This is a genomic window from Paraburkholderia antibiotica (assembly GCF_012927125.1).
Classification (GTDB): Bacteria; Pseudomonadota; Gammaproteobacteria; order Burkholderiales; family Burkholderiaceae; genus Paraburkholderia; species Paraburkholderia antibiotica.
The window spans coordinates 1-230,309 of sequence record NZ_JABBFZ010000010.1; the positions used below are offsets into that span (position 1 = coordinate 1).

The 230,309-nt window shown below is 62.1% G+C and carries 175 protein-coding genes and 3 pseudogenes; 116 read left to right on the forward strand and 62 right to left on the reverse strand.

Annotated elements, in window-relative coordinates:
* The 19 genes from HHL14_RS17305 to HHL14_RS17395 all read left to right on the forward strand — a co-directional run.
* Positions 1-3,338, forward strand: a 3,338-nt coding sequence (locus HHL14_RS17305; RefSeq protein WP_169498847.1) for a type VI secretion system Vgr family protein, incomplete at its 5' end; no start/stop codon positions are given.
* Position 3,339: 1 nt separating this feature from the next.
* Positions 3,340-3,942, forward strand: coding sequence for a hypothetical protein (locus tag HHL14_RS17310; RefSeq protein WP_169498848.1), 603 nt, complete (start codon positions 3,340-3,342; stop codon positions 3,940-3,942).
* A gap of 289 nt (positions 3,943-4,231) precedes the next feature.
* A complete protein-coding gene (locus HHL14_RS17315; RefSeq protein ID WP_169498849.1) occupies positions 4,232-4,831 on the forward strand; it encodes a hypothetical protein in 600 nt (199 codons plus the stop codon).
* Positions 4,832-4,981: 150 nt separating this feature from the next.
* Positions 4,982-5,731, forward strand: coding sequence for a hypothetical protein (locus HHL14_RS17320; RefSeq protein WP_230413094.1), 750 nt, complete (start codon positions 4,982-4,984; stop codon positions 5,729-5,731).
* Positions 5,732-5,907: 176 nt separating this feature from the next.
* Positions 5,908-6,207, forward strand: coding sequence for a hypothetical protein (locus tag HHL14_RS17325; protein ID WP_169498850.1), 300 nt, complete (start codon positions 5,908-5,910; stop codon positions 6,205-6,207).
* Positions 6,208-6,650: 443 nt separating this feature from the next.
* Positions 6,651-7,691, forward strand: a complete 1,041-nt coding sequence (locus tag HHL14_RS17330) for a WD40/YVTN/BNR-like repeat-containing protein (RefSeq protein ID WP_169498851.1) — start codon at positions 6,651-6,653, stop codon at positions 7,689-7,691.
* 22 nt (positions 7,692-7,713) lie between these two features.
* The gene (locus tag HHL14_RS17335) at positions 7,714-8,580 is read left to right on the forward strand and encodes an HpcH/HpaI aldolase family protein (RefSeq protein WP_169498852.1); all 867 of its coding nucleotides are present in this window, start codon (positions 7,714-7,716) and stop codon (positions 8,578-8,580) included.
* A gap of 19 nt (positions 8,581-8,599) precedes the next feature.
* Positions 8,600-9,589 carry an ABC transporter substrate-binding protein gene (locus HHL14_RS17340; protein ID WP_169498853.1) on the forward strand — a complete coding sequence of 330 codons (990 nt, stop codon included), beginning with the start codon at positions 8,600-8,602 and terminating at the stop codon, positions 9,587-9,589.
* An 8-nt stretch (positions 9,590-9,597) separates the two neighbouring features.
* A complete protein-coding gene (locus HHL14_RS17345) occupies positions 9,598-10,518 on the forward strand; it encodes a substrate-binding domain-containing protein (RefSeq protein ID WP_169498854.1) in 921 nt (306 codons plus the stop codon).
* Between the two features lie 82 nt (positions 10,519-10,600).
* Positions 10,601-11,524: a VOC family protein gene (locus tag HHL14_RS17350; protein WP_169498855.1), complete on the forward strand. Its 924-nt coding sequence runs from the start codon at positions 10,601-10,603 to the stop codon at positions 11,522-11,524.
* Positions 11,525-11,562: 38 nt separating this feature from the next.
* Positions 11,563-12,591, forward strand: a complete 1,029-nt coding sequence (locus tag HHL14_RS17355; protein ID WP_169498856.1) for an amidohydrolase family protein — start codon at positions 11,563-11,565, stop codon at positions 12,589-12,591.
* 56 nt (positions 12,592-12,647) lie between these two features.
* Positions 12,648-13,427, forward strand: a complete 780-nt coding sequence (locus HHL14_RS17360; RefSeq protein WP_169498857.1) for an SDR family oxidoreductase — start codon at positions 12,648-12,650, stop codon at positions 13,425-13,427.
* 12 nt (positions 13,428-13,439) lie between these two features.
* Positions 13,440-14,300, forward strand: coding sequence for a fumarylacetoacetate hydrolase family protein (locus HHL14_RS17365; protein WP_169498858.1), 861 nt, complete (start codon positions 13,440-13,442; stop codon positions 14,298-14,300).
* Between the two features lie 110 nt (positions 14,301-14,410).
* On the forward strand, positions 14,411-15,796 hold the full coding sequence (locus tag HHL14_RS17370) for a LysR family transcriptional regulator (RefSeq protein ID WP_169498859.1): 1,386 nt from the start codon (positions 14,411-14,413) through the stop codon (positions 15,794-15,796).
* A 239-nt stretch (positions 15,797-16,035) separates the two neighbouring features.
* Entirely contained in the window at positions 16,036-17,298 is a 1,263-nt protein-coding gene (locus HHL14_RS17375) for an MFS transporter (RefSeq protein ID WP_169498860.1), read from the forward strand.
* Between the two features lie 90 nt (positions 17,299-17,388).
* The gene (locus HHL14_RS17380; protein ID WP_169498861.1) at positions 17,389-18,111 is read left to right on the forward strand and encodes a maleate cis-trans isomerase family protein; all 723 of its coding nucleotides are present in this window, start codon (positions 17,389-17,391) and stop codon (positions 18,109-18,111) included.
* A 90-nt stretch (positions 18,112-18,201) separates the two neighbouring features.
* Positions 18,202-19,005: an amidohydrolase family protein gene (locus HHL14_RS17385; RefSeq protein WP_169498862.1), complete on the forward strand. Its 804-nt coding sequence runs from the start codon at positions 18,202-18,204 to the stop codon at positions 19,003-19,005.
* 75 nt (positions 19,006-19,080) lie between these two features.
* Positions 19,081-20,292, forward strand: a complete 1,212-nt coding sequence (locus HHL14_RS17390) for an MFS transporter (RefSeq protein ID WP_169498863.1) — start codon at positions 19,081-19,083, stop codon at positions 20,290-20,292.
* 184 nt (positions 20,293-20,476) lie between these two features.
* Positions 20,477-21,607: a porin gene (locus HHL14_RS17395; protein WP_169498864.1), complete on the forward strand. Its 1,131-nt coding sequence runs from the start codon at positions 20,477-20,479 to the stop codon at positions 21,605-21,607.
* Between the two features lie 201 nt (positions 21,608-21,808).
* Here HHL14_RS17395 and HHL14_RS17400 read toward each other — a convergent pair whose 3' ends face one another.
* From HHL14_RS17400 to phnC, 4 genes are all read right to left on the reverse strand, one after another.
* Positions 21,809-22,645 carry a DMT family transporter gene (locus tag HHL14_RS17400; protein ID WP_169499006.1) on the reverse strand — a complete coding sequence of 279 codons (837 nt, stop codon included), beginning with the start codon at positions 22,643-22,645 and terminating at the stop codon, positions 21,809-21,811.
* A 379-nt stretch (positions 22,646-23,024) separates the two neighbouring features.
* Positions 23,025-23,864, reverse strand: coding sequence for a phosphonate ABC transporter, permease protein PhnE (gene phnE, locus HHL14_RS17405; RefSeq protein WP_169498865.1), 840 nt, complete (start codon positions 23,862-23,864; stop codon positions 23,025-23,027).
* A complete protein-coding gene (gene phnD / locus HHL14_RS17410) occupies positions 23,861-24,838 on the reverse strand; it encodes a phosphonate ABC transporter substrate-binding protein (protein WP_169498866.1) in 978 nt (325 codons plus the stop codon). Before phnD ends, phnE begins: the two co-directional genes overlap by 4 nt.
* Before the next feature lie 60 nt (positions 24,839-24,898).
* Positions 24,899-25,846 carry a phosphonate ABC transporter ATP-binding protein gene (gene phnC / locus HHL14_RS17415; RefSeq protein ID WP_169498867.1) on the reverse strand — a complete coding sequence of 316 codons (948 nt, stop codon included), beginning with the start codon at positions 25,844-25,846 and terminating at the stop codon, positions 24,899-24,901.
* Positions 25,847-26,202: 356 nt separating this feature from the next.
* Between phnC and HHL14_RS17420 the strand changes: the two genes are divergently transcribed.
* From HHL14_RS17420 to HHL14_RS32855, 6 genes are all read left to right on the forward strand, one after another.
* Complete coding sequence (locus HHL14_RS17420; RefSeq protein ID WP_169498868.1) at positions 26,203-27,240, forward strand: M14 family zinc carboxypeptidase; 1,038 nt, start codon at positions 26,203-26,205, stop codon at positions 27,238-27,240.
* A complete protein-coding gene (locus HHL14_RS17425) occupies positions 27,240-28,076 on the forward strand; it encodes an alpha/beta fold hydrolase (RefSeq protein ID WP_169498869.1) in 837 nt (278 codons plus the stop codon). The genes HHL14_RS17420 and HHL14_RS17425 overlap by 1 nt, the downstream gene beginning before the upstream one ends.
* Positions 28,077-28,298: 222 nt before the next feature.
* Positions 28,299-33,137, forward strand: a complete 4,839-nt coding sequence (locus tag HHL14_RS17430; RefSeq protein ID WP_169498870.1) for an NAD-glutamate dehydrogenase — start codon at positions 28,299-28,301, stop codon at positions 33,135-33,137.
* Between the two features lie 160 nt (positions 33,138-33,297).
* Positions 33,298-34,203 (forward strand): cation diffusion facilitator family transporter, encoded by a 906-nt coding sequence (locus tag HHL14_RS17435; RefSeq protein ID WP_169498871.1) that lies wholly within the window; start codon positions 33,298-33,300, stop codon positions 34,201-34,203.
* A gap of 289 nt (positions 34,204-34,492) precedes the next feature.
* Positions 34,493-35,743, forward strand: a complete 1,251-nt coding sequence (locus tag HHL14_RS17440) for a glycosyl hydrolase family 28 protein (RefSeq protein ID WP_169498872.1) — start codon at positions 34,493-34,495, stop codon at positions 35,741-35,743.
* Between the two features lie 128 nt (positions 35,744-35,871).
* The gene (locus tag HHL14_RS32855) at positions 35,872-36,816 is read left to right on the forward strand and encodes a hypothetical protein (protein ID WP_206002381.1); all 945 of its coding nucleotides are present in this window, start codon (positions 35,872-35,874) and stop codon (positions 36,814-36,816) included.
* 139 nt (positions 36,817-36,955) lie between these two features.
* On the opposite strand, the gene HHL14_RS17450 is transcribed toward HHL14_RS32855, so the two are convergent.
* Positions 36,956-37,936, reverse strand: a complete 981-nt coding sequence (locus HHL14_RS17450) for an aldo/keto reductase (RefSeq protein WP_169498873.1) — start codon at positions 37,934-37,936, stop codon at positions 36,956-36,958.
* 172 nt (positions 37,937-38,108) lie between these two features.
* Complete coding sequence (locus HHL14_RS17455; protein WP_169498874.1) at positions 38,109-38,627, reverse strand: outer membrane beta-barrel protein; 519 nt, start codon at positions 38,625-38,627, stop codon at positions 38,109-38,111.
* A gap of 260 nt (positions 38,628-38,887) precedes the next feature.
* Here HHL14_RS17455 and HHL14_RS17460 point away from each other — a divergent pair, with 260 nt between their 5' ends.
* Complete coding sequence (locus tag HHL14_RS17460) at positions 38,888-39,202, forward strand: hypothetical protein (RefSeq protein ID WP_169498875.1); 315 nt, start codon at positions 38,888-38,890, stop codon at positions 39,200-39,202.
* Between the two features lie 21 nt (positions 39,203-39,223).
* Here the strand turns inward: HHL14_RS17460 and HHL14_RS17465 are convergent, their stop codons facing one another.
* Both HHL14_RS17465 and HHL14_RS17470 read right to left on the reverse strand, forming a co-directional pair.
* Positions 39,224-39,529, reverse strand: coding sequence for a DUF4148 domain-containing protein (locus HHL14_RS17465; protein ID WP_169498876.1), 306 nt, complete (start codon positions 39,527-39,529; stop codon positions 39,224-39,226).
* A gap of 269 nt (positions 39,530-39,798) precedes the next feature.
* Complete coding sequence (locus HHL14_RS17470; protein ID WP_169498877.1) at positions 39,799-40,803, reverse strand: LysR family transcriptional regulator; 1,005 nt, start codon at positions 40,801-40,803, stop codon at positions 39,799-39,801.
* A gap of 223 nt (positions 40,804-41,026) precedes the next feature.
* Between HHL14_RS17470 and HHL14_RS17475 the strand changes: the two genes are divergently transcribed.
* From HHL14_RS17475 to HHL14_RS17500, 6 genes are all read left to right on the forward strand, one after another.
* A complete protein-coding gene (locus tag HHL14_RS17475; RefSeq protein ID WP_169498878.1) occupies positions 41,027-41,881 on the forward strand; it encodes an alpha/beta hydrolase in 855 nt (284 codons plus the stop codon).
* 34 nt (positions 41,882-41,915) lie between these two features.
* The gene (locus HHL14_RS17480) at positions 41,916-43,136 is read left to right on the forward strand and encodes an efflux RND transporter periplasmic adaptor subunit (protein WP_169498879.1); all 1,221 of its coding nucleotides are present in this window, start codon (positions 41,916-41,918) and stop codon (positions 43,134-43,136) included.
* A gap of 34 nt (positions 43,137-43,170) precedes the next feature.
* Positions 43,171-46,356 (forward strand): efflux RND transporter permease subunit, encoded by a 3,186-nt coding sequence (locus HHL14_RS17485; RefSeq protein WP_169498880.1) that lies wholly within the window; start codon positions 43,171-43,173, stop codon positions 46,354-46,356.
* A 14-nt stretch (positions 46,357-46,370) separates the two neighbouring features.
* On the forward strand, positions 46,371-48,053 hold the full coding sequence (locus HHL14_RS17490; RefSeq protein WP_169498881.1) for an efflux transporter outer membrane subunit: 1,683 nt from the start codon (positions 46,371-46,373) through the stop codon (positions 48,051-48,053).
* 236 nt (positions 48,054-48,289) lie between these two features.
* Entirely contained in the window at positions 48,290-49,477 is a 1,188-nt protein-coding gene (locus tag HHL14_RS17495) for an acyl-CoA dehydrogenase family protein (protein ID WP_329601688.1), read from the forward strand.
* A 58-nt stretch (positions 49,478-49,535) separates the two neighbouring features.
* Positions 49,536-50,861, forward strand: a complete 1,326-nt coding sequence (locus HHL14_RS17500) for an Nramp family divalent metal transporter (protein WP_169498883.1) — start codon at positions 49,536-49,538, stop codon at positions 50,859-50,861.
* 277 nt (positions 50,862-51,138) lie between these two features.
* On the opposite strand, the gene flhC is transcribed toward HHL14_RS17500, so the two are convergent.
* From flhC to HHL14_RS17535, 7 genes are all read right to left on the reverse strand, one after another.
* Positions 51,139-51,708, reverse strand: a complete 570-nt coding sequence (flhC, locus tag HHL14_RS17505; protein ID WP_129957099.1) for a flagellar transcriptional regulator FlhC — start codon at positions 51,706-51,708, stop codon at positions 51,139-51,141.
* A 14-nt stretch (positions 51,709-51,722) separates the two neighbouring features.
* Positions 51,723-52,043, reverse strand: a complete 321-nt coding sequence (gene flhD / locus HHL14_RS17510) for a flagellar transcriptional regulator FlhD (protein WP_169498884.1) — start codon at positions 52,041-52,043, stop codon at positions 51,723-51,725.
* Between the two features lie 548 nt (positions 52,044-52,591).
* Positions 52,592-53,815, reverse strand: coding sequence for a YeeE/YedE family protein (locus HHL14_RS17515; protein ID WP_169498885.1), 1,224 nt, complete (start codon positions 53,813-53,815; stop codon positions 52,592-52,594).
* A gap of 309 nt (positions 53,816-54,124) precedes the next feature.
* Positions 54,125-54,658, reverse strand: a complete 534-nt coding sequence (locus tag HHL14_RS17520; protein WP_169499007.1) for a GNAT family N-acetyltransferase — start codon at positions 54,656-54,658, stop codon at positions 54,125-54,127.
* 142 nt (positions 54,659-54,800) lie between these two features.
* A complete protein-coding gene (locus tag HHL14_RS17525) occupies positions 54,801-55,673 on the reverse strand; it encodes a helix-turn-helix domain-containing protein (RefSeq protein ID WP_230413095.1) in 873 nt (290 codons plus the stop codon).
* Positions 55,674-55,841: 168 nt separating this feature from the next.
* The gene (locus HHL14_RS17530) at positions 55,842-56,144 is read right to left on the reverse strand and encodes an addiction module antidote protein (RefSeq protein WP_169498887.1); all 303 of its coding nucleotides are present in this window, start codon (positions 56,142-56,144) and stop codon (positions 55,842-55,844) included.
* Positions 56,141-56,530, reverse strand: a complete 390-nt coding sequence (locus tag HHL14_RS17535; protein WP_169498888.1) for a type II toxin-antitoxin system RelE/ParE family toxin — start codon at positions 56,528-56,530, stop codon at positions 56,141-56,143. The genes HHL14_RS17530 and HHL14_RS17535 overlap by 4 nt, the downstream gene beginning before the upstream one ends.
* Positions 56,531-56,886: 356 nt before the next feature.
* On the opposite strand from HHL14_RS17535, the gene HHL14_RS17540 reads away from it, so the two are divergent.
* The 6 genes from HHL14_RS17540 (at position 56,887) to HHL14_RS17565 (ending at position 59,972) form a co-directional block, all read left to right on the forward strand.
* The gene (locus HHL14_RS17540) at positions 56,887-57,255 is read left to right on the forward strand and encodes a nuclear transport factor 2 family protein (RefSeq protein WP_169498889.1); all 369 of its coding nucleotides are present in this window, start codon (positions 56,887-56,889) and stop codon (positions 57,253-57,255) included.
* 47 nt (positions 57,256-57,302) lie between these two features.
* Positions 57,303-57,698: a hypothetical protein gene (locus HHL14_RS33260; protein ID WP_230413096.1), complete on the forward strand. Its 396-nt coding sequence runs from the start codon at positions 57,303-57,305 to the stop codon at positions 57,696-57,698.
* A 149-nt stretch (positions 57,699-57,847) separates the two neighbouring features.
* Positions 57,848-58,312 carry an RbsD/FucU family protein gene (locus HHL14_RS17550; RefSeq protein ID WP_169498890.1) on the forward strand — a complete coding sequence of 155 codons (465 nt, stop codon included), beginning with the start codon at positions 57,848-57,850 and terminating at the stop codon, positions 58,310-58,312.
* A 72-nt stretch (positions 58,313-58,384) separates the two neighbouring features.
* Positions 58,385-58,792, forward strand: coding sequence for a VOC family protein (locus HHL14_RS17555; protein WP_169498891.1), 408 nt, complete (start codon positions 58,385-58,387; stop codon positions 58,790-58,792).
* A gap of 305 nt (positions 58,793-59,097) precedes the next feature.
* The gene (locus HHL14_RS17560; RefSeq protein WP_169498892.1) at positions 59,098-59,532 is read left to right on the forward strand and encodes a DoxX family protein; all 435 of its coding nucleotides are present in this window, start codon (positions 59,098-59,100) and stop codon (positions 59,530-59,532) included.
* A gap of 167 nt (positions 59,533-59,699) precedes the next feature.
* Positions 59,700-59,972 carry a hypothetical protein gene (locus tag HHL14_RS17565; protein ID WP_169498893.1) on the forward strand — a complete coding sequence of 91 codons (273 nt, stop codon included), beginning with the start codon at positions 59,700-59,702 and terminating at the stop codon, positions 59,970-59,972.
* 148 nt (positions 59,973-60,120) lie between these two features.
* On the opposite strand, the gene HHL14_RS17570 is transcribed toward HHL14_RS17565, so the two are convergent.
* Positions 60,121-61,569, reverse strand: coding sequence for an MFS transporter (locus HHL14_RS17570; RefSeq protein ID WP_169498894.1), 1,449 nt, complete (start codon positions 61,567-61,569; stop codon positions 60,121-60,123).
* Positions 61,570-61,937: 368 nt separating this feature from the next.
* Entirely contained in the window at positions 61,938-63,233 is a 1,296-nt protein-coding gene (locus HHL14_RS17575; protein WP_169498895.1) for an MFS transporter, read from the reverse strand.
* Between the two features lie 311 nt (positions 63,234-63,544).
* On the opposite strand from HHL14_RS17575, the gene HHL14_RS17580 reads away from it, so the two are divergent.
* The 7 genes from HHL14_RS17580 (at position 63,545) to HHL14_RS17610 (ending at position 69,578) form a co-directional block, all read left to right on the forward strand.
* A complete protein-coding gene (locus HHL14_RS17580; protein WP_169498896.1) occupies positions 63,545-64,270 on the forward strand; it encodes a response regulator transcription factor in 726 nt (241 codons plus the stop codon).
* Positions 64,271-64,461: 191 nt separating this feature from the next.
* On the forward strand, positions 64,462-65,418 hold the full coding sequence (locus HHL14_RS17585; protein ID WP_169498897.1) for a 4-hydroxyproline epimerase: 957 nt from the start codon (positions 64,462-64,464) through the stop codon (positions 65,416-65,418).
* Entirely contained in the window at positions 65,415-66,620 is a 1,206-nt protein-coding gene (locus HHL14_RS17590) for an NAD(P)/FAD-dependent oxidoreductase (RefSeq protein WP_169499008.1), read from the forward strand. The genes HHL14_RS17585 and HHL14_RS17590 overlap by 4 nt, the downstream gene beginning before the upstream one ends.
* Positions 66,607-66,882, forward strand: a complete 276-nt coding sequence (locus tag HHL14_RS17595) for a (2Fe-2S)-binding protein (RefSeq protein WP_169498898.1) — start codon at positions 66,607-66,609, stop codon at positions 66,880-66,882. The genes HHL14_RS17590 and HHL14_RS17595 overlap by 14 nt, the downstream gene beginning before the upstream one ends.
* Positions 66,879-68,276, forward strand: coding sequence for an NAD(P)/FAD-dependent oxidoreductase (locus HHL14_RS17600; RefSeq protein ID WP_169498899.1), 1,398 nt, complete (start codon positions 66,879-66,881; stop codon positions 68,274-68,276). Before HHL14_RS17595 ends, HHL14_RS17600 begins: the two co-directional genes overlap by 4 nt.
* Positions 68,277-68,464: 188 nt before the next feature.
* Positions 68,465-69,232, forward strand: coding sequence for an AraC family transcriptional regulator (locus HHL14_RS17605; RefSeq protein WP_169499009.1), 768 nt, complete (start codon positions 68,465-68,467; stop codon positions 69,230-69,232).
* 16 nt (positions 69,233-69,248) lie between these two features.
* Positions 69,249-69,578 (forward strand): hypothetical protein, encoded by a 330-nt coding sequence (locus tag HHL14_RS17610; RefSeq protein WP_169498900.1) that lies wholly within the window; start codon positions 69,249-69,251, stop codon positions 69,576-69,578.
* 133 nt (positions 69,579-69,711) lie between these two features.
* Here the strand turns inward: HHL14_RS17610 and acnB are convergent, their stop codons facing one another.
* The 4 genes from acnB to HHL14_RS17630 all read right to left on the reverse strand — a co-directional run bounded on the left by acnB (position 69,712) and on the right by HHL14_RS17630 (position 75,671).
* The gene (gene acnB, locus HHL14_RS17615) at positions 69,712-72,297 is read right to left on the reverse strand and encodes a bifunctional aconitate hydratase 2/2-methylisocitrate dehydratase (protein ID WP_169498901.1); all 2,586 of its coding nucleotides are present in this window, start codon (positions 72,295-72,297) and stop codon (positions 69,712-69,714) included.
* A 373-nt stretch (positions 72,298-72,670) separates the two neighbouring features.
* A complete protein-coding gene (locus tag HHL14_RS17620) occupies positions 72,671-72,925 on the reverse strand; it encodes a hypothetical protein (RefSeq protein WP_169498902.1) in 255 nt (84 codons plus the stop codon).
* 154 nt (positions 72,926-73,079) lie between these two features.
* On the reverse strand, positions 73,080-73,412 hold the full coding sequence (locus tag HHL14_RS17625; protein ID WP_169498903.1) for a hypothetical protein: 333 nt from the start codon (positions 73,410-73,412) through the stop codon (positions 73,080-73,082).
* Between the two features lie 348 nt (positions 73,413-73,760).
* Positions 73,761-75,671 (reverse strand): bifunctional sugar phosphate isomerase/epimerase/4-hydroxyphenylpyruvate dioxygenase family protein, encoded by a 1,911-nt coding sequence (locus HHL14_RS17630; RefSeq protein ID WP_169498904.1) that lies wholly within the window; start codon positions 75,669-75,671, stop codon positions 73,761-73,763.
* Between the two features lie 317 nt (positions 75,672-75,988).
* Between HHL14_RS17630 and aroQ the strand changes: the two genes are divergently transcribed.
* Genes aroQ through HHL14_RS17645 form a run of 3 tightly spaced genes read left to right on the forward strand, consistent with a single transcriptional unit; the run spans position 75,989 to position 78,824 of the window.
* Complete coding sequence (aroQ, locus tag HHL14_RS17635) at positions 75,989-76,444, forward strand: type II 3-dehydroquinate dehydratase (RefSeq protein WP_169498905.1); 456 nt, start codon at positions 75,989-75,991, stop codon at positions 76,442-76,444.
* Positions 76,441-77,403 carry a shikimate dehydrogenase gene (locus HHL14_RS17640; RefSeq protein WP_169498906.1) on the forward strand — a complete coding sequence of 321 codons (963 nt, stop codon included), beginning with the start codon at positions 76,441-76,443 and terminating at the stop codon, positions 77,401-77,403. Before aroQ ends, HHL14_RS17640 begins: the two co-directional genes overlap by 4 nt.
* A 50-nt stretch (positions 77,404-77,453) precedes the next feature.
* A complete protein-coding gene (locus tag HHL14_RS17645; RefSeq protein ID WP_169498907.1) occupies positions 77,454-78,824 on the forward strand; it encodes an MFS transporter in 1,371 nt (456 codons plus the stop codon).
* 83 nt (positions 78,825-78,907) lie between these two features.
* On the opposite strand, the gene HHL14_RS17650 is transcribed toward HHL14_RS17645, so the two are convergent.
* Both HHL14_RS17650 and HHL14_RS17655 read right to left on the reverse strand, forming a co-directional pair.
* The gene (locus tag HHL14_RS17650; RefSeq protein ID WP_169498908.1) at positions 78,908-79,180 is read right to left on the reverse strand and encodes a hypothetical protein; all 273 of its coding nucleotides are present in this window, start codon (positions 79,178-79,180) and stop codon (positions 78,908-78,910) included.
* Positions 79,164-79,361: a hypothetical protein gene (locus HHL14_RS17655; RefSeq protein WP_169498909.1), complete on the reverse strand. Its 198-nt coding sequence runs from the start codon at positions 79,359-79,361 to the stop codon at positions 79,164-79,166. Before HHL14_RS17655 ends, HHL14_RS17650 begins: the two co-directional genes overlap by 17 nt.
* A gap of 459 nt (positions 79,362-79,820) precedes the next feature.
* On the opposite strand from HHL14_RS17655, the gene HHL14_RS17660 reads away from it, so the two are divergent.
* The gene (locus HHL14_RS17660; RefSeq protein WP_169498910.1) at positions 79,821-81,455 is read left to right on the forward strand and encodes a glycoside hydrolase family 28 protein; all 1,635 of its coding nucleotides are present in this window, start codon (positions 79,821-79,823) and stop codon (positions 81,453-81,455) included.
* Positions 81,456-81,503: 48 nt separating this feature from the next.
* On the opposite strand, the gene HHL14_RS17665 is transcribed toward HHL14_RS17660, so the two are convergent.
* The 3 genes from HHL14_RS17665 to HHL14_RS17675 all read right to left on the reverse strand — a co-directional run bounded on the left by HHL14_RS17665 (position 81,504) and on the right by HHL14_RS17675 (position 84,851).
* The gene (locus HHL14_RS17665) at positions 81,504-82,214 is read right to left on the reverse strand and encodes a TetR/AcrR family transcriptional regulator (RefSeq protein WP_169498911.1); all 711 of its coding nucleotides are present in this window, start codon (positions 82,212-82,214) and stop codon (positions 81,504-81,506) included.
* A gap of 175 nt (positions 82,215-82,389) precedes the next feature.
* Positions 82,390-83,661 (reverse strand): NAD(P)/FAD-dependent oxidoreductase, encoded by a 1,272-nt coding sequence (locus HHL14_RS17670; protein ID WP_169498912.1) that lies wholly within the window; start codon positions 83,659-83,661, stop codon positions 82,390-82,392.
* A gap of 245 nt (positions 83,662-83,906) precedes the next feature.
* A complete protein-coding gene (locus tag HHL14_RS17675) occupies positions 83,907-84,851 on the reverse strand; it encodes a dihydrodipicolinate synthase family protein (protein WP_169498913.1) in 945 nt (314 codons plus the stop codon).
* A gap of 166 nt (positions 84,852-85,017) precedes the next feature.
* On the opposite strand from HHL14_RS17675, the gene HHL14_RS17680 reads away from it, so the two are divergent.
* Positions 85,018-85,950, forward strand: coding sequence for a LysR family transcriptional regulator (locus HHL14_RS17680; protein WP_169498914.1), 933 nt, complete (start codon positions 85,018-85,020; stop codon positions 85,948-85,950).
* A 258-nt stretch (positions 85,951-86,208) separates the two neighbouring features.
* Positions 86,209-89,328: a transglycosylase domain-containing protein gene (locus HHL14_RS17685; protein ID WP_169498915.1), complete on the forward strand. Its 3,120-nt coding sequence runs from the start codon at positions 86,209-86,211 to the stop codon at positions 89,326-89,328.
* Between the two features lie 111 nt (positions 89,329-89,439).
* Here HHL14_RS17685 and HHL14_RS17690 read toward each other — a convergent pair whose 3' ends face one another.
* From HHL14_RS17690 to HHL14_RS17715, 6 genes are all read right to left on the reverse strand, one after another.
* Positions 89,440-90,687, reverse strand: a complete 1,248-nt coding sequence (locus tag HHL14_RS17690) for an ROK family transcriptional regulator (protein ID WP_169498916.1) — start codon at positions 90,685-90,687, stop codon at positions 89,440-89,442.
* A 64-nt stretch (positions 90,688-90,751) separates the two neighbouring features.
* Positions 90,752-91,558, reverse strand: a complete 807-nt coding sequence (locus HHL14_RS17695) for an ATP-binding cassette domain-containing protein (protein WP_169498917.1) — start codon at positions 91,556-91,558, stop codon at positions 90,752-90,754.
* A 51-nt stretch (positions 91,559-91,609) separates the two neighbouring features.
* Complete coding sequence (locus tag HHL14_RS17700) at positions 91,610-92,599, reverse strand: ABC transporter permease (RefSeq protein WP_169498918.1); 990 nt, start codon at positions 92,597-92,599, stop codon at positions 91,610-91,612.
* 103 nt (positions 92,600-92,702) lie between these two features.
* Positions 92,703-93,707 carry a sugar ABC transporter substrate-binding protein gene (locus tag HHL14_RS17705; protein WP_169498919.1) on the reverse strand — a complete coding sequence of 335 codons (1,005 nt, stop codon included), beginning with the start codon at positions 93,705-93,707 and terminating at the stop codon, positions 92,703-92,705.
* Between the two features lie 512 nt (positions 93,708-94,219).
* The gene (locus HHL14_RS17710) at positions 94,220-94,978 is read right to left on the reverse strand and encodes a flagellar brake protein (protein ID WP_169498920.1); all 759 of its coding nucleotides are present in this window, start codon (positions 94,976-94,978) and stop codon (positions 94,220-94,222) included.
* A 268-nt stretch (positions 94,979-95,246) separates the two neighbouring features.
* Positions 95,247-96,320, reverse strand: a complete 1,074-nt coding sequence (locus HHL14_RS17715) for a LacI family DNA-binding transcriptional regulator (protein ID WP_169498921.1) — start codon at positions 96,318-96,320, stop codon at positions 95,247-95,249.
* 193 nt (positions 96,321-96,513) lie between these two features.
* On the opposite strand from HHL14_RS17715, the gene HHL14_RS17720 reads away from it, so the two are divergent.
* From HHL14_RS17720 to HHL14_RS17750, 7 genes are all read left to right on the forward strand, one after another.
* Complete coding sequence (locus HHL14_RS17720) at positions 96,514-97,683, forward strand: ABC transporter ATP-binding protein (protein ID WP_169498922.1); 1,170 nt, start codon at positions 96,514-96,516, stop codon at positions 97,681-97,683.
* 19 nt (positions 97,684-97,702) lie between these two features.
* The gene (locus tag HHL14_RS17725) at positions 97,703-99,676 is read left to right on the forward strand and encodes a beta-galactosidase (protein WP_169498923.1); all 1,974 of its coding nucleotides are present in this window, start codon (positions 97,703-97,705) and stop codon (positions 99,674-99,676) included.
* 77 nt (positions 99,677-99,753) lie between these two features.
* On the forward strand, positions 99,754-101,007 hold the full coding sequence (locus tag HHL14_RS17730; RefSeq protein ID WP_169498924.1) for an ABC transporter substrate-binding protein: 1,254 nt from the start codon (positions 99,754-99,756) through the stop codon (positions 101,005-101,007).
* 127 nt (positions 101,008-101,134) lie between these two features.
* Positions 101,135-102,091, forward strand: coding sequence for a carbohydrate ABC transporter permease (locus HHL14_RS17735; RefSeq protein ID WP_329601681.1), 957 nt, complete (start codon positions 101,135-101,137; stop codon positions 102,089-102,091).
* A gap of 10 nt (positions 102,092-102,101) precedes the next feature.
* Positions 102,102-102,953 carry a carbohydrate ABC transporter permease gene (locus HHL14_RS17740; RefSeq protein WP_169498926.1) on the forward strand — a complete coding sequence of 284 codons (852 nt, stop codon included), beginning with the start codon at positions 102,102-102,104 and terminating at the stop codon, positions 102,951-102,953.
* A gap of 838 nt (positions 102,954-103,791) precedes the next feature.
* Positions 103,792-104,793, forward strand: coding sequence for a lysozyme (locus HHL14_RS17745; protein ID WP_169498927.1), 1,002 nt, complete (start codon positions 103,792-103,794; stop codon positions 104,791-104,793).
* Positions 104,794-105,238: 445 nt separating this feature from the next.
* The gene (locus HHL14_RS17750) at positions 105,239-105,688 is read left to right on the forward strand and encodes a hypothetical protein (RefSeq protein WP_169498928.1); all 450 of its coding nucleotides are present in this window, start codon (positions 105,239-105,241) and stop codon (positions 105,686-105,688) included.
* Positions 105,689-105,823: 135 nt separating this feature from the next.
* Here the strand turns inward: HHL14_RS17750 and HHL14_RS17755 are convergent, their stop codons facing one another.
* Entirely contained in the window at positions 105,824-107,968 is a 2,145-nt protein-coding gene (locus tag HHL14_RS17755) for a hypothetical protein (protein WP_407945291.1), read from the reverse strand.
* Here HHL14_RS17755 and HHL14_RS33975 point away from each other — a divergent pair.
* From HHL14_RS33975 to HHL14_RS17785, 7 genes are all read left to right on the forward strand, one after another.
* On the forward strand, positions 107,850-108,113 hold the full coding sequence (locus HHL14_RS33975) for a hypothetical protein (protein WP_230413097.1): 264 nt from the start codon (positions 107,850-107,852) through the stop codon (positions 108,111-108,113). The two genes, HHL14_RS17755 and HHL14_RS33975, sit on opposite strands and share 119 nt — an antisense overlap.
* Before the next feature lie 686 nt (positions 108,114-108,799).
* Positions 108,800-109,132 carry a DUF2322 family protein gene (locus tag HHL14_RS17760; RefSeq protein ID WP_169498930.1) on the forward strand — a complete coding sequence of 111 codons (333 nt, stop codon included), beginning with the start codon at positions 108,800-108,802 and terminating at the stop codon, positions 109,130-109,132.
* Positions 109,133-109,365: 233 nt separating this feature from the next.
* Positions 109,366-109,635: a hypothetical protein gene (locus HHL14_RS17765; RefSeq protein WP_169498931.1), complete on the forward strand. Its 270-nt coding sequence runs from the start codon at positions 109,366-109,368 to the stop codon at positions 109,633-109,635.
* 61 nt (positions 109,636-109,696) lie between these two features.
* Positions 109,697-109,840, forward strand: a complete 144-nt coding sequence (locus HHL14_RS17770; RefSeq protein WP_169498932.1) for a hypothetical protein — start codon at positions 109,697-109,699, stop codon at positions 109,838-109,840.
* Positions 109,841-109,920: 80 nt separating this feature from the next.
* The gene (locus HHL14_RS17775; RefSeq protein ID WP_169498933.1) at positions 109,921-110,148 is read left to right on the forward strand and encodes a hypothetical protein; all 228 of its coding nucleotides are present in this window, start codon (positions 109,921-109,923) and stop codon (positions 110,146-110,148) included.
* A gap of 230 nt (positions 110,149-110,378) precedes the next feature.
* Complete coding sequence (locus HHL14_RS17780) at positions 110,379-111,452, forward strand: M23 family metallopeptidase (RefSeq protein ID WP_230413098.1); 1,074 nt, start codon at positions 110,379-110,381, stop codon at positions 111,450-111,452.
* An 802-nt stretch (positions 111,453-112,254) separates the two neighbouring features.
* Positions 112,255-113,121 carry a sterol desaturase family protein gene (locus tag HHL14_RS17785; RefSeq protein WP_169498934.1) on the forward strand — a complete coding sequence of 289 codons (867 nt, stop codon included), beginning with the start codon at positions 112,255-112,257 and terminating at the stop codon, positions 113,119-113,121.
* A gap of 6 nt (positions 113,122-113,127) precedes the next feature.
* On the opposite strand, the gene HHL14_RS17790 is transcribed toward HHL14_RS17785, so the two are convergent.
* The 5 genes from HHL14_RS17790 to HHL14_RS17810 form a co-directional block, all read right to left on the reverse strand.
* A complete protein-coding gene (locus tag HHL14_RS17790; protein WP_169498935.1) occupies positions 113,128-114,285 on the reverse strand; it encodes an MFS transporter in 1,158 nt (385 codons plus the stop codon).
* On the reverse strand, positions 114,282-115,076 hold the full coding sequence (locus HHL14_RS17795) for a DeoR/GlpR family DNA-binding transcription regulator (RefSeq protein ID WP_169498936.1): 795 nt from the start codon (positions 115,074-115,076) through the stop codon (positions 114,282-114,284). The genes HHL14_RS17790 and HHL14_RS17795 overlap by 4 nt, the downstream gene beginning before the upstream one ends.
* Positions 115,077-115,189: 113 nt before the next feature.
* A complete protein-coding gene (locus HHL14_RS17800) occupies positions 115,190-116,734 on the reverse strand; it encodes a PepSY-associated TM helix domain-containing protein (RefSeq protein WP_169498937.1) in 1,545 nt (514 codons plus the stop codon).
* Positions 116,735-116,807: 73 nt separating this feature from the next.
* Positions 116,808-119,129, reverse strand: coding sequence for a TonB-dependent receptor (locus tag HHL14_RS17805; protein ID WP_407945290.1), 2,322 nt, complete (start codon positions 119,127-119,129; stop codon positions 116,808-116,810).
* 165 nt (positions 119,130-119,294) lie between these two features.
* Complete coding sequence (locus tag HHL14_RS17810; RefSeq protein WP_169498939.1) at positions 119,295-119,717, reverse strand: DUF2946 domain-containing protein; 423 nt, start codon at positions 119,715-119,717, stop codon at positions 119,295-119,297.
* A 267-nt stretch (positions 119,718-119,984) separates the two neighbouring features.
* Between HHL14_RS17810 and HHL14_RS17815 the strand changes: the two genes are divergently transcribed.
* Positions 119,985-122,120: a tetratricopeptide repeat protein gene (locus HHL14_RS17815; RefSeq protein WP_169498940.1), complete on the forward strand. Its 2,136-nt coding sequence runs from the start codon at positions 119,985-119,987 to the stop codon at positions 122,118-122,120.
* A gap of 31 nt (positions 122,121-122,151) precedes the next feature.
* On the opposite strand, the gene HHL14_RS17820 is transcribed toward HHL14_RS17815, so the two are convergent.
* Positions 122,152-122,820, reverse strand: a complete 669-nt coding sequence (locus HHL14_RS17820; protein ID WP_169498941.1) for an O-methyltransferase — start codon at positions 122,818-122,820, stop codon at positions 122,152-122,154.
* Between the two features lie 180 nt (positions 122,821-123,000).
* Between HHL14_RS17820 and HHL14_RS17825 the strand changes: the two genes are divergently transcribed.
* Positions 123,001-123,264 carry a DUF1932 domain-containing protein gene (locus HHL14_RS17825; RefSeq protein WP_329601682.1) on the forward strand — a complete coding sequence of 88 codons (264 nt, stop codon included), beginning with the start codon at positions 123,001-123,003 and terminating at the stop codon, positions 123,262-123,264.
* A gap of 9 nt (positions 123,265-123,273) precedes the next feature.
* On the opposite strand, the gene HHL14_RS17830 is transcribed toward HHL14_RS17825, so the two are convergent.
* Both HHL14_RS17830 and HHL14_RS17835 read right to left on the reverse strand, forming a co-directional pair.
* Positions 123,274-124,602 carry a LysR family transcriptional regulator gene (locus tag HHL14_RS17830; protein ID WP_206002382.1) on the reverse strand — a complete coding sequence of 443 codons (1,329 nt, stop codon included), beginning with the start codon at positions 124,600-124,602 and terminating at the stop codon, positions 123,274-123,276.
* Positions 124,599-125,300: a GntR family transcriptional regulator gene (locus HHL14_RS17835; RefSeq protein ID WP_169498942.1), complete on the reverse strand. Its 702-nt coding sequence runs from the start codon at positions 125,298-125,300 to the stop codon at positions 124,599-124,601. The genes HHL14_RS17830 and HHL14_RS17835 overlap by 4 nt, the downstream gene beginning before the upstream one ends.
* A gap of 391 nt (positions 125,301-125,691) precedes the next feature.
* Here HHL14_RS17835 and HHL14_RS17840 point away from each other — a divergent pair, with 391 nt between their 5' ends.
* The 4 genes from HHL14_RS17840 to HHL14_RS17855 all read left to right on the forward strand — a co-directional run bounded on the left by HHL14_RS17840 (position 125,692) and on the right by HHL14_RS17855 (position 129,037).
* Positions 125,692-126,534 (forward strand): gallate dioxygenase, encoded by an 843-nt coding sequence (locus HHL14_RS17840; protein ID WP_169498943.1) that lies wholly within the window; start codon positions 125,692-125,694, stop codon positions 126,532-126,534.
* Complete coding sequence (locus tag HHL14_RS17845) at positions 126,534-126,893, forward strand: protocatechuate 3,4-dioxygenase (RefSeq protein ID WP_169498944.1); 360 nt, start codon at positions 126,534-126,536, stop codon at positions 126,891-126,893. Before HHL14_RS17840 ends, HHL14_RS17845 begins: the two co-directional genes overlap by 1 nt.
* Before the next feature lie 291 nt (positions 126,894-127,184).
* Positions 127,185-127,709, forward strand: a complete 525-nt coding sequence (locus HHL14_RS17850) for a hypothetical protein (protein WP_230413109.1) — start codon at positions 127,185-127,187, stop codon at positions 127,707-127,709.
* Positions 127,710-128,248: 539 nt separating this feature from the next.
* Positions 128,249-129,037, forward strand: coding sequence for a hypothetical protein (locus tag HHL14_RS17855; RefSeq protein ID WP_169498945.1), 789 nt, complete (start codon positions 128,249-128,251; stop codon positions 129,035-129,037).
* Positions 129,038-129,210: 173 nt separating this feature from the next.
* Here HHL14_RS17855 and HHL14_RS17860 read toward each other — a convergent pair whose 3' ends face one another.
* Positions 129,211-129,498, reverse strand: coding sequence for a BON domain-containing protein (locus HHL14_RS17860; RefSeq protein ID WP_169498946.1), 288 nt, complete (start codon positions 129,496-129,498; stop codon positions 129,211-129,213).
* Positions 129,499-129,676: 178 nt separating this feature from the next.
* Positions 129,677-130,468, reverse strand: a complete 792-nt coding sequence (locus HHL14_RS17865; protein WP_169498947.1) for an MHYT domain-containing protein — start codon at positions 130,466-130,468, stop codon at positions 129,677-129,679.
* A gap of 566 nt (positions 130,469-131,034) precedes the next feature.
* Between HHL14_RS17865 and HHL14_RS17870 the strand changes: the two genes are divergently transcribed.
* Positions 131,035-131,577, forward strand: coding sequence for a GNAT family N-acetyltransferase (locus tag HHL14_RS17870; protein ID WP_169498948.1), 543 nt, complete (start codon positions 131,035-131,037; stop codon positions 131,575-131,577).
* Between the two features lie 180 nt (positions 131,578-131,757).
* Complete coding sequence (gene ppnP, locus HHL14_RS17875) at positions 131,758-132,078, forward strand: pyrimidine/purine nucleoside phosphorylase (RefSeq protein WP_169498949.1); 321 nt, start codon at positions 131,758-131,760, stop codon at positions 132,076-132,078.
* Between the two features lie 100 nt (positions 132,079-132,178).
* On the opposite strand, the gene HHL14_RS17880 is transcribed toward ppnP, so the two are convergent.
* The 3 genes from HHL14_RS17880 to HHL14_RS17890 all read right to left on the reverse strand — a co-directional run bounded on the left by HHL14_RS17880 (position 132,179) and on the right by HHL14_RS17890 (position 134,278).
* Entirely contained in the window at positions 132,179-132,907 is a 729-nt protein-coding gene (locus tag HHL14_RS17880) for an ArsR/SmtB family transcription factor (protein ID WP_169498950.1), read from the reverse strand.
* 117 nt (positions 132,908-133,024) lie between these two features.
* The gene (locus tag HHL14_RS17885) at positions 133,025-133,507 is read right to left on the reverse strand and encodes a hypothetical protein (protein ID WP_230413099.1); all 483 of its coding nucleotides are present in this window, start codon (positions 133,505-133,507) and stop codon (positions 133,025-133,027) included.
* A gap of 105 nt (positions 133,508-133,612) precedes the next feature.
* A complete protein-coding gene (locus HHL14_RS17890) occupies positions 133,613-134,278 on the reverse strand; it encodes a DsbA family oxidoreductase (protein ID WP_169498951.1) in 666 nt (221 codons plus the stop codon).
* A gap of 230 nt (positions 134,279-134,508) precedes the next feature.
* On the opposite strand from HHL14_RS17890, the gene HHL14_RS17895 reads away from it, so the two are divergent.
* From HHL14_RS17895 to HHL14_RS17910, 4 genes are all read left to right on the forward strand, one after another.
* Positions 134,509-135,264, forward strand: coding sequence for a 2OG-Fe(II) oxygenase (locus HHL14_RS17895; protein ID WP_169498952.1), 756 nt, complete (start codon positions 134,509-134,511; stop codon positions 135,262-135,264).
* 198 nt (positions 135,265-135,462) lie between these two features.
* Positions 135,463-137,445: an aconitase family protein gene (locus HHL14_RS17900; protein WP_169498953.1), complete on the forward strand. Its 1,983-nt coding sequence runs from the start codon at positions 135,463-135,465 to the stop codon at positions 137,443-137,445.
* A gap of 130 nt (positions 137,446-137,575) precedes the next feature.
* Positions 137,576-139,054, forward strand: a complete 1,479-nt coding sequence (locus HHL14_RS17905; protein ID WP_169498954.1) for an MFS transporter — start codon at positions 137,576-137,578, stop codon at positions 139,052-139,054.
* A gap of 470 nt (positions 139,055-139,524) precedes the next feature.
* The gene (locus HHL14_RS17910) at positions 139,525-139,980 is read left to right on the forward strand and encodes a transposase (RefSeq protein WP_169498955.1); all 456 of its coding nucleotides are present in this window, start codon (positions 139,525-139,527) and stop codon (positions 139,978-139,980) included.
* Between the two features lie 79 nt (positions 139,981-140,059).
* Here HHL14_RS17910 and HHL14_RS17915 read toward each other — a convergent pair whose 3' ends face one another.
* Both HHL14_RS17915 and HHL14_RS17920 read right to left on the reverse strand, forming a co-directional pair.
* On the reverse strand, positions 140,060-140,329 hold the full coding sequence (locus HHL14_RS17915) for a glycosyltransferase family protein (RefSeq protein WP_169498956.1): 270 nt from the start codon (positions 140,327-140,329) through the stop codon (positions 140,060-140,062).
* 78 nt (positions 140,330-140,407) lie between these two features.
* Positions 140,408-141,964: a tetratricopeptide repeat protein gene (locus HHL14_RS17920; RefSeq protein WP_230413100.1), complete on the reverse strand. Its 1,557-nt coding sequence runs from the start codon at positions 141,962-141,964 to the stop codon at positions 140,408-140,410.
* 408 nt (positions 141,965-142,372) lie between these two features.
* On the opposite strand from HHL14_RS17920, the gene HHL14_RS17925 reads away from it, so the two are divergent.
* From HHL14_RS17925 to HHL14_RS17965, 10 genes and pseudogenes are all read left to right on the forward strand, one after another.
* Positions 142,373-143,146 (forward strand): tetratricopeptide repeat protein, encoded by a 774-nt coding sequence (locus tag HHL14_RS17925; protein WP_169498958.1) that lies wholly within the window; start codon positions 142,373-142,375, stop codon positions 143,144-143,146.
* Positions 143,147-144,211: a tetratricopeptide repeat protein gene (locus HHL14_RS17930; protein ID WP_169498959.1), complete on the forward strand. Its 1,065-nt coding sequence runs from the start codon at positions 143,147-143,149 to the stop codon at positions 144,209-144,211. It abuts the gene before it with no gap.
* A 58-nt stretch (positions 144,212-144,269) separates the two neighbouring features.
* Positions 144,270-145,766 carry a tryptophan 7-halogenase gene (locus tag HHL14_RS17935; RefSeq protein ID WP_169498960.1) on the forward strand — a complete coding sequence of 499 codons (1,497 nt, stop codon included), beginning with the start codon at positions 144,270-144,272 and terminating at the stop codon, positions 145,764-145,766.
* Positions 145,767-147,083: 1,317 nt separating this feature from the next.
* Positions 147,084-147,215: pseudogene (locus tag HHL14_RS33980) on the forward strand (ESPR domain-containing protein); the annotation flags it as partial.
* A 66-nt stretch (positions 147,216-147,281) separates the two neighbouring features.
* Positions 147,282-157,760, forward strand: a complete 10,479-nt coding sequence (locus tag HHL14_RS17940; protein ID WP_329601683.1) for a YadA-like family protein — start codon at positions 147,282-147,284, stop codon at positions 157,758-157,760.
* A 115-nt stretch (positions 157,761-157,875) separates the two neighbouring features.
* On the forward strand, positions 157,876-168,624 hold the full coding sequence (locus HHL14_RS17945) for an ESPR-type extended signal peptide-containing protein (protein WP_169498962.1): 10,749 nt from the start codon (positions 157,876-157,878) through the stop codon (positions 168,622-168,624).
* Positions 168,625-168,712: 88 nt separating this feature from the next.
* A complete protein-coding gene (locus tag HHL14_RS17950; RefSeq protein ID WP_169498963.1) occupies positions 168,713-169,858 on the forward strand; it encodes a DUF2827 domain-containing protein in 1,146 nt (381 codons plus the stop codon).
* A 3-nt stretch (positions 169,859-169,861) separates the two neighbouring features.
* Positions 169,862-171,040, forward strand: a complete 1,179-nt coding sequence (locus tag HHL14_RS17955) for a DUF2827 domain-containing protein (RefSeq protein ID WP_169498964.1) — start codon at positions 169,862-169,864, stop codon at positions 171,038-171,040.
* Positions 171,037-172,167 carry a DUF2827 domain-containing protein gene (locus HHL14_RS17960; RefSeq protein ID WP_169498965.1) on the forward strand — a complete coding sequence of 377 codons (1,131 nt, stop codon included), beginning with the start codon at positions 171,037-171,039 and terminating at the stop codon, positions 172,165-172,167. The genes HHL14_RS17955 and HHL14_RS17960 overlap by 4 nt, the downstream gene beginning before the upstream one ends.
* A gap of 527 nt (positions 172,168-172,694) precedes the next feature.
* Positions 172,695-173,300 carry a hypothetical protein gene (locus HHL14_RS17965; RefSeq protein ID WP_169498966.1) on the forward strand — a complete coding sequence of 202 codons (606 nt, stop codon included), beginning with the start codon at positions 172,695-172,697 and terminating at the stop codon, positions 173,298-173,300.
* 392 nt (positions 173,301-173,692) lie between these two features.
* Here the strand turns inward: HHL14_RS17965 and HHL14_RS17970 are convergent, their stop codons facing one another.
* On the reverse strand, positions 173,693-174,337 hold the full coding sequence (locus tag HHL14_RS17970) for a response regulator (RefSeq protein WP_169498967.1): 645 nt from the start codon (positions 174,335-174,337) through the stop codon (positions 173,693-173,695).
* A 517-nt stretch (positions 174,338-174,854) separates the two neighbouring features.
* The gene (locus HHL14_RS17975; protein WP_169498968.1) at positions 174,855-175,472 is read right to left on the reverse strand and encodes a response regulator transcription factor; all 618 of its coding nucleotides are present in this window, start codon (positions 175,470-175,472) and stop codon (positions 174,855-174,857) included.
* A 248-nt stretch (positions 175,473-175,720) separates the two neighbouring features.
* Between HHL14_RS17975 and HHL14_RS17980 the strand changes: the two are divergent.
* Positions 175,721-175,983, forward strand: a pseudogene (locus HHL14_RS17980) (transposase); the annotation flags it as partial.
* Between the two features lie 227 nt (positions 175,984-176,210).
* On the opposite strand, the gene HHL14_RS17985 reads toward HHL14_RS17980, so the two are convergent.
* Positions 176,211-177,260, reverse strand: coding sequence for an IS110 family RNA-guided transposase (locus tag HHL14_RS17985; RefSeq protein WP_169498969.1), 1,050 nt, complete (start codon positions 177,258-177,260; stop codon positions 176,211-176,213).
* A 73-nt stretch (positions 177,261-177,333) separates the two neighbouring features.
* On the opposite strand from HHL14_RS17985, the pseudogene HHL14_RS17990 reads away from it, so the two are divergent.
* A pseudogene (locus HHL14_RS17990) lies at positions 177,334-178,188 on the forward strand (IS3 family transposase); the annotation flags it as partial.
* A gap of 432 nt (positions 178,189-178,620) precedes the next feature.
* Here the strand turns inward: HHL14_RS17990 and HHL14_RS17995 are convergent.
* The 3 genes from HHL14_RS17995 to HHL14_RS18005 all read right to left on the reverse strand — a co-directional run bounded on the left by HHL14_RS17995 (position 178,621) and on the right by HHL14_RS18005 (position 183,237).
* Positions 178,621-179,322: a response regulator transcription factor gene (locus tag HHL14_RS17995; protein WP_169498970.1), complete on the reverse strand. Its 702-nt coding sequence runs from the start codon at positions 179,320-179,322 to the stop codon at positions 178,621-178,623.
* A 275-nt stretch (positions 179,323-179,597) separates the two neighbouring features.
* The gene (locus tag HHL14_RS18000) at positions 179,598-180,248 is read right to left on the reverse strand and encodes a response regulator (RefSeq protein WP_169498971.1); all 651 of its coding nucleotides are present in this window, start codon (positions 180,246-180,248) and stop codon (positions 179,598-179,600) included.
* A gap of 1,159 nt (positions 180,249-181,407) precedes the next feature.
* The gene (locus HHL14_RS18005; RefSeq protein ID WP_169498972.1) at positions 181,408-183,237 is read right to left on the reverse strand and encodes an OmpA family protein; all 1,830 of its coding nucleotides are present in this window, start codon (positions 183,235-183,237) and stop codon (positions 181,408-181,410) included.
* A 1,123-nt stretch (positions 183,238-184,360) separates the two neighbouring features.
* Here HHL14_RS18005 and HHL14_RS18010 point away from each other — a divergent pair.
* Positions 184,361-184,858, forward strand: coding sequence for a hypothetical protein (locus tag HHL14_RS18010; RefSeq protein ID WP_169498973.1), 498 nt, complete (start codon positions 184,361-184,363; stop codon positions 184,856-184,858).
* Positions 184,859-185,435: 577 nt separating this feature from the next.
* Here the strand turns inward: HHL14_RS18010 and tssE are convergent.
* The 6 genes from tssE to tssK all read right to left on the reverse strand — a co-directional run bounded on the left by tssE (position 185,436) and on the right by tssK (position 193,101).
* The gene (gene tssE / locus HHL14_RS18015) at positions 185,436-185,867 is read right to left on the reverse strand and encodes a type VI secretion system baseplate subunit TssE (protein WP_169498974.1); all 432 of its coding nucleotides are present in this window, start codon (positions 185,865-185,867) and stop codon (positions 185,436-185,438) included.
* A gap of 13 nt (positions 185,868-185,880) precedes the next feature.
* Positions 185,881-188,595, reverse strand: coding sequence for a type VI secretion system ATPase TssH (gene tssH, locus HHL14_RS18020; protein ID WP_169498975.1), 2,715 nt, complete (start codon positions 188,593-188,595; stop codon positions 185,881-185,883).
* 157 nt (positions 188,596-188,752) lie between these two features.
* Positions 188,753-189,238 (reverse strand): Hcp family type VI secretion system effector, encoded by a 486-nt coding sequence (locus HHL14_RS18025; RefSeq protein WP_169498976.1) that lies wholly within the window; start codon positions 189,236-189,238, stop codon positions 188,753-188,755.
* 97 nt (positions 189,239-189,335) lie between these two features.
* The gene (locus tag HHL14_RS18030; protein WP_329601684.1) at positions 189,336-191,009 is read right to left on the reverse strand and encodes an OmpA family protein; all 1,674 of its coding nucleotides are present in this window, start codon (positions 191,007-191,009) and stop codon (positions 189,336-189,338) included.
* A 68-nt stretch (positions 191,010-191,077) separates the two neighbouring features.
* Positions 191,078-191,743, reverse strand: a complete 666-nt coding sequence (locus tag HHL14_RS18035) for a DotU family type IV/VI secretion system protein (RefSeq protein ID WP_169498978.1) — start codon at positions 191,741-191,743, stop codon at positions 191,078-191,080.
* Positions 191,740-193,101, reverse strand: coding sequence for a type VI secretion system baseplate subunit TssK (gene tssK, locus HHL14_RS18040; RefSeq protein WP_169498979.1), 1,362 nt, complete (start codon positions 193,099-193,101; stop codon positions 191,740-191,742). Before tssK ends, HHL14_RS18035 begins: the two co-directional genes overlap by 4 nt.
* A 518-nt stretch (positions 193,102-193,619) precedes the next feature.
* On the opposite strand from tssK, the gene tssB reads away from it, so the two are divergent.
* The 23 genes from tssB (at position 193,620) to HHL14_RS18155 (ending at position 222,329) form a co-directional block, all read left to right on the forward strand.
* Positions 193,620-194,135: a type VI secretion system contractile sheath small subunit gene (gene tssB / locus HHL14_RS18045; RefSeq protein WP_169498980.1), complete on the forward strand. Its 516-nt coding sequence runs from the start codon at positions 193,620-193,622 to the stop codon at positions 194,133-194,135.
* Positions 194,136-194,206: 71 nt separating this feature from the next.
* Positions 194,207-195,760 (forward strand): type VI secretion system contractile sheath large subunit, encoded by a 1,554-nt coding sequence (gene tssC, locus HHL14_RS18050; protein ID WP_169498981.1) that lies wholly within the window; start codon positions 194,207-194,209, stop codon positions 195,758-195,760.
* Positions 195,761-195,948: 188 nt separating this feature from the next.
* A complete protein-coding gene (gene yiaA, locus HHL14_RS18055; RefSeq protein ID WP_169498982.1) occupies positions 195,949-196,413 on the forward strand; it encodes an inner membrane protein YiaA in 465 nt (154 codons plus the stop codon).
* 133 nt (positions 196,414-196,546) lie between these two features.
* Positions 196,547-198,913: a type VI secretion system Vgr family protein gene (locus HHL14_RS18060; protein ID WP_206002383.1), complete on the forward strand. Its 2,367-nt coding sequence runs from the start codon at positions 196,547-196,549 to the stop codon at positions 198,911-198,913.
* A gap of 9 nt (positions 198,914-198,922) precedes the next feature.
* Complete coding sequence (locus HHL14_RS18065) at positions 198,923-199,822, forward strand: DUF4123 domain-containing protein (protein WP_169498984.1); 900 nt, start codon at positions 198,923-198,925, stop codon at positions 199,820-199,822.
* Positions 199,823-200,340: 518 nt separating this feature from the next.
* A complete protein-coding gene (locus HHL14_RS18070; protein WP_169498985.1) occupies positions 200,341-200,775 on the forward strand; it encodes a DUF3304 domain-containing protein in 435 nt (144 codons plus the stop codon).
* Positions 200,776-200,796: 21 nt separating this feature from the next.
* Complete coding sequence (locus HHL14_RS18075; RefSeq protein WP_169498986.1) at positions 200,797-202,518, forward strand: T6SS phospholipase effector Tle1-like catalytic domain-containing protein; 1,722 nt, start codon at positions 200,797-200,799, stop codon at positions 202,516-202,518.
* A gap of 26 nt (positions 202,519-202,544) precedes the next feature.
* On the forward strand, positions 202,545-202,796 hold the full coding sequence (locus HHL14_RS18080; protein ID WP_169498987.1) for a PAAR domain-containing protein: 252 nt from the start codon (positions 202,545-202,547) through the stop codon (positions 202,794-202,796).
* The gene (locus HHL14_RS18085) at positions 202,793-204,037 is read left to right on the forward strand and encodes a hypothetical protein (RefSeq protein WP_206002384.1); all 1,245 of its coding nucleotides are present in this window, start codon (positions 202,793-202,795) and stop codon (positions 204,035-204,037) included. The genes HHL14_RS18080 and HHL14_RS18085 overlap by 4 nt, the downstream gene beginning before the upstream one ends.
* Positions 204,034-207,597, forward strand: coding sequence for an ImcF-related family protein (locus tag HHL14_RS18090; protein ID WP_169498989.1), 3,564 nt, complete (start codon positions 204,034-204,036; stop codon positions 207,595-207,597). Before HHL14_RS18085 ends, HHL14_RS18090 begins: the two co-directional genes overlap by 4 nt.
* 26 nt (positions 207,598-207,623) lie before the next feature.
* Entirely contained in the window at positions 207,624-209,213 is a 1,590-nt protein-coding gene (gene tssA / locus HHL14_RS18095; protein WP_169498990.1) for a type VI secretion system protein TssA, read from the forward strand.
* 21 nt (positions 209,214-209,234) lie between these two features.
* Positions 209,235-211,025 carry a type VI secretion system baseplate subunit TssF gene (tssF, locus tag HHL14_RS18100; protein WP_169498991.1) on the forward strand — a complete coding sequence of 597 codons (1,791 nt, stop codon included), beginning with the start codon at positions 209,235-209,237 and terminating at the stop codon, positions 211,023-211,025.
* On the forward strand, positions 211,022-212,113 hold the full coding sequence (gene tssG, locus HHL14_RS18105; protein ID WP_169499014.1) for a type VI secretion system baseplate subunit TssG: 1,092 nt from the start codon (positions 211,022-211,024) through the stop codon (positions 212,111-212,113). The genes tssF and tssG overlap by 4 nt, the downstream gene beginning before the upstream one ends.
* 32 nt (positions 212,114-212,145) lie before the next feature.
* A complete protein-coding gene (gene tssJ / locus HHL14_RS18110) occupies positions 212,146-212,661 on the forward strand; it encodes a type VI secretion system lipoprotein TssJ (RefSeq protein ID WP_329601686.1) in 516 nt (171 codons plus the stop codon).
* A gap of 271 nt (positions 212,662-212,932) precedes the next feature.
* Positions 212,933-214,126, forward strand: a complete 1,194-nt coding sequence (locus HHL14_RS18115) for a CaiB/BaiF CoA transferase family protein (RefSeq protein WP_169498993.1) — start codon at positions 212,933-212,935, stop codon at positions 214,124-214,126.
* 170 nt (positions 214,127-214,296) lie between these two features.
* Entirely contained in the window at positions 214,297-215,337 is a 1,041-nt protein-coding gene (locus tag HHL14_RS18120) for an AraC family transcriptional regulator (protein WP_329601687.1), read from the forward strand.
* 292 nt (positions 215,338-215,629) lie between these two features.
* Positions 215,630-216,829: a lipid-transfer protein gene (locus HHL14_RS18125; protein ID WP_206002393.1), complete on the forward strand. Its 1,200-nt coding sequence runs from the start codon at positions 215,630-215,632 to the stop codon at positions 216,827-216,829.
* Positions 216,826-217,281, forward strand: coding sequence for a MaoC family dehydratase N-terminal domain-containing protein (locus tag HHL14_RS18130; protein WP_169498996.1), 456 nt, complete (start codon positions 216,826-216,828; stop codon positions 217,279-217,281). The genes HHL14_RS18125 and HHL14_RS18130 overlap by 4 nt, the downstream gene beginning before the upstream one ends.
* Positions 217,278-217,730 carry a MaoC family dehydratase gene (locus tag HHL14_RS18135; RefSeq protein WP_169498997.1) on the forward strand — a complete coding sequence of 151 codons (453 nt, stop codon included), beginning with the start codon at positions 217,278-217,280 and terminating at the stop codon, positions 217,728-217,730. Before HHL14_RS18130 ends, HHL14_RS18135 begins: the two co-directional genes overlap by 4 nt.
* Before the next feature lie 14 nt (positions 217,731-217,744).
* A complete protein-coding gene (locus HHL14_RS18140) occupies positions 217,745-218,572 on the forward strand; it encodes an SDR family NAD(P)-dependent oxidoreductase (protein ID WP_169498998.1) in 828 nt (275 codons plus the stop codon).
* A 25-nt stretch (positions 218,573-218,597) separates the two neighbouring features.
* Entirely contained in the window at positions 218,598-219,737 is a 1,140-nt protein-coding gene (locus tag HHL14_RS18145) for an acyl-CoA dehydrogenase family protein (RefSeq protein WP_169499015.1), read from the forward strand.
* A gap of 47 nt (positions 219,738-219,784) precedes the next feature.
* Positions 219,785-221,497, forward strand: a complete 1,713-nt coding sequence (locus HHL14_RS18150; RefSeq protein WP_230413102.1) for a long-chain-fatty-acid--CoA ligase — start codon at positions 219,785-219,787, stop codon at positions 221,495-221,497.
* Between the two features lie 40 nt (positions 221,498-221,537).
* Positions 221,538-222,329, forward strand: a complete 792-nt coding sequence (locus HHL14_RS18155; RefSeq protein WP_169498999.1) for an SDR family oxidoreductase — start codon at positions 221,538-221,540, stop codon at positions 222,327-222,329.
* A gap of 40 nt (positions 222,330-222,369) precedes the next feature.
* On the opposite strand, the gene HHL14_RS18160 is transcribed toward HHL14_RS18155, so the two are convergent.
* Positions 222,370-224,745 carry a DNA polymerase II gene (locus tag HHL14_RS18160; RefSeq protein ID WP_169499000.1) on the reverse strand — a complete coding sequence of 792 codons (2,376 nt, stop codon included), beginning with the start codon at positions 224,743-224,745 and terminating at the stop codon, positions 222,370-222,372.
* A 683-nt stretch (positions 224,746-225,428) separates the two neighbouring features.
* Here HHL14_RS18160 and HHL14_RS18165 point away from each other — a divergent pair.
* The 3 genes from HHL14_RS18165 to HHL14_RS18175 all read left to right on the forward strand — a co-directional run bounded on the left by HHL14_RS18165 (position 225,429) and on the right by HHL14_RS18175 (position 228,361).
* Positions 225,429-225,815 (forward strand): hypothetical protein, encoded by a 387-nt coding sequence (locus HHL14_RS18165; RefSeq protein WP_169499001.1) that lies wholly within the window; start codon positions 225,429-225,431, stop codon positions 225,813-225,815.
* A 118-nt stretch (positions 225,816-225,933) separates the two neighbouring features.
* A complete protein-coding gene (locus HHL14_RS18170; RefSeq protein WP_230413103.1) occupies positions 225,934-227,400 on the forward strand; it encodes a zinc metalloprotease in 1,467 nt (488 codons plus the stop codon).
* Positions 227,384-228,361 carry an MvdC/MvdD family ATP grasp protein gene (locus HHL14_RS18175; protein WP_169499003.1) on the forward strand — a complete coding sequence of 326 codons (978 nt, stop codon included), beginning with the start codon at positions 227,384-227,386 and terminating at the stop codon, positions 228,359-228,361. Before HHL14_RS18170 ends, HHL14_RS18175 begins: the two co-directional genes overlap by 17 nt.
* 168 nt (positions 228,362-228,529) lie before the next feature.
* On the opposite strand, the gene HHL14_RS18180 is transcribed toward HHL14_RS18175, so the two are convergent.
* Entirely contained in the window at positions 228,530-229,354 is an 825-nt protein-coding gene (locus HHL14_RS18180) for a BKACE family enzyme (RefSeq protein WP_169499004.1), read from the reverse strand.
* Positions 229,355-230,309 lie beyond the last annotated feature (955 nt).

Below are 230,309 nucleotides of genomic sequence, written 5' to 3' on the forward strand. Positions count from 1 at the left end.
CTGACTTCGGGAACGGCTACCCGAAGCGCGACTACGTGCGGCAAATGTGGGAGTCCGACTTCGATTTCCTCACGCGCATCTGGCGGGAATGGGGGCTCTACTACCTGTTCGACGGCATGACGCTTGTGCTGTGCGATTCGCCCGCCTCGCACAGGCAGCAAGACCATGCGTACGACCGCGTCCGCTATCGCGCAGTGGGGAGCCGGAATGTCGAAGAGGAGCACATCTACCGACTCGAGATGTCGCGGCGTATCACGAGCGGCAAGGTCCGTCTCGCCGATTACGACTACACGCGTCCGGGCGCATCGCTCGAGGGCGAATTCGCGAGCTACAGCGACAGTGCGCACGACGATATCGGACAGCGCGGCTGGGGCGAGTATGCTCAGCCGCTGGCTGGCGCCGGCGGATTGTCCGGTGAACGAAACAATTACGAGGATGAAGCCCGACACCTCGCTAGCGTGCGCGTCGATGCGATGCGCTGCCGGGGGCGGCGGCTGAAGGGACGCGGCAATCTTCGCGGACTGACGACGGGTAAGACGTTCTGGCTCGAAGAGCATCCACAGCGGGAAATCAATGCGGAGTATCTGGTCGTGTCGACGACGCTCGATATCCGCAATGCCGCGCAGAGCACAGAGTCACCTTCTCTCAATCCGCGCGATACCGATGACGACGACTCGCGCGATTGCATAACCGATTTCGTCCTGCAACCAGCCAATACGTTCTTCCGGAACAGACCGAAGAAGAAGCCACACTGCGCGAGCGAAACGGCGATCGTGGTGGCACCGCCGAACCAGCCGCTCTGGGTCGACGGTTACGCGCGCGTGAAGGTCCGCTTCGTGTGGGACCGCGAGAGCGCAAAAGACGAACACGCGAGCTGCTGGCTACGTGTGTCCTCGCCATGGCAGGGCAACGGATTCGGCGCGATCTGGCTGCCGCGCACCGGCCAGGAGGTCACGATCGGCTATCACGAAGGCGATCCGGACAAGCCGTACGTCTCGGACCGGATGGTCAACGCGTGGAATCAGCCGCCGTGGAAGCTGCCGGATAACCAGGCGCTGTCGGGCATGCTCAGTCGCGATCTCGCCGGCAGTCGCTCCAGTCACCTCGTACTCGACGACACACCAGGCCAGTTGCAGACACAACTCGCCAGCGATCACGCGCAGTCGCGCCTCGTACTCGGCTACAACACGCGCATCGTGCGCGAGGCGGGACGTCAGCAGGCACGCGGCATCGGCTGGGAACTGGCGACCGATGCATGGGGTGTCGCGCGCGCCGGCCAGGGCATGCTGATTACCACCGACGCGCGTGACGGCGCGAGCGCACCCGCGAAGGACATGGGCGAGACGGTGGCACGGCTCTCGCAGGCGCGCGATATCCATGAACGCGTCGCGGGTCTCGCGCGACAGCACGAAGCGCAGGAAGCGCGGACGGATCAGCGCGATGTGTCGAAGGCGATCCGTGCGCAGAACGACGCGATACGTGGGAGCGTGGCGAATGCGGAGCGGCCGTTTCCGGAGTTGCGCAGGCCGGACATGGTGCTCGCGAGCGCGGCCGGCATCGGTCTGGCCGCGGCAGAGAGTGCGCATGTCGCGAGTGGCGAACATATCGCGCTGACCGCGGGCGGACACGTCAGCGTCGCGGCGGTGAAAGCGCTGCTCGCGTCGGCGGTCGATGGCGTGCGGGTGTTTGCGCAGAACCTCGGCATCCGGCTGAAGGCAGCGTCGGGCAAGGTACAGATCGAAGCGCAACGCGACGACGTCGAGGTGATTGCGCAGCGTGTCGTGAACATCATCAGCCGAACCGGGTCGATCAATCTGATGGCGAGTCGGGAGATCGTGTTTCACGCGGGCAGCACGAGAGTGGTGATCGATGCGCAAGGCTATCGGGTCTATACCGAGGGCGAGCATCTCGTGCATGCGGCGAGTCATCGAGAGTTTGAGCCGGCGGCGTGGCCGGTCAGTATGCCGGTCACGACGGCGAAACCCGGCAGGCTCGCGGCGCATCATGTTCTGATCGAACACGATAGCGGCTACGCACTGGCGAACCAGCCGTATCGGATCACGCTCGACGATGGTCAGGTGATCTCGGGTGTGACCAATGCGCTCGGCGAAACGCGCGTCGTCAGTAGCAATGTGCCTGTATTCGCGACCGTCGAGTTATTGGCCGCGAGTGAGCCCGATAAGGTTATTGCGCTGAGTAAGGGCGTCGTTATCCGGGAAGCAGAACAGCCGTTTTTTGCCGGCGATGTACCGAACGCCGAAAAACGCAGTACCACGGTTGCCGGCAAGACCGTCGACACGCCGAGTCTGCGCGCGACGACAGAAAACAAGGCGCCTGAATTTGTTTCGTGCGATCCGATGAATTTCGGGCTGCGCTTTTATCACTTTATCGATGGTGCGAATGGGGCCGATGCGCCGGCGGGTATGTCGATGCGTAAGGATGTCGAGTATCCGGTGACGAAAGTCTATACGGCCGCGATAAAGGCTGCGTTGAAGGGAATTGATTGGGCGGGGGTGGGGTGGCCGTTGAGTGTGGAGTCGATAGAGATGATTCAGAACGCGGTTAAACAGCCACTCTATAACGCGCTAAGAACAGGGCCGTTTGGATTGTTTGGGGGCAATTCCTCGATTCCAGAAAATGGCGATGTCATGCCGAAAATTATGGTCGTCAATTCTGATCGAGCAGAACAGTACGATCTGCGACAGGACGTCAGCGCCGCATTTATGGGTCGAGACTGGCTTATTGTCGTCAATGCGAGAGAAATCGCACGCATTATCGAAGCCAGACACGAGTCAGATCTCTTGGGCAACCGCCTCAGGGCACTCGCCGATACGCTCTACCACGAAGCCCGTCATTGCCAGCAGTACTTCTGGATGCTTTCCTTGCTTCAGCATTTCCCGGATGACTACAAGGATCTGTCCGGTATTCAGCAGGTGTATACGTCGGTGATGTTTGAAAATGCATTCATAGCGGCTGGGAATACTCCGCTACCGGACGATCCTCGCGTTCACATCGGTTTACACAGGATGCTCGTATTTCACTACTACTGGCTGATTTCTTATATGCAGAAAAAACCAGGATGGGAATACGTGATGCGGGATATTTCACTTGCCGAGAAGAAGGTGTATGAACTTCTGAAGGTATCTCCAGAAGCAGCACAAAAAATGGCCCAATTCGAAACCGGCTACAGGAGTCAACTCCATGAAGAGGATGCCTACGCTTGTGCTGAAGTGGTTCAGGCTTACTGGCAGAACCCTCGCGATCCTCTCGTTCGCAATCCCGGCACATGCACAGCCCAGTACGCCGACGCTCTTAGGGCTGTCGGGGCAAGGAGCTAACGTGAAGCAGACCGTGACCGACGCACAGCGCCACATGGTGCTCAGCGTATTGATGACCGCTATGGCGATCCTGCGCGACGATCAACCGTTCAATCCCAAGCACACGGTTTTCGGCCGCAACTTTGCCGCAGAGCCTCTCTTCGGGAACGCGGTGGGTACTGAATATTCCTTCGAGAATCCAGCTTTTCCCAGTACGCAGATTACCTTGGTCGTAGCAGGCGACCCGACTGACCGCGCGGCCGAGCGTATGAGGGACACGCAGGTCCCGAGAGCTTTCGTGATCCGGTTCGATCCGATGATAACGGGAATCATGCGCTCGACTTTGGAAGACCTGTTCCCGCTCGACATCGGATACTGGGTCGATGGAAAAGGAAATCGGCAGTTCGGTAATGACATGGGCGCAGTACCGCCACAGGTCCGTGTGCATCACTATCGTTATCGTGCTTCGGCGCAGCCTGCGAGTCGGTTCCCCGTTGATGTCCAACTGGTATTCGGCGATCCAAAGCCACAGGCGGCAGGGGATGACGAACCTAAAACGCCGGTGCTGATGGATGTTCTCCTGACGCGTGACTACTTCAAACCAACGCCGGATCGGCGTCGATAGGGCACCGTGAGAAGCAGTCAACGCACAGGCGTTCGGCATGATGGAGTAGAGCACCGACATGCTATGTATGAGCTTTGCCTCTTCAGATATTTGCCTGGAGGCTGCACAAAAAAATGGCCCAATTCGAAACTGGCTACAGGAGTCAAACTCCATGACGAAGATGCTTACGCTTGCGCGGAAGTGGTTCAGGCTTACTGGCAGAACCCTCGCGATCCTCTGGTTCGCAATCCCGGCACATGCACAGCTCAGTACGCCGACGCTCTCAGAGCTGTCGGAGCAAGGAGCTAACATGAAACAGACCGTGACCGACGCCCGGCGCCACATGGTGCTCAGCGTATTGATGACCGCCATGGCGATCCTGCGCGACGATCAGCCGTTCGATCCTAAGCACACGGTTTTCGGCCGTAATTTCGCCGCACGTCCTCTTAGAGGTTCCATTGGCACGGAGTATTTATTCGAGAATCCCGCCTTTCCTCGTACGCAGATCATGTTGTATACAGTGGCCGATCCTGTCGATCACTCGGCCGATCGTACGGAAGTCAGGCAGGTTCCCACAACCTTTAGGATCTGGTTCAGTCCGTCGATATCGGGAGTCATGCGTTCGACTCTGGAGGATTTGTTTCCCCTTGATATCGGATATTGGATCGGCGGCACCGGCAACCGGTGGCCCGGCAATGACCTGGGAACAATGCCGCCGCAGGTTCTTCTGCATCATTATCGCTATCGTGCTTCGGCTCAGCCATGGAGCCGGTATCCCGTCGATGTTCAACTCGCTTTTGGCGATCCCGACCCGCAGGCTACGAGTGACGACGAACCCAAAACACCAGTCTTGCTAAGCGTTCTCCTGACGCGTGACTATTCCACATCAACGCCGGCTCAGCGTCGATAGGGTGCCGTGAGAAGCAGTCAACGCGCAGGCGTTCGGCATGATGGAGTAGAGCACCGGCATGCTGCGCATCGAGCTTTGCATCTTCAGATATTTACCTGGAGGCTGCACAGAAAAAGGCCCAATTCGAAACCGGCTACAGGAGTCAACTCCATGAAGAAGATGCCTACGCTTGCGCAGAAGTGGTTCGGGCTTATTGGAAGAACCCTCGCGATCCTCTCGTTCGCAATCCCGGCACATGCACAGCTCAGTACGCCGACGCTCTCAGGACAGTTGGAGCAAGGAGCTAACATGAAACAGACCGTGACCGACGCACAGCGCCACATGGTGCTCAGCGTATTAACGATGGCAATGGCGATCCTGCGCGACGATCAGCCGTTCGATCCTGAACACGTGATATTTGGCCGAAATTTTTCAGTGCGTCCTCTGAGAGGTTCAGTTGGCACGGAGTATTTATTCGAGAATTCGGCTTTTCCCGGCACGCTAATTACTGTATTCGCAGAGGCTGATCCAGCCGATCCCACAGCCGATCGCACAAAGGTCCGGCAAGTTCCCACTGCTTTCACGGTCTGGTTCAACTCGTCGATAAAGGGAATTCCTCGTTCAACCATCGAAGATCTGCTTCCGCTTGACATCGGATACTGGGTCGACTCTCATGGCAATCAGCAGCCCGGGAATGACATGGGAGCAGTGCCCCCACAGGTTCTTCTGCATGGTTATCGCTATCGTGCTTCGGCACTCCCAGCGAGTCAGTTTCCCGTGGATGTCGAACTAGCCTTCGGCGACCCTGACCCGCAGGCCACGGAAAAGAATGCTGTCAAAACACCGGTCTTGCTAGGCGCTATCCTGACGCGCAACTATTTCGAACTAACACCCAGGCAGCGCGAAAAGAACCCGCGGTGAGCAGAATCCCACCTTAATGCGCTCTCTGCATTCCCCACCTCGCCCCCCATTGTGTCCACCCGCGCAACAGTCAATTCCTCCCCGATGGCTTACCCGCAAGCGAACCGACTTCTAAACTGCCCCCATCGTCGCGGCTGTGTCAGCTCGCATCGAGCCATCTCTGGAGGTAGAAAATCATGAAATCGTTGATCGAAGCTGTCGTTATCGCCGCACTGATTGCCACGCCGCTCGCGACGTTCGCTCAATCGAATCAGACCCGCCAGCAGGAAATTCAGGCAACTCCACGCGCCGCTCAGGCTCAGCTCGACAAGACCGACCACCAGCCGTCATCCGCCGCCGTACGCGCCGCGACCCAGAACCAGGTAGCGCGCAACAGCGGCTACGGCGCACCGGCCAACGGTTCGTCGCAGACGGGCAGCCGAATGGAGACGACGGCGAGTTCCTATTCGGCGCCGGTGGTGAAGTACACGCGCTGAGGTGCGCGCGGCGCGCGGGTCGAAGCGCGGCCGCCTTCAAGTTGACTTGAACAGGAATGGCCTGCTTTCGCTGCCTGGTGAATGCAGGCCATTCGCGTCTTCGGCTACATCGCGTATAGCGCCCGCAATGGTCGCCTATCCTCCGCACGTTCCAGCTCATTGATTTGCGTCACCAGGCTTAACCACCGTTCATCCTGTTCGTCGTCGAGCCGCATTGCCCTTACAGCCCCAGTACGGGTAATCACTAGCCTCCGCACACCCCCCAGCCCGCTTTCCTCCCTTTGCCAGCGCCGTTTTCCCCGACTAAGCAAATTCCTATTGCCCCCGCAGATTTTGAATAACAAAGCGTAGCCGGCGGCACTTACACTGCATTCCGAACTCCTGTTGAGCGCCGGCCCCCGATCACGCGGCGACGCTCGACGCACAATTCATTTGGAGACCTTATGAAAGAATTGATGCTGGTCGGCACGGCCGCCAATCGTCCGAATGCCATTGGTTCGATGTACCGTTTGAGGCCCGGCGGCGAGTGGGAAAAGCTGACCGACTTCCCCGACGACGCGTCCGTACAGGCCATCACGCCGCATCCTGAACGTCCGGAGCTACTGTTCGCGGCAACGCGCAAGGGCGTCTATCGCTCGACCGACGGCGGCGATTCGTGGACGCGCCTGAACGTGACCGACGAGACGATCCAGTTCTGGAGCGTCGTGATTCATCCGACCCGTCCCGACACGCTGTTCGCGGCGGGTGGTCCCGTCAGCATCTATCGCAGCGACGACGGTGGCGACACGTGGCGCAAGTGCAAGGCCGACCATCCGGAACGCTTCAGGATTTCGTTCGGCGATTCGCGCGTGATGCGCATCGCGTTCCATCCGGTCAATCCCGACGTGATGTACGCGGTCGCGGAAATCAACGGCTTTCTCGTCAGCGAGGACGGCGGCGAAACGTGGCGCGGCGAAGCGCAAGGCCTGCTCGAACTCGCGAAACAGCCGTATCTGAAGAGCCGGATCGAAACCGACGACGACGCCGAAGGCGTGTTCGACGCCCATTCGGTCTGCACGACCAGCGCCGACCCGGACGCATTGTTCTATATCTGCCGCCTCGGCGTGTTCGAAAGCCGCGACAAGGGCAAGACCTTCCGCGATCTCGAAGTCGGCAAATTCGCGCCGTTCTCGTATGCACGCGATTGCCGCTTCGTTTGCAACGATCCGAAGAAGATGTACGCGTGCTTCAGCATTTCGTCGCGCAGCGAGGCAGGCGCGCTGTATGCAAGCGACGACCTCGGCAAGAACTGGTATCGCGCGGATTCGCAGGTGAATCCGTCGAGCACGATGCTCGGCTTCGGCGTGCATCCGACCGATCCGAACGGCGTAATCAGCGTCACGCGTGGCGGTCAGGTGTTCTTCACCACCGACGGCTGCCGCAACTGGACCGAAAAACCTCTTCCGCAAGGCGCAGGCGACGCGTTCTGCGCGGCGATGCTGTAAGCGAACGAAGGACGATCGAACCATGACAGAAAGACTCAACGGCGTAATCCGCGCGCTGCAAACCGGACGCCGTATCGCATTCACGTCGTTCATTCAGGCGGAAGTGGAATCGGCGGTCGCGTTTGCGCAGTCATCGAACGACGGCGTCGTGTTCGAACTCGAACACACGCCCTGGGATATCCGCGCGCTGCGCGAATCGATGCAGTTTCTGCTGCTGCGCGAGCGCATCGCGAAGGCGCAGTCGATTGCTTGCCAGATGACCCCGCTCGTGCGCATTCCGCCGAGCGGCAGCGAAATGAATCAGTGGTTCGCGAAGCAGGCACTCGATCTCGGCGCGTACGGCATTGTCTGGCCGCGCATCAGCACGCCGGAGGAGGCCTATAACGCGGTCGCCGCGTGCCGCTATCCGCGTCTGCAGAGCGCGCCGCTGTATGAGCCGGCCGGTTTGCGCGGCGATGCGCCGATGCCCGCCGCGCGTTACTGGGGCGTGTCGCAGCAGGAGTACTACCGCAAGGCCGACGTGTGGCCGCTCGCGCCGGACGGCGAAGTGCTGGTCGTGCTGATGATCGAGGACACGCGTGCAATCGAAAACCTCGAGGAGATCGTCAAGCAGGTGCAGGGCATTGGCGTGCTGCTGATCGGCGAGGGCGATCTGACTCAGGAGCTCGGCTGTCCGCGCCAGTACGACAACCCGGAACTGCTGCGCATGATGGATCACGTGCTCGAAGTGGGTAAGGCGTACGACATTCCTGTCGGCCATCCGCACGTGACGAACCAGAACGTGGGCCGCGTGATCGAGCAGGGTTACCGCTTCCTGATGACCTATCCGAAGCGCGATTTCTCGGCGCTCGACAAAGGCCTGCAACTGTCCGGCCGTGCAGCGGCTTGAAGCGAGGGGCGGAGGAATCATGACAACCAAACTGTCGATCGTGTTGGGGCCGCACGGCCAGGTGAGCGATCTGCGTGACGGCACAGTCGGCGTGCAGGGCTTTGGGCTGGAGTTCACCGAAAAGAAGCGCATGCCGGACGCCTATCGCGAGATGGCGCGCAGCCAGCCTTACGACATCTGCGAAATGGCGCCGACGTCCTATCTGATGGCGGTCGCGGCCGGTGCGCCGATTACCGCATTGGCGATTCCGATGACACGGCGCTTCCGGCATGCGGGGACGCAGCGGCTGCGTTCGTCGTCGATACGGAATCCGAAAGATCTGGAAGGGCGCAGCGTCGGCGTGCGAGCGTACTCGGTGACGGCGGCGGTCTGGACGCGCGGCATTTTCGCCGACGAATACGGCGTCGATCCGGACCGGATCACGTGGGTTACCGAAGAGGAGGAGAACGTGCAGAGCTTCGCGACGCCGTCGAACGTTAAGCGGCTCGCTGAAGGCGAATCGATCGCGGCGCTGATGAAGCGCGGCGAACTCGAAGCCGCATTCGGCGGACTGGCCGGCGCGGGCAACGATCTCGAAGACGAACTCGTCGAGATCGTCGACGACGCCGGTGCACGCGAGCGCGACTGGTTCGAGCGCACCGGTATCTATCCGCTGCACGGCATGATTGTGGTGCGCAACGACGTGCTCGAACGGCATCCGACACTGGCCGGCGCGCTGTTCGATGCTTTCACGCAGGCGAAGGTGAATTACCTCGAACGTATTCGCAACGGCACGGCCGACGGCGCGGAGGACAAGCGCTATCGCAAGTTGTCGGCATGGGTCGGCGATCCGCTGCCCTATGGTTTCGGCGAGAACGAGCCGTCGCTCGCGGCGCTGGTGCGCTACGCGTACCGGCAGAAACTGATTCCCGCCGAGCCGCCGTTGCACGCCGTATTCCACGATCCGCGCCGGACCAGCAGCACGGATCCCGTTCAACGCGAGGCGCTGGCCGCCGCGAATCGCTCATGAAGCAGCCCATGAATCAGCCCATGAAGCCGCAGATGAAAGAGACCGACATGACCCCGCTCACCGCGATGATGGGCACTTACAAAAAGACCGCGCCGCTGAAAGACGGCAGCGTGGCCTCGCCGCTCGTGCGGCTCGATTTCGCCGACGTCGACACCGCGCGGAAAGCGTTCAAGGACGTCGTGCGCGGCCTGAAGTTCGACGTCGCGGAACTCGCTGTCGTCACGTTCCTGCAAGCGTATGAAGCCGGTAAGCCTTACGTGATGTTGCCGTTCGTGATGAACGGCATGTTCCACCACAAGAGCATCCTGTGCCGCGCCGACGACGATCTGCAACCACAGAACCTTGCCGGCAAGACGGTCGCGATGCGCTCGTATCCGCAAACCACGCCGACTTGGGGGCGAGGCATTCTGTCCGACGAATACGGCGTCGAGCTCGACAAGGTGCGCTGGCTCACCCAGGAAGGCGCGCACGTCGCCGAGGCTCGCGACCCCGAGTTCGTCACGCGGATCGATTCGACGCTGAGCCTCGAAGACATGCTGCGCGCCGGCGAAGTCGACGCGATCATCGCGGGCGGGGCGTTGTCGGGCGATCCGGGAATTCGTACGCTGATCGCCGAGCCGAAGGAAGCCGCCGCGGCCGCGTATCGCCGCACGGGCGTCGTGCCGATCAATCACGTCGTGACGATTCGCAAGGAGATCGCGGAGACCCGGATTGACCTCGTGCGCGAAGTGTTCCATATGCTACTGAAGAGCCGTGAGGCGAGCGGCGAGTTGCCGCCCGCCGACGGCCCGGATTTGCAGCCGGTCGGTTTCGACGCGCTGCGTCCGGCACTCGAAACGGTCATCCGTTACGCGCATGAACAGAAGTTGATCTCGCGGCGTTATGCGGTCGAAGAACTGTACGGCAACGTCGGGAAAATTCTGGACTGACGACACGCGAGCGGACCGCGGACCGAACCGTCGTAATAGCAGGCTTGAACAGGAGACAACGGTGGCTTCACCGATTACAGGAATGGCATACGTCCGGCTCAGCGCACCGGATCTCGGCCGGATGCAGGCGTTTCTCGAAGATTTCGGCATGGTGCTCGCGCATCGCGACGCGAAGCGTCTTTATATGCGCGGCGTCAGTGATACGCCGTTTCTGCACGTGACCGAACTCGGCGAGCCCGGCGCGATCAGCTTCGGCTACGAGCTGAGCGAAGACGCCGACCTCGGCACGCTCGCGAAGCTGCCCGGCGCGCAAGGCGTCGAAACGCCGGATGCACCCGGCGGCGGCCGGCGCGTGCGGGTGCAGGACCCGAACGGCTTCTGGCTCGAACTCGTGACGGGCCGCGAACGCGTCGCGCCGCTGCCGCCGCGCGTGCTGGTGCGCGGCCCCGAAGGCGAAAGCCGCTCGCTTGGGCCGGCGCGGGTGGTGCGGATCGCGCACACCGCGTACGCGACGCCGAATCTCGCCGACACGATTGGCTGGTATCAGCGCACCTTCGGTCTGCTGCCGACCGACGAACTGTTCGTCGGCGACCAGAGCAACGTCATCGGTCAGTTCAATCGCGTCGATCGCGGCGACGAACTGGTTGATCACCACGTGATCTTCCTGCTGCGCGGCCAGCGCGCCGGCATGCATCACGTGTCGTATCAGGTCGAGGGCGTCGACGACATCTTCTTCGGCTACGACCACATGGCGCACCGTTCGCACGATCACGTGCGCGGCATCGGCCGGCATGCGCTCGGCAGCCAGATCTTCGACTACTGGATGAGCCCGTTCGAGCAGATGCACGAGCACTGGATCTCGCAGGAAAAGCTCAACGCGTCGAGCCGTTTCAACCGCATCCAGATCGGCGAGGGCATGAGTTACGACACCGGCGAAAAGCCGCCCGAGCGCTTCGTCAAGCAAGCCACGCAGATGGTCGCGTGGCCGGCGGATAGCGGCGCCTGATACGCGTGCTCTTGTCTCAAACAACACGGTAAATCACGATGATTATTGATTGTCACGGGCACTTCACGACAGTGCCGAAAACGCTGCACGAATGGCGGCGTCGTCAGCTCGAAAACGGCGGCGGCCTCTACGGCGCACCGCTCGACATCTCCGACGACGAACTGCGCGCCTCGCTCGAAAGCGGCCAGCTGAAAGCGCAACGCGAGCGCGGTCTCGACCTCACGCTGTTCTCGCCGATCGCGGGGCAGATGGGCCATCACCTCGGCACGCTCGAAAACAGCATCGAGTGGTCGCGCCTGAACAACGATCTGATTCATCGAGTCTGCGAGCTGTATCCCGAGAACTTCGCGGGCGTGTGCCAGTTGCCGCAATCGCCGGGGCAGGGGCTCGAAGCGTCGGCGGCGGAACTCGAACGCTGCGTGCTCGAATTGGGGTTCGTCGGCTGCAATCTGAATCCGGACCCGTCCGGCGGCTACTGGACCGACAAGCCGCTGACCGACCACATCTACTATCCGCTGTACGAGAAGATGGTCGAGCTCGACGTGCCGGCGATGATTCACGTGAGCAGCTCGTGCAATCCATGTTTCCATCACGTCGGCGCGCACTATCTGAACGGCGACACCACCGCGTTCATGCAACTGCTGCTCGCGCCGCAACTGTTCGAGGACTTTCCGACGCTGCGCTTCATCATCCCGCACGGCGGCGGCGCGGTGCCGTATCACTGGGGACGCTATCGCGGCCTCGCGCAGGACATGGGCTTCGAAACGCTCGACAAGGGCCTCCTGAACAACGTGTTCTTCGATACCTGCGTGTATCACCAGGCGGGCATCGATCTGCTGACGAAGGTGATTCCTCATCGCAACATCGTGTTCGGCTCGGAGATGATCGGCGCGGTGAAGGGTATCGATCCCGAGACCGGTCATCACTACGACGACACCGGCCGCTATATCGTCGCGACGCCGCATCTGACTGGCAACGATCGCCAGCAGGTGCTCGAAGGCAATGCGCTGACGCTCTATCCGCGCCTGAAGGAGCGTCTCGCGGCGCTCGCCGAAAAAGCGCAGTAGCCGCAATAAGCGCTGCTCGACGCAACGGGAAATAACGAAGTCAAAGAGGACACGTCATGGATTTGGGAATCGCCGGAAAGAAGGCACTGGTGTGCGCATCGTCGCGAGGCCTGGGGCTCGCGTGCGCGACCGCGCTGGCGCGTGAGGGCTGCGAAGTCTATATCAACGGCCGTCATCGCGACGCGCTGGAAACAGCAGCCGCGCAGATCGAAACGGTGGCGGGCCGGCGGCCGCACATCGTCGTCGCGGATCTGAACACGGAAGAAGGACGCGCCGCTCTGATCGACGCGTGCCCCGCGCCCGACATTCTGATCAACAACAACGCCGGCCCGGAGCCGGGCAAGATCGGCGACTGGAGTCGCGAGGAATGGCTCGGCGCGGTGGAAGGCAACATGCTCGCGCCGATCTTCCTGATCAAGGCCTTCGTGCCGGGCATGCGCGAGCGGCGCTTCGGCCGGATCATCAACATCACGTCGGCGATGGTCAAGTCGCCGAGCGCGATGATGGGTTTGTCCGCCGCCGTGCGCGCGGCGCTGACCGCGCTCAGCAAATCGGTGCAGCGCGACAGCGTGGTCGACAACGTGACGATCAACAACATGCTGCCGGAACGTTTCGACACCGACCGTCAGATCTTCATGGCCGAGCGCATGGTGAAGAAGGACGGCATCACGATGGCCGAAGCGAAGCAGCGCATTGCCGCGACGATCGCCGCGAAGCGGCTCGGCGATCCGAAGGAGTTCGGCGACGCGTGCGCATTTCTGTGCAGCGCGCAGGCTGGCTACATCTCGGGACAGAACCTGCAACTGGATGGCGGCTCGTATGCCGGCCTCGTCTAACGGAGAAGTGAAGTGAAATATTCCAGCTTTGAAATCGACGGACGCAGCACCTATGGCGTCGTGGTCGGCGACGGCGTCGTCGATCTCGGCAAGCGTTTCGGCCACGAATACGCGGACCTGAAGGCGCTGGTCGCCGCGGGCTTTCCGCAGCATGTCGCGGCCGCCGCAACCGGAGCCGCCGACTATGCGCTCGACCGTATCCGTTTTCTGCCGCCGATCGCGGCGCCCGTGCACATCTGGTGTCTCGCGCTGAATTACGCCGAGCATCACAACGAAGTGCAGAGCGCGGGGCGCGTGCAGGAACTGCCGAAATCGCCGGCGCTGTTCGCGCGTGCCGCCGATTCGCTGGTCGGTCATAACGAAGCGCTGCAGCATCCGGGCGTGAGCGAGCAGTTCGACTTCGAAGGCGAGCTGGTCGTCGTGATCGGCAAACCCGGTTACCGGATCGCGGCGGAGAATGCGTTCGAACACATCGCCGGCTTTACAATCATGAACGAAGGCAGCGTGCGCGACTGGCAATTCCATACGCGGCAGATCACGCCGGGGAAAAACTTCTACCGCAGCGGTTCGATCGGTCCGTGGATCGTGCCGCGTAGCGAGATCGAGGACGTCGACCAACTGCGCATCCGCACCACGCTGAACGGTCAGGTGATGCAGGACGAGTCCGTCAGCGCGATGATTCACAAGATTCCGCGTTTCATCGAATACGTGTCGACGATCGCGCCGCTGTATCCAGGCGATATTCTCGCGACCGGCACGCCGAGCGGCGTCGGTTTCTCGCGTACGCCGCCGGTGTTCATGAAACCGGGGGACGTGTGCGAGATTTCGATCGACAAAATCGGCACGCTGCGCAATACGGTGGCGCGCGGCTAGCGCGAGCTGCAAGAGCGGCGAGTGCGGCGAGTGCGGCGAGTGCGGCGCGCATGGCATGACGGTCCTTTCACCCAGTCAATCAATTTGAGCTAGTTGAATCAGGAATGGCGATGCGACGAATCGAGACCACGGCGTCCGAGAAAGACCTGCCCAGCATCTGGCAACTGCGGGTCTTCGAGACTGTCGCGCGCCATGAAAACGTCACCCAGGCGTCGCAGGAATTGCTGCGCTCGCAGCCGGCCACGACGTCGTGCGTCGCGGCGCTCGAAGGGATGCTCGGCGTCGCATTGTTCGAACGCTCGCCGACCGGCACGTATCTGACGCCGGTCGGCGTGGCGGCGCTGGTGCGCACGCGCAAGATCCTGCAATTCGCCGAGGAAGCCGCGCAACTGGTCGTGAGTACGCGCAAGGTGTCGCCGCTCGCGCTGGCCAGCAGCATCACGCGCACGCAGATGCGCTGCCTGATCGCGATCGAGGAGTGCGGCTCGTTTCGTGCGGCCGCGCGGATGCTCGGCATTACCGAAGCGTCGTTGCAGCGCGCGGCGCGCACGCTCGAACAGAATCTCGGTGGGCAGTTGTACCGGCATACGTCGTCGGGCATCAATACGACGGAGGTGGGCAGCGAATTCGCGCGACGCCTGAAGCTGGTGTCGAGCCAGATCGCGGCGCTTGCCGAAACCGTCACCACCTACGAGTTTCCGAAAGAGCGCACGGTCACCGTCGGCGTGCTGCTGCTCGATCCGACCATTCTGATCGTCAACGCGATCCGCTCGCTGTCCGCGCAGTTTCCCGATGCACGCGTGGTGGTGTTGAGCGGCACCTATGAAACGCTGCTCAACAAGCTGCTGCGCGGCGAGATCGATTTCATGCTGGGCTTGCTGAAACAGCCGGGCAAGGCGTTCGATTTCGTCGAGGAGCCGCTGTATCACGAGCGCTATTGCGTGGTCGCGAGCCGCGAGCATCCGCTGACCCGCCACAACGCGATCACTGTCGACGACCTGACGCGCTACCAGTGGGTGCTGCCGCCGAAGGGCTCGCCGCGCCGCGAAGCGTACGAGCACATCTTCGCCGAGACCACGCCGCCGCCGGCGAGCATCGAAACCTATTCGCTGTCGACGATCCGCATCACGCTGTACGACGCCGAAATGCTGACGGTGCTGAGCTGGACCGAGGTGCTGAGCGAGCGGCGCTTCGGCTTTATCGCGCCGTTGCCGGTGGACGTGCCGTGGGATGGACCGATCGTCGGCATTACGACGAAACGCGACTGGCGTCCGAACGACGTGCAGGCGGCGTTTCTGCATCATCTGAAGCGCAACGCGACGGCGATTGCGGGCGAATCGACGGTGGAACCGGAGAGTGCGGCGCGCGAAGCGGTGCCGAAGGCTGCTGTGCCGGAGCAGCCGTCTACCCGTTCCGTCAGGTCCGCCGAGGCCGCCGGGGCCGCGAAATCGCCGCGCAATCGCAAACCGGCTGCCCGCAAGGCGCGCGGCGCCTAAACCAGTACCGCTAGTGCGCATGGCGACTGATCGGTTCCATTCGAATCAATTAGTCATCCAAAGTAAAAAACGAAGGAGACAACGATGTTGCAAATCAACAGCGGGCGTAGCCCGTTCCAGGAGCAGACGACATTGTCCGGCAACCAGAAGCTGCTGCTTGGACTCGTCGGCGTCGGCAGCATGCTCGAATTCTGGGACGCTTATCTGATCGGTTTCATCATGGAGTACCTGATCAAGCCGTGGGGCCTCACGTACGGAATCATGGGCGCGGTGCTGCTGTCGTCGGTGCGGGCGCGATCGTCGGCGGCGTGGTGTGGGGCAGCATGGCGGATCGCTTCGGCCGCAAGCCGGTGTTCGTGCTGTCGCTGCTATTGCTCGCGGCGGCGAGCGTGGGCCTCGCATTCACGCCGGAACGCGGCTGGATCTATATGGCCGTGCTGCGCGTCGTGATCGGCTTCTGTACTGCCGGCTACTTCATCCAGATCGCGCTCGTGCACGAGTTCACGCCGCCACGGCGGCGCGGCATGCTGACCGGCATCGTTTCGGCGATCACGACAGGCGGTCTGCTGCTTGGCGCGTTCAGCGGCGCGTACGTGATCCCGGCGCTCGGCTGGCGCTGGACCTTCGCGCTCGGCGCCGCGCCGGCTGTGATCGCGCTGATCGGCGCCGCGTATATCCCCGAGTCGCCTCGCTGGCTGAGTCTGCAGGGACGCGACGCGGCCGCGCGTCGTTCGATTGCGTGGGCGCTTGGCAAGTCGTCGTTCGATGAGCAGCTCGACACGCCACAACCGGTCGCGTCGCGCGGCTGGTTCGAATTGCTGAGCTGTCCGCGCAGCGTGATCACGACGACGCTGATCAACATCGGGCTGATTGCGGGCTACTACGGCATCGTGCTGTGGGCGCCGACGCTGCTCGCGCAGATCCAGCAATTCACGCCTGCGCTCGCCGCGAAAACGATGATCGGCTTCGCCGTGCTCGGCATGCTCGCGCGTTTGTCGGCCGCGGGACTGGCGGATCGCATCGGCCGCCGCAAAACGGGCGGCTACTTTGCGATCGCGTCGGCCATTGCGTTGCTCGCGGCAGGTTATATCGGTCACGGCGACTGGCTCACGCCGTCGCTGTTCTGGGCGCCATTGCTGCTCGCGTTCATTTTCGCGGACGGCAGCTTCGCGGTGTGCGCCGCCTATTCGACCGAAATCTGGCCGTCGCGTCTGCGCGGCACCGGTTCGGGCTATGCGGGACTCGCCGGCTCGGTCGGCAAGATTCTCGGCCCGCTCGGCCTCGCGATGACGGCAGGATCGAACAACGTCGTGATGCCGTCGGCGACCATCGGCGTAATCGTGCCGGCATTCCAGTTTCTCGCGTTGTGCCTGCTCGTGTGCGGCGTCACGTATCTGACGATCGGCATCGAGGCGCGCGGCAAAGCGCTCGAATCGATGGATCACGCGGAAGAAGAAGCACGCGCGGCGAGCCATTCGCCCGAGTACAGCAAAAACGGATGACCCCGGCAGTTTTTCGATTGAGCCTGCAAAGCGTAAGCCCATAGACTGGTCCACAACCTGCAACACACCGAGCAACACTAGAGGGAACCGATGAAGAAACTGCGTGTGGGAATGATCGTGCCGTCGCTGAACACGATCGCCGAAGACGACTTTCGCGCCTATTGCCCGGATGGCGTCGCGTATCACGTGCATCGCATCAGGCTGCGCAAGGAAGCGGGGCGCGTGACGATGGAAAGCCTGACGCGCGCCTACCTCGAAGCGATCGACGAGGGGGGCTATCTGAAAGACCTGTCGCCCGATGCGATCGCCTTCAACTGCACCGGCGCGAGCGTCGCCAATGGTCAGGACTGCGATGCGAGGCTCGCGCAGCGCATGACACAAACGCTGGAGATTCCGTCGACCAACACGATGGTCGCGATCAAGGAGGCGCTAAGCGTGCTGAAGGCCGACGGCATTCTGCACGTGTGTCCGTTTAGCGACGAGTTCTCGCGCATCGAACGGCAATCGCTGCTCGATTCCGGCTTCAACGTGTTGCGCACGGTATCGCTCGGTTTCACCGATGCGAAAGTGGCCGCGCAGATGGAGCCCGCCGAAATCGCCGAGGTGGTGCGCAAGCAGGTGGACGGCGACACGCGCGCGGTGCTGCTGTCGTGCGCGAACGTGCGTGCGTTCGAAGCCGCCGACGAACTCGAACGCGGCCTCGATCTGCCGGTCGTCACCAGCAATCAGGCGATGCTGTGGTCGGTGCTGAACGCGGCGGGCTGGCGCGGCCAGATTCGCGGCGCGGGGCGGCTTTTCCAGACCGGCGGCTGAGGTACGCCGGCAAGCATCGACTCATATCGATCCACGCCGCTACGCTGCCGCTCCGTTCGTGACTCACACGATATTCAACCAAGAACTTCCATGCCGATCGTAGACGCACAAATCCACGCCTGGTCCAACGGTGTTTCGACCGGGCACCATCGACGCACGCCGATTACCGGCGACGTCCTCAAGGCCGAAATGGCGCAGGCTGGCGTCGACCGCGCGTTGCTGGTGCCGCCGCTGTGGGATCCCGACGGCAACGCCTATTCGTTGTCGCTCGCCGCGGCCGAACCGCAGCGCTTTGCGGTGATGGGGCTGCTCGACAGCCGCCTCGACAATCAGGACCGACTGTTGCGCGCGTGGCGCGAGCAGCCGAACATGCGCGCCATCCGCTTTCTGTTCAACACGAAGGAGCGTTTGCAGCCGCTCCTCGATGGCGAACTGGACCGGCTCTGGCCGATCGCCGAGGAAACCGGCCTAGTGGTCGCGCTGCTGGTGCCGAACGCGCTGCACGTGGTCGAGGACATCGCGCGTCGGCATCCGCGACTGAAGATCATCGTCGATCATCTCGGCGTGCCGCGCGGCGCGTCGGGACCGGGCGCGTTCGATCACCTGCCGGCGCTGCTCGCGCTCGCGGAGCATCGGAACGTGCATGTGAAGGCGGCGGGCGTCGGCGATTACGCGCTCGATCCGTACCCGTTCCGTTCGCTCGAAGCAACCCTGCGTCAGGTATTCGATGCATTCGGCGCCGAGCGGATCGTGTGGGCGAGCGAACTGTCGCGGCTGCACCATCCGTATCGCCAGTGCGTCACGCATTTCAGCGAGACGTTGGCGTGGCTGTCGGCGGCGAATCGAGAGCTGATCATGGGCGGCAATTTGTGCCGATTGCTCGAATGGGAGTGACGGGCTTAGGGCACGCACGAGTTCAATAAATGCATAACAAGTACAACAATCGAACGTTTTTCTCAGGAGACAAGCATGCTTTCCCCGGGCAGTTGGCCTTGCATCATCCTGCTGTATCTCTACGGCACCGTCGCGACGTCGCTCGTCACGCAGTCTGTCCCGGTGATCGGCGACATCGCGAAGTATTTCGGCCTGTCGCACGCTAGCGCGGGCTGGGTCATCTCGATCCCTTCGCTGATTACCGCGATCGCCGCCGTGTTCGGCGGCTGGCTGGTCGACCGGATCGGCGACAAGCGCGTGATTTTCGGTGGCTCGGTATTCGCGCTGGTCGGCAATCTGGTCGTGTTCGGCGCGCACGACGTCGGCACGCTGTTTTTTGGCCGCCTGCTGCAAGGCGTCGGCTATCTGTCGCTGACGGTCGGCGCGGTGACGCTGATCATGCGCACGACGACCGGCGCGCGCCGCAGCATCGCGCTCGGTTTGTGGACCTCGCACACGGCAGTGGGTATCGGTTTGACGCTGAGCATCGTCGCGCCGCTCGCGCAGCGCGGCGATCTGTGGCGTTGGGCATTTGGCGGCCACGCGATCCTGATGGCGGCGCTCGCGGGCGCGGTGGTGCTGTTGCCCGCCAGGCAGCCGAATCTGCAGAGCCGGCGACTCTCCGACATCTGGCTCGTGCTGAAGAGTCCGCGGCCGTATCGCGTCGCGCTGGCATCGGGGGCTTCCGCGTTTATCCAGACCGGCATCATGGCGGCGCTGACGGTTTATATGTCGCGGCGCTACGCGATTGCGATTCCGGCCGCAGCGGCGATCGGTACGCTCGCCGAGGTGTTCGTGGCGTGCGGCTGTCTGAGCGTCGGACATCTGCTGAAGGCGGGCGTGAATGGCGGCCGGCTCGCGATCGTCGGCGGCATCGTCATGCTGTGCGGCGGCGTTGCCTTGTATCTGCCGATGGTCGGACTCGTCGCCGCGATCGTCGCCGTGTGCGTGTTCTCGATCGGTATCGGCACCGTCAACGGCTATATCTGGACGCTGGTGCCGTCGTCGTCGCCGAGCGTCGGCACGCTGGGCGCGACGAGTGGAGTGGTCGCGCAGGCGACCTATCTCGGCGTGCTGCTCGGGCCGCCGGCCATCTTCGCGAGCTTCTACGAAGGCGGCTGGATGGTGCGCGTTGGGCTCGTCGTGATTGCTGTCGTGCTGCAACTCGCGCCGATTCTCGGCTGGGGACGCCCGGAAAATCTCGAAGAACGCCGGCATGCACCGGTGGAAGCGCTCGGACCGAACTGACCCGACTGACTTGAACACGGTACGCGAACGACATCGCAGTTCGCCGTTCGCAGGCCTCCTCGCGAGCCGTCACGCACGCTTCGCATAATCCGGTAGGTACAAAGCAATACGATGTCCGGGATCCACGACTTCTGAACACGTTGGGCAATCTATAAAAATTAGCGATACTAACTAAGGAGACATCATGAAGGTTTGGCGGTTGGCACGAAAGACGGCAATGTGCGCGGCATTGAGCGCGGTGGGTATCGGCTGTGCGCATGCGCAGAGCAGCGTCACGCTGTACGGGATCATTTCGACCGGTATCGAATACGTGAGCAACGTGAAGGGCTCGCACCTGTTCGCGCTCGCCAACGGCGGCATGATGCCGCCGCGTTTCGGCTTGCGCGGCGACGAAGACCTGGGCGGCGGCACGCATGCGATCTTCACGCTCGAAAACGGCTTCTCGATCACCAACGGCGCGATGCTCGGCGGCATGTTCGGCCGTCAGGCCTTCATCGGCCTGAGCAATCAGCGCTACGGTACGGTGACGATGGGCCGTCAATACGAGGAAATGACCAATAGCCTCTGGTGGGCGGAATCCGCGAATATTTTTGCCGGCTTTGGCGCGCATATCGGCGACAACGACAACATGTTCTTCACGAACCGCTTCAACAACTCGGTGCGCTACGTGTCGCCGACGTTCTCCGGGTTCACGTTCGCGGGCAGCTACGCGTTCTCGAACTCGACGCAGTTCTCGAACAACAACGGCTTCAGCGGCAGCGCGGTCTATGCGAACGGGCCGTTGAAGGCCGGCGTCGCGTTCACGCAGTTCAACCGGCGCAGCAACGCGACGCCGTCGAATCTGACGAGCGGCGCGGTCGATAGCACCGGCTGGGGTTTCAGCTCGCCGTTCGTGGTGAGCCCGACCGGTGCGGGCACCGACCAGCAGCGCATCCTCGGTGCGGGCGCGACCTACGATTTCGGCTTCTTCAACGTGCTCGCGAGCTATTCGAACGTGTTGTTCAACTATTCGGATTCGACGGGATTGCGCTTGCAGAACGGCGAGCTCGGCGTGTGGAAGCGTTTTACGCCGGCGTTGCAGATCGGCGTGTCGTACGTGTACACGGCCGGCGACTATTCCGGTGGCCGCTCGCCGCACTACAACCAGGTGACGCTCGCGACCGACTACCTGCTGTCGAAGCGCACTGACCTGTTCCTCACCGGCATCTATCAGCGCGCGAGCGGTCCGGGTGCGTATGCGCAGATCTATACGACGACGGCGTCGAGCAGCCAGTCGCAGACGCTGGTGCAGGCGGGGATCCGGCATCGGTTCTAAAGAGGGGTGTGTGAGGGCGGTCGACTTACGGCTGGTTTGATGCTGGAGCAGGGGGCTTATCGCAAGCGTCTCCTGTTCCAGTTGGTGGCTATGGCGGATTTTCAGGGAAGGCACGAGCCTAACGCCGGACAGCACGAAAATCGGCGCCGAAAGCTATTCGTCACACCTGTTACGCCATGTCGGCCCGCCGCCGAACCCCGCTCAAATCCGGATCAACACCGCGCCCACCGTCACCAGCGCACATGCCACGATGCGCCGCGCGGTCAGCTTCTCGCGCATGAAGATACAGCCGATCAGCACCGCGAAGATCGAACTCAACTCGCGCAGTGCGGACACCATCGCGATCGGCAGATAGCGATACGCCTCGATGATCAGGCAATACGCGCCCAGCGCGAGCACGCCGGACGCCACGCCTTTGAGCACCAGCGCGCGGCCGATGAACAGACCCTTCGCGCCGCCGCGCCAATGCCACGCAAGCAGGAACTGCGGGATGTTCCAGATCAGATAGACCCACATGATGTAGCTGAGCCCATTGCCCGCGACACGCGCGCCGATGCCGTCGACGATCGAGTATGCGGCGATGAAGAGGCCCGTCAGCAGCGCGAACGGCACGCTCTCGCCGGAAAAGCGCATGCCGCGCCGGAACGCGAGCGAGACGATGCCGCACGACACCAGCGCGACGCCGAACGCGGCGAGCGGCTTCAGCACTTCGCCGGCGAACACGAGCGCGCCGACGAACACCAGCATCGGCGACAGACCGCGCGCGATTGGATAGATCTGGCCGAAGTCGCCACTCCGGTACGCGCGGATCAGCGCGAGCAGATAGCCCCATTCGAGCACCGCCGACGCGGCGATATACGGCCACGCGGCCGGCGCGGGCAAGGGCAGCACCAGCACGCCGAGCGCGCTGACCGCGATGTACGGCATCGCCATCATGCCGAGCAGCCAGACGCGGTCCTCGGACAGATGCAGGAACGCGTTCCAGGTCGCGTGAAGCAGCGCGGAGAACAGCACCAGCAGGACGACAAAGGTTTCCATCGACAGCGGAATGATGCGAGAGGGCACGAGGGAAGGCCGCCGAAGCGGCCGCAAGCCCGTGATTATTCCAGCAGATCGCCGCGACGGCGGGATGGGCGACTAAAGCGAAGGGGCTTTATGTGGAGAAAAGCGGCGTTTTGAGGCGGGTAAAAATGGCCGCCTGAGGGGCGGGGAGTGTGCTGAAGCTTGCTTCAACTTCAGCTAAACCATGACTCGACGCAGCCAGAGGCGCGGCACAGAGCGACTACAGCGCGCCAGATGCGCTCACGAACGTCGCGTCCAAAACAAACGGGCGAAGCGCGATCACGCTTCACCCGTGCCGTTTTTTCAGCTTGACTACGTGGCCACTCCGCTTCGCTTAGCGTAGCCGCAGCCCCAGTCAGATCACCCGCTCCCGCAACCACGCCGAACCCAGATCGATCACCGTCACGACGACGATCACCATGATCATCACCGCGGCCGTCTGCGCATAGTTGAACGAGCGGATCGCTTCGTACAGCACCACGCCGATGCCGCCCGCACCGACCATGCCGACCACCATCGCCGAGCGCACGTTCGATTCGAAGCGGTAGAGCGCGTACGAGATCCACAGCGGCAGCACCTGCGGCAGCACCGCGTAGACGATTTCGTCGAGCCGCGTCGCACCGGTTGCGCGTACACCTTCGGCCGGGCGCGGATCGATCGCCTCGACGGCCTCGGCGAACAGCTTCGCGAGCACGCCGGTCGTGTGGACCCACAGCGCGAGCACGCCGGCGAACGGCCCGAGCCCGACCGCGACGATGAACAGCATCGCGAACACCATTTCGTTGATCGCGCGGCATGCGTCCATCAGGCGACGCATCGGCTGCACGATCCACTGCGGCGCGAGATTGTGCGCGGACATCAGGCCGCACGGCACCGCGCAAACGAGCGAGAGCGCGGTGCCCCAGATCGCGACCGCCAGCGTCACGTACATCTCGTGCACGTAGGTGCGCCATTCGGTGAAGTCGGGCGGGAAGAAGTCTTTCGCGAACTGGCCCATGTTCGCGGAATCGCTGAGCAGATCGAGCGGGCGCATGTCGGCGCCGTGCCATGCGCCGCCGAGCACGGCGAGCACCGCGACCCAGCCGACCAGCGAGCGCCAGCTGCGCTTGCCGGCGAGGTCCTGCGGTCGCGTCGCCGGCGCGGTGCCCGCGTTGCTCGCGCTTGCCGACGACGCGCTCAGATCGGCCGTGTTCATTGCTTCGACTGCGCGCTATTGAGTGCGCTCAGCTTCGCGTCGAGCGCGGCCAGTTGGGTCTTGCGGTCGTTGTCGGACAGATGCGCATCGCTTTCGATCTTCTGCTTCTGCTGGAACAGCACGATTTCGCGGATCGGCCGCAACTGCTGATCCGACGACGCCTCGAAGCCGCTGTACTCGGTGATGCCGGCCATCACCGCTTTCTCGTGCGGATCGGTCTTCGCGTAGTTCAGGAAGAACTTGCGCAGCTTGTCCTTGGTCGCCTGCGGCAGATCCTTGCGCCATACCAGCGGGTCGGACGGAATCAGCGGCGAAGTCCACAGCACGCGCACTTGCGCGTACTTGTCCGGGTGCTCGCGCTTGAGCGTTTCCATCATCATGCTGTTATTGGTTGCGATGTCGATCTTGTTGTTGACGACCGCGAGCAGATTCGCCTCGTGGCTCGACGGCAGCACGCTTTTGAACGACGTATTGACCGGCGTGTTGTGCTTCGCGAACAGGTAGTAGGCCGGCACCAGCGTGCCCGACGTCGAGTTCGGATCGCCGAAACCGAGCGTCAGGTCCTTCGTGTTCTTGAACACGTCGTCGAGCGTTTTGAAGCGGCTGTTCACATTGGTGATCAGCAGCGAGTAGTAGCCGCTATCGCCGTTCGCATGCTGAGCCTTCGCGAATACTTCGCCACCCGAACGATCGACCGCTTCGATCGCCGATGCGTTGCCGAAATAGCCGACCTGTACCTTGTTGAAACGCATGCCTTCGATAATGCCGGCGTAATCGGTCGCGAAGAACGCCTTCACGTTCAGGCCGGTCTGCTTTTTCATGTCTTCGATCAGCGGCTCCCAGCGTTGCTTGAGCACCACCGACGAGTCGGTCGAGATGACGCCGAGGTTGATGTCCTCGGCGTGGGCGGTGGCGACGCAGGCGAAAGCGGCCGCGCCGGCCGCGAGCGTGAACAGGGAGCGCAGGAATTTCATCGGTGAAGATCCGGTTGGGTGGGCGGAAAGAGCGAAGGAGGCGAGGTCGCGCGGAGGGAATCAGTTCGATGGTGCCGGTTCGAGCGCGAATGGGTAGTGGCTGACGGCGCTTGCCGCATCGCTGTGTGCATCGTGGCGGGCGGGCGTGTCGTGTGCGGTTTGAGGCGCGTGCGCATCGTGCGCGTCATGCGCGTCATGCGCGGCATGCGCGGCATGCGCGGCATCGTCGAGCAATTCGTGTGCATCGTCGCCGTAGAGCTTTTTCAGCAGCGGCGGCGTCAGCGTGCTGGATGGGCCGTCGTAGACCACCTTGCCGCGACGCAATGCGATCGTGCGTGGGCAGTACCGCATCGCGATGTCCACCTGATGCAGCGACACCAGCACGGTGATCCCATGGTCGCGGTTCAGCGCGCGCAGCATGTCCATCACGCGGCGCGACGATTCGGGGTCGAGCGACGCGATCGGCTCGTCCGCGAGCACGATGCGCGCACGTTGCACCAGCGCCCGCGCGAGTGCCGCGCGTTGCTGCTGACCGCCCGACAGATTGGCGGCGCGCTCACGTGCATGTTCGCCGATACCGACCTCGTTGAGCGCGGCAAGCGACAACGCCCGCTCCGCGCGCGGAAAACGGCCGCTCAAGCGTCGCCACCAAGGCAGTCGCGCGAGCGCGCCGATCAGCACGTTGGTTTCGACGGAGAGCCGGTTCACCAGATTGAACTGCTGGAATACGAAGCCGATATCGCGGCGAATGCTGCGCACCTCGCGGACGATGCGGCCATTCTGCTGGATCGGCCGACCGAGAATCTCGATCTGCGACGGCTGCGCATCCGACGCGGTAAAGCCCGCGATATGCCGCAGCAACGTCGATTTGCCCGAGCCCGAAGCGCCGATCAACGCGACCATCTCGCCGGGCGCGACGCGCAGATCGATTTCGTCGAGCGCTTTGCGGCCGTTGCCGAAAGTCTTGCTCAAACGCTCGATACGAATAGCTTCACGGATCGCTTCCATCTGTACCCTCTCGATGCATCCCGCCGCTGCCGGCATGTGTGGGGCTCATTCTAGGAAGCGTCTGTGACGGTTGAGTGAAGGCATCGCAACGTCTAGACGACTACATCTTTATGGCGGCCATCGCCGCGCAGTTTCATATGTCGTCAGGATGGCAAAACAAAGTCGCTTCGAAGTCAGTGCAAGCCCGCCGAAAGTCGGGAACGAATCGACGACGAATCAGCGACGCAAACGAAAATGACATACGTGTGACACGATTCGCGCGTTGGCACGGCGGCTCGCGCGTGCTGACCCATACCTGGGCTATAGTGCGTCATTCCCGTGCCGCTCCAATAATCCCGACACCCGGTCACGACGTCATGCCGACTCCTTTGAGCTTTCTGCCCGACAGTTTTGCGGAGTATGAAGATCTCATGTCGATCCTCGAGCACGGCAGCGCGAACTTCGAAATCCGCAGCGTCTGCGAGATTGCGGCGCGTGGGCGGCGTTTTGCGATCTACACCGCGAGTATCGGTTCGTCCGATCCGCTCGCGCCGGCCATCGGCTTTTTCGGCGGCATTCATGGGCTCGAACGGATCGGCTCGCAACTCGTGCTCGACTATATGCGCGCGCTGCTCGCGCGGCTCGAATGGGACGAACTGCTGGTGCGGCAATTGCAATCGATCCGGCTGATCTTCCTGCCCATCGCCAATCCCGGCGGCATGTGGGCATCGACCCGCGCGAATCCGAGCGGTGTCGACCTGATGCGCAACGCGCCGCAGGATGCGGACGCGCGCGTGCCGTTGCTTGCCGGCGGTCAGCGCGTCGGTGCATGGTTGCCGTGGTATCGCGGTCGCGCGGGCGAGCCGATGGAGCCGGAAGCCGCCGCGGTGTTACAAGTGGCCGAGACACAGCTGGCGTCGCGGCCGTTGAGCATCGCGCTCGATTGCCATTCCGGCTATGGCTGGAGCGACAGCATCTGGTTTCCGTACGCGCGAACGCGCAAGCAGATGCCGCATCTACCCGAAATGTATGTGCTCAAGAGCATGTTCGAGCGCGCGCATCCGCATCACGGCTATACGTTCGAACCGCAAAGCCACCAGTATCTGCTGCACGGCGACCTGTGGGACTACGCATACGACCGCGCGCCGGCACCGAACATCTTCCTGCCGATGACGCTCGAACTCGGCTCGTGGCTATGGATCAAGAAGAACCCGCGCCAACTGTTCTCGCGTCAGGGGATGTTCAATCCGGTCATGGAGCACCGCACCGCGCGCGTGCTGCGGCGCCACGCGAACCTGTTCGACTTTCTCGCGCGCGCGGCGTTTTCGTCGCAACGCTGGCTGCCGCAAGGCAACCGTCGCGAGCAGATGCTGCAAAGCGCGCTCGACCATTGGTATCGGCCGACGAGCGCGTGATGAGCACATGGATCCTGCTGCGCGGACTCACGCGCGAAACGTGGCACTGGGGGCGCTTGCCGCAGGCGCTGCGCGAAGCGTTGAACGATGACTCGTGCGCGGCCACGGCAAACGGCACGACGTGCCCGCGTTTGTTGCTACTCGATCTGCCCGGCAACGGCGAGTTCGCGCGCCGGCGCGCTCCTGCGACGGTCGCGGGCATGGTCGAGTGCGTGCGGCGCGCGGCGCAGCAAACGGGCGCGCCGGGGCCGTACAACGTGCTCGCGATGTCGCTCGGCGGAATGGTCGCGACCGACTGGGCGCAGCGGTATCCGGGCGAAATCGATCGGCTGGTGCTGATCAATACGAGCATGCGGCCGTTCAGCCTGCCGCACGAGCGGCTGCGGCCGTCGGCGTGGCCCGGGCTGCTTGGCGTCGCCGCGCATTGGAGCGATGCGGTCGATGTCGAGAGCGGCATCCATCGGCTCACCTGCAATAACGTCGAAACATTGGCCGCCGATATTGACGCATGGGTCGGGATTCGCCGCAGCGCGCCGGTGAGCCGGGCGAACGCGCTGCGCCAGCTATGGGCGGCCGCGCGCTTCAGCGTGGCGGCGGCCGCGCCGGCGTGTGGGCTGCTGATCCTGTCGTCGCGGGCGGACGGGCTGGTGAATCCGCGCTGTTCGGCGAAGCTGGCGGCGGCGTGGGGCGCCGCGCATCGCGAGCATCCATGGGCCGGCCACGATCTGCCGCACGACGATCCCACGTGGACCGTCGCACAGGTTCGCGCATGGCTCGGGCGCGGCGGCGAAGTGCCCGAGGCGGCGGCTGCGGTCGTGGCCAGAGCCACGCGCTGAAAGGCTCGCGAGCATTGCCGCGCTGCAGCGAGACACCGCGCGGCCGCGCATTTCCGTGTGTCGCCAATGACGTTGTCGCGGGTCAATCAGAGGGTATTACCTGACGACGACCTGACTGTGCAAAGGCCTCCGGAGCCCCGCAGCAGGCGCATAATTCCGGTTCAGAGGTTGCCTGCGAATCACGCCGATACTCACCATTGCCGTCAGCCAGGGGAGTCGATCATGCAAGCAAAGAACGAAGAAGCCGTCACGCACCTGCTGAACGATGTCATCGAATTTGCGCGAGGGCGCCTGCCCGAGCCGAGCTTCGACATCGTCGAACCCTTCCTGCGGCACTACTACGATTTCGTCGACGCGGGCGATCTGCAAAGCCGCTCGATTGCCGATCTGTATGGCGCAGCGCTCGCGCACTGGCAGACTGCGCAACGCTTCGTGCCGGGCGAGCAACGCCTGCGCGTCTACAACCCGATTCTTGAACAGCACGGTTGGCACTCCGATCACACGGTGATCGAGATCGTCAACGATGACATGCCGTTTCTGGTCGACTCGGTATCGATGGCCGTCAACCGCCAGGGGCTCGCGCTACATTCGGTCGTGCATCCGGTGTTTCGCATCTGGCGCGCGGCGGACGGCAGCATCGCGCGCGTGAGCCAGGGCGCCGAAGAGGCGGGCGATACGCGCTCGCATCTGACCTCGTGCATCCATTTCGAAGTCGATCGTTGCGGCGATGCGGCAAAACTCGACGCGTTGCGCGACGACATCGCGCGCGTGCTCGGCGACGTGCGCGCGGCGGTCGAGGACTGGCCGAAGGTGATCGAGCGCGCGAAGGAAACGATTCAGGACATGAAGGCGCGCGAGGCGAGTCCGGAAGGCGTCGAGGCGCGCGCGTTCCTCGAATGGATGGTCGCCGATCATTTCACGTTCCTCGGTCAGCGCGATTACGAGCTCGTGCAGCACGAAAACGGCTACGGTCTGCGCGCGGTGGCGGGCTCCGGGCTCGGCATTCTGCGCGACGCGCTGCGCCCGGTCGGCGCGGCGGAAATCACCGCGCTGCCGCCGGCGGCCGCGGAGATCATCGCCGGTTCGTCGCCGATCTTTCTGACCAAGGCCAATTCGCGCGCGACCGTGCATCGGCCGGGCTACCTCGACTACGTCGGCATCAAGCTGACCGGCGCGGACGGCAAGGTGCGCGGCGAGCGGCGCTTTATCGGCCTGTATACGTCGACCGCGTATTTCGTCTCGGCCGCGGAGATTCCGATTGTGCGGCGCAAGTGCGCGAACATCGTGCGGCGGGCCGCGTTTCTGCCCAAGGGGCATCTGGCGAAATCGCTGGTCACGGTGCTTGAAACCTATCCGCGCGACGAACTGTTCCAGGCCGACGAGGATCAGCTCTACGACACCGCGCTCGGCGTGCTGCGTTTGCAGGAGCATCAGCGCACGCGGCTGTTCGTGCGGCGCGATCGCTTCGACCGCTTCGTGTCGTGTCTGGTGTTCGTGCCGCGCGACAAGTACAACACCGATTTGCGCCAGCGTATCGCGAACCTGCTGGCCGATGCGTTCAACGGCGAGAACGTCGAATTCACACCGCTGCTGTCGGAGTCGACGCTCGCGCGTATTCATTTCGTTGTCCATGCCAAACCGGGCGGCATGCCGGGCGTCGATACGCGCGAGCTCGAAGCGCGGCTCGTGCAGGTTGCGCGCCGCTGGCAGGACGATCTCGCCGACGCACTGCTCGACGCATACGGCGAAGAGCAGGGCAACCGGCTGCTGCAGCATTACGGCGATTCGTTTCCGGCCGGCTATCGCGACGACTATCCGGCGCGCACGGCGGTGCGCGATATCGAACTGATCGAACGCGTGCAGGGCAGCGAACAGCTGGCGATGAATCTGTACCGGCCGATCGAATCGGGACCGCGCGCGTTCCGCTTCAAGGTGTATCGCGCGGGCCTGCCGATCGCGCTGTCGCGCAGTCTGCCGATGCTCGAACATCTGGGCGTGCGGGTCGACGAAGAGCGGCCGTATCTGATTGAAGCGCCCGGCGCGACGCCCGCCTGGATTCACGACTTCGGCCTCGAACTCGCGGACGATACCGAGTTCGACATCGAGCGCGTGAAAGACCTGTTCGAACAGGCGTTCGAGCAGGTGTGGAGCGGCACGATAGAAAGCGACGACTTTAACCGGCTGGTGTTGCGCGCGCAGTTGAACGCGCGCGAAGTGACGATACTGCGCGCGTACGCGAAGTACCTGCGCCAGGTCGGCTCGACCTTTAGCGACGCATATATCGAGCGCGCGGTGACCGGCAATCCGGCGATCGCGCGCATGCTCGTCGATCTGTTCATCGCGCGTTTCGATCCGGCGTTGGGCGATGCGCGTGAGCCGCGCGTCGACCGTTGTCTGGAGACGATCGACAGCGCGCTCGATCAGGTGCCGAATCTCGACGAAGACCGCATCCTGCGGCAATTCCTCGGCGTCATCAAGGCGACCAAACGCACCAACTACTACCGCTACGACGCCCAGGGAAAGCCGAAGCCGTACCTGTCGTTCAAGTTCGATCCGGCGCAGGTGCCCGGCTTGCCCGAACCGAAGCCGATGTTCGAGATCTGGGTGTATTCGCCGCGTGTCGAGGGTGTGCATCTGCGCGGCGGGCGCGTCGCGCGCGGCGGCTTGCGCTGGTCGGATCGGCGCGAAGATTTCCGCACTGAGGTGCTGGGGCTGATGAAGGCGCAGATGGTGAAGAACGTCGTGATCGTACCGGTCGGCTCGAAGGGCGGCTTCGTCGTCAAGAATCCGCCGCCGCAGAGCGAGCGCGATGCATGGATGCGTGAAGGTGTGGCGTGTTATCAGACTTTCCTGCGTGGGCTGCTCGACGTGACCGACAATCTGGCGGGCACCGACGTCGTGCCGCCACCCGACGTGGTGCGGCACGATCCCGACGATCCGTATCTGGTGGTCGCGGCCGACAAGGGCACCGCCACGTTCTCCGACTACGCGAACGCGATCTCGCAGGAATACGGCTTCTGGCTTGACGATGCGTTCGCATCGGGCGGCTCGGTCGGCTACGACCACAAGAAGATGGGCATCACCGCGCGCGGCGCGTGGGAGTCGGTCAAGCGGCACTTCCGCGAAATGGGCGTCGACACGCAGAGCGAGAACTTCACGGTGGTCGGCGTAGGCGATATGTCCGGCGATGTGTTCGGCAACGGCATGCTGCTGTCGCCGCATATCAAGCTGCTCGCCGCGTTCGATCATCGCCACATCTTCCTCGATCCGAGCCCCGATCCGGCCGCGAGCATGGCGGAGCGCGCGCGCCTTTTCACGCTCGACCGTTCGAGCTGGGCCGACTACGATCCGTCGCTGATCTCGGCGGGCGGCGGCGTGTTTGCGCGCAGCGCCAAGACGATTCCGCTGTCGAGCGCGGTGCAGTCGGTGCTCGGCATCAACGCGGCCGCGTTGTCGCCGGCCGAGTTGATGCGCGCGATCCTGCAGGCGCCGGTCGATCTGCTCTATAACGGTGGCATCGGTACGTATGTGAAGGCGAGCCGCGAAACGCACCTGCAGGTCGGCGATCGTGCGAACGACGCGATCCGCGTGAGCGGCGCCGATCTGCGCTGCAAGGTGGTGGCCGAGGGCGGCAATCTCGGCCTGACGCAACTCGGGCGTATCGAGTTCGCGCAACGCGGTGGCCGCATCAATACCGACGCGATCGATAATTCCGCGGGCGTCGATTGTTCGGATCACGAAGTCAACATCAAGATTCTGCTCGGGCTCGTGGTGGCCGACGGCGAGATGACCGAGAAGCAGCGCAATGCGTTGCTCGCCGAAATGACCGACGAGGTCGGTCTGCTGGTGCTGACGGACAACTACTATCAGACCCAGGCGTTGTCGATCGCGGGCCGTTATGGTGTTGAACTGCTCGATGCCGAAACGCGCCTGATGCGCTATCTGGAGCGCGCGGGGCGGCTCAATCGCGTGATCGAGTTTCTGCCGACCGACGAGGAAATTGCCGAACGCGCGGCCGCGAAACAGGGGCTCACCACACCTGAGCGCGCGGTGCTGCTCGCGTACAGCAAGATGTGGCTGTACGACGCGCTGCTCGAATCGTCGATGCCGGAAAATCCGCTCGTCAGCGACATGTTGATCGAGTACTTCCCGAAGCCGTTGCGGCAGCGCTTCCGCGAACCGATGCAACGGCATCCGCTGCGCCGCGAAATTCTCGCGACGTATCTGACCAACGCGCTCGTCAATCGCGTCGGCTGCGAGTTCGTGCATCGTCTGATGGAGGAGACCGATGCGCAGCCCGGCGACATCGTGCGTGCCTGCGTCATGGCGCGCGACGTGTTCGATCTCGATCAGATCTGGCGCAATATCGACGCGCTCGACAACCGCGTCCCTGACGATGTGCAGGCGCGCATGTTCGTCGAGGTCGCGCGGCTCGTCGAGCGCTCGGCGCTGTGGTTCCTGCGGCATCTGCAGTCGGGCGCGGCCGGCGACGACGTGACCGGTCTGCTCGCGCGCTGTCGCGACGCCGCGCAACGGCTCGCGCCGCAATGGCCGGCGTTGTTGCCGGCCGCCGATCTCGAAGCGCTGTCGGAGCGCCAGCGCGCGTTCGTCGATGCGGGTGTCGATAGCGATCTCGCCGTGCGGATCGCAAGCGGCGAAGTGTCGGCCGCGCTGCTCGATATCGCCGAAGTCGCATCGACGTGCGGGCGCAATCTCGAACAGGTGGCGGGTGTGTACTTCGAACTCGGCACCTTGCTGAATTACAGCTGGATCAGCGAACGCGCGGCTGCGTTGCCCGCGCCGACTCATTGGGACATGCTCGCGCGTGCATCGGCGCTCGCGGAACTCGCGCGGCTCAAGCGCGCGTTGACCACGAGCGCGCTGGCCGGCGCCAGCGATGCGTCGACGCCGGATACGCTGGTGCAGGCATGGCGCGAAAAACGCGCGGCGCAACTGGAGCGCTATACGCGCCTGCTAACCGATCTGCGCGCGACGGGCGGCGCGAGTCTTTCGGTGTTGCTGGTGGTGGTGCGGGAGATGGCGGCGCTGGAGCGGGCGTAGCGCATTCGCTGCCACACTCTGTAACGGATTGCGGCACGCGTGGTCGAAGTTGGCGGCCACGCGTGTCGTTGTCGTCCATAATACGGAGTCTTGCCGATTCTTTTGCCGGCTTTTTTGCCGGCCGGCAACGCCCAGTGTATTGACGGACACGCTCCCAAAGATGAAAGAAGAATCGCCGAAAGCCATTTTCTACGCACTCGCCGCGAACCTCGGCATCGCCATCTGCAAGTTCGCCGCGGCGACGTTCACCGGCTCCGGCGCGATGTTCGCCGAAGCGATTCACTCGACCGCCGACTGCGGCAATCAACTGTTGCTGCTATTCGGTCTGCGCGAGGCGCGCAAGCCGGTCAGTCCGTTGCATCCGATGGGCAGCGGCCGCGAAATCAATTTCTATTCGCTGCTGGTTGCGTTGCTACTGTTCTTTGTTGGCGGCGCGTTCTCGGTTTACGAGGGTGTGCATCGCGTGATTGCGCGCGAGCCGCTGCAGTATGCGTTCGTTGCGTTGACGGTGCTGGGCGTGTCGGTCGTGCTCGAATCGTTATCGTTGTGGGGCGCGCTCAAGGAAATCCGCAAGACCTATCCGGACAAGAGTCTGTGGCGCTGGTTTCGCGAGACGCGCGAATCCGATCTGCTGGTCGTGGCCGGCGAGGATATCGCCGCGCTATTCGGTCTCGCGATCGCATTCGTCGCGGTGCTGCTGACGATGATCACCGGCAATCCCGTCTACGATGCGCTCGGTTCCATCGGCGTGGGACTGTTGCTGATGGTGATCGCGTGGCTCGTCGCGCGCGAAGTGAAGTCGATGATCGTCGGCGAATCGGCGAGCCCGGAAGTGCGCAGCGCGATCGACGCGCATCTGCGTGCGCGTCCCGAGATTCGCAGCATCATCAACATGATTACGCTGCAATGGGGGCGTCACGTAGTCGTGGCCGTGCAGGCGGAGATGATCGACTACGCGAGCGGCCGCGCGATGGTGGATGCGATCAACGTAATCGAAGCCGATCTGCAGGCGACGTTTCCGCAAGTGCGCTGGGTGTTTTTCGAGCCTGACGTGCCGCGTAATTAAAGCAATTTTCCATTCACGACGGGCAGGGTAGATAGAACCCTGCCGCGTGTCTTTTCTTCTCGCCATGCCCCTTGCATGCGAGTTGCCCATGCGCCGAATGGCGCGTCAAAACCGCGTATTGCGTCGTGCATCGTGCGCGCTCCAGATCGATCAGTCCTGCCTTGACAGGCTCGAGCCCGGAACCTAGTATTCGTCCGGGAAGTGGTCATACGACTTCTTATTAGTCAGGCCACTTATCCAGATCACATATCAAATCCCCATAATGACGTGCGTCACATCGGAGCTTTCGATGAAAAAAATCGGCCGCGCATTTTCTTCCGTACTGCTTACTGGTTCCTGTCTGCTTGCTAGCACCGCTTACGCGCAAACCCTGGCGACCGGCGATAGCCGGACGGTGACGCAACCCAGCTATCCTACCGTCTGCACGACGCTTACCGCGCAGTTCTCGAGTTCGCAACGTGCATCGCCACCCAGCACCGACGACACGAGCCGCCTGCAATCCGCGTTGACCAGTTGCGCGGGCACGGGCGGCAGCGTGGTGCTGGCTTCGTCGGGATCGAACAATGCGTTCTATACCGGTAGTCTGACGATCAGCGGTGCCGGCATCGTCGTGAACTCGGGCGTCACGTTGTATGGCAACAATAGCTATTCGAGCAATGCGAACCTGCTGTCGTTCTCTGGCACGAATGCGTCGCTGATGGGGCCAGGCACCGTCGACGGTCGCGGCGACATCATCAGCGGCACGCCGCGGCTCGTGCAGGCGAGCAACATCACGAACTTCATCGTCTATAACGTCACGCTCGCTCAGGCGGCCCATCCGAATCTGTACGTCGAAGGCGGCAGCGGCTTTACCGCATGGAACGTGTCGATTCGCACGCCGGCCACGCGCGCGAATGCCGACGGTATCGACATCGACAGTCTGACCAATGCGACGGTCACCAATTCGGATATCGAAGCCGGTGACGATGGCGTCGCGATCAAGACCAACTCCGGCAATATTTCGAACGTCACCGTGTCGAGTACGAAGCTGCATGGCACGCATGGCCTGTCGGTCGGCAGCCTCGCGAAGAACACCGTGTCCAACATCCTGTTCAAGAACAACTACGTGTATGGCAACGATCTGAGCGGCACGGCGTCGACGGACGCGAACGCGATCAACGTGAAGGCCGATCCGTGTTCGCTGACGGTGGAGCAGGTCAGCTACGTCAATACCTGTATCACCAACGCGAAGCATCTGATCGTGCTCGACACGAATTACAGCAGTTGTAGCGGCAGCGGCAGTCCCACCTTGTCCAACATCATCGTCAATGGCGCGTATTCGACGGCGTCGGTGTCGGGTGCTTATACGAAGATCGACGGACGCAGTGCGAGCTATCCGGTGAACGCGTATCTGGCTAACGTGAGCCTCGATGCGACCGCGCAAAGCGGCGACCAGTATGCGAACGTCGGCTTGTATAACTCGAACGTCACGCCGTCCGGCACCGGCGTGACCACGTCGAGTTTCACGCTGAGCGGCAGCGTGCCGAGTTGTTCGTTCTAACGCCGGCATCACGCGGCGGATCGCGATGCGGAAAGGCGGATCATCGGCTTTTCCGCATCGTTCCATCAAGTCTGTCGAGCAAATTTTCTGAGCACAAACACATGCAGCCCGAGCGCGGGACCATGGCGATGAAGAGGCCGCACAAATGGTCGACGTTGCTTGGCGTGGCCGGCGCGGCGATCGTGGGTTTGTCGATCGGCGTAGTGTGTTTCCGGCACGCGGCGCCGGTAACGGCAAGCGCGACTATCGTCGCTCCGGATAGCGCAGGCAACGCGGCGAGTTCCGCGCCGGGTCACACGCTTGCCGCCGACGCCGATACGTCGCTGCACATCTGGCCGGGCAATGCGGGTCTCGCCAATGGGCTCGCGATGACGGATAGTCATCACCTGATCGTCAACGACGGCTTGCGCGATCTGATCGAATTCTTTCTGCTCGAACAATCGGACGACGATCGCACGGATCAACTGAAGCTATATCTACGGACGCGTCTTCGTCCTCCCGCCTCCGAAGAGGCCGTACAGATTGTCGAGCATTACGCGGCCTATATGAAAGCACACGACGATCTACTTGCCGCACAGAACCTGGATGCCCGCAACCTGAATGCCGCGAACGTCGACATCAATCGCATTGTTACATGGCGCCAGCAGCGCGATCAGTTGCGGCAACGGCTGTTAGGCGAGCAGGTCGTGCAGGCGTGGTATCAGAACGACGATTCGCAATTGACGCAGGCGATCGGCGAATGGCGGCAACGCGCAGCCGATGAGCAGGGTGCCACCGCGTCCGATCAACAGACGCGCTATCCGGTGCCGCACTGGCAGAACCCTAACGATGAAGCGCGGCACATCCAGTACCAACTCAGCATTCTCCAGAAAGCGGCGACGAGTTTCAGCGAATTGAGGCGCGAAGGACAGCATTGGGCCGAGCGTTATGCAAGCTACCAGCACGACGCTCAGACGCTGATTCGCGATGCGAATCTCAACGCGGCTCAACGCAACACGCAGCTTCAGACGTTGCGAGTGAAGCTGTTTCCAACGGAGGCCGAACGGGAGCGCGCGCGGGAAAGGGGACCGTGAGCGCTTCGACTGAGAAGGGTTGAGCGGCGTTGAGCGGCGCGGAAATGAAATCAGGCGAAATAGCGCGCGTCGAATCGAATCACGAGCCATTCCGCCTGTTCTGATCAGACGCACCGGATTCCAGTGCGTATCGAAGCGGTTATTTGAATCCCGTCACCGCATGCGGCACATACAACTCTTCCAGTCGCCGAATTTCTTCGTCGCTGAGCTTTAACGACAAAGCCGCAACCGCATCGTCGAGATGATGCAGCTTGGTCGCGCCGACGATCGGCGCGGTAATCGGCTTCTTCTGCAACACCCAGGCAAGCGCAACCTGCGCGCGCGGCACACCGCGTTCTTTCGCGATCTCGCTGACGCGCTCGACGATCTGCCGATCCGCATCCTGCGTATGCGCGTACAGCGTGCGGCCGAATTCATCGGTTTCCGAACGCGCGCTTTCGGTGTCCCAGTCGCGCGTCAGGCGTCCGCGTGCAAGTGGGCTCCACGGAATCACGCCGATACCTTCGCTTTCGCACAGCGGCAGCATTTCGCGTTCTTCCTCTCGATACAACAGGTTCACGTAGTTCTGCATCGTCACGAAGCGCGTCCAGCCGTTGCGTTCGGCGACATGCAGCGCTTTCGCAAACTGCCATGCGTACATCGACGATGCGCCGATATAGCGCGCCTTGCCGGCTTTTACGACATCGTGCAGCGCTTCCATCGTTTCTTCGATCGGCGTGCCGTAATCCCAGCGATGGATCTGGTACAGGTCCACGTAGTCGGTGCCGAGACGGCGCAAGCTGTGGTCGATTTCGGCCATGATCGCCTTGCGCGACAAACCGGCACCGTTCGGGCCCGGATGCATGCGGCTATTGACCTTGGTGGCCAGCACGATTTCGTCGCGCTTCGCAAAGTCCTTCAGCGCGCGACCGACGATTTCCTCGCTGGTGCCGTCGGAATAGACGTTGGCGGTATCGAAGAAATTGATGCCGTGATCGAGCGCCTGCTTGATGAATGGGCGCGCGGCTTCGTCGTCGAGCGACCAGGGGTGGGTGCCGCGAGAGGGCACGCCGTAGCTCATGCAGCCGAGACAAAGACGCGATACATCGAGACCGGTGCGGCCGAGTTTCACATAATCCATCGTGGTGCTCCAGTGGTGAAGTACACAAACACGCTGCGCGAATAGAGCTTTGGATTATAGGGAAACACCGGTAAGCGCGTCGGCGAACGCGCCATTGGCTTTCAATAACACTACGCCCGCGGAATGGAGCCGCGGGCGCATGACGGCGAAGGCCGTGACAGAAGGAGAGCGATCAGCGGAAGTAGTAATGGACGCCGACTGTGAAGCTGTTGTTGTTCCAGCGAGTGTCTTTCGCGTTCGCGTGGTCACCAGTCCATTCGGCCGTCACGCCCAAATTTTTTGTCGCGGCATATTCCACGCCGAGTCCCCAGTGCGGACGCGTAGAGGGCCAGTCAGCAGTGAAACCCACACGTGCGTAGGGCATGATTTTGCCGAACGGCACGCCGAGCTTTGCATCGAGACCGCCATCCTTGTACGTCGCAGAGCCATCATGCAGGTCGACGAAAGCTTCGGCGCCGAGCATAACGGATCCGATATCAACGCCATAGCCTGCGGTGAATCCTGGGAAGATCGTGGTGTGCGAAGGCTTATTGATCGCTCCCGATGCACTGGATACGTTTGCACCAAATTTGAAGCCCACGTAGGGGCCCGAGAACAAGCTTCCTGTGGTTGTCGGCGCGAGCGTGTTGGCATACACAGGGCTCATCGACGCAGTCAGACTTAAGACAAGTACGGGGAATAATTTTTTCATGCGACTTCTCGTTACTCACGGTAAAAAAGAACAGCAGGAGATTAACGATTCAGTACGCATATGGGCTGACATCGAGCCGCAATTCAGACGAGTTCGATGCGTCGCGACCTGTCACAAGTTTGCTATTGCTGGCTTCGCTAGGCAGACCGACGTTCTTTCGATTCAGTTCACGGATCAGGGGCCAGTCGCGCCTGCCGAATCGGCGATGCTCGCGAGCATGCACGCTGATATCAATGCGGTGTTCGGCGGTGGTGTCAACCTTGGGGCTGACGACCGCGCAAGGTCAGCTTGCGCAGTCGCTCACCGTCATCATTGGCGACTGGAACAGCGATGTGCTCGAAGTCGAAAACCAGTTTGACCCGGACATGGCGACCGGGCGCATGACGGCGAACGCCGCCATCGAGAGACGCTTAATGCTGCACAGGACGATACGGTGTCCACACGGGCGTGTCGGTATCCCAGTTGTCGAGTTCAGATGGGCTCATGATGTGCTCCTTGATAAAGAACTGCGTGGCCTGATTTGCAATCGGGATTTCTTATGGAAACCTGATCATTCAGGCAAGCACGCCGGTTGATGGTTTCGCATGATCGATTCGTTACTGGCCTTTTGCGACGCGCGTCACTTCACCGTTCGTGCCTTCCTGCAACGCGATTCGCTCGGCTTGCGTCTGACCGATCAGACCTTTGTCCGGATACGAGGTGCGATTGAGCGCGGGCAGCGAACCGTCGCGATACGCGGCGACGAGTTCCGCCTTGACTTCGGCGCGCGTCTTCGTGCTTGCACTTGCCGCCGGTTGCGTGTTGTAGGTGCCGGCGCGGCCAATGCCGCCGCCGCCTTCCGCAAATGCCGGTGCGCTAACGAGCAGCGAAAGAGCGAGGCCTGCCAACAGATTGCGTTTCATGATTCACTCCTGTCGATTCATTGGCAGCACGGGTGGTGCTGCGACAGGGTGAAATGTAGAGGCGGGCGTCGTGCGGATAAATGCCGCTTTTGCGAAATGAATTGTCGCGATTCCAGAACAATCGCGGGAAGGGCTTACCGAAGGGGCTTACGAAGGGACTTACTACGTGAGGCTCTCGAATCCCAGCCGCGGCATTGGCGCCGCGGCTGGAATTGAGTGTTTCAGTTTGCGTACCGGCATTCTCTCGCAGCGGCGCCGATGCACTTCACTCAGGCGACCCACTCGGACATCACCGGCGTGTCGAGCTTCGGCGCGGACTCGCGCTCCTCGAACGTGCGCTTCGTGCAGGTTGCGTCGAGACTGCAGCGGCCGCTCAGCAATGGGCAACGGTCGAACAGTTCGGCGATCCAGTCTACGAAAACCCGGACTTTCGGCGACAGGTGACGGCTGTGCGGATAGACGACCGAAATCGGCATCGGCAGCGGCTTCAACTCGGGCAGAACTTCGACGAGTTGGCCCGAGCGCAGATGCGGCAGCACCATGAAGAGCGCCGGCTGAATCAGGCCGAAGCCTTCGAGTCCGCAGGTCACGTAGGCATCGGCGTCGTTGACCGACACGATGCTCTTCATCTTCACTTCGATTTCTTTGCCGTCGACCATGAACGCCCAGTCGATCGTGCGTCCCGTGCGGCTCGAGAAGTAATTGACCGCTTTGTGATTGTCGAGATCGTCGAGCGACGCGGGCATGCCCGCGTGCTTGATGTACTCCGGCGCCGCGCAGGTCACGCCTTCGAACAGCCCGATGCGGCGCGCGACCAGCGACGAATCCTGCAACGCACCGACCCGCACCACGCAATCGACACCTTCCTGCAGCAGATCCACGGGACGATCGCTCAGCCCAAGTTGCAGATCGATGTCCGGATAGCGCGTGTGGAATTCGCACAGCGACGGAATCACGATCAGACGGCCGAGTGAGCCCGGCATGTCGATGCGCAGCTTGCCGTGCGGCTTCTTGTTGCCGCTCTGAAAACTTGCCTCGGTCTCTTCGACGTCCGCGAGGATGCGCACGCAGCGTTCGTAATACGCGGCGCCATCGGGCGTCAGCGACAGACGCCGGGTGGTCCGGTGCATCAGCCGCGTGCCGAGAAACGCTTCGAGGTTCTGAATAATCGTCGTGACGGACGCGCGCGGCAGGTCGAGCGTTTCCGCCGCGCGGGTAAAGCTGTTGGTGTCGACGACACGGGTGAACACTTGCATGGCCTGAAGCCGGTCCATTGCAAACCTCCAGAAGGGGCGGGTGCGTCAGCGGGAATGGAGTCCGCGGGAACAATCGCGAGCGCAATCGAAAAACGCGGTTGCAAGCCAGGCTGCAAGCACGATCGCGGCGGATTGTTCAGAGGCACCGAATTGTGTTGCCGGATTATAGGCATTTATTTGCGACTCTGCCGAACCCACAATTCGCACCATTGAAGTTCTATGCGCATTTGCGCGGCTCGACATGGATGCATTCAAATCGCCGTACCCGTTCGTTCCCGCCGGCACCGAAGCCGCGGACGCCGATGGCACGGCACTCGAAGTGACCGACGTGCGGATCGATGGGCACGCACAGGAAATTACCTTACGGGTGTACCGGCTCGTGAAGAAAACCGCACTGCCGGTATTGCTTTATTTCCACGGCGGCGGCTTTACGAAGGGCTCGATAGACCAGGCCGACTTCGCCGCGCGTTATTTCGCGGAACACTTACCGGCGCTGGTGGTGTCGGTCGGGTATTCGCTCGCGCCGCGCTTTCCGTTTCCGGCCGCGCCGGAAGACGCGCATCGCGCGGCGCTGTGGGTACAGACGCGCGCTCGTGCATTTGGCGGCAATAGCAGAAAAATCGGCGTCGCCGGACATGACGCGGGCGGCCAGTTGGCCAACTGTCTGGCGTTTATCGCCCGCGATCGCGGCGACGTGCAGATTGTCGCGCAGGCGCTGTTCGGGCCGATGCTCGATCCGAGCCTCACGCGGCTCGGCGACGAACAGCGGCTCGGCTCCGACATCACCGCGCGCGAATGCGCGGCGTGCTATCGCGCGTATCTGCCACAAGCGTCGCAGCGTCTGCATCCGTACGCGGCGCCGCTCGAATCGTGCCGGCTCGCGGGCCTGCCGGCCACGCTGATCGCGACCGCGCAGAACGACGTGCTGCACGTGGAAGCGGAGAAATACGCGAGCAACCTGATCGACGCGGGCGTGCAGACCCAGGTGGTGCGCTTTCCGAGCGTGTCGCACGCGGCGCTCGCCGACCATCCACCGGCGCTGCAGGAGGCGGTGCGTTTTTTCCAGTGGCGCTTCGACGCGCGCGCTCATCGATAAACAGAAATTCAATCAACGATACCGGGAGCTACACATGACTATCCTTCCTCTTTCCCGCCGCCGCGTGACGATCGCCGCGCTGGCCGTCCTCGTACTCGCCGGACTCGGCACGTTCGGCGCGATTCGCGTGGATGCGAGTTCGCCGGCCGCGCCGACCATCGTGCCGGAGGTCGACGTCGCGACCGTGATCCAGAAGACCATCACCGACTGGCAGAGCTATTCGGGCCGTCTCGAAGCGGTCGAAAAAGTGGATGTGCGTTCGCAGGTGCCGGGCACGATCGTGTCGGTGAACTTCAAGGACGGCGCGCTCGTGAAGAAGGGCGACACGCTGTTCGTGATCGATCCGCGTCCGTATGCGGCCGAGGTCGATCGCGCCGAAGCGCAGCTCGCGGCCGCGCAGGCGCGCACCGGTTACACGCAAAGCGACTGGGAACGCGCGCAACGGCTGATCGTCGACAACGCGATCGCCAAACGCGACTACGACGAGAAGCAGAACGCCGCGCGCGAGGCCAGCGCGAACCTGAAGGCCGCGCAAGCCGCGCTCGAAACCGCGAAGATCAATCTCGGCTACACGAAGATCGTCGCGCCGGTGGCGGGCCGCGTGTCGCGCGCGGAAATCACGGTGGGCAACGTAGTGTCGGCGGGCGCGAGCGCGGTGCCGTTGACCACGCTGGTGTCGGTGTCGCCGATCTACGCGTCGTTCGATGCCGACGAACAGACCTACCTGCAATACCTGAGCCGCGCGAAGGACGGCGGCAAGGTGCCGGTGCAACTCGGTCTCGCCGATGAAAGCGGCTACTCGCGCAGCGGCACGATCGAGTCGGTCGACAACCGTCTCGATACCTCGTCGGGCACGATCCGCGTGCGCGCGAAGTTCGACAACGACGACGGCGCGCTGATTCCAGGCCTCTATGCACGCGTCAAGGTAGGCGGCAGCGCGCCGCATCCGGCGCTGCTGATCGACGATGCCGCGGTCGGCACCGACCAGGACAAGAAGTTCGTGCTGGTGGTCGATCAGGGCAATCACGTCGTCTATCGCGAGATCACGACCGGTTCGATGCAAGGCAATCTGCGTGTCGTCAAGGAAGGCCTGAAGCCGGGCGACCGCATCGTCGTCAATGGCGTTCAGCGTGTGCGTCCTGGCGATGCGGTGCGCGCGCACATGGTGCCGATGACAACCGACCAGGACCCGAACAGCGCGCCGCTCGCGCAGTCGCGCGCGAAAGCCGCGGCGAATGCGAACAGCAACTCGTGAGCCGTAGCGCCTGCTCCAACCTCAAGAGCTTCCCATGAACATATCCAAATTCTTCATCGATCGCCCGATCTTTGCAGGCGTGCTGTCGGTATTGATCCTGCTCGGGGGCATCATCTCGCTGTTCAAGCTGCCCATTTCCGAGTACCCGGAAGTGGTGCCGCCGTCGGTCGTGGTGCACGCGCAGTATCCGGGCGCGAATCCGAAGGTGATCGCCGAAGCGGTCGCGGCGCCGCTCGAAGAGCAGATCAATGGCGTCGAGAACATGCTGTACATGCAGTCGCAGGCGAATAGCGACGGCAATCTGACGCTCACCGTCACGTTCAAGCTCGGCACCAACCCCGATCTCGCGACGCAACTCGTGCAGAACCGCGTGAACCAGGCGTTGCCGCGTCTGCCGGAAGACGTGCAGCGACTCGGCGTCACGACGATCAAGAGTTCGCCGACGCTGACGATGGTCGTGCACCTGATCTCGCCGAACGATCGCTACGACATGACGTATCTGCGCAATTACGCGCTGCTGAACGTGAAGGATCGGCTCGCGCGGATTCAGGGCGTCGGCGAAGTGCAGTTGTGGGGCTCGGGCGACTACGCGATGCGGATCTGGCTCGATCCGCAGAAAGTCGCGCAGCGCGGCCTTACCGCGACTGAAGTCGTCAACGCGATTCGCGAGCAGAACATCCAGGTGGCGGCCGGCGTGATAGGCGCATCGCCGTCGGTGCCGGGCACGCAGTTGCAGTTGTCGGTGAATGCGCGCGGCCGTTTGAAGACCGAGAGCGAATTCGGCGACATCATCGTGAAGACCGCGCCGGATGGCGGCGTCACGTATCTGCGCGACATCGCGCGGATCGAACTCGCGGCGTCGGAATACGGCCTGCGTTCGTTGCTCGACAACAAGCCGGCCGTCGCGCTCGCAATCAATCAGGCGCCGGGCGCGAACTCGCTCGCGATCTCCGAGCAGGTGCGCGCGGCGATGAAGGAGCTGGCCGTCGACATGCCGGCCGGCGTCGAATATCGGATCGTGTACGACCCGACTCAATTCGTGCGGTCGAGCATCGAGGCGGTGATTCACACGCTGCTCGAAGCGATCGCGCTGGTCGTGATCGTCGTGATCGTGTTCCTGCAGACGTGGCGCGCGTCGATCATTCCGTTGATCGCGGTGCCGGTGTCGATCGTCGGCACGTTCTCGCTGCTGCTGGCGTTCGGTTTCTCGATCAACGCGTTGTCGTTGTTCGGCATGGTGCTGGCGATCGGTATCGTCGTCGACGATGCGATCGTCGTGGTGGAGAACGTCGAGCGCAACATCGAAAGCGGGCTCAGTGCGCGCGATGCAACCTACAAGGCGATGCGCGAAGTGAGCGGGCCGATCATCGCGATCGCGCTGACGCTGGTCGCGGTGTTCGTGCCGCTCGCGTTCATGACGGGTCTCACCGGTCAGTTCTACAAGCAGTTCGCGATGACCATCGCGATCTCGACGGTGATCTCGGCGTTCAATTCGCTGACGCTGTCGCCGGCCTTGTCCGCGCTGCTGTTGCGCAGTCACGGCGAGAAGGAAGACTGGCTGACGCGCGTGATGAACCGTGTGCTCGGCGGCTTTTTCAAGCGCTTCAACAAGGTCTTTCATCGCGGCTCGGAAGCCTATGGTCGCGGCGTGACCGGCGTATTGCGTCGCAAGGGCGCGATGCTCGCGGTGTACGCGATTCTGGTCGGCGCAACGGTATTGATGGCGCGCATCGTGCCCGGCGGCTTCGTGCCCGCGCAGGACAAGGAGTATCTGATTGCGTTCACGCAATTGCCGAACGGCGCGTCGCTCGATCGCACCGAGAAGGTGATTCGCGAGATGAGTGCGATCGCGCTGAAGCAGCCGGGCGTCGAAAGCGCGGTGGCGTTCCCCGGTTTGTCGGTGAACGGCTTCACCAACAGTTCGAGTGCGGGCATCGTGTTCGTCACGCTGAAGCCGTTCAAGGAACGTGGCAGCAAAAAACTCTCGGCGGGCGCGATTGCCGGCGCGCTGAACCAGCAGTACGGCGCGATCAAGGATTCGTTCGTCGCGGTGTTTCCGCCGCCTCCGGTGCTCGGGCTCGGCACGCTCGGCGGCTTCAAGATGCAGCTGGAGGATCACGGCGCGCTCGGCTACGCGGAACTCAACAAGGCTGCCGAAGCGTTCGTGAAGCGCGCCGCGCAAACGCCTGAACTCGGGCCGACGTTCTCGAGCTATCAGATCAACGTGCCGCAACTGAACGTCGATCTGGATCGCGTGAAGGCGAAGCAGCTCGGCGTGCCCGTCACCGACGTGTTCGACACGATGCAGATCTATCTGGGCTCGCTGTACGTGAACGACTTCAACCGTTTCGGCCGCGTGTACCAGGTGCGGGTGCAGGCGGATGCGCCGTTCCGTCAACGCGCCGACGACATCCTGCAACTGAAGACGCGTAATGCGGCGGGCGACATGGTGCCGTTGTCGTCGCTCGTCACGGTGACGCCGACCTATGGACCGGAGATGGTGGTGCGCTACAACGGCTACACGGCGGCCGACATCAACGGCGGTCCGGCGCCGGGCTTCTCGTCGGGGCAGGCGCAGGCCGCGGCCGAACGCGTCGCCGCCGAAGTGCTGCCGCGCGGCGTGAAGCTCGAATGGACCGACCTCACGTATCAGCAGATTCTGGCCGGCAATGCGGGCATGTGGGTGTTCCCGATCAGCGTGCTGCTGGTGTTCCTCGTGCTCGCCGCGTTGTATGAAAGCCTGACGCTGCCGCTCGCGGTGATCCTGATCGTGCCGATGAGCGTGCTGTCCGCGCTGACCGGCGTGTGGCTGACCGGCGGCGACAACAACATCTTCACGCAGATCGGCTTGATGGTGCTGGTGGGGCTGTCGGCGAAAAACGCGATCCTGATCGTCGAATTCGCACGCGAACTCGAACACGACGGACGCTCGCCGCTGCAGGCCGCGATCGAGGCGAGCCGTCTGCGTCTGCGGCCGATTCTGATGACGTCGATCGCATTCATCATGGGCGTGGTGCCGCTGGTGCTGTCGAGTGGCGCGGGCTCGGAGATGCGTCACGCGATGGGTATCGCGGTGTTCTTCGGCATGCTCGGCGTCACGCTGTTCGGCCTGATGCTCACGCCGGTGTTCTATGTGGTGCTGCGAACGCTTGCGGGCGGCACGATTCACGTCGCGCAGAAGGACTCGCCGCGTTATGGCGCAGCGGTCACGGATGCGTGAAGGAGAAAACAACAATGAAACGCGATGAATTTCGCTTGATCTCCGGCTTCGTATCGATGCGCGGCTGGGGCCGGGCGGCCACGAGTGCCTTGCTGATGGCGTTGCTCGCCGCGTGCTCGGTGGAGCCGACCTATAAGCGACCCGACGTCGATACGCCGGCGGCGTTCAAGGAAGCGCCGGGCGTCACGGCGGCGACGGCGCAGCAAACCGGCACGTGGAAGTCCGCCGAACCGAACGACGACGCGCTGCGCGGCGCGTGGTGGAAAGTTTTCGGCGACTCGCAACTCGATGCGCTCGAAGACGAGGCCGCTGCCGCGAACCAGGATCTGAAAGCCGCGGCGGCGCGGGTGCAGCAGGCTCGCGCGGTTACCCAGGCCGCGAAGTCCGACTGGTTCCCGAAGCTCGACGCGGGCTTCGGTCCGACCCGCGAGCGTGCGTCGGCGGCCTCGCAATTCCAGCCGGATAGCGCGGGCGGCACGACCGGCACGATCTGGCGCGCGCAGGTTGGCGCGTCGTATGAGGCGGATCTGTTCGGGCGCGTCGGTTCGAACGTGAACGCGTCGCGCGCGGACGAGCAGCAGAGCGAGGCGCTGTTCCGCTCGGTGCAGTTGTCGTTGCAGGCCGACGTCGCGCAGAACTACTTCCAGCTGCGCGAGCTCGATACCGATCAGGATCTGTACCGCCGCACCGTCGCGTTGCGCGAGGACACGCTGAAACTCGTCGAACGTCGCTTCAGGGAAGGCGATATCAGCGAGCTGGATCTTTCGCGGGCCCGCAACGAACTCGCGAGTGCGCGTGCGGATGCGGTCGGCGTTGCGCGGCAACGGGCGGCGTCGGAGCATAGTCTCGCGATTCTGCTCGGCAAGCCGCCGGCGGATTTCTCGTTTGCGGAGGCGCCGCTCGCGCCGATGACGGTACGCGTGCCGGCCGGTTTGCCGTCGGCGCTGCTCGAACGGCGGCCCGATATTGCGGCGGCCGAGCGGGCGATGCAGGCGGCCAATGCGCGCGTCGGTCTCGCGAAGTCGGCGTTCTTCCCGAAGCTCGACATCACCGGTGCGTTCGGTTTCGAATCGGCGACGCTCGGCGATCTGTTCATGTGGTCGAGCCGCGCGTTCATCCTCGGTCCGTTCGCGGGCACCGCGCTGACCTTGCCGCTGTTCGACGGCGGTCGTCGCAAGGCCAACCTCGCGCAGGCGCGCTCGAAGTATGACGAGGACGTCGCGCAGTATCGTCAGCAGGTGCTGGTCGCGTTCCGCGAGGTCGAGGACAATCTCGCCGATCTGCGTCTGCTCGACGATCAGATGCGCGAGCAGAACAACGCGGTCGACGCTTCGCAACGGGCCGCGCATCTGTCGCGCACGCAGTACACCGAGGGCGCGGTCAGCTATCTCGACGTGATCGACGGCGAGCGGCAGGTGCTGCTGTCGCAATTGCAGGCGAGCCATCTGGCGGGCACGCAGGCGGTGGCGACCGTGAATCTGATTCGTGCGTTGGGTGGTGGTTGGGGTGAGGTGAGGGCGGAGGGTGGTGCGGCTGTCGGTGCGACTTCGGGGCCGGCCGAGGCTTCCGGTACTTCCGGCACGGCTGTGGCTACCGCTGTCACTTCACAGCCGACGGCTTCCGGCGCTATGGCGACCAGCACCGCATCGGCTTCAGCTTCGGCTTTGGCGGCTCAGCAGCAGATGGCGAAGCGCTAAGCATTCGCCCCGGCGGCTGAATTTCGCCACCCACCGGCAAGTACCATATCGACGCCGGGCCGCGCGCAAGCGCCGCCCGGCGTTTTTGCGTGGCCATCCCGTGCAAATCGTTTTTCGCGCTTTCCTTGTGCGAATCGCTTCGTAGACCCCATTCGCACGCCTCTCTATGATCGTCCGGATCAAGCCAACGACATCAGGGCAGGCCAGTGACTTTCGTGCATGACGGCATCGAGCAGATTCGCGAACAGCAGCCAACGCAGCCAACGCAGCAGGCGCAACCGACACGTGACCTGGCGGCATTGCTCGCCGCGTTGCGCGCGAACGCCGCGCAACGCGATCGCGACGGCGGCCACGCCGCCCAGGAAAAACAATGGATCGCCGACGCGGGGCTGCTGACGCTCGCGGTGCCGCGCGAATTCGGCGGCGCGGGCGCGCGCTGGTCCGCGATCTATGAGGTCGTGCGCGAACTGGCACGCGTCGACAGTGCGCTCGCGCATCTGCTCGGCTTCACGTGCCTGCAGGTGGTGAGCATCGATCTGTGGGGCAACCCGCGCCAACGTGAGCGTTATCTGCGCGGCACCGTCGAGCAGCGCTGGTGGTGGGGCAACGCGGTGAATCCGCTCGACACGCGACTCGTCGCCACCGCGACGCCGGACGGCGGCTATCTGCTCGACGGCCAGAAAGGCTTCTGCTCCGGCACGCGCGGCTCGCAGATGATGACCGTCTCCGCGCACGACGCGGCCACCGGCAAAACCGTGTTCGCCGCCGTGCCGACCACGCGCGACGGCATCGCCGTCCATGACGACTGGAATCCGATCGGCCAGCGCCAGACCGACAGCGGCAGCGTATCGTTCACGCGCGTGCGGATCGAGCCGCACGAACTGCTCGAACGGCCCGACACGCCGTATGCCAGTCTGCGCACGCTGATCTCGCAACTGGTGCTGACCAATCTGTTCGTCGGTCTTGCGCAGGGCGCGCTCGAAGAAGCGCGCGCCTATGTGAACGAGCACGGCCGGCCGTGGCTCAGTTCCGGTGTCGCCAGGGCCACCGACGATCCCTATCTGATCCAGCGTTTCGGCGAGATGCATCTGCAGACCGTCGCCGCCGAAGCGCTAGCCACGCGCGCCGCCCACGCACTCGACGACGCATGGCAGCAAGGCCCGTCGCTCGATGCGGAAACCCGCGCACGCGTCGCGCTCGCGACCTCGGAAGCGAAGATCGTCGCGCATCGCGCGGCACTCGACCTCGGCGAAAAGCTGTTCGACGCCTGCGGCGCCCGCGCGACTCACGCGCCGCTCGCGCTCGATCGCTTCTGGCGCAACGCGCGCGTGCACACGCTGCACGACCCGCTCGACTATCGCGTGCGCGACGTCGGCCGCTACGCGCTTTGCGGGACATTGCCGGAAGTTTCTTTGTACACTTGAGGCGGCTCGCGACGCCCGTCCCGGCGTCGTGTCGATTTCCCCCCGAGAGATTCCCGGCTTGCAGTTCAAACTACCGGCCACCGCCACCGCGCCGTTCTGCCCGTCCGAGGTCCAGGGCTCGGTCGCTGTCACGCCAGGCGCACCGTTCTGGAAGAAGATCCTGCAATTCGCAGGGCCTGGTCTGCTGATTTCGATCGGCTATATGGACCCGGGCAACTGGGCCACTGCAATCGAAGCCGGTTCGCGCTACGGCTACAGCCTGCTGTTCGTGGTACTGCTGTCGAGCCTCGCGGCGATGGCGCTGCAATGCCTGAGCATGCGGCTCGGCATCGTGACCGGACGCGATCTCGCGCAACTGTCGAGCGCGCGCTATTCACCGAACGTCGCGCGTGTGCAATGGCTGCTCGCGGAGCTGTCGATCATCGCCTGCGATCTGGCCGAGGTGCTCGGCGGCGCGCTCGCATTCCACCTGCTGTTCAACTGCTCGCTGACCACCGGCGTGCTGCTAACCGCGTTCGACACGCTGATCGTGCTCGGCCTGAAGGGCAAAAATTTCCGCGACCTCGAAGCGATCATGCTCGGGCTGATCGCGACGATCGGCGTTGGTTACATCATCGAGCTCGCGCTCGTGAAGCCGCACTGGCCGTCGGTCGCGCAGGGGCTGGTGCCGTCGTGGCAGGCGCTGAGCTCGCGCGAGCCGATGTATCTGGCGATCGGCATTCTGGGCGCGACGGTGATGCCGCATAACCTGTATCTGCATTCGTCGATCGTGCAGACCCGCGCGGTCAAGCGCGATCCGGCGAGCCTGCGTTCGGCGATCGGGCTGTCGCGCATCGACACGATCGCGTCGCTCGTGCTCGCCGCGCTGATCAACATGGCGATCCTGATTCTCGCCGCCGCCGCGTTTCATGCGACCGGCCACCACGAGGTCACGCAGATCGAGGACGCTTACCGGCTGCTCGCGCCGATCGTCGGCACCGGCTTCGCTGCGGTCCTGTTCGCGATCACGCTGCTCGCGTCGGGACAGAGTTCGACTTTCACCGGCACGGTCGCGGGGCAGGTCATCATGGAAGGCTTCCTGAAGATGAAGATTCCGTGCTGGCAGCGGCGCTTCATCACGCGCGCGCTGGCGCTGATTCCGGCGCTGATCGGCGTGCAGATGCTCGGCAACGGCGCGGTCGGCCAATTGCTGGTCGCGAGTCAGGTCGTGCTGAGTCTGCAATTGCCGTTCGCGCTTTATCCGCTGATCCGCATGACCAACGACCGCGCGCTGATGGGTGAATTCGCGAATACGCTGACCACGCGGCTGCTCGCGTGGACGCTGTTCGTCGCGATCAGCGCGGCGAATCTGTGGCTGGTCGCGCAGACGGTGGGGCTGGCTTGAGTCGGGCGGTTGGGCGGTAAGCGGCGTGCTCGATGCGGCGTGCGATCGGGCGTGTGACCAGGTGCGCTGCCTACCCGATGTACCGGTGTAGCAGGACGGTAGGCGCAGTTCGGAAGGCAAAAATCCGCGTGGTGCAGTTCACAGGCCGCGCGGATTTTTTTATGCGCGGCACGCCGGCGCACATAAAAGAAGCCCCGGCTGATAGCAACCGGGGCTTTTGATTGGCTTCGGTTTCGAATCGGGTTGGGCCCGTCGCGCGTCGGGCGAATCTGTTCGTTCAGGCGGCTTGCGCGACCTGCGCTGCTCCGAGCGCTTCCTGACGCGCTGCTGCTGCCTTCTTGGTCTTGCCGGCCCGCGACGGCGGCTGGCAGGCGCCGCACACGACGTTATGTTGCAGATCGTGCTTGTGCGCGACGAACTTGCCGGTGCAGCGGCAGCATTTGGTCAGTTGCAGGATGTCGGCGTCGAAGAAGCGCACGAGCGTCCATGCGCGCGTCAGATCGAGCACCGGTTCGGTTTCGCTGTGCTGGCAATGCTCCAGATACAGCCGATAACCCTTGGTCAGCGCATCCAGATGCGAGCAGCGCGCCTCGTTCTTCAGGAACAGATACGTGTTGTAGAACAGCGAAGCGTGAATGTTCGCGAGCCATGTCATGTACCAGTCCGCCGAAAACGGCAGCATGCCCTTGGGCGGCGACACGCCCTTGACCTCGCGATACAGGCGGATCATGCGGTCGCGCGAGAGCGTCAGTTCGCTTTCGAGCACCTGCATGCGGGCACCGAGCTCGATCAGCGCGATCGCGCGAAATACTTCCTGGGCGTCTTCGGTCAGGCTTCGCTTGAGCATTGCAGTTACCTCGATCAGGCAAATTGCTCGGCGGGCTGGCCTGCCAGCAGGATCGCCGTATGGGTCGGTGCGACTGCGGCGTGCTTCGCGGTTTGCGTCAACGCCGACAACATCGAGTGGTCGTTGAAGCGGAAGAAGCACAACAGCTGATCGGAAGAGGCCAGCTTGACGATCTGCGCGAGCGACAGCCCGGCAAGCAGATCGGCCAGTTCCGACGACAGTCCTAGCCGGAACATGCCGACCGGTTTGTCCTCACGCAACATACGTTGCGCGAGCATGATGTAAGACAAGTTGATCTCGCGGATTGAATCCAGCGTCTCGCTGCTACGGTCCATTTTCTCTGTTTCCGAAGCCCCGAATTACTAATGTCGGCTTTTCGCCTTATGTCTTTTGTGCCTCACCGGAAACGCAGCCCCCCGGCTACATGTTGCCGTCTGATACAGACAGCGAACTTTTGATACATCGCGTTACATTTCGTAACAGCTTGGGACGAATTGTATGAAGGGTAAAACCAGAAATCAATCCCTTGTCGCAAAAATGTCTCAAAAAAATGCATCACTTTTCGGTAAGTTTTTCATGGGGCTGTAATGAACGCTTTCGGCAGCATTTCTGACCGGTCGAGATTGCCCTCTAATCCTTAAAAACCTTTTCAATACGGGCGTTTAGAATAATTGTCTGAGCAAAGGAGTGGCGTTACTCTTATGCGCCGTAAATTTGTTTTGAATTAGAAATGAAAGGAAAAGACGCCCAATAAGCAGTAATAAATACTGACTTGACGAGGGTGGTGGGGGACGGATCGAAGGTGTAACGGGAGGATGCGGCCCCGGTTACAAACCGGGGCCGGAGACTGCAGTTGTAACGGCCGGGTCGGCCGCGGTAAGGCTTAGCAACCGGTCGAACGGATACGTTCGACTTCGAGGCCGAAGAGCGGGCGCAGACGCGTGCCGAGCACATTGCCGGCGAAGGCTGCGACGAGCCAGAGCCAGCCGTGCAAGCTGCCTGACACGATGCCGCTGAAATAGGCGCCGATATTACAACCGTACGCGAGACGGGCGCCGTAGCCCAGCATCAGGCCGCCGACCACCGCAGCGATCAGCGAGCGCGCCGGCACCTTCCAGATGGGCGCGTAACGGCCGGCGAGCGCGGCGGCGGTCATGGCGCCGAGCACGATGCCGAAGTCCATCACCGACGTGACGTCGTGCGACACCGGCGCGGCCAGCGAGCCCGCGTTCGCCTGCGTGGCCCAATACGGCCAGTTGGCGACGTCGACGCCGAGCGCGGCGAAGATCTTCGCGCCCCACAGCGCGAACGCCGAGGTGACGCCCCACGGCCGGCCCGACAACGCGAGCGTCGCGAAGTTGAGTAGAACGAGTGCGATCGCGCCGACGAAAAGCGGCCACGGGCCGTGCAGCCACGGCGACGCGTGCGGCTGGCGCGCCGGCTCGTTGACGAGACGGCCGTGACGGCGTCGTTCGACCAGCACGGTCAGCGCGGCGATCACGGCAAAGATCACCAGATTCAGCGCGATGGCCGGGCCGGCGCCGAGCGTCTTCACCATCGACAGCGGTTTCAGCGACGGCAGCGCGGTCCAGAACGGCATATGCGCGGTCGCGACGACCGAACCGACGATGAACGCCGCGAGCGTGACGAGCATGCGGGTGCTGCCGCCGCCGACTGTATACAGCGTGCCGGACGCGCAGCCGCCGCCCAGCTGCATGCCGATGCCGAACATGAACGCACCGACGAGCACCGACGTGCCGGCCGGCGCGACCAGCCCGGTCACCGGCGTGCCGAACAGCGAGCCGGCCGCGAGCGCCGGGAAGAACAGCAGCACGCCGAGCGCGAGCATCAGCATCTGCGCGCGCAGGCCCGCGCCGCGGCCGTCGGCGATGAAAACCCGCCACGCGGACGTAAAGCCGAACGCCGCGTGATACAGCGACATCCCGAGCAGCGCGCCGACGACATAGAGCGCCGCCTGGCGGCCGCTGACGGTTTGCGCGAGATAGATGGCGCCAAGCGCAATCAGGATGAGCGCGATGCCCAACGGTTTCGGGTTGATGTCGAAACGGCGCGGCACGCGCGGGAGCGAAGTGGAGAGGTCGGACATGAATAAGTTGACAGACAGGCGGCGGACAGATCGCCGCGAATCAAGGCCGTCTGGGCGACGACGGGAACTGTGCTGCGCGAGACTGAGGCAGCGCGACGCAGCGGCAAAAACTAACTTACCAAGATAGCATGGATCGCCGGTTCAGGCTCGGTAGCCCGGTTGTTGGCGGGGGTATCGGCTGGATCGGCTGGATCGGCCGGATCGGGCGCAGGTGGGAGCCGCGAGCGCAGGGCTGGCGCGACTGTGCGCCGGGAGCGTGGCCGGTGGTCTGACAACGCTGCCGCGCGAGCGGAAATGCGTCACGGACCGTTACAGGAACCGCGCCATCAGATCCTCGTCGTGGAAGATGCCGCCGACGTTCAACGAATCGATCTCGCAGCCATATTTGCGAAAGCCGAGCGACTCGTACAGCTTGCGCGCCGCCTCGTTGCGGCTGCCGACAGTCAGTTGCAACTGCCGCAAACCGTCGACCGTTGCCGCGCGCTCGATCAACCCACCAAGCAACGCCCGGCCGACGCCACGCCCGGCCGCCTCCGGCGCGACATACATGCCCACCACGTTGGCCTTGTGACGCTCTTTGTCGGCGGCGTGCCGCAGCAGTCCGACCATGCCGATCAGCGGTGCATCCGCCGACGCGTACGCGCCGAGCAGGAACCTGCCTTCCGCAATAGAGCCCTGCAAGGTCGCGTCGTGCTGCGCCGCGCCTTTTGCGAGCGCTTCTTCGTAGCTCTGGCCAAATGCCTCGGGATGCGCCTTCAAGCCGCGCAGACGAAGCTCGAAATAGGCGTCGCGGTCGGCGGGGCCGAGTTGACGGATCAGGACGGAGTCGGCGTTGATGGGCATAGGGTTTCGGTTTGCGGTGAGGTAGTTGGAGCGGTTCAAGCAGTTGAGGGGGGCTTGCTAACGGATCGCTGCGCCTGGCGTCGGCGTTGCGTATGGATCGCAAGCGGTGAAAACGCTCTGCACGGCAAGCTGACGATCACCGCTATCCGGCTTCGGCCCCGCCGTCGCCCCGTTCGCTAGCGGCAGCGAACTCACGCAGTGCTGTGGCGGTGTGCTGATCGGCCGGAAAAAACGCTTCGATTGCGAGTTCCGACAAGGTCACGTCGACCGGTGTGCCGAACACGGTCGTCGTGCTGAAAAACGACAGCACACCGATCGGCGTGCGCAGCCGCAAAGGCACGGCGACCTGATTGAAGCTGGCGTCGCCTGGGTCCGCGGTGTCCGCACCCGGTGGCGCGGGATACGCGGCGAGTTCGTCGCGCAGCGCGCTCAGCGTGTCGTCGCCGCTCACGTCGATCTGCCGCTGCAGCCGGGCGAGCACATGCTCGCGCCACGCATGCCAGTTGACGATCGACGCCGCAATGCCTCGCGGATGCAGACTCAGCCGCAGCGCGTTGACCGGCGGCGTCAGCAGTTCGGGACTCGCGCCGCTCAACAACGGGGCGAGCGCGTTGTTGGTGGCGACGATGGTCCAGTGCCGGTCGATCGCCAGCGCGGGGTAGGGCTCGTGTCCCTTGAGCACCAGCTCGACGGCTTCGCGCGCGGCGGCAAGCTGCGGATCGGAGAGCGGGCGTTCGCGAAAGAGCGGCGCGTAACCGGCGGCGACCAGCAGCGCATTGCGCGCGCGCAACGGTACCTCGAGCCGTTCGGCCAGATGCATGACCATTTCCCGGCTGGGCAACGCGCGGCCTGATTCAACGAAGCTTAGATGCCGCGTCGAAATATCGGCTTCCGTGGCGAGCAGCAACTGACTCATGCGACGCCGTTGCCGCCATTCGCGCAGCAGATCGCCAACTGTGCGACCGGCGGCCGGCGCGGGCGACGGAACCGTTTGTGCAAGTGAGAGTGTGTTCATGCCACCGATCATAGTCAAAGCGTGCGAGCAATCCATTACCTGGGAGGTAATGCCTTCGCGCTAGCCATTGCGCAGCTTCCGCGCACCCTGCATTACCTCGGAGAGACATTCGGCCGATGCGATGTACCGCACTGTCCGCGCACGTGCCTTCGACGTGCGCGGACCCGCTCAGGCGGCGACCGCGCTCAGCGGCACGGCGCTGAATTTCATGCCGAGCGCGTCCACCAGTTTGAGGATCGTTTCCATGCGCGGTTTGGAGCCAGGCGCGAGCGTCTTGTAGAGACTTTCGCGGCCGAGGCCCGCTGCCGCGGCGATGTTCGTAATGCCGCGAGCCTTGACGACGTCTGCGATGGCGGCGACCAGAAGATCGGAGTCGCCTTCGTCGAGCGCGGCGTTCAGGTATGCCGCGACCATTGCGTCGTTGTCCAGGTATTCCGATGCATCGAAGCGTGCGGTTTTGATCTTGCTCATGGCCGTTCCTTTCTGATATCTGCCCACATTGTTCCGGCATGTTCGATATCCGCCTGTTGCGTGGACTTGTCGCCCCCGCCGAGCAGCAGATACGTCATGCTTGCCTCGCGCGCGTAATAGACCCGATAACCCGGGCCGCAATCGATGCGCATCTCGAAGACGCCGTTTCCCAGCACTTTCACGTTGCCGAAAAGTCCGCGTTCCGCACGTCGTAGCCGCACAAGGATTTGCGCCTTCGCATGGACGTCGCGGAGTTTGCGAAGCCAAAGGTCGAACGCTTCAGTGCGGTTGATCGTGATGACGGGCGGGGTTTCGATGTGCTGCTTACTGTATCCCTTCGGATACGATCGTGCAAGCAAAAAAAGTGTCTTGATAATGCGGCCCAAAGCGATCCCTCCATCTGTTTCATGCCATCTCGCGCGCCGGCGTGCGCGGCTTCGATTGACCTCATGAGGTTAGCGATTCGAACGTCTGAAAACGATTCGGCCGGATGGCCTATTGCCTGGGGCCGTTAGCAAACCCGGCGAGGCGATGTAAAGAAGCAGCGCAAAGAAGCAGCGCGGCGAGATAGCACGACAAACTGCACAGCGAAAGCCGCACGCGTTCGCGCGATATCGCCTCCCTTTGCTTACCTCCCACGTAATCGACTCGACGCATGCGAGCGGCCAGACTGCATACCGAGCCCGCCGCATACGACGTGTGCAGCGCGAAGTGCTCAGTCCTGCCAATCAAGGAGTTTGAGATGAATGCGCATACCGATCTGATCGACCGTTATTTCGATGCATGGAACGAGACCGATGGCACGCGCCGTCGCGAGCTGATCGCGGCGACGTGGAGCGCCGACGCCGACTATCGCGATCCGCTGCTCGCGGGCACCGGCCACGACGGCATCGACGCGATGATTCGCGCGGTACATGAACGCTTTCCGCACCACACGTTTCGCCGCACCACCGACGTCGATGGCTTTGCGAATCGCCTGCGTTTTTCGTGGGCGCTGACGACGCCTTCGGGCGATGCGATCGTCAAGGGATCCGACTTCGGCGTGGTGGACGCGCATGGTCGCTTGCAGGCGGTCACCGGTTTTCTCGACGAAGCTCCCGGCACCGCCTGAGCCGTTCGATAGCCCCCGCGCGCCGCGCGTTTTTCACGGAGACGATCATGCGGAAGCCCGCTGTTTCCCGATTCATCGAGGCCGGCCGGACGGTGCTCGCGCTCACGCGCGTGTCCGTGGCGGTCGACGGGTTATCGAGCGCGATCGCCGGCTTTGCGTTGCTGGCCGGCGCGCGGGCGTTCATGTTTTTCGCGCTGCTCGGCTGGCGAGAGCCGGTGCTTGGCGGCGCGGGGCTCGTGCTGCTCGCGATGATCGGCTGGTTGCGCTGGCAGTGCGAGGCAGGCGTCGCGCCTGCTTCGCAGCAAGCGAGGTCCATGGTATTGCACGCGAGCGGTACGTTCGTGTATGACGACGGAACGCGTAGCGCACCGGCTTGTAACAGCGCGAGCCGCACGGAAGCCGGCAACACAGCTTGCTACAATCGATCGTCGCCATGCGCCTGATGTCGCGGTGGACATGTCAAGCCGACGTGCAAGGCGTGCGCGAACTCGCGGGCAACACGAACCGCAAACCCGCGCCGCGAACCACGAACCACGAAACATCCACGTCCCATCCACTCGCCAAATCCTCGACCGAATCACAAGGAGCCTCCGTGCTGAAGAATCTGGATCCGCTGCTGAATGCCGACATCCTGTATGCACTACGTTCGATGGGCCACGGCGACGAGCTCGTCATTTGCGACGCCAATTTTCCGGCCGGGTCGATCGCGCGCGATACCGTGCTCGGCAAGCCGCTGCGTCTCGATGGCGTGAGTTCACCGCGTGCGATTCGCGCGGTGTTGTCGGTGCTGCCGCTCGATACGTTCATCGATCACCCCGCGTCGCGCATGGAGGTGGTCGGCGAACCGCACACGATCCCGGCGGTGCAGCGCGAGGCGCAGGCCGAAGTCGACGCGGCGGAAGGGCGCAAGGTGCCGTTCGTGTCGATCGAACGCTTCGCGTTCTATGAGCGCGCGCGTCGCGCGTATTGCGTGATCGCGACCGGCGAGGAGCGCGGCTACGGCTGCTTCGTGTTCACGAAGGGCGTGCTGCTCGCGCCGGACGCGCCGCGCGCGTAGTTGCCTGGCGTCCGCATCGTTGGCTTCGCATCCGCACATCCGCATCGTTGTTTTTATCGTCACGGGCAGACCATGAGTTTCCAGCTAGACACCCTCGATCATCTCGTTCTGAACGTCGCGGACGTCGAGCTCAGCGCGGCCTGGTATGCGCGCGTGCTCGGCATGCGGCGTACCGAGTTCGAATCGCGTACCGGCACACGCGTGGCGATGACATACGGCAATCAGAAGATCAATCTGCGTCCCGTTTCGGCCGATACCGTCGCGTGGTTCACATCGCGCGAGCCGGTGCCGGGCAGCGCGGATCTGTGCTTCATAACCGCCGCGAGCCCGCACGACGTCAAGGCGCACTGGCTCGCCGAAGGCGTCGAGATCGAAGCGGGACCCGTGGAGCGCGACGGCGCGCGCGGCAAGATGACCTCGGTGTACTGCCGCGATCCGGACGGCAACCTGATCGAAGTCGCTACGTATCCGCTGGTCTGAGCGTCGCGTGTAGCGTGTGATGTGATGTTCTGTCGTCAGCGGCCGACGATTGCCACTGGCGTGGAGCGAAGCGGCGTACGGCCGTCGCACGAGCCGGACGCCGCGCGCGGGTGAGCGGAAGATGAGCGGAAGATGAGCGCAGACCGGAAGCTGCCCTGAAGTGAGCGGAAGGTGAGCCGGAATTGAGCGGGAGGCCGCTCCGGACGAGCTTGGAAAACGCGCCCATTGCACATATGCTCAGGGGCGAGGCGGGGAACTGCCGCAGCCCATCCGGGTCTGCTGCTTATTCAATATAGGAGCCCCCCATGTCGCGTCCCGTCGATTACGGCGTTATTTTCATCGCCCGTCTTGCGCTTTCGGTGCTGTTTCTGTGGGGTGGGGTGATGAAACTGCTGGGTTACGCGGGCTTCGTCGGCTACCTGCATTCGAAGGGCGTGCCGTTCGTGCAGATCGCCGCGCCGATCGCGACCGCGGTCGAAGTGCTCGGCGGCCTGCTGCTGGTGATCGGCTTCAAGGTCCGTCCGCTCGCGCTGATCATGGCTGCATACACGGTGGCGACGGCGGTGCTCGGTCACGACTTCTGGAACGTCGTCGACCCGAATGTACAGCACGACATGGTGATCCACTTCTGGAAAAACATCGGTATCGCGGGTGGCTTCCTGCTGCTGTTCGTGACTGGTGCGGGGCGTCTGAGCATCGACGGCGCGCGCGCGCCGCGCGGCGGCCTCGGCGGGCTTTGACGCGCCGTTTGGCGCAGCTTGCGCGGCCCGGTTCGCGGTCTATTTGTGGGCTATTTGTGGCCTATCCGTGGCTGATTTATTGCCCGCTTGCGACCAGGCACGCATTCCGCTTCGTTCTCGTTCTCGCGGGCTTCTTCCCCGCTTCGCGGCAATCAAGGGAGCACATAATGATTCAGAACTTCGAGCAGATGATTGGCGGCAAACTGACCCAGCTATGCGCGAGTCTCGGCGAAGGGCCGACGCCTCATCGTGTGATCATCAGTCTTGCCGATTCGGCGAAGACGCTGGTCGTGCTGGACGCGTCCGGATTCCTCGGTACGCTGAAGGCGGAAATCGAGGAACCGGAAAAAATGATCGCCGATGCGATCGCGAAAGCGCGCAACGAAGGGCTGATCGAACGCGCGGTCGACACGGGCGTGATTCAGGAGGCGTCGCTGTAGACGCGTCGGCGTTACCACGGCTCGCCGCGCGGTGATGGGCGGTTTGGCGGCCGGCGGTTTATCTGCAGCTTATTTGCGGTTCAACTGCGGTCTGGCTGCGGTTCAGCGGTTGCTCATCGGCAGCCGCTTGAGTGCCAGGCGGGAGCGCTCAGTCACTGGCGGCACGCGCGCCGCGCGCGGACACTGCCTCATGCGGCTCCGGATGCACGAGACACGCAAGCACAAGTCCCAGCGCCAATAGTCCCACCGAAATCGCGGTCGCGGCCTGCATGCCCGTCACGATCTGCGTGGCGGCCGCGCCGCCCGCCAGTGCGCCGAAGGCCGCCACGCCAACCGCGCCGCCCGCCTGGCGCGCGGTGTTCAGCACCGCCGACGCGGTCCCCGCCCGCTTCGCTTCGGTCGATGCGAGCACGGCGGTCGTCATCGCCGGTACGGCGAGGCCCATGCCCGACGGAATCAGCAGGAACGGCAGCAGCAGGCCGACCAGCGGCGTGCCGGCGTCGACGAAATGCAGCAGGCCATAGCCGAGCCCGGCGGTGATCGCGCCGAGGATCATCGGCACGCGCACACCGACGCGGCCGACCACCCAGCCGCTCGCCACGTTCGAAATCAGGAAGCCACCCGTCAACGGCAGAAACGCGAGGCCCGCCTGCAACGGCGTATAGCCGCGCACGCGCTGCAGATAAAGGCTCAGCACGAACACCATGCCGTAGTACGTCAGATTCACGCAGATGCCGAACAGCACCGCCGCGCTGAACGTGCGCGTGCCGAATAGCGACAGCGGCAGCATCGGTCGGGCGACGCGCGCTTCCACCAGTACAAACGCGCCCGCCGCCAGCAGCGCGACGATGAAGCCGCCGGCCACGAGCGGATGCGCGAGACCGAGCGGCCGCCATTCGATGACCGCGGCGACGAACGCGGTCAGCGCGACGATCGCGAGCGCCTGGCCGCCGAGGTCGATGCCGCGCGGCGGCGTCGCACTGGCCTGGCCGCGCGCGCCGGGCTGGGCGGCTGGCGGATGCGGGATCCACAGCAGCGTCGCTAGCAGGCCGGCCACGCAGATCGGCAGATTGACGAGGAAAATGCTGCGCCAGCCGAACGCGGCGATCAGCAGCCCGCCGGCCACCGGTCCCGCCGCGATCGAAATCGCGCCGGACGCGGTCCACAGTCCGACCGCGCGCGCCCGTAGCTTCGGCTCGTGACCGAACGACTGGTTGAGCAGCGCGAGCGAATTCGGCAGCATCGCGGCCGCGCCGATGCCCTGCGCGGCGCGCGCGGCGATCAGCATCGGCGCGTCGAGCGCGAGCCCGCACGCCAGCGACGTGAGCGCGAACAGCACGATCCCGCACGCGTACATGCGCCGCGCGCCGAAGCGGTCGCCGAGCGCGCCCGCCGACAGCATCAGCACCGCGAAGGCGAGTGTGTACGCATCGACGACCCATTGCAGGCCCGCGACGTTCGCCTGCAGGTCCGCGCCGATGCGCGGCAGCGCGATGTTGACGATCGTCACGTCCAGCTGTGTGACCACGAAGCCGACGCTGACGGTGGCGAGCACGCGACCGAGAGCGGGCGGGAAGGAGGAAGTGGAGGAGTTCATGGCTGCATCGTAACCTGCTGTCGCGGGCCATGTTTCGATGCGGCGTGAAGTGTCGATGTGCGACTCGTGGGTGTATTTAGCGGTTTGCGAAATCGCGGAGGGAGGGCACTGGTGTGGGCGTCGGCATCTACGCTAGCGCGGACGTCGGCAAGTCGCGAAGTCGCGCAAGTCGCGAAGTCGCGCAAGTCGCGCAAGTCGCGTGCGGCGTGCGAGGCGGCGACGGCGCACCGAGGCAGTGCGCCGTCGTAGACCACCAGCTTCGCCCCATCGCCGCATTCAAGGGGCGATGCCGTTCAGCCGCCCCGCTGCGCCTCGACGCCCCCCACCGCGATCCGACGAACAAACACCACCTCCCGAATCTACGCCCCTTACGGCGCCGCATCCTTGATAAACAGCGTCGTCAGCGCGCCCAATACGCAGATCGTCGCGACATACAGCGGCGCCGCGAGTGGATTCGACTTCATCAGCAGCGACACCACGATCGGCGTCAGACCGCCGAACACCGCATACGCGACGTTGTACGAAAACGAAATGCCGGAGAAGCGCACCGCCGGCGGAAACGCCCGCACCATCACCAGCGGAATCGCGCCGATCACGCCGACGAACAGCCCGGCCAGCGCGTAGAGCGGCAGCAGCGCGGAGGTATCGGCGGCGAGCTGGGTGAACAGCACGTAATAGGTCGCCGCGAGCGCCAGACCGCCGACGAAAATCGTGCGCCCCGCGCCGATGCGTCCGGCGATCGAGCCCGCCATCACGCAGCCGATCGTCAGGCACAGCGTCGCCAGACAGTTCGCGAGCAGCGCGGTGGCCGGCTCGATGTGGAACTGCTTTTGCAGCAGCGTCGGCGTCATCAGGATCACCACGACGATCGCCGCCGACAGCATCCACGTGAGCAGCATCGACACGACGACCGCGCGGCCGTGGTCGCGCAGCACGGCCTTGAGCGGCACCTCGGCGGCGATCGCCTTGCGCTGCTTGAGCTCGGCGAACACCGGCGTTTCGTGCAGCCAGCGGCGCAGATAGACCGAGAACATGCCGAACACGCCGCCGACGAGGAACGGAATCCGCCACGCGTACGCGGAAATGTCCGCTGCAGTGAAGTGTCGATTGACCGCCGACGCGATCAGCGAGCCGAGCAGGATGCCCGCGGTGAGGCCCGCCGTCAGCGTGCCGCACGCGTAGCCGACGTGGCGCTGCGGCACGTGCTCGGAGACGAACACCCACGCGCCCGGCACTTCGCCGCCGACCGCCGCGCCCTGCATCACGCGAAACAGCAGCAACAGCACCGGCGCCAGCACGCCGATGCTCGCGTAAGTGGGCATCAGGCCCATCAGCAGCGTCGGCACCGACATCAGCAGCACGCTCAGCGTGAACATGCGCTTGCGGCCGAACAGGTCGCCGAAGTGCGCCATCACGATGCCGCCGAGCGGCCGCGCCAGGTAACCGGCCGCGAAAATGCCGAAGGTCTGCACCTGACGCAGCCAGTCCGGCATCGCGGCCGGGAAGAACAACTGGCCGATCGCCGGCGCGAAAAACACGAAGATGATGAAGTCGTAGAACTCGAGAGCCCCGCCGAGCGCGGCGAGGCCGAGCGTCTTGTAATCGCTGTGCCCAAGCGGGCGTGGGGTGGCAGCCTGCGCTCCACCCAGATTGGTCGCTTGCATTGCTATGTCGTTTTAATGAAGGGAAAGCCACGCGCGGTACGCATGGACAGATGGCGGTCGTCGGGCGAGAAGTGTGGCAAGCGCTGGGTAGAGCACGGGACACCGGCGCGCCGTCCGGATAGGGCGGGCGCGCTGACGACAGAGGCCGGCGCGGATTTTACAGGATGCAAGCCGTGGCCTTTCCGTGATGCGTGGACGGATCGGGTAGCACGTCCACCGCCAGATAACGACGCAAATTAGGAGTGCTCTGATGGGAGAAAACCCGTTGTGGCTCCGAGAATGACGGGTCTGTCTTCGTCGAGAGTCCCGCCATGCGCGTTGCCGTCCTTCAGCATGACCCGGTCGTGCGTCAGTCGATTCAACAGGTTCTCGCGCGAGCGGGTCATTTCTGCTCGGCCTACGAGGACGGCGTCGCGATGTCGCGCTCGCTGTGCCATTCCACGATGGATCTGGTGATGCTCGACTGGCACGGCAAACGGCTCGCCGGCGCGGAACTGCTGCGCTCGGTGCGGCAGGTGGCCGGTGAGCGCCTGCCGGTCATGTTCGTGTCGAGCGACGCATCGGAGGAGCGTATGGTGCGCGCGCTGGCCGAGGGTGCCGACGACTACTTCGCGTTGCCGCTGCGGGCCGGCGAGTTTTGCGCGCGCGTCACGGCACTGCTGCGGCGCGCCTACCCGGAGCGCTTCGGCACGGCGGCGAGCTTCGACTGCGGCCCATACCATTTCGACCTCGTGCGGGCACGGGTCACGCTGCGCGGTGAGCGGGTGCGGCTGTCGCCCACGCAGTACCGCATCGCGGCGCTGTTCTTTTCGAACGTCGAGCGCGTGATGTCGCGCGATCACATCTTCGCGGCGGTGTGGGGCCACGAGCAGCCCGATCTGACGCGTACCGTCGACAGCCATGTGTCGAGGCTGCGTGGGTTGCTCGAGATCGAGCCGCGCAATGGCTTTCTGTTGCAGCCGGTTTATCGGAGCGGCTACCGGTTGTTGCGGTTCGACGAAGCACTGGCGCGCGGCAGTACGGGAGAGATGTGCTGAAATCCGCGCTGCATTCGCATCGAGGTCGCATCGGCGTGACGCCAAGGAGGGCTTCAGGATATGCGTAGGCATGTGTGATCAGAGGCGCTGCGCTCTCCGCGCAGGGTGGTTCGTCGGCCCGTACCGCTGTGCCGAAATAATCACAATCCGCGCGCATGCGCACCAAGACCCGCTAGCCCATGGTTCCTACCATGAGCGGCATGAAAACCCTCAACTTCATCGACTCGCATACCGGCGGTGAGCCCACCCGCCTCGTGGTGTCGGGCGGCCCGGAACTGGGCGGCGGCTCGCTCGCGCAACGGCTCGACGTTTTCCGCACGCGCTTCGACGACTGGCGCGCGGGCATCGTCACCGAGCCGCGTGGCTCGGATGTGGTGGTCGGCGCATTGCTGTGCGAGCCCGACGATCCGACTTGCGCGGCCGGCGTGATCTTCTTCAACAACGTCGGCTATCTCGGCATGTGCGGGCACGGCACGATCGGGCTTGTCGTGTCGCTCGCGCATCTGGGGCGCATCGGCCCGGGCCGTCATCGCATCGAGACACCGGTCGGCGTGGTCGAGGCGACGCTCAACGAAGACGGCGGCATCGCGGTGCGCAACGTGCCCGCGTATCGCTATCGCGCGGCGGTGCGTGTCGACGTGCCAGACTACGGGATCGTGACCGGCGACATCGGCTGGGGCGGCAACTGGTTTTTCCTCGTCGCCGAGCACGGGCAGGCGCTCGAAGCCGCGCGGATCGCCAGTCTCACCGCGTTCAGTTCGGCGCTGCGCGACGCGCTGATCGCGCAGAACATCACCGGCGCGAACGGCGCGCTGATCGACCATATCGAGCTGTTTGGACCCGGTTCGCGCGACGGGCTCGACAGCCGCAGCTTCGTGCTGTGCCCCGGCAGCGCGTACGACCGCTCGCCGTGCGGCACCGGCACGAGCGCGAAGGTCGCGTGTCTCGCGGCCGACGGCCAGCTCGCCGAGGGCGCGGTGTGGCGGCAGGAAAGCATCATCGGCAGCGTGTTCGAGGCGAGCTATCGCCACGCCGGTGACGGCGTTCACGTGATCCCGACCATTACCGGCCACGCGCACGTCATGGCCGAAGGGCGCCTCTGCTTCGACGCGCGCGATCCGTTCGCGTGGGGCATCCGCACGGCATGAGCGCGGACGCGCTGGTGATCGGTGCGGGCATCGTCGGCGCCGCGTGCGCGGCCGAGCTGGCCGCACTCGGCATGCGCGTCGACGTGCTTGACGCGCAGTGCATCGGCGGCGGCGCGACGGCGGCGGGCATGGGGCACCTCGTCGTGATGAACGACTCGCCCGCCGAATTCGCGCTGAGCCGCTACTCGCGCGATCTCTGGCTCGACCTTGCGCCGCGGCTGCGGACGCGCGACGCGTTCGCGCGCTGCGGCACGCTGTGGGTCGCGGCGGACGACGAGGAATGGCAGGCCGCGCGCGCGATGCAGGCGGCGTTCACCGCGCAAGGCGTCGCCGCACAACTGCTCGATGCCGGCGAGCTGCGCGCCTGCGAGCCGGCGCTCGCGCCATCGATGGCGGGCGGTTTGCGCGTCGAGCACGACAGCATTGTATATGCGCCGAGCGCCGCCGAATGGCTGCTCACGCAATCGCCGCACGCGGCACGCATTCGCGTGCGGCTCGGTGTGCCGGTTGCGGCGATCGGCGCGGGTGGCACCGGTGGCACGGGCAGTGCGAGTAGCATCACGCTGGCGAGCGGCGAGCAGTTGAGCGCCGCGCACGTGGTCGTCGCGAACGGACTCGGCGCCGCGCAATGGCTGCCGATGCTGCCGTTGCAGCCGAAGAAAGGCCACCTGCTGATCACCGACCGTTACCCTGGCCTGATCCGTCATCAACTGCTCGAACTCGGCTATATCAGGAGCGCGCATCACGCGAGCGGCATGTCAGTCGCATTCAACGTGCAGCCGCGCCCGACCGGGCAACTGCTGATCGGCTCGTCGCGTCAGTTCGACAGCACCGATCCCGCCGTCGAGATGGCCGTGCTCGCGCGGATGCTGCAACGCGCCGCGCGGTATCTGCCGGCGCTGCCGACGCTCAACGGCATTCGCGCATGGACCGGGTTTCGCGCGGCGTCGCCGGATGGCTTGCCGTTGATCGGGCCGGTGGGCGGCTTCATGCCCGAGGCAGCGGCGGGCGCGTCGCAGGGATCGGCGTGCGGCGGCGCGGGTGTCTGGCTCGCGGTCGGTCACGAAGGGCTCGGCGTGACCACCTCGCTCGCGACCGCGAAGCTGCTCGCCGCGCAGATCGCGGGACAGTCCGCGCCGATTCCGTTCGAGCCTTATCTACCGAGCCGTTTTGCCGGACAGGTGACCCATGACGCACGATGACGCGGCTCGCATCCGCCTGACGATCGACGGCCGCAGCGTCGAAGTGGACAGCGGCACGACCGTGGCCGCCGCGCTCGCGATGGCCGGCGTGAACGGCTCGCGGCGCTCGGTCGGCGGCGAGCCGCGCGCGCCGTTGTGTGGGATGGGCGTGTGTCAGGAGTGCCGCGTGACGATCGACGGCCACGCGCACACGCTCGCGTGTCAGACGCTGTGCCGGGAAGGCCAGCGTGTCGACACATCGAATGGGATGGTGGGCGTATGACCCGGTCCGTCGCGCAGCATTTCGATATCGTCGTGATCGGCGGCGGGCCGGCCGGGCTCCATGCCGCGCGGGCGGCCGCGCGCGCGGGCGCGTCGGTTCTGCTGATCGACGACAATCCGCGCGCCGGCGGGCAGATCTGGCGTCAGGGGCCGGCGTATCGACCATCCGCGCCGCTGCATGCGCTGCTTGCCGCGTTGCAGAGTCAGCCACGCGTTACGTACTGGCCGTCGACCCGCGTGATTGCGCCGCTCGGCCCGCAAGGCCTGCTGCTCGAATCGGCGGAACACGGCGGCGTGTCGATCGCCTACGAGCGACTGATTCTCGCGACCGGCGCGCGCGAACGGCTGCTGCCATTTCCCGGCTGGACGTTACCTGGGGTGACCGGCGTGGGCGCACTGCAGGTGCTGATCAAAGGCGGTCTGCCGGTGCGCGGCGAACGCATCGTGATCGCCGGCAGCGGGCCGCTGTTGATGGCCGCGCTCGCCACCGCGCGCGAGGCCGGCGCGCGCGTGATCGCGGTGGTCGAGCAGGCACCGATGGCCGAGGTCGCGCGTTTCGGCGCATCGTTGCTGCGCGAGCCCGCCAAGCTGCGCCAGGCGCTCGGCCTCACGCGCGGTTTCGCGGGACTGCGCTACTGGACTGGCAGCGTCGTGCGGCAAGCGCATGGAGTCGAACGTGTGCGCCAGGTGACGATCCGGCGCGGCACGCGCGATGTGACGCTCGATTGCGAGCGCGTCGCGTGCGGTTATGGACTGCTGCCGAACGTGACGCTCGCGCAGGCGCTTGGCTGCGCGATCAACGACGCGGGAGAAATCGTCGTCGATGCCGAACAGCGGACTTCGCTCGAGCGCGTGTATGCGGCGGGCGAGTGCACGGGCGTCGGCGGCGCGGAGCTCGCTTGCGCGGAGGGCGAGATCGCCGGGCTTGTGGCGAGCGGCGCGGGCGCTACGCAATCCACTGTGCAATCCGCCATGCAACCCGCGGCGCAACCTGTCGCGCAATCCGCCGCGCAATCCGCCGCGCAATCGGCGCTCTTCAAGCAACGCGCGCGCTGGCGACGCTTCGGCGCGCGGGTGGCGACGTCGTTTGCGTTGGGGGAGGCCGCCCGCACGCCGCCCGCCGACGCGACGCTGTTGTGCCGTTGCGAAGACGTCAGCGTTGGCGAGGTGCGGCGCTGCACCGACTGGCGCGACGCGAAGCTGCAAACTCGCTGTGGGATGGGCGCGTGTCAGGGGCGTATCTGCGGCGCGGCGGCCAACCTGTACTTCGGTTGGCCGGCCGCCACGCCGCGCCCGCCGTTCAGCCCGGCGCGGATCGATACGCTGATGAGCGTCGCCGGGACGGCGGTTGAGGTACCGGCCGAGACCGCCACCGAAACTCCTGTCTCCGAGTGACGACATGCGTTGCGCAGCACGGATTTTGACGGGCCTCGCGCGGCTCTATAATCGTTCGCACTCGATCGTACGTGCGCGCTGTCGACCCTCATCGGCCTGCATCGGTCCGCACGGGCCCGCACCCGCACGACGATCCGCGAATCCAGGCAACCGTCTTCAACCACGCACCGACCCACGGGATACGCATGATGAACACGCTGGCTCATCCGCTCGAATCGGACGATACGACGCTGTCCGGCATGCTGGCGCACTTCCGGCTGCTCGAGCCCGTGTTCGACGCGATGCCGGACGTGGTGTTCTTCGTGAAGGATGCCGATGCGCGTTATGCGCTCGTCAACCGCACGCTGGCGTCGCGCTGCGGTTTCAAGGAAAAGGCCGGACTGCTCGGCAAGACCGCCGAGGACGTATTCCCGCGCCGTTTCGGGCGCATCTATACCGCGCAGGACAAGGCGATCATCGGTGTCGGCAACGCGATGCTCGATCAGCTCGAATTGCACCTGTATCCGGGCCGCCAGCCGGGCTGGTGCCTGACCTGCAAGCAGCCGTTGCGCGATGCGAGCGGCAGGGTGGTCGGGCTCGCCGGCACGTCGCGCGATCTGAAAGCCGACGAAAGCAGCCATCCCGCCTATAGCCGGCTCGCGGCGGTCGTGCAGTCGATCCAGGAGAACTACGTGCAGCCGCTGAATCTGAAGCAACTGGCGGCGATGGCGGACATGTCGGTGGCGCAACTGGAGCGCTATTTTCACAAGGTGTTTCATCTGACACCGCGCCAGGTGCTGCTGAAAACGCGGCTCGACGCGGCGACCGCGCTGCTGGTGTCGAACGACAAGGTCACCGACGTGGCCGCGCGTTGCGGCTACACCGATCACAGCGCGTTCACGCGGCAATTCAAGGCGACGGTCGGCGTCACGCCGACCGAATACCGGATGCTGCTGCACGGCACGCTGCGTAACTGAGGGCGCTCGCTGTCTTATGGCTGGTCGCCGGCATCATTACTACGTGTACGTCGTCGCGCTCGACGATACGGTCTGGAACGAGGCGCGCTTTCGTCGCGCGAATCCCGATTACTGCTTTCAGAAGCCCTGTGTGTATGTGGGCATGACCGGGCTCGACCCGGACTTGCGCTTCGATCGCCACAAGGCCGGCATTCAGGCCAATCGCTATGTACGCGATTACGGCCTGCGCCTGCTGCCCGAGCTGTACGAAGTCTTCAACCCGATGCCTTATCGCGGCGCGCAGGACATGGAAGTGGAGCTGGCGATCGGGTTGCGCGAGGCGGGGTATGGGGTGTGGCAGGCGTGAGCGCACCCACGCGGGCGCCGTAAAAAAATGGCGCCGCAGACCTTCAGCCTGCGGCGCCATTCGTGTGATGCCAGGAGTGATACTACGGCGCGAACCTACAACGTCAATAACGCACCGTAGCTCGACAACCTGCTTACACCGACACGGTGTCGGCCACTTCCTTGAAGTCTTCGATCTTGTCGAAGTTCATGTACTGATAGATCTTGTCGCCATTGGCGTTCAGCACGCCCATGTCGGCCATGTACTCTTCCTTGGTCGGGATCTTGCCCAGACGCGAGCAGATCGCTGCCAGTTCCGCCGAGCCGAGATACACGTTGGTGTTCTTGCCCAGACGGTTCGGGAAGTTACGGGTCGACGTCGACATCACCGTCGCGCCTTCGCGCACCTGTGCCTGGTTACCCATGCACAGCGAGCAGCCCGGCATTTCGGTACGTGCGCCGGCCGTGCCGAATACGCCGTAGTGACCTTCTTCGGTCAACTGCTTCTGGTCCATCTTGGTCGGCGGAGCGACCCACAGTTTGACCGGAATGTCGCGCTTGCCTTCCAGCAGCTTCGACGCGGCACGGAAGTGACCGATGTTGGTCATGCACGAACCGATGAACACTTCGTCGATCTTGGCGCCAGCCACGTCCGACAGCGTCTTCACGTCGTCCGGATCGTTCGGGCAGGCCACGATCGGCTCGTGGATGTCGGCCAGATCGATCTCGATGACAGCCGCGTACTCGGCGTCCGCATCCGGTTGCAGCAGTTGCGGATCGGCCAGCCAGGCTTCCATCGCCTTGATACGGCGCTGCAGGCTGCGCGGGTCCTGGTAGCCCTGCGCGATCATCCACTTCAGCAGCGTGACGTTGCTGTTCAGGTACTCGATGATCGGTTCCTTGTTCAGGTGCACCGTGCAACCGGCAGCCGAACGCTCAGCCGACGCATCCGACAGCTCGAACGCTTGCTCGACCTTCAGATCGGGCAGGCCTTCGATTTCCAGAACGCGGCCGGAGAAGATGTTCTTCTTGCCTTGCTTGGCGACCGTCAGCGAGCCTTGCTTGATCGCCCACAGCGGGATTGCGTTGACGAGGTCACGCAGCGTGACGCCCGGCTGCATCTTGCCCTTGAAGCGAACCAGCACCGATTCCGGCATGTCCAGCGGCATCGTGCCGGTAGCGGCCGCGAAGGCGACCAGACCCGAACCGGCCGGGAAGCTGATGCCGATCGGGAAGCGGGTGTGCGAGTCGCCGCCGGTGCCGACGGTGTCGGGCAGCAGCATACGGTTCAGCCACGAGTGGATCACGCCGTCGCCCGGACGCAGCGCGATGCCGCCACGGTTGCTGATGAAATTCGGCAGCGTCTGGTGGGTCTTCACGTCCACCGGCTTCGGATAGGCGGCCGTGTGGCAGAACGACTGCATGACGAGATCGGCCGAGAAGCCGAGGCAGGCCAGATCCTTCAGTTCGTCGCGGGTCATCGGGCCCGTCGTATCTTGCGAGCCGACCGAGGTCATCTTCGGTTCGCAGTACGTGCCGGGGCGGATGCCCTGGCCTTCCGGCAGACCGCACGCGCGGCCGACCATCTTCTGCGCCAGTGAGAAGCCCTTGCCGCTGTTGGCCGGCTGCTGCGGCAGACGGAATAGCGTCGACGGCGCGAGGCCCAGCGCTTCACGCGCCTTGGCGGTCAGGCCACGGCCGATGATCAGCGGAATCCGGCCGCCGGCGCGCACTTCGTCGAACAGCACGTCGGACTTGACCTGGAACTCGGCGATCACGGCGCCGTTCTTCAGCGCACGGCCTTCGTACGGGCGCAGTTCGACCACGTCGCCCATTTCCATCTGCGACACGTCGAGTTCGATCGGCAGCGCGCCGGCGTCTTCCATCGTGTTGTAGAAGATCGGGGCGATCTTGCCGCCGAGGCACACGCCGCCGAAGCGCTTGTTCGGGATATAGGGGATGTCTTCGCCCGTGAACCACAGCACCGAGTTGGTGGCCGACTTGCGCGAGGAGCCGGTGCCGACCACGTCGCCCACGTAGGCGACCAGGTGGCCCTTTTCCTTCAGCGATTCGATGAACTTGACCGGGCCGCGCTTGCCGTCTTCTTCCGGCGTGATGCCGGGACGGGCGTTCTTCAGCATGGCCAGCGCGTGCAGCGGGATGTCCGGGCGGGTGGTCGCGTCCGGAGCCGGCGACAGGTCGTCGGTATTGGTTTCGCCGGTCACCTTGAAGACGGTGATGGTCAGGCTTTGCGGCACTTCCGGACGGCTCGTGAACCATTCGGCGTCGGCCCAGCTCTGCAGCACGGCCTTCGCGTTGGCGTTGCCCTTGTCGGCGAGTTCCTGGACGTCGTGGAACTGGTCGAACATCAGCAGGGTTTTCTTCAGCGCGTCAGCGGCGACGGTGCCCACTGCGGCGTCGGCCAGCAGCTCGATCAGCGGCTGGATGTTGTAGCCGCCCAGCATCGTGCCGAGCAATTCGGTGGCGCGCTCGCGCGAAATCAGCGCGCAGGCGGTTTCGCCTTTGGCGACGGCGGCGAGGAAGCCTGCCTTCACGCGAGCGGCTTCGTCCACGCCGGCCGGCACGCGGTTGGTGATCAGGTCGAGCAGGGTCTGCTCTTCGCCAGCGGGCGGATTGGTCAGGAGTTCGACCAGCTCGGCGGTTTGCTGAGCCGTCAGCGGCAGGGGAGGAATGCCGAGCGCGGCGCGGGCGGCCACGTGAGCACGAAAGTTTTCAAGCATGGGGGGACCTGCTGATGTGTGCGTTTCAGGGGGAAGTCTTTTACGGCACTCCGAGGTTGTGCCGGGCACTGCTCTGGGCGCAATTTTAATTGCAATACCGTTGCAAGGTCAAATGTCTTATGTCTTATATAAGAGTTAAAAAATGAAAACATCGAAAAATCATGGGGGTGGCGGCGTCGAGACGTCGCGCGCGTGCGGACGCTCGTCGCCGTCATTTTTCGCCGGGCGCGGCGCCGGACGTGAAAAACGACGGAAGCGTCCAGGATTGCTTCCCGCGCCGGCCGCGCCAATGGAAAGGGCCGCGCCAACGACAAGCGTCGGCGCGGCCCCGGAAAGATCTGGAAAGGGTTCGAGTGTCGGGCGTTGTTACTTTTTACTTGATGCCGAGCCCTCGCAATACCGCATTGCCTTGCTGAGTCAGCCGGATGTGCGGCGTGCCGGCGTCGTTCGAGATGGTCTCGACGAGACCGGCTTCGTAAAGCTGCGGAATTTCGGGTTTCGCCGAGGCGTCGATCGGCGCGTGCAGCAACAGCAGCAGCGTGGCCAGTTCGTGGTGGCTCAGCAGACGGCGCAGGATCGTGGGCCGCTTGGCCGGGGTTTCGTTGATATTCGGTTCGGGCTGGTTCATGGAGCGCACCTCGTGCGGGGACATGTCCGGGGCATCTTGCGGACGAAGTCTTAAACGATTCTTAAGACTCCATTATCCTGTAACACCGTGACATGAACGTTGCAGTGGATCAGATTCCGGCGCCCGGAACTTCGCCTTGATGCGCGATGAAGCCTTACGGGGCGCAGGTTTTGCCCGCCGATTCGATCCACAGGTTGCTGACATGACGCTTGCCCGCGTAGAAACGGTAAGTCGTCGCGCCGTTGTCGCTGCGTACCTTGACGATGTTCGAGTCGCCGAAATCGAGCATCTGACCCTGTGGGATCGAGGTCGACTTGAATGCGGCGTTATGCTGATTGGCTAGTTGGGTCAGGCAGGCCACTACGTCGTCGACGGAGCGCTGCGTCATCGTATCCGTGACGGGCTCGCCGGCATCGGGATCTTTCTGGAAATACGCGCAAGCGCTGAGCAGCAGCGGAAGGGACAGGACTACAGCGAACTTCTTCATGGCTCTCCTGACGTTGATTCGACGAGTCGGTGGAGGGTCCGGAGCTGGCGCCGCGCATTGCACGGGCGCGCCGGCCGCACCGCAAAACAGGCGCCATTATATCGAGACGGCGAACCTGTCCCGGACGGGACGCAGGTCGCGTGCCTGATCGTGGGCCTGAGCGCGTGCCGCGTGATGCCAATGCTCTGCCGCGGCTGCGCGGCTGCTTCAGATGACGCGAATCAACGGGGTGCGGCGCGGCCGTTTTCGGGGCCGCGCGCGTTTGGCCCAACGCTTCGGCCCACAACTTTCGAACTATTCAGTGGCGGCGCGGCAACGTTCGCCCCCTGGGCGCGCCGCACCCGCCCGTTATTTACGCCGCTGCGCCTGCGCCGCGAGCCGCACCGCCGCGTTGGCCGCGCCATAGCCGTCGTAACCGCCGCGTCGCTCGACGATTTCGAGGAAGAAGCGCTGGTCGAGCTGTTCCGTGTACGCGTGGAAGAACTCGCCGCCGCGCTCGTCGCGGTCGTAGAGGATGTTGTTCGCGCGCATCGCGTCGAGCAGCGTGTCGGACAGCGCGTAGCGGGCTTCGAGGTCGTCGTAGTAATTGCGTGGAATGCGCAGCACCGGCACGCCGTCGGCGACGAATTCGGGGATCGCGCTGAAGATGTCGCCGGTGCTGAACGCGACGTGGTTCAGGCCCGAGCCGTGATACGTGTGCAGCGCCTCGGCGACCGCCGTATGCCGGTCCATCGATGCATTGAGCACGATCCGCACCGAACCGTCCCGGCTACGCAGCGCGCGGCTACGCACGAGCCCGTAGGGATCGGGCACCAGCACGCCGGCTTCGGCCTGGAAGCCGAGCGCGGTGCGCAGGAACAGCACCCACGTATCGAGCGAATTCGCCGGTACGGACAGGCACACGTGATCGATGCGCGTGAGCGGCCCGACTTCGGTCGGCCCGTTGACGTCGGTCAGCACGAAATCGGCTTCGAATAGAGTCGGCTGATCCGGGCTTTCGTCGACGAAATAGTTGAGGCTGCTGTCGGGCGCCTGCACCGCGGGCAGCACCCGCTCGTTCGGGCCGATCTGGCCGGAGAACGGCGCGTAGCCGAAGCCGGCCGCGCGCTCGAACGCCTGGCTCGCGTCGTCGACGCGAAATGCCGACGCGCACAGCGACAAACCATGCTGCTGGAAAAACGCGTTCGCGAACGAATCCGGCTCGGCGTTCAGCACGATCGACGCCGCGCCGTGCTGATACAGCGTCACGTCTTTCGAGCGATGCTTGCCGGCCTGGCGAAAGCGCAGGCGGCTGAGCCAGTCGACGAGCTGCGCGCGGGTGGGGTGGTCGACCGCGAATTCGAGGAACTGATAGCCGACGTGCGCGGGCGCCGCGGGCGAGCGGTACAGCTCGCTCGCCGGTTGCGCCTGCGCCTGCGGTTGTTGCTGCTGTTGCTGTGTTTCGAGCAGCTCACGGGTCTGCTCCTCGAGGAACAGCAGCGAGCGATGACCGTCGGCGGCCGTGATCGTGGTCGGCGCGGCGCGAAAGCCGTCGTTGAAAATTTCCAGCGACAACGGGCCTTGATAGCCGGCTTTCACGACCTGCGCGGTGAAATTGGCGAGGTCGAAATCGCCCTGGCCCGGGAAGCACCGGTAGTGGCGGCTCCATTCGAGCACGTCCATCGCGAGCTTCGGCGCGTCGGCGATCTGCACGAACGCGATGCGCTCGCCTGGAATGTCGGCGATCGCATCGGGCGTGTCGTTCAGCGACAGCGTATGAAAGCTGTCGAGCACGAGCCCAAGGTTCGGATGGTTCACGGCGTCGACGAGCTTCCACGCGTGGCGGTAAGTCTTCACGTGCTTGCCCCACGCGAGCGCCTCGTAACCGGCGATCACGCCGGCCGCCTCGGCCGCGCGGGCCAGCGCGCCGAGCTGGTCGGTCATCAGCGCGTCGTCGCAGATCGTTTCCGGCGACACGTTGCTGCACACGAGGATGCGGTCGGTGCCGAGCTCGTGCATCACGTCGAACTTGCGCTTCGCGCGCTCCAGATTGCGTTCGAGCCGCTCGGGGCTGACGCCGTCGAAGTCGCGAAACGGCTGGAACAGCATGATCTTCAGGCCGAGGTCGTCGGCGATGCGGCGTACGTCGGCGGGCGATCCGTCGAAATACAGCAGGTCGTTCTCGAAGATTTCCACGCCTTCGAAGCCCGCCGCGCGGATCGCGCTCAGCTTCTCGACGAGGGTGCCGCTAATCGACACGGTGGCAATCGAACGTTGCATGAACGGCTCCTGCGTAAACGGACAAACGGGGTGAAAACGCGAGCGCACGAGGGTGGGAAGCGCCTGCCGGCGCCCTCCGACGGACTTGCTGCGATGCAGAAAATGGGCTACTTCGTTATGCAGTGCAACAAGACACGAGCCAGAATATCCCACACTAGCCGCGAGTTTCGATAGTCTATACAAACTAACTAGATGGTACAAATTCGTAGAAACCCCGAATGACGGCAATCGCGGATGCGCGCACACTTCGCTACGCGTCGAAGAACCGTCGCGGGTGCCGCGGTTCGCCGAGCACTTACTTTGCAGGAGTCGTTGTCATGAGCTTTGCCTCCGTACTGGTCCTGAACGGACCGAACCTCAATCTGCTCGGCACGCGCGAGCCGGCCATCTATGGCGCCGAAACGCTCGACGACGTCGCGAAGCTGTGCCGCGACGCGGGCGAACGACTCGACCTTGCGATCGACTTCTGCCAGTCGAACGCCGAGCATCAACTGATCGACTGGCTGCACGCGGCGCGCGCCAAGGTCGACGGCATCGTGATCAATCCGGCCGCGTACACGCATACGTCGGTGGCGATCGCCGACGCGCTGACGGCAATCGAGAAGCCCGTCATCGAAGTGCATATCTCGAACGTGCATCGGCGCGAAGCGTTCCGGCATCACTCGTACGTGTCGGCGGTGGCGGACGCGATCATCGTCGGTTGCGGCACGCAGGGCTATGTGCTGGCGCTCGAACGGATGGCGACGATTCTTAAGAATAGGGCGGTGAAATGAACACACAAGCGAACGTACAAGCGAACACTCAAACGAGTACTCAGGTGAACACCCGCGGCGACGCGCAGATCGGCGCGCTGGCGAATGCGCAGGCGAGCCTGCGGGCCACGCCCCACTCGTATCTGGTCGGCCTGATCGGCTCGGGCATCAGCGGCTCGCTGACGCCGGCGATGCACGAGGAAGAGGGCAGCAAGCTCGGTCTGCACTATGTGTACCGCCGTATCGATCTGGACGCGCAGAAGCTCGACGCGTCCGCGCTGCCGGAGTTGCTGACGGCGGCCGAACGGATGGGTTACAACGGCCTGAACATCACCTATCCGTGCAAGCAGGCGGTGATTCCACTGCTCGACGAACTGTCCGACGAAGCGCGCGCGCTCGGCGCGGTCAACACCGTGCTGTTCAAGGACGGCAAGCGCATCGGCCACAACACCGACTGTTCCGGTTTCACGCGCGCGTTCCAGCGCGGTCTGCCGGACGCGTCGCTGGAGCGTGTCGTACAGCTCGGCGCCGGCGGCGCGGGCGCGGCGGTCGCGCATGCGGCGCTGAGCATGGGCGCTCAGGCGCTGACGCTGTTCGACGTCGACGTGAGCCGCGCACAGTCGCTCGCCGATGAATTGCAGAAGCGCTTCCCGAACGCCAGGGTCAGCGCGGGCACCTCGCTCGCGGAATCGCTGGCCGCCGCGCAAGGGCTGATTCACGCGACGCCGACCGGCATGGCGAAGCTGCCGGGTCTGCCGCTGCCGGCCGAATTGCTGCATCGCGACCTGTGGGTCGCCGACATCGTCTATTTCCCGATCCGCACCGCGCTGCTGCAGGCGGCCGAGGCGCTCGGTTGCCGCACGCTGAGCGGCGGCGGCATGGCGGTCTACCAGGCGGTCGACGCGATGCGTATCTTCACCGGGCTCGAGCCGGACGCCGAGCGCGTGTACACCCATTTTCAATCGCTGTTGCAACGCTAACCGGCCGCGTAAAGACCGGCACACAAGCTGACCGAGGGGACAGTCACGACATGCCACAATCGATTCAATCCAGTTCCGCGGGCGCGCCCGCTCAGGACGGCAAGACGGTGAGCACCGCGCGCCGTTCGAAAGCCCGTTACAAGATCCTCGCGCTGCTCGCGGTCGGCACGATGATCAACTACCTCGACCGCACCGTGCTCGGGATCGCCGCGCCGCAGTTGACCAGGGAGCTCGGCATCAACGCCGCGCTGATGGGTCTGCTGTTCTCGGTGTTCTCGTGGAGCTACGTGGCCGCGCAGATTCCGGGCGGCCTGTTTCTCGACCGCTTCGGCAGCAAGCTCACGTACTTCCTGTCGATGACGTTCTGGTCGCTGTGCACGCTCGCGCAAGGTCTCGTGCACGGCGTGGGCGGGCTGTTCGCGTTCCGGCTCGGGCTGGGCGTGTCGGAAGCACCGTGCTTTCCGACCAATAGCCGGGTGGTCGCCACCTGGTTCCCGCAAAGCGAACGCGCGATGGCGACCGGCACCTACACGGTCGGCGAATACATCGGCCTCGCGTTTTTCAGCCCGTTCCTGTTCATGCTGATGGGCGCGTTTGGCTGGCGCTCGCTGTTCCTCGTGGTCGGCGGCGTGGGTATCGTGTTCGGCGTGATCTGGTGGCTGCTGTATCGCGAGCCGCACGATCATCCGTCGGCGAATCAGGAAGAGCTCGATTACATCGAGGCGGGCGGCGGTCTCACGCAGCGCAACAAGGACGCCGCGGGCGCGGCAGGTTCGGCTGCGCCGAAGAAGAGCGGCTTCGAATGGCGCACGATCGGCAAGCTGCTCAAGCATCGTCAGCTGACCGGCATCTGCCTCGGCCAGTTCGCCGGTAATTCGACGCTGGTGTTCTTCCTCACGTGGTTCCCGACCTATCTCGCCACCGAGCGTCATATGGCGTGGCTGAAGATCGGCTTCTTCGCGATCATGCCGTTTATCGCGGCGTCGGTCGGCGTGATGTTCGGCGGCGTGTTCTCCGACTGGCTGCTGCGTCGCGGCAAGTCGCCGAACGTTGCGCGCAAGCTGCCGATCATCGCCGGCCTGCTGCTCGCGTCGACGATCATTCTCGCCAACTATGTCGAGAGCAATGTGGTCGTGATCGCGATTCTGTCGGTGGCGTTCTTCGCGCAGGGGATGGCCGCGCTCGGCTGGACGCTGGTGTCCGATATCGCGCCGGAAGGGCTGCTCGGCGTGACCGGCGGCATCTTCAACTTCGCGGCGAATCTGGCGGGCATCATCACGCCGCTGGTGGTCGGCCTGATCGTGGCGGCGACCGGTTCGTTCGTCGGCGCGCTGGTGTTCATCGGCGTGATCGCGTTGATCGGCGCGCTGTCGTATATCTTCGTCGTCGGCGATATCAAGCGGATCGTGCTGGTCGATTAAGCACGGGAAGCGGTTCGGTCGAAACGGGACGTGGCGAAGGCCACGTCCCGTTCTTTCATGGTGCAGCCAGTTCGCCCGCGTGTTCAGATACTGAACGCGCAATTAACCGTGATGACCTGAAACGCGCCAGGAATAATCGCCGCGAAGCGCACCGGCATCATGATCCTCGCATCGCCGAAGTAAAAACCTTGCAAGCTGCCTTCGACCGGACGAGTCTTCAAAAAGTACAGCGCCGACGGTCCATACGGGCCATTGGTGACGACGAGATAAGGCGAAGACCAGACCTCAGAACCTTCCAGGGCAACAGCAGCGTCGTTTTGAAAAGGTGCCAGCCGGTCTTCATGACAGCAAAACATCAACGCAGATATGAAAGACGACCTGATACGGCTTCCGCAGATTGGCCAATACCTTGCCGAGTGGCAACTGGCGCAGATCCACGACGAGCCGGACGACCGACAGAATGGACATGGCCAGCGTGATTGGCCGTTGCACCCTTGACCGGGAACCCGTACGACTTGCTGAGATCTTTGAATTCATTTCGTCTTCGTTCGTCTATCGCGTCCGGATATCCACGCACTGCGCGGCGCTTGCGCGGGCATTCACGCCAACCTTGGGTCATCGGGAAGGCCAAAAGACGGGACATGGTCTGCCTCACGTTGCATGTCGCGATCCCGGGCTTTATGGTCACGCGGCCGACCGTTCCCGCGCCTATCGTCCATAACGATCCAGAACGCCTCCTTATTTATATGACGTCTTATAACAAAAAACATTTTAAGTAATAATTTCCGATATATAAGGTGGAAATTACTTTCATAAACTCAGTAGTATTGCGACGATATTCAATATTTGAGACCGAATTGGGAGTGAGAAGATCGATCTGGTAATAAAAAGTTATTTCTTCGTCAGTCAAGGGTAAACCATCTTGTATGACATCCCACCAATGAAGAGAATGCCTACAACATAATTTGGGGCATAACCTGAACGATTGGAGGGGACATGAAGACGGGATTGTTGGCGATTGCAGTGGCGTGTATGACGCTGGCAGGCTGCGGTGGTGGGGGGAGGTCGAACAGTAATACCGACGCGGCGGACGTGCCGGCATCGGCCACGCCCGCGACGCCGGATACGCCGGCGTCGTCGCCGGGCGCCAGCACGACATTCAACGTCGCGGACTTCGGCGCCAAAGGCGACGGCACGACCGACGACACCGCTGCAATCCAGAAAGCGCTCAATGCCGCGGGCGCCGCGAAGGGGACTGTCGTGTTTCCGCAAGGCACGTTCATGACCGGCGCGTTGTTCGTCGGCTCGAATACGACCGTGCAGATCGACGAAGGCGTGACGCTGAAGGCGATCCAGGCGCAGACGTGGTGGAACGTCGAAACCACCATCGCGTCGGGCGCGATGAACGGCTTCTACCCCGATGGCCTCGCGCTCTATCCGCAGGTGCCGACCCGCGTGCAGGGCATCGAAATGAACTGGGCGTCGGCGATCGTCAATGTTCGCAATGCCGACAACGTGACGATCACCGGCAAGGGCGTAATCGACGGCAACGGGCAATCGTGGTGGTCGCACTATTACGCCGACGGCACCTCGTTTCACTCGACGCTAGGCGTGGGTTGGGCGCTCAACTGGGACGAGCAGCGGCCGCGCGGCATCGAAACGTACAAGTCGACGAACGTCACGATCAAGGACGTGACCGTGCAGAACTCGCCGTTCTGGACCATCCACCTGTGCTATTCGGACCAGCTGCATCTGGACGGCGTCAAGGTCTACAACCTCCCGACCGCGGCGACCGGCATCATGCCGAGTACCGACGGTATCGATATGGACTCGTCGACCAACATCCTGGTGGAGAACGCGGACATCGTCGCCAACGACGACGGCTTCGTCATCAAGTCGGGACGCGACGGCGACGGGCTGCGCGTGAACAAGCCGACCGCGAACGTGGTGATCCGCAATTCCACGGTGCGCGCTGGCGCGACCGCCTTCACGATCGGCAGCGAAACGTCGGGCGGGGCGAACAACATCGAGGTGTCGAACATCCAGGTTTCGCCGCTGACCGGGCAGATCAACAGCAATGTCGGCTACAAGGCGGGCGGCCCGGCGGTCTACAGCGTGTTCGTGTTCAAGTCCGCGCCGACGCGCGGCGGCACGATGGAAAACGTCTATATCCACGACATCAACGTCGACGACGCGTACTACTTCATGCAGGGCAACGAGAACTGGCCGGCCGGCGGCACGGTGCCTGCGACGTTCGGCACGACCTACCTCGAACCGTCGTACTGGCCGTCGATTCTGGCAATGCCCGCGACCGCCTCGGACGGCTATCCGATCTTCCGCAACTTCCGGTTCGAGAACATCACGATGAAGCACGTCGAGAGCGCGGTGTTCGGCGTGGCGGGTTATACGATCGCGGGCGAAGCGGAGAAGGGACGGTTCACCAACTTCTCGTTCAACAACGTGAACATCTCGGCCGTCAAATCGTCGGGCACCTCGGTGGGCGCAGGGTCGATCGCCAATGCGGGGAACTGGACGTTCACCAACAGCACGATCAAGGACGTCTCCGGGGCGAATCTGGTGCCGACGCTGGCGGCCACGTCGAGCGGCGTCACCGGTTTGCCGGGGCAGTAAGCGCGGTAGAGGCGACGTCGAGAGCGAAGCGGCCGTAGCCGCTTCCCTTCAATCTTCCTTCTTCACGAACCGCAGGATCGCATCGACGATCATCGCGCGATGCCGCGCCCGCAGCCGCGGATGCGACGGGTCGCGCCCGAACGCGGTGCCGAAGGTATGGCGGTTGCCGACGCGATGAAAGCACAGCGAACTGATCATCAGATGCAGATCGATCGGATCGATGTCGCTACGGAACTGCCCGGCCGCGATGCCGCGCGCGAGCAGATCTTCGATCGTGTGGATGACGGTGACGTTGCGCCCCTTGAACGTCTTCACCTGTTCGACGTACTTCGCGCCATGGATGTTTTCGATCGTCACGAGGCGCACGAAGTCGCGCTGGCGGTCGTGGTAGTCGAACGTGAATTCGACCAGCGCGCGCATGCCCTCGATCGGGTCGAGTTCGCTGATGTGCAGATCCTGTTCGAGCGCACGGATGTCTCCATATACCTTTTCCAGCACCGCCTGGTACAACCCTTCCTTGCTGCCGAAGTAGTAGTACAGCATGCGCTTGGTGGTGTTCGTGCGTTCCGCGATCGCATCGACGCGCGCGCCGGCCAGTCCCATCGCGGAGAACTCCTGCGTCGCGACGTCGAGGATGTTGCGCTTCGTCTGCTCGGGATCGTACTTGCGCCGGGTGTCGATACGACGTGCGTCGACAGGCGGTGAGCCGGACACGATGCCGTTGGTATCAGGCTCGGCGGCCTTGCTTCCCTTTTTCATTGTGGATTCGAGCGGCGGTGACGGCGCATTCTAGCATGGCGAAACCCGCCTCCGGCGCGGCTTCTGGGCATGAACGGGCGGTCGGTGGGAGATTCTCGCGGCGGCCTCCGACGATGCCGCGCGCGACTTTTACGCGTGTCTTACGTGCGTCAGGCGCCAGGCCGGGTGGGCCGGGTCAATGGCGGCGCGCGGCGAACGCATCGCGCGTCTGCATCGCGGTGTAGGTCAGTTGCGCGGCGGCGAGGCCCAGCGCGCCGAAGGTGCGCGTGAGGCCGAAGCTCGCGAACGCGTCGGGCACCGGCCGCTCGCCGGAGATGGCCGCGGCGAGCAACTCGCCCGACACCGCTGTTGGCGCCATGCCGTGACCGCCGAAGCCGACTGCGTACCAGACGCCGTCGGTGCTGCGGCCGATCTGCGGCATCTTGTGACGCGCGTAGCTCATCAGGCCGCCCCATGCGTGTTCGATGCGCACGTCGCGCAGTTGCGGATAAACCTTCAGCAGATCCTGGCGCAGCAGTCGCGCGATCGCCTCGGGTTCGCGGTCGCGCACCGAGATGCGGCCGCCCCACAGGATGCGCGTGTCGGGCAGCGGCCGGTAGTAGTCGAATGCGAAGCGGGTGTCGTAGATCGCGGCGCGGGTGGCGATCGCGTCGTGCAGTTTCTCGCCGAGTGGTTCGGTCGCCATCACGTAGGTGGCGATCGGCAGCACCGCGCGTTCGACGCGCGCATACACGTTGCGCGCGTAGCCACCGCCCGCGAGCACGACGTGACGCGCGTCGAGCGCACCGTGCGGCGTTTGCACGACGAAGCCCGCGCCGTTGCGCTGCAGGCTCACGACCGGCGAGCCCTCGTGGATCGTCACGCCCGCGCGCGCGGCGGCCGCGGCGACGCCGAGTACGTATTTGAGCGGATGAAAGTGGAACGCGTTGCGCTCGAGCAGGCCGCCGTGATAGCGGCTCGTTTTCAGTTGCGACGCAAGCTCGGCGGCGGCGATCGGTTCCCAGTCGACGCCGAACGAGTCTCGCATCAGACGACGCTGGGCGTCGAGCCGCGCGGGTTCGTCGAACCAGTTGGCGAGGATCACGCCGGCGTCGGTGGCGTCGCAATCGATCCGGTAGCGCGCGATGCGCTGACGCATCAGATCGACGGCGTCGGTGGTCAGCGTATAGAGTTCGCGCGCGCGAACCGGGCCGAGCGTTTTCAGCAGATCCGCGCAATCGAGGCTGTAGCCGCCGAACACGAAGCCGCCGTTGCGTCCCGACGCGCCGAAGCCGACCTGCTGCGCTTCGAGCACGACGACATCTTCGATGCCGCGCTCGGCGAGTCCCAACGCGGTGGACAATCCCGCGAGCCCGCCGCCGACGATGCAGACGTGCGCCTCGCGTCGGCCGTTAAGCGGAGCATAGGTGGAGGGGCGGGTGACGGTGGCTTCGTAGAAACTTTGCATAAGGGCTCGGGCCTATGAAGAGCCCTTAGCGTAGCGGCAATCGCGTGTCGCCGTCCAGCCTTGCGCGCCGTTGCAAGCCCTTGCGCGGATGCGCGCGGTTTCGCATGGTTTCGCACGAAGCATCGATGCGCGGCGGCGGTTGCGTCACGGCATGTGGACGGCCAACCCCGCGACCAACCCCGCGACCAACCCCGCGACCAACCGCGCCACGCGGGCGCGGCTGTCTTTACTATGCATCGAGCGCTTCAGTGTCCCCAGCGCAGCACCAGCGGATCGAGCCGGCGCGCGATCTTCAGCAGCCCCTCGCGCGTCGCCGGATGCATCTGCGGCAACGGATGACGCACCGTGTCCGAGCGGATCACGCCGCCTTCCTTCATCAGCGCCTTGCACGATGCAAGGCCGCCCTGGCGGTTCTCGTAGTTGATCAGCGGCAGCCACTGCTGATAGTGCGCGGCGGCGGCCTCGGTGTCGCCGGCCGCGTACGCATCGACGATCAGGCGGATGCCGTCCGCGTAACCGCCACCTGTCATCGAGCCGGTCGCGCCCGCGTCGAGGTCGGCCATCAGCGTGATCGCTTCCTCGCCGTCCCACGGACCGACGATCGCGTCGCCGCCGAGTTCGATCAGCTCGCGCAGCTTGTTCGCGGCCTGCGGCGTTTCGATCTTGAAGTACGACACGTGTTCGATTTCGCGCGCCATGCGGGCGAGAAACGGCGCGGACAACGGCGTGCCGCTGACCGGCGCATCCTGGATCATGATCGGAATCCCGATCGCATCGGACACCGTACGATAGAACTCGTGAATGCCGCGCTCGCCGATGCGGATCGTCGCGCCGTGATACGGCGGCATCACCATCACCATCGCGGCGCCCGCGGCCTCGGCGGCGCGGCTGCGCTCGGCGCACTGGTACGAGCTGAAATGCGTGGTCGTGACGATCACCGGTACGCGGCCGGCGACGTGTTCGAGCGCGAGATGCATCAGCGTGTTGCGTTCGTCGTCCGACAGCGCGAACTGCTCGGAGAAGTTGGCGAGAATGCACAGGCCGTTCGAGCCGGCGTCGATCATGAAATCGAGGCAGCGCTTCTGGCCTTCGAGGTCGAGGCGGCCGGCGTCGTCGAAGATCGTCGGCACGACGGGGAAGACGCCGCGCAGCGCGGCTTGGTTTGTGGCCTGAGTGTTGGTTTGAGTCATGGCGATGAGGTCGTGGGTAATGAGTGTCTCCAGCGCCGACTATACGGCGGCCAGCCGCGCGGGTATATTGAATTGTTTCCATCCTGTGATCGCTTTTGCGACTCACCTTGCCGCGCTCCGCTGGTTCTCCACGGATTCATCGCGGCCTCACCAGGTTCACGCCCGCATGAAAGACACGCTGACCATCCTGCTCTCGAAGCTGCGCATGAAGCAACTGCATCTGCTAATCGCGCTCGACGACCACAAGTCGCTGCACAAGGCCGCCGGCGTGATGTCGATGACGCAATCGGCGGCGAGCAAGGCCTTGCAGGAACTCGAATCGATGCTCGACGCGCCGCTCTTCGAGCGCTCGAAGAGCGGCATGATTCCGAACCAGCTCGGCCATTGCGTGATCCGCTATGCGCGGGTCGTGACGACGGATCTCACCGCGCTCTGTCAGGACGTCGCCGAAATACGGTCGGGGCGCGGCGGCCGGCTCGCGGTCGGCGCGATCATGGGGGCGATTCCGGACTGCGTGGTGCCCGCGTTGAATCAGCTGCATGCGGCGCAGCCGGATCTGTCGATCGAAGTGCTGGAGGACACCAGCGCGCGGATGCTTGCGCAGCTCGACGATGGCCGGCTCGATCTGGTGGTGGGTCGTGCGGCGGTCGCGGCCGATCCGTCGAAGTATCAGTACCGGCCGCTCGGCGACGAGCCGCTGTCGGTGGTGGTCGGCTATTCGCACCCGCCGTTGCCGCGTCGCGAGATGACGCTGCGCGATCTGGCCGGGCATCGCTGGGTCACGTATCCGTCGCATATGCCGCTGCATGCGCTGCTCGAACGCGAGATGGATCTCGCCGGTCTCGACATGCCCGACAATCCGATTTCGACGGCGTCGACATTCGTGACGGTCGCGCTGCTGCAAAGCAGCGTCGAGCTGGTGTCACTGTTGCCGAGCGCGATTGCCGGGCCGTTCGTGCGGCACAAGATGCTGCGCGTCGTGCCGGTGCGGCTCAAGTCGCCGTCGCAGACGTTCGGCATCGTCACGCGCAAGGGCGGGGTGCTGTCGCCGCCGGCCGAACGGTTCATCGCGCTGCTGCGCGCGCGGACGAAAGCGTAGGCGAAAGAGGGGTGCCGCCAGGGGTTGCAGCCACGTCGGCAGAAACGAAAAACCGCCCGAAGCGGCGGTTTTGCGTGACGTGAAAGACGTTCAATATCTCATGCCAGTTCGCGTTTTGTCATCTTCCTCCGGTGGGTGTTGTAGCCGCGACACTGTCGGGTAAGTACGCCCCCAGAGCCGTTTGTCGTTCCGAGCTACACTGGTCCAAATGCAGTAAGCCGGGCTCCGTACCCCGGCGATCGCTCGGGGAGAGCAGCCATGAATCGGCCACCGCTTCGGTTTCCGCTTCGCGCAACCGGCACCGTGCCCGTCCGGAGCTGGCGTTGGCTCAAATGGGGGCTCGCCGCGTTCGTGCTGCTCGCGCTGGCGCTCCTCGCGCGCCTCGTGCAGATAGAAATCGAAACCTCGCGGCTGCAGGCCCGCTATCTTTCCGAACTGACTCGCGACTTGGGTTTTTCCGTCGCCGACGGTCCCAGTCATTCGATCCGTTTTCCGCAAGCCGACCACGGTCCCTACGACGCGCGGCTCGGCTATGCGCTGCTGCCCGCGATCCAGCAGCGTCTGTTGCAGCATGGCTTCGAGGTGAGTTCGCAGGCGCGCGATTCCGAACGCATGCTGTCGCTCGCCGATAACGGCCTTTTTCTGCCCTACGAGGAAAAAGATACCGCCGGCCTGCAACTGTTCGACGGCACCGGCGCGCCGCTTTTCAGCGCGCGGTTTCCGGGCCGCGCGTATGACAGTTTCGAGGCGATCCCGCCGGTCGTCGTGAACTCGCTGCTGTTTATCGAAGATCGCTATCTGCTCGATCCGAACCAGCCGAACCGCAATCCGGCGATCGACTGGGGCCGCTTGAGCCGCGCGCTCGCCGATCAGGGCGTGCGTCTGTTCAATCATCATCAGCCGGCGCCGGGTGGCAGCACACTGGCCACGCAGATCGAAAAATTCCGCCACTCGGCAGGCGGGCGCACCGCGACGCCGCCGGAAAAGTTGCGGCAGATCGCGTCCGCGTCGGTGCGCGCGTATCTGAACGGTCCGCAGACGCTGCCCGCGCGCCAGCAGATCGTCGTCCATTATCTGAACTCGGTGCCGCTCGCCGCGCAACCGGGCGTCGGCGAAATCAACGGTATCGGCGATGGCCTTTCCGCGTGGTACGGGCGCGATTTCCGCGAGACCAACCGGCTGCTGAAAGCGCCGTCGACCGATGCGAATCTGCCTGAGCAGGGCGTGGCGTTTCGTGAAGTGCTGTCGCTGATGATTGCGCAGCGCGCGCCGTCGTTTTTCCTGCAACGCGACTATCCGGAACTCGAACGGCTGACCGACAGCTATCTGCGCCTGCTCGCGAGCGGTGGCGTGATCACCGCGCAGTTGCGCGATGCGGCGCTGGCCGCGCACGTCGAGTTGCATCGCCGGTCGACGCGCGTGCAGGATCCCGACTCGTTCGTGTCGCGCAAGGCGGTGACATCGATGCGCTCGCATCTGCTCAACGCGCTCGGTGTGCGCAGCTTCTACGAACTCGACCGCCTCGACGTCGAGGCGCACGGCACGCTGAACAACGCGGTGCAGCAGGCGGTTTCCGAGCGGCTTGCCGCGGCCGCGACGCGCGACGGCGCGAAAGCCGCCGGCCTCGTCGGCTTCGAAATGCTGCGCGCGTCCGACGATCCGTCGCATATCGCGTACAGCTTCACGCTGTTCGAGCGGCATGGCGACGCGAACCTCGTGCGCGTGCAGACCGATAGCGTGAACCAGCCGTTCGACATCAATTCAGGCGCGCGTTTGAATCTTGGTTCGACCGCGAAACTGCGTACCGTGGTCACTTATCTGCAGATCGTCACCGATCTGCATACACGTTACGGACGCCTGAGCAATGCCGAACTGAAAGCGATCAAGCCCGATCCGAACGACCAGCTGACGCGTTGGTCGCTCGACTATCTACTGCATACGCGTGACCATGCATTGCAGCCGATGCTCGACGCGGCCGTCGAACGCAAATACTCGGCGAGCCCCGGCGAGACCTTCTACACGGGCGGCGGCGCGCAGACCTTCACGAACTTCGAGTCCGACGACAACAGCCGCATCCTGACCGTGCATCGCGCGTTCCAGCATTCGGTGAACCTCGTATTCGTGCGGCTGATGCGCGACATCGTTCACTACGAGATGGTGCAGACCACTGGCCCGTCGGCGCAATGGCTCGACGATCCGGCGACCCGCAAGCTGTATCTGATGCGTTTCGCCGATCAGGAAAGCCGCGTGTACATGAAGCGTTTCTACACGAAGTACCACGACAGGACGCCCGATCAGGCGATCACGTTGCTGCTGCTCGGGGTGCGCAAATCGCCGCCGAAAGTCGCGACGGTATTGCGCAGCGTCGCGCCGGACGAGTCGAATGCGTGGTTCAACAGGATGATGCGCGCGGCGCTGAAGAACACGCCGGCCGCTTCGATGCTCGACGACGAAGATCTCGCGAATCTGTACGACAAGTACGGAATCGACCGCTTCAATCTGAACGATCGCGGCTATATCTCGGGCGTACATCCACTCGAATTGTGGACGCTCAATTATCTGCGTTCGCATCCGGACGCGACGCTGGCGCAACTCGAAAGCGCAAGCGAGGCAGTGCGGCTGTCGACCTACTCGTGGCTCTTCAAGACCCGCTATCACGCGACGCAGGATCGTCGCATCAAGCGCATGGTCGAGTTGCGCGCGTACGACGCGATCGGCAAATCGTGGCAGGCGCTCGGTTATCCGTTCGCGAATCTGACGCCGTCGTATGCGGCCGCGATCGGCGCTTCCGGCGATCGGCCCGCGGCGCTCGCGCAACTGATCGGCGTGATCGCCAACGACGGCAACAAGGTGCCGACCGAAACGCTGACGCAGATCGATTTCGCGAAAGACACGCCGTACGAGACGCATTTCCGGCGCGCGGCGGTGGCGCCGCAGCAGCAGGTGTCGCCGGAAATCGCCGGCACCGTGCGGATGCTGTTGCGCGACGTGGTGACGGGCGGCACCGCGAAGCGTCTCGCGCAAGGCATGAGCTTCCCGAACGGCCAGACGCTCGACGTGTACGGCAAGACCGGCACCGGCGATCAACGCCTGAACATGTATGCGAAGGGCGCGCGGCTGATCGAATCGCGCAAGGTCAATCGCAGCGCGACCTTCGTATTCGCGCTCGGCGACCGTTTCTACGGCACGCTGACCGCGTGGGTGCACGAGCCGTATGCGTCGCATTACGAATTCACCAGCGCGCTGGCGGTGCAGTTGCTGAAATCGATGGCGCCGGCGTTGCAGCCGTTGCTCGACAAGCCGGTTGACCGGACCGTGGCGGCGCCGGCAGACATGACGCCGGGTGTGACCAAGGTGGCAACGGTAGCCGATCGCTAAGCGAAGTTAGTTCGCGATGCCAGGTAAATGGAAGGAGCGTAGAAGGAGCGTGAGACGGTTAGAACCTGAGAGACCTATCCAGCCGTACCCGCCTTACCTACAACGACACGCTCACCGCTCCTCATAACCGGCGTCCGCCGCGGGCTTCAGAAACAGCTCGTGCACCGGCGCGAAGTGCGCATACAGCGGCAGAATGGCGCCGCCCATCGCGCGGGCGTCGGCGCCGATCGCGCCTTCGAGCAGTTGCGGGCGCACCATGCCTTCCCATTCGAAGCGATCGAGCACCCGCTCGGCGCGGCGAATGATTTCGCGCAGCAGTTGCCGGTCGAGTTCGCCGTCGATCACGACCGCTTCGAGATCGAGCAGCGCGGCCGCATTGGTGAGCGCGGTCGCGATGGCGGGGCACGCGCTGTCGAGCCATTGTTCGGTGTGCCGCCACAACTCCGGCGCCAGCGCGCGATGATCGTGCGCGGCGGCGGCCGGCGCGCCGGCGTCGCTGAAGAGCTTTTCGAGCACGAAGCCCGAGGCCGCGTGCAGCAGTTGCCGCGCCGGTTTGCGCGCGCCGCCTTCGCGCAGCGGAATCGAGCCTACCGCGCCGGCGTTGTCGTGCGGGCCGCCATGCAGTCGCCCGTCGATCACGAGGCCGCCGCCTATAAACGTGCCGACGAACAGATACAGGAAGTTGTGGATGCCGCGGCCCTGGCCCATCACGAGTTCGGCGGCGCAGGCGGCGGTGGTGTCTTTCGTGAATTCGACGGGCAGGCCGGTCATTGCCGCGATGCGCGCGCGCAGATCGATCTCGTGCCACGCGTCGAGCGCGTCCGGCGGCGCGCCGAGAAAATCGCGCCAGCCGCCGAGCCACAGCGGCGCCGCGACCCCGACGCCGACCACCTTGGCGGCTTTCGCGCCGAGCGTCTGGTTCACGCGCGCGAGCCGGCTTTCGAGCGCGGGAAACAGTGTGCGCGGATCGGGATACGCATACTCGAACACATCGCGGCACACCACGTTGCCGGCGAAATCCATCGCCAGCACGTCGAGACTATGCCGCCCGACCTTGATGCCGATCGTGTAGGCACCGTCCGCGCGCAACGCGATCGGCACCGACGGTTGGCCGATCCGGCCGCGCACCCGCGCCTGCTTTTCGAGCAGACCGTCGTCGATCAGACGATCGACGATCATCGACACCGTCTGCATCGACAGACGCGTGAGGCGGCTCACCTCGGCTTTCGGCAGCGCGCCGTGCAGGCGGATCGTTTGCAGCACGATGCGCTCGTTGAACTGGCGCATGCCGACCTGGTTCGAGCCGACCGTGCGCTTGACGGGGCTGCGAGAGCGGGTGCCGGTTCTGGTCGTGTCCATCGTCATGTATCGGCCCCGCGGTTCGATGGGGCAGCGACGCAGCGACTCGACATGTGCGGCGACGTCATGCAATCGCCTTCACGTCGGCTTCCTTCGCGCCGGTCATGATCGCGACCGCCTCCGACATATGCACGTCCTTCGTGTTGACGAGCGCGGCGCGCCGGCCGAGCCGCTGGATGTGGATGCGATCCGCGACCTCGAAGACGTGCGGCATGTTGTGGCTGATCAGAATGACGGGCAACCCGCGCTCGCGCACGCGCCGGATCAACTCCAGCACCATGTTGCCTTCCTTCACGCCGAGCGCGGCAGTCGGTTCGTCGAGAATCACCACGTGGCGCGCAAACGCCGCGCTGCGTGCCACCGCGACGCCCTGGCGCTGACCGCCGGACAGCGTTTCGACCGCCTGACGCATCGAGCGGATGCCGATCTGCAGATCCTTCATATGCGCGGTCGCTTCCTCGAGCATGCGGCGCTTGTCGATCATCTTGAAGAGCGAACCGCGCCAGCCGGGCTTCAGCAGTTCGCGCGCGAGGAACAGATTTTCGGCGATGCTCATCGCCGGCGCGACCGCGAGTTCCTGGTAGACGGTTTCGATGCCTTGTGCACGCGCGTCGAGCGGGCTGCGGAATTTGACCGGCTTGCCGTCGAGCAGGATCTCGCCTTCGTCGGGCACGGTCGCGCCGGACAGCGCCTTGATCAACGACGATTTGCCCGCGCCGTTATCACCGATCACCGCGAGGATTTCACCGGGCAGCACTTCGAAATCGCAACCGTCGAGCGCGGTCACGTTGCCATAACGTTTGACGAGTCCGCGCGCCTGCAGAACCGGCAGCGCCGCAGAGGAGGTGGCAGTGGAGGTAGGGGTCGACATGACAGAGGTTCCTTGCTGAGCTTGCTCAATGAAGTGGCTCAATAGGCGGATTCAACGGCCGCGGTGCGAGAGTTTGTCCGCGGCGACTGCGAGAATCACGAGCATGCCGGTGATCAATACCTGGTAGACCGAAGAAACGCCGATCAACGTCAGGCCGTTACGGAACACGCCGACAATCAACGCACCCAGCAGCGTCCCGACGATCGAGCCGCGTCCGCCGAACAGACTGGTGCCGCCGAGCACTACCGCGGTGATACTGTCGAGATTTTCGGTTTGCCCCGCTTGTGGATCGCCGACGCCGGTACGCGACACCGACAGCAGCGCGGCGATCCCGTAGATCGCGCCGGCGAGCGTGTAGACGGTCAGCAGGATTCGTTGCGATGACAGACCCATCAGCCGCGCGGCTTCGGCGTTATTGCCGAGCGCGTACAGGTGCCGGCCGGGCACCGTGTCGCGCAGCACGAACCAGGTGGCCAGATACATCAGCAGCGTCAGCACGGTGCCGTAGGTGACTTCCGCCGGTCCGAGCCGGAACGTGTTGCCGAAGAACATGATCGCGTCGGGCAGGTTCGACACGCTTTCCGCGTTCGAATAGATCTGCGTCAGCGCAAACGCGATGTTCAGCGTGCCGAGGGTGACGATAAACGCGGGCAGGCGGATGCGTGTGATCAGCAGACCGTTCAGTAGACCGAATAACGTGCTCGCGCCGATGCCGCACAGAATCGCCAGAATCGGCGGCACGCCGAGCACGACCGCGAACTTGGTCATGATGATCGAGCCGAACGCCATCACCATGCCGCAGGACAGATCGATGCCGCCTGTCAGTACGATCAGCGTCTGGCCGATCGCGATGACCGCGACGACCATCGTCTGTTGCAGGATCAATGACAGATTCTGGAACGACAGAAAACGGTTGCTCTGCGAGATGAAGAACGCGCAGGCCAGCACCAGCGCGATCAGCGGTCCGGCTTCGGACAGCGATGGCAGGTGTTCGGCGAAAGAGTGGCGCGGCCGGCCGGCGGGCGCGGAAGGAGTCGACATGATGGCATTCCTCGATACATGAGCGTGACCGTGGCGATAAACACGGCGGTCACGCGGCAAATCCGATGGCGGCCCGTTGCGGCGGGCCGCCGTGCACGACGCGTTACTTGTTGCCCCAGCAGTTGTCGAGGCCGAACTTCGTATCCTTGCTGTCGATGCCGGACATCGGCTTGTCGGTGATCAGCGTGACGCCGGTGTCCTTGTAGCCGGAGACCTTCTTGCCGGTCTTCGCGTAGTCGACGCCGGCATTCACGCCGAGCGCGGCCATCTTCAGCGGATACTGCTGCGAGGTCGCCGCGATCGCGCCGGCCTTCACGTTGCGCACGCCTTCGCAGCCGCCGTCGATCGACACGATCATCACGCTCCTGTCCTTGCCGGCCGCCTTCAATGCGCGATACGCGCCGGCCGCGGCAGGTTCGTTGATCGTGTAGACGACGTTGATGTCGGGCGCTTTCTGCAGGCAGTTTTCCATCGCCGTCTGGCCCTTCGCCTGATCGCCGCGCGTGTCCTGACTGCAGACGATCGATGGATCGCCTTCCTTCACGCCGAAGCCTTCGAGAAAGCCGTTGTGGCGCAGCACGCCGACCGATACGCCGGGTGCGAGGTCGAGCGTCGCGATCTTCGCGGGCTTGCCGTTCAGCGCGGCCTTCGCGTATTTACCGATCAGCACGCCGGCCTTGAAGTTGTCGGTCGCGAAGAGGGCGTCGGTCGCGTCCTGCGGGTCGGTCGGCGTGTCGAGCGCAACCACCATCACGCCAGCCGCGCGCGCTTTTTTAATGCTCGGCACGATCGCCTTGGTGTCGCTCGGCGTGATCAGGATCGCTTTCGCGCCGGCCGTCATCATGTTTTCGATCGCGGTCACCTGGCTCGCGTTGTCGCCGTCGAACTTGCCGGCGGCCGTCATTAGCTTCGCACCGTCTTTCGACGCCTCGGCGTCCGCGCCCTGGCGCATCTTCACGAAGAACGGGTTTGTGTCGGTCTTCGTAATCAGACCGATGACGGGCTGGTCGGCCGCCTGACTCGCGCTCGCGCACCACAGCGCGGACGCCGCGACGCACATCGAGACGACTTTCCTGGCGACAGGATGCCTGCGGGAATTCAGATTCATGGGACGCTCCTCCGATGACGATGATCGCAATGACGTTATGGACTGCTAGGTAATAGCGTGAATTTGAAAGGACGTGAATTTGAAAGCTCGTAAAACTGAGTGACCGGATTGCCTGGGTAGATCGATCCGCCTAAATCACTTTGATTGATTTAGTACAGCAGGCGAACTAACAATCGTCAAGGCAGAAAATTGGATGGGAAATTGCCGTGCGAGAACACGCGCCAGGGCGTAGTGCCAGACGCGACAAGGCTTGCGCCGCGTGGTGCGGCGCAAGAGGAGGGCGCTGCGCTTCGGGAAAGCCCTGGCAGGACTGAAAGCAGTTTGAAGTCCGAACGATGCGTTTCGAGCGCTGGACAGGCCGGCGTTGCGAATGCGTTCAGCGCTTATTTAAAGCGTTCGGAACGAGGCGAACGGAAACGCGAAAACGGAAAACGCGGCCATCGGACGATGACCGCGAGTTGAGAGCGAGGGCGGATGCCGGCGTTCGAAACGCGCGCAGCGGATACGCCGATCTAGCGACGCTGCGCGAGCGTTTGCCGCCTCGTTTCAAGCTGCGTGATAACGCGTTGCAGCGCGCGCTCCGACGGTCCCAACGCGATTGCGAACTTGCAGCCGATCACATAACGCAGCTCGCCCTTTGCGGTGGTCAACTGGCGCGGCGCGACGATCTGCAGGTCCAGTTGCAGCGTGCCGAAGATGCCCATCTGCAACGCCACGTCGTGCAGCACGGTGCCGTTTGCGAGTTCGGCGAAGCGCGCGTCGGCGGTCTTCAATGCGACGCCGCCGAGCGACAGGTCCTGCAATTCGAGTCGGAACGTCGCGCCGTCTTCATAGCGGCCGCACGCGAGATACGGGTCGAGCACCGGCGTCTGCACGCGGAAGAACTCGCGACGTTGCACGTAGTAGAGCAGCGGCGGGAACGGTGCTTCGAATGCGGGCCGTCCTTCGAACGTGATGGCTTCGGCGCCGGCCGTCGTGAATTCGGTGCGGATGCCGCCGGGCAGGCTGCGGAACGTCAGTTGGCGCGCGACCGGCAGCACATGATTGTCGTCGGCGACGCTGCCCATGTCGAACACGAAGCGCGCGTTGCGCGAATCGACATCGAGTACTTGCGTGACGATTTGCCGGCCGCCGAATTCGACCGTCACGAAGTCCTGTCCCGTCATCAGATTGCGCAGGCAGACCGCGATTTGCAGCGGATGGCGTTGCGCGAAGGTATCGTCAATGTCGGTGTGGGCGTTGACGGTGTCGGGCAGTGTGTCGGCGATCATTCGAATATCCCTGCATGTAGTGGCTTTGGCCTGGCCGGTTAGGGAGCGCGGCGGCATGACTCGGATGCCGGCGCTCGGCTTTGTCACCGGTTATTTGCAGGGACCGTGCCAACTGCACGGAAAATCGGGGGCATGGCGCGCGAGCCCCGTGCGGCGGGCGTTTGAGCGGTGCCGTGCGAAACCGCACGGGCCGCGAAACGGCCGGTTGAAGCGTTCGCTACGTAACGTGCGCGCCGCTGTTACGGCCACATCGGCGGGTCACCGGGGTTCAACACGAAGGCGAACGCGAAGGCGTGTGCGCGGGTGGTCGAGGCGCGGCGGTCGAGGCACGCACCACCAGTTTTGGCTCGGACGAAATCCGCATCGGCACGGGAATCGGTTCGTCGCGCGCGCCGCGTCCGGCCTGCCCATACGACGACTCGATCAACTCGCGCAGCAACTCGACGGCGAGCCCGGCCACTTCGACGGTCGGCACGGCGACCGTGGTCAGCGCGGGCCGCGATTCGCGCGCGAGTTCGATGTCGGTGATGCCGATCACGGACAGATCGTCGGGCACGCGCAGGCCGAGATCCGCGGCCGCGTGCATCGCGCCGAGCGCGGGCAGGTCGTTGGTCGAGAAGATCGCGGTCAGTTGCGGATCGGCTTCGAGCATCGCGCGGGCCGCGACGTAGCCGCCATGAATCGTATCGACCGCATGCCGCACGCGATTCTTCGTCACGCCGGCCGCGCGCAGCGCGTCGACGAAACCCTCGTAGCGCGCCGCGTGAATGCCCGACGCCTTGCTGCCGACGATCGCGCCCATGCGCCGATGCCCGAGTTCGAGCAGATGCTGGCCGGCCAGTTCGCCGGCGAGCCGAAAATCGACCGCGACGCAGGGCAGTCCAGGCGGCTCGGCGGGCCGCTCCCACATACACAGCACGACCGGCGTGCCGCGTGCTTCGGTGGCGCGCAGATCGACGAAATCGAGGTTCGCGTTGGTCACGAGTACGCCTTCGGACAGCGTGCCCGCGATCTGGTCGAGGTAGGCACGGCCGGTCAGCGGGTCTTCGTTAGTATTGCAGATGATCACGAAGTGGCCGCTGGTGCGCGCCGCGCGTTCGACCGCGAGCGCGAACTCCGGATAGAACGGGTTGGCGATGCTCGACACCATCAACGCGAGCGTCGGCGCACGGCCTTCGGCGAGCGCGCGCGCGGCGAGGTGCGGCCGGTAGCCGAGCGCTTCGACCGCGTCGAGCACGCGCTGCCGGGTCGTCGCGCCGACGCGGCCGCGATTGCGCAATACGTTGGACACGGTGGCCGGCGTCACGCCGGCATGACGCGCGACTTCGCTGAGAGTGGGCATGGTGCTTTCAGTATTTGGGATGGTTGCCCGACATTTGCATCACGGCGCGAGGCACGGCAACATCTGTCGTCAAACCAACGTATAAACGATATCGGAGACAGACCGACCGATCGCTTGCGATCGATTTTTTCGGTCTCGCTGATTAAGCGCTTAATCTCCGACTTCGGGCCGATTAAATCACGGAGTCGATGCAATGGCGAGCATTTCGTTACGAGGCGTGCAAAAAGCGTATGGCGACGGGGCCGCGGTGATCCGCAACGTCGATCTCGACATCGGCGAGAACGAGTTCTGCGTATTCCTCGGGCCGTCCGGCTGTGGCAAGTCCACGTTGCTGCGCATGATCGCCGGACTCGAGGACGTGACGGACGGCGACCTGTCGATCGGCGGGCGCATCGTCAACGACGTACCGGCCGCGCAGCGCGGCGTCGCGATGGTGTTCCAGAGCTACGCGCTGTTTCCGCACATGACCGTGTTCGAGAACATGGCGTTCGGCCTGAAGCTCGCAAAAACCCCGAAGGACGAAATCGATCGCAAGGTGCGCGAGGCCGCGCGCATTCTGCAACTCGAGGCGCTGCTCGAGCGCAGGCCGAAGGCGCTCTCGGGCGGACAGCGGCAACGTGTTGCGATCGGCCGCGCGATCGTGCGCGAGCCCGGCGTGTTTCTGTTCGACGAACCGTTGTCGAATCTCGATGCGACGCTGCGCGGACAAACGCGCGTCGAAATCGCGCGCTTGCACAAGCAGTTCGCGAAGGCGAGCGTGGTCTACGTGACGCACGATCAGATTGAAGCGATGACGCTCGCCGACAAGATCGTGCTGCTGCATTCAGGCAAGGACACCGAGCGCTACGGCAGCATCGCGCAAATCGGCGCGCCGCTCGAGTTGTATCACCGCCCGAAAAGTCGTTTCGTGGCCGGCTTCATCGGCTCGCCGCGGATGAATTTCCTGCCGGGCAAAGTCGCTGCGCTCGACCCGCAAGGCGTGCTGGTCACGCTCGATCACACCGGCGAAACCGTGCGCGTGCCGGTCAGCGGCGCGGGTCTGCAAACGGCGCAGCCGGTCACGCTCGGCGTGCGTCCCGAACATCTGGAGTTCGCCGACGATGCACCGGCCACCGCTTCCGCCGGCACCGCCACGGACAGCGTGCTCACGCGCACCGTCTCGCTCGTCGAGCAACTCGGCGAGCACAGCTACGTACACCTCGATCAGCCCGGCGGCGCCGTGCTGATCGCGAAGGCGCCGGGCGTCACGCGGCTGGTGCCTGGCGCGCACGCGAGCCTGCGCGTGCCGTCGGCCGCCTGCCATCTGTTTACCGAGGACGGTTTCGCGGCGGCGTCGCTCGAATCCGTCGCACATTACGCTTGAAGAACATTGGGGACTGAGGATGCGTGTTGGAGTCTGCTATTACCCGGAACACTGGCCGGAATCGATGTGGGAAGACGACGCGCGCCGCATGAAGGCGCTCGGCATCGAACAGGTTCGGATTGCTGAATTTGCGTGGAGCCGCATCGAGCCGACGCCGGGCGAATACGATTGGGGCTGGCTCGATCGCGCGGTCGACGTGCTCGGCGCGGCGGGGCTGCAGGTTGTGATGTGCACGCCGACCGCGACGCCGCCGAAGTGGCTGATCGATCGTCACCCGGACATCCTGCCGGTCGGCGCCGACGGTCGCCCGCGCGCGTTCGGTTCGCGGCGCCACTATGACTTTTCGTCGCCCGCGTATTTCGAGGCGTCGCGGCGCATCTGCACGGCGGTGGCCGAGCGCTACGGCAAGCATCCGGCCGTCGCGTACTGGCAGACCGACAACGAATTCGGCTGCCATCACACGGTGGTCAGCTATTCGCCGGCCGCGCTCACGCGTTTTCGCGAGTGGCTCAAGGCGCGTTATCGCACGATCAACGCATTGAACGACGCGTGGGGCACGGTGTTCTGGAGCATGGAGTACCGCAGCTTCGACGAGATCGACGCTCCGGTCGCGACCGTGACCGAAGCACATCCGTCGCACCGGCTCGACTACCGGCGCTTCGCATCCGATGAAGTCGCGCGCTACAACCGCATGCAGGTCGAGATCATTCGCGCGCATTCGCCGGGCCGTCCGGTCGCGCACAACTTCATGCAGCTGTTCACCGAGTTCGATCACTACAAGGTCGCGGCCGATCTCGACGTGGCGACGTGGGACAGCTATCCGCTCGGCGCGCTCGAAGAGCAATGGTTCGCGCCCGACATCAAGGCGCGCTGGCTGCGCAGCGGTCATCCGGATTTCGCGTCGTTCAATCACGACGTGTATCGCGGCATGTCGAAGCTGCCGTTCTGGGTGATGGAGCAGCAGCCGGGGCCGGTGAACTGGGCGCAATGGAATCCGGCGCCGCTGCCGGGCATGGTGCGCTTGTGGAGCTGGGAGGCGTTCGCGCATGGCGCGGGCTGCGTGTCGTATTTCCGCTGGCGTCAGGCGCCGTTCGCGCAGGAGCAGATGCATGCGGGCCTCAATACGCCCGATAACCGGCTCGACGTGGGCGGCCAGGAAGCGTCGCAAGTGGTCGACGAAATCCGCACGGTGCTGGCCGCGAATGCCGACGCTAATGCGACGATCCGCTCGAAAGTCGCACTTGTCTACGACTATGAAGCGAAGTGGCTGTTCGAGATTCATCCGCAGGGCGCGGACTTTCACTATCCGCGTTTCACGTTCGAGTACTACTCGGCCTTGCGCGCGCTCGGACTCGACGTCGACGTCGTGCCGGTCGATGCATCCTTCGACGGTTACAGCCTGATCGTCGTGCCGCCGCTGCCGGTGGCGCCGGACGATTTTGCCGCGCGGCTCGCCCGTTCGGGCGCACAGGTGGTGCTCGGTCCGCGCACCGGTTCGAAGACGCGCGATCTGCGGATTCCGGCCAATCTGCCGCCGGGCGCGTTGAGTTCGGTGCTGCCGTTGCGCGTGTGGCGCGTCGAATCGATGCGGCCGAACGTGACGGAAGCGGTGACGCTCGACGATCAAAGCGGGGCTGAAGGCGTCGCGCGTCACTGGCGCGATTTCATCGACAGCGATGCCGCGACCGCGCTCGACGTGCGCGCGCGCTTCGCGGACGGCCATCCCGCCTACGTGCGAAGCGGTGCGTTCCACTATCTGGCCAGCCTGTTCGACGACGCATTGACGGTGCGCCTGTTCGCGCGGATCGCTGCGGAAGCGGGCGTGACAACCGAGGCGCTGGGCGATAGCGTGCGCATCAGTCGGCGCGGCGCGCTGACCTATGTATTCAATTACGGCGCCGATCCGTACACGCTCGATAACGTTGCCGACAACGCGTTCGTGGTTGGTTCGCGCGAGGTGGCGCCGCAAGGCGTTTCGATCTACCGTTCGTGACGCAGGTCCAGCCGCAGCAATTTCCACGCAGTAACGACAACGACGTATATAACCGGGAAATATAGGAGACAGTCAGAATGAAACTGAAACCACGCAAGATTCTGTTGGCGCTCGCGCTGGCCGCGGTCGCCGCGGGGACGTCCGTCGTCAGCACCGCGCAGGCGGGCACGCTCGCGCTGAACATCGCCTACAAGGGCGCAAGCCAGCGCGCGGTGTGGCAGCAGGTGGTCGACGAGTTCAAGAAGGCGCATCCCGGGATCGACGTGAAGGTGTCGTTCATCGACGAAGAAGCCTACAAGGTGCAGTTGCCGGGCTGGCTTTCGACTGTCGCGCCCGACGTGGTCAACTGGCACGACGGCGAACGGATGGCGTATTACGCGCAGCGCGGCCTGTTCGAGGATCTGAGCGGCGACTGGCAGAAGAACGGCTGGAACGACATGTATGCGTCGACGAAAGAGGCGTCGTCGTATAAGGGCAAGCAGTATGCGGCGCCGACTGTGTACTACTCGTGGGGGATGTTCTATCGCAAGGATCTGTTCGAGAAGGCCGGCATCAAGGGCGAGCCGAAAACGTGGGACGAGTTTCTCGATGCCGCGAAGAAGCTGAAAGCCGCGGGCATTACGCCGATCGCAGTGGCGGGCCGCGATGCGTGGACGCTCGCGGGCTGGTTCGATTATCTCGATCTGCGCCTGAACGGCAATGCGTTCCATCAGAAACTGATGGCCGGCGAGATTCCGTACACCGATCCGCGCGTGAAGAAGGTCTATACGACGTGGAAGCAGCTGATCGACGACGGCTACTTCATCAATAATTCGCTGTCCTACGATCTCGACGCGGTCCAGCCGTTCCTGTTCCAGGGCAAGGCCGGCATGATGCTGATGGGCACGTTCATCACGGCCGGCTTTCCGCAGAACGTGAAGCCGCAGATGGGCTACTTCCAGTTCCCGATCATCGACCCGAAGGTGCCGACCGCCGAGGATGGGCCGGTCGAATCGCTGCATATCCCGTCGAAAGCGAAGAACAAGGCAGACGCTCACACGTTCCTCGCATTCGTCGAGACGCCGGAGATCGGCGCGCAACTGGCGAAGGGGCTCGGCTCGCTGTCGGCGAACAGCAAATCGGCGGAACCCGACGATCCGATCTCGAAGATCGGCTTCCAGATCCTGTCGAATACGAAGGGCGGTATCGCGCAGTTCTACGATCGCGACATGACCAAGGAGATGGCCGACGAAGGGATGAAGGGGATGCAGCAGTTCATGTCCGATCCGTCGAAGATCGACGATATCCTCGCGCAGCTCGAGCAGACACGTCAGCGTATCTACAAGAAGTGAGGGCGTCGTTGTCGGTAAGCTTGTAGATAAGCGGTAGATGAGCGACGGCGGCCGCGAGGCCGCTGTCCATCGCGCCAGTTCGTGTTTCATCGCATTGGATTTGATTGACCGGATCGGGAGATTGATCGTGTCGCATTCCGTCAGCCGTCATAGCGTCGGCGGTCCTGTTGAACCCGGCGGATCGGGTGCGCTGCCAGGCGCGTCTGTCGCGCCGCGCCGGCGCGGTCCGACGCCGACCGCGCGGCGGCAGCGGCGCGCCGCGTTCCTGTTTCTCGCGCCGGCCTGCATCATGGTGGCCATCTACGTGGTGTGGCCGATTCTTTCGACGATCCGCCTGAGCTTTTTCAACTGGGACGGTATGACCGAGCCGAGCTTCATCGGTCTTGGCAACTACATCGAACTGTTCCAGACACCGACGTTCTATACGGCGCTGAAGAACAACCTGATCTGGCTCGTGCTGTTTCTGCTCGCGCCGCCGATGGGGCTCGCCGTTGCGCTGTATCTGAACCAGGCGGTGGTGGGCATTCGCATCGTCAAGTCGCTGTTTTTCGCGCCGTTCGTGCTGTCGGGCGTCGTGGTCGGGCTGATCTTTTCGTGGTTCTACGACCCGACCTTCGGCCTGCTCGCGCTGATTCTCGGCCACGGCGTGCCGGTGCTCGGCGATCCGCGCTATGCGACGTTCGGCATCGTGTTCGCGGCGCTGTGGCCGCAAACGGCGTACTGCATGATTCTTTATCTGACCGGACTGACCGCGCTGAACGCCGAGCAGATCGAAGCCGCGCGCATGGAAGGCGCGTGCGGCTGGTCGATGCTGTGGCATGTGATCCTGCCGCAACTGCGGCCCACCACGTTCATGGCGATCGTCGTTACGATCATCGGTGCATTGCGCAGCTTCGATCTGATTTCGGTGATGACGGGCGGCGGCCCATTCGAAAGCTCGACCGTGCTCGCGTTCTTCATGTACGACCAGGCGGTGAAGTACTACAGAATCGGCTATTCCGCGGCGATCGCCGTGGTGCTGTTCGCGATCATGCTGGTCTATATCGTCTACCACCTGCGGCGGATGCTGCGCACCGAGCAATAAGGAGCCGCTGATGTTTCCGATTCCGATCGACAAATGGAAGCCGGCCACGCGCCGCGTCTACAAACTGACGTTGCCGATTGCACTGCTGATCTGGCTGCTGCCGATGATCGCCGTGCTCGTCACGTCGGTGCGCTCGACCGAGGAGTTGAGCGAAGGCAATTACTGGGGATGGCCGCGGCACTTCGCGATGTTCGATAACTATCGCGAGGCCTTGACCACTTCGCCGATGCTGCATTACTTCTGGAATAGCGTGCTGATTACGGTGCCGTCGGTGGTGGGCTCGATCGCACTCGCGGCGATGGCGGGTTTTGCGCTGGCCATCTATCGCTTTCGCGGCAACTCGACTCTGTTCGCGACCTTCGTTGCGGGCAACTTCGTGCCGATCCAGGTGCTGATGATTCCGGTTCGCGATCTGTCGTTGCAACTCGGTCTGTTCAATACGGTGAGCGCGCTGATTCTGTTTCATGTGTCGTTTCAGACCGGCTTTTGCGCGCTGTTTCTGCGCAACTTCATCAAGCAGTTGCCGTTCGAACTGGTCGAGGCGGCGCGCATCGAAGGGGCAAACGAGTGGACGGTGTTCTTCAAAATCATCTTGCCGCTGATTCGTCCCGCGCTGGCGGCACTGACGATTCTCGTCTTCACGTTCGTATGGAACGACTATTTCTGGGCTTTGTGTCTGACCCAGGGCGACGATGCCGCGCCGATTACGGTGGGTGTGGCCGCGCTGAAAGGGCAGTGGACGACCGCGTGGAATCTGGTTTCGGCCGGATCGATTCTGGCGGCGTTGCCGTCGGTCGCGATGTTCTTCGCGATGCAGAAGCATTTCGTCGCGGGCCTGACGTTCGGGGCGACGAAGGGGTGATGCCGTTCGCGCTGTGATTTGTGATGCGCTGTAGAGAAGGGTTGCCCGTATAGACCGTATAGGCGGTTTATACGGGCTTTTTTTCGTGCTGGTTTTGAAATGACGCCTTCGAGCGGTTAAACGCTTCGATATGTGCGCGTGCACAGCAGGCTCGAAAATCGTGGCCCGTTCTCGAGACGAGTTGTGCTCGCCGATAGTGGATAGTGCCGCCGTCGTTTTACAGGCGCGTCTATCAGACAACTCCTTTTCAGGCACCTCAGTTGTCTTTTCGCACCTGTTGACACTAATTGACCACTCTGGAGAACCCCTCGAGATACCTTGTACAGGCTGGCAAATTAACCATGCCAGATGCATAAGACGAGGGGGTAAGCATGGTGTCGCGGCAAGATATATTGAACCGCATTTATGCGCGTGTTGGAGTCGATAAGAACTACGGGAAAAACGGGACGACTGGCGCAGTGACAGGCAAGGAAGAATGTCATCTTTGTCGCGTGACCTATTCGATATTCAAGCACTTCCCCGATGTGCGTAATGGGACGGTGATGAACGTCGAAACGGGTAATCTCATCCCGATCTCTACAGTTCGCTCGTATTCATCCGGTCACGAGATGGCCGAGGCGATGGGCACCGCATCGGCGTGTCGATGCGAGGGCTTGCTTGGGCAACGGTTTATTTTGCTGGATGCGCGGGGGAACGTAGCGTGCAATACGTATTACACAATCCGGTTGCCTGATAATCGTCTAATACACGGCACGACCGATGCCGAGGGGCGAACCCGACGATATCGGGCTAGGCACGCACAGTCTGTTCGAATCTATCTTGGGCACAGGGAGGCTTGATGCCTGACGCGCTTGGAACGGCAGTATTAACTACAGATCCGAATTCATGCGTGACTGTTCAATCAGGCAGGCTCTGCAAGCCTTGGCACGTTAGTCCGGAGGGATTATCCTTTACTGCCGTGTGGGAATCCGGAGTATTAAATGGTGTATTTCGGGGACGCCAGGTGACAGAGGGGTTCATCTTAAAGGCCTATCTGGATAACGCTGGAATTCCCACCATTGGATGCGGTCATCGCATTATCCCAGCCGATCATATTGAAGTGGGCCAGGTAATCAGCCTGGAACGTGCGAGAGAGTTCAGGCGACGCGATGTTGCTGAGGTTGAAAGACGCCTGAATGCCGGTATTCATGTTCTCCTGTTTCAATACGAATACGACGCTCTCGTGAGTATTGTATATAACAGTGGATCAGGACGTGGTGCGGATGAGATTATCCGAAAAATCAATATGGGAAATTATGATGATATGCATGAATTTATTCATGCATATCGAATTGGGGGAAATCGAGGCGTTGTAAATCGCCGTGTTGCCGAGGCGCGCCTTTTTCGTCCGGAGTTTACAATGCGTCGCATTAAAGTTAGGTTTTTTTGTTTAATTTTAGGGGTGCTATTTTCCTCTTTTGCAAGGGCAGATTCGAATTACGTTTTTTCAGTGGAAGACTCAAATTCTGATTGCTTGCAACATCTTGGAGGGGGGTATGGCGATGTCGAGTGCTATTCCGGATTGCAGAAAAAATTGATTTCCGATAGTGAAATTTTATATAAAAAACTACACGCAACCATACCAAAAGGGAATGTCCATGAAAAATTGCTGGCCGAATACATGGCAGCGCAAAATGCTTCTGTGAAATATTGCGAATTGCCGCGCAATGCCGGGGCGGGCTGGGAAACCAGGCACGATGGCTCCATGTTTCCGGTTTTGCAGGCACAATGTATTTACAATCTGCGCAAGGCACAAAACGAATTCTTAAAAACCTTGCTTGAGATGGCAGAATGGGATTAATGAATGCTGAAACTACATAGCCCGGATGAAAAATCGGGTAGTTGAGTGAATGCAGATAACTCGTTTTGCCTGGAGACATCAGAGGCGCTCCTCGGCCTGTGCCTTTTTGCCCTGCCTGAATAGGCGGGGATTTTCATTGCTTCCCGGGAGTGAGTGGAATTACTGACCTGCAGGCGATGGAATTACTTCATCAGGACTTGTGCGAGGTCGAGCGAATTGTCAATGGAGGAGTTCTTGTTATTCTGCATTTAGTTTGAATGTGAGACCATTGTCGATTTTTTATAACCGTAGAGATCGTAACGATGATTTTTTGTAATGATTAATGGTAGGCGCTACGACCGAGTTCCACAGAAGTTTGTGGAGTACTCAGTGGGGCATAGGCAACATCCATTGGGGTTGGTCAGCTGCCGTAATGCTTAGGGTCGGCTGTTTGCTACGGGGAATTATGATGCGGCTCACTAAGCTTGCGTTTGCTCTGGTACTAACGTGTGCCAATTTTTCTGCTTCGGCGGATGACAGTTGTGAAAAAAAATCGATCACTCGTGACGACTACTTGGCATGTACAAATGAAGACACAAAAAGAATTTTAAATGATGCTGAAAAGCTCTATGAAAATATTCGCGGGAAACTGAAGGGAAAAAGTCTAAAAGAACTCGATCGTAATCACGAATTATGGGATGAAAAATCGCAATCAGATTGCAAAATTTTCGGGATGGCATTCAATGATTGGACCGACAACTACATGCCTGACACCGATTTTCAAGTTGCAGCCTGTCTGGAGGATGCGGCTAAACAGAGGCTGGAGTTTTATGAGTGGTTGTCCTGTCCGGGAGATATGGAATCATCGGAGCATCCGGAGTGCTCAGTTCTCAAGAGGATTCTCGGGAAAGGTTAGAAATCGCTGTGTTGTCGTATAAGCAATCAGACAGACAAGACCCGCCGCTTCGAACCTGCGGTAATCCATCTCGCTCTCCCTCCCAGCTCTTCCTTCCCTGCCGGCCGAAGCCGGCAAGGAAGGCGTACACCACTATCAGGCCGGATCGGCGTACTTCAGCGTCCACGTGAACGTGCGGTTGGCACTGCCCGACAGCGCGAACGGCTGCGTCGTACACGCGAAATCGGAGTGCAACTGGCCGATCGGCGTGGTCGACAACGGGTTCGTCACGCCGTTCACGGTGTCGAATTGCGACAGTGCGCAACTGTCGAAACCGGTAGTGGCGTAATGAGTCGCGGGGCTATTCGCGTAGTTGACGGAGAAGCCGTCGCTATTCGCAGTCGTGTTCTGGAAATCCGCGAACGATGTGTAGTCTGTCTCGACCGCGAGATTGCCGGTCAACGTCGCCGAACTCAGCGTGTCGGTGCGCGTCATCGTGCCGTGGCTGAACGTCATCACCGTATGCACCTGCAGATCGAGATCCGTCGTGTAGGCGGCGTTCTTCGTCGCTTGCCGGAACTTCGCGGTGTCGAACGTGACGACTACCTGACCGTTGGTTTCCTGCACGTTCAGATTCTTGTAGTACGTGACCGGGATATAGGTCTTGCCGCTATACGTGACTTGCGGAATCAGCAGCGCATACGCCAGATCCGTCGTGCCGTACGCCAGATTGTCCGACGATGGCGCCGGGTAGTACGGCGTGAACGAGTTGTAGTCCGGCGCCTGACTCAGGTTCAGATTGATCACGCGCTGACCGTCGCGCACCGTGATCAGCGCCGCGCTATACGGATGGGCGGTATCGGTCGGCTGGTTGTACCAGGTCAGCGTGTAATGCGGCTTCGTGTCGAGATAGGCCTGCATGTCGGCATCGGACAGCGGTGCCTTGCCGTTGAAACCGAGCTTGTCCCACCACGCATTCACGTACATGTACTGGTGCAACAGGCTGAAGTTCTCGCCCATCACGCGAGGCTTGCCGCGATACGCGTCGGTGCCGCGGCCCTTCACCCACATGTTCACCGACGGCGTCGGCAGCGTCGGGTCGTACCAGAAGTTGCTAAAGCGTAGCGCCGACTTGTAGATGTACGTGTACGCGACTTTCATTTCCTGATCGGTCAGGATGCCGGCATTGGCGGCGGCGGTCAGCACTTCCATGAATGCCGAGTCGCCGTACGGGCCGATCGAGCGGCCATAGTTGAAGCCTTCGCCGTTGGTATTGAGCTGCGGAAGAATCAGATTGACCGAATTGCGCAGATACGATTTGAGCTCCGGCGTCAGGTTGGCCTGATTGCCCATTTCCAGCGTACGTTCGGTGACTTCGCCGATCAGCAGCGTGCTGTAACGGTCGTAGCGCGCCTGGTCGTAATAGGTCGTGTGCGTATTCGAGGCTTCGTCGGAGAAGCCGCCCGACGAGTCGTTGCGGATGTGTTTGGTGAGCGTGTACAGCAGCGCATCGCGCGCGTTCATCGTTGCCACGCTTGCGTCGGTGGTCGACGAGAACGTCGGGTTGCTCCAGCCGAGTTTCTGCCGCAGGCCGGCAATGCCGTACGACACCGCGTAGTAGTTCTGTGCGGTATTGAGCGACGCGACATCGATCGGCGTGCCGGTCGCCGGGCAGGTGTCGGTCTTGCCGCTCGCGTCGGCGCCGAACATGTCGCAGAAGGTCAGGCGGGCTTGCAGCGTCTTCAGCATCGCATCGCTGAACACTTCGTTCAGCATGCCGTGCGCCTGGAAGTTGTTCAGCGCGACCAGATAGTAGTACTCGCCCCAGGAGGTGTTGGCGTACGTGTAATTGGCGCCGCTCATCTGCGTCATCATCGCGGTCGTGATCTTCTGATACGTCGCCAGATAATCCGCGTAGGCCGGGTCACCTTTCGTTTTCATATCGATCAATATCCACGACAGGCCGAGCGCGAGTTTGCCGGGCAGGAATTTGTCGCCGGTATTCGTGTCGAGCACATGGACGGGGCTGCCATCGCCGAGATCCATGACGACCTGAGTGAAATCGGACGATTTCCGGATCAGATCGAACAGCGCTCGCATTTGCCCCATCATCGTGATCGGAATGCCTGCGTCCGGCGGCACGCTGGTGTCCGCCGCGCCATAGACGATACCGTGCAGCGAGATGGCGCCGTTTTTCGACGGATCGTCGGTGGAGGCGGGCGAACTTGTCGACGGCGAACTGGGGGAACTTGCCGTCGACGGCGAATCGTCGTGGGTACTGCCGCCGCAGGCGCTGAACAGCAGGGCGGTGGCGGCGCTGAGGGCAAATGCAAGCGTTGTTTTCTTCGATGAAAGCATTTTTGTCTCCAGATTTTTAATTAATGGCGGGGTGATTAATTTTTGCGATTTTTATGGCTATGTTTTTAACTCCTCTGGTAAAAATTGAATTGCGGTTGTTTTGAATGCATTCAATGTCACGATTCTCTTTGATATCAGTCGTCAGACAACAAAAAATCAACAGGCAAATGCTGCCCATAGAGAGCGTAGTTCCGTTCTCTAGCGCGGGTACTATTTATCCCTCTAAGGTCCTGTTTTTGAGCGTCTCCTGAGGCGAGTGTCGCTACGACGCAGTTTCGCTATTTGCGGATTTGCATCGGATTAACATCGTGTAAGTCGTAGGAAATCATATCTCAAAGAAGATTGCAAGCAGGGTGAAATGAGTCTGGCGGGCATGCAAACTTCATTAATCAGGTTCGGAGGGACTTCACCGACACTCCTGGAACAGGTGATTTATTCGATGATTTTGACGGCGAATATCGGATGGTTTTTCGATGTGAAGTTAGTTAGGGTGCCAAAGCATTTCGTGCCGCTAAGGCCGACGCATTGCTTTCGCCTGGATCGCGGCCGGCTTCGAAATCGATTACACGGTGGGCGTTTTCTTCTGGAAACGGTCGTTTAAGTTAAACGTTTTCCTTGCCGGTTAAGGGCTTGGATTCGGGCAAAAAATTAACTAGGAATCCTCCCTATCTGCGGCGCGGAACACGCCAATCTGCCGGTCGGATCGCGAGTCCGCCGCCCATCGGCTAAGATACGGCCCGCCATGCATTTTTTAGAACAGAAGGAGTGGTTTCAATGATCCAACCGAGCAACGTTTTCAAGGACAATCTTGCCCAGATGCCGGTGATCGACGGCATCGCGCGCCTCGATCTGGTCGACGGCAAGGGCGCCGTGGTTGCCAGTATCGAGAACAAGCCGGGCAAGCAGGGCTCGCTCGCGCTCTATAACTACCTGCGCGGCGCGTTCGCTACGCTGGATGCGAAGGCCGCCGAGCACGGCCTCGCGCTGTTCGCCGAGCACACGGCCGACGCGCGTAATCGTCCGGGCGCACACCCGAACGTCGACATCCTGCTCGCGATCGTCGCGGGCGGTGGGCCGCTGCGTATCGAGGCGGTACCGGCATCCTGAGTCCGGTCGAGGTTTTTCCGCCGCAGGTTAGACGTTTTCCTGCGGCCGCCGCGAATCCGGATGGCCCAATAAGTGGATTCGCGGCTCGTCGACACGCATTCTTCAGTAGAAACCCTTGTTTTTTCAAAGACATCGGATTGGCTTCAGATTCGGCTTCTATTCGGCGAATTGAAAAGCCCAGGGCGAGCGCACACTGGTTTCGTGTCATCGCGCCTTTCCGCCAGGAGCTTCAGATGTCTTCCCGCCACGCTAAACCCCGTCAGTTCGACGCCGAGTCGCCGGAATTCGCCGTTTCCGGTCCCGACGCCGACGTCATGCGCGACTTGCAGTACGGTTCCGAAGCGATCCTGCGTCTCGCGAGCGACGCGCATGCGGCTATTGCGCGCAGCGACGCGGCGGCAGCGGAGGCCGCGCGCCACTCGCTAGAAAAGCAATTGAAGCTGACCACCACGTTGATCGACACATTGCTGTTCGGCTCGCCCGAGCGGTCCGTGCTGCATTGATCACCCGCGCGGCAGCGGCATCACCGTATTAACCCGTAGTCCCGACGTTGTGGAAACTGACATGAGCGCTTTGACGGTAGTTCTTTGCATCTGGGCGATGGCTGCGCTTTGCGCGATCCTGTTCATCCGCGGCGCAAGCCCACGCGTCGAGCGCGAGCCGCAACCGTCGCGCGCCCGTCAGTCGCGCTATTCGATCGCCGAGTAAGCGGCGGGAGCAACGGGGTAACATGAGGTGCGCCGGCGCTGGCCGGGCGCACCGACGATGTTCCCACCGGAGGTTCTCGCATGGACACACATTCGATTCTCGGCATGCTGCATGCCGAAGAGGCTTTGCTGGTTTCCATCGTGCGGTCGCTGCCCGACGACATCAAGCGCAAAGTCGCCAACGACTTCCACGAGCAGGCGCTGCTCGCCGAAACCTCGCATCTGAATCCGACGACTCACCACGAAGCGAGCGATACATTCAGGACTCACGTTCGGCGTCTGTCGAACATGCTCGCTTCGTTGTCTTAACTAATTTTTCCTCACACCGGGGGCGGCTAATTTGCGCCGTCCTCGCGTCGACCTGGGCCGCTTGCGGCGCGAGCTATTAGGGGCAGCTTAAGCCTGACTTAAGAAAACGTCCCTAGGCTTGCCACCACCTTCATGCAGCGCTTCATGCAGAGTCTGGAAGCGCTGATTCAACGAAACCACCTCGTCGTGCGTGCCTTTCGCGCATGCGACGGTCGACATGCTGTCAATCAATGTCTCTATCTGTAGCTCGCATCCTGCCGGGGCGCGCCGGCAAGATCATTGTTGTGTGTGCAATGAGCTCGGTGTGCGCGGCGTATCTGCTGACTCATCAACGCGTCAAGCGTAACGACGAGGCAAACGTGTCGCTCGTCAGCAAGGACTCGACGGGGGCCGGCGCACGTGTGCCCAACGCGGCTTCGGCCCAGCCGGGTGCGGTGCCGCGCGATCCCGCCGCAGCGGCGCAGCAAGCCGCGCCGGCGCCGGCATTTACGGTCCGCAAGGCCGCGGTCAAGCGCACCTTCGCGGCGGCCGCGCAAAGCATGGGCGTCGACGCGGGCACCACCGCGATGCTCACGCGCGTCTTTCACGACGAACTCGATCTGTCGCGCGATCTGAAACCCGGCGATCAGCTCAGCGCGGTGTTCGACAATAGCGCCACCGACGGCAACACGAGCGACACCGCCAGCAAGGACGGCGTCGCGAGCGCTGACGCCGCCGGCGAACCTCTCGCGGTTCGCATCGTGCACGGCGCGACGACTCACGAAGTGTTCCTGCACAAAGATCTGCAAGGCAAGCCGTTCTATTACCTGAAAGACGGCACGAGCGCCGGGCCGGCATTCGAGCGCTATCCGCTCGATTTCACGCGTGTGTCGTCGGAATTCTCGTTGCGCCGTTTCGATCCGGTCGTGCATCGCTGGCAAAGTCACGACGGCGTCGATCTAGCCGCGCCGGTCGGCACGCCCGTGCGGGCGACCGCGCGCGGCGTGATCCGCTTTATCGGTCATCAGACCGGCTACGGCAAAGTGGTCATGATCCAGAACCCGCCGCCGTATTCGACGACCTTCGCGCATCTGTCGCGTTTCGCCAAAGGGTTGCGGCACGGTAGCCATGTGAAGCGCAATCAGGTGATCGGTTATGTCGGCACGACGGGTTGGGCGACCGGACCGCATCTGCATTACGAGGTGCACGTGAACAACGTGCCGCAAGATCCGTTGAAGGTCGAACTGCCGCAAAAAACCGCGCTACGTGCCGACGAATTGCAGCGTTTCGAGGCGCGTGTCGCGCAGTTGACCGCGCTGCTGTGAGCGGTTGCCGTCTCAGCTTTGCGACACGTGTGTCCGCATCAGGTAAGCACGACTTCGTCTGATCAGGTGCCGGCAATTCTGACCGATGCGGCGCGCAAACCTTTGCTGATCAGGATGGCCTCGGGTTTTCCCGCGCGAGTCGAATCGACGTCGGTGCTCGCGCATACGAGCGGTGTCGCGACTGCGCGGTGTCTCAATTCCGAGGCATCACGTACGATCGGGTTCGCGTGACGGTGACGCGATAGCGCCTGCGCAGTCTCTCATCCTTGTCCGGCAAGGCTTTGACCTGTCATGGCATAGCCATTGCAATAACTGGCTCACAAGAACTACACACGTTGCAGCCAGATACAGACGCAGTGAACAAATACTGACGGCAGCATGAGTCTTCGTGATTCGCGTTCGGGGAGGATGGCGCGTCTTGCGAGATGCGGCGGGGCCAACATAAAGCAGCTATCGACAATAACGACGACGCGAGCAGGCGATACGGCAGTAGGTATCGGCCGCTCGCGATCGCGATGGCGTAAAACGATGACCTCGCCAATTTTTCTGTCTTTGCGGACGGATTTGAATTTGCGGTTGTCTGGCGATCACAGTGTCTCGCCGATCAGCGCAAAGCCCGCTTGCGCGGCGGCCGGCAGACTGCGAAGATCACGCTAACGTTCCTGTTGTTGCCGAATCTCCGCTGTCCCCGACGTTTGCGACGCTTCGAGCCGAGCCGCTCGCATCGCGTAGGCTGTCACGCGAAGGCACGCGCGGGGAGCGTTCACTCTACGAATTTGCATCCGCTGCGCCGGGGAATTCCATGTTTGCGTCGAACCCGCTTCCCGCATTGCTGCACCACGCGAGCCTGTGGTTACAAGGCTATGCGCTCGTGCTGGTGATGATGGGCGTCGGTGCGTTGCTCGAGCGTCGCTGGCCGGCGGCCTTGCTGCAATCGCGCGCGGGACAGCGGCTGAATATGGCGTATGCGGGACTCTACGTGGCGCTGGCGGAAGCGGCCAGGCCGCTGACGGCGGCAGCGAGCGTGGCGATCGTCAATGCGTTCGGCGGCGGCATGGTGGTGCTGGTGTCGCGCGGGTGGGGCGCGCTCGCTTCGTTCGTGATCGTGCTGCTGACGATCGATTTCCTCGAATACGCGTTTCATCGCCTGCAGCACACGTGGCCCGTGTTGTGGAAGCTGCATTCGCTGCACCATAGCGCGGTGGATTTCAACGTGACGATCACGTTGCGGCATCACTGGCTGGAAGTACTGATCAAGGGCTGTCTGCTTTATCCGATCGTCGGCGTGCTGTTCAAGGTCGAGCCGTGGATCGTCGGCGCGACCTCGGTCGTGTTCATGTTCGGCAACTACTTCGCGCATCTTAATCTGCGCGTGGACCTCGGCCGCTACGTCACGTGGGTCAACAATCCGCAATATCACCGGCTGCATCACTCGATTCGCGCCGAGCACTTCAATCACAACTTCACGCAGTTATTGCCGCTCTGGGACCACGTGTTCGGCACGCGCTGGGTGCCGGCGAAACACGAGTGGCCCGCCACCGGTCTCGACGACGGCACACAGCCGCGCTCGTTGCTCGGGGCTTTCAGCTGGCCGTTAGGGCAGCACGCGACACGCGATGCGGTGCCCGCTCACAAGCCTGTCGCGGTGCTGGACAAGGAAGCGAAATAACGTCCGCTACGCGAGCTGTGTGCTGCGTACCGCCTTGCCGCCCAGCAGCGACACGATCAACGTCGCCATCACGAGTACGCACAACGCGATTCGCAAGCCCAGAAAGCCGGCGCCGAAACCGATCAGCGGCGGTCCGATCAGAAAGCCCGCGTAACCGGCCGTCGCCGCCATCGAAACGCCGATCGCGGGTGTTGCGGTCGACCGTCCCGCCGCGCTGAAAATCACCGGCACGATGTTCGCAAGCCCGATGCCGACCATCGCGAAGCCGACGCAGGCGGTCCACACCGTTGGCAGACTGAGCACCAGCGTCAGTCCGGCCAGCGCGATCAGGCCGCCGAGCGCGACGACCTTGCTCGACCCGAAGCGCCGCACCGATGCATCGCCGGCAATCCGGCAGGCCGCCATCGAGAACGCAAACGCCGAATAGCCGATCGCCGCGACGCTCGCTTCCTGGCTCAGCGTGGAGCGCAGATAGACGGCGCTCCAGTCGGCCACCGCGCCTTCGACGAGCATGCAGAGAAACGCGAGCATCGCCAGTTTCATCACGCCGCTGTCGGGCCATGCGAAGCCGCTCGAGGAGCCACCTGCTGTGGCCGTTACGCGTGGACCGATGTCGCGCAACGCCAGCACGGCCGCGAACATGATCAGGACTGCGATAAACAGATCGGGCGCCAGCAAGCCACCGACGACCCCCACGCCGCCTTTCTGCAACAGCGCGCCCGTCGCCGCGCCGAGCAGGCCGCCCGCACTCCACGCCGCATGAAACGACGACATGATCGGCGCGTGCCACCGCGTTTCGATCGCACTGGCATGGCCGTTCATCGATACGTCGAGCGCGCCGTTCGACGCGCCGAGCGCGAACAGCACGACGCAAAGCGTGAGCATACCGGGCGCGAGCGCGGGCAATGGCAGCGTAATCGCGAATGCCGCGCCGAGCAGCGCGGTCGCGCGACCGCTGCCGAAGCGCGGCGCGAGCCGCCCGGCGAGCGGCATCGCGACGATCGCGCCGAGCGCGAAACAGAACAATGCGAGCCCCAGCGATGCGTCGCTGAGCAGCAGGCTTTCCTTGATGCGCGGCACTTCGACCGCCCATGCGCCGATGCCGAAGCCGTTGGCGAGAAAAACGCCGAGCGTCGCGATGCGTTCCTTGACGAGCGAGTTCATGAGCGCGCCACCATCACGTTGTCGCAGACGGCTTTAAGGCTCGCGATACGCGCGGCCGGCACCTCGGCTTCGACGAACAGATAGTCGACCGCGCCGGCTGGCGCAACCGCGAACGGCGCGGCCGTCATCAGCTTTTCCGAGGTCAGCGCGATTGCGATCCGGCCGCTGGACTTGACCATCGCGCGTTTCAGTTCGGCATCCTCAGCGTCGAAGGCGGCGACCCCTTCGTCGGGATCGAACGCGCACGCGCCGAGAAAGCACAGGTCCGCGCGGATCTGCTGGATTTGCAGCAGCGCGGTTGCGCCGAGCGATCCGGCCGCGCCGCGCGCAATGCGCCCGCCGACGAGGATCACGTCGAAGCCGGGCCGGTTCAACAGGCGCGCGCCGGCTTCGGGCGAATTGGTGACGACGGTCAGGTCCGCGTCGTCGGGCAGCGCGTTGGCAATCGCGACGTTCGTCGAGCCGGCGTCGAGCAGGATGATCTGCTTCGGGCGCACGATCGACACCGCCGCCACCGCAAGCCGGGCCTTGCGATCGACGGCTTCGTGCATGCGGATGGCCGCGGGTTTATCGGCGGGCGAGATCAGCAGGGCGCCACCGTACACGCGCTTGCAATGGCCCTGTTCGGCGAGTTCGCGCAGATGGCGGCGCACTGTGTGCTCCGAGGTCTGCAACTCGGCGGCGAGCTCGGCGGCCAGCACGCGTCCGTGTGTGCGCAGCCGCTCCAGAATCAGCGCTTCGCGCTGCTCGGGCAGTAACCCGTCGATCGCTTCCTGCCGGCTTCGCTGCATGGTCGCTCCTTGCGTTCCCTGATAAATCGATCATAAACGAGCATAAAGTATCGTAAACGGTCAATCAAGGCAAGCAGGGCGGGATGACGGGCTGCGACGCCGCTGGTTGGCGCCTAACCGGCGCGTTTCGGCGTATTCCGCGTTGCCCGACCGAACACTAGCCAGTCGAGCAGCCATACCGCGACGAGTGTCGCGCCCATCAGCGGAAACACGATGCCGAGCAGCACGAGGCCGGTTTTCCAGCCGCGCATCGGCGGTGCGCCGCGTTCACGCGAGGGCGCGCCGAGCGCACGTTGCGGCCGCCGCTTCCACCACATCACGAAGCCCGTCACCGCGAGGGCGGCGAGGCCGAGCGAAATGAGCGCGCAGAGGACCTGGTTCGCAACGCCGAAATAGCGGCCCATATGCAAGGACGTGCCGTACGACACGGCCTTCGCAATCGCGCCATAGTCGCCGTAGCGGATGTCCTTCAGGATCGCGCCGCTGTACTGGTCGATATAGAGCGTGCGCTCATCCTTCGGATTGCCAGGGAAGTACGACACCGTGTAGACGCCGGTGGCGGAGTTCGGCAGCACGATGTTGTAGCCGTCGATGATGCCGAGCGACGCGGCGAGTTCGACGATATGCGCGAGCGAAAGCGGCTGTGCGGTGTTCAAAGCCGTGTCGGCGGAAGAGGGCACGGGCGCGTTGCTGGCCGCCCACGGCTTGAGCGGCAACGGCAGGTCGTCCATCACCATGCCGGGCATCGAATCCATGTCGGCATGATGGTGCCCGGTATGGTCCTTCGATGCGGCGGCGTGGTCCGCGTGCGCGCCGGGCATGACCGAGCGCAATGGCAGGCCGCCCCACGCGCCAGCCGGTGCGCCGAGATTTGTCGCGGTCGCGAATGCCTTGAACTGTTTGCCCCACGAGCCGGTCCACGGCAGGCCCGTCAGCACGAACGCGAGCGCGCCGAGCGCAAGCCAGATGCCGATCACCGCATGGAGGTTTTTCCATAGCGGCCGGCCCTTCAGCGTGAAGTGCGGCACCAGTGCGGCCCGCACGCCGGTTTTGCCGCGCGGCCACCACAGCGCGATGCCGGTGCCGAGCATCACGAGCGTCCAGCAGGCGGCCAATTCCATCAGCAACTCGCCGGGCTTGCCGAGCAGCAGCTTGCGATGAAGCATGCGATCCACCTGCATGAAGCGGCGCTCGACGCTCAGCGTGCCCAATAGCTCGCCGTTGTACGGATTCAGATAGACGCTCTGCTGTGTGCCGTCGGCGAGACGAAACACGAATTCGGCGCTGCGCTGCGGATCGCGATTGATGGCCGCGGTCGTCGCGGTGGCATCGGCCGGCATCGCCGCGCGGGCGCGGGCGAGCAACGCATTGTCGGGCAGCGTCTGTACCGCTTGCGGCGCGACGATCATCTGCTGCCGGTACAGCAGCGGCTCGATCTGCGGCTGGAAGCAGTACAGCGTGCCGGTAATCGCGAGCACCAGCAGAAAGGGCATCACGAAGAGGCCTGCGTAGAAATGCCAGCGCCACAGCGTGCGATAGCCTGGCTGCGCTGGGTTCGCGGCGCTGCCGTTGGTGGTGCTGTTAGCCGTGCCGTTAGCGGTGCCGGTCGTGGCATTGCTGTCGACGCGTGTGCGTTCGGCGGCTTGAGTCGTGGACATGAAATCCTCGTCGGGCAAGATTGGGTATTCGGTCGATGTGCGTGAGCGGAGTCACGGCGGGCTGGCGTCGCGTCTAGATGCGCAGCTTCGCTTCCATATAGAACGTTCGCCCCGGATACGGGTGATAGACGAAGTAGCGCGCGTCGAACAGGTTGTCGATGCCGACGCCGATTTCGCTGAGCTTCGTCGGCTTGAACGTGAACTTCGTATCGACCACGGTGTAGGTGCTCGTGCCGCCGAACACGTTGGGATTCGTGTCGGTATTGGTGAGTGTGTTGTACTGGCGTCCCGAGTAGCGTGCCGCGAGCGTCAGTGCCGCGCGTGCGTCGAAGTGATAGGTCGCGGCGAGATTCGCGCGCCACAACGGAATGCGATAAAAGTACTTGCCGACCGACGCCGGGTTCTGCGCATTCTCGAGAATCTTCGACTGCGTGTACGCGACGCTCGCGATCAGATCGAGGCCGTGCACGAACACGTTTTCGCCGGAATAACTCGTTTCGAAGCCGCGTGAGCGCACCTTGCCGATGTTCTGGAAGTTCGTCACGTTGGGAATCACGGTCGTGTCGGTCTGACTGAAGATCGTGTTCTTCACGTCGTCCTGAAACAGCGAGAAGCGGAACACGCCGTTCCAGTGCGCCCATTCGGCGCTAAGTTCTTTCGATAGCGCGTCTTCGGGCTGCAGATTCGGATTGTTGTTGACGATCGCGAAGCCGTTGATTTGCCCCTGGAACAACTCGCTGACGGTCGGGAAGCGATAGGCGCGCCCGATCGACGCGCGCAAGGTCAGATCGTCGTTGACGTCGAACGACAGCGACGCCTTCGGCGAAAAATGCTGCTGGCTTGCATCGCCGTATCTGAGCGTCGTGCCGGGCAGGGACTGCGTGCCGCCGTAGGCCTGCCAGTCTTCGTAACGCACGCCATAGACGAGTTTCCAGCGCGGCAGAAAACGCCATGCGTCCTGCGCGTAGAGCGCCTGGGTCTGGGTCTTGCCGCTGAACGCATTCGCGAACGAGGTCGCGGCGCCGTCGCGCCAGTTCAGCGTGTTGTAGCTTTCGTTGTCGAGAAAGTAGTTGTCGTAGTGATAGCCGAAGCTCAGCGCGTGATTGCCGAGTCCTGCCTGGCTGATGGCAGGGGTGTAGGTGGCGCGCAGATCGAGCGTCTTCCAGCCGGTGCCGTCGCCGAACAGCACGGTGCCCGGCCCGTTGCCGGGGCCGCCCGCATTCGCGGTGCGCGCGACGCTGTTGCCGATGTCGTAATACGAGGCGATCGCTTCGCCGTTCCAGCCGCTCGCGTTGCGCGTTTTCAGCGAGAGGCCATATAGCCAGTTCTCGCTATGCCCGAGGCTCGGCGCCATCGCGGCGGCCGGGATCGTGTAGTGATAGCCGCCGATCGACACGTTGCCGCTGTACACCGGGTTGCCGTCGGCATCGCGCAGGAACGTCGACGTCTCGCTGTTGTAGGTCTGGTGCCAGTAGCCGAGTGTGAACGCGCCTTGCAGCGTCGGCGTGAAGTCGTACTGCATCTTCAGCTTGAACTGATCCTGCACTGTGTGTTCGATGCCTTCGCCGTTCACACCGAGCACGGTGGTCGGCGTATTGGTCTGGTTGTTGTAGGTGTAGGCACCGCTGACGGGCGTGTCGCCGGGTTTTGCGGGCGTGCCCGATTGCGCGAGCGTGGCGAACTGCAGCGGCTGGCTCGTGTTCTCGAGATGATTGACGCCGAGCCTATACGAGAACTTGCCGATCCTATCGCCGATCGACGCGCTCGCTTCACTGCCGTTGAAATTGCGGTTCACGCCGAACAGGCTGAAGTGTTGCGTGAACGCCTTCACGTCGGCGTTCGCTTCGAACTGCTTCGGCATACGCGTGCTGATGAGCACCGTCGCGCCGAGCGAATTGCCCGGATACAGCGCGGAAAACGGCCCATAGATCACGTCGACCTGCTGGATTTCGTCGGGCGACACCATCGACCAGCGCGGCGGAAACGAATAACTGTTGCCAAGCAGATTGCTCAGCAGCAAACCGTCCGCATAGACGAGACCGCGCGCGCTCTGCGTATTGCTGGTGCCGCGTACCGCGATGATCGAATTCAGATCGCCGATAAAGCGTTTGCGTACCGCCAGATTCGGCATGTACTTCAGCACGTCTTCGGTATTGACGACGTTCCAGTTCGAGAACTGCTCGCGCGTGACGGTCTCGACCGACGCGGGCAGATTCGGATCGACCGCACGCGGCGCGGCGCTGGCGGTCGCGCTTGCATTGACGCTGACGGTGGGCAGCGTCGCATCGGGCGGCGTGTCGTCGGCTCGCGCGGGCGCGGCGGCGAAGATCGGCACGAGCGCCGGGATCAGTGCGGGCCAGCGGGCGGTGTGGCGCGCTTTCGTGGCGCGATTCATCGCGCGATCCGTTGCACGACGCACGGCGCGGCCGGCGCCGCGGCGGCCGTGACCCGGCAGCCTTCGCAGAGCGAAGTTGAACATGAGTGTTTCCTTGATGCATTGAACAGACGAGCGCGGACGGCGTCGCAATAGCGACGCGAGTGCGATCAGGACTGACGGCGATCAGGAAACGACAGGTGGGTCGCGTGGACGGCCCGACGGGAACGCGCCGAGCGGTGTGAAGCGGGTGGACAGCGTGGGCGGCGCGGTGCCGGCCAGCAGCAGCGCGGCCGGCGGCGCGACGGCGGCGACCGTCGGCATCGCGACATGATGTTGGAGCAGATGACAGTAGCCGCAGGCGCCGAAGGCGTCGTCGTGGCTCAGATGCACGGGGGCTGCATCGGTCTGTGCGAGCGCGCTCGTCTGGTCGGCCTGCTCGGCCTCATCGAAGCCGCCGGACCCGTGATGCGTCGAACAGAGCGCGGCGGTCGGCTCGTGCGCGAGGCTCGCTTCGAGCAACTGACTCACGAGCGGCGCGAACACGACCAGCCACATGGCGACGAGGCCAAGCCAGGCGGTCATGCGGTTGCGGGAGCGTGCGGTCATGATGGTCGAAAGAGAGACGGGGGCGATTCTAGCATTGCCGCGCGATCTTTTCTTTCGTGATGACAGGTATAGCGCCCGATTAGACGGCAAAAAGCCGCTTATTTCCGGGCGCTGCGCGCGGCGCGAATCGCTTAATCTGCGTTGTCGCGTAGCGTGCGGGCAGTGCGTCTGAATCTTGCGCCCGAGCTTTGCGCGTGAACCTTGTGATTCCCCGCGCCACGCAGCCCGACTCAAGACCCAAGCCCCACGATTCACGATTCACGACTTATGACGCTCATGCCCACGCTCGCTGCTTCGATCGACGACATCAACCGGCAGGCCGTGGCGCTATGTTCGGCCGGACGGTTCGCCGACGCGCTGCCGCTCGTCGCGCCGTTTCTCGACGATGACGCGCAGCCGCTCGACCGACGCGCGGACGCGTTGAACATTGCCGGCTGTTGCGCGTTCGCGTTGAGTCGCTGGGCGGACGCGGAGCACTACTGGCGACAGTGCCTGCTCCTGAAGCCCGCTTACGCCGACGTCTACGCGAGTCTCGCCGCGCTGCTGAGATCGCTCGGGCGCCTGTCGGCCGCGAAATCGCTGTATCGGCAACTGGTGCTGCTGCGTCCGCGCGATGCGCAAGCCCATCATCACCTCGGCAACGTGCTGTACGGACTAGGCTACCGGGGCGAAGCGGAGGCGTCGTATCGCACCGCCATCGAGATTCGTCCGGACTACGCAGAGGCGCACTACGGCCACGGTATCGTGCTGCGCGATCTGCGTCGTCCGCAGGAAGCCGAGGCGGCTTATCGTCGTGCGCTGCTCGGCCTGAACGGTTTCGCGGAAGTACACAACAACCACGGCAGCGTGTTGGTTGAGCTGGGGCGCCTCGCGGAAGCGGACGCTGCGTTTCGTCAGGCGTTGACGTTGAAGCCGCAGTATCCCGAGGCGCTCAACAACCTGGGCGGTGTGTTGAAGGCCACGCAGCGGCACGCCGAAGCGGAACTCGCCTGCCGCCTCGCGCTGGCGATTCGCGCGGATTACGCGGAAGCGCATCTGAATCTCGGTGCGGTCCTGATGGAACTCGAACGTACCGACGAGGCCGTGGCCGCTTATCGTGAAGCGTTGGTTCATCGCGCGGACTATGCGGAGGCGTACTACAACCTCGGCGTCGCACTGTTCAAACAGGAGCGTCTGGCGGAGGCCGAGCAGGCCTATCGCGACGCGATTCGCTGCCAGCCGGGGTTCACGCAGGCGCACAACAATCTCGGCTGCGTATTGCGCGTGCTCGACCGTTTTTCCGAAGCCGTCGACGCCTTCCAGCAGGCGCGCGAGCTCGCTCCTCAGTTCCCCGAAGCGCACGCGAACCTCGCCAACGCGCTCGCGCAACAGGGGCGCTCTGCCGAGGCCGAAAGCGCGTATCGCGAGGCCCTTGCGTTGCGGGCCGACTATGGCGACGCGCGTTTCGGACTGGCTGTGCTGCTGCTGGGTCTCGGCCGTTTCGACGAAGGCTGGCCGTTGTATGAATGCCGCTACGAACAGCCCGATTTCGTTCATCGGAAAACGAAGGCGATGCTTAGCTGTCCGCAATGGCAAGGCGAGCCGCTCACGGGTAAATCGGTACTGGTATGGCAGGAAGACGGCCTCGGCGACATGCTGCAATTCAGCCGCTATATCGCGGTGCTGAAGGCGCAGGGGGCTGCGCATATCGCGTTCGTGTGCGTGCCGATCCTGCATCGGTTGATGGTCGGCGTCGACGGTGTCGATGCGGTGTTCGATCACGGCGGGGGCCTCGCGCGCGCCGCGTCGTACGACTGCTGGACCAGTCCGTTGAGCGGGCCACTGCATCTGCGTACGACGCTCGACACGATTCCGCGCCCGGTGCAGCTGAAGCTCGACCCCGCGCTCCTTGAGCAGTGGCGCCCGGCGCTCGATGCGTTGCCGCCAGGACCCAGGATCGGCGTGGTCTGGAAGGGAAACGCGAAGCACCATAACGACGCGAATCGTTCGATCCCGTCGCTCGCCACGCTCGCGCCTCTCTGGCGGGTGCCGGGGCTGAACTTCGTGAGCCTGCAGAAAGGACAGGGCGAGGACGACGCGCGCAATCCGCCGGCCGCGCAACCGTTGCTCGATCTCGGCGCCCGCGTAACGGATTTCGCGGACAGCGCGGCGATCGTCGCGCAACTCGATCTGGTGATCTGCGTCGACACGTCGATCGGGCATCTGGCCGCGTCGCTCGGCAAGCCGTGCTGGGTGATGCTGCCCGAGCGGGATGTGGACTGGCGCTGGCTGCACGCGCGCGACGATTCGCCGTGGTATCCGTCCACGCTGCGGCTGTTCCGTCGTGGGCCGGGCGAGGAGTGGGCGGCGTCGGTCGAGCGCGTGCGGCAGGCTTGCGTCGAGCGATTCGGCGGTTTGCTATGACGTTGGCGTGATCTGCGCGTCGCCGCGCGGATCAGGCGTCGACCAGTGTCATCGAAAAACCATCCCATCCTTTCGAGCCGACGGTTTGCAGCGCGGTGGAGTCGAGCCGCGGATTCTGCGCGAGCTGCCGGAAAAACTCGTGCAAACCAATGACGTCGGGGTCGTCGCTAGCGCGGTCGGCGATCTGGCCGCGGCGAATCACGTTGTCGCCGACGATCAGCGTGCCAGGCCGACTCAGCAGCAGCGACAGACGCAGATACTCCGGATAGTTCTTCTTGTCCGCGTCGAGAAAAATCATGTCGAACGGTTCGACGCCTTCCACGACGAAGCGCTCGAGCGTCTGCGCCGCCGCGCCGATCACGACCGACGCGATGCCCGCGAGGCTCGCCCGTTCGAGATTGGCGCGAGCCACCGCTGCATTGTCCGGGTTGGCTTCGAGCGAAATCAGCTGACCGTCGGCCGGCAACGCACGCGCGAGCCAGATCGTGCTGTAGCCGCCGAGCGTGCCCACTTCGAGAATACGCCGCGCGCCGCGCAGCTTCGCGAGCAGATGCAGCAGCTTGCCCTGATTCGGCGCGACGTTGATCGCCGGCAGATTGGCCGCCGCGCTCGCTGCCAGCGCCGCGTCGAGTACAGCATCCGGTTCGAGCAGGTAGCTCGCCAGCAGATCGTCCATGGCGTTCCATTGTGGCTGGTTCATCGTCTTGTCCTTTTCATGGTCAATACGGTTCGTCTCTAACGTTTTAGCAGAAAAGCACGTTGCGTTGCCGATAAATAGATGCGATGAAAAGGCGGTGTAGTTCGTCGGCCATGTGCGCGTTGTTCGCTTTTACAATGAGTGCAGCCACATCGTGCAAGCGGCCGGTAAGCCGTCGGCAAGATGCGCGGCGATGCGGGCGTGCCCGCCTATCTGGTCAGCCGCGTTGCCGAACATGGCCGGCGGCGCGCGGCGGAAATGCGTGAGGTGTCGCAGACGCTGCGCGAGGCCGGCATCACGCCGTTCATGAGCGACGCGTCCGCGCGTCTGCAGGACGGCGTCGTGGATGCGATGGAGGCGGGTGGTATCGATTACGGCACGCTGTCCACGCCATTCGACTGGCGGGCGTTTTTCGACAGCCTGCCGGACCCGGAAAAAGATCGTTAAGCGAACTAATCAACTCGTCAGCCAACGCGACCCGGCCGCGCCGATGCTCACGGTACGCGTCACGTCGACCACCGACAGCCGGATCGCATCGATCAACGCGCGCGCGGCCGGCGACGGCGTACCCGCCGCGCGCAGGGTCAGGCCGATGTCGCGCCGCGTATTGTGCAGCGGCACGTCGAGCACCACCAGTTGGCCGGAGCGGATCTCATGATGCAATTGCTGCGCCGACAGCGCCGCGGCCATATCGGTGCCGAGCAGCAGTCCGCGAATCACCGCGAGGTCGGCGGTTTCGACCGTCGGCAGCGGCGGCTTCACCTTCAGCCGCTTGAATTGCGCTTCGAATAGCGCGCGCGCCGGCGCATTGCTGCGCGGCAGGATCCATTGCGCGTCGCGCAGACCCATGATGGTGAGCTCGGGCGTCTGCGCAAGCGGATGCCCCTGGCGCACCAGCACCACCATGTCTTCCGACATCAGCCGCTCGTTTTTCAGGCCGCTCGTCGCGTCGTTGTCACGCAGCGCGCCGAGAATGAAGTCGATGTCGCCGGCGCGCAGACTCGCGACGAGCGTCTCGTACGCGCTTTCGTCGGTGACGACGCGCACGCCGGGATTCGCCGACGTCATTCGCGCGATCGCTTTCGGCAGCAGCAGCGTGCGGCCGAGCGGCAGCGCACCGACCGTCACCGAGCCCTGAATCTTGCCGTGCAGCGCGGCGATATCGTCGGGCACGTGGCGCAGTTCGTTCAACGCGCGGCGTACGTGCAGCAGAAACGTTTCGCCTTCGGTCGTCAGCAGAATGCCGCGCGGGCTACGATGAAACAGACTCAGGCCCGAGCCGCTTTCGAGGACGCGAATCGCGGTGCTGACCGCGGGCTGGCTGATGCCGAAGGTCTTCGCCGCGCTCGGCATATGTCGATGCCGCGCGAGCGCCGCGAACAGTTGCAGCCGCCGTGTGTTGAGCAGATAGGCGGGCAACGCGCCTTCCGCGACGGGGCGGCGGCGCGCCTGGCGCGCGGCGCACCATTGCGCGAGTTCTTCGAGTTCCGCGAAGATGCGCTCGCAGCGATGCAGCACCGCGCGGCCGACCGGTGTTGGCAGCATCCCCGAAGGACCGCGATCGAATAGCGGCTCGCCGAGCGCCGCTTCAAGTTCCTGCACCGAACGCGTGACCGCCGATTGCGCGCGAAACAGTGCCGCGGCCGCGCGGGTCGCGCTGCCCATGTCGGCGACGAGGCGGAACGCGCGCAGATGCGCGAGATTGAGCAGGTCCTTGCTGCTCACCGATAACGGCGCGCGGGTAGGCGCGTGGCCGGCTTCGGCGGACACGAGATCGTTGCTCATGCCGCGCCCGCGATCAGATGCAACGACGGCAGCGACAGATTCAGGCTTTCCTTCGAGATATGCGTGTGCTCCCTCATCAACGCATCGACGCGCGCGCCTTCGCCTTTTTTCAGCGCGTCGACGATCGCATGATGCTGGCGATGCGCGTACATCAGCATCATGAATTGACGCTCGCGCGCGGATTCGTCGAACGCGATCGTGAACGGCGAAACGAACGGCACCTTGTCGTTCAGACTCAGCGCGGCGCTGACTGCCTGGTTCTGTGCGGCCTCGACGATCAGCGCGTGGAAGCGGCCGTTGAGCTCCGCGTAGCGCACGTCGTCGCCTTGCCGCAGATGCTTTTGCGCGAAGATCTCGTCGCCTTCGCGCAGACATTCGTCGAGCGCGGCGGCGAGTGCAGGGCTCACGCCTTTCTCGGCGACCGAGCGCGCGGCGAGTCCTTCGAGCACGCCGCGCACGTCGATCGCGTTGAGCACGTCGCGCACGCTGAAGCGGCGCACCACGTAGCCGCGCGATCCCGACCGGTCGAGCAGACCTTCCGACGACAGCACGCTGAGCGCATACCGCAGCGGCGTGCGCGACACGCCGAGCCATTGCGCGAGCTGCGCCTCGACGAGTCGCTGACCGGGCGACAGTTCGCCCGAGAGTATCTTTTCGCGTAACGTCTGGACAATCGCTTGCTGGGTCGTCTCGTTCATCGTCGTGTCACTCTTCGGAAGCACCGAAGTATAGCCACGTGCGCAACGCCATACCAAGACTAAAAAAGTGCGTTGCGAGTTGTTTTCCGGGCCATCTGTTTTATTTATCGATGGCGAGTGTGGGATGATGCGGCGCGAGGCCTGCCACACAGGCTTGGGATACCGAGAAAGCCAGGCGTAGCGCGGTTCGCGGCGCGCGGCATCAACCCATGCTGCGCCGCTCGACGGGGTTTTCACCCATGACCCCGACGCTAACTGAGGTTTACCCGTACTTCCGGTATCGCGGCACAATTCCTATCTTTGTATCCCAACACGGTCGCGCCGGCTCGCGCCGCAAAAGCGCCGACCCATCCGATTGGCACGCAGCACGAAGTGACAGAAGAGAACGAATATGGCAAGGATCATTGGTGGTATCGGCACCTCCCACGTACCCACGATCGGGTTGGCGTACGACAAGGGTAAGCAGAACGAGCCGGCGTGGGCGCCGCTCTTCAAAGGCTACGAGCCGGTGGCGAAATGGCTCGACGAGCAGAAGCCCGACGTGATGGTGATGTTCTACAACGACCACGCGAACAGCTTCTTCTTCGACTGCTATCCGACCTTCGCGCTCGGCGTGTCGCCGAATCACGAATTCGCCGACGAAGGCGCGGGCAAGCGTCCGCTGCCGGACATCGCCGGTCATCCGGATCTGGCGATCCATATCGTCGAGCAACTGGTTGCCGACGAATTCGATCTGACCGTGTTCCAGGACCGTCCGCTCGATCACGGCGTCAACTCGCCGCTGTCGCTGATGCTGCCGCATCAGGGCGGCTGGCCGCTGTCGCTGGTGCCGCTCGAAGTCAACGTGCTGCAGTATCCGCTGCCTACCGCGAATCGCTGCTACCGGCTCGGCCAGGCGCTGCGTCGCGCGATCGAATCGTTCGAGCAGGATCTGAAAGTCGTGGTGGTCGGCACGGGCGGGCTGTCGCATCAGGTGCACGGCGAGCGCAGCGGCTTTAACAACACCGAATGGGACATGGAGTTCCTCGACCTGATCGTCAACGACCCCGAGCGTCTCGCCGCGATGAAGCACGTCGACTACGTGCGCCTCGGCGGCGCGGAGAGCGTCGAAACGATCATGTGGCTGGCCATGCGCGGCGCGCTCGGCAACAAGGTCCGCGAACTGCATCGCAACTACTATCTCGCGACCAGCACTGCAATGGCCGTGACGATCTATGAAGAAGAGGTAGCGTAATGAATCCGCAACTGGTTGGCGTCGAAGAATTGACGGGCACCTATCCGTTCGATATTCGCCAGAGCATGAAGGCGATGCGCATGAACCGCTTTTTCTGGCAGATGCGCGAAGCGTCGGCCCGCGCGCTGTGGCTCGAAAACCGTACCGCCTCTTACGATGCGGCGAAGCTCACGCCGGAAGAACGCACGCTGGTCGACAACGTCGACTGGATCGGCATGATCCGTTATGGCGTGTGCTTCTTCGTGCTCGAGAAGTTCGCGCGCGTGGTGAAGATCACCAATCTCGGCATGTACGCAAGCATGCGCGGTGAAACGCTCGAAGCGTTTCTGAAGACGCGCAAGGTGCCCGAGGCCGTTTAATCGTCGTTGGTCATTAGTTGTCACGCTAGTTGTCACGCCTGCCGGTCGAACCGGCAGGCTGTCGCTCCAGTAGCACGTCTCGATAGAACCATAAAAGAAGATCCCGGAGCCCGATTCTTTTCGAGCGCAATCCGGGGCAATAAAAATCCTGTTCTGAAACAACGCGCGGCGTGCCCGCGCAAATCTCGCATGGTCCGCCGCAATGGCGGCTAATCCGCTATGAAGTCCATTTTGAGGAGAGAAGGGATGGTCAGCAAGTTTGGTATGAGCGAGGCAGATCTGAACCGGCGCATGGAAACCGTGAATTCCGCGGCACCCGGTCGTGGCGCGACGTTTCGCGCCGGGGCGATCGGCGGTTTGATCGGTGCGGTGGTGATCTGGATTTACGAAGCACTCGTGTGGGTCGACGCGCAGCATCTGATGCCGCTCGCGGGCATTCCGCGCAATGCGACGGGTCTCGTGTTCGGCAAGGGCGTGCAGGAATCGCTGGGCATCTGGGCGTATATCGTCGGCACGGGGATTCATTTCGTGTTCGCGATCGCGTGGGGTGTGCTGTTCGCCGCGATCTGGCCGTACTTCCGGCGGCGCGGCTATGAGGCGACGCTGGTCGCGCTGTTCTATGCGGTATTCGCGTGGATCGTCATGCACATCGCGATCATGATCGCGTCGAGCAATCATCCGGATTATTTCGACCCGGCGGTGATTATCGGCGGGTTCATGTCGCATCTCTTCTTTACCGTGCCGCTCGCGTTGACGGTCAAGCGGTTGCTGGCAAATCAGCGGGAGACCGGGGACATGAGATTCGCGGGAGCCTGAGAGAAAGTACCCGGTCGTGCAATGACATGATCGTGGAGGGTGGTATCGGAAAGCCGGGTCCGTTTGGACCCGGCTTTTTTCGTTTGATGATCGTATGCGTGGGCAGTCGGAACAGGCATCGAATCGGGCCGTCGTTTATTCAAATGGTTTTGCTTTAGCGGCAAGCAGAGAACCCGACTTGGTGCAATAGGGAAACTCGCGTTGTCGAGCGGCGTTTAAGTGGCCACGGGGATAAAACGCGCAGAAAAAGCGGCGTCGCTGCCGCCTGCTGACGGGCAAAAAGAATTGGCCTCCGATGGCGTCGCGGGTCCGTTGCGACGAGCACTCCCATTCGGCAAATTTGACTCTCAGGGTTTTTCCCGGCGCGCTTCGGGCCGCAGTGTCAGCGGTGCGCTACACCGCTCATTTTTAAAGAAAAAAGAATGCCGACGTCAGAGGAATGTGCTAGAAAATAACCATTGCACGGGCACGAGAAATGGCGGCACGGGGCAAGTAAATTTTTCGGCTTTCAAAACTCTTAATCGGCCGCGAGGTGGATCATGAGAACAAAAACGCTTCTGGGGATCGGGGTGACGACGGTCGCCTCGGCGCTGACGCTGCAATGTTATCCAGCGTGGGCCGATGGACCCGAAGCCGCATACGCGTCCGAGGACGAGGTGCCGTCCGGCTCGCTCAGTCCGAACGAGTATCAGGTCAACGCGGACGGCATGAAGGAAGATCCGAAAGCGAAAATGTCCGACGTGGCCCGCGCGTATCGCAATGGCTATATCAATCGCGGCAAACAGGATCAGGCGGATTATCAGGCGATGATCGACGCGCACAATCACGGTCAACGGCAGCCGGCGAAGACCGATGTCGCGCGAGTGGACGTGCCGCCGCTGCCGGCCGGCGTCCCCGAAGACGACAACTCGAAGTACACGAACATTCCGCCGCAGCCGCGCCAGTACGCGCAGCGTCAGGTGCCGCAACCGCCGCCTCAGCAGGCCTATCAACAGCCTTACCAGCAGGCGTATCAGCAGCCGCAATATGCGCAGCCGGCGATGCCGATGCAATACCAGCAGGCGCCGGCTTATGCGCAGATGCAGCAGATGCAACCCGTCTATGCCGACACTCAGCCGATGTACGTGCGGCAGGACTATGCGCCGCCGCCCATGCAATACGTGCCGGTTTACCCGCAGGCGCAATACGAGGAAATGCCGGTCGTCGAAACGGTGATGCAGCCGGCGGCGCCGGTTGCGTATCAGGTTTATCGGCCGCCGGTTTATTGGGCGCAGCCGCGTATGTACGCGTATCGGGCGCCGGTTGTCAGCTACCGGATGTGGCGCTGATATAGCGCGAAGTCGCGGCGGCGTCGCGGAACGGGCGCCGCGGCGGATGCGCGCTTATCTTCCCGTTTATCGAGTGGTCAATTTAAAGCGGATCGGCCCGGCATCTTCATGCCGGGCCGATTGCATTAGGTCGTCTGTATTGGATTGCGCAGGATTGCCAGGCGCGCGTGGCTTTAGTGGCCGCCGGCACCTCGGGTGCGCACGCTCAGGCGGTTATTCACGTGCCGGACGCCGCGCACCGATCTGGCGGCGTTGCTGGCCCGCTGGACCTGCGCGCGGTGCGGCACCCAGCCGGTCAGCGTGACGACGCCGTGACGCACCTGGACGTGAATACCGGTGGAATGCAGATTCGGCGTGCGCGTGAGCGCGCGGCGTACCTCGCGCGCCAGTTCGTTATCCGATCGGTTTCGAATCGGTGCGGCCGCGATCGTCGGGTTGTGCGCGGCCGCTTCGGCCGGCATGCCGCCATGATCTTGCGCGTTCGCGCAGGGTGCCGCGCCGATTGCGATGAACGTTGCAGCAATTGCAGTGGTGATTTTCGCGCCGGGTATTCTCACGCCTGCTCCTGTGCCGAATGGGCCGATAGTGCGGGTTATGCCTGTTATGCCGATAGTCGAGCCTTGCACCCGCGCGGCGGCGTTAGCGCATCATGCCGCGGATGCGGTCGACATGATCGTCGAGTCGCGCGACGGAATCGGCGAGAAACTTGGCGCGCGCGTCGAGATGGAAAACCGCCAGCGTCACGACCAGAATCACGATCGCCGCCGGAATTACCACCGCCGCGAGCCATTCGGGCCGGATACCGCCCGCCGCGCCGCAGATCGAGCCGGCCGGAAAATTCGCCGCGGCCATGCCAGTGTAGTGCATCCCGGTGATCGCGACGCCCATGATCAGCGCGGTGCCGATGCGTTTGTACGCCACGTACTTGCGCTCCGCCGAGCGCAGCGTATAGGCGCTCCACAGCGCAACCGTCGACGCGGCAATCGCAATCACGATCGATGCGACGAGAAGCACCGGATCATAGTGAATCGCGGGCGTCATCAGCATCGCGGCCATGCCGACGTAATGCATGCTGGCAATGCCGAGCCCCATCAACACGCCGCCGGCGAAGAGCCGGAATACGCCGAGACGCTTGCGCGTGACGATCTGCAACGCGAACCACGAAACCAGTACGGCAATGAGCAGCGAGTAGACCGTTACCCGTAAGTCGTAGCCGATCGGAATGCTCAGCGAGAACGACAGCATGCCGATGAAGTGCATCGACCAGATGCCGACGCCCATCGCCAGGGCGCCGCCGGCCAGCCAGATCTGCCGCGTTCGCGCGTAGGCGAGCAGGGAAATCCGGTCGGCGAGATCGAGTGCGGTGTAAGAGGCGAGGGTCGCGATCAGCACGGAGATGGCGACCAGCCACAGGTTGTAGGTGCTTTGCATAGTCGATGGCGTTTGAGCGCTCGTTTAATGATTTATCGGCCGCTTCGCACGGATTTTTCGCTAGCGACGCCAACATGGAATCCGGCCTTGCACGCCGCTTTGGCCGAGGCGGTCGTGTCTTCACTGCATGCTTTTTCCTTGCCGTCGCGCCAGGCAATGCATGGTGCGGCCGGCATCGATGAGCGGCGAAAACGGTGTCGCTGGAAGCCCGTCCCCGGGGCGATTCGACCGCCGTTCTGTTCGCCGCGTCGTCGATGCGGACTCGACTACGAAAAGGCACCGCCGAGTGTAGTACAGGTCGGTCAAATGTTAATTGACGAATTGAAGCATTAAAAAGGCTTTTTTTCCGAATTGATGCGGGTTGAATTTTTAAAAGACGCGATCGATGTGGAAGAATGTCAGTCGTTGCTTAAAAGAGGTGATGAAAGCGCGCGGATATGTCCTCGTTCCTGGCGTGTCGCGGGTGCGATACGATGATGTCCCCTCATCGTTTTCAATCGCGGTGCGGATACGGTAGGTGCGCAGCGGTTGTGTGCGCAGCCGTCGTCGGCCGCCGAAGGACGTTTATGCATTCGAATCTTTCCATTCGCGATGGCAATGCCGCTGAATTGGCCGAACTTGGCCAACTGCTGGTCAAGGTCTATGCCGCGTTGCCCGGATTCCCGAAACCCGACGAACAGCCGGCCTATTACGACGTGCTCGCCAATATCGGTCGCTTTACCGAGAAGCCGGGCGTGCGCGTGCTCGTGGCGCTAGCGGAATCGAATGAGCTGGTTGGCGGAGTCGTTTATTTCGCCGATATGGCGCAATACGGATCGGGCGGAACGGCGACCTCGGTGAAGAACGCTTCCGGCATCCGCCTGCTCGGCGTCGATCCCGAGTGCCGCGGCAAAGGCGTGGGCAAGGCGCTGACGCTGGCGTGCATCGAGCTGGCGCGTCAAAGCGGCCATGCCGAAGTGATTCTGCACACGACGAAGGCGATGCAATCGGCTTGGGCGATGTATGAAAGGCTGGGCTTTGTGCGTTCGGAAGATCTGGACTTCTTCCAGCAGGAACTGGCGGTACATGGGTTCAGGTTGAAGTTGAGCGACGGGGCAGAGCGGGCGTGATCGCGCGAGATCGGGCGTGCCGTTGAGCGGCGGAAGAAATCTTCCCGCCACGCAAACCCACGTTGAGCGCTGCCCGGAGCCTGTATGATGGCGGGCTCGCGTTCCCGGCGAAGCCGCGCCAACTGCCGCGGCCATCGGGCGCCCATGCATTCATTTACGATGACCCAGAGGAAGACCGCCATGACGGCTGCAGCGCAATTCGACCAGGTTTCCGTTGTCAAACGAGCCAATGTGTACTTCGACGGCAAGTGCGTGTCGCACACCGTGCTGTTCGCCGACGGCACGCGCAAGACGCTCGGCGTGATCCTGCCGGGCACGCTCAACTTCGGCACCGACGCGCCGGAGCTGATGGAAGTGCAGGCAGGCAAGTGCCGCATCCGTCTCGATGGTAGCGACGAATGGAAGACCTATGGCGCGGGCGAGTCGTTCTCGGTGCCGGGCAAGAGCCGCTTCGATATCGACGTGGTCGAAACGCTCGATTACGTTTGCAGCTATCTGTAAGCGGTATCAGGCGCGCGTGGCGGGATTGACTTCCGTCGCACGCGCCGGTGGCGGTCGGGTCCACCAGCTTCGGAAGTCGCGCAGGCGGCAATCCGTTCCGCTACACGACGCGAAGTTCTTCATCCTCCCCAGTGACGCTGTCCGCCGTCACACCCAGGCGCTCGTACAGCTGCGCCCACCCCTGCGGCGTCACCTGCACCGCGCGCGAAGAGGCGGAGCGCCGCACCCAGCCGTTATCGCACAGCGTCGTCAGCAACTGCGTGCCCAGCGGTCTCGCCAGATGATGCTGCCGCTCCGTCCAGTCGAGGCATTGTCGGGCGATGCCATGCTTGCCCGGCCGTAGCGCCGCGACATCGATACCCAGTTCGCTGAACCACTGCGCGCCGCGCTGCGTGACTTCGAAGCGCTTGTCTTCCTGAGACGTGAGTAAATCCCGCTGCACCAACTGGTGCGTAATCGCGATGCCGATCTGGCCGGCGAGGTGGTCGTAGCAACAACGCGCGAAACGCAACTTCTGCGCGTCGCGTCCGCGCGGTTTGAGGCGCGTGGGCGCTTTTGCGCCGATGGCCGCGAGGTTTTCGAGCAGCGTCGCCACCTGCGCGTCCGCAAGACGGTAGTAGCGATGGCGTCCTTCTTTCTCGACCGTGAGCAGGCCGCCGTCGAGCAGTTTGGCGAGGTGGCTGCTCGCCGTTTGCGCGGTCACGCCGGCCGCGTAGGCGAGTTCGCCGGCAGGCAGCGCGCGACCGTCGGCGAGCGCCATCAGCATCGCCGCGCGCGCCGCGTCGGCGATCAGGAACGCGGTGGCGGAGACTTGCGGTTGAACGTCCATGTCTGTCTCCCGGGAATGTACGGACAGACTAACCGAATCGGGCGACCGCATGGTTCGACGCGTGTCGAAGCATTCAAGCGACTTCGCCGCCCGCTGAGCACGCACACGCAGCGGCGCTCAACCGCTTTGCAGCGATAACACACAGGCATTCGCGAGCGCATGCGTCAGATAGGTGCTCAAAACCGGCCACCCGCCCCGTTTTGCTTCGATAACGAACACCGTCGCCAGCACCACCGCGCCCAGCAGAATGGCTATAACCGCACGATCGGTATAACCATGCATGAGCGTGAACAGTACGATCGATCCGGCCGCCGCCACTCGCCACGACAGATGAAAGACGCCGTGCATCAGTCGAATGGGCAGCCACTGTCCGACGATCGTCTCGAGGAACGGCATCAGCATGACGATAAAGAAGAACCGAACCGCTATCGATTGATGCGCGAGCGGGTTCGGATGGGGCACGGGCGGGCCCCATAGCGCGTACTCGGCGAAGATCAGCACGATTTGCCCGACGAACATGATTGCCGCGCCGCCGACGATCAGCGCCCAGCGGGGCGCGTCGGTCCAGGTTCTTTTTGTCAAAGCCGAAAGCGCGTGCAAGAGAACTCCATGAGCTAATGGCACGATCCCGCCGATTCCAGCCGATGCGCGATATTCCGCCGGAAATCGTCCGCCGAAATCCTTCGCCGAAAAAAGAACCCGCGCTTACTCCGTGCTCTCCGTGCCTTCCGCCTGTTCCGCCACGATCTGCTCGATCGCCTGCACGAACTGTTCGACCGGCTGGCCGCCCGTCACCAGATAGCGGCGGTTGAACACGATCGACGGTACCGATTGCAGGCCCATCGCCTGATTGTTCTTTTCGGCTTCGCGCACCTCGTCGGCATACTGGCCGCTCGTCAGCACGTCGCGCGCTTCGGCGGCGTCGAGCCCGACCGACTGCGCCGCTTCGACCAGCACGTCGTGATTGCTCGGGTTCTTGCCGTCGGAGTGATACGCGCGCAGCAGCGCAAGCTTCAGCGGCAGCTGCGTGCCTTTCAGACCTGCCCAATGCAGCAGGCGGTGCGCGTCGAACGTGTTATAGGTTCGTGTGCGCGGGCCGAAATTGAAGCCGACGCTCGCGCCGCGTTCGCGGATCATCGCCTGCGTTTCGGCGATCTGCTCGGCCGTGCGGCCGTATTTCTTGCCGAGATAAGCGACGATGTCCTCGCCGTCCGGTCCCATCTCCGGATTCAGTTCGAACGGATGCACGACGATCTGCGCGTCGACGCTATCCTCGAGCCGCGCGAGCGCGAGTTGCAGCGACGAGAGGCCAATCGCGCACCATGGGCACGCGATGTCCGAGACGAAATCGATGGTGAGCTGCTGTTTCATGGCGGTCCCTGACGGAATTGAAATGCAATGCGCCCGGCTGGATACGGGCGCAACGAATAGCGTTAGCGTAACGTGAATCGCGCGCCCGTGCAGGGATGCCGAATTTGACCGCAAGAGCCGGAGTGTTTTCGCGCTGCCGCACTCGTACACTGGAGTCTGCTGAAAAATGAAGCGTACGTGCGGAAACGCACGTGCGCCGCCGCGAGAACGACAGCGCCACCCAACCGACGATGACCTCACACTCCACCGCAACCTCCACGCTTGCCCCAGCACCCACGCCGACGATCGCGCAACGCGTCGACGCGCTCGACTGGCGCCGGGTCGAACACGACCTCGACCAGTACGGCTGCTCGGCTATTGCGCAACTGCTCACGCCGCGCGAATGCGACGCGCTCGTCGCGCTCTATCCGCGCGATGAGCTTTACCGCAGCCGCATCGTGATGGCACGCCACGGCTTCGGCCGCGGCGAGTACAAGTACTTCGCGTATCCGCTGCCATCGCCGATCGACGCATTGCGCGGCGCGTTCTATCCGCACCTCGTGCCGGTCGCGAACCGCTGGAATCGCGCGATGGATATCGACGTGCGTTATCCACCGGACCACGCCGATTTCCTGCGACGCTGCCACGACGCGGGCCAGTTGCGCCCGACGCCGCTGATCCTGCAATACGGCGAGGGCGATTACAACTGCCTGCATCAGGACCTGTACGGCGAGCACGTGTTTCCGCTGCAGGTCGCGATTCTGCTCTCGGCGCCGGGCCGCGATTTCAGCGGTGGCGAGTTTGTAATGACCGAGCAGCGTCCGCGCATGCAGTCGCGTGCCGAGGTTGTGCCGCTTGCGCAGGGCGATGCGGTCGTATTTACCGTCAACAGCCGGCCGGTGCAGGGCACGCGTGGTCCGTATCGGGTGAATCTGCGGCATGGCGTGAGCCGGCTGCGTTCGGGGCATCGGCATACGGTGGGGATCATCTTTCACGACGCGTCCTGACGGTTGCCGTGCGGCGTTGGCCGCTAGAGGAAGAGCGGGAAAGCCGGATGAAAGGCGCGCGCGTCGACACGTGTTGCTAAACCGCGAGACTGCGCCGCGAGACTTCGAGCGTTCGTGAAACGAGACGGCTGTGTTGCCGTACCGGCACTTTGGCATCGGCCTGGCGCACCGTATAGTGGGCGCAAGGAGAATGCAGTGATGAGCGATACGATTCGTTTGGATGGCCGCGTGTTGTACCTGTCGCAAGACCCGACGGTGATCGAGGCCCAGCTGGCCGGCCGGAATTTCACGCGCGCGACGGCAGGGCTGCTGCGCGACAACGTGTCGACGGACGAGATCACGCCCGTCACCGTGATGCTGACTTACGACGAGCGCCTCGGCCAGTATCCGTATGTCGGCTTCAAGGCGGGCGAGCGTCAGCCGATCGGCCGCAACGCGGTGAAGGACGGCGGCTTTCGCGTGACGGTGGCGGGCAAGCGCTACGGCAAGGGTTCGTCGCGCGAATCGAGCCCGCTCGCCGAGTTGTCGGCGGGCATCCGGCTGATCGTCGCGGAGAGCTTCGAGCGCATCTATCAGCAGAATTGCGACAACATCGGCATTCTGACCACCACCGATTTCTCGGTGCTCGACCGCCTGCTGGCCGGCGAAGAAGTGCCGATCGACGAATTCCTCAAAGGTCGCGACGCGCTCACGCAGCAGATCATCCGCAGCGGTGGTCTGCTCGCGTACAGCCGTAGCGTGGACTGGCCCGCGCCTGGTCAACAGCGTGTGGATTCGGCGGCGGCCACGGAGAATCGCGGTGCAAATCGCGGCGCAGTTAGCGCCGAGCCGAAGACGCTGGTCGAAAAGATCATCGAGCGTCATCTGCATCCGGGTGTCGCGAGCGCGCAGCGCGGTGAAGGCGTGTTTATCGCCGCCGACTGGCGCTTCAGCCACGACTATTTCACCGGCATGTGCGCGCACCTGATGCATCGCGCGTTCGGCAAGCCTGCGCCGTTGCATGCGCCCGATCACATCATCGCGTTCCAGGATCACCTGGTGCTCGCGCCGCAGAGCATTCCGCACGTGCGCGACGGTTTGCTGCCGGGTGTCGCGAATCTGATGGAAGGGCACACGTCGTTCTCGCGCGACTATCCGGTGCGCTCGCATGGCGCGCTCGACAACGCGCCCGGCTCCGAAGGCATCTGCCATGCGCTGATGGCCGAGCAGTATGCGCTGCCGGGGCAGGTTGCGTGCGGCACCGATTCGCACACGCCGCATTCGGGCGCGCTTGGCTGCCTCGCGTTCGGCGCGGGCGCGACCGAAATCGCCAATAGCTGGGTCACGGGCTACGTGCGCTGCAAGGTGCCCGAGACGCTGCGCATCGAGATCGATGGCCGCCTGCGCGACGGCGTCACCGCGAAGGATGTGGTGTTGCATCTGCTGCAGATGGACGCGATCCGCTCGGGCGGCGCGATCGGTCTCGTGTTCGAATACGGCGGCGCGGCGGTGCGCGCGATGTCGATCGACGAACGCGCGACGCTGACCAACATGGTCGCCGAACTCGGCGGTTTCACCGGCATCGTCGAACCGGACGAGCGCACGGCGGCGTTCCTGAAGGAGCGACGCGACGTCGATTTCGTGCTGGAAGACTGGATGAAAAGCGATGCGGGCGCGACCTATCGCGACACGATCCGTATCGACGCGAACGCGATCGAACCGATGCTCGCGCGTCCGGGCGACCCCGGCAACGGCGTGCCGGCGCCGCAACTGGACGAGGACGTCGCGATCGATATCGCGTACGGCGGCTCGTGCACCGCGGGCAAGCGCGAGGACTTCGATTTCTATCACGAGGTGCTGAGCTGGGGCGTCGAGCATGGCATTCGTGTGCCCGACGGGACGCGTCTGTATCTGCAATTCGGCACGATGGCGGTGCGTGCGTATTGCGAGGAGCAGGGCTATCTGCCGATGTTCGAGCGTGCCGGCGTGACGCTCGTGATGCCGGGCTGCGGTTCGTGCGCGAACTGCGGACCGGGGCAGTCGGCCGAGTCGAAAGACGTGACGATCAGCGCGATCAACCGCAATTTCCCGGGCCGTTCGGGTCCGGGCGACGTGTGGCTCGCGAGTCCGTACACGGTCGCGGCGAGCGCGCTGGCCGGAAAAATCACCACGTTCGAACAATTGAAGCGCACGCACGGCTAGAATGCTGGCCGGACTCCGGCCCGGCAGTATCGTGGCGCGTGCGACGCGCGATTATCCGCAAGGCCGGCATCGAACCGGCTACGGCGCGCGACGCGTGTTGCCGTGAAAGCATCCAGCCAGGAGACACAACATGGTATCCCCCAATCAGGTGGAGTCCGTCGCGCGCAGCGACGACAACACGGCGCGTTCCACGAGCGCGCCAGTCGGCACAGCGCCTCACGCGGCGCATGCCGCCCCGCTCGACGCCGGCAGCATCTCGGCACGCCTCGACCGGCTGCCCGCTACGCGCTCCATCTGGAAGCTGGTGGTGCTGCTGAGCCTCGGCTTCTTCTTCGAACTCTACGATCTGCTGTACTCCGGCTACGTCGCGCCGGGCCTCGTGAAGAGCGGCATTTTGACCGCGACCACGCACGGCCTGTTCGGCTCGACCGGCGTCGCGAGCTTTATTGCCGCGCTGTTCAGCGGCCTCTTTATCGGCACGATCGCGTGCGGCTTTCTCGCCGATCGCTTCGGGCGGCGCGCGGTCTTCACGTATTCGCTGCTGTGGTACACGGCGGCCAACGTCGTGATGGCGTTCCAGGAAACCGCAACAGGCCTTAATTTCTGGCGTTTTATCGCGGGTGTCGGTATCGGCGTCGAGCTGGTGACGATCGGCACGTATATCTCCGAACTGGTGCCGAAGCAGATTCGCGGTCGCGCGTTCGCGTGCGAGCAGGCGGTCGGCTTCACCGCGGTGCCGGTGGTCGCGTTTCTGTCGTGGCTGCTGGTGCCGCGCACGCTGTTCGGTCTCGACGGCTGGCGTTGGGTCGTGCTGATCGGCGCGCACGGTGCGCTGTTCGTGTGGTGGATTCGCCGCGAGTTGCCGGAAAGCCCGCGCTGGCTCGCGCAACAGGGACGTCTCGCCGACGCCGATCGCGTGATGTGCGCGCTCGAAGCGAAAGTGCGCAGCGAATACGGCCGTGAATTGCCGCCGCCCGCACCGCCGGCGCCGATCGCGCCGCGCGGCCGCTTTCGCGACATGTGGGTGCCGCCGTATCGCAGCCGCACGCTGATGATGACGATCTTCAACATCTTCCAGACCGTCGGCTTCTACGGCTTCGCGAACTGGGTGCCGACGCTCCTGATCAAGCAGGGCATCACGATCACGACGAGCCTGATGTATTCGAGCGTGATCGCGCTGGCCGCGCCGATTGGGCCGATCATTGGCCTCTTTATCGGCGACCGCTTCGAGCGCAAGACGGTGATCGTCGTGATGGCCGGCGTGAATATCGTGTGTGGGTTGTGGTTCAGTCAGGCGTCGGGCGCGGTGCTGCTGGTGAGTCTCGGCGTGTGTCTGACGCTGGCCGGCAATATCATTTCGTACAGCTATCACGCGTATCAGACGGAGCTTTTCCCGACCAGCATTCGGGCGCGAGCTGTCGGCTTCGTTTATTCATGGAGCCGCTTTTCGGCGATTTTCACGGCGTTTCTGATTGCTGAAGTATTGAAGCAATTCGGCACGGCGGGTGTGTTTGTGTTTATCGCCGGGTCGATGTTGATTGTCATGCTGGCCATTGGTTTGATGGGGCCGCGGACGAAGGGGCTCGAGCTGGAGAGGATTTCCAGCTAGCGGGAGTGACGGGTGTTCCTTGGGGGGAATTTGCCGACACGCTTCGTTCATACCTGCTTGCCCGGAGATCTCGACGAGTTACTTCGCGAACTGCCCGGGCACTTCGGTCATGCGACTTAGCGAAACACGATCGAGGTCTATTCGCCTGCCGGATTGGCGTTGAATCTGGGGGGCGAATAGGCCCGTGCTTCCGAGTAGGGCGGCGAGTGGGTGGTGCCCACGACACTCGCTACCTTTATCTCGCGCAACTGCATGCGAAGCCGAATCGATAGGGAGGTGACTCACAGTGGCTGCTGTGGATTATCTCCTGCATAGGATCAATTGAGTTTCCAATAAACCCCTGATTCTGGACGATTTACGAAAATGAGCCGGTGGTAAGCCCTATCTTTCAAGATTCGGATTAGTCCACTATTGGCGGCCGAGGCGAGTGGATATCGTTTGTCAGTACAGCTTCTGACAAAGGATCCTCTATGCTGACCCAGCATCGCGATATTACCGATCAAGAATGGCAGCGTGTAATGAAACTCCTGCCCGAACTTCGTCCGCGTACCGAGCTGCGTGGACGGCCACAAGCCGATACGCGCTCAGTACTTAACGGAGTACTTTGGGTTATATATAGCGGCGCTGTGTGGTCGGCCATGCCGCGCCGTTATCCCGCCTATCAAACCTGCCATCGGCGATTCAAGAACTGGTATGACAAAGGGGTGCTCAGCCTCGTGATGGTCGAACTATTCGGTGAAGCGGGCGCGGAGTTGTACGACACGATCAAGATGCGTATGCGCAATCCCGTGATCTTTACGGAGAGGTCGCTCGCAGGCAGAAGGGTGCCCAACGTGTCGAGTCAGCCACCGTTCGTATCGGCGACATCGGTGGTCGTGCCGTCTCAGTCATTTAATCATCGCCCTGCGTTTCGTCGGGAAGCCTAAGTACCGCAGTTTGCGACGTTAGGTGTGACGAATGAATCGCCGCGAGAGGACGTTCTCACGCGGATTCAGTTCACACGCTTCACCGGTCAGTCAGCGCCTCCACGACCTCGACGATGACTGTGTCCCACTCGCCCGGCTTGGGCTGCCGGAACAGGCGCATGGTGCGTGGATACCATGGAGAATCGGCGCGCTCGTGTAGCCAGTGCCAGTCGCAGTCGAAATTTAGAGGCAGCCAGCACGGCTTACCTAACGCGCCGGCGAGATGTGCGACCGACGTATCTGTCGTTACCACCAGATCGAGGTTACACACGAGCGCTGCCGTATCGGCGAAATCTTCGATGTCTCCCATAACGGCGTGACTAATCTGCGTCAGCTTCTGGCCGTTTCGCTCGTCGCCGCCGGTTTCCGGCGGGGCAGCGAGGGTGCACTACGGCAGGACAGGCTGCTGACGTGCTTTGTGGGTGGCGGATAGATGTCGCAGATCCTGTGTCATCCTGTCGAGTACCGGCTCCCACTGCGCGAATTCTTGCTGACGGTATAGCGTCGAAGTCGGATACCACGGACTGTCGGTCCGCTCTAGCAGCCAGGGCCAGTGCGGGTTGACGTCGAGTAGTACCCACGTGCGCTGGCCGATCGCGCCGCTCAGATGAGCGACCGACGTGCAGACCGTAATGACGAGATCCAGCGAGTCAATAAACGCAGCCGTATGGTCGAACGTTGCGAAGCTCGCAGTCGGGTCGATGAGATCGAGGCCTGCCTCCCTCGCGGCCGAGACGTCTGCGATGGCCCCGGGTTGCAGCGAATAAAAGGCCACGTCCCGCAGGTTGCCGAAATGGGCTGCGTAGCGTTCCCAACCCACACGCCGGAACGCGTTGCGCTGATGCGCCAGGCTCCCGGTCCACGCGAGTCCGACCTTCAGGCGCGGCTCGGACGCTAGCTTTGCGCGCCAGTCATCGCGCAGCGCTGGGTCGGTCGCGAGCCATGGGCCGGTCGCCTGGATTGTCGTTTCGTCGAGATTGAGTACGAGGGGCACGCTCATCAATGGAAGCTCGTAGTCGCAGGCCGGCAGCGATTCGATTCCCCCGCCAGCCGTATAGCCATCGACATACTGGCCGAGACTGCGGACAAGCAGGTTGCCTGCCAGAGGGAACGAGTTCCATATGATCCGGCCGCCTTGTGCGTGCACGCGCTCGGCCAGCATAGGGATGAAACGGCAAAACTGAAAAAGATCGCCGAAACCCTGTTCACCCCACAAGAACAGCGTCTTGCCCGCGAGCGATTCGCCCTTCCATCGCGGTACGGGAAATAGGGGGCGTGCGCTGCGCAGTTCCGATGCTCCCAGCCAGCGTGCCTCGAAGCCCGGCCAGCCTTCCGGGTAGCGACCTCGCTGTAGGTGCAGGACGCTCTGGTTGAAACGATATGTCGCGTTGTCAGGGTCGAGGATGCGCGCTCTCGTTGCGTAATGGTCGGCTTCGTCCCAGCGTTGTGCCTCCTTTAGCGTGAGCGACAGGTTGTTCGCCGCGGCCGCATGGTCAGGATCCAGATGCAGGGCTCGCTCGCCCGCGGCGAGCGCTCCATCGAGATCGAGTCGATCGCGCCTCGCGTTGACAAGATTGACCCAGGCATTGGTGTCGAGAGGATTCGCCTCAACCGCTTTTTCCAGTAATAAAAAGGATTCCTGCAGATCTCCGTGCGACATGCGGATGGCTGCCGCCAGGTTATTGAGGAGCTGCGGATATTCAGGGGCTATGGCCAGCGCCCGGCGGTAAGCAACGGTGGCCTGTGCATGGCGACCAGCCGACTGCAGGGCATACCCCAATCCAAAATGAAGTTCCGGCGCATCATGGCCGAGTAGCACTGCTACCTCACCGAGTTCGATCGAGAGTCCGGCCTGGCCTGCGCGGATTAACTCATCCATCAGTCTGACGATCGCCGACGTGCCGGTGTCGTGCAGATACGCAGCTGCCTTCAGCCAGATGGACATTGCTTCGGATTGACCACTATTCCTGGCCGCCACCGCATGCCTCAAAAACGTGACGAAGTGCGAGGGGAGGTGAGATTCGACGGGACGTAGATCCTGCATGGTGGTTTGACCGAGATGACGATGTGGCACGCCAGCAGTGTGGAGTCGACGACTGTTGGCAATGAGATGTTTCGAATCCTAAATGGTTTACCGGTTATTCAGCAAAGCTGCCGGGCATTTTCCAGACAGGTTCGATTCTCGTGATTCTGGCCGACGCGTATTCTGACGGCGGTCGACCTATTCAGGTCTCTATGTGGCCTCTTGTCGCATTCAGGTCCGCCAGAGCAAAGACGGGGAAGTCGCGAATCATCGATGACCATCGCTGGTGGAGTGCGTGAAGCGGGTAGCCTGCCGCGATGGAATATACAAATGAATTACGACGTTGATGCAATCTCAAGTGAAGAATATCAGCGGTGTCTTGAGCGATTTTCGGCGGGCGAATACGCGGCAGCCGAACGTGGATTCCGCGCTCTGCTCGACAAATTCCCTGATTTTCCCGAAGCCTGGTACCACCTGAGCCTTCTCCGTTCGTTCCAGAAGGATACGCACGGAGCGGAAGTCGCGTTGAGGGAGGCGCTAGCGCGTGCCCCTCAACTGGCGCACGCGCATAACAATCTTGGGCGTCTGTTGATGGACTCCGATCGCTTCGAAGAGGCCGAGATGGAGTTTCGCGCTGCCATTGCGTATGGTCCGAGCGTCGTGGAGGCGCACTATAACCTTGGCTTGCTGTTGCTCCGCGCGAATCGCCTCGTCGAAGCGGAGGCCTGCCTGAGTCAGGCTATTTCGCTGCGACCAGACTTTGCTGCGGCATATACCAATCTAGGTGCCCTATTTCTCTGCGATAGGCGTCTCGATCAGGCCCAGAGGTGTCTGATCAGGGCGATTGAGTTGAGTCCTGACTCTGCGGCGGCTCACCTGACGCTCGGCTCGGCGCTTCTGGCCGCCGATCGGGTTGGCGAAGCAATCGAGCGTCTGCAGTGCGGCTTGAGACTCGACCCCGATCATGTTTCGGGAAGGCATCTGATGAATCTGGCGCTGCAACGCGCGGGACAACAGGAAGAAACGGGTGCGCCAGATCTGGGCGCGCCGTCTGGAGTCCCTTCTCGCCGTCGTCAATACCGCCGTAAAAAGGAGCGCGTTTAAATGACTCTGCAGCGCATCGAGACGACAACTACTGTCGCGCCGGAAGCCGAAGTGGGTCCAGCGCATGAGAAGTCGCCTGGCGGTCCCGCTCCAGATGTCGCGGCATTTAACGCTGCCGCGCTTCGTTGCATCGCCGATACTCGTTTCTCCGAGGCGCGCGCTCTGCTGGCGCAGGCGCTCGAGATCCAGCCTTCCGATCCTGTAACGCAGTGCAATCTCGGCTTGCTGTTTGCGCATGAGGGTGAGGTCCGGCTTGCGCAGCAGCACTACAGAATGGCGCAGACGCTTGCGCCTGATCTCGTTGAAGCCTATTTCAACAGTGCCGTGCTTCATCATCGTTGCTCGGAGTTTGACGCTGCGGAGGCCGCCTATCTGCGAGCGCGGGCGCTTCGGCCATTCCATCCGGAGATCAGCTTCTGCCTCGGCACGCTTTACCGGGAAATCGGTCGAAACGAAGATGCGGCATGCGCATATCGCCGCGCTATCGAGCTCCGGAACGATTACCCCGAATCCCATCACGATCTGGGCGTCCTGCTGATGAATGGGGGAGCGCTGAGTGAAGCAGAACAGTGCTTTCGCGATGCGCTCAACCTGAGCCCCGGATATGCCGACGCACTTTACAACCTTGCACTTGTACACGGGCTGACCGGGCGACACGCGCAAGCAGCGGAGCTCTTGCGGAGTGCCCACGCCGTTGCGCCGAATCGATCGGACATTTGCAACAATCTCGCGATGGTGCTGATGTGCGAACGCGACACGCAGGAGGAAGCGGAGGCGTTGCTGCATGATCTGATCAAGCGTGAGCCGGAGCACCCGGAGGCTCACGCGAACCTCGGTTGCCTGCTGCGGCAGAAGGGCAACGTCGCCGAAGCTGAATCCATGTTGCGCCGGGCACTGAAGCTGCGCCCCGAGGCCGCTGAACTGGAGGAGCAACTGGGTCTGCTGTTGCAGGAGACAGGGCGTTTTCAGGCCGCAGAGGAGGCCTATCGTCGAGCGCTGAAGCTGCGCCCGGGGCTGGTTAGCGCACAACAATACCTGGACAAACTTACCGGAAGCGTGTCCTGATGAGAGGCAATCCCGGCCAGTTAATTATTTCAGTTCTCCTATGCTGAACTTCCGGAAGATGAAAAATTTCGTCGTGCTCGGCGGCGGAACTGCGGGTTGGTTTGCTGCGTTCGAATTGCGGCGACTGTTTGGGGCCGGGGTGTCGGTGACGGTGGTCGAGTCACCGCGCGTCGGCGCGATTGGCGTTGGCGAAGGCGGAATTCTGAATTTCCCGGCGGCGCTCGTCGGACGTTACGGAATCGATCTCGATGCTTTTCTTGAAGGCACTGGCGCGGTGTTCAAGCTGGGGTTTGAATACATCGGGTGGAACAATGGCCGTGACGACGACGTTTTTTATCATCTGTTTCACTCGTTGCCAACAGAAGGCGACGGGAGGGTAATCGACGGTATTGCCCCGTACTGGTCAATGTTGGCGGCGCATGGTATCGGCATCCACCACGCAATTTACTCGCTGCCTTTCGTGCTTGCGAACGCTTCGCAGCGTGAAGTACGGTCGGCGTGCGAGGCATCTGGCGGATTGATGCCATGGTCACTTCACTTCGACGCTCATCGGGTGAGTGCATGGCTGAAACTGGCTGGGATGGCGCGCCAGATTGAAACGCATGTCGGCAACGTGGTCGAACTGGTACGGGATGCGGAGAGTGGCCATGTGCATGGATTGCGATTCGAAGGTGAGGAGCGCACCATGCCATGCGATTTCCTGATCGATGCGTCGGGCTTCGCTCGTATTGCGTTGCAAAAGGCGATGGGCATGCAGTTTCGCTCGTTCACCGATTGCATGATTCTGGATCGCGCGATTCCGTTCTATATTCCCCATCCTCGTGCCAATCCGCACCTCGTCACGAGTGCGCTCGCGATGAATGCCGGCTGGATGTGGCAGATCCCCGTGCGTGAGCGGGTCGGGTGCGGCTATGTTTATTCGAGCGCGCATCTCAGCGAGGATGAAGCGCTGGCGGAGATCGAAACCCGACTCGGACACGAGATTGAGCCGATGCCTACATTGCGTTTCCACGCAGGCCATTTTCCGGAGGTTTGGGTCGGAAACGTGATGGCGGTGGGGCTTGCATCGGGTTTCATTGAGCCGCTCGAAGCGACCTCAATTGGGCAGATGCTTGGCCAGCTTGTGATGTTCGGCGAGACAGTCGCCCAAAGCCAGGGCGTAGTACCGCAATCGACCATCTCGACGTTCAATCATCGCAATCTTCTCGATTGGGACGGGATACGCGATTTCCTGTGCCTGCACTACGATGTGCGACGCCGTGATACGCCGTTCTGGCGTGACGTGGCCTCGCGCCCGTTGCCGACAAGCTATACCGATCTCAAGGCGGCATGGCAGCTTCGCACGCCGCGTCCGGTAGACTTTAATGCCTATCGAGCGGGGCATGTGCTGCACTTCGATGCTACGAGTTGGTTCTCAGTCGGCCAGGGTGTTGGAGTAGTGCCTCAGGCGGCAGCGCAAGCTGATCTGGGTATGCTGCCACGCGAAGTCGTGCGATTCGCCGAGGCATTTCTCGATAGCGTGCGAATTCGAAACGCTGCGACGATGCATATGTAAGGCGAGCTTTGTCTTTGCGTTGCCGGGCGAGTGACGGGTAAAGCAAGGCGGCAGTTCTACGCGATAACCTTCTCCGTAGTTTTCGAGAAATAATAGTTAGTACTGCAGTTGGAGCAGAGATAGAGGGATCTGACGGCTGCCGGCTGTAGCTCCCGATCATGCTTTTACTCCAGGTCAGCACAAACGCGTCGTCCGTTTGATACCCTTCCAGTCGCTCGTTCTTGATCCATTCATTGCACAGCAGCTTCTGTCCGCCGATTCAGCCTGCCTTTCTCTTTCCGGTAGAGAAGCACACTAACGCCCCAACGGCTTCGACTTCCCAGTGATCTTTCCCAGTAAGAACAGGTCCATGGGGTGGGTCCCCAGATAGGTGATGTGACATCGTCTCTGCCTGTGCCTACGGGTTGTTATGGGCGATAAAGTCCACAGCACTCCAAGTCGTGTTCAGTACTTTTTCCTGGGGACACGGTCCAATCATGTTGATCGGTTATACGACGGGCTCGTTTGGCTGATTGGTCAAATAGTGCAAAAAAGAGGGGGGGTAATTTCAGACCGGTTCGATTCTCGCGAGTTTGGGCAGCGCGTATTCTGATGTCAGTTGGTCTAGCTGGTTAGTTTTTTGTCGACCTCTCGGTCGCATCCCTATCGGCCAGAGCGAAGACGAAGGATTGGCTGCTTATCGGTGACCAGCCGGTGGTGGGGTAGATGAAAAATTGCGCTTCTGTTTTATCTGCCAACGTACAGCTTCTGTTCTCCCTCGTCAGGATCGTTCAGGTGCGGCTCGAGCATGACCGGCGATTCATGGCCTTGGCAATATGCCTGGCGACCATGACCTGAAGTTTCAATTATTGGTGTCGTTTCGAGGATCGTGATTACTGTTGCTTGCCGATTTTGTCTGAAAAATTAGGCATTCTAATTGGTAATTTTCCGTATTTGTCGATTCGATATATGGAAATGCGCGCCAGATTTTATTTTTATAAAAATATTTATTTTTTTAATTTTTAAAAATCTTGATTATCTCGAAAAATGGCGTCCGTGAAAAATTTCAATCAAATCATTTCTGCCGTAGTAATCGGTTGACTTGGGAGTGGAATGACTGAACAGCTCTTTGGTGGTTAAAAAGCCTTCCGTGTTTGGCGCGTTATTCCAGCCGGGGGAGTGTGCTGGCGCGTTGCCTTGCTGGGTTGTCGGTGTTGTGAGTGCGTAGCCAAGGGTCTGTATGCCTTGATACAGGTGGAAGCCGGGTGGCCGACTCCGGGATTCGTCTGCTATTCGGTGACAGGAGTCACCGGTAGGCCCAATATTTCAAGAAACAGAATGAACAAAAGTTACCGTAGTATCTACAACGAAACGCTTGGCACGTGGGTTGCCGTAAGTGAGATTGAAACCGCGAGAGGCAAGAAGAACCGCTCAAAAGTGGTTTCTGGCACAACCATCGGACGAGCGCTGCTTGCTGTATCTCTTGCTGGGGGCGTCTATATAAGCGACATAGCTCCCACGATGGCGGCTGTCGCTGTGGCAGGCTCGACGAACAACTCGGCGGATAGTACCGGGACTGTCACCACTAACGGCAATACGCTAAGCGCATCGTTCACCGGCGTAGCACTGGCGGGCAGTGCGGCGTGCGGGATGCTGACTCCGGCGAACGGCAGCAGTGTGTCGTCAATGATCTACGGTAGCGATTCGATGTACACCGATGGTCTGTACGGCTTTGGTGCGCAGACGACCGCAGTCGGGACCGCAACGGCTACCAACGCCGGTGACGGTGTGACGACCGGCAACACGACAGGATTCCTTACTACGTCGTCGGCGGCGCAAACCATCGGAAATGTCGCTTTGTCCGCCACATCGACGAATGCGGCAGGCAAAAGTGCGAACATTCTGGCGTATGGTCTGAACTCGCTTGCGACCGGATGCGGCTCGCAAGCAACGGGGATGGGCGCCACGGCAATGGGGTGGGGCGCTGTTGCTTCGGGTGCCGGAGCGGCCGCGCTCGGCATCAATAGCACCGCGTCGGGGCAGGGCTCGTTCGCGTACGGCACCTACGCGACCGCATCCGGCACTGATACGATCGCCATGGGCACGCTGGCCACGGCGGCCGGTACGAGCGGCATTGCGATCGGCGCGTCCTCGAACGTCACCAGCGATGCGATTTCGGGCATCGCGATTGGTCAGGCGGCGACCGCAAGTGGCGCGTACGGGATCGCGGAAGGTGATAGCAGCGTTGCGGGCGCGACGGGTCAGAACGTGGTAATCGGTTCGGCTGCGACCACCGCGAACGGTGGGTCGTCGACGGGTGGCGCGGTGGCAGTCGGCCGGGCACAGACCGCTACGGGTGATGGCGCGGTTGCGCTCGGCAGTTCGAACGTGGCGACGGGGCAAGGAACCATCGCACTCGGTAATAACGTGACCGCGACGGCCGATGGAGCGATCGCTCTCGGCAACGGCACGACCAATACCGCAACGGACGCAGTCGCGATCGGCAGCGGCGCGAATGCGCAAGGCAGCAATAGCGTAGCGATCGGCGCCGGTAGCACGACGAGCGCAACAGTGCCGGCAACGACGGCCTATCTGACCGGCACGACCGCGGCAGGTGAGGTGTCGGTCGGCAATGACACGACGCTGCGTCGCGTCACGAACGTGGCCGACGGCTCGGCACAGCAGGACGCGGTAACCGTCCACCAGCTGAGCACCAGCGACAGCAGCCTGTCCACGGCGATCGCTTCTGTTTCCACCGGGCTTTCCACGACCAACTCCAGCATGACGGTGCTCTCGATCTCCACGTCGAGCGGCATCGTTTCGCTTGACGCGAGCCTGTCCACGACGAATAGCTCGATCGACGCGTTGAACGCGTCGACGTCGTCTGGAATCAGCGGACTGACGACGAGCCTGTCGACAACGAATAGCAATCTCATGGCGGTGTCCGCGTCCGCGTCGAGCGGCATGACGAGCCTGAGCTCGGGGCTGAGTTCGACGAACGTCAGCCTGAGCACCCTGTCGATGTCGACGGCAACTGGCCTGTCGACGACGAACAGCTCGCTCACCTCGCTGTCGACCACCACGGGTGCGAGCCTCTCCACGTTGACCGCGAGCCTGAGTTCGACGAACAGCTCGCTCACCGATCTGTCCAGCTCCACCTCCAGCACCTTCTCGACCACGACCGACGCCATCACGAGCCTGTCCATGTCGTCGTCGAACTCTATCGCGGCGACCAACAGCTCGTTGTCGGCGCTGTCGCTGTCCACCTCGACCGGTCTCAACACACTCAGCACGTCGATCCAGGACCTCTCCGATTCGGCATCCACCAGCATTGCAGGGCTGAATACCAGCATCAGTTCGACGAATTCGAGCATGGCCGTGCTGTCGACGACCACGGCGACCAGCGTCGATTCGCTGTCGACGGGCGTAACGTCGGTCTCGACCACCGTGAGCGCGCTGTCGGGCAGCCTGTCGACGACGGCGAGCAGTCTGATTTCGTTGTCGGTTTCCGCATCGACGTCGATCGCGCCGTTGTCGACGACGCTCGACGGCTTGACTACGCAGGTCTCGACCAGCGTCGCCTCGATTTCCTCCGGCATGGACACGCTTTCGATGTCCACGTCGAACGCGACGAACGCGCTCAACACCAACGTCACGAATCTGTCGAACTCGACGTCGTCGGGTATCGCGTCGTTGTCGACCGCGCTCGACTCGACCGATAATTCGGTTGCGAGCCTCTCGGTGTCGAGCTCGACCGGCATCGGCGCGCTGTCGACGACGATGGCGACGCTTTCCACGGGTGTCGATTCGCTGTCCACCGGTCTCGATTCGACCACCAGCGCGCTTTCGAGCGTGTCGTCTTCCGCGTCGACGAGCCTCGGCTCGCTGTCGACCGGTCTCGCCGGCGTGTCGAGCGGCGTCGCGAGCGTGTCGCAGTCCATGTCGGTCGGCTATGCGTCGCTGTCGACCAGCGTCGATAGCCTCTCGACGTCGACGTCGACCAGCCTCGCCGATACCGACACCAACATCGCGAACCTTTCGTCTTCGACTTCCACGGGCATTTCGTCGCTGTCGACGAGCCTGTCGTCGGCGATCAGCAATGTGTCGAGCCTGTCGGTTTCCGGTTCGACCAGCGTCACGTCGTTGTCGACAGCGCTGAGCACGACCGACAGCAATGTGTTCAGCCTGTCGGTCTCCAGCTCGACGGGTCTCACGTCGCTTTCGACGGGTCTGTCGACGACGACGAGCGACCTGTTCAGCCTGTCGAACTCCACGTCGACCAGCGTCATGTCGCTGTCGACCAGCGTCGACAGCCTGTCCGGTTCGACGTCGACCAGCATCGCAACGATCGACACGGGCATCAGCAGCCTGTCGGTGGGTATCTCGACCACCAACAGCAGCATCTCGAGCGTGTCCTCGTCGCTCACGACGACCAACAGCAATCTGGCGAGCCTGTCGTCGTCGACTTCAAGCGGAATCGATCTGCTGACGACGGGTCTGTCCACGACGAACAGCAATATCGCGAGCGTGTCCACGTCGGCGTCGACGAGCGCCGCGTCGCTGCTGCAAAGCGTGTCGACGACCAACAGCAATCTCGCGAGTCTGTCGGGTTCGACCTCGACCAGCGTCGCATCGCTGTCGTCGGGACTTTCCACCGCGACCACCAGTATCGGCTCGCTGTCTACCGGCATCGACTCGCTGTCGATGTCCACGTCGACGGGTCTCACGACGCTGTCGACCGGGCTCGATTCGACCAACAGCAGCGTCAATGCGTTGTCGCTTTCCGCATCGACGGGCCTGGCTTCGCTGTCGGGCAGCATCTCGACGGTCGCCGACAACGTCACGTCGCTGTCGAGCGGTCTCGTCACGACCGATAGCAGCATTGCATCGCTGTCCACCAGTGTCGACACGACCAATAACACGATCACGAGCCTGTCCGCGTCGGCTTCGACCAGTACCGATGCGCTGACGACCAGCCTGTCCGCGACCACCAGCAACCTCAGCAGCCTGTCGGCTTCGAGCTCCGCGGGTATCGCGTCGCTGTCGAGCGGTCTCGACACCACGAACAGCAGCCTGACCGGCCTGTCGGTTTCGACGGCCGCGAACGTGACTTCTCTGTCGACGGGCCTCGTGGGCGCGACGAGCAGCATCACGTCTCTATCGACGGGTGTCGATTCGCTTTCGACCAGCCTCGACACGACCGCAAGCACGCTGTCGAGCGTGTCGGCATCGGCGTCGACCAGCGTGGGCTCGCTGTCGGCTGGCCTCTCCACGACGAATAGCACGGTCGCGAGCCTGTCGGTTTCGAATTCGACGGGCGTTGCATCGCTGTCGACCAGCGTCGACACGTTGACGAGCGATCTCAGCGGCTTGTCCACCTCCACCGCGGCCAACGTGAGTTCGTTGTCGACGGGTCTGGTCGGTGCGACGAGCAGCATCACGTCGCTGTCGAGCGGTCTGGATACGGCGGTGGCGTCCGCGTCGACCGGCATCGCGTCGTTGTCGAGCGGGCTCGACACGACGAACAGTACGCTCACGAGCGTATCGGCGTCGACGTCGGCGGGCGTCGGCTCGCTGTCGACGGGCCTCACGGCAACGAACAGCAGCGTCGCGGCTCTGTCGGCTTCCGCCTCGACGAGCGCGGCATCGTTGTCGACGGGTCTCGACGCGGTTGGCAGCAACATCTCGACTCTGTCGACGTCCACCGCGTCGAGCGTGAATTCGCTGTCGACCAGCGTCGCCGGTGCGGCTAGCGGTATCGTGTCGCTCTCGAGCGGCCTCGATACGGCGACGACGTCGGCGTCGACCGGCATCGCATCGCTGTCGACCAACCTCGTCACGACGAACAGCACGCTCGTGAGCGTGTCGACGTCGGCGTCGGCGGGCGTCGCGTCGTTGTCGACGGGCCTCGGTTCGACCAATAGCACGCTCGCAAGCGTGTCTTCTTCCGCATCGACGACGGCCTCGTCGCTGTCGACGGGTCTCGATACGGCCAACAGCACGGTGTCGAGCGTGTCGGTGTCGACCTCGACGAGCGTCGATTCGCTGTCGACGGGTCTGTCGACGACGAACAGCAATATCGCCAGCGTGTCGGTATCGGCTTCGACCGGTGCGGCGTCGCTGTCGACCGCGCTCGACACGACCAGCAGCAACCTGACGAGCCTGTCCTCGTCGACCTCGACGGGCATCGATTCGCTGTCGACGGGCCTCACGGGTGTGGCGAGCAACGTCACGTCGCTGTCGGCGGGTATCGACACGGTGTCGAACTCGGTGTCGACCGGCATGACGTCGCTGTCGTCGGGCATCGATACGACCAACAGCACGGTGGCGAACCTGTCGGTGTCGGCCTCGACCGGCCTGACGTCGCTGTCGACCGGTCTCGATACGACGACGAGCAATCTGACGAGCGTGTCGGTCTCGGCTTCGGCGGGCATCTCGTCGCTGTCGACGTCGATTGACACGACCAACAGCAATCTGACGAGCGTGTCGGTGTCGACTTCGAGCGGCGTGAAGTCGCTGTCGACCGGTGTCGCGAGCCTGTCGGCGTCGGCCTCGACGACGCTGTCGACGGCGTCGGACAACATCGATAGCCTGTCGACGGGTCTGGCGACGACGGACAGCACGGTCTCGACGCTGTCGACGAATCTGGACACGACCAACAGCAATCTGGCGAGCGTGTCGAGTTCGGCGTCGAGCGGCGTGAGCTCGCTGTCGAGCGCGGTATCGACGACGACGAGCAGCATTGCGAGCCTGTCGGTGTCGAGCTCGACGGGGATGTCGTCGCTGTCGACGACGCTCGACACGACCAATAGCAACCTGACGAGCCTGTCGTCGTCCACCTCGACCGGCATGAACTCGCTGTCGACCAGCGTGACGGGGCTGTCCGCTTCGATGTCGAGCGGCGTGTCCACGGTGCTGAGCAACATCGACAGCCTGTCCAGCGGCCTGTCGACGACCGGCAGCACGGTCGCATCGCTGTCCACGTCGCTCGATACGACCAACAGCGACCTCGCCAGCGTGTCCGTTTCGGCTTCCAGCGGCGTGAGCTCGCTGTCGAGCGGCTTGTCGACGACGAACAGCAATATCGCGAGTGTGTCGGTGTCGGCCTCGACCGGTGTGGCATCGCTGTCGACGGGTCTCGACACGACCAACAGCAACGTGGCGAGCCTGTCCGCCTCCAGCTCGACGAGCGTGTCGTCGCTGTCGACGGGGTTGGCAAGCGCGGCGAGCAGCGTCACGTCGCTGTCGGCGGGTATCGACACGGTGTCGAACTCGGTGTCGACCGGCATGACGTCGTTGTCGTCGGGCATCGACGCGACCAACAGCACGGTGGCGAACCTGTCGGTGTCCGCATCGACCGGCATGGCCTCGTTGTCCACGGTCATCGATACGACCAACAGCACGTTGGCCGTCGTGTCGGGTTCGGCTTCGACGAGCGTTCTGTCGCTGTCCACGGGCATCGATAGTCTGTCGACGTCCAACTCGACCGGCATCGCGTCGCTGTCGACGGGTCTCGATACGGCCAACAGCACGGTGTCGAGCCTGTCGGTGTCGACCTCGACGAGCGTCGATTCGCTGTCGACGGGTCTGTCGACGACGAACAGCAATATCGCCAGCGTGTCGGTGTCGGCCTCGACCGGTGCGGCCTCGCTGTCGACCGCGCTCGACACGACCAGCAGCAACCTGACGAGCCTGTCGTCGTCCACTTCGACGGGCATCGATTCGCTGTCGACGGGCCTCACGGGTGTGGCGAGCAGCGTCACGTCGCTGTCGGCGGGTATCGACACGGTGTCGAACTCGGTGTCGACCGGCATGACGTCGCTGTCGAGCGGCATCGATACGACCAACAGCACGGTGGGGAGCCTCTCGGTGTCGGCCTCGACCGGCCTGACGTCGCTGTCGACCGGTCTCGATACGACGACCAGCAACCTGACGAGCGTGTCGGTCTCGGCATCGGCGGGCATCTCGTCGCTGTCGACGTCGATCGACACGACCAATAGCAATCTGACGAGCGTGTCGGTGTCGACTTCGAGCGGCGTGAAGTCGCTGTCGACCGGTGTCGCGAGCCTGTCAGCGTCGGCCTCGACGACGCTGTCGACGGCGTCGGACAACATCGATAGCCTGTCGACGGGTCTGGCGACGACCGACAGCACGGTCTCGACGCTGTCGACGAATCTGGACACGACCAACAGCAATCTGGCGAGCGTGTCGACGTCGGCGTCGAGCGGTGTGAGCTCGCTGTCGAGCGCGGTATCGACGACGACGAGCAGCATTGCGAGCCTGTCGGTGTCGAGCTCGACGGGGATGTCGTCGCTGTCGACGACGCTCGACACGACCAACAGCAACCTGACGAGCCTGTCGTCGTCCACCTCGACCGGCATGAACTCGCTGTCGACCAGCCTGTCGACGGCAACGACGAATGTCGCGTCGCTGTCTTCCGGCCTCGAAACGGCGTCGTTGTCCGCCTCGACGGGCATTGCGTCGGTATCGAGCGGTCTGTCGACGACGGACAGCACGGTGGCGAGCCTGTCGGTGTCGACGTCGACCAGTGTCGGTTCGCTGTCGAGCGGGCTGTCCACGACGAACAGCAACCTATCGAGCGTGTCGGTGTCGGCCTCGACCGGTTTGGCATCGCTGTCGACGGGACTCGACACGACCTCCAGCAACCTGACGAGCCTCTCGGCATCCACGTCGACGAGCGTCAATTCGCTGTCGAGCGGCTTGTCGACCACGACCAGCAACGTCGCGAGTCTGTCGGCGTCCAGTTCGACTGGCCTCCTGTCGCTGTCGACGGGTCTCGACACGGTAAGCAGCGATCTCACCGAACTGTCCGGCTCCACGTCGGTCGGCATGACCTCGCTGTCGAGCGGTTTGTCGACGACGGACAGCAAGCTGACGAATCTGTCGGTCTCCAGTTCGACGGGTCTGTCTTCGCTGTCGAGCGGTTTGTCGACCACGACCAGCACCATCACCAGCCTGTCCGCATCGACGTCGGCCGGTGTCACGTCGCTGTCGAGCGGTCTGTCGACCACTGACAGCAATCTCGCGAGCCTGTCGGTCTCCAGCTCGGCGGGTGTCGCATCGCTGTCGACGGGTCTCGACGCGACCAACAGCAACCTGACGAGTCTGTCGACGTCCACCTCGACCGGCGTGACCTCGCTGTCGACCGGCCTCGCCAGCACCAGCAGCACGCTGGCCAGCGTGTCGGCCTCCACGTCGACCGGAATCGACTCGCTGTCGACCGGCCTGTCGACGACCGGCAGCACCATCACGAGCCTGTCCGCCTCGACCTCGAGCGGTATCACGTCGCTGTCGACCGGTCTGGCCGGCGCGACGAGCAGCGTCGACTCGCTGTCCACCGGATTGAACTCGGTCTCGGCCTCGGCTTCGACGGGTGTTGCGTCGCTGTCGTCCGGGTTGTCGAGCACGAACAATGCGCTGACGAACGTGTCGGTTTCCGCCTCCGCGGGCATCAACTCGCTGTCGACCGGCCTGTCGGGCGCCGATAGCGCGGTGGCCAGCCTGTCGGTCTCGGGATCGACGAGCCTGTCGTCGTTGTCGACCGGTCTGTCGACGGCGACGAACAACATCGCGAGCCTGTCCACGTCGACCTCGACCGGCCTCAGCTCCGTGTCGACCAGCTTGTCGTCGGCCACCAGCAACATCGCGGATCTGTCGGTGGGCCAGGCGAGCCTCTCGGTCTCCGCGTCGGCGGGTATCGCGGGTCTGACGACCGATCTGTCGACGACCAACAGCACGCTGTCGAGCATGTCGTATTCGGCGTCGACCGGACTCGTGTCGCTGTCGGCCGGTTTGTCGACGGCTAACAGCGATATCGGCAGTCTGTCGGTGTCCACGTCGACGGGGCAGGCTTCGCTGTCGAGCGGGTTGAGCACGACGAACAGCACGGTTGCCAGCTTGTCGGTGTCGAGTTCGACGGGCGTCGCGTCGCTGTCGACGGCACTGTCGACGACCGACAGCAACGTGTTCAGCCTGTCGGTGTCGGCTTCGACCGGAATCGATTCGCTGTCGACAGGTATGTCGACCACGTCGAGCGATCTGTACAGCATGTCCGCATCGACGTCGACGGGGGTCTCGTCGCTGTCCAGCGGTCTGTTCTCGACGGTCAGCACGGTAAGCAGCCTGTCCACGGCGACGCTCGGCAACGTGAATTCGTTGTCGACGATGCTGTCGACGCTGTCGGCTTCGTCGTCGACGAGCATCAGCACGCTGTGGACGGGTGTGACTTCGCTGTCCACCGGCTTCGGTGTGTTGTCCACGACGGTCGTCAACCTGTCGAGTTCGGCATCGACCGGCATCTCGTCGCTGTCGACCAGCCTCGACTCCACGAACTCGGGCATTGCCAGCGTATCGACGTCGGCTTCGAGCGGTATCTCGTCGCTGTCGAGCAGCCTGTCGAGCACGAACAGCAACATGACCAGCCTGTCGACCTCGACTTCGGTCGGTATCGCGTCGGTATCGACGAGCCTCGACTCGGTGTCGGCTTCGACGTCCACGGGCATCGACTCGCTGTCGACGTCGGCGTCGAGCGGTATCGCCGCACTGTCGAGCGGCCTGTCCACGACCGATAGCACGGTCGCCAGCCTGTCGAGCTCGACTTCGTCCGGCGTGAGTTCGCTGTCGACCACGTTCAATTCGCTCTCCAGCGGTTTGTCGACCACGGATAGCACGGTCGCGAGCCTGTCGTCGTCGACCTCGACGGGTATCGATTCGCTGTCGACGAGCGTCGACACGCTGTCCACCGGCTTGTCGACCACCAACAGCAACGTGGCCGATCTGTCGACTTCGACCTCCACCGGTATGAGTTCGCTGTCGACCAGTGTGGATTCGCTGTCGAGCGGTTTGTCGACGACGAACAGCAACCTGACCAGCCTGTCGACCTCCGTGTCGACGAGCATCGACTATGTGGTCGGCGGCGTTACCTCGCTGTCGAGCGGCATGAGTTCGTTGTCGGCGTCGGCCTCGACGGGCGTCAACTCGCTGTCGACGGCGCTCGATCAGGTTTCGGCGTCGACCTCGACCAGCACCGCGTCGCTGTCCACCTCGACTTCGGCGAGCGTGAGTTCGTTGTCGACCAGCGTGAATTCGCTGTCGACGGGTGTGAGCTCGTTGTCGACCGGCCTGTCTACGACGAATTCGACGGTCGCTTCGCTGTCGACCACGATCGAACCGGTAGTCAGCCAGATCAGTACCGCCGCCAGCAGCGGCAACCTGTTCAGCGGTACGCAGGTGGGCGGTATGAACACCAACGGCACGGTGCAGACACGCGGGCAAAGCGGCGTTGCCGTGACCAACGTGGTGGCCGCGGGTTGCTCGTCGGTGTCGGGTATCGACGCGACCGGCACGGGTCTGTGTTCGACGGCTAGCGCCGACGGTGCGACGGCCTACGGCTCGAATGCGGTGGCGAGCGCGGAGAACACGACTGCCATCGGTTTCCGTGCGGCGGCGACCTACGTGGGGGCCGTGGCGATTGGTTACAACGCACGGGCGGTTGCGGATCCGACGGTCGCGATTGGCGCGAACTCGCTGGCATCCGGCAACAACTCGGTCGCTCTCGGCGCGTCGGCGTCGGCTGTCGGTTCGAACTCGGTGGCGTTGGGCGCCGGCTCGGTTGCAACGCAGGACAACACGGTGTCCGTCGGCTCGCAGGGTAGCGAGCGCCGGATCACGAACGTGGCGGATGGCGTGAATGCGACCGACGCTGTCAACGTCGGCCAGTTGAACAGGGCGGTGGGCAGCGTCCAGAACCAGATCAACGACGTCGCTCGTAACGCGTACTCGGGTGTGGCCGCGGCTACCGCGCTGTCGATGATTCCGGAGGTCGATATGAACAAGAACTTCTCGTTCGGTATCGGCACGGCGAACTACTCGGGCTACCAGGCTGTGGCGTTTGGCAGTACTGCACGTATCACGCAGAACATCAAGGTCAAGGGTGGCGTGGCGATCAGCGCAGGCAAGACCGCCGTGGGCGCCGGTGCGGCGTACCAACGATGATGAACGAGCTTAGTGCAAATTCCATGCGTGCCGGTCGGATCGCTCCGACCGGAGCACCGGCCGACCCATCGATTGCAGCGAAGGCGTTTGCTGTTTCCTTTGAGTACGAAACAGAATGAATAAGAATTACCGCAGTATTTATAACGAGACGCTTGGCGCGTGGGTGGCGGTCAGCGAGATCGACACCGCGCGCGGCAAGAAAAGTCGTTCGAAATCCGTAGCCGGGCCGGCGCTCGGGCGAGCTGTATTGGCCATGTCTGTGGCTGGGGTGCTGTCCGGCGGGGCACTGGATCCGGCCTACGCCGGTCTTGTAACCGGCAACGCTGCAAAGCTTGGGGACTCCGCTTACAGTAGCGACACGGCTGTCGTCAGCTATCACTATTATCAGGGTAACTCCACGGCATCTATTGGTGGTGTTGCACTTGCCGGGGCGGTGGACTGCGGCATGTTGGTGCCCTACGGCACCACCGTCACGTCCTCCACCACCAACGGGGTCGGTATTACCAATTCTGTCGCAGCGACGTCGGCGACGATTTATGGTACCAACTCGTCTTATAAAGGGGGGCTGTACGGATTTGGTGCGCAGACGAGCGTGGCGAATTACGGCACGTCGTCGAACGCCGGTACCGGAAATAGCGGGATCACGCCGACGTGGACGGCCGCGGGGACCGTTTCCGGTAACTTGCTCGCGTACACGGGTTCGAATGGCTCATCGAACGCTAGCACCGGTACTGGCACGAATACCACCAATCTGGGCAATATTGTTGCAACCAGCATCAATACGCTTGCCACCGGATGCGGCTCCCAGGCTACCGGCCTGGGTTCGACCGCGCTCGGCTGGGGTGCCGCAGCGTCGGGTACCGGGGCCCTTTCCATGGGGATCAATTCGACGGCGTCTGGCCAGGGCTCATTCGCTTTCGGCGCCTGGTCGACCGCGTCGGGCACGGATTCCCTCGCGATGGGTGCGTTGACGACCGCCGCCTCGACGGGTGCTATCGCATTGGGTTCCGCTACGAATGTGGGTACAGGTGTGGCGTCGGGTATTGCGATCGGCAATCTCGCCACCGTAAGTGGTGCCTACGGGATCGCACAGGGCGACAGCTCGGTAGCGGGTGCCACTGGCCAGAACGTTGCGATCGGCAACAGTGCGTCGGCCACGGCAGGCACCGGCGCGGGTGGTGCAGTTGCGCTCGGCTCGATGACCAATGCGACCGGCGATGGCGCACTCGCGATAGGCAGGAGCGGCACCGCCGTCGGTACGGCCGCGATGGCGCTGGGCAATGCCTCCTCGGCGACCGGCGACGGCGCGATCGCGATGGGCAATACCGCGGTGGCGAACGGCACGAACGCGGTGGCTATCGGTAACGGTGCGAGCGCCCAGTACGATGGCAGCGTCGCGATCGGCGCGGGTTCCACGACGGCCGGCAGCGCATCCGCTGCGCTCGGTTACGGGACCAGCACGACGGCAAGCGGCGAAGTGTCGTTTGGCGCGGCGGGCAATCTCCGAAGGTTGACCAACGTGGCGGACGGCGCCGACCCGCAGGATGTCGCGACCGTTGCGCAGTTGAGCACCGTTGTGAGTGCGCTGGAGCCGGGGGTGGCTTCGATTTCCACCGCGGGGAGTACGCTCGCCGCAAATCTGACCAGCCTGTCGACGTCAGCATCGACCGGTCTCGATACGATCGGCCAGGGCATTACCGGCGCGAACAGCACCGTCTCGTCGCTGTCGTCGTCGGCATCGACGTCCATCGCAGGGCTCAATACGAGCCTGTCCACGACGAATAGCAACCTCACGGTCCTGACGACGTCGATGTCGAGCGGTATCGACGCGCTGGGGACGAGCCTGTCCACGACGGGTAGCGATCTCGACGCGTTGTCGTCCTCGACGGCAAGCAACCTGTCGAGCACGAACAGCACGCTGAGCGCGCTGTCGAATTCGGCGTCCACCGGCCTGATCACGCTGTCGACGAGCATGAGCGTTGCGAACAGCACGTTCCAATCGCTGTCGGTGTCGACAGCGGACCGCTTCGTGACCGCCAACAGTTCGATCTCCTCGCTATCGCTGTCGACGTCGAATGCATTGACCTCGACCAATAGCAGTCTGAGCACGTTGTCGGATACGACCACCTCGACCATGGCCTCGCTCAGCAACAGCGCGACCAGCGTCAGCGGCTCGGTCTCGACGGGTCTCGACATGCTCACGACGAGTATGAGCACCACGTCTTCGTCGCTGCGCGTGCTGTCGCTGTCGACGTCGGATGCGATCGGTTCGATGTCGACGACCCTGTCGTCGCTCGATACCAATCTCACGCCGAGCCTGTCGACTCTGTCGGCGGGTGTTTCGTCGCTGACGGCGTCGACGTCGACCAACATCGCGTCGGTGTCGACGGGTATCGATTCGATCAGCACGTCGGCATCCACGAACATTGCCAGCGTTTCGACCGCCCAGAGCTCGCTGTCCACTGCCGCGTCGACGGCGTTCTCGTCGATCGCGTCGAACGTAACCGGTCTGTCGACGTCCACCTCGACGGGCCTCGCGTCGCTGTCCACCGGCATCGCGTCGACCAACAACGATCTCAAGGTGATGTCGTCGTCGATCTCCAGCGGCCTGACTTCGGTGTCGTCGAGCGAGTCTTCGCTGTCCACCAGCATGACGTCGCTGTCGACGGGCATCGATACGGCGAACAGCACGATCTCGACGATGGCTTCGTCTGTGTCGGGCAACGAGGCTTCGCTGTCGTCGGTACTCGGCTCGACCCAGAGCAATCTTGCCGACCTGTCGACCTCTGGCGCGACGGGCATGGCGGCGTTGTCGGGCACACTCAATACGATTTCCAGCTCGGCATCCAGCGGTCTTGCGAGCTATAGCGTGGCCGTCGGCGTCCTGTCGGCGTCGGCATCGAGCAGCTTCGTGACGATGGCAAGCGGGCTCACGCGCACGAACAGCTACCTCGATAGCCTGTCGGCATCGCTGTCGACCGGCAACGACTGGTTGGCGTCGTCGATGAGCACGATGGACAGCAACGTCGCGGATCTCTCGAGCTCCAGCTCGACGGCGGTGTCCAACACGTCGGCAAGTCTGTCGGTGGCCGGCAGCGTCTATTCGGACCTCTCGGCGACGACCGCGAGCGGTCTTGCTTCACTTTCGACGGGGCTCGACGGGTTGGCCGCTTCGGCATCCACCAGTTTCGCCAACGAGACGACCGGCGTCGCGAGCGTTTCCACGAGCTTGTCCGCGGCGAACAGCTCGGTCGACGGTCTGTCCACGTCGCTCGATTCGACCAATAGCCAGATCGCAAGTTGGGCCGATTCGGCTTCGAGCGGCTTGAGTACGCTCTCGACGGGCCTGCAGTCGGCCGACAGCTCGATTGTGGCTTTGGCGGTCTCGGCCTCCACGAGCTCGGCGCAGCTTTCCACGAGTCTCGATACGGCCAACAGCAACCTCACGGTACTCGGCAGTTCCGCGAGCACCAGCGTCGCGCAACTGACGACAGGACTCTCGTCGGTCACGAGCAGCGCACTTTCGCTTTCCACGGGGATCAACACGCTGTCGACGTCGGAGTCGACCGGCTTGAGCAATCTGTCTGCCGGGCTTGCGACGGTGGGCAGCAATCTGGCAAACACGACGACCCAGGTGTCGAGCGGCATCGCGGGCACCTCCACCGGACTGGCCAATGCGGCGAATAGCGTGGCGTCGCTCTCCTCGGGCCTGTCGACGGCGGACAGCAACGTAAGCGCGTTGTCCACGTCGTTCGACGGTACGAATTCGACGGTGTCGAGCCTTTCGTCGACGATGTCGGGCAACCTTGCGTCGATTTCCAGCAGCCTCTCGACGACGGGCACGGCGCTCGCCAGCCTGTCGGCGACCAGCAGCGCTGGGATCGGATCGCTGTCGAGCGGCGTTGCTGCCGCGGGCAGCACGGTGACCAGTCTGTCGGTGTCGACCTCCGGTACGGTCTCGCTCCTGTCTACACAGCTTGCCGGCGTCGCCAGCAGCACGACGTCGTTGTCGACCGGTATCGACGGACTGTCGACCAGTCTCGACACGACGAATTCGTCGCTCCTGAGCGTGTCCGCCTCGACGGCGGGCTCGATGAGCGCGGTATCGACGGGCCTCGTAACCACCGGCAGCACGCTCGACAATCTCGCTTCGACGAGCGCGGCGGCCGCGGCATCGCTGTCGACCTCGCTCGGTACGGTGGGAAGCAACTTCACGAGCGTCTCGACGTCGACCGCGTCGGCGGTTGCTTCGTTGTCGAGCGGCCTCGTTGGGACGGCAAGCGGCGTCACGTCGCTGTCGGTCGGGCTCGATACGTTCTCGGGCAGCACGTCGACTGGCGTCGGTTCGCTTTCGACGGTCCTTCTGGCAACGGGTAATGCATTGAACAGCATGTCCGCTTCGGCATCGACGGGTCTTGGTTCGCTGTCGACCGGCGTCGCATCGGCCAACAGCGCGTTGGCCAGCGTGTCGCAATTCAGCTCGACGAGCACGGCGTCGCTGTCGAGTTCGCTCGAGGGTTCGACTGGTGCCGTTTCCGACCTGTCGGCCTCCACGTCGAGCAGCGTGGGTTCGCTGTCCACGTCGCTCGCGGGTACGGCTTCCGGCATCGATTCGCTGTCGACCGGGATCAGCAGTCTGTCCACCTCCACGTCGACCGGTCTGTCGTCGCTTGCTACCGGCGCCAGCACGCTTGGCGGCGCGGTTGCACAGATGTCGACTTCGCTGTCGGGCAGCTTGAGCACGGCGGCTTCGGGGCTCGCGACGACGAGCAACAATGTCGCGCTGCTGTCGGGCTCGACTTCGGCGAGCTTCGGATCGCTGTCGACGGGCATCGATGCGCTGACGTCGACGGCGACGAGCGTCGCGGCGACGGCATCGACGGGTCTTGCGTCGCTGTCGACGGGCGCGACGACTGCCGGCAGCACGCTGGCGAGCGTCTCGACGTCGGCGGCATTGGCGGTTACGTCGCTGTCGAGCGGCATCGCGGATGCGGGCAACACGCTCGCTCGCCTGTCGGTGTCCAGCGCGGCGGATCTGACGTCGCTGTCGACCACGCTTTCCGGCGCGACGAGCAGCCTGAGCTCGCAGTCGAACAGTCTGGATGCGCTTTCGGGTAGCGCGTCGGTCGGCTTGAGCTCGCTCTCCAGCGGACTGTCGACGACGAACAGCAACGTGGCGGGCCTCGTGGTCACGACTTCGTCGGGTATCGCTTCGATGACGAGCGGCCTGTCGACGGTGAACAGCGGCATTGCGGACCTGGGCGTGGCGGCGTCGACGGGCATGACGTCGATCGGCACGCAACTGTCGACCACGGATAGCGCGCTGGCGGGGCTGGAAGTGTCGGGCTCGACGAGCCTGAGTTCGCTGTCGAGCGCGATGGGCGATATGTCCGCGACGATCGGCGCGAGCCTGTCGACGGTGAGCTCGAACGTATCGAGCCTGTCGACGGCGATGGGCACGACCAATAGCAATGTGTCGTCGCTGTCGACGAACCTGCAGACGGCGGCGAGCAATGTGGCGTCGTTGTCGGTATCGGCGTCGACGGGGCTGGTCTCGGTGTCGACGGCGATGGCGGGAGCGGACAGCACGGTGTCGAGCCTGTCGACGTCGACGGACGCGGGTCTCGTGTCGCTGAGTACCGGCGCAAGCACGACCGCCAGCGGCCTGACGAGCCTGTCCACCGCCACGGTGGCCGGCCTCAGCTCGCTGTCGACGAGCGTTGCCGATCTGGCCGCGACCTCCAGCCAGCAGCTTGCGCTCATGACGGGCAACGCCGATGGCGTGTCGGCCAGCCTGTCGAGCACCAACCTCGGTGCCGCGCTGTTGTCGGCCGGCCTCGATACGACGGCCAGCCGCGTCGCGAGTCTCTCGACCACGACGATGACGGATATGTCGTCGCTGTCGAGCGGGGTGGCGGGCGCCACCAGCAATCTGGCGAGTCTGTCTTCGACGGTAGCGGTCGACGTCACCTCGTTGTCGACCGGCATCGCCGGTACGGGCAGCACGCTGGATAGCCTGTCGGTGTCGAGTGCGGCGGACGTGACGTCGCTGGCCACGACGCTGGCGGGGACGACGAGCAGCATTACGTCGTTGTCGAGCGGTCTGGATACGCTCTCAGGCAGCGCCTCGGTCGGCTTGAGCTCGCTGTCCAGCGGGCTGTCCACGACGGGCAGCAACGTCGCGGACCTCGCGGGCACGACTTCGTCGGGTCTGTCTTCGCTGACGGGCAGCGTGTCGAGCGCGGCGAGCAACGTCGCGAGCTTGTCGGTGTCCACGTCGGTTGGCGTGACGTCGCTGTCGACTGCGCTGAATTCGTTGTCCGCATCCGGGTCGACGGGACTTGCTTCGCTGTCGACGGGCGTCGATGCGCTGACGTCGACGGCGACGAGCGTCGCGGCGACGGCATCGACGGGTCTTGCGTCGCTGTCGACGGGCGCGACGACTGCCGGCAGCACGCTGGCGAGCGTCTCGACGTCGGCGGCATTGGCGGTTACGTCGCTGTCGAGCGGCATCGCGGATGCGGGCAACACGCTCGCTCGCCTGTCGGTGTCCAGCGCGGCGGATCTGACGTCGCTGTCGACCACGCTTTCCGGCGCGACGAGCAGCCTGAGCTCGCAGTCGAGCAGTCTGGATGCGCTTTCGGGTAGCGCGTCGGTCGGCTTGAGCTCGCTCTCCAGCGGACTGTCGACGACGAACAGCAACGTGGCGGGCCTCGTGGTCACGACTTCGTCGGGTATCGCTTCGATGACGAGCGGCCTGTCGACGGTGAACAGCGGCATTGCGGACCTGGGCGTGGCGGCGTCGACGGGCATGACGTCGATCGGCACGCAACTGTCGACCACGGATAGCGCGCTGGCGGGGCTGGAAGTGTCGGGCTCGACGAGCCTGAGTTCGCTGTCGAGCGCGATGGGCGATATGTCCGCGACGATCGGCGCGAGCCTGTCGACGGTGAGCTCGAACGTATCGAGCCTGTCGACGGCGATGGGCACGACCAATAGCAATGTGTCGTCGCTGTCGACGAACCTGCAGACGGCGGCGAGCAATGTGGCGTCGCTGTCGGTATCGGCGTCGACGGGTCTGGTCTCGGTGTCGACGGCGATGGCGGGAGCGGACAGCACGGTGTCGAGCCTGTCGACGTCGACGGACGCGGGTCTCGTGTCGCTGAGTACTGGCGCAAGCACGACCGCCAGCGGCCTGACGAGCCTGTCCACCGCCACGGTAGTCGGCCTCAGCTCGCTGTCGACCGGTACGTCGTCGCTCGCGAGCGCGGTAGGCTCGCTGTCGTCCGGTCTCGACGGCTTCTCGACCTCGATGTCGACGGGTGTCTCGTCGCTTGCGGTGGGCCTCGGCGCGACGCAGAACAATGTGGCGAACCTCGTGACGTCCTCGTCCACGGCACTCGCTCCGCTGTCCACGGATCTCGCCGACGTTGAAAGTACGCTTTCGAGCGTATCGAGCGAGACGTCGACCGGCATTGCCGCACTGTCCGGCAGCCTGTCGACCACCGGCAGCACGCTCGGCGATCTGGCGGTATCGGGTTCCACGAGCCTGGCGTCGCTGTCGTCCGGCATCGCGACGAACGGCAGCAAGATCGCGAGCCTGTCGGGTTCGCTATCGACCGGAATCGGTTCGCTGTCGACTTCGCTCGGTTCCGCAACGAGCTCGATGACGAACCTGTCGGTCTCGACGGCGAGCGGCTTCAGTTCGCTATCGAGCGGCGTGTCGTCGACGAACAGCACCGCTGCAAGTCTTTCCGTTTCGACTCTCGCGGGCCTTTCCGCGTTGTCGACCGGTCTTGCCGCGGCCACTGACGATACGCAGTCCCTGGCGGATTCGACGTTGTCGGGCATGAGCTCTCTGTCGTCCGGGCTTTCGACGACGACGAGCACCGTGGCGTCGTTGTCCGTGTCGGGCTCGACGAGCCTGACGTCGATGTCGAGCGAACTCTCGAGCGTGGGCAGCACGTTGACGAGCCTGTCGGCTTCTACCCTCGGCGACGTGAATTCGTTGTCGAGCGGCCTCGCCGCGGTGACGAACGATCTCGGCAATATGTCGGCATCCAGCTCGACCAGTCTCGCCTCGTTGTCCTCGGGGCTGGTTGGTCAGCAGGGCGCGCTCGGCAGCCTCTCCACGGGGTCGTCCGAAAGCGTGGCGTCGCTGTCGACCGGTATCTCCGGCACGATCAGCAACCTGACCACGCTGTCGACGGGGCTCGATACGCTCAGCGGCTCGACCTCGACCGGCTTCGCATCGCTTTCGAGTGGTTTCGACTCGACGAGCAGCGCGCTCGACACACTCGACGCATCCACGTCGACGGGCCTGCAGTCGTTGAGCACGAGCCTCTCGACCGTGAACACGACCGTTGCCGGACTGTCGACCACGCTGGTGGACGGTGTCGCTTCGCTGTCGTCGGGTCTGTCGACGGTAGGCGACGTGTACACGAGCATGTCCGGGTCCGCGACCGTTGGCCTGGCGCAGGCGAGCGCAAGTGTGTCGAGCGTCACGAGCGCGGTGTCGTCGCTGTCCACGAGCATGGACCTGTTGTCGACTTCGACGTCGACCGGCCTCGCGCAACTGTCGACCGGCCTGTCGACGACGAACAGCAATGTCGCCAGCATCTCGACGTCGTTCTCCACGGGTGCCGACCTGGTGACCGCGGCGCTTTCGACTACCCAGAGCAGCTTTGCCGGACTCTCGGCTTCGGTGTCCACGGGAGCCGGATCGCTGTCGTCGGGGCTGTCGACCACCCAGAGCACGGTCGCCAATCTCGATGTCTCGACCTCGGCCGGCCTCAGTTCGATTTCGAGCAGCGTGTCGACGGTCGTCGGCGCGGTGTCGAGCCTCGAGTCGTCTTCGTCGACCGCCGTCACGTCGCTTTCTACCGCGCTGGTCGGTGAGCAAAGCAGCGTCTATAGCCTGTCGAGCGCAACGTCGGTTTCGCTGTCGTCGCTCTCCACCGGTATCTCGACGGTAGACGGGGCCATCGACAGTCTGTCGACGTCCACGTCGACGAGCCTCGCTTCTGTGTCCACCGGCGCGGGGGATCTGTCGACTTCGACGTCGACGGGTATCAGCGATCTGTCGAGCAGTCTCGCGTCGCTCTCGACCAGCATGGGCGATCTGTCGACGACGACAACGACGCTGTCGGCGTCGATGTCGGGTGGCATTGCGTCGCTGTCGGTCGGCATGATCACGGCTACCACGACGCTCAGTACGGTGGGGAGTTCGATTTCCACCGGAGCGAGTCTGCTTGCAAGCGGAATCGATACGGCCAACAGCACGTTGACGACACTGTCGGGTTCCAGTTCGACCGGTCTCGCGTCGTTGTCCACGAGCGTGAGCACGTTTGCGGATTCGGCGTCCACGAGCCTGAGTACGCTCGGTACGTCGACTTCGACCGGCCTCGCATCGCTTTCGAGCGGCCTGTCCACGACCGACAGCACGGTGGCGAGTCTGTCCGTCGCGGCGTCGAGCAGCTTGAGCACGTTGTCGTCGAACGCCGATTCGTTGTCGTCCAGCATGTCGACCACGAATTCGACCATTGCCGACCTGTCGTCGTCCACGTCGTCGGGCCTTGCTTCGCTGTCGACTGCGGTCGACTCGGTATCGAGTGGTCTCGGCACGACGGATAGCACGGTCGCGAGTTTGTCGACGGCGACATCGAGCGGCTTCAGTTCGCTGTCGACGGGGCTGGATTCCGTGTCCACCGGCATTACGTCCACGGATAGCGCGATTGCCAGCCTGTCGAGTTCTGTCACGTTCGACGCGAGCGGCATGGCGGTCGATGTCGATTCGTTGTCGACGGCGTTTGGTATGACGAACAGTTCGATCTCGACTGGTCTGGCGTCGGTATCGGCGGGTGTCGGTTCGTTGTCGACCTCGAGTTCCACGGCGATCGAGGATCTCGCGGGATCGGCGTCGACCAGCCTCGGTTCGATCTCGACGAGCGTATCGACGCTGGGCATGGACATTTTGTCGCTGTCGACAGGTCTTTCCACGACGAACTCGACGGTAGCGACTCTGTCTACTTCTGTAGAACCCCTTACTACCCAGGTGGAAGCTGCAGCAGCACAAGGTGGAACTGTTGTGGGCACGCTGATCGGCGCGGCCAACAGCAACGGTACGGTTCAGACCCAGGGTCATAGCGGCACGACGGTGAGCAATGTCGATGCCGCCAGCTGTTCGTCGGTATCGGGCGTCGATGCTACGGGTACGGGCTTGTGCGCAACCGCCACGGGCGATGGTGCAACCGCATACGGCTCGAATGCCGCGGCTACCGCGGAAGATACGACGGCGATCGGTTTCCGTGCGTCGTCGACTTACGCGGGTTCGGTGGCAATTGGCTACAACGCGCAGGCAACTGCCGACCCGACTGTTGCAGTCGGTGCGAACTCCCGGGCCTCCGGCGACAATTCGGTCGCGCTCGGTGCGGGTGCCGTTGCAACGGGGGCGAATTCGGTCGCGCTTGGTGCGGGTTCGGTCGCGAACGAGAGCAACACGGTATCCGTGGGCGATTCGGGTAGCGAACGGCGAATCACGAACGTCGCTGCCGGTACGGACGACACTGACGCGATCAACATGAGCCAGCTCAACGCTGTCACCGGCGGGGTCAATAGCGCGATGCAGAGTATCGGCCGGAATGCGTACTCGGGTGTTGCATCGGCTGTGGCACTGTCGATGATCCCGGGTGTCGACGCCGACAAGTCGATGTCGATCGGGGTTGGCGCAGGCAGCTACGCCGGGTATCACGCGTTAGCAGTCGGCGTGACGATGCGCGTTACGCAAAACATCGGTATGAAGGTGGGTGTCGGCGTCTCGACCAATAACAAGAACGTGGGTATAGGTATGACGTACACGTATTAACGTACGTCGCGCTACGGGGTAAGGGTGCCGCGGGCCTGTTTCAACGAAGCTGGTCCGCGGCATTAGTATGTCAATCGGGAAGGAATCAATGCGTATCGGAATTTCCGTTCTTAGTCATCAGGGGCAGAATATCTGGGAAAATGGCCTAGGGCAGAACACTATATTTATTGCACAGGCGTTTCAACGTCTCCCATTTGTGCAATCGGTCGTACTAATCGATGTTGGCAGTGAAGGTCAATTGCCGGCTGATGTAGACCACGTAGCGCCGGGGCTCAGCATCGTCACACAGCAGCAGGCCACCGACAAAGTCGACGTGATCGTCGAGATGGCCGGGGCGCTGGACAATGCGTGGCTCGACCTGATGCGCGCGCGCGGCCGCAAGGTCGTCTACTACTGCTGTGGTCAGCCTTATGTCGGACTCGTGGAGCCGGCCGTGTTCAATCGGCCGGTCCATTCGTCACGTCCGGATCGTTGTGACGAAATCTGGGTGCTGCCGAAAGACGAGGCATGCGTTCCGATGATGCGAACGTTGCATCGCTGTCCGGTGCATGTGGTGCCGTATGTGTGGCATCAGCAGTTTCTTGAAAAGCGTATCCGTGAAGTTGCGGCACACGGTTTTCATTATGGCTACGAGGCCGCTCGCGAAGCGCGCCAAAGCGCGGGTGGTGGATTGCGCGTCGCAATCTTCGAACCGAACATCTCGGTCGTGAAGACGTCGAGCATACCCATGCTGGTGTGTGATGAGGCTTACCGGGCGGAGCGTGACAGCGTCGCCGCGATGCACGTGCTTAATACGTTGCATATCAAGGACCACGTCACGATGCTGCATCTGGCTAATTCGCTTGATCTGGTGCGGGAGCATCACGCAACCTTCCACGGACGGCACGACATCGTCGGCTTTATGGCACAGCATGCCGACGCGGTCGTCGCGCATCAATGGTGCAACGATCAGAATTACAGTTACCTGGACGTACTGTATGGCGACTACCCGCTGATCCACAACTCGCCGTGGCTCGCGGAGATGGGCGCGGGTTACTACTACGAAGGCTTCGACGCGAAGCAGGGTGGGGAAGAGTTGCTTGGCGCCTCGCGCCATCATGATGAGCAACTCCAGACGTACCGTGAACGGGCCCGCACTGTTTTCGACAAGGTCGATCCATTTGGGGAGGCCAATCTTGCTCAGTATGCCGCACGACTTCAGAGTCTTGCGGGCTCGAACGGTGTGGGGACCTGAGGCATGAAGAATTCAAACGTTGCAAAGAAAAAGGCTGATACGAAGGGGCGGCGCCAGAATCTGAAAGTGGGCGTGTCGCTTTTTGTGCGTAAGGGACAGCAGTCCCTGTGGGAAAACGGCATTTTCCAGAACTGCCTGTTTCTCGTGATGTTGCTCAAGCAGGTGCCGTCGATCGGCGAGGTGTACCTGGTGGTGGGCGGGGGCGGCGGAGACGTCGAGGACGCAAAGAATTTCATCGAGGATTCGCCTGCTCCTCTGATCGATCTGAACGATGCGATGAACCAGCTCGATCTGATGATCGAAATGAGCGCGCAGTTGAATCGCGAGTGGATCGTATCGTTTCGGGAGCGTGGCGGGCGCGTGATTTCCATGCGAGTCGGGAACGACTATGTGATCGATATCGAGCGAATGGTCTTCGACCGCCAGCAGGCGCTTTTGATTAGTGCCGCGCCGTATGACGAAATCTGGACGCTGCCCGAGTACGAACGCACATGCATGCCGTACTACCGCAGCGCCATGCGCGCGCCGGTGCGTCTGATGCCGCATCTGTGGAGTCCCGTCGTGCTCGAGCGGGCTGCCACCGCACTCCCGGACGGCGAGTCGTTTGGCTACAAGCCGGGGCGTCCTCGCTGGCGCGCGGGCGTTTTTGAGCCAAACATCTGTATGGTGAAGACGAGCCAGATTCCGATGCTGTGCTGCGAAAATGCACATCGGGAGAATGCGGATGTACTGGAGCACGTGTGGGTTTACAACACGGTGGGCGTCAAGGAGCATGCCGGCTTCTTCGCATTCGCACGGAGCCTCGACATTGTGAAGCACGGAATTGCGTCTTTCGAGGGGCGTTTTCCGTTCTGGCAGGTCATGTCGAAATATGTCGACGTCGTGGTGACTCACCAGTGGGAGAACGCACAAAACTACGTCTACTACGAAGCACTGTATGGTGGCTACCCGCTGATTCACAACTCGCATCTGATCGGCGATTGCGGCTACCGCTATCACGACTTCGATTGCGAAGAAGGAGGCGGCATGCTATTGCACGCGTTCAACATGCACGATCTCAACCTCGATGCATACCGGCGTAAAGCGGGCGCGTTTTTGAAGACATTGGATCCTTTGAATGCGGCCAACGTGAAAATCTACGGCGACGCGATCGACGCGGTATTCGATAGAGGCGAACGATGACCGGAAAACTGCGTGTCGGAATTACGATCGGCCTGGGCCAGCCCGACGAAACGCTCTGGAACAACGGCATCAAGCAGAACGCCGTGTTTCTCGCCGAGGCGTTGCGCCACTGCCCGAATGTCGAGAGCACCGTGCTCGTGAATACCACGGGCGTGCCGATCACCGCGGCACTTCCGTGGGATCAAACGCGCTGGCCCGTATTGTCATTCGACGACGCGAAGGACAATCTGGACATTCTGATCGAGCTCGGTGGTCAGACGGATCCCGTGCGTACGGCGTATTTGAAGGAACGCGGTACTCGTCTCGTTTCGTATTGCTGCGGGTTCGAATACATCCATGCTGCCGAAGCAATGATGTTCGGCAAGAAGATGTGGGACGGCAACCTCTTCGTGAACCAGCGTTATGACGCGCTCTGGTTTATTCCACAGGTGGCGGGTAATACGCAGTCGTATCTCGAGGTAATGAGACGCGTGCCCGGTCAGGTGGTGCCGTTCGTGTGGAGCCCGGTGTTTCTGGCGGAGCGCTCACGCAACTTTCCGGACGAGGGGCAATATCGGCCTCGCCAAGGTCCGCGTAGGCTCACGGTCATGGAGCCGAACATCAATATTGTGAAGTTCTGTCTGTATCCGATATTGATAGCGGAGCTCGTTTACCGGGATCGTCCGACGGACATTGAATTGCTGCAGGTCGCCAATGCGTTTCCGATGGCACAGACGAATCGCGACTTTATTGCGCTCATGAACCACCTCGATATTGTCCGCGGGGGAAAGGCGTTGTTTACGGGCCGGCACGACACGCCAACGTTTCTGGCAACCAATACAGATATCGTGCTTTCTCACCAGATGGAGAATCCACTTAACTATTTTTACCTGGAGGTGTGCTGGCAAGGGTACCCGCTCATCCACAACGCGACGCTGTGTGATGACCTCGGCTATTACTACTCTGGCAACGATGCAGAGGCGGGGGCGCAACGGCTGAACGAAGTCATCGATTCTCACGACGAGAATGCCGTGTCATACCGTGACGGACAGCGTGCGATGATCCAGCGCTACTTGCCAGATAACAAGGATGTTGTCTCGACCTATAGTGCGTTGCTGGAAAACCTGATGAAAGCGCCGCTACGCTAAAGTTCCGATTCTGTATCGCCATTTGTCTGCGTCACTGCTAAACAGGCAGGTATTAATTTGTTTGTTGATCTAGATACTATGAATATAAAATTTTCTATTGCTGCGCTTATGGTTGTGTCGACGTCCTTGATCTCGGGATGTTCAATCTACTCGGATCCAATGCAAGTCACCACGCAAGTTTCTACTGCGAGCGGCATGCAATATCACGTCAAATGTGGCGGCATTTTGGGCTCGTCGTCCGTTTGTGCGCGGCAGATGCAGAAGATATGTGGCGACCACCGGATACAGCAACTGGAAGTCGGGGACTCCAAAGATCCCGGATTTGCATCGGGAGATGATCCGCGCAGCGTGACGTTCATGTGTATTGCTTCGAACGGCAGCGCCGCGGGTGGGAAGGAGACGCATACCCAGTAAGCGTTAGCCAGTCGGCTTATTGGTTCTTTCCGTTCATCGGATACGCGGATAACGCCTGGAACAGTCCAGTCATTCCGCTTGAGTAAGTTTGTTTATCATTGTCTGAGCGATTAATGAAGACTGTTCTGTATGCGAGCCGGCGTGGCTTGATTCGTCTTTTGTGGAGTCTTCTGGCCATATCGGCGTCCGTGGCGACGGTGCATGCGCAAAGTATCCTCGCGCCTACCGCCGCCACACCTGAGCACCGGAATCCGCTGGTGCTTGCCGCTGGTAACGTCGGCGTACGCCAATGTCTACCGGCACTGAATTCGCTATCGGAATTCGGTGTACGCGACGCGCGTAACAGCGATGTATTGCTCGATTGGGATCATCGCAGGCCAAACGGCGCTGCGGTGTTCTCTCTACTCGGTCTGGAGGCGCGTACGGCCGGCAATGGGGTCATGTCGATCGTGGCCGTGCCCGAAGCCGATGGCTCGTGTTCGGCATCCGCCGAACGGATTTCTGTTGAACCCAAGTCTTGTAAGGCGGTTGCCGAAGCGGAGTTGCGCGGATTTCAGGCGACACAGCTGTTGCCTCATATGACTGTCTACGCCAAGCAGCAGGAACCTGGATCGACTATTTCGCTGGTAGAAACATCCGGAAGCTGTCTGATGATCCGGCGTTTTGTGAAATATTCGGCAGGATGGACTGCGGCAGGCGCAATCGATACTGCGAAATAAACCTACCCGGGGTGTCTGGTTTCACGGATCGCGTTAGTCATGGGGGACGTTCCTGATTGCTTCAGTTTGTCGCCACTTGACTAAATCTTGGTCTTGGTGCGAACTCTGAGCCGTTCCGCGACTTGTGAACGACAAGCGGCAGATGCTGTTCTAGCCGTTCGTTTTTCGGATTTTTGCCAGCAGATAGATCAGCCCCTAATTGGGACTGCCATGGCGAAGTTCGGATAGTGGACGCTGTTTGCACAGTGTCGTATGCGCGAAATGCTCATGGCCGGGCGCACTGCGCCGGCCAGGCAGATCTTTATGGGAAGATGGTCCGGCTCTCTGGATGAGTTTCGCGAGTACGCAATTCTCTGAGCCGGACGCGACAGCACAAGCCGCTTAGGCAGGCTTTAGCCACTCAGTCCGATTTCGAAGGCAAATCGAAACAGGTCGGCGTCGCGTGTAATCCCCAGTTTTTGCATCGCGCTACTTTTTTGAGTGCTGACCGTTTGTTTGGTGACATTCAGCTGTCGGGAAATTTCCCCGCTGGATAAACCCGAAACATACAGTCGAACAACTTCTTCTTCACGAGGTGATAGCGTTCGCTTGTTTGATTTTTCCGAAGAAAATCGCGTAAATACGGAGTCCTGTCCGCTTTCCGTACCGGGGAAATAGGTGGAGCCTGCATATACCGCATGAATTGCCGAAATCAAATGGTCTAATCGGCCACTTTTACTGACGACAGACTGGATTCCGATTTTCGCGATCTCTCGCACGATTGCGGGATTGTCCATCGACGTGAACACGACAATTCGTAGCGCTGGGTAACGCAGTCTCAAATCGGAAAGCAGTGCCAAGCCTTCACCCTGCGGGCCTCCTGGCATGAAGTAATCCGTAACCAGGACATCGCAGTGCACGTGATCAAGCAATTGGAAAGTTGCGTTGGAATCCTGCGCTACTCCTACGATATTCAGAATACCGGCCGAATTAATCGCATATTTCATTCCGGAGAGCACTGCAGGATGGTCGTCAGCTAACATGAGATCAATTTTCACGGTAAGCCCCTTTAATCCAAGAGTTTGATATAGGTTAACTATCAATGCTTAAGCTTCAATTAAATTGTAAATTTTTTTAACTTTTTTTAAGAATTTAAATAATTGAAGCTGCGGCAATATGCCATGGGGGGATTTATTGAAGGAGGGAGAGTCACTTAGGGGCGTCGTGATTCCACGTACGCGGCGACGAAGTGGGGCGGTGCTATACGTGAGCTCGAACTGGTGATCTTCGTGATGGCGGCACTCGAAATGTGTGCCGGTGGACCCATCACATTGTTCTGGTAGACATACTTGGATTGGCAGGCGCTAATCGATTTCTACGCCGAATGGTTTCAAGTAATCGATTGCAAACAGACAGGCACGGCGCCGATGCTCCTAACGAGAAGTATCGATGTCTTGACCGGTATTGCTGGAGATGTAATGGCGATCAAAGGCAAAAACGTAGCTGCACATCAATGAGCAGGGAAGGTATGACCCGTGGGGATCCCCATGCGCTCGTCTTGCTGCAGGTCATTTCTCACGAGTGGCGAAACAAATCAGCGTCGCTCACGATACCAAGCTTTTTCATCGCAGCGATCTTCTGTGAGCTGATGGTCTTCTTGCTACGATTTAGTTTTTCCGCGATTTCACCAACTCGCATTCCAGAGGTGTAAAGCCGAATCACTTCAGCTTCGCGTTTCGAAAGCTGAGTCAGCGACGTACTCATGCTACCCTCAGCCAAATCGGTGACGATCTCCGGATAGGAAGGGTAATAAATGGTGTGCGCATAGACCGCATGTATTGCGGAAATCAGGTGGCCAATATTGTCCGTTTTTCGGAGATAAGAATGTACACCGAGTCGTGCAACCTCGCGCACGATAGTGGGATTATCGTGCATCGACAGCGTAACGATTTTTATATTCGGATAGCGCCGCCGTAAATAAGACAGCATCGAAAAACCGTCACCATACGCACCGTCAGACATTGAGTAGTCGGTGACAAGAACATCGCAGCTTGTCGTTTCAAGGAGTTTTACGATTTCGCTTGAGTTCTGTGCGGCGCCTATAACATCAATTGTATTTACTGAATCCAGTGAATATCTGATGCCAGCCAGAACTGCTGGATGATCGTCCGCTATCACGACCTTGATTGACATGGTGAGTTCCAGATGGTGCTGTTTCTAAGATTGCCGGATGGAGTATAGCGGCAATCATAAAATATTATATGAAAAAAGACTAATTTTGACATTAGTTGATAATTCTCCTGTTGTGGATATCAAGTTGTTGGTAAAAAAGTTTAGATATTTGATTTTATTAAGGACTGGACAGGAGGCGATGACCTGCCTGGCGATTTTCGGACCAGCTGAAACTTGAGAGAATGGCTTCCAACGGAGAAATGGAAGTCATGAAGAAGAGCCGATTCACGGAAGAACAGATGGTCACGATGCTGCGCGAGGCGGACAGGACGTCGGTCGCGGAGGTATCGAAGAAATAAGCGACCAGACGATCTACAACTGGCGCCAGCACTTTGGCGGCATGGATGCGGCCGATGTCAAGCGACTGAAGCATCTGGAGCAGGAGAATGCCCGGCTCAAGAAGATGCTGGCCGAACGGGATCTCGAACTGGATGTGATGAAGGAGATCAACGCAAAAAATGTATGGTCCGCCCTGGTTTTGCAAGCGGGCACTGACGAACGAAGCAGTTTGCGTAAATGTATCCGGCCTCTCGCAAGTCAGCCGCTTTTGGCGGCAAGGCCATGATGGGATATGCGCGCTCGGTTCCCAATAACTGGACCGGCCACGAAGGCCGCTTTTTTGGACCGGGCTTACCGAACGCCGTTGCACTGTTTCGTCATCAATTACTCGTCTGCAAACTTTGAAGAGAGTGCGGCTACCTACAAGATACGTGGCTGCCGCAGGTAGAAGGTTCCTTGTCGCGTGAGAATGGTCCACGCGATACGTGCAAGCTTATTGGCAAGCGCGACTATTACCTTGTTCCTGTGTATGCCCTTCGCCTCCATGTCGGAAATCCAAACCCCAAGATGATCTTTGGTCCGATCGAGATGCAGCACACATGCGCGCGCACCATGGATCAATAGCTTACGAAGGTAGGGGTTGCCCCGCTTGGTAATGCCGAGCAGGTGCTGCTTGCCTCCGGTAGAAAACTCCCGGGGAACAAGACCGAGCCACGCAGCAAAATTACGCCCCGACTTGAACTGGGTACCGCTGCCGGAGAAAGCTGTAATGGCGGTTGCTGTCAGGTGAGCGATTCCTGGTATGGATGTTAGCCGCGTTGCAACATCGTCTGCTCCGGCGATAGCTTCGATCTGGCGTCGTAGTTGCAACAGGCGCGCCTCGATTGACCGATACTCTTGCCATAACTCCTGCAAAAGTTCACGCATGGCAGTCGTCAATCCGTTGGTCTCGTCAGACAGGATGTTCGGGATATCGCGCACGAAGTACGCAGCTCCTGCGCCGATAGTCAGGCCATATTCAAGCAGGAAAGCACGAGACTGATTGATGACGGCAGTCTTGCTGGACACCAGTCGCTGCCGGACACGATGCAGCGCCTGCAGATCTAACTGGGCTTCGGTCTTTGGCTGCGTAAAACGCATGGTGGGGCGTGAAATTGCTTCTGCGATCGCTTCTGCGTCGACGATATCAGTCTTGTTGGACTTGACGAACGGTTTGACGAATTGCGCAGGCACGATACGAACCTGATGCTCCTGGCCAACAGCCTTGCGCGCCAACCAGTTACTGCCGGGGCAAGCCTCCATACCAATGATCGTCGGAGAGGCGCGGGCAAGGAGTTCAAGTAACCGTTCTCGGTTGAAGCGGCCTTTGAACACGGGCTTGCCGTTATCATCGAGACCGACGACATGGAAAACGGATTTCCCGATGTCTATGCCCATGCGGGCGATTGAAGTCGTGCTACGTTGACTCATGACACACCTCCGGGGGTGAGGATCGGCGTCAGCGTCGATTATGCCCCTGTGGGAAGGGCGGACCATCCTATTAGTGGTGAGCGCGTGCGCGCGACGCCAGCAGGTTGCCTATGCGAGGACACGGGGCCTGTCGGAACGACGAGCGTGCGCGCTGATGCTGGTGGCAAGATCAGCGTTGCGTTACCAGTCGAAGCTGGCTGAGCGGGATGCTCCGGTGAGGGCGGCCATGTGTGTGCTGTCGGCGCAGTATCCGCGCTACGGCTACCGTCGCATCCAGATTTTTCTGGAACGGCAGGGCTACCCGATGAGCGCCGACCGTGCATGGCGACTGTGGAGGCTCGCCGGATTGCAGGTGCCGCGCAAGCGTCCGCGTCGGCGTGTGTCGGTTCGTCGACCCCGGCCAACACCAGCCACGGCAGCACGACACGTCTGGGCTTACGATTTCGTGTTCGATGGATGCGCCAACGGTCAGCAGTTGAAGTGCCTGACGGTGATCGATGAATACACGCGCGAATGTCTGGCCATCGATGTTGCCGGGTCGATTCGCTCAGGGCGGGTAATCGAAGTGCTGTCGCAATTGATCAGCCTGCATGGCACACCGCGTTACCTGCGCTCGGACAACGGCCCGGAGTTTGTGTCTCGCGCTATCTTGAAGTGGGCCGCACAGAACGGAATGGACATGGCGCTCAGCGATCCCGGCAAGCCGTGGCAGAACGGTACAGACGAGAGCTTCAATGGCAGGTTCCGTGACGAATGTCTGAGCCTGGAATGGTTCCGCTCACGGGTCGAAGCCAAAGTCGTGATTGAGCAGTGGCGGCGCCATTACAATGCGATTCGGCCGCATTCCGCGCTGGACTACCTGACACCCAACGAGTTTAAGCAACGGTATGGTTCAACTGAAGCAACCGAGGCCGTTCTCCAAGATTGAACCGGTCCGAAGAAATCAGGCAGGTCAGCGAGGCATTAAAATAGAGTTCCTTGGGAAGATGGCGCGTGAAATCTGTGCCAGAGATAACCAGATCTGGTGGGCGTTCTGTGGAGGTTGATGCGAGGCCCGAAGAGAGTGGGTTGATCGTTACAATGTTGTTGTGCAAATTTCCATCAAAGTTCACCAGGATTCAAGTCCAGTGTCGTGAGACGTTACGGAATCCAGATCACGATACTAAATGAACGAAGAATGCGTGGATGCTTGCCGTAATGGTAGTCGAAGGTCGAATAAGTTCTGGTAGAGGGTCCGGTGATTATTGATGCAGGCACACCGAGCCTGCACGAAAACTCAATCACCGGAGCCTGGAAATAAGGAAGCTAAGATTACACTGCAGGTTAGGCTCGACTGTTCGGATTAGCCTGTAACCAGCAATCATTCATCGGAAATATCAGATTCGCCCTGGTCCGTGACAGGAGGAGTGGACGACTCGGGGGCATTTAATCCGACTTCGAAAGAAAATTGAAAAAGGTCTGCGTCGCGCGTGATGCCAAGTTTGCGCATCGCACTGGCTTTTTGCGAACTGACCGTTTGCTTGGTTATTTTCAAACGACGCCCAATTTCCTTCCCAGGGAGCCCGGCGACATATAAGCGAACGACTTCCTTTTCTCGAGGGGAGAGCACTTCTTTGTCTGATTTTTCCAATGAAATTCGCATAAGCGTAGCGTCTTGCTTGCCTTCCGGGTCAGGGAAGTAGACGGCACCGGCGTATACTGCGTGAATCGCGGAGACTAACCGGTCCAAACGGTCTTTCTTGCTGATAATCGATTGAATGCCAATTCTGGCTATTTCACGAGCGATCGCTGGATTTTCTATCACCGAGAATACGATAATACGTAGATCGGGATAACGCCGTCGCAGATTGGAAAGCATCGCCATTCCATCTTCGCGCGTACAGTCAGGCATAGAATAATCAGTGACAAGCACATCGCAGTGAACTTTCTCAAGCAATTGAACAAGCTCATCAGGATTTTGCGCTACTCCGGAAATATTCAAGACGCTGCTTGAACCGATTATGAACTTCATGCCTGCGATCAGTGCCGGATGATCATCAGCCAACACGACATCAATTTTCATGCTGTACGCCTCATTCTTCGTTTCATCTAGGGGTTAAATTATCGTCATATCTCTGCGATATGAAGTTGGCAGTTGTCTTGAGACGTGCGATCTGGAAAATGGCACGAAATTCAAGCGATAAAAGCTATGCCAGATCAAATTTTCAGAGAACAAAGCACTGACATTTGCCTGAATGCCGAAGATATTTTGTTTTTTATAAAATATGAGACACTATATCTGGAAGTTATTTGTCTACGGATAAATTGGCCATTTGTCAATTTATTCGGGGGCTCGGATCAATTTATCCATGTACTATTACCGTCAAAATTTTTCGCTGGATCTTTGGAAAGTTGCAATGCTTCGATTGGGGCAAATGATTGATGCCCATGGAGAATGCAAAAAAAATCAACCATATTTCCGATCCTCAATTTTTTCAACGCACTAACCTTTTGGGTGCTGATTGTCTGTTTGGATCGATTCAACTGTTTTGCGATTTCTCCGGTTGGGACGCCGTACGCATGCAAAGATAGAACCTGTAATTCCCGTTGAGATAATTTGCTTCGAAATTTTTCTTTAGATTCGGTTGAAATTACTGCGATGCAAAGTTTTTGAGGATCATCATACTTGTGAACAACCGAGTAGACTCCAATATTTGACAATAAATCCAGCAGATTAGGATCGTCTACTATGGTGAATACAATGATTTTCAGATCTGGAAATTTCTGACGAAGAAATAATATGAAAGAAAATCCATCCTCGTAACTCCCTCCGGGCATCACATAGTCTGTGATCAATACGTCGCATGGTGCGCGCGTAAGTGTTTCAACTATGCCGTCAGAGTTTCGAGCTGTGTCAACTACTTCTACCGAATTGTATCTATCTAAAATATGAATAATGCCTAACAGCACTGCGGGATGATCGTCGGCGACCACAACACGAATACTCACTGTCCAAACTCCGACTCGTTCTGAACGCGTGCCCAACGCACTCGCTCGATATTAAGAATTTACAAAAATGTCCTCTCCATGTTTGTCGAACTTGTCCGTAATTGTCGATGTCAATGTCGAATTTATCCTAAAAGACGAGATCAACGATGGGATGATAGTTTTCTTGCCGCCGTCAGCACTGACTCAGGGGCAGTAATAGAAATCAAGGTATAGGCAAGACGGGGATCGGTGATGGGAAGATAGCGCGACTAACTGGCTTGTCGCTCGATACGGTGTGCAGCTATTTGAGCGATGAGCAGGCGGTGGGTTACAGGTAACGTGAGCCACACTCGACGAAGTTCAATCCGTTCAGGGAGCATGTTGCTTCCGCGCGCGCGCAGGATCCGATGACGGTGTTGCATCGGACGCTGTAAGAGGCGGGCTACGAAGGAGACGTCAGGTTGATCGAGGAACTCCCGGCGCCGTACAAAGGCCACGATGTGAGGCCGGTGGGGCGGTTGAGACACCGCCGTGAACAAACAGATTTAAACCGACGTCACGGTCGTCCGCCGTGACTGTGTGTCGTTATTGGCGTTGGGCGCGGATGCTGGGATGCAACCAGGCTGTGCTATTGCCCCCGGCGAAGCGTTCATCTCTTCGGTGGCATATCCGGGTACATGCCTGCTCGATTACGCGAAGTCCGTGACTGTCGAGTGCGATGCGTTCGGCGATGGCGAGCATCGATGACACATCCAACTGCCTGTTGTGGCAAACGCCTACGGATTCACAGCGACAGTCCACCCAAGGCCACGGGGAAGGTCGAACGCTTCAACCGCCATCTGACGGCGGGTTTCATGGAGCGGCTCGCGGCCATGCTCAAACAGTGGCGTTGAAGCTGACCATCGAACGTGCCGACGCGCGCATCGGCCATTGGCTCGCGGAAGTCGCCAACATGTACGCGCATTCCTCCCTATGCGAGCGTCCCGTTGTGAGGCCGGCACTGGAGCCAGCAGCGCTATTGCTATTGCTCCACTCCACGCCGGCAACAAACGTCGGCCAACGGACTGCGCCTTCGAGGCTGCGTCGCGTGCCGTAGCGAGCGCTCCTTCGGCGTTCGCATGTGATGCGTGACGCGCGACTGGAGGTCGCGGTATGACGTCACGCTCGACTCGGATGGTGCTTACGAAGTAGTGCCGGGAACAAAAATGATGCGCCGATTCGCGAAACGCCCTCGCGCCGTTGCGTTGCTCGCTATAGGGCGGGAGATACCATAACCTTTTGCGTCAAGAGACGCCGCTGCTACGCCTCTCTCGACGAGGAACGTGCGAACCGCCGCGGCGCGTTTCGCTGAGAGATCAAGATTTGCCTTCGGATCACCCACATTGTCCGTAAAGGATTCGATAGTTAGAGCTATCGTTTGCCCGCGTGCGGCGCACGCCTTGAGTACCCGTGCCGTTTCGCTGAGGTTGTCAGTTGCCGACTGAGGTATGTGGCCGCTCCCGCGCGCGAAATCGACGACCTGAATATTGAGCACCCGGTCGATGGAGTCGCAATTGCCTGTCGTGGGCAGATTTTCGATTCCAGTCTTGAATGCCGCGGTCGAAGATGAAACGGCTTTGGCCGCATCGAAAATGCCAACGTTGTACCTGGGGCCGAACATGGCCCGAATGCGTGGGACCCAGTGAGCGTCGGCTTGGGCTGCGGCTCCACCAAGTTCGATATTGCGATCGTTAATGGTCATGTCCGAGCGCGCGATGCGCATCAGGGGAACAAGCGCCTCACTGTGTGCAATCCAGTCCGCCGACGACTTTGTATCAACAACGATGTCGGCCGTATAGTGTCCGCTCCCCAATCCACGGTTCAAAATCTGACGCAGACGGTTTTCCTCGCTGCCACTGGTTACGGTTGCATAAACGTTCGCTACTCCCGTCCTGCCTACGCCAAATCCAAAGCGGGCATGATGTGGCTTATCTGGAGCGGCCCCGTTCGATGCGAACGACAAGGCGGTTGATCCGCTTGCGGACGCTGATGTTGACGGTGACGGCGAACTCGTCGCCACGGGACCCGCTACGACCGCTTCGGAAGCCACCGAAGTGGTTGTACTGACATCCGCCGTCATTGGCGACGACGTGCCCGCCGACCCCGTGACTTCTTTCTGTGAGGTATTCGACGTGGTCTCGCGCGGAACCGGTTTCTGAATGGAAGTGGTGTTATTGAGTTCCACTGCGGACTGCGACCGCTGTGCATAGTAAAGCCCACAGGCAATAGCCGAAGCGCCGCCGGCAACCACAAGAAGCCCCGCTATTACCTTTCGCTTTATCCGAGGCGGGGCGGTACGCGTTAATACGGCACTGTCCACCGGCTCTTCGCACTTTGTCTCCTCGGCTTTTTTTGTCTCTTCAGCTCTCTTCAGATTCCCTGAGAGAACACGCAACTGAGCCGGAATCGTGTCGCAGAACTCGATCGCGCTATCGAAGTGCAGCGTGCTGGCGAGCGCGTCGGAAAACTCCGATTGGATCGAAGGCCATTGAGCAGCAAGCAGTAGAGGCAGTGCACTTGAAGAACCCTGTTCGATCAGGATATGGCGCTTGAGCACACCCGACAACGTGGCGACGATAACGCCGGTCATTGCATATGCCGCCTGAGTCGGGATCCCCGAGGTAGATGCGACAAAATCACTCAGTTCCCAAGGCGTGACGGACATGGCATCGCGAACGAACGACTGACCACGCTCTTCAAGCGATTTGAGACCGGCAGTCGTTGATGCGATTTCGGCGAGTTCGCCGTCGATTCGTGCGTTGACCTGTGCGGACATAAGTGCAGCGAACAAATTCTCAACCGCTCCCGGCATTGAACCGGCCACCATTAGCGCTGACACCAGTGCAGGCGCTGCGCGATCGATGACGGACTTGAGGATGTCGGCTGATAAGCCAAATCGGACAGACAGTTGACCCAGCACGGGCTGCGAAAAAACGGATTGGAGTGCCTTGACGAGATCAATGTGCTTCATCGAATGAGTGGTGCTTTCTTCCTGATTAATGCTTCGCAACGCGGTGGCCGTCCTTGTCCTCGATCCGTTCGAGTCGGAGAGGAGAAACTGAAGAGAACTTCGCAATCTATCAGATGACCTGAAACGGATTGGTCAATATTTGTCAGGTATGACATGGCAGCGCCGGGCTATTGGCTAAAGCGTCTTTAGCAATCAACGACTTATGAAATAAGCTTTAAACGAGTGTATTTTCGGACTAGTCGCTAATTTTTTTGCGACACAAAGACGAATAATATTCTGGGTATCGGTGGCGCGCTGATGAGCAGGAAGACCCACCCAGCAACGTGGTGGAGTAAGACCATCTGCGCAAATGAGACCATGTAGGGAGAGACCTTCACTGTCGGCATGCCAGAACAATTATCAGACTACGATCAGCGATTCTCCACGACCAGGGCTACTAAAGAGTTCATTCGGTACCAGATTCTTAAAAAATTCGGACAATTTCAGACGTTCACCAACACACAGGTTTTCCTATAGGTCGTGTACTAATGCGGCATCCGCGATCATTAGATGTTGATCCGATTGCACAGCAAATCTACGCTAGAATGCGCACCGGGGAGTTGCAGGTATACCGTTTCAGATGAGTGACCACAGATCGAAGACGACTCTGCCATGACGCCATGGCGCCATGATGTGCGCGTCGCTTCTGCCTCAGCGAGACTTTCTATACACGTAGTGAAGTCAGTGACACTGAATCGGGCAATCGTCGTCAATCGTATTTGAATGGAATCGCGGAAGATCCGGTACATGCATCGTAGTAGCTCAGCAGGAGCGGGGCGTCCTGTATCGAATCAGATCTACGTGACAACCGGTCAACACATGGGTTATCGCGACATCCCGACCTTCTTCTGTTTCGCCAGCAACGCTTTAGTTGATCAGTAATACATAGGAAACGGAGAGTCTTCTGTCTGGAAGATCGGCCTGCAAGGCTACCGGATTCGGAGCCGCACTTGTCGCGCTGGGCATCCAGATGATCACGCAATTCTGACCTTGAAGGCAGGTGCGAAACTGTTTTACAGGCTGCCGCATGATTTGCGAAATGCGAGCATGTCTACCTAAAAACTTTGGAGTGGAGTTACAGCACATGGAAGCACGAACCAGCATCGCTGGAGAATATGGGAATTACGCCAGTATGAGAGGTCATCAATGGGAGCAGGCTGCCCCGTTGCCTCAATCCGGTCAGGCCAGCGCCTTCGAAATCATGGCCCGACAGGCGCAAGAGGAGGTAGAGGCACTTGCGGAAAAAATCGCGCAGCTTGAGACAGGAATTACGGAGGCACGTGTCGAACAACACGTTGCGAAAAGGAAAGCGGAAGGGTTGGTCCGGCTGATTGCCGAACTGCGGGAAGCAAGAATAACTGCTCAACCCATCGCCGAGCCCGAGATAGTCGGGAAACAGGAGGCGGCCGATGCGACACCTGTGAACGTCGATCGTCCGCGCCGTGGCATGCGGTTCATCCTATGGTTGGTCATCGTCGGATTCTGCTTTGCAGCACTGGCTCTGGGTACGTATTACCTGAATATACCCGGCACGCTTGCTGACCATATTCCGGTGCTGAGACCTATTGTTGGTCTGAAGTGAGTCTGCTTGAACCGGATGGAATTCGCGCTGTCTGGCAGATGGGCGGAACACGCCCAAGCCCATCAATCCCGGCGAGACTGGCATGAAGTGACCGCATAGGGCCAGAGGATCAAAAGCCCTCGGCCCCATGCCGTTTAGATCCGTACAGGCTGCAGCCTGATCGGAATGCGCAATCTATTCGCCTGTTCAATAGCGGACAGGATCATGAATCAGCATGGGATCGGTGCTTCGCAGCATGCTTGCCGAAAGTGCGTCCACTCTGCGCAGAGCGGTCGGCCTTCTTTCCGCGATTTTTTGCGTGTGATTTCCCAGGAACCAATTTCGAATGATCGCCGGTACAACTCGTCGCACTCTTCCTGCATCTCGAAGCCGGTTTGCTGTGATGCGGCTTCGTACCTTCCTGTTTTAACTGCTGGGCAGTCATCCATTGTTCGGAATACGATGCATTGGCGTGAGCTGCAAAAGCAATCAGAACGCTGAGTGCCAGGCTATTAAAAAAACAACGATTCTTCATGTGATCTGGTACTTCTTTCTGTTAAAAATCAATAATCTCTTCGACGTGGCCTAACGGCGCCCGTTAAGGGGCACGATTGCGATTGACGATCTGCTCGACACGCATGCGCCCGGGTGACTCGAAATACGTCCCAAAGCGGACCAGCCCGGCCTTTTTCAGGTGGCAGACCATCGTGAAGCTCGCGAGTAGCCCGGGATCCGGATTGTCATTGATCTCGATTCCGACCGAGCGCAGGCGTGGCTCGAACTTCAGCAGCGTGCTTTCCATCTGGTTGCGAAGATCATTGACCGAAGAGGGCAGGTTTCGATACACCTCTGTGAGATCCGGTAACCCGTAGTCGGGAACGTGCTTGAGTGCTCCTGCGCGCGTGTTGAGAATGCGACGGATGCTGGCCTGGACACTCAGAATCTCGAGCGTGTTGTCATCGTGATCTTCAAGCGCATCGCCATCGACGTGGCCGAGCAGCATGTCATACAGAGACGGTCCCGCGGGCATGGTGTCGTTCCTCTCAGGCGACCGGCTCTACCGCTATGTCCGCGGCAACCGGCATGTCGCGGTCGAAGAAGTCGATTGTCAGTCCGCCCTCCGCCGAACTGGACAGGATAATTTTTGCTGGTGTCGTACCGCTGGCCAGGCGCGTCAGCAGTTCGCGCGAAATCGCGGGGAGGATGCGCTGATTGAGGAACGCGTCGACGTTACGCGCGCCGGATTCCCGTGCGAGGCACAACTCCGCCATCGCGGCGATCAACGAATCGTCGCAAACCAGCTCGACGTCATGTTGCTGGCGCAGTCGTTCGGCGACCTTCTCCAGTTTCAGACGCACGATGTCGGCAAGCGCCGCCGCGTCGAGCGGTCGGTAGACGAGGGGCTGGAACCGCGCTAGCAGAGCAGGCTGGAAGTGAGTGACCAGTTGTGGATGGATGGCCTCAAGGAGCGCTGCCTGGGCGATATCCGGATTGTCGGTTGTGACTTCGTCAATAGTCGCGCTGCCGAGATTTGACGTCATCAGGATCACGCAGTTGCGGAAGTCTATCTCGCGTCCTTCGCCATCACGCATGGTGCCGCGATCGAATACCTGGTAGAAGATGTCCAGTACGTCGCGATGAGCCTTCTCGACTTCGTCGAGCAGCACGACGCTATACGGGCGTTGGCGAACCGCTTCCGTGAGGATGCCGCCACGGCCATAACCGACGTAGCCCGGAGGCGCTCCTTTGAGTTGCGAGACGCTGTGCGACTCCTGGTATTCCGACATGTTGATCGTGGTCAACGCCGCCTCGCCGCCAAAGAGCAGGTCGGCCAGCGCCAGCGCGGTCTCGGTCTTTCCAACGCCGGAGGGGCCTGCCAACAGGAATACACCAAGCGGCGCATGCTCGTTTTTCAGGCCCGCCTTCGCGGTGCGCAAGCTTTCCGCGAGCGTGGCTAGCGCATCGTGTTGGGCGACTACACGCGTGGCGAGTTGTGTCTCCAGGGTCAGCAGGCCGTTCAGTTCATCTTCGAGGAGATTGCCGACCGGCACGCCGGTCCATTCGGCGACCACGCGTGCGATCGCCCGGGCATCCACATCGGCGAAGATTAACGGTGTCTTGTTCTGCGCGTGTTCGAGTGCTTCACGTGTTGTCGCCAGCGCGGCGCAGCCGTCCGCTAATCCGGCATCACGCTGCTGCAGTAGCGACTGCACGAGGGCGAGCTCCTGTTCATAGCGTTGCTGCAATGTCCCCATCCGGGATTGGGCTTCGGTCAACGCCGTGTCGAGCGCGGCTCGTCGCGCTTTGACGTCGTTGATGCCGGCTCGCGCGTCGTCTTCTATCGTGCTCAGTTCGAGTTCGATGGCCGCGACTGAAGCTCTTGCGCGCTGCAGTTCCGCCGGCGGCGATTCGAGCCCCATACGCACGCGTGCCGCGGCCGTGTCGATCACGTCGACTGCCTTGTCCGGCAACTGGCGCGCGGGAATATACCGGCGTGAGAGTGTGACCGCGGCCACCAGTGCTTCATCGCGGATGTGCACATTGTGATACTTCGCATAGCGGCCTTTCAGGCCTCGCAACATCAGACAGGCCGCGTCGTCGTCCGGTTCGTCGACCTTGATCATCTGGAAGCGCCGCTCGAGCGCGGCATCGCGCTCGAAATATTCCTTGTACTCCGACCACGTCGTTGCCGCGATCGTGCGCAATTCGCCGCGCGCAAGCGCCGGCTTGAGCAGGTTGGCCGCGTCGGCGCCGCCGGCCGAATTGCCCGCGCCGATCAGCGTGTGGGCTTCATCGATGAAGAGCAGGGTAGGCGTGCTCGAGGTTTGCACCTCGTCGATCACATTCTTCAGGCGCTGCTCGAATTCACCTTTTACGCCCGCGCCTGCCTGCAGCAGACCCAGATCGAGCGTGAGAATCCGGACATTGCGGATCACGTTCGGCACGCTCCCTTCGGCCACGCGAAGAGCAAGGCCCTCGACAAGCGCGGTTTTGCCCACACCCGGCTCACCCACGAGGATCGGGTTGTTTTTCCTGCGGCGCGCGAGCACGTCGACCATCTGCTGGATCTCGCGATCGCGACCGAACACCGGATCGATCTTTCCCTCGCGTGCCTTCGCCGTGATGTCAATCGCGAAGCGGGCGAGCGCTTCGCCTTCCACGTCAGGTTGGGTCGTCTGAACCGTTTTTCTCACAGACGTTGCCGCGGCCGCGCCGGTTTGCGTGACAGTCGATTCTTCCTGTACCGACGTCGGCTCTTCGGCCGGGTTCTCGCATGTGCGTTGTCCGAGTCGCGGCAACTGACGCTGGATCTGTGCGCTGCTGAGCGTCAGGAGTTGCCATGTCTTCGGCGTGCGAAGGACATGCGGCGCATCGACGATTGCCTGCAGGACATGCCCGGAACGGATGGTCGGATTGTCGCTATCGGCGGACGAATGAAACCAGGCTTCCTGCAGGACGTGGGCCAGTTGCTGGGAGAGGCTGGGGCGACCACGCAGGTTACGCGGCGTGTGATCGATGGATGCGAGCAGAGCATCCCAGAGCGCGTCCACGTCGAGATCATAGTGGTTCAGGAGAGCAGGGATATCGCCGTCCCCAGCCTCGATCAGTTTGAGCAGCCAGTGTTCGACCGAAATCTCGTCCGCGAGCCGCGTTTGGCACAGGTTTGCCGCTGCTTCCAGCGCCGTCGCGCAGTGTGGGTTGAGCCGACGCAGCAGTTGGCTGGTGTCGCGCGGGGATGTGCTTCGGTCGTTGTGCATGGGCAGGTTCGGTCAATTCGCATGTCTAAATAAGGGCGAGCCGCCAGGAGCGGCTGCCCCATGCAATTAAATAGGCCAGTCCGCAAGGGTTATCGAGCGGGCTGGCAAAGGACGGCCAGCACTTGCAAAAGTGGGCAGTCCTTCAGACCACGGATAATCAGGAACGCTCGTTCCAGGTGTCCTTGTGGATGATGTTGCCGTCCTTGTACGACCACGTGATCGTTTCGTAGCGCAGCTCGACTTCCTCGAGGTGGTTGTGCCTTTCGTAGTCGGGATCCTTGATGTCGAGCATCTTCGGACGCACCGCGACAACCTTCACGTTATCGAGCTTGGTGTTGAAGTACTCCTTCTCCTTACCGGCGTCGTCGATCTTGTACCACTTGATCTCCGCCGACTTGAGCGTCTGGCCGCTCGTCACCGCCTTGTACAGATACGGCGTCGACGCGTCGGTTTCCTTGACCAGCTTGATCGGCGCGTGCACGCGAGTACCGGTCAGCTTGCCGGTGTTCCCGTCGGTCGGAATGTGCAGGCTGTGATCGAATGAGGTGATCTCGATGCTACCTTCGCGGTTCTGGACGGTGACCGACCCCTTGATGTCCGCACCACCATCGTCTTTGAGCCACATGTATGACGGAATTGCCATTTATATTCACTCCCTATTGTTTACAGCAAGAATTGCCCGGAACCAGGTGCCGGGCGTTACAACCCCAAAGCCAGGCGCTCCAGGGAACCAAAACGTTTTAGCGCGGCGTTGTGCCGGTACTTGCCGGCAGATCCGTCTTCTGAAGGGGTGTTGGTGCATCGGGCACCAGCGTGATTTCCACGCGGCGATTTTTTGCCCGCCCTTCGTCCGTGTCGTTGCCGGCGATGGGGCGTGTATCGCCAAAGCCTTGAATAGCAAACTGCGTCGATGCAATGCCGGAAGCTTCAATCAGCCAGTCGCGCACTGCTTCGGCGCGCGCAGTCGACAGCTTCAGGTTGCTCTCCGGTTCACCGACGTTGTCGGTATAACCGGCCACGAGGATTCGCTTGTCGGGATGCAGCTTGATCATTTCGAGCGCGTTGACCATCACCCGGGTCGAGCCGTCCTTGAGCTGTGCGCGACCGCTGTCAAAGAGCGACATGCTGTCAAGCGTCACGACCGACGGCGGCGGCGGTGGGGGTTGATAGGACGCGATGGCACGGTCGAGCACGGGAATCAGCCCGGCACCCCGGTACATGCCGAACGAAAGCCGCAACGGCACGCCCGTGCGCTGATATTCAAGGAGCCTGTCCCGGTCGGCGACGATCGCCTTGAGCGCATCCTGCCGCGCGGCATCGTGATTCGCCGGAATCGTCGCGAAGCGCTCAAGGTCTGCCCCGATGTGATCCAGAAGCGCATGGTTGTTCCGGCCGGCCGCCCAGAACGCGAGCATGGCGACGCACCCTGCGATACCCAGCACGTGTGCGAGCGCGCGCAGCCGCGGCGAAACCCACAGCCTGAGCGGGGCGGCTTCAACAATAGCTTGTGGCAACGGCCATGGAGCGGGTGTTGCATCCATGATGGGTGGCGTCAGCCGGGTGCGCAGGGATATCGCCGCCTTCCACGCACTTTGTCCGGTGTCCTGCGGACCGCAATTGATCCAGCCGATCCCATGCAGATTCCACCGTGCAGCCGGATGATGCCGGTCGTGGAGCGGCCCGATGACGGCACGCTGAGTCCAGTCGACCAGCGCAGCAAGTTCGGCTGCTCGCCATGCGGATGTGCTTCCGTCTTCCGATTTCCATACGGTGCGCTCGGCCGCGCGAACCACGGCCTCGAATCGTGCGGCATCCTCGAAGGGTGTCGCGCTGGAGACGCCGTACCAGCGCGCAGTCAGAGTCTGCTGATCGGGAGCGCCGAGCCGCTGGTAGATCGCAACATAGCCTGGCAGGCGTGTTCCGATGAGTTTTGATGCGTCACTCGCCGCCTGACGGATCAACCTCAGTTTCTGGCCAAGCGCGTCGTCGTCGCCATATGCCGCTGGAGTGAGCGTCAGCACGACCCCTTCCGGCGCGCGCCCGTCGCGCCATCGCCGCACGGCAACAGCAATGCGCGGCAGGTTCTGCGGACTGACGATTCGTAGCCAGATTGCGCCTTCGCCTACCCACGCAAGCTGTTCGCATCCTTCCCGGTCGAAAATCTCTGCCAGGCCGTCGCCGGTCACGAGGAAAACAGGCATACGCGTGCGCATGCTCGCGGGAAGGTCCGCTGTCGTGCTGCCCAGCGCTGCCATGACCGCCTGCTGTTCGTCCTGACGTTCCCGTACTTGCCATGTCCTGAACAGGATGAATACCGTACCCAGTACAAACGCACCGGCGGCAATCCACCATGCAAGTACCCGGTCGACGGGCAACACCGCGAGCGCAAGCGCGACGATCAGCACGGTCGTCACCCCAACCACGCTTCGGTGAGGGTAACCTCCATGGAAAATCTGCCGTGAGGTTCGAGAGGCCGCGAGCATCAGGTTTTCGCCGACAGCAGATGGGAGACCTGCAGATCAAGGCCTTGCCCGATCACCACAAAGACAATGGCGCCGGCCGCGCACGCGAGTCCGGCGAGCGCCCACGGCGAGAGCCGGTAGAGCCAGTCGAAGCGATGCGTACGCGCTGCATCGACGATCAGTTCCGAATCTTCTGAAGGAGCGAGTTTCTCGAGCCGCTCATTGAGCGACCGGACGATGGTCGCGCGCTGGGATGCGCCTTCGCGGGCATATTTCCCCACGAATCCGAGACCCAGTACGGCCGCATAACACTCGAGCAGTTCCACGTTGGGCGTTGCTTCGCGCATGCGTGCGGCGAGACGGCTGTACACCTGTTCGCCTGCGTCGTGCTCACCGTATCGTTCCACCTGCAACGGCGTCGCTTCCCAAAGGGGACGGCTCGCTGCCGGAAGGTGGGCGAGAACGGTTTCGTCGAGCAGGCCGCATTGCATGTAGATTGCGTCGCGTTCGACATCGGTCGGTACCTTGCGCGCGGTCAGGGCCGACGCAAAATCATCGATCAGTTTGCGGCACTGTACCCGCAGATTCCCGACGTCGTTTGTCGTAGCGCCCTGTGCGAGCTGCGAGATTTCGAGCGCGGTGTCGCGAAGCAACGCGCAAAGCGGTAACTGGCGGTGGATTGTCATTTATCAACCTGCGATGTCAGCACTGCGTAGAGCTCGAGCGACGCATCGGAAACGTTTGCTGGCAGATAGATCTGGCAGGTGCGTGCGGCGAGCATCGCTGCGAACACGGGGTCTTTCGAGTCGAGCGCGAAATACTGGTTCTCGAGCCGCACCGGAATGGCCGCGGGTACACGCTGCACCGCGTGAAGCGGCACGGCGGGGAGCGCTGAATTGACGATATGGGCGATATCGTCCGGTGCGCCAATCTTGCACAGTCGCGGAATCACTTCGGCCAGCTGGAAAGCCGGCATCGATGCATTGACCGACAGGTACCAGTCGGCTCCGTCAAGCAGACGATCGTCGTGGATGTGCCCACTCCAGTACGTCGGACCTTTCTTCAGTAGTCCGATTGGAACGACACGCGACGGAATGACGGCGTTGAGCAGTTCGCGAATGAGATCTTCCAGCTTCGAGAAAACCTCGTCCTGGCGTTCATGCTCGTAAGCAGGGATCTCGGCGAGGTTGACACGTGTCGAGAAGGTCATCAGCGCACCAGTGAGTTGCGCCAGTACATGATAGAGCCGCTCCGGCGGCTGGTACGGGTGACTCGCGAGAAAACGCAGTTCGGGCCACTGCGTATTCAGGCAATGGAGAAGCCAGTAAAGGGAGACGTCCGCTACGCCGAATTCGGCAACGTCATCGATCCGTTCGCTGCGGCGTGCAGCCAGTGCCATGCTTTTCGCGTGGAGGATATCGGCGATGCGCGAGACCCGTTCCTCGTGACGTCGGTGACCAGAAAGCGCGAGGCAGGGCGGTACCCAGTCGTGGTCCACCTCGAATACGCCGCGCTGACCACGCACGAGGCGCAGAATCGGGCAGACGATGTAATCCGCGTGAGACTCGAAATCGAACAGCAACTGGAGCGAATGGCGCTCGACAGCCAGTTCCGCGTCCATCGTGCCGAGCAGATCCGGCACTTCCACGAATTCACGGAAATAGCGTCTTGGGCGCGAGACCGTTTCCTCATCGGCGCGGCAGTTGTTTCCGAGCGCATCGAACAGCGGGAGCCCGACGTACACGATCACATTCTGAACGTGCGAACCGACATCGCGGGCAAGATCACGTGCGGGCGGCAGCACATCGGCGATTGATGTGTCGATGGGCGTGCCATCTCCGAAGCGCAACTTGAGGCCGGCGAGTTTCACGCGTCCATTGAGCAATAGCTCCTCGTCCAGACGGACATCCAGTACACCCCACGGTTCGGCAACCGCGAGCGGGACGAATTGTTGCTGAGCGAATTGCCACCACAGGCCCTGCTGCTGGAAGTGATGCGGCGACAGCACAGTGCCGTCCTGCCAGAGCGGTTTATATGTCCGCATATTCTTTTTGCCCGATAAGGTTTGCTGAACATCAGTGGGGCCGGATTTTAAACACAATCTGTCACATCTCGTCCAGTACTTAATGTTGAATGCATAAATTAGATATAAAAACGAGTCGGCTGAATTTTGCCTCAACCTTCGAAAGTTTGATAAATCGCAACACGGTATGGGCTTATGTGTGTTCTATTGCTTAAGCCTTGTGCAGAAGGGGTTTCGAGACTTCTTAATACAAAACATAATTATGATTGTCAATTAGACAAATCTGAACTTAACTTTAAATGACATTTAATAAATTATCAAAATCAAATCCCCTTTGACGAATTGAGAAATACAAGTTCTAATGCACCCCGAATTTGGCAGGCGAACGATATTGCCTGCCTGAAAAGAGTTAGCGGGAGTGTGCATGGGACTGCTATTGGCCTGTAATACGTGACGGCCACGGACGGTTCCGGTACCTGCTGCGCCTACCGGGCGGCGTCAGCTACGGTGGGTTCGATTGACCACTTATGGGGATAGGTATGGCTGACAGCTTCCAGAAAGAAATTCCATCGAGCAGGATCAACATTTCCGTCGACCTGCATACCGGCGGTGCGCAGAAGAAGGTCGAACTGCCTCTGAAACTGCTTGTGGCAGGGGACTTCAGTGCAGGTAAGGCGACGGGCTCACTCGCAGAGCGCAAGAAGGTGTCGATCAACAAGAACAACTTTGACAGCGTCCTCGCCGATTTCAATCCTGAACTGAAGATCGGTGCGGAAAACACGCTCGCTGGCGATGGGACGGAACTCCCTGTCAAGCTGAATTTCCGGGCGATGAAGGATTTCGAGCCGGAGCAGGTTGCCCGCCAGATCCCCCAACTGCAAGCTCTGCTTGCGATGCGCAATTTGCTGCGCGACCTCAAATCCAACCTGCTCGACAACGGCACTTTCCGTCGCGAATTCGAGAAGGTCCTGAAGGACTCGGCGTTGTCGGCGCAACTGCGCGAAGAACTGTCGCAGATCGCAACGGCAGCAATGCGCCCTGAAGGTCATGCCTGATTCGAAGGCTAAAACAGACCTTCACCGCATCACGAATCTCTCTGGCCGCAACGTGGCCGACAGGACATCATATGGAACACAACGAATCCCAGCAGCAGTCGGGTGTACACGAAAGCATCGTACTGCACGCCCCCGAAGCAGACCATAACAGCGTCTATCAGGCACTGTGCGAAAAGATCAATCTCGAGCCGGTGCGCGAAGCACGGCCGCTCGAGGCATTCCAGAATGGCGACCTGCTTTCCGAGTCGTCGGCAGCCGAGCGTATCGCGCGCGGCATGAGTGCATTCCTTGAACTGGTCGGCAAGGGTGGCAAGCCGGTCGAGCGACTGGACAAGTCGCTGCTCGACTTCCACATCGGGCAGCTCGACGAGCAGATCAGCCGGCAGCTCGACGCGGTCATGCATCACCCCGAATTTCAGGCCATCGAGGCGCGTTGGCGTGGCGTGAAGTTCAACGTCGACCGAATCGATTTCCGCCGCAATGTCCGCGTCGAAATGCTCGATCTGTCGAAGGCCGACCTCCTGCGCGATTTCGAGGATTGCGCCGAAATCATCCAGAGCGGTCTTTATCGTCACACCTACATCGACGAATACGATACGCCGGGCGGCCAGCCCATCAGCGCGCTGATCTCCGACTACGAGTTCACGAACTCGCCGCAGGATGTCGCGCTTCTTCGCAACATCTCGAAGGTGGCCGCCGCCGCGCACATGCCGTTCATCGGCTCCGTCGGTCCGAAGTTCTTCGGCAAGAAGACGATGGAAGAAGTGGCTGCGATCCAGGATATCGGCAATTATTTCGATCGCGCCGAGTACATCAAGTGGAAAAGCTTCCGCGATACCGATGACGCACGCTACGTCGGCCTGACGATGCCGCGCGTGCTCGGCCGTCTGCCGTATGGCCCGGACACGACGCCGGTGCGCAGCTTCAACTACCAGGAAGAGGTCAAAGGTCCGGACCACGAGAAGTACCTGTGGGTCAACGCGTCGTTTGCGTTTTCCGCGAATATGGCCCGCAGCTTCATGGATAACGGCTGGTGTGTCCAGGTGCGTGGGCCGCAGGCGGGCGGCAAGGTCGAAGACTTGCCGGTTCACCTGTATGACCTCGGCACAGGTGTTCAGCCGAAGATCCCGACCGAAGTACTGATTCCGGAGACGCGCGAGTTCGAGTTCGCCAACCTCGGCTTCATCCCGCTGTCGTTCTATAAGAATCATGACTATGCGTGCTTCTTCTCGGCCAATTCGGCCCAGAAGCCGGCGCTGTACGAGACCAGGGAGGCGACGGCCAACAGCCGTATCAACGCGCGTCTGCCGTACATCTTCCTGCTCTCGCGGATTGCGCATTACCTGAAGCTGATCCAGCGCGAGAACATCGGTACGACCAAGGATCGTCGCGTTCTGGAACTCGAACTGAACAACTGGATCAAGGGCCTCGTGACCGAGATGAAGGACCCCGGCGACGAGCTTCAGGCTTCGCATCCGCTGCGTGAGGCCAAGGTCATGGTCGAGGATATCGAGGACAACCCGGGCTTCTTCCGCGTCAAGCTCTTCATCATTCCGCACTTCCAGATCGAAGGTATGGACATCGGCCTGTCGCTGGTGTCGCAGATGCCCAAGGCAAAAAACTAAGGGATGGGTCGTGCTGTGCAAACGGTCGCCCTTGCGAGGGCGACCGTTTGCGATCTGTATCGGAGTCATCCACCGTCCACCGGGCAGTCGATCCCGATCGGGTGCCTGGTGGCGGTATGAATGGTTGAAATCGCAGGCTCTTTCGTTGAAGAACTCTGTGCATCACACATAAGTAAGGAACTGGATCAATGTCACATGTGCAAGGCTATCGCCGCCCGTCGTTTGCTTTTATCGCTGCGTCGTGGTGCGCATTGCTGGCCGGTGTTATCGCGTATCTCGTTGGACTATGGAACGCGAACATGCAGCTCAACGAGAAAGGCTATTACTTCGCGGTGCTTGTGCTAACCCTTTTTGCCGCGGTCTCTATTCAGAAGAGCGTTCGTGACCGGCTGGAGGGCATTCCTGTGACGGGTCTCTACTATGGCATCACGTGGGCGGCACTGTTGACGAGCATCGGGCTGCTTTGCATTGGATTGTTCAACGCGTCGTTCACGCTGAGTGAAAAAGGGTTCTACGGAATGTCGTTCGCTCTGAGTGCTTTCGCAGCCATCGCCGTGCAGAAAAATACTCGAGATCTTGACGCGGTGAGATCGGCCTATGCGAGCGTTGACGTTCTGGTTGATACACGGGACAGGGACAACGCCGCTGCCTAGTCTCCTCCCCGGTTGCGGTGGGAGCGTCGTGTACGAGCAGTACGAAGTGACTGTTTTCGCTTCGCGCGCGAAGTATCGCCCGATGTAGGTCGGGCATGTGTGCGTGGCAGCAGGTTTAATGGAAGGGGTTAAGGTGGGCGTCAACGAAGCAATTGGATCCCTGAAGAGGGATGGCCTGCAGGCCTATCATCTTGATGTCGTCGGCAGCAAGTTCGCGCCGGGTTTCGACGTCGTTGATTTTGCCGGTGTGGAGGAGGCAGGTGCGCCCACGACCTTCAGGATGAAGCTGACCCACCGGGTCGCGGATCTGCCGGTAGACGATATCCTGACGAAGACGGCTGTGTTTTCCATCCGGCCGCCCACCTTTGCCGGTGTGGTGCTGCCTGCCGGCCCCGGCCGGCAGTTTCAGGGTGTCATTACCCAGTTCAACCAGCTTTCCAGCAGTAAAGACGAGACGACCTACGAGGCGGTGCTCGAGTCACGCATTGCGCTGCTGAAGAACGTCAAGCGTTGCCGCATCTTTCTGGGGCAAACGGATCCGGAAATTATCGAGCAGATTTTCCGGGAGCACGAGTTCGGCGCAGGCACCAGCGATTTCGAATTTACGCTGCGCCGCGACTATCCGAAGCGCGACTTCGTGATGCAATGGAACGAGACGGACCTCGATTTCTTTACCCGTCTTGCGCGCCGCTCCGGTATCTGGTTTGTGATTCGCCAGGGCGAATACGGCGAAGTGACGCACTTCGGCGATGACTTTACGCACTACGAGCGCAGCGACACATTCGTGGCGCCTTTCAGGCCGACCTCCGGTCTTGAAAGCACAGGTGCCGAGTCGGTCGAGAAGTTCGAGACCCGCACGAAGACGATCGCTCAGGCCGTCACTGTACGCCACTACAACCATCGCAAGGCGCCACAGCCTATTGATGGGGAAGCCAACGCCGCGCCGGACGATAAGACCACTTGGGGCACGCCTGACGTCTGGGCAGCCGGACACCTGAGCGACGATCAGGCTGAGTGGGAAGCCCAGTTGCGGCATGAAGCACTGCTGTGCGAAAAGATCGTTTATACGGGCGAGGGTAACGTGCTTTGCGTTGCGCCCGGACGCGTATTTCGATTCACCAATCGGGCACTGCCCGAGGCCGAGTACGGTCAGTTGGTCACGCGTGTCGAACATGCTGGTTCGCGCGACAAGACGTACCACAACACCTATACGGCGATCCCGTCGCATCTGATTTACCGTATGCCGCTGCTTGAGGAGGCGTGGCCGAAAATCCACGGCACCATTAGTGGGCGTATTACGTCGCCGGATCGATATAAGTACAGCTACGTCAACAAAGAAGGCCACTACATGGTCTTGTTCGACTTCGACCGCGAAGAGCGTACGGGAGGGTTGACGAGTTGTTGGATGCGGATCGCAAAACCATTTGCAGGCCCTAGGACTACCGGACATCATTTCCCGGCGCTGGATGGCTCGGGCGTCGAAGTGGCCTTCGAGAACGGTAATCCGGATTTTCCGTATATCGCTCACGTGATGCACGACAGCGTGAATCCCGATGTGATCACGAGCGACGATCGCTGGATGACGCGCAACGTTATTCGCACGCAGTCGAACAATACCCTTCAGATGGAAGACTTCGAAGGGGAAGAGCACATCAAGCTTGCGACCGAGGGTGGGGGTAAAAGTCAGCTTAATCTTGGGAATATCGTCAACGCCGGCCGTGACAAACGGGGTAGCGGGGCGGAGTTGCGTAGCGACGATCATGTAGCCGTTCGCGGTGGTAAGGGCGTATTCGTCTCTGCCGACAACCAGCCAATGGCCTCGGGCAAACAACTCGAGATGCGCGCTGCAGAGGCTCTGCTTCAGCAGGCCATCGAGCAAATGCAGGCCGTTTCGGATACAGCCAAATCCGCCAACGCATATGCTGCGGAGGTAGAAAAGCAGCGGGACCTGCTGAACGAAACACTCAAAGGGCTTAGGCAAGCAGGCATCCTGCTAAGCGCACCTGCCGGTATGGGCCTTGTCTCCGGTGACCATCTCCAGGTTAGCGCCTCCAAAAACCTCATCGCAACAGCCGGTGGCAACGCCGACATTGGTATCCTGCGAAAGCTGACAGTGGCTGTTGGCGACGCCATATCGCTTTTCGCCCAGAAACTCGGAATCAAAATCTTCGCTTCTCAAGGGAAGGTGGAAATCCAGGCACAGGGCGACGAAATGTCCCTTGGTTCGCTCAAAGATCTCACCGTCACTAGCACAAATGGCCGGGTGGTTATATCTGCATCCAAGGAAGTCTGGATCGGTTCCGGTGGGTCCTATATCAAGATTACCGGTAGCGGCATCGAGAACGTATCGCCTGGTGACATTCTCGAGCGTTGCGCGTTCTGGGATACCGTCGAACCCGCCTCGGAAACTCTGCCTTTGCCGCAGTTCCCACGGACGACCTGCAAGAGTTGCCTCATCGATGCGATGCGCCAAGGTTCACCCGGCGTCCACACCAGCTAGGAGCGTCAAGTGTATCGCTATATTCTGTTCGACTCGAGTCAGCATATGCGCTTTTCCAGTCGGCTTGACCGACTGGGGGCGCAATACGTCTCACTGTTCGATGGTCATCCGGAAGAACCATTCCGTGACATTGCACCGCTCCTGATCGACGTGACAGTCGACTGCGACATCACACAATCTGTGCTTGACGAGACGACTCGAATCGGCCTCCTGAAGCCCTGCGTTAGCACCCTGGATTCGACGAAATCTCTCGAGGAGCTCGGCGAGCATCTCCGGAAATTTCACCTATTCGAAATGTCAGGTGGCAAATTGATGGTGATGCGCTGGTATGACACTCGCATTCTTCCGACGTTGATGAGCGTTCTGAACCCTCAGCAGGCAGCCACTTTTACGCGCGGCATCACGGCGTGGAAGATCTATGACCGGGTCGGCGTAGTTGAGGAGCAGCAGATGCCAAATAGCAGCGGCGTGCAGTCTCTCGAACCTATTCCGCTCACATTTGACTTGGCGCAGGAGCAAGCGCTATTCGACGCAGCGGAACCCGACCTGTTGATCTACGAGCTTCGGCGCAACATCAGGGCAGAGATAGATCGTGTACCGCGCGACATCTTGCATCCATTCATCAGCAGTCAGTTGCAGAGAGCACGGGAATATGGGCTAACGGATAGGGCTGACCAGCTTCAACTGATGATTTTCGCTCTTTCCACTTCAGGCAATTACGTTGAGTTTCCGGGCATCTCGGATCGCCTGAAGGCGGGTTTCGCCAACAGTCAAGAACTTTTTCAGCAATGGATAGAGAAACTTCCACAGGAAGCCTGGGCCGCGGGACAGCCTCTTTGGGCGATAAGTGCGAAGGTCGCAGAAAACTCCAACGGCCGGAACGCAAGCGACGCATCGCACCGACTCTAGCGACGTCAGCAAAAAGAGCCTTCGGGGTGCTTGCTTACGTTGGCGCTTCTTCGGTGGTCAGCTTCGTTGTGCTCAACGTCCTCGTTGTATTCGGTATCGATGGAGCTTACCGTCGCATATGCACGGAAGGCGATATGAGCGCGGGGATGGTTATCTTCCTCGCACTTGTACTCGTTGCCACTGTACCGATATCGGTACTAACGGGTTGCGCAATTGCTTCTTTGAGGCCGTGGGTGACGTGGAAGCGACTGGGTTATGGCGTGGCGTCGTTATTGATATCTATCGGAGTGGTGTATGTGGCGAGCTATGCTGGGGCAGTACTCACTCATGCGCAACTGCGATCCTGTGCATCGAAGTGGACACTTGTTGTTCCGGTCGACAGGAACCGTCTTGCGACTTAGGAATTTTGAACTCCAAGACCTATGGAAATGGTAGTGCTGTGACTCGATAGGTTTGGCCGTAGTTTCGCCAACCCGGAATACGACATCTTTGAAATTGAACTAAGGGAAATCAAAACGATGACTTTGTTACGAGCGGCCGCCAAAATTTTCGCCTTGATTCTGTTTTCTATTGCACTATCCAGTTGCCAGGCGAAAAGCGACACGATTGGGCTAGATGTTACTGGTTATAACCACACTGACAAAGATATCGGATTCTATTCCGTTAATGGACAAGGTGGCTCCTTCGTTGCCAGGCATGGTCAAGGCGGATCTGCATGCTGTGTTTCTATTCCTGAAAAATATATACCGGGGATGACGGTAACCCTCAGATGGGGCGGAGAGGAAATCGGAAAGGAACAGGAGAGAGTGGTATCCGTTCCGCCCTATACGGCTGATACTGCAGGTCATATCGCCGTACATTTTCTGAAGAATGGAGATATAGAGGTTTTCGTAACAATGTACTACCCGGAAAACGCTAACTATCCCCTAAAAGGCAGCGCAGCAAAGTTGTGAACCGACTACAAGGATTGCACGATGACATCAGCGGTAATTCCCGATCCAATGCCTGCAGAGGGCTACCGAAAGCTCTCACCGCAAGAAATGATGCGACGACAACGCGCGCTGACTTGTATCCGAAGCAGAGAGACGGCGCAATGCCAGGGACAGGTCTATGTAACGCTATTTTTCGATGGGACCGGCAACAATAAAGATGACAAAGAGGGAGGGAGCAAAACTCAGAAGGAGCGCTGGAAGCATAGCAACGTTGCCAGGCTGTTCGATGCTGCGATGGTCGACAATCCAAATGGCTTTTTCCCCTACTACATCGCTGGCGTGGGTACCCCATTTCCAGACGTCGGCGACACAGACGGTGGCAAGACGCTCGGCGCGCCTCTAGGATTGGGTTCCGGTCACATGGGGGCCGACCGAATCAATTGGGCAATAACAAGAGTCTATAACGCGGTTCATCACTACCTGACCGGGTCAGATCTTTTCAGCGGCCCAAGCGCAAAGACGATTGTCAGGAACATGAGTTCCGCCGTCGGTGCGCTTTCATTTGAGGCGGCCTACCGGAAGATGGTCCTGCAGACATGGGAAAAGAAGCTGGCGGCAGTCGTAAAAAGCAGTCAGCGCAAGGTGACCCAAATCAACTTGGCCGTCTTCGGATTTTCACGTGGATCGGCTGAAGCAAGAGCGTTTGCCAACTGGTTCACCGACATCGTTAAGCAGAATGATGGTGGGTTTGAGCTGGCTGGTATATCTGTACGTTTCTATTTTCTTGGAATCTTTGACACCGTTGCTTCAGTTGGAACGCCAAATCTCGTTTCGGGTTGGGATGGTCATATGGCGTGGGCCGATGGGGTGATGGCCATCCCGGCTACCGTCGAACAATGCGTTCACTATGTAGCACTTCACGAGCAACGCGCATGTTTTCCAGCGGAGGCGGCGAGCAACGTCAAACAGATAGTTTACCCCGGCATGCATTCCGACGTGGGTGGTGGCTACTTGCCAACGGAACAGGGAAAACTTGCTCAATGTTCGCAGATTCCTTTGAATGACATGCACTTCGAGGCGATACGTGCTGGCGTGCCATTAATGTCGATCGATGAGATCAATTCGCATGGTGACCTGAAGACGGCTTTCGATATTCCTAAGGAACTCACGGCTGCGTATAACCAGTTCTGGACGGCCTGCGGTCTTGCGTCAGGCGGAAGACTTCGCGATATCGTACGCCAACACACCCACCAATATGTCCAATGGCGGGGCGGGATGCTTGTAGCTGGAAAGGGGCTGTCAACGCGCCGCTTCTTCCGGGATTCTAACGACGTAGACCGAGGGCAGTTGCGCAAAGCGGAGGATGATCTGGAGGGCCAGGTTAAGAGACTACGCTTGCAAATTGATGCGGAGAATATTCCGCAGAGCCAGATTGATAATACTGGACTCGTTGGCTTGTACGGTGGCACCCCGAAGGTAAAGCCAGTCGATGCGGTGACTCGCAGTTTGCTCGCGGAACTCGACAAGCATGCGACCTTGCCTCAGGCCGTAACTGACTTTTTTGACGACTATGTCCACGATTCTCGGGCTGGTTTTACTTCTATTCCGATTTCCGGGCTGGAACCATCGGACATTACTGGCGGCTACCTTAGATACAGAAATATTTACCAGAACGAGCGTCTGACAGCTAATGTCGCATCGATACCACTGCAGTCTTCGTCTGGTGCCGATTTGGATGCCGACAATCAGACGATGGTGGCCTGATCACATTGTGAGGCGAGTTCGTTGCTATGAAAAATTTCGTACGACTCGGCGATAGCACTGATCACGGAGGAAAAGTGATCACAGCATCAAAGAAGATACGCATGCGTGGTCGATTCGTGGCGAGAAAGGGTGATGAAGTCACCTGCCCGAAGCATCCCGATGTCCGTCCCAATCTGATAACAGAAGGGGATGCCAAAGCGAACGACAATGGAATCCCACTTGCGAGAGATGGCCATCACGCGATGTGCGGCTGCCGGCTGATATCTAGCTTGGGTTGAAGATGCCGATTGAGCTACCACCGTTGCGCGACGACCAAACGCCACCGGTACCACCCAATGTATTTGTCTGGGGCGGTGTCGGCTTGCTGCTCGCCGCACTTGGAATGGCATTGTCGGTTGCGACGTGGCCCCACGGAAAATCGACCTCTGATCCTTGGTTTTGGGTCCAGACGATTGTTCTTCCTTTAATGTCCGCGGGTTTCGTCTTTGGCCTACGGTGGCTCTTCTACGGTCAGCAAGCCTCGTTGCATGAAGCGGACGAGGAAACGGACACGGGCGATAGGGCGGAGACGATCAGGTTCGGCCAGGAACCTCTTGCGATTATTGGACTGGCTTACCTGACAGCGATGGGAAGCGGCAACGTTGGCGCTCGTATCGCAGGAGGTGAACGAGCACTCCGATCGCAACAATCGCAGACAACAGGTGCAACACGGCGCCGAACTCAGCTGGATATCCTTGACGGTACAGACGGCTTCGAGCGGTTTAAGTTGTGCTTGTCAGAAGTGATGCGTGGTGTTCGAAGCGAAATACAGAACGTGCCATCGAATATACCGCTCCACGTGTATATGCAAGTGCCGGAGGTGTTGTCTGATGAAGAAGTCCTGGAGGCCTGGCGGGCGAGCACAAAGGCGCTCGGGATCACGCTGGCTGAGCCGATTCGCCTTGTAAAAGAAGACGGCTTGATGACTATCGATGAATGGCTCGATATTCGCGGTGGCCCTCTGCTGGAGAAGTTCGCGCTTTTCGTCGCAGTGGAAATCTCTGGCGACGCTTCGCCAAACCATTCGGAAGCCGCTGCGGCGATGGTGATGACGTGGTCACCACTTGCTGAGCGTATGCATCTGGATGTGATCGCGAAACTGCATAGACCAGTGGATGCGCGGGAAGTGCCGGCGGTTGACGATATGTCTGAGACCTTGCTCTGGGGAAATGCTGAGGCGAAGGAAGTTCTTGATATGTGGCAAGCGGGCCTCGCCGACGGTGACGATGACGTTCTGTCTAAAGCGGCGTCCGATCTTGGACTCGCGCTGGTGGAAGCAGATGAGCCAGCCGGGGTCCGCGATTTAGATGTGGCATTGGGGAATACCGGTGAAGCTGCAGGTTGGCTCGCCGTTGCACTTGCAGCTGAACGGGCGAGCGAGGCGGGAACGCCGCAGCTTGTCTGTACCCGACAAGGCAATATTCGCATGGCTGTGGTTCGAGCGGCGGAGAAAACAAATCAAGCGGAACAGACTGGATGAAGAACAAGAAGGTATTGGGATACTGGATTGTCGTTGGAACGATGACAATCGGGCTGGCTATAACCGCCCTATTTAAGGGCGAGTCGATCAATCCCTCGTCGACAGTCCGTGTGCTTGCTGTATTGCTTGCCGGTGCAGTTTTGCTCTTGATTCAGAGCGCACTCGCATGGGCATGGAGGCTATTTTCCAAGCTTGCACCGATGAGGAAGCCGGACCGATATGCTCGCGATCCTGCTGCTCGCATGGTGTCGACGGAAAATCGGGATTGGGACTTGGAACTTGCACAGGACCTGCGTACCCGCTATGGCCGGAGATGGCGCTATTTCCCGCCGTGGGTGCTCGTCTCTGGCGACGACCGGCTCGTCGCGAATCAGTTACCGGTCCTGGAAAAAAAGCAGTGGTGTGCGACTAATGATGTCGTTGTTCTTTGGGCACCACAAAGCAAAAGTGGTTTGCCAGACGAAGCGTGGTTAATCAAGTTGCGCAAACTTCGCGGCCGGAGGCCGGTTGATGCCATTGCACTCATCATCGACGGAAGGAACGATCTCTCTGCGTTGTCGCGCCGTACAGCATTTCTCGGGTCATTGTTTTTGGGCATCTCACGCATGTTGCGTTTTTCGGCGCCCGTATATCTGGTTGCAGATTCAGGCATAAAGGCGCTGGACAAAGAAGTCCTGGAGCCGGTGGGTTGCCTTCTCCCAAGGAAATACGACGACTGCGCAACTGTAGACGCTCTAAGAACGCTGAGCAAAAATTTGGCGATTACGGGAACAAAGCGTTTGGTCGAAGACCGGCGACTCCATTACCTCGCTGGGCTGTCGGTTCAGATTGAGTACCGTTGCAAGGCGCTAACCGATCTCATGACTGCGTTGTCGACTTCAGTTCGAAATTCGCTGAACATTCGCGGTTTGTGGTTTTTGCCTGCAGCTGCAGAACAGGTCACTGCAGATCCAGAGGCAAACGCGTTGACCGGCCTCTGGAGTGAAATCGGTAAGTGCGGTATCAAGGACGGTGGTCGCCGCACAGGTTGGCACCCTAGCTCGATCTGCGCTTCGGTGGTTGCTATCCTGGCATGCATCTGGATCATCGGCCTATTCATCTCCGGCGGATCCAACACCCGCGAACTCATCTACGCAAACCAGTTAGCCCGACAACAGGCATCGGCGCCCGATGCCCGCACAGGGCTGCACGCACTACTTGACGTCCAGCACGATATCGAGCGCTTCGAATATCGCGCGTCGGCAGGCGCGCCATGGTATTCACGCTTCGGCCTGAACCGCGATAAATCGATTCTCGCAGGGCTCTGGCACACCTACACGCCGGCGAGCCGGCATCTGCTCGTCTCACCGACACAGCAGGGACTTGAATCCTCGTTGAGCAACGTAGCCGCAATGCGCACAGATATTTCGGACGACGCAACCAGCAAACAGGCGCTCGCCGGGCGCAAGACGCTTCGCACCTACCTGATGCTGGCAGAGCCGAAGCGCGCCGACGCGAAGGTGATGGTGCCTGAGCTCACGTGGAACTGGATCACGAAGGCCAGCCTCAGCGTTGGCGAACGGCAGGACCTGGCGCACCAGTTTTTCCCGTTCTTCGCGCAGCATCTCGCGGCTCACCCTGAATGGGCGATCCAGCCCCGAACCGATCTCGTGAACAACACGCGACAGGTGCTGCTCGCGCTGATCGGCACGAGCAACTCGACGGATACGATCTATCACTCGATCCTCGACGCGGCGACCGGCAAGTACGGCGACCAGACATTAGCCACACTGCTGGCGGGAACCGATGCGCGCGGACTGTTCCGCACGGGCGCCACGGTGCCGGGCGTCTACACACGGCAAGCCTGGGACGGCCAGATCTCGCAAGCCATCGACGAAGCAGCCCAACGCCAGAACGTCACATCCGACTGGGTACTGAACGCATCTGCAAGTGCACAGCCAGCACAATCTGTCGATGAGATTCGCAAGGCACTACGCGACATGTATTTCGACGAATACAGCAGGCAGTGGCAGGCATTCGCCAATTCGATCCAGTGGGTGACCGCGACCACGCTGCCGGGGATCGCCGAACAGCTACGTCTCTTCGCCGATTCCCGCCAGTCGCCGATGATCGCCTTGATGAAGGCATTCGAATATCAGGGCCGGGCAGGCGAGAGCACGACGTCTCTCTCCGATACGCTCGTCGCAAAAGCGCAAAGCCTGATGGGCGGCCGTGCTTACGCTGGAGCCGTGCAGGGCGCCGCGCAAGCCGTCATTCCGGCAGCTCCGCTGGATGCGTCCTTCGGGCCTGTCCTGCGTCTTGTCAGCGCTGCCCAGCCGCAAGGCAAGGTAGCCGACTCGAACATCAGCCTGCAGCGCTACCTCGACGCCGTGACCACACTGCGCCTGAAGATCGAGGCGATGACCAACAGCGGCAGCATGGACGACCAGGCGAAGCGGATCGCACAGGCCCAATTCCAGGGCAAGAGTTCCGAACTGTCGGACACCCGCACCTATGCAAGCCTCGTCGCCGCAAGCCTTGGCGAACAGTGGTCCGGCCTCGGCGACGCGCTCTTCCTGCGTCCCGTCGACCAGGCCATGCAGGCGGTCATGCAACCGGCTCAGGCGAGCCTGAACGATGCATGGCGGCAGACCATTGTCGAGCCGTGGGCGCGCGCATTCCAGGGCCGCTATCCGTTCGCCTCCAGCGATGACGACGCGTCGTTTCCGGAGCTCGTGCGTTTCCTGCGCGATCAGACCGGCCTCGTTCCCGCGTTCATCAACCAGCAACTCGCGGGCGCGCTCGAACTGCACGGCGATCAATGGGTCCCGGGCAGTGCGGCCACGGGACTGCGGTTCGATCCGGCCTTCCTGAGGGCGATCAATGTGCTGCAGGGCATCGCATCGCATATGCTCGCTTCCGGCGCCGCGCAGTACCGCTTCGACCTGATGCCGCAACCGGGCGCCGACGTGACGGAAACACAGATCACCGTCGACGGTCAGACGATGAAATACCTGAACTCGGCCGATCGCTGGCAGCCGTTCGTCTGGCCGGGCAACGACCTGCTCGTCACCGGCACACGACTCGAATGGCAGACGGCGCAGTCGGGGCTCAACAAGGGTTTCGAGAAGCAGGGGCGCTGGGCTTTCGTGCGCATGCTGGCGTCGGCCAACGTCGAACCGCTCTCGGATACGCGATACAAGCTGACCTGGATGGCCACACCCGGCCCAGTGCCCACTCCAAATGCAGCCGCTGCTGCGGCAAACCCGGCTTCGGCCGCGACCCCCACGATGGCAAGCGACCCGACGACGCTGATGGCGAAAGTGCCTGAAACAGCGGTGCCGAAGAACGTGACGCATCCGCTTACCTACGTGATGCGCACCGATGCGGGCAAGGGGCCGCTGGAACTGCTTGCACTGCGCGGCTTCTCGATGCCGACGAAAATCTTCCAGCCGGCGGCGGCATCGAATGCGGCGGCGATGAAAAACGCGGGACCGCCGCCGCTGCCGGCGTCGGCGGTCGCTGCCGCCCGTCATGCGGCGATTTCACTTCCGCACGGCGCCGTGCCTTCTAGCGAGTAAAAGCGCGAATAAATACGCGGATAAACATGTTTGCAAATTTCATCAAGCAACTCTTCGACGCGCGCAATCCCGACGATCTCGCGCGTGAACGGTTCGGTGCCTGGGAAGACTGGCTGAAGCCACTCCCGTCCGACGATGGGCGGGGCGTAGGCCGCGATCCCGGATACGACGACGCTTTCATCACCGTCAAGGAAGAGATCGGCAAGCTTTCCGATATCGACGATGCGCTGATCGTCCAGTCCTGCAGACAGATGCTTGGCGAGGTCGGCAAGGATCTGCGCCTTGCAGGCTACTACGTGTTCGCACGCGTTCGCCAGGATGGCGCGGCAGGTCTGGCGGACGGTCTCGAACTGATCGCCGCACTCGTCGACCGTTTCGGTCATGCGCTGCTGCCGGGTCGTGACGAAGCGAAGCGTTCGGCGATCGAATGGGTCGCCACGGCACGCGTACTGGAGCAGCTCGACCGCCACGGCGAGTTCACGCCGGCCGAGCTCGAGCGGGCGATGGCGGCATTGAATCTGCTGATCGGTAAAACCGCGGAATGGCCCGAGGCGGGCCGCCCGAACCTTCAGGCGCTGGTATCCCGTTTCGAAGGCGGCGAAGACGTCGTGCGGCCGGTGACGGAAAGCTCGATGGCAATCCCGGGCGGATCGGGCTCGCTCTCCACTGGCGGCACGACCATCGCCTCGACACGCGACGCGCTCGAGTGCGCGCGCACGCTGGCCAGGTATCTGCGCGACGACGAGCACGGCTATCTGCCCGCGGCGCGCCTCGTGCGCTGCATGCGCTGGGATACCGTTCACGAAGTACCGCCGGCCGACGCGCAGGGCCGCACACGCCTCGCGCCACCGCGCGCCGAGCTGCGCCAGCAGTTCAAACGACTTGTCCTGCAGAAGCAGTGGCCGGAACTGCTCGAGCGCGTCGAAGGCGCGTACATGGAAGGCGTCAATCATCTGTGGCTCGACCTGCAGTACTACCAGCATGTCGCGCTCGATCATGCCGGGTCGCCGTACACGGAATGGCGGGACATCCTGAGGACCGACTTCGCACTGTTCCTCGAGCGCATGCCGGGCATCCAGCGGCTCGCCTTCAACGACGGCACGCCCTTCGCCGACGACTCGACGCTCGAATGGATTGCCAGTCATGCGGTCGTGCGCAACCTCGAACAGGGCGAGGCGCTCGCCGCGTTGCCGGTGTCCACCGACGATGAAGACGGTGCGGTGGCGAACTGGCAGGAAATGGAAGCGCAGGCGCGAGAACTCGCTCAGTCGCAGGGTATCGAGGCGGCTTTTGCGTGGATCGATGCACTACCCGGAATCCGCACCGACCGCCAGCGTTACCTGCAACGCTGGGTGATGGCGCGCGTGGCCGATCACGTCGGACGCGCCGACATCGGCCTGCGCCTGCTGGCCGAACTGGATGCGGGCGCCCCGCAGTTCCGCCTCGCCGGATGGGAGCCTTCGCTGACCTTCGAGGTCAAGCACCATCTGTTCAGGACCCTCAAGGCATCCATGAACCGCAAGGATGCCGATAAAGCGGCCATTACCCGCCAGATCGACAAGCTCAGCCATGAAATGACGGTGCTCGATCCGGCGCGAGCCATCGCTGTTCTGTAAAAAGTACCCCAGGAAAATCAGATGGACGACGATTCCACGCTGCGCTATTACGAGTCCGAGATGCGCTACCTGACCGAGGCCGGTCGGGAGTTTGCGAAAGCCCACCCGGACCGCGCACGGATGCTCAACCTCGAACGCGTGGGCGAGCGCGACCCGTACGTCGAGCGGCTGTTCGAAGGCTTCGCTTTTCTGATCGGCCGCCTGCGCGAGAAGCTCGATGACGAACTGCCGGAAATCACCGAATCGCTGGTGAGTCTGCTGTGGCCGCACTACCTGCGCACGCTCCCCTCGCTTTCCATCCTCGAACTCGTACCCGACTTCGGCACGCTGCAGAAACGCGAGACGATTCCGGCGGATATCGAAGTGCGCTCCGATCCGATCGGACCCGAAGCCACCCGCTGCACCTACCGCACGACGTGGCCGGTGGACCTGCTGCCGCTGCAACTGAAGTCGGCCAGTGCCGGCATGCGGGAAGACGGGCGCTCGACCATTCGCCTGACGTTCCAGCTCGAAGTGCAGTCGCGGCAGAACACGCTCAGCGTTCCTCACCTGCGGCTTTATCTGAACGCCGATCGCCCGGTTGCTACCGCGTTGCATCTGGCGCTGACGCGTCACGTCGACGAGATCCTGTTGCGGCTGCCTGACATCGGCAATGAAGTGCGCGCCGGCGCTCCGCGTTCGCTGCCTGACGCGTACTTCGCGACGGCCGGATTCGCGGCCGACGAGCGCTTGTGGCCGAAGCCGGACAATGCCTTCGGCGGCTACCAGTTGCTGCTCGAATATTTCAGCTTTCCCGAGAAATTCCTGTTCGTCGATCTTCACGGCATCGATCTCGCGGCACTCGCGCCGAGCGTGACCGAGTTCGAGATCGAGGTGGTGCTTAACCAGACCTATCCGTCCGATCTGCGCTTTTCGGAAAAGAACATCCGGCTGTTCTGCACGCCGATCATCAACCTGTTCCGTATGGACGCCGAACCGGTTCGGGTCGACCATCACGCGACGTCCTATGTCGTGCGGCCGCGGCTGCGTCACGGCGAGCACGTCGAAACCTACTCGGTCGACGCGGTGGACGCGCACGACCACGCAACGGGCGACCGCGTCGAATACGTGCCGTTCGCGAGCTTCAGGCATCGCGGCGGCATGCTCAGGCACGAAGCACCCGAGCGCTACTACCATACGCGCGTCCAGCAGGGCGTGAAGGGGCTGTACGAAACATGGCTCGTGCTGGGCGGCCACGCGTGGGACAACGCGGAGGAATTGCCGCGCGAAACACTGTCGCTGCGTGTCACCGGCACGAACGGCATGCTGCCTCGAAAGGGTCTGCGCGAAGCCGGGATCAACGAAATGGGCAAGGGCATCTCGAACGTCGCGCGCGTTCGCAATCTCGTGTCGCCGACGCTGCCGCTGCACCCGCCGAAAGGCGATCGCTACCAGTGGCGCATCCTCTCCCACCTCAGTCCGAATTACCTGTCCCTGCTCGATGCGGAAATCCTGCGCGGCACGCTCGCGCTTTACGACTGGACCAACGGCGAGATGAACCGGCGGCGCCTCGACGGTATCCAGAAGGTCACCCGCAAGGGCCTGCGCAAGGTCATGCAGGGTGCAGTGGAGCGGGGCACGCTGATCGAGGTGACGCTCGATAGTCACGCGTTTGCCGGCGAGGGCGACATGATGCTGTTCGGCGAAATGCTGCACCGCTTTTTCGAGCTCTATGCCGACGTGAATCATTTCACGCAACTCGTGATCGTTAGTCTCCCCGCGCAGGAACGCATCGAGTGGCCGGCCAGCAAGTCGGACAGGGCACCGCTATGAGCGGGATGGATGCGTTGAGGGTCCGCAGGCCAAGGCTTGCGCCACTGGTTCGCGCGCTGCTGTCCGCGGCGCCGCGCATGAATGTGTTCCAGTTGCTGCGTCTGCTCGAATTGCAGACGCCGGGAAGACCCGGCTTCGGGACACAGGACACGCCGGAGCATGAGCCGGTGCGCTTCCAGCCGCGCGCGCGAGTGGGCTTCCCCGGGTCCGAAGTTGCAGGCGTGGTATTCGATGACGAGGATGAGGATGCGCCGCCATCCGTGCAGACCACGTTCCTCGGCCTCTATGGCGTGGATGCGGCGATGCCGCCGCACCTGATCGATGACATCGTGCTGCGCAAGGAAGGGCACGAGAAGGTGACGGCTTTTCTCGACATCTTCAACCATCGGATCGTCACGCTTCTCTATCGCGCGTGGCTCAAGTATCACTACCCGGTCAGTTTCCGCGCCGGCGGCACCGACGCGATATCGAAGTATCTGTTGTCTCTGGCGGGACTGGGCATTGGAGACCCGGCCGGCAAATCGGGGCTGGCACCGTCGCGGCTTCTCGCGCTGGTGGGGCTCTTCATGCAGCGCACGCGTCCGGCCGAGGGCGTGGTCGGCGTGGTGAGCCATCTGCTCAATGGCGCGGTCGTCACGGTGCGCGAGTTCCACGCGCAGTGGATTCCTGTCGGGCATCGGCAGGGGCTGACCGCAAGGCCGCGTGCGCGCAAAGCCAACGGTCCTGCCGTGAGCGGCCTGGGCGATGGCCACGTGCTCGGTTCTCGCGTACTGGACCGGTCGCAGGCGATCCTCGTGACGATCCGGCCGGTCGACACCGCGCAGGCGCATGCGCTGCTCCCGGGCGAGGTGCTCCACGAGGATCTGATGCGGCTGGTGGGCCTCTATCTCGGCGACAAGGCCGACGCGATATTGCGCATGGAAATTCCGGCTTCCGCTGCGCCCACCCTGTCCCTGACGGCTGGGGCCGCGCCGGCCGGCGTGCATCGGCCGCGTCTCGCCTGGACCGCGCTGCTGGCACCCGCGGCCGACCAGACGGTAACGATCAATCTGGGTCGCTACGACTCGCTGAACTTACTGAATTCATGAATCAAGGAAGAACCTTGCGGATATTTCCTATCGTGGCCGCAGCAGGCCTGTGCGTCATCCTGTCCGCGTGCGGCGCATGGCAATCCGTGTCGGACGGCACGGCGAATGCATACAACGCGGTGTTTCACAAGACGGTCAAGACGCTCAATATCGATCTGAGCGCGCGTTCAGCGCTCAACAGTACGTCGGGGACCCAGCCGTTTTCGGTTGCCGTCCGGATCTACCAGCTCAAGGAGCGGAAAGGGCTGGAGGCAGCGTCCTACTACGATCTCCTGGACAACGACCGCACGGTACTTGCGCAGGATCTTCAGGATATGACCAGCGTCATCCTGACTCCGGGAGGCGCGGTGAATGTCACGCAGCCGATGAAAACCGATACGCAGTATGTCGCGGTGGTGGCGTTCTTCAGGGACCCGACGGACGGGATAACCTGGCGTCGCGTGTTCTCGAAGAAGAGCCTGTCGGCGGACGAGCCGCTCAAGCTCGAACTGGTCGGCAATGATCTCGTGGCCGCCGGCGATACGCCGAAGACGCGGCCCGCCCAGTGAGAATCGCGAGTCTGTTCGTGATGCCGGGCGCGGGGCCGCGTACTGATGGTCTCGAACTCGAGACCCTCTCCGTGTAGCGGCATCGGCTTGCGGGAGGGCCGAGGCGGGCGGATGCGGGTAGAGGCAGGCGGGCGCCGCTGCCGGCGCCTGACGCGGCGATGAACCCGGGCAAGACGCGTGTGAGCATTCCTGCCAATCCCGCTGAACGCAAACGCCATTGCCGAAGCCCGGCGGCGCTGCCTAGACTGGCGTCACATTCACTGGACGCCCTATGTGCACATCCTCTTCTTCGCCGGCTGCCGTGCCCGACACTCGACGCGCGCCGCTTGCCGGCGTGCGCATCCTCGATCTGACACGGCTGCTGCCGGGGCCGGTCTGCACGCTGCATCTGGCCGACCTCGGCGCGGACGTGATCAAGATCGAGGACACCGGCGTGGGCGATTACGCGGCCGAGTCCGTGCGCAGTCTCGTGAACCGCAACAAGCGCGGCATCCGCCTCGACCTGAAGCAGGCCGACGGCGTCGCGACGCTGCTGCGTCTGTGCGAGCAGGCCGACGTGTTGATCGAGAGCTTTCGGCCCGGCGTGATGGAGCGGCTGGGCGTGGGCTATGACGCGGTGAAGGCGCGCAATCCTCGTCTCGTCTATTGCAGTCTGACCGGCTACGGGCAAACCGGTCCGTATCGCGACGCGCCCGGTCACGACATGAACTATGGCGGCTTGAGCGGCGTCGCCGATCAGATCGGTTCGCGCGATGCGGCGCCCGCGTTGTCGAACGTGCCGGTGGCAGACCTGTTGGGCGGCTCGATGACCGCGGTGATGGGCATTCTCGCCGCGCTGTTCGATGCCGCGCGCACCGGCGTGGGTCGCCATGTCGACGTCGCGATCGCCGACGGCGTGCTCGCGCACGCGGTGATTCCACTGGCCGCTGTCAACACGGCCGGACGGGCGCAGCCGGTGGGCACCGCGAAGCTGACCGGCGCGCTGCCGTGCTATGCGATGTACGCGACCGCCGATGGTCAATACCTTGCGGTGGCGGCGCTGGAGAAAAAGTTCTGGGACCGCTTCTGCGCATTGATTGGCCGCGAAGATTTGCAGGCTTCGCACATGCCGCGCGATGCGGCCGACGCGGAGCGCGTGCGCGCCGACGTGCAGCGACTCGTCGGTGCGCAGCCGCTCGCGTGGTGGACGCAGACCCTGTCCGGCAGCGACTGCTGCGTGAGCCCGGTGTTGAAGCTCGAAGACGCGCTGACCAACGAGCAGTTCGTCGCGCGCGGCATGGTGTTGCCGCAAGCGGAGAGCGGCAACGCGCGGCAATTCGCGTGTCCGGTCAAGATGAGCGGCTTCGAATTCGCGGTGCGCTATCCGTCGCCGCAACGCGGTGAACATACCGACCAAGTGTTGCTCGCGGCCGGCTTCCGCACGGAGGAGATCGACGCATTGCGCAAGGCCGAAGCGATCGGCTGAGGCGATCGGCTGAACGCAGCGAGCTCCGCCGCTACGCGTTGCGCCTGTCTGCTATCGTGGCGAATCCGGCCGTCGGCGCCGGTGCGCAACGACCACGGCGGAGCGTCAATCCCGTCATGCCCAGTCGTGCACCGGGGCCGCGGCATTCAGATCGAGCGAGATTATCGACGGTGGCGCAGCACACGATTTCCATTCTCCAGGTCGACCAGATTCTGCAAGGCGCGCGCCGGCAGAACCTCGCGGTGGACACGATCCTGCGTCGCGCCGGCATCGCGCCGGAGCTGCTCGACTCGCCGCTCGCGCGCGTCACGCAGGCGCAGTATGCGGCGCTGATCCGTGCGCTGCGCCGTGCGACTCGCGACGAAATCTGGGGGCTGTGCAGCCGTCCATTGCGGCCCGGCACGTTCGTGCAACTATGCCGCCTGCTGATCCACTGCCGCACGCTCGGCGACGCGCTGCGCGGCGGCTTCGAGTTTCTTCATCTGATGCTCGACGACGCGGTGCCGCGCCTCGTCGTCGAACGGGGCATCGCATCGGTGCGCTGGGTGCCGCGCGGCGAACGCGACTCGCGTCTTGCCTACGCGGACCGCACGTTCTGCTTCTTTACATATGGACTCGCGTCGTGGCTGGTCGCGCGGCGCATTCCGGTGCAGGAACTGATGTACCGGCCTATCGATGCCGGTTGCAGCAGCGACGCCGAGCGTCTGTTCAAGGCGCCGGTGAATTACGGCCACCCGTGGGTCGGTTTTCGCTTCGAGGCGCGCTGGCTCGATCTGCCGGTCGTGCAGACGCCGCAGAGTCTCGGCGAATTTCTGCATCACGCGCCCGCGAGTCTGCTGATCAAGTATCGCGATCAAAGCAGTTTGAGCGAACGCATTCGCCGTCAATTGCGCCGACATCTGGCGGGCAATATGCCGTCGCTCGAAGCGGTCAGCGAATCGTTGTCGCTGACGCCGCAGACGCTGCGTCGCCATCTGCGCGAAGAGGGGCAGAGCTTTCAGGCGATCAAGGACGAGTTGCGGCGCGACGCCGCGCTCGAATATCTGTCGCAGCCCGAGCTGACCTTGCTCGATATCGCGAGCCGGCTCGGGTTTTCGGAGGCGAGTACGTTTCATCGCGCGTTCAAGGGATGGACGGGGCTTGCGCCGGGACTTTACCGGCAGACGCGCCTGCAGGGTGGCGAGCCGGTTGCGGGTCGAGGCTGCGGCTGAATCGTTTTGCCGTTCGCGTGGCCCTCGTGCGATCCTTGTGCGGACCACTCCGTGCGCTCGTTCATCGCCTCCACATCATTGCCTTCCTCACCGCGCGCGTCCATCGCATCCTCTCGCTAGCAACTTGATACTTTTTGCCAATCGTTTTGTTCCAAAGCGCGATTGGCAGCGTCGCGCGCGCATCGCACACTGAGTCTCACCGCATCGGCGTAACAGTAGCGTTCGCCGTCGCGGGCGCAGGTCAGTCCATCTTGCGACTCCATCGTCGAACAGGAACGAACTCATGACCCAGATGAAAAGAGCCGTGCATGTCGTCGGTGTCGGCATGATTCCCTTCACCAAGCCAGGCGCGAGCGATCCTTATCACGTGATGGGCGCGCGCGCCGCGCAACTCGCACTCGACGACGCCGCGCTCGATTACGCCGAAATCCAGCAAGCGTACGTCGGCTACGTGTACGGCGATTCCACCGCCGGCCAGGCGGCGCTCTACGGTGTCGGCCTGACCGGCATTCCGGTCTTCAACGTCAACAACAACTGCTCGACCGGCTCCAGCGCATTGTTCCTCGCGCGCCAGGCCGTCGAGAGCGGCATGGTCGAATGCGCGCTCGCGCTCGGCTTCGAGCAGATGGTGCCGGGCGCGCTGAAGGGAGCGTACGACGACCGGCCGTCGCCGATGGCGCGCTTCGTCGACGCGATGACCGCGCACCAGGATTATCGTCAGGACGCGCCGCGCGCCGCGCAGTTTTTTGGCGGCGCGGGGCTCGACTACATGAAGAAGCACGGCATTCGCGCCGACACGTTCGGCCGCATCTCGGTGAAGGCGCGCCAGCACGCGGCGCGCAATCCGCTCGCGGTGTTCCGTCAGACGCTGACGCTCGACGAGGTGATGGCATCGCCCGCCGTGTTCGGTCCGCTGACGCGTTTCCAATGCTGCCCGCCCACGTGCGGCGCGGCTGCGGCGATCGTCTGTTCGGCCGACTTCGCGCGCCACCACAAGCTCGACATGCGCGTGACGATTGCCGCGCAGGCGATGACCACCGACACGCGCAGCACCTTCGACAGCGACGACATGTGCAGGGTGGTCGGCTACGACATGACGGTGGCTGCATCGAAGCAGGTCTACGAGGCGGCCGGCATCGGCCCCGAAGATCTTGACGTGGTCGAGCTGCACGACTGCTTCAGCGCCAACGAACTGATCACCTACGAAGCGCTCGGCCTCACGCCCGAGGGCACGGCCGAACGTTTCATCCTCGATGGCGATAACACTTACGGCGGGCGTGTCGTCACCAATCCGTCGGGCGGGCTGCTGTCGAAGGGGCATCCGCTCGGCGCGACCGGTCTCGCGCAATGCGCGGAGCTGGTGTGGCAACTGCGCGGCGATGCGGAGCAGCGTCAGGTGGAAGGGGCGCGGCTCGCACTGCAACATAACCTGGGGTTGGGCGGCGCGTGCGTCGTCACGCTGTACCAGGCCGCGCAAGGGAGCCGCCGATGATCGACCGACGTTTTATCGGCCACGAACTGGCGCCGTTCAGCGTGCCGGTCGAAGCAGGGCGGCTGCGCTTCTTCGCGAAGGCGACCGGTCAGCGCGATCCGGTCTACAGCGACGAAGCCGTCGCGCGCGCGGCCGGCCATCCGCATCTGCCTGTGCCACCGACTTTCCTGTTCTGCCTGGAGATGGAAGCGCCGAATCCGGCCGCGATCCGCGAACTGCTCGGCATGGACTTCCGCAATCTGCTGCACGGCGAGCAAGGCTTCACGTATCACGCGCTCGCGTATGCGGGCGATACGCTGACCTTCCGCCAGCGTATCGACGATATCTACGACAAGAAGGGCGGCGCGCTCGAATTCGTCGTGCGCAAGACCGAGGTCAGCAACCAGCACGGCGAGCGCGTGGCCGAACTGCGCTGCGTGACGGTAATTCGTCATCCTGAGGAACTGATATGAGCGCACCTTATGCCGAAGCCAGCGCGCTGAAGGTCGGCGACGCGCTGCCGTCGTTCGAGACCGAGCCGCTTTCGCGCCTGACGCTCGCGCTCTATTGCGGCGCGTCGGGCGACCACAATCCGATCCACGTCGACAGCGATTTCGCGCGCGCGGCCGGGGTGCCGGACGTGTTCGTGCACGGCATGCTGTCGATGGCGTGGCTCGGCCGGCTGATGACCAACTGGGTGCCGCAGTCCGCGCTGCGCGAACTGAGCGTGCGCTTCGTTGCGATCACGCGGGTCGGCGAGCGCATCACCTGCGCTGGTCGCGTGACAGGATGGCAGGAACATGCGGGCGAACGCTGTGCGCGCGTCGAGATCACGACCACCAACCAGCACGGTGAACCGCGCCTGAGCGGCGAAGCACTGGTCGCGCTCGGCCGTCATGGATCGAATGATCCGATCAAATAACTCAGGATACCGACATGAATCGCAAACTCGAAGGTAAGGTCGCGCTCGTTTCCGGTTCCGGCCGCGGCATCGGCCGCGAAATCGCCCGTAAGCTCGCGAGCGAAGGTGCGCGCGTGGTCGTCAACGATCTCGACGCGGCGCCGGCCGAACAGACCGTCGCCGACATTCGCGCGGCCGGTGGCGAGGCCGTTGCGTGTGCCGGCAGCGTGACCGACGCGGGCTTCGCCGAGCGTTTCGTCGCGACCGCGCTGGAAAGCTTCGGCGGTCTCGACATCATCGTCAACAACGCTGGCTATACGTGGGACAACGTCGTGCAGAAGATGAGCGACGAGCAATGGGACGCGATTCTCGCGGTCCACCTCACGGCGCCGTTCCGGATCCTGCGCGCGGCCTCCGGCTTTATTCGCGAAGCGGCGAAGCGCGAAATGGAAGCAGGTACGCCGGTGTTTCGCAAGGTCGTGAACATTTCGTCGACCTCGGGCGTGTACGGCAACGCGGGTCAGGCGAACTACGCGGCCGCGAAGGCCGGCATCAACGGCCTCACGCGTGCGATGGCGAAGGAGTGGGGCCGCTACAAGGTCAACGTGAACAGCGTCGCATTCGGGCTCATCATGACGCGCCTGACCGAAGCGTCGGCCGATGCGGACGCGAGCATCGATATCGCCGGTCAGCAGATCAAGGTCGGCGTGAACCCGCAGGTGCTGAAGAATGCCGAAGCGAGCATTCCGCTCGGTCGCGGCGGCACGCCCGAGGAAGCGGCGGGCGCGGTCTACATGTTCTGCATTCCCGAGTCCAACTACGTCAGCGGCCAGGTGCTGGTCTGCGGCGGCGGTCGACCCTGAACGCGGGAGTCCCATGGAAAACGTACTGACTTTCCCGCGCACGGTGTTTCGCGACGATCACGAGATGTTTCGCAGCACCGTGCGGCGCTTTATCGAACGCGAGTGCAAGCCGCGTCAGAGCCAGTGGGATCGCGACGGCAAGGTCGATCGCGAAACGTGGCTGAAGGCGGGGCGCGAAGGGTTGCTGTGCACGTCGATCGATCCCGAATGGGGCGGCGCGGGCGGCGACTTCGGCCACTGCGCGGTGTTGCAGGAAGAGCTCGCGTATGCGGGCATCAGCGGGCCGGGCTTCAATCTGCATTCGGACATCATCGCGCCGTACTTGCAGCGTCTCGGCACCGACGAACAGAAGCGCCGCTGGCTGCCGGGCTGCGCGAGCGGCGCGACGATTCTCGCCATCGCGATGAGCGAGCCCGGCGCGGGCAGCGACCTGAAGGCGATCCGCACGACCGCGCGACGCGACGGCGACGAATACGTGATCAACGGCGCGAAGACCTTCATCTCGAACGGTCTGAATTGCGACCTCGTCGTGGTGGTCGCGAAGACCGAGCCGGAACTCGGCGCGAAGGGCGTGTCGCTACTGGTGGTCGAAGCCGAACGCGCGGGTTTTCGCCGTGGCCGCAAGCTCGACAAGATGGGCCAGCAGGCGGCCGACACCGCCGAGCTGTTCTTCGACGACGTGCGCGTGCCGGTCGCCAATCTGCTCGGCGAGGAAAACCAGGGCTTCGGCTATCTGATGCAGGAGCTGGCGCAGGAGCGCTTCACGATTGCGATTGCCGCTGCCGCGAAGCTCGAAGCGATGCTCGACGAAACCATCCGCTACACGAAAGAGCGCATCGTGTTCGGCAAGCCGCTGTTCGACATGCAGAATACGCGCTTCAGGCTCGCCGAGATCAAGACCCGCGCGACCGCGATGCGCATGATGGTCGACCAGTATCTCGGCGAGCATATGCGCCGCAAGCTGAGCGTGCAGGAGGCTGCGATCGCGAAGCTGTATTGCACCGAGGAACTCGGCCGCGCGCTCGACGAACTGCTGCAGCTGTACGGCGGCTACGGCTACATGATGGAGTATCCGATCTGCCGGGCCTTCGTGGACTCGCGCGTGAATCGCATCTACGGCGGTACCAGCGAGGTGATGAAGGAGGTCATTTCGCGCAGTCTCTGAGGGCGTAAGGTCACGCGTTGCTCCGCCCGGCCGCATCCAGAATAAGCATGGAGAAGACAGACGACATGCCGTACGTACATCACCGTTTCTGGCCCAAGGGCCTGCCGCACGCGATCCGGATTCCGCAGGTCTCGTTGACGCATTACCTCGAAGTCGCGGCTGCGCGTTTCCCCGACAAGCCCGCGATCGTCTTCGGTGGCAACGCGCTCACTTATGCGCGGCTGCGCGAGCGTGTCGATGCGCTTGCCGGTTATCTGCGCGAATGCGTCGGCGTGCAGCCCGGCGACCGGGTGCTGCTGTTGAGCCAGAACTGTCCGCAATTCACCACCGCTTACTACGGCATCATGCGTGCGGGCGCGGTGGTCGTGCCGGTCAACGCGATGAGCACGACGGCGGAGTTGCGCTACTTCATCGACAACAGCGGCGCGCGCGTGGCGATCTGTGCGCAGGAGCTGCTGTCGCAATTGCAGCCGCTGGTGGCCGATGAATCCGGGCTGGCGAGCGTGCTGGTCTACGCGTATAGCGACGCGCTCGCCGCGAGGGATGAAGACAATGACGACGGCGAGCGCGACGCGCTGCCCGAGGTCGTGCGTGCGCCGCGCGAGGCACTGACGGCAACGGGACTCGTGGACTTCGAAGCGGCGCTCGCACGCGGGCTTGCGCCGCCGTCCTCGCTCCCCGCCGCCGACGACCTGTGCGTGCTGCCCTATACGTCGGGCACGACCGGCAATCCGAAGGGCTGCATGCACACGCATGCGACGATGCTGGCTTCGTCGGTGGCATCGCAATTGTGGCGCGGTTTTCACGCGGAGTCGGTGTTTCTCGCAGTGGCGCCGCTGTTTCATATGCTCGGCATGCAGAACGCGATGAATCTGCCGATCACGCTCGGCGCCACCGTCGTGATGATGCCACGCTGGAATCCGGCGCTCGCCGCGCGTCTGATCGAGCGGCATCGCGTGTCGGTGTGGGCGGCCGCGCCGGCCATGTTGATCGATTTCTTCGCGATGCCCGACGCGCAGCAGCGCGATCTGCACAGTCTCGCGGTGCTTTCCGGCGGCGGCGCGGCGATGCCGGAATCGGTCGCGGCGATGCTGCAAACGCGTTTCGGCATCGTCTATAACGAAGCGTATGGCTTGACCGAGACCGCGTCGTTTCTGCATGCGAATCCGCTGCTGCGCGCGAAGCGGCAGTGCCTCGGCGTGCCGACCCAGAGTGTGGAGTCGCGCGTGGTCGATCCCGTCACGCTCGAAGAGTTGCCGCCCGGTGAGCTCGGCGAACTGGTCACGCATGGGCCGCAGGTGATGCGCGGCTATTGGCGCGATCCCGGCGCGGATCGCGCGGCGTTTTTCGAACGCGACGGCAAGCGCTTTTTTCGCACCGGCGATCTGGTGGCGGTCGACGAGGACGGCTACTTCTTCATGCGCGACCGGCTCAAGCGGATGATCAACGCATCCGGCTACAAGGTCTGGCCGGCCGAGGTCGAGAATGCGATGTACGGGCATCCGGCGGTGCACGAGGCGTGCGTGATCGGCGTGGCCGATCCGCGCGCCGGCGAGACCGTGAAGGCGCTGATCGTGCTGAAGCCGGAGTTTCACGGCCAGGTGTCGGAGCAGCAGATCATCGACTGGAGCCGCGAGCATATGGCGGTGTACAAGGCGCCGCGGATCGTCGAGTTTCTCGAACGGCTGCCGAAATCGGGCACCGGCAAGATTCTCTGGCGCGAGTTGCAGGACGCGCACCGCAACGTGCCCTCGCGTTAATTCGCGTAACGCTACTTTATCGGAACAAACAGGAGACGCGATGTCGATCGATCACTATCAGGACGCGACGGTGTTCGTCGCGGGCGGCAGCAGCGGCATCAACCTCGGGATTGCGAAGGCGTTTGCCGAACGCGGCGCGCGCGTGGCGATCGCCAGCCGCTCGGCCGAGCGCGTGCAAACGGCGGTGCGGGAGTTGCAATCGCTTGGCACGCAGGCATTGGGCTTTTCCGCCGACGTGCGCGATGCCGATGCGATCGCCGCCGCGCTCGCGCAGGCGCACGACGCGTTCGGCCCGATCGACGTGCTGGTGTCCGGCGCGGCCGGCAACTTCGTCGCACCGGCGCTCGGCATGTCGGCGCGCGGCTTTCGCACGGTGGTCGATATCGATCTGAACGGCACGTTTCATGTGCTGCGTGCCGCGCACGAGTATCTGCGCAAGCCCGGCGCGTCGGTGCTGAATATTTCGGCTTCCCAGGCATTCAATCCGACGCCGTATCAGGCGCACGTGTGCGCGGCGAAGGCCGGCGTCGACATGCTGACGCGCGTGCTGGCGATGGAGTGGGGCGTCGACGGCATTCGCGTGAATTCGATCGTGCCCGGACCGATCGCCGACACCGAAGGCGTGCGCCGGCTCGTGCCGACGCCGGAGGCGCGCGCGAAGATGGAGGCGTTGATTCCGCTGCGGCGCTTCGGTTCGACCGACGAAGTCGCGGACCTCGCGTTGTTCCTGAGTTCGCCGCGCGCGCGTTTTATTACCGGCACGGTGATTCCGGTCGACGGCGGCATCTCACTGACCGGCAGCCGCGACCTGAGCGCGGCGCTGACCTGGTGATCCCACGGAGTCCACTGAACTTGCGACGCCTGACGGTCGCTCAGAACAACTGTCGTTGCCCCGACATCAGCGTCGTGAAATCGTCGCGCAGCAAAGGCAGAATCGCATCGGCGACCGGCTGCAATTGCCGCGTCAGATAGTGCTCGTAGTCGATCGCCGAGCGCAGCGTTTCGAGCGGTTCGGGGCCGGCGACCGTGATCACGTAGCTGATCCAGCCGCCGTTCTGATATTGCAGTGGCCGTCCCTGCTGGCGATTGAATTCGTCGGCGACGCGCGCCGCGCGCACGTGCGGTGGCACGTTGCGCTCGTAGGCGTCGAGCGGCCGGCGCAACTGCTTGCGATAGACGAGCTGATCGTCGAGCCGACCCGCGAGCGTGTCGCGCACATAGTCGCGCACGTAGTCCTGATACGGCTGCTGGCGAAAGATGCGTCCGTATAACTCCTGCTGGAACTGCTGCGCGAGCGGCGTCCAGTCGGTGCGCACGGTTTCGAGCCCCTTGTAGACGACGTCCTCGCTGCCGTCGGGCAGCACCGTGAGACCCGCATAGCGTTTCTTGCTGCCTTCCTCGGCGCCGCGCACGGTTGGCATGAAAAAGCGCCGATAGTGCCGCTCGAATTGCAGTTCGAGCGCGCTATCGAGCCCGAAGCGCGCGCGCAGTTTGTCTTGCCACGCCGCGTTGATATGGTCGACAAGCGCGTGGCCGATACGCGCGGCGTCGTCTTCGTTATGCGCATGCTTGAGCCACACGAAGGTCGAATCGGTGTCGCCGTAGATCACCTCGTAGCCTTGCGCTTCGATCAGCTCGCGCGTCGTATGCATGATCTCGTGGCCGCGCATCGTGATCGACGACGCGAGCCGCGGATCGAAGAAGCGGCAGCCGGTCGAGCCGAGCACGCCGTAGAACGCGTTCATAATGATTTTCAGTGCCTGCGACAGCGGCTTGTTGTGCTCGCGCTTGGCCGCCTCGCGCGCCTGCCACACCTGCGCGACGACCGACGGCAGACAGTGGCGCGTGCGCGAGAAACGCGCGCCGAGAAAGCCGGGCACCGAGTGTTCGTCGTCGGGGTGCAGCATGCCGTCGACGAGTCCCATCGGGTCGATCAGAAAGGTGCGGATGATCGACGGATAGAGGCTCTTGTAGTCGAGCACCAGCACCGAATCGTAGAGGCCGGGGCGCGAGTCCATCACGAAGCCGCCAGGGCTCGCCGCGCCGGCGACGTCGCCTAGATTCGGCGCGACGTAGCCCAGCCGATGCATGCGCGGCATGTACAGATGCGTGAACGCCGCGACCGAACCGCCGCTGCGATCGGCGGCGAGACCGGTGACGGTTGCGCGCGCGAGCAGGAAGCGCAGCAGTTCGGTCTTCTCGAAGATGCGGGTGACGAGCTCGCAGTCCTTCAGGTTGTAGCGCGCGAGTTCGGGCTTGTCTTCGTCGAAGCGGCGCTGGATTTCATCCATGCGCTGATACGGATTGTCGATCGCCTTGCCTTCGCCCAGCACCGAGCGCGACACGTATTCGAGGCTGAACGACGGAAAGCTCCACGTCGCCGAGCGTAGCGCCTCGATGCCGTCGATAATCAGCCGGCCCGCCGCGCCCGCGAAAAAGTGATTGCGCGTGACGCCATGCTCGCGCCACTCCATCAGCGCGCCGCCACGGCCGATACGCAACGGCACGCGATACTGCTCGGCATGCTGCTGCAACACCTTCAGATCGAACTGCACCAGATTCCAGCCGATGATCGCATCGGGGTCGTGCCGCTCCATCCACGCGACGAATTTTTTCAGCAGTTCGGCACGGGTTTCGCAGTAGTCGAGTTTGAAATCGAGGGCGTTCGCTTTGGCAACGTCGCCATTCGGCGGCCCGAGCATGTAGACCTGCCGCTCGCCGCAACCTTCGAGCGCGATCGAATACAGTTCGGCGCGCGCGCTGGTTTCGATGTCGAGCGACACCAGCTTCAGCGGCGGACGATAGTCGTTGGCCGGCTTCAATTCTCCATTGAGTAGCGAGCCGTTCGGTTGCGGCTCGCCGCCGAAGGACACCGGCGCGGTGATGAAGCGCTCCATCATGTAGCGCTCGGGCGGCTGGATATCGGCTTCGTAGACGTCGACGCCGCCTTCTTTCAGGCGCTTTTCGTAGGCCTTGAGCTGACGGTATGGCGGGCAGTAGAGGCCCAGCACCGGGCGATGCTGGAAGTCGCGCAGGTCGAGCGGGCGCAGATCGAGCGGCGCGTCGCGTCGCAGGATCGTTTCGGCGCGCTCGCGATGCTCGGCCGGAATGAACGCGACCGACGGCTGCGGGCGCAAACGGAGGTGGCGCGGCCCGTTGTCGGTCGCCAGCCAGAACTCGATTTCGGTGCCGGCGGGCGTGTCCCGCCAATGTCGGGTCAGAATGAAACCCTGCTCGAATTCAGTCAACTTCCACCTTTGGGCCTGCGTGATTACCTGGCGCGATTTTAACGCGGTGGGCGAGGTTGGCTGTAGCGGGCGATGGGCGGTGAACCGGGCAGCGTAAAGCCGTTATGGATGTCCGGTGTTATTGGAATGAATGAAGTGCTTCCACGTAAGTTATTCGAGTAAGTCGGGTTTTAAAAATAAGCAGAATAACGAGGAATGTCTGATGCGAACGGGGAGGTAATGTCAAAGAAGAAATTCAGGTTAATTCCGCCACAAATTCATTGATCGATGATCAAAAAGCCTGGATTATGCTTTTTGATTAAATGGAGTCGCGGATAATATGGATGTGCCGCCCTGTGACGAATAAAGAATGACAAGCTCGTGACTTCGCGAAACGCTAAAAATGGTTGCGTGTGGTATCGAGATTCCCACGCGATGACGGATCGCCGGCGTACGGCTGCATGGAGAGGGAGGCTTGCAGCATGTCAGTGAGTACGTAAAGAGAACGCGGCAGTGAAGCGTCTTTTTATAGTTAACCCTGAAACACATCAAGCTTGCATTTTGCAAACTTCAGCCTAAATTTATCTTTGTTCAGGATGGGAATTAAATTATTCGAGTATTTTATTCGTGCTGATCTCTGGATCTTCGATTAGGTCGATTCTCTATTTATTGCCTCGAAGCGGAAATGTATTCAATCCGCCCGGATGGCAGACCTGCGTCCGGCGCACAAACCCGAAGCGATTTCAGCGCATTGCGGTTCATTAGTCTCATTTGCAGATATGCCTACCTACGATTCCAGACAGCTCGAGGGGCAATGGCTCCACGCGCATGAAGAGGATGCCGACGACTGCTCCGTTTTTCGTCCAGGCGGAACGCCGCTCGGGCCATCGCGTGGACGGTCGGCATACGAGTTTCACGCCGATGGTCGCGTGAGCGTCAGCGGCCCGGGGCCCGACGACCGCAGGCGTGCGGTCGAGGGCAGTTACGCGCTCGCTCCCGACGGCACGCTGACTATCAAGGTGGCGGGCCGCGCGGACGAGGTCATGCAGGTGCAATCCCTCGATTCAGATCGCTTAGTCGTGAAACGTTGAACGCTGTTTCTCTCAACCCAGGGAGATCGATATGGCCACCCGTCCTTCAACGCCCGGGAACAATCATCAGCCGCCCCAACAGCGCACTTGCGGCACCATGCAAGTGCACCAGCGGCTCATGCAAACCGATCCGGGCTATGTGCGCAATCGCGTCGCCAGCGAGAATTTTCATCACCTCGCGAGGATCGGACTCGCGTCGGTGAGCCGCACGGGCGTCACGCAGATTCCCGTGGTCGTGCACGTCGTGTACAACACCGACGCGCAGAATATCTCGGATGCGCAGATCCACAGTCAGATCGATGTGCTGAACCGGGACTACCGCAAGAAGAATGCGGATGCCGGCTCGGTACCGGCCGCGTTTCAGCCGCTCGCCGCGGATTGCCGGATCGAGTTCGCGCTCGCGAGCACCGATCCCGGCGGCGCTGCCACCAACGGCATCACGCGCACGAAGACCAGTTCGACCGGCTTCACCGACGACGACAAGGTGAAAGCCGCCTCGACCGGCGGCGCGGACGCATGGCCTGCCACCAAATATCTGAACTTGTGGGTCTGTCCGCTCGATGGCGGTCTGCTGGGCTACGCGCAATTTCCGGGCGGCCCCGCCGCCACCGATGGCGTGGTGATTCTCTACACGGCGTTCGGCACGCTCGGCGCGGCGGCTGCGCCGTTCGATCTGGGGCGAACGGCCTCGCATGAAATCGGCCACTGGCTGAATCTTCGCCACATCTGGGGCGACGACGGCAATGGCTGCAACGGTAGCGATTTCGTCGACGACACGCCCAATCAGGCCGGCCCGAACTTCGGCAAGCCCGCGTTTCCGCACGTCACGTGCAGTAACGGCCCCAACGGCGACATGTTCATGAACTATATGGATTACGTCGACGACGCGGCCATGTTCATGTTCACCGCGGACCAGGTGCAGCGCATGCAGGCGTGCCTCGACGGCGACCGGAGCAGCGTGGGCACCACCGTTTCGACCACGCCGATCCAGGACCTCCATCCGACGGTGGTGACGACCGACGTGCATCCGACCTTGCCGTCGCGCGATCAGTTTCCCACCATCGCGACGCAGGATCATCCCACGGTGGTGACGAAGGATCTTCATCCCACGGTGGCGACGCTCGATCATCTGCCGACCATTGCATCGCTCGATCAGCCAGGCGGTTCGCTCAAGTTCATCGACGAGCCGAAGAATCCGCTGTCCGATAAACCGCCGATTGTCGACCAGCAGAAGAATCCGGCTTCCGACAACCCGTTTACGCCGCAGGGTCCGGTGGATCCCGGCGTGGCGTTCACGCCGGGCGGCTTCTCGCAGGGCATCGGTGGACGAACGGCGGCGCCGTTCGTGCTGTCGACGCCGCATCATTCGATGGCCTGGACGCAGAGCCACCAGGATATCGCGCGAGCCGCGGTCAGCAGCCTGGAGCAGCGCCTGACTCAAGGCCAGCAGTGGCTCGATCAGTACTACGCGCTCGCGGCGGCGGGGCGGGTGACGACGGGCGACCAGCAACTTGCGCAACAGGTGTGGTGGGAGTATCAGCAGACGCTGCGCGAGTACGGGCAGTACTTTGGCCAGGCAAGCTAGCCGCGATCGCACGCCGATGATCCTGATCCTGTCCACGCCGCGCGACGAACATGCTCAGGTCGTCATGGCGGAACTGATGAAGCTCGACGCCCCCGCGATGCTGCTCGATCTGAGCGACTATCCGCAGCGATCGAGCTTTTCGATGAAATACGAGCGACATGGCCTCGCGCTCGAACTGGGCTGCAGCGAAGGCGGACTCGATCTCGACGACTGCGGCGCCGTCTGGTGGCGGCGTCCGCAGTGGCCCGAGATCAGCACGGCCATCGTGCGCGATACGCACCGCAATTTCGCCGTCAACGAATGCACGGAAGCCCTGCACGGGCTGTGGCAATCGCTCGACGCGCGCTGGATCAACGAACCGGCGCGCGATCTCTTCGCGCAGCGCAAGTCGTACCAGCTCAAGGTCGCGCAGACGGTGGGACTGGAAGTGCCCGATACGCTCATCACCAACTGTCCCGATGCGGTGCGCGAATTCGTCATGCGTCAGGGCATGGGCAACGTGATCTTCAAATCGTTCTCGGCCACCGAAGCCGAATGGCGCGAGACCCGGCTATTGCGCGAAGAGGAGATGGGCGTCATCGACAATGTGCGCTACACGCCGGTGATTTTTCAGCGGTATATCGAGGCCGATGTCGATTTGCGCATTACCGTCGTGGGGGATGAGATTTTCGCGGCGGCGATTCACTCGCAGCAGACGAGCTATAAGGTCGACTTCCGCATGGATATCGCCCATGCGCGTATCGAGGCTGTGAGCTTGCCACCCGACGTCGCGCGACGTCTGCTCGACCTGATGCGGTATCTGGGTCTCGTCTACGGTGCGATCGACATGCGTCGCACACCTGACGGTCGCTATGTGTTTCTCGAGGTGAACCCGGCCGGGCAATGGCTGTTTACCGAATTGCCGGCGGGGTTGCCGATCTCGTGCGCCATCGCGCGGAAGTTGCGCGAGTTCGATGCGTGAGGATGGGGCGAGGAGCGTGAGGACGGCGCGCGATGCTGACGGTGGGCGATCCGGCAAAGTGCCTTCCTGATCGCCCGTTGTTTAAGTCCTTTTTTGCCGCTTTCGCCGCTTTCGCTGCTGCCCCAATCCTCACTGTTCCGCGGATGAACCGCCTCGCGGAAATGCCGCTCAGTTCAGCTTGAGAAGCTCGCGAGCCTGGGCTGCGGTTGCGACCGGGCGATCGTATTCCTTGCAAAGTTCGACGACCTGGCGCACCAGCGCGGCATTGGACGGCGCGAGCGTGTTCTTGTCCAGGCGCACGTTGTCCTCGAGACCGGTGCGGCAGTGGCCGCCGAGTTCGAGCGACCAGCGGGCCATCGTCAGCTGATTGCGGCCGATGCCGGCGCCGGTCCACGTTGCATCGGGCGCAAGGCGCTTGAGCGTGCGAACGTAGAACTCGAGCACTTCGCGATCGACCGGCATCGCGTTCTTGATGCCCATCACAAACTGGATGTGCAGGGGACCGACGATCGCGCCCGCTGCCTGCATGGCCGCGGCCTGGAAGATCATCGACAGATCGAAGGCCTCGATCTCGGGCTTGATGCCGTAGGCTTTCATTTCGGCTGCAAGCCAGTCGACCAGGTCCGGAGGATTGTCATAGACGCGCGTCGGGAAATTGACCGAGCCGGTTGCCAGCGATGCCATGTCGGGCCGCAGCGAGAGCATCGCGCCGCGTTCGTTGCCGGCGCCGGAGCGACCGCCGGTGGACACCTGTGTGATCATGCCCGGCGCGTGCTTGCGAATGCCTTCCAGCACGAGGGCGAAACGATCGGGATTGGAGGTGGGCGTCTCGTCGTCGTTGCGCACGTGAAGATGAACGAGGGTCGCGCCGGCTTCGAATGCTTCCTGGGTCGATTCCACCTGCTCGTTCACCGTGATCGGCACAGCCGGATTGTCTTTCTTGCGGGGCAGCGATCCGGTGATCGCGACAGAAATGATGCAAGGGTTTTGCATGCTGGATCTCAGTAGATTAGGTAGGGGGACGGAGTATTGGGGTGGCTCCCGGGGCGCCCGGGTTTACCGGGGCACCGGATAGGCGATCTGTGCACTGGGTTGGCGCTGTCATCGTTCGTATGGGTCGGCAACTCGCATGCATCGTAGGGGCGGCTGACCAGCTTCGTCCAATACTGATTAGGTCTGCAATGATGCCGATGGAGTATCGAGTGTACCTCGGTGCGTTGATGTTCGAGCGGCTGAAACAGGTCACTGGGTTTGATCAGGGTCTTCCATTAGGGGTTGTTGTTTAAGGGGACCTGTCGTTCGCCGAATGGCCTGGGGAGGGTGGGTGATAGCTCGTGGTTGACTATTGTGAGCGGTGGGCGTTTTGTCAGCGATGCTGAAGAGCAGCGGCTTTTTACGTATGACCATTTGCGAAGGAGTCATCGCACTAATCAAACGTCCGCTCATTGCATCGTAGGCGGGGCTACTTGTGGGACTGAACTACGGGAGGTAAGGCTTGATGTTCGCGAGCGCGCGAGCAACGTATTCTTCCTTCTCTCCGACTGGTGGGCGGGATCGAGCTTGATCTGTGCCATCAGTGCCGCATCGTTGACGATCGTTGCCGGATGGTTGTTAGGCTGGATGCGGCGGGTGGAGGGGGGGTGATTTTTTTGGGGGCGATAGATATGGATCGATCCAACGCAGCCATAGCATCGATATTCTCCTACGGCCCAAGTGCGGCCGAAGCAGTCGATCATCGCGAAATGTCTCGCGTAGTTGAACGTCGTTGAAGCATCAAATTCGAAGGAAAGTGCGACGACTTGAGGAGGGTGCCTATGGGACGCAGGCTAGTTACCACTGCTCTGGTTGCAATCCCGCTTACAGGTTGCTACCAGGGCGAAACTTATTCCTCATGATATGCCTCGCCCACGAAATGACGGATAGGTCCCGGCTTATTGCCGCTTCTTGA

Bases quoted from the DNA above. Each gene is read 5' to 3' on its own strand.
- HHL14_RS17315 (WP_169498849.1), top strand. From the start codon at position 4,232: ATGAAACAGACCGTGACCGACGCCCGGCGCCACATGGTGCTCAGCGTA.
- HHL14_RS17320 (WP_230413094.1), top strand. From the start codon at position 4,982: ATGAAGAAGATGCCTACGCTTGCGCAGAAGTGGTTCGGGCTTATTGGA.
- HHL14_RS17325 (WP_169498850.1), top strand. From the start codon at position 5,908: ATGAAATCGTTGATCGAAGCTGTCGTTATCGCCGCACTGATTGCCACG.
- HHL14_RS17330 (WP_169498851.1), top strand. From the start codon at position 6,651: ATGAAAGAATTGATGCTGGTCGGCACGGCCGCCAATCGTCCGAATGCC.
- HHL14_RS17335 (WP_169498852.1), top strand. From the start codon at position 7,714: ATGACAGAAAGACTCAACGGCGTAATCCGCGCGCTGCAAACCGGACGC.
- HHL14_RS17340 (WP_169498853.1), top strand. From the start codon at position 8,600: ATGACAACCAAACTGTCGATCGTGTTGGGGCCGCACGGCCAGGTGAGC.
- HHL14_RS17345 (WP_169498854.1), top strand. From the start codon at position 9,598: ATGAATCAGCCCATGAAGCCGCAGATGAAAGAGACCGACATGACCCCG.
- HHL14_RS17350 (WP_169498855.1), top strand. From the start codon at position 10,601: ATGGCATACGTCCGGCTCAGCGCACCGGATCTCGGCCGGATGCAGGCG.
- HHL14_RS17355 (WP_169498856.1), top strand. From the start codon at position 11,563: ATGATTATTGATTGTCACGGGCACTTCACGACAGTGCCGAAAACGCTG.
- HHL14_RS17360 (WP_169498857.1), top strand. From the start codon at position 12,648: ATGGATTTGGGAATCGCCGGAAAGAAGGCACTGGTGTGCGCATCGTCG.
- HHL14_RS17370 (WP_169498859.1), top strand. From the start codon at position 14,411: ATGCGACGAATCGAGACCACGGCGTCCGAGAAAGACCTGCCCAGCATC.
- HHL14_RS17380 (WP_169498861.1), top strand. From the start codon at position 17,389: ATGAAGAAACTGCGTGTGGGAATGATCGTGCCGTCGCTGAACACGATC.
- HHL14_RS17385 (WP_169498862.1), top strand. From the start codon at position 18,202: ATGCCGATCGTAGACGCACAAATCCACGCCTGGTCCAACGGTGTTTCG.
- HHL14_RS17390 (WP_169498863.1), top strand. From the start codon at position 19,081: ATGCTTTCCCCGGGCAGTTGGCCTTGCATCATCCTGCTGTATCTCTAC.
- HHL14_RS17395 (WP_169498864.1), top strand. From the start codon at position 20,477: ATGAAGGTTTGGCGGTTGGCACGAAAGACGGCAATGTGCGCGGCATTG.
- HHL14_RS17400 (WP_169499006.1), bottom strand. From the start codon at position 22,645: ATGGAAACCTTTGTCGTCCTGCTGGTGCTGTTCTCCGCGCTGCTTCAC.
- phnE (WP_169498865.1), bottom strand. From the start codon at position 23,864: ATGAACACGGCCGATCTGAGCGCGTCGTCGGCAAGCGCGAGCAACGCG.
- phnD (WP_169498866.1), bottom strand. From the start codon at position 24,838: ATGAAATTCCTGCGCTCCCTGTTCACGCTCGCGGCCGGCGCGGCCGCT.
- phnC (WP_169498867.1), bottom strand. From the start codon at position 25,846: ATGGAAGCGATCCGTGAAGCTATTCGTATCGAGCGTTTGAGCAAGACT.
- HHL14_RS17420 (WP_169498868.1), top strand. From the start codon at position 26,203: ATGCCGACTCCTTTGAGCTTTCTGCCCGACAGTTTTGCGGAGTATGAA.
- HHL14_RS17425 (WP_169498869.1), top strand. From the start codon at position 27,240: ATGAGCACATGGATCCTGCTGCGCGGACTCACGCGCGAAACGTGGCAC.
- HHL14_RS17430 (WP_169498870.1), top strand. From the start codon at position 28,299: ATGCAAGCAAAGAACGAAGAAGCCGTCACGCACCTGCTGAACGATGTC.
- HHL14_RS17435 (WP_169498871.1), top strand. From the start codon at position 33,298: ATGAAAGAAGAATCGCCGAAAGCCATTTTCTACGCACTCGCCGCGAAC.
- HHL14_RS17440 (WP_169498872.1), top strand. From the start codon at position 34,493: ATGAAAAAAATCGGCCGCGCATTTTCTTCCGTACTGCTTACTGGTTCC.
- HHL14_RS32855 (WP_206002381.1), top strand. From the start codon at position 35,872: ATGAAGAGGCCGCACAAATGGTCGACGTTGCTTGGCGTGGCCGGCGCG.
- HHL14_RS17450 (WP_169498873.1), bottom strand. From the start codon at position 37,936: ATGGATTATGTGAAACTCGGCCGCACCGGTCTCGATGTATCGCGTCTT.
- HHL14_RS17455 (WP_169498874.1), bottom strand. From the start codon at position 38,627: ATGAAAAAATTATTCCCCGTACTTGTCTTAAGTCTGACTGCGTCGATG.
- HHL14_RS17465 (WP_169498876.1), bottom strand. From the start codon at position 39,529: ATGAAACGCAATCTGTTGGCAGGCCTCGCTCTTTCGCTGCTCGTTAGC.
- HHL14_RS17470 (WP_169498877.1), bottom strand. From the start codon at position 40,803: ATGGACCGGCTTCAGGCCATGCAAGTGTTCACCCGTGTCGTCGACACC.
- HHL14_RS17475 (WP_169498878.1), top strand. From the start codon at position 41,027: ATGGATGCATTCAAATCGCCGTACCCGTTCGTTCCCGCCGGCACCGAA.
- HHL14_RS17480 (WP_169498879.1), top strand. From the start codon at position 41,916: ATGACTATCCTTCCTCTTTCCCGCCGCCGCGTGACGATCGCCGCGCTG.
- HHL14_RS17485 (WP_169498880.1), top strand. From the start codon at position 43,171: ATGAACATATCCAAATTCTTCATCGATCGCCCGATCTTTGCAGGCGTG.
- HHL14_RS17490 (WP_169498881.1), top strand. From the start codon at position 46,371: ATGAAACGCGATGAATTTCGCTTGATCTCCGGCTTCGTATCGATGCGC.
- flhC (WP_129957099.1), bottom strand. From the start codon at position 51,708: ATGCTCAAGCGAAGCCTGACCGAAGACGCCCAGGAAGTATTTCGCGCG.
- flhD (WP_169498884.1), bottom strand. From the start codon at position 52,043: ATGGACCGTAGCAGCGAGACGCTGGATTCAATCCGCGAGATCAACTTG.
- HHL14_RS17515 (WP_169498885.1), bottom strand. From the start codon at position 53,815: ATGTCCGACCTCTCCACTTCGCTCCCGCGCGTGCCGCGCCGTTTCGAC.
- HHL14_RS17520 (WP_169499007.1), bottom strand. From the start codon at position 54,658: ATGCCCATCAACGCCGACTCCGTCCTGATCCGTCAACTCGGCCCCGCC.
- HHL14_RS17525 (WP_230413095.1), bottom strand. From the start codon at position 55,673: ATGAACACACTCTCACTTGCACAAACGGTTCCGTCGCCCGCGCCGGCC.
- HHL14_RS17530 (WP_169498887.1), bottom strand. From the start codon at position 56,144: ATGAGCAAGATCAAAACCGCACGCTTCGATGCATCGGAATACCTGGAC.
- HHL14_RS17540 (WP_169498889.1), top strand. From the start codon at position 56,887: ATGAATGCGCATACCGATCTGATCGACCGTTATTTCGATGCATGGAAC.
- HHL14_RS33260 (WP_230413096.1), top strand. From the start codon at position 57,303: ATGCGGAAGCCCGCTGTTTCCCGATTCATCGAGGCCGGCCGGACGGTG.
- HHL14_RS17555 (WP_169498891.1), top strand. From the start codon at position 58,385: ATGAGTTTCCAGCTAGACACCCTCGATCATCTCGTTCTGAACGTCGCG.
- HHL14_RS17560 (WP_169498892.1), top strand. From the start codon at position 59,098: ATGTCGCGTCCCGTCGATTACGGCGTTATTTTCATCGCCCGTCTTGCG.
- HHL14_RS17565 (WP_169498893.1), top strand. From the start codon at position 59,700: ATGATTCAGAACTTCGAGCAGATGATTGGCGGCAAACTGACCCAGCTA.
- HHL14_RS17570 (WP_169498894.1), bottom strand. From the start codon at position 61,569: ATGAACTCCTCCACTTCCTCCTTCCCGCCCGCTCTCGGTCGCGTGCTC.
- HHL14_RS17575 (WP_169498895.1), bottom strand. From the start codon at position 63,233: ATGCAAGCGACCAATCTGGGTGGAGCGCAGGCTGCCACCCCACGCCCG.
- HHL14_RS17580 (WP_169498896.1), top strand. From the start codon at position 63,545: ATGCGCGTTGCCGTCCTTCAGCATGACCCGGTCGTGCGTCAGTCGATT.
- HHL14_RS17585 (WP_169498897.1), top strand. From the start codon at position 64,462: ATGAGCGGCATGAAAACCCTCAACTTCATCGACTCGCATACCGGCGGT.
- HHL14_RS17590 (WP_169499008.1), top strand. From the start codon at position 65,415: ATGAGCGCGGACGCGCTGGTGATCGGTGCGGGCATCGTCGGCGCCGCG.
- HHL14_RS17595 (WP_169498898.1), top strand. From the start codon at position 66,607: ATGACGCACGATGACGCGGCTCGCATCCGCCTGACGATCGACGGCCGC.
- HHL14_RS17600 (WP_169498899.1), top strand. From the start codon at position 66,879: ATGACCCGGTCCGTCGCGCAGCATTTCGATATCGTCGTGATCGGCGGC.
- HHL14_RS17605 (WP_169499009.1), top strand. From the start codon at position 68,465: ATGAACACGCTGGCTCATCCGCTCGAATCGGACGATACGACGCTGTCC.
- HHL14_RS17610 (WP_169498900.1), top strand. From the start codon at position 69,249: ATGGCTGGTCGCCGGCATCATTACTACGTGTACGTCGTCGCGCTCGAC.
- acnB (WP_169498901.1), bottom strand. From the start codon at position 72,297: ATGCTTGAAAACTTTCGTGCTCACGTGGCCGCCCGCGCCGCGCTCGGC.
- HHL14_RS17620 (WP_169498902.1), bottom strand. From the start codon at position 72,925: ATGAACCAGCCCGAACCGAATATCAACGAAACCCCGGCCAAGCGGCCC.
- HHL14_RS17625 (WP_169498903.1), bottom strand. From the start codon at position 73,412: ATGAAGAAGTTCGCTGTAGTCCTGTCCCTTCCGCTGCTGCTCAGCGCT.
- HHL14_RS17630 (WP_169498904.1), bottom strand. From the start codon at position 75,671: ATGCAACGTTCGATTGCCACCGTGTCGATTAGCGGCACCCTCGTCGAG.
- aroQ (WP_169498905.1), top strand. From the start codon at position 75,989: ATGAGCTTTGCCTCCGTACTGGTCCTGAACGGACCGAACCTCAATCTG.
- HHL14_RS17640 (WP_169498906.1), top strand. From the start codon at position 76,441: ATGAACACACAAGCGAACGTACAAGCGAACACTCAAACGAGTACTCAG.
- HHL14_RS17645 (WP_169498907.1), top strand. From the start codon at position 77,454: ATGCCACAATCGATTCAATCCAGTTCCGCGGGCGCGCCCGCTCAGGAC.
- HHL14_RS17650 (WP_169498908.1), bottom strand. From the start codon at position 79,180: ATGTTTTGCTGTCATGAAGACCGGCTGGCACCTTTTCAAAACGACGCT.
- HHL14_RS17655 (WP_169498909.1), bottom strand. From the start codon at position 79,361: ATGAATTCAAAGATCTCAGCAAGTCGTACGGGTTCCCGGTCAAGGGTG.
- HHL14_RS17660 (WP_169498910.1), top strand. From the start codon at position 79,821: ATGAAGACGGGATTGTTGGCGATTGCAGTGGCGTGTATGACGCTGGCA.
- HHL14_RS17665 (WP_169498911.1), bottom strand. From the start codon at position 82,214: ATGAAAAAGGGAAGCAAGGCCGCCGAGCCTGATACCAACGGCATCGTG.
- HHL14_RS17670 (WP_169498912.1), bottom strand. From the start codon at position 83,661: ATGCAAAGTTTCTACGAAGCCACCGTCACCCGCCCCTCCACCTATGCT.
- HHL14_RS17675 (WP_169498913.1), bottom strand. From the start codon at position 84,851: ATGACTCAAACCAACACTCAGGCCACAAACCAAGCCGCGCTGCGCGGC.
- HHL14_RS17680 (WP_169498914.1), top strand. From the start codon at position 85,018: ATGAAAGACACGCTGACCATCCTGCTCTCGAAGCTGCGCATGAAGCAA.
- HHL14_RS17685 (WP_169498915.1), top strand. From the start codon at position 86,209: ATGAATCGGCCACCGCTTCGGTTTCCGCTTCGCGCAACCGGCACCGTG.
- HHL14_RS17690 (WP_169498916.1), bottom strand. From the start codon at position 90,687: ATGGACACGACCAGAACCGGCACCCGCTCTCGCAGCCCCGTCAAGCGC.
- HHL14_RS17695 (WP_169498917.1), bottom strand. From the start codon at position 91,558: ATGTCGACCCCTACCTCCACTGCCACCTCCTCTGCGGCGCTGCCGGTT.
- HHL14_RS17700 (WP_169498918.1), bottom strand. From the start codon at position 92,599: ATGTCGACTCCTTCCGCGCCCGCCGGCCGGCCGCGCCACTCTTTCGCC.
- HHL14_RS17705 (WP_169498919.1), bottom strand. From the start codon at position 93,707: ATGAATCTGAATTCCCGCAGGCATCCTGTCGCCAGGAAAGTCGTCTCG.
- HHL14_RS17710 (WP_169498920.1), bottom strand. From the start codon at position 94,978: ATGATCGCCGACACACTGCCCGACACCGTCAACGCCCACACCGACATT.
- HHL14_RS17715 (WP_169498921.1), bottom strand. From the start codon at position 96,320: ATGCCCACTCTCAGCGAAGTCGCGCGTCATGCCGGCGTGACGCCGGCC.
- HHL14_RS17720 (WP_169498922.1), top strand. From the start codon at position 96,514: ATGGCGAGCATTTCGTTACGAGGCGTGCAAAAAGCGTATGGCGACGGG.
- HHL14_RS17725 (WP_169498923.1), top strand. From the start codon at position 97,703: ATGCGTGTTGGAGTCTGCTATTACCCGGAACACTGGCCGGAATCGATG.
- HHL14_RS17730 (WP_169498924.1), top strand. From the start codon at position 99,754: ATGAAACTGAAACCACGCAAGATTCTGTTGGCGCTCGCGCTGGCCGCG.
- HHL14_RS17740 (WP_169498926.1), top strand. From the start codon at position 102,102: ATGTTTCCGATTCCGATCGACAAATGGAAGCCGGCCACGCGCCGCGTC.
- HHL14_RS17745 (WP_169498927.1), top strand. From the start codon at position 103,792: ATGCCTGACGCGCTTGGAACGGCAGTATTAACTACAGATCCGAATTCA.
- HHL14_RS17750 (WP_169498928.1), top strand. From the start codon at position 105,239: ATGATGCGGCTCACTAAGCTTGCGTTTGCTCTGGTACTAACGTGTGCC.
- HHL14_RS33975 (WP_230413097.1), top strand. From the start codon at position 107,850: ATGGCGCCGTTTTTCGACGGATCGTCGGTGGAGGCGGGCGAACTTGTC.
- HHL14_RS17760 (WP_169498930.1), top strand. From the start codon at position 108,800: ATGATCCAACCGAGCAACGTTTTCAAGGACAATCTTGCCCAGATGCCG.
- HHL14_RS17765 (WP_169498931.1), top strand. From the start codon at position 109,366: ATGTCTTCCCGCCACGCTAAACCCCGTCAGTTCGACGCCGAGTCGCCG.
- HHL14_RS17770 (WP_169498932.1), top strand. From the start codon at position 109,697: ATGAGCGCTTTGACGGTAGTTCTTTGCATCTGGGCGATGGCTGCGCTT.
- HHL14_RS17775 (WP_169498933.1), top strand. From the start codon at position 109,921: ATGGACACACATTCGATTCTCGGCATGCTGCATGCCGAAGAGGCTTTG.
- HHL14_RS17780 (WP_230413098.1), top strand. From the start codon at position 110,379: ATGTCTCTATCTGTAGCTCGCATCCTGCCGGGGCGCGCCGGCAAGATC.
- HHL14_RS17785 (WP_169498934.1), top strand. From the start codon at position 112,255: ATGTTTGCGTCGAACCCGCTTCCCGCATTGCTGCACCACGCGAGCCTG.
- HHL14_RS17790 (WP_169498935.1), bottom strand. From the start codon at position 114,285: ATGAACTCGCTCGTCAAGGAACGCATCGCGACGCTCGGCGTTTTTCTC.
- HHL14_RS17795 (WP_169498936.1), bottom strand. From the start codon at position 115,076: ATGCAGCGAAGCCGGCAGGAAGCGATCGACGGGTTACTGCCCGAGCAG.
- HHL14_RS17800 (WP_169498937.1), bottom strand. From the start codon at position 116,734: ATGTCCACGACTCAAGCCGCCGAACGCACACGCGTCGACAGCAATGCC.
- HHL14_RS17805 (WP_407945290.1), bottom strand. From the start codon at position 119,129: ATGAATCGCGCCACGAAAGCGCGCCACACCGCCCGCTGGCCCGCACTG.
- HHL14_RS17810 (WP_169498939.1), bottom strand. From the start codon at position 119,717: ATGACCGCACGCTCCCGCAACCGCATGACCGCCTGGCTTGGCCTCGTC.
- HHL14_RS17815 (WP_169498940.1), top strand. From the start codon at position 119,985: ATGACGCTCATGCCCACGCTCGCTGCTTCGATCGACGACATCAACCGG.
- HHL14_RS17820 (WP_169498941.1), bottom strand. From the start codon at position 122,820: ATGAACCAGCCACAATGGAACGCCATGGACGATCTGCTGGCGAGCTAC.
- HHL14_RS17825 (WP_329601682.1), top strand. From the start codon at position 123,001: ATGCGCGGCGATGCGGGCGTGCCCGCCTATCTGGTCAGCCGCGTTGCC.
- HHL14_RS17830 (WP_206002382.1), bottom strand. From the start codon at position 124,602: ATGAGCAACGATCTCGTGTCCGCCGAAGCCGGCCACGCGCCTACCCGC.
- HHL14_RS17835 (WP_169498942.1), bottom strand. From the start codon at position 125,300: ATGAACGAGACGACCCAGCAAGCGATTGTCCAGACGTTACGCGAAAAG.
- HHL14_RS17840 (WP_169498943.1), top strand. From the start codon at position 125,692: ATGGCAAGGATCATTGGTGGTATCGGCACCTCCCACGTACCCACGATC.
- HHL14_RS17845 (WP_169498944.1), top strand. From the start codon at position 126,534: ATGAATCCGCAACTGGTTGGCGTCGAAGAATTGACGGGCACCTATCCG.
- HHL14_RS17850 (WP_230413109.1), top strand. From the start codon at position 127,185: ATGGAAACCGTGAATTCCGCGGCACCCGGTCGTGGCGCGACGTTTCGC.
- HHL14_RS17855 (WP_169498945.1), top strand. From the start codon at position 128,249: ATGAGAACAAAAACGCTTCTGGGGATCGGGGTGACGACGGTCGCCTCG.
- HHL14_RS17860 (WP_169498946.1), bottom strand. From the start codon at position 129,498: ATGCCGGCCGAAGCGGCCGCGCACAACCCGACGATCGCGGCCGCACCG.
- HHL14_RS17865 (WP_169498947.1), bottom strand. From the start codon at position 130,468: ATGCAAAGCACCTACAACCTGTGGCTGGTCGCCATCTCCGTGCTGATC.
- HHL14_RS17870 (WP_169498948.1), top strand. From the start codon at position 131,035: ATGCATTCGAATCTTTCCATTCGCGATGGCAATGCCGCTGAATTGGCC.
- ppnP (WP_169498949.1), top strand. From the start codon at position 131,758: ATGACGGCTGCAGCGCAATTCGACCAGGTTTCCGTTGTCAAACGAGCC.
- HHL14_RS17880 (WP_169498950.1), bottom strand. From the start codon at position 132,907: ATGGACGTTCAACCGCAAGTCTCCGCCACCGCGTTCCTGATCGCCGAC.
- HHL14_RS17890 (WP_169498951.1), bottom strand. From the start codon at position 134,278: ATGAAACAGCAGCTCACCATCGATTTCGTCTCGGACATCGCGTGCCCA.
- HHL14_RS17895 (WP_169498952.1), top strand. From the start codon at position 134,509: ATGACCTCACACTCCACCGCAACCTCCACGCTTGCCCCAGCACCCACG.
- HHL14_RS17900 (WP_169498953.1), top strand. From the start codon at position 135,463: ATGAGCGATACGATTCGTTTGGATGGCCGCGTGTTGTACCTGTCGCAA.
- HHL14_RS17905 (WP_169498954.1), top strand. From the start codon at position 137,576: ATGGTATCCCCCAATCAGGTGGAGTCCGTCGCGCGCAGCGACGACAAC.
- HHL14_RS17910 (WP_169498955.1), top strand. From the start codon at position 139,525: ATGCTGACCCAGCATCGCGATATTACCGATCAAGAATGGCAGCGTGTA.
- HHL14_RS17915 (WP_169498956.1), bottom strand. From the start codon at position 140,329: ATGGGAGACATCGAAGATTTCGCCGATACGGCAGCGCTCGTGTGTAAC.
- HHL14_RS17920 (WP_230413100.1), bottom strand. From the start codon at position 141,964: ATGTCCATCTGGCTGAAGGCAGCTGCGTATCTGCACGACACCGGCACG.
- HHL14_RS17925 (WP_169498958.1), top strand. From the start codon at position 142,373: ATGAATTACGACGTTGATGCAATCTCAAGTGAAGAATATCAGCGGTGT.
- HHL14_RS17930 (WP_169498959.1), top strand. From the start codon at position 143,147: ATGACTCTGCAGCGCATCGAGACGACAACTACTGTCGCGCCGGAAGCC.
- HHL14_RS17935 (WP_169498960.1), top strand. From the start codon at position 144,270: ATGAAAAATTTCGTCGTGCTCGGCGGCGGAACTGCGGGTTGGTTTGCT.
- HHL14_RS17945 (WP_169498962.1), top strand. From the start codon at position 157,876: ATGAATAAGAATTACCGCAGTATTTATAACGAGACGCTTGGCGCGTGG.
- HHL14_RS17950 (WP_169498963.1), top strand. From the start codon at position 168,713: ATGCGTATCGGAATTTCCGTTCTTAGTCATCAGGGGCAGAATATCTGG.
- HHL14_RS17955 (WP_169498964.1), top strand. From the start codon at position 169,862: ATGAAGAATTCAAACGTTGCAAAGAAAAAGGCTGATACGAAGGGGCGG.
- HHL14_RS17960 (WP_169498965.1), top strand. From the start codon at position 171,037: ATGACCGGAAAACTGCGTGTCGGAATTACGATCGGCCTGGGCCAGCCC.
- HHL14_RS17965 (WP_169498966.1), top strand. From the start codon at position 172,695: ATGAAGACTGTTCTGTATGCGAGCCGGCGTGGCTTGATTCGTCTTTTG.
- HHL14_RS17975 (WP_169498968.1), bottom strand. From the start codon at position 175,472: ATGTCAATCAAGGTCGTGATAGCGGACGATCATCCAGCAGTTCTGGCT.
- HHL14_RS17985 (WP_169498969.1), bottom strand. From the start codon at position 177,260: ATGAGTCAACGTAGCACGACTTCAATCGCCCGCATGGGCATAGACATC.
- HHL14_RS17995 (WP_169498970.1), bottom strand. From the start codon at position 179,322: ATGAAAATTGATGTCGTGTTGGCTGATGATCATCCGGCACTGATCGCA.
- HHL14_RS18005 (WP_169498972.1), bottom strand. From the start codon at position 183,237: ATGAAGCACATTGATCTCGTCAAGGCACTCCAATCCGTTTTTTCGCAG.
- HHL14_RS18010 (WP_169498973.1), top strand. From the start codon at position 184,361: ATGGAAGCACGAACCAGCATCGCTGGAGAATATGGGAATTACGCCAGT.
- tssE (WP_169498974.1), bottom strand. From the start codon at position 185,867: ATGCCCGCGGGACCGTCTCTGTATGACATGCTGCTCGGCCACGTCGAT.
- tssH (WP_169498975.1), bottom strand. From the start codon at position 188,595: ATGCACAACGACCGAAGCACATCCCCGCGCGACACCAGCCAACTGCTG.
- HHL14_RS18025 (WP_169498976.1), bottom strand. From the start codon at position 189,238: ATGGCAATTCCGTCATACATGTGGCTCAAAGACGATGGTGGTGCGGAC.
- HHL14_RS18035 (WP_169498978.1), bottom strand. From the start codon at position 191,743: ATGACAATCCACCGCCAGTTACCGCTTTGCGCGTTGCTTCGCGACACC.
- tssK (WP_169498979.1), bottom strand. From the start codon at position 193,101: ATGCGGACATATAAACCGCTCTGGCAGGACGGCACTGTGCTGTCGCCG.
- tssB (WP_169498980.1), top strand. From the start codon at position 193,620: ATGGCTGACAGCTTCCAGAAAGAAATTCCATCGAGCAGGATCAACATT.
- tssC (WP_169498981.1), top strand. From the start codon at position 194,207: ATGGAACACAACGAATCCCAGCAGCAGTCGGGTGTACACGAAAGCATC.
- yiaA (WP_169498982.1), top strand. From the start codon at position 195,949: ATGTCACATGTGCAAGGCTATCGCCGCCCGTCGTTTGCTTTTATCGCT.
- HHL14_RS18070 (WP_169498985.1), top strand. From the start codon at position 200,341: ATGACTTTGTTACGAGCGGCCGCCAAAATTTTCGCCTTGATTCTGTTT.
- HHL14_RS18075 (WP_169498986.1), top strand. From the start codon at position 200,797: ATGACATCAGCGGTAATTCCCGATCCAATGCCTGCAGAGGGCTACCGA.
- HHL14_RS18080 (WP_169498987.1), top strand. From the start codon at position 202,545: ATGAAAAATTTCGTACGACTCGGCGATAGCACTGATCACGGAGGAAAA.
- HHL14_RS18090 (WP_169498989.1), top strand. From the start codon at position 204,034: ATGAAGAACAAGAAGGTATTGGGATACTGGATTGTCGTTGGAACGATG.
- tssA (WP_169498990.1), top strand. From the start codon at position 207,624: ATGTTTGCAAATTTCATCAAGCAACTCTTCGACGCGCGCAATCCCGAC.
- tssF (WP_169498991.1), top strand. From the start codon at position 209,235: ATGGACGACGATTCCACGCTGCGCTATTACGAGTCCGAGATGCGCTAC.
- tssG (WP_169499014.1), top strand. From the start codon at position 211,022: ATGAGCGGGATGGATGCGTTGAGGGTCCGCAGGCCAAGGCTTGCGCCA.
- HHL14_RS18115 (WP_169498993.1), top strand. From the start codon at position 212,933: ATGTGCACATCCTCTTCTTCGCCGGCTGCCGTGCCCGACACTCGACGC.
- HHL14_RS18125 (WP_206002393.1), top strand. From the start codon at position 215,630: ATGAAAAGAGCCGTGCATGTCGTCGGTGTCGGCATGATTCCCTTCACC.
- HHL14_RS18130 (WP_169498996.1), top strand. From the start codon at position 216,826: ATGATCGACCGACGTTTTATCGGCCACGAACTGGCGCCGTTCAGCGTG.
- HHL14_RS18135 (WP_169498997.1), top strand. From the start codon at position 217,278: ATGAGCGCACCTTATGCCGAAGCCAGCGCGCTGAAGGTCGGCGACGCG.
- HHL14_RS18140 (WP_169498998.1), top strand. From the start codon at position 217,745: ATGAATCGCAAACTCGAAGGTAAGGTCGCGCTCGTTTCCGGTTCCGGC.
- HHL14_RS18150 (WP_230413102.1), top strand. From the start codon at position 219,785: ATGGAGAAGACAGACGACATGCCGTACGTACATCACCGTTTCTGGCCC.
- HHL14_RS18155 (WP_169498999.1), top strand. From the start codon at position 221,538: ATGTCGATCGATCACTATCAGGACGCGACGGTGTTCGTCGCGGGCGGC.
- HHL14_RS18165 (WP_169499001.1), top strand. From the start codon at position 225,429: ATGGCAGACCTGCGTCCGGCGCACAAACCCGAAGCGATTTCAGCGCAT.
- HHL14_RS18170 (WP_230413103.1), top strand. From the start codon at position 225,934: ATGCAAACCGATCCGGGCTATGTGCGCAATCGCGTCGCCAGCGAGAAT.
- HHL14_RS18180 (WP_169499004.1), bottom strand. From the start codon at position 229,354: ATGCAAAACCCTTGCATCATTTCTGTCGCGATCACCGGATCGCTGCCC.